The organism is Thiopseudomonas alkaliphila, assembly GCF_001267175.1.
In the GTDB taxonomy this organism is placed as follows: Bacteria; Pseudomonadota; Gammaproteobacteria; order Pseudomonadales; family Pseudomonadaceae; genus Oblitimonas; species Oblitimonas alkaliphila.
Window position 1 is genome coordinate 583,675 of record NZ_CP012358.1, and the last position, 230,686, is coordinate 814,360.

Annotated in this window: 200 protein-coding genes, 8 tRNA genes, 6 pseudogenes and 1 riboswitch (2 of these 215 running past the window's edge); of the genes and pseudogenes, 82 read left to right on the top strand and 132 right to left on the bottom strand. The window is 47.7% G+C overall.

Features of this window, described 5'->3' with window-relative positions; translation table 11 throughout:
* The 5 genes in view from AKN87_RS02850 to AKN87_RS02870 are tightly spaced (at most 47 nt apart) and all read right to left on the bottom strand, a layout consistent with a single transcriptional unit that may run on beyond the window.
* Positions 1 to 554: the 5' portion of a glutathione S-transferase family protein gene (locus AKN87_RS02850; RefSeq protein ID WP_053102393.1), read on the bottom strand. Its footprint begins 106 nt before the window's first position; only the first 554 of its 660 coding nucleotides appear in the window; it begins with the start codon at positions 552 to 554; the stop codon falls past the left edge of the window.
* A 26-nt stretch (positions 555 to 580) separates the two neighbouring features.
* Positions 581 to 1,456, bottom strand: a complete 876-nt coding sequence (locus AKN87_RS02855; RefSeq protein WP_053102394.1) for an alpha/beta fold hydrolase — start codon at positions 1,454 to 1,456, stop codon at positions 581 to 583.
* A gap of 47 nt (positions 1,457 to 1,503) precedes the next feature.
* The gene (gene sixA / locus AKN87_RS02860) at positions 1,504 to 1,989 is read right to left on the bottom strand and encodes a phosphohistidine phosphatase SixA (RefSeq protein WP_053102395.1); all 486 of its coding nucleotides are present in this window, start codon (positions 1,987 to 1,989) and stop codon (positions 1,504 to 1,506) included.
* Between the two features lie 2 nt (positions 1,990 to 1,991).
* Entirely contained in the window at positions 1,992 to 2,321 is a 330-nt protein-coding gene (locus AKN87_RS02865) for a DUF4389 domain-containing protein (RefSeq protein WP_053099574.1), read from the bottom strand.
* A 12-nt stretch (positions 2,322 to 2,333) separates the two neighbouring features.
* On the bottom strand, positions 2,334 to 3,350 hold the full coding sequence (locus AKN87_RS02870; RefSeq protein WP_053102396.1) for an NAD(P)H-dependent glycerol-3-phosphate dehydrogenase: 1,017 nt from the start codon (positions 3,348 to 3,350) through the stop codon (positions 2,334 to 2,336).
* A gap of 291 nt (positions 3,351 to 3,641) precedes the next feature.
* Between AKN87_RS02870 and AKN87_RS02875 the strand changes: the two genes are divergently transcribed.
* The 3 genes from AKN87_RS02875 to AKN87_RS02885 all read left to right on the top strand — a co-directional run bounded on the left by AKN87_RS02875 (position 3,642) and on the right by AKN87_RS02885 (position 6,329).
* Entirely contained in the window at positions 3,642 to 5,135 is a 1,494-nt protein-coding gene (locus AKN87_RS02875; RefSeq protein ID WP_053102397.1) for a HAMP domain-containing histidine kinase, read from the top strand.
* Between the two features lie 63 nt (positions 5,136 to 5,198).
* Positions 5,199 to 5,828: a transcriptional repressor LexA gene (lexA, locus tag AKN87_RS02880; RefSeq protein WP_053102398.1), complete on the top strand. Its 630-nt coding sequence runs from the start codon at positions 5,199 to 5,201 to the stop codon at positions 5,826 to 5,828.
* 15 nt (positions 5,829 to 5,843) lie between these two features.
* Complete coding sequence (locus AKN87_RS02885; protein ID WP_053099578.1) at positions 5,844 to 6,329, top strand: cell division inhibitor SulA; 486 nt, start codon at positions 5,844 to 5,846, stop codon at positions 6,327 to 6,329.
* A gap of 116 nt (positions 6,330 to 6,445) precedes the next feature.
* On the opposite strand, the gene gltX is transcribed toward AKN87_RS02885, so the two are convergent.
* The 11 genes from gltX to AKN87_RS02940 form a co-directional block, all read right to left on the bottom strand.
* On the bottom strand, positions 6,446 to 7,930 hold the full coding sequence (gene gltX, locus AKN87_RS02890; RefSeq protein ID WP_053102399.1) for a glutamate--tRNA ligase: 1,485 nt from the start codon (positions 7,928 to 7,930) through the stop codon (positions 6,446 to 6,448).
* 120 nt (positions 7,931 to 8,050) lie between these two features.
* Positions 8,051 to 9,244: an MFS transporter gene (locus AKN87_RS02895; RefSeq protein WP_053099580.1), complete on the bottom strand. Its 1,194-nt coding sequence runs from the start codon at positions 9,242 to 9,244 to the stop codon at positions 8,051 to 8,053.
* A gap of 92 nt (positions 9,245 to 9,336) precedes the next feature.
* Entirely contained in the window at positions 9,337 to 10,218 is an 882-nt protein-coding gene (locus AKN87_RS02900) for a peptidoglycan DD-metalloendopeptidase family protein (RefSeq protein WP_231692555.1), read from the bottom strand.
* A gap of 25 nt (positions 10,219 to 10,243) precedes the next feature.
* Positions 10,244 to 11,188 (bottom strand): DUF368 domain-containing protein, encoded by a 945-nt coding sequence (locus AKN87_RS02905; protein ID WP_053099582.1) that lies wholly within the window; start codon positions 11,186 to 11,188, stop codon positions 10,244 to 10,246.
* Positions 11,189 to 11,190: 2 nt separating this feature from the next.
* Positions 11,191 to 11,838, bottom strand: a complete 648-nt coding sequence (locus tag AKN87_RS02910; RefSeq protein ID WP_231692554.1) for a protein-L-isoaspartate(D-aspartate) O-methyltransferase — start codon at positions 11,836 to 11,838, stop codon at positions 11,191 to 11,193.
* Entirely contained in the window at positions 11,835 to 12,584 is a 750-nt protein-coding gene (surE, locus tag AKN87_RS02915; RefSeq protein ID WP_053099583.1) for a 5'/3'-nucleotidase SurE, read from the bottom strand. Before surE ends, AKN87_RS02910 begins: the two co-directional genes overlap by 4 nt.
* 22 nt (positions 12,585 to 12,606) lie before the next feature.
* Positions 12,607 to 13,653, bottom strand: a complete 1,047-nt coding sequence (gene truD, locus AKN87_RS02920; protein ID WP_053102401.1) for a tRNA pseudouridine(13) synthase TruD — start codon at positions 13,651 to 13,653, stop codon at positions 12,607 to 12,609.
* Positions 13,650 to 14,123: a 2-C-methyl-D-erythritol 2,4-cyclodiphosphate synthase gene (gene ispF / locus AKN87_RS02925; RefSeq protein WP_053099585.1), complete on the bottom strand. Its 474-nt coding sequence runs from the start codon at positions 14,121 to 14,123 to the stop codon at positions 13,650 to 13,652. The genes truD and ispF overlap by 4 nt, the downstream gene beginning before the upstream one ends.
* Positions 14,124 to 14,316: 193 nt before the next feature.
* The gene (sstT, locus tag AKN87_RS02930) at positions 14,317 to 15,540 is read right to left on the bottom strand and encodes a serine/threonine transporter SstT (protein ID WP_053102402.1); all 1,224 of its coding nucleotides are present in this window, start codon (positions 15,538 to 15,540) and stop codon (positions 14,317 to 14,319) included.
* 177 nt (positions 15,541 to 15,717) lie between these two features.
* Positions 15,718 to 19,398 (bottom strand): translocation/assembly module TamB domain-containing protein, encoded by a 3,681-nt coding sequence (locus tag AKN87_RS02935; protein WP_053102403.1) that lies wholly within the window; start codon positions 19,396 to 19,398, stop codon positions 15,718 to 15,720.
* A complete protein-coding gene (locus tag AKN87_RS02940; RefSeq protein WP_080995486.1) occupies positions 19,395 to 21,071 on the bottom strand; it encodes an autotransporter assembly complex protein TamA in 1,677 nt (558 codons plus the stop codon). Before AKN87_RS02940 ends, AKN87_RS02935 begins: the two co-directional genes overlap by 4 nt.
* A 226-nt stretch (positions 21,072 to 21,297) precedes the next feature.
* Between AKN87_RS02940 and xthA the strand changes: the two genes are divergently transcribed.
* Complete coding sequence (xthA, locus tag AKN87_RS02945) at positions 21,298 to 22,113, top strand: exodeoxyribonuclease III (RefSeq protein ID WP_053102404.1); 816 nt, start codon at positions 21,298 to 21,300, stop codon at positions 22,111 to 22,113.
* 25 nt (positions 22,114 to 22,138) lie between these two features.
* Here the strand turns inward: xthA and AKN87_RS02950 are convergent, their stop codons facing one another.
* A complete protein-coding gene (locus AKN87_RS02950) occupies positions 22,139 to 23,056 on the bottom strand; it encodes a bestrophin family protein (RefSeq protein ID WP_053102405.1) in 918 nt (305 codons plus the stop codon).
* A gap of 201 nt (positions 23,057 to 23,257) precedes the next feature.
* Here AKN87_RS02950 and mutS point away from each other — a divergent pair, with 201 nt between their 5' ends.
* From mutS to AKN87_RS12190, 3 genes and pseudogenes are all read left to right on the top strand, one after another.
* Entirely contained in the window at positions 23,258 to 25,858 is a 2,601-nt protein-coding gene (gene mutS, locus AKN87_RS02955; protein WP_053102406.1) for a DNA mismatch repair protein MutS, read from the top strand.
* Between the two features lie 116 nt (positions 25,859 to 25,974).
* Positions 25,975 to 26,298, top strand: coding sequence for a ferredoxin FdxA (gene fdxA / locus AKN87_RS02960; protein WP_053099591.1), 324 nt, complete (start codon positions 25,975 to 25,977; stop codon positions 26,296 to 26,298).
* A 356-nt stretch (positions 26,299 to 26,654) separates the two neighbouring features.
* Positions 26,655 to 26,813 (top strand): annotated as a pseudogene (locus tag AKN87_RS12190) (ISL3 family transposase); the annotation flags it as partial.
* Between the two features lie 8 nt (positions 26,814 to 26,821).
* Here the strand turns inward: AKN87_RS12190 and AKN87_RS12070 are convergent.
* From AKN87_RS12070 to AKN87_RS02995, 7 genes and pseudogenes are all read right to left on the bottom strand, one after another.
* Positions 26,822 to 27,013, bottom strand: a pseudogene (locus tag AKN87_RS12070) (IS3 family transposase); the annotation flags it as partial.
* A 123-nt stretch (positions 27,014 to 27,136) separates the two neighbouring features.
* Complete coding sequence (locus tag AKN87_RS02970; protein WP_053102408.1) at positions 27,137 to 27,394, bottom strand: hypothetical protein; 258 nt, start codon at positions 27,392 to 27,394, stop codon at positions 27,137 to 27,139.
* 19 nt (positions 27,395 to 27,413) lie between these two features.
* Entirely contained in the window at positions 27,414 to 29,045 is a 1,632-nt protein-coding gene (locus AKN87_RS02975; protein ID WP_053102409.1) for a T6SS phospholipase effector Tle1-like catalytic domain-containing protein, read from the bottom strand.
* A 39-nt stretch (positions 29,046 to 29,084) separates the two neighbouring features.
* Positions 29,085 to 29,552, bottom strand: a complete 468-nt coding sequence (locus AKN87_RS02980; RefSeq protein WP_053102410.1) for a DUF3304 domain-containing protein — start codon at positions 29,550 to 29,552, stop codon at positions 29,085 to 29,087.
* Between the two features lie 140 nt (positions 29,553 to 29,692).
* Positions 29,693 to 30,163 (bottom strand): DUF3304 domain-containing protein, encoded by a 471-nt coding sequence (locus tag AKN87_RS02985; protein ID WP_053102411.1) that lies wholly within the window; start codon positions 30,161 to 30,163, stop codon positions 29,693 to 29,695.
* Positions 30,164 to 30,219: 56 nt separating this feature from the next.
* Positions 30,220 to 31,164 (bottom strand): DUF4123 domain-containing protein, encoded by a 945-nt coding sequence (locus tag AKN87_RS02990; RefSeq protein WP_053102412.1) that lies wholly within the window; start codon positions 31,162 to 31,164, stop codon positions 30,220 to 30,222.
* Positions 31,165 to 31,173: 9 nt separating this feature from the next.
* Positions 31,174 to 33,921, bottom strand: a complete 2,748-nt coding sequence (locus tag AKN87_RS02995) for a type VI secretion system Vgr family protein (RefSeq protein WP_053102413.1) — start codon at positions 33,919 to 33,921, stop codon at positions 31,174 to 31,176.
* Between the two features lie 280 nt (positions 33,922 to 34,201).
* On the opposite strand from AKN87_RS02995, the gene tssA reads away from it, so the two are divergent.
* From tssA to AKN87_RS03060, 14 genes are all read left to right on the top strand, one after another.
* Complete coding sequence (gene tssA, locus AKN87_RS03000) at positions 34,202 to 35,248, top strand: type VI secretion system protein TssA (protein ID WP_053102414.1); 1,047 nt, start codon at positions 34,202 to 34,204, stop codon at positions 35,246 to 35,248.
* Between the two features lie 41 nt (positions 35,249 to 35,289).
* The gene (locus tag AKN87_RS12075) at positions 35,290 to 35,553 is read left to right on the top strand and encodes a PAAR domain-containing protein (protein ID WP_080995489.1); all 264 of its coding nucleotides are present in this window, start codon (positions 35,290 to 35,292) and stop codon (positions 35,551 to 35,553) included.
* A gap of 138 nt (positions 35,554 to 35,691) precedes the next feature.
* Positions 35,692 to 37,092 carry a hypothetical protein gene (locus AKN87_RS03005; RefSeq protein WP_148561487.1) on the top strand — a complete coding sequence of 467 codons (1,401 nt, stop codon included), beginning with the start codon at positions 35,692 to 35,694 and terminating at the stop codon, positions 37,090 to 37,092.
* Positions 37,093 to 37,106: 14 nt separating this feature from the next.
* Entirely contained in the window at positions 37,107 to 40,790 is a 3,684-nt protein-coding gene (gene tssM, locus AKN87_RS03010; RefSeq protein ID WP_053102416.1) for a type VI secretion system membrane subunit TssM, read from the top strand.
* Positions 40,790 to 41,770, top strand: a complete 981-nt coding sequence (gene tagF / locus AKN87_RS03015) for a type VI secretion system-associated protein TagF (protein ID WP_053102417.1) — start codon at positions 40,790 to 40,792, stop codon at positions 41,768 to 41,770. The genes tssM and tagF overlap by 1 nt, the downstream gene beginning before the upstream one ends.
* A 2-nt stretch (positions 41,771 to 41,772) precedes the next feature.
* On the top strand, positions 41,773 to 42,549 hold the full coding sequence (locus AKN87_RS03020; protein WP_053102418.1) for an OmpA family protein: 777 nt from the start codon (positions 41,773 to 41,775) through the stop codon (positions 42,547 to 42,549).
* A gap of 59 nt (positions 42,550 to 42,608) precedes the next feature.
* Positions 42,609 to 45,407 carry a type VI secretion system Vgr family protein gene (locus tag AKN87_RS03025; RefSeq protein ID WP_053102419.1) on the top strand — a complete coding sequence of 933 codons (2,799 nt, stop codon included), beginning with the start codon at positions 42,609 to 42,611 and terminating at the stop codon, positions 45,405 to 45,407.
* A 355-nt stretch (positions 45,408 to 45,762) separates the two neighbouring features.
* Positions 45,763 to 46,329 (top strand): hypothetical protein, encoded by a 567-nt coding sequence (locus AKN87_RS03030; protein WP_148561488.1) that lies wholly within the window; start codon positions 45,763 to 45,765, stop codon positions 46,327 to 46,329.
* A 13-nt stretch (positions 46,330 to 46,342) separates the two neighbouring features.
* A complete protein-coding gene (locus AKN87_RS03035; protein ID WP_148561489.1) occupies positions 46,343 to 47,554 on the top strand; it encodes a WD40/YVTN/BNR-like repeat-containing protein in 1,212 nt (403 codons plus the stop codon).
* Between the two features lie 220 nt (positions 47,555 to 47,774).
* Positions 47,775 to 48,098: a DUF7079 family protein gene (locus AKN87_RS12600; protein WP_456243163.1), complete on the top strand. Its 324-nt coding sequence runs from the start codon at positions 47,775 to 47,777 to the stop codon at positions 48,096 to 48,098.
* Entirely contained in the window at positions 48,065 to 49,522 is a 1,458-nt protein-coding gene (locus tag AKN87_RS03045; RefSeq protein ID WP_080995490.1) for a DUF2345 domain-containing protein, read from the top strand. Before AKN87_RS12600 ends, AKN87_RS03045 begins: the two co-directional genes overlap by 34 nt.
* Before the next feature lie 2 nt (positions 49,523 to 49,524).
* A complete protein-coding gene (locus tag AKN87_RS03050) occupies positions 49,525 to 51,180 on the top strand; it encodes a hypothetical protein (protein WP_053102424.1) in 1,656 nt (551 codons plus the stop codon).
* On the top strand, positions 51,177 to 51,884 hold the full coding sequence (locus AKN87_RS03055; RefSeq protein ID WP_053102425.1) for a hypothetical protein: 708 nt from the start codon (positions 51,177 to 51,179) through the stop codon (positions 51,882 to 51,884). The genes AKN87_RS03050 and AKN87_RS03055 overlap by 4 nt, the downstream gene beginning before the upstream one ends.
* Positions 51,885 to 51,911: 27 nt before the next feature.
* On the top strand, positions 51,912 to 52,619 hold the full coding sequence (locus tag AKN87_RS03060) for a hypothetical protein (protein ID WP_053102426.1): 708 nt from the start codon (positions 51,912 to 51,914) through the stop codon (positions 52,617 to 52,619).
* Between the two features lie 200 nt (positions 52,620 to 52,819).
* On the opposite strand, the gene AKN87_RS03065 is transcribed toward AKN87_RS03060, so the two are convergent.
* From AKN87_RS03065 to AKN87_RS03145, 17 genes are all read right to left on the bottom strand, one after another.
* Positions 52,820 to 53,404 (bottom strand): type VI secretion system Vgr family protein, encoded by a 585-nt coding sequence (locus AKN87_RS03065; RefSeq protein ID WP_199533072.1) that lies wholly within the window; start codon positions 53,402 to 53,404, stop codon positions 52,820 to 52,822.
* A gap of 66 nt (positions 53,405 to 53,470) precedes the next feature.
* Complete coding sequence (locus AKN87_RS03070) at positions 53,471 to 54,112, bottom strand: restriction endonuclease (protein WP_199533073.1); 642 nt, start codon at positions 54,110 to 54,112, stop codon at positions 53,471 to 53,473.
* Between the two features lie 189 nt (positions 54,113 to 54,301).
* Positions 54,302 to 54,976, bottom strand: coding sequence for a toxin VasX (locus AKN87_RS03075; protein WP_053102428.1), 675 nt, complete (start codon positions 54,974 to 54,976; stop codon positions 54,302 to 54,304).
* On the bottom strand, positions 54,948 to 55,928 hold the full coding sequence (locus AKN87_RS03080) for a DUF6708 domain-containing protein (protein WP_053102429.1): 981 nt from the start codon (positions 55,926 to 55,928) through the stop codon (positions 54,948 to 54,950). Before AKN87_RS03080 ends, AKN87_RS03075 begins: the two co-directional genes overlap by 29 nt.
* Positions 55,929 to 55,932: 4 nt before the next feature.
* The gene (locus tag AKN87_RS03085; protein ID WP_053102430.1) at positions 55,933 to 58,449 is read right to left on the bottom strand and encodes a T6SS effector BTH_I2691 family protein; all 2,517 of its coding nucleotides are present in this window, start codon (positions 58,447 to 58,449) and stop codon (positions 55,933 to 55,935) included.
* Entirely contained in the window at positions 58,421 to 59,401 is a 981-nt protein-coding gene (locus AKN87_RS03090) for a DUF6708 domain-containing protein (RefSeq protein ID WP_053102429.1), read from the bottom strand. Before AKN87_RS03090 ends, AKN87_RS03085 begins: the two co-directional genes overlap by 29 nt.
* Positions 59,402 to 59,405: 4 nt before the next feature.
* Positions 59,406 to 62,228 (bottom strand): T6SS effector BTH_I2691 family protein, encoded by a 2,823-nt coding sequence (locus AKN87_RS03095; protein ID WP_053102431.1) that lies wholly within the window; start codon positions 62,226 to 62,228, stop codon positions 59,406 to 59,408.
* Positions 62,225 to 63,070, bottom strand: coding sequence for a DUF4123 domain-containing protein (locus AKN87_RS03100; RefSeq protein WP_053102432.1), 846 nt, complete (start codon positions 63,068 to 63,070; stop codon positions 62,225 to 62,227). The genes AKN87_RS03095 and AKN87_RS03100 overlap by 4 nt, the downstream gene beginning before the upstream one ends.
* Before the next feature lie 11 nt (positions 63,071 to 63,081).
* Entirely contained in the window at positions 63,082 to 65,790 is a 2,709-nt protein-coding gene (locus AKN87_RS03105) for a type VI secretion system Vgr family protein (RefSeq protein WP_053102433.1), read from the bottom strand.
* A gap of 23 nt (positions 65,791 to 65,813) precedes the next feature.
* Positions 65,814 to 68,465, bottom strand: a complete 2,652-nt coding sequence (gene tssH, locus AKN87_RS03110) for a type VI secretion system ATPase TssH (RefSeq protein ID WP_199533078.1) — start codon at positions 68,463 to 68,465, stop codon at positions 65,814 to 65,816.
* Between the two features lie 26 nt (positions 68,466 to 68,491).
* A complete protein-coding gene (gene tssG / locus AKN87_RS03115; protein ID WP_053102435.1) occupies positions 68,492 to 69,553 on the bottom strand; it encodes a type VI secretion system baseplate subunit TssG in 1,062 nt (353 codons plus the stop codon).
* On the bottom strand, positions 69,517 to 71,355 hold the full coding sequence (tssF, locus tag AKN87_RS03120; RefSeq protein ID WP_053102436.1) for a type VI secretion system baseplate subunit TssF: 1,839 nt from the start codon (positions 71,353 to 71,355) through the stop codon (positions 69,517 to 69,519). The genes tssG and tssF overlap by 37 nt, the downstream gene beginning before the upstream one ends.
* Before the next feature lie 66 nt (positions 71,356 to 71,421).
* Complete coding sequence (gene tssE, locus AKN87_RS03125; RefSeq protein WP_199533074.1) at positions 71,422 to 71,889, bottom strand: type VI secretion system baseplate subunit TssE; 468 nt, start codon at positions 71,887 to 71,889, stop codon at positions 71,422 to 71,424.
* A gap of 98 nt (positions 71,890 to 71,987) precedes the next feature.
* Entirely contained in the window at positions 71,988 to 72,491 is a 504-nt protein-coding gene (locus AKN87_RS03130) for an Hcp family type VI secretion system effector (RefSeq protein ID WP_053102438.1), read from the bottom strand.
* A gap of 102 nt (positions 72,492 to 72,593) precedes the next feature.
* Entirely contained in the window at positions 72,594 to 74,081 is a 1,488-nt protein-coding gene (gene tssC / locus AKN87_RS03135) for a type VI secretion system contractile sheath large subunit (protein ID WP_053102439.1), read from the bottom strand.
* Positions 74,078 to 74,593, bottom strand: a complete 516-nt coding sequence (tssB, locus tag AKN87_RS03140; protein WP_053102440.1) for a type VI secretion system contractile sheath small subunit — start codon at positions 74,591 to 74,593, stop codon at positions 74,078 to 74,080. The genes tssC and tssB overlap by 4 nt, the downstream gene beginning before the upstream one ends.
* Before the next feature lie 37 nt (positions 74,594 to 74,630).
* Positions 74,631 to 75,263 (bottom strand): tetratricopeptide repeat protein, encoded by a 633-nt coding sequence (locus AKN87_RS03145; protein ID WP_053102441.1) that lies wholly within the window; start codon positions 75,261 to 75,263, stop codon positions 74,631 to 74,633.
* 324 nt (positions 75,264 to 75,587) lie between these two features.
* Between AKN87_RS03145 and tssJ the strand changes: the two genes are divergently transcribed.
* From tssJ to icmH, 3 genes are read left to right on the top strand one after another with little or no spacing between them, the layout of a single operon-like run.
* Positions 75,588 to 76,268, top strand: a complete 681-nt coding sequence (gene tssJ / locus AKN87_RS03150) for a type VI secretion system lipoprotein TssJ (protein WP_053102442.1) — start codon at positions 75,588 to 75,590, stop codon at positions 76,266 to 76,268.
* A 28-nt stretch (positions 76,269 to 76,296) separates the two neighbouring features.
* Positions 76,297 to 77,640 (top strand): type VI secretion system baseplate subunit TssK, encoded by a 1,344-nt coding sequence (gene tssK / locus AKN87_RS03155; RefSeq protein WP_080995492.1) that lies wholly within the window; start codon positions 76,297 to 76,299, stop codon positions 77,638 to 77,640.
* The gene (gene icmH, locus AKN87_RS03160; RefSeq protein WP_053102443.1) at positions 77,637 to 78,383 is read left to right on the top strand and encodes a type IVB secretion system protein IcmH/DotU; all 747 of its coding nucleotides are present in this window, start codon (positions 77,637 to 77,639) and stop codon (positions 78,381 to 78,383) included. Before tssK ends, icmH begins: the two co-directional genes overlap by 4 nt.
* 40 nt (positions 78,384 to 78,423) lie before the next feature.
* Here icmH and AKN87_RS03165 read toward each other — a convergent pair whose 3' ends face one another.
* On the bottom strand, positions 78,424 to 79,101 hold the full coding sequence (locus AKN87_RS03165) for a hypothetical protein (RefSeq protein ID WP_053102444.1): 678 nt from the start codon (positions 79,099 to 79,101) through the stop codon (positions 78,424 to 78,426).
* 100 nt (positions 79,102 to 79,201) lie between these two features.
* Here AKN87_RS03165 and AKN87_RS03170 point away from each other — a divergent pair, with 100 nt between their 5' ends.
* Complete coding sequence (locus tag AKN87_RS03170) at positions 79,202 to 80,038, top strand: M15 family metallopeptidase (RefSeq protein ID WP_053102445.1); 837 nt, start codon at positions 79,202 to 79,204, stop codon at positions 80,036 to 80,038.
* Between the two features lie 265 nt (positions 80,039 to 80,303).
* Here AKN87_RS03170 and AKN87_RS03175 read toward each other — a convergent pair.
* From AKN87_RS03175 to AKN87_RS03225, 9 genes and pseudogenes are all read right to left on the bottom strand, one after another.
* A protein-coding gene (locus tag AKN87_RS03175; RefSeq protein WP_096335113.1) for an IS3 family transposase occupies positions 80,304 to 81,388 on the bottom strand; the annotation gives its coding sequence in 2 pieces (ribosomal slippage) (positions 80,304 to 81,127 and positions 81,127 to 81,388; 1,086 coding nt in all).
* Between the two features lie 72 nt (positions 81,389 to 81,460).
* Positions 81,461 to 82,628, bottom strand: a pseudogene (locus tag AKN87_RS12415) (IS1182 family transposase); the annotation flags it as partial.
* A 101-nt stretch (positions 82,629 to 82,729) separates the two neighbouring features.
* Positions 82,730 to 83,095, bottom strand: a complete 366-nt coding sequence (locus AKN87_RS03195) for a hypothetical protein (protein WP_053101864.1) — start codon at positions 83,093 to 83,095, stop codon at positions 82,730 to 82,732.
* A gap of 253 nt (positions 83,096 to 83,348) precedes the next feature.
* Positions 83,349 to 83,909: a peptidylprolyl isomerase gene (locus tag AKN87_RS03200; protein ID WP_053099593.1), complete on the bottom strand. Its 561-nt coding sequence runs from the start codon at positions 83,907 to 83,909 to the stop codon at positions 83,349 to 83,351.
* Positions 83,910 to 83,924: 15 nt separating this feature from the next.
* The gene (locus AKN87_RS03205) at positions 83,925 to 84,374 is read right to left on the bottom strand and encodes a YcgN family cysteine cluster protein (RefSeq protein ID WP_053099594.1); all 450 of its coding nucleotides are present in this window, start codon (positions 84,372 to 84,374) and stop codon (positions 83,925 to 83,927) included.
* Positions 84,375 to 84,387: 13 nt separating this feature from the next.
* A complete protein-coding gene (tilS, locus tag AKN87_RS03210; protein WP_053102449.1) occupies positions 84,388 to 85,695 on the bottom strand; it encodes a tRNA lysidine(34) synthetase TilS in 1,308 nt (435 codons plus the stop codon).
* 11 nt (positions 85,696 to 85,706) lie between these two features.
* Positions 85,707 to 86,657: an acetyl-CoA carboxylase carboxyl transferase subunit alpha gene (accA, locus tag AKN87_RS03215; protein ID WP_053099596.1), complete on the bottom strand. Its 951-nt coding sequence runs from the start codon at positions 86,655 to 86,657 to the stop codon at positions 85,707 to 85,709.
* 85 nt (positions 86,658 to 86,742) lie between these two features.
* The gene (gene dnaE / locus AKN87_RS03220) at positions 86,743 to 90,258 is read right to left on the bottom strand and encodes a DNA polymerase III subunit alpha (RefSeq protein WP_053102450.1); all 3,516 of its coding nucleotides are present in this window, start codon (positions 90,256 to 90,258) and stop codon (positions 86,743 to 86,745) included.
* Positions 90,259 to 90,300: 42 nt separating this feature from the next.
* Positions 90,301 to 90,978, bottom strand: coding sequence for a tRNA-uridine aminocarboxypropyltransferase (locus tag AKN87_RS03225; protein WP_053102451.1), 678 nt, complete (start codon positions 90,976 to 90,978; stop codon positions 90,301 to 90,303).
* A 232-nt stretch (positions 90,979 to 91,210) separates the two neighbouring features.
* On the opposite strand from AKN87_RS03225, the gene fabA reads away from it, so the two are divergent.
* Positions 91,211 to 91,726: a 3-hydroxyacyl-[acyl-carrier-protein] dehydratase FabA gene (gene fabA / locus AKN87_RS03230; protein ID WP_053099598.1), complete on the top strand. Its 516-nt coding sequence runs from the start codon at positions 91,211 to 91,213 to the stop codon at positions 91,724 to 91,726.
* Between the two features lie 11 nt (positions 91,727 to 91,737).
* Complete coding sequence (gene fabB, locus AKN87_RS03235; protein WP_053102452.1) at positions 91,738 to 92,955, top strand: beta-ketoacyl-ACP synthase I; 1,218 nt, start codon at positions 91,738 to 91,740, stop codon at positions 92,953 to 92,955.
* Positions 92,956 to 93,037: 82 nt separating this feature from the next.
* Here the strand turns inward: fabB and thrH are convergent, their stop codons facing one another.
* Complete coding sequence (gene thrH, locus AKN87_RS03240; protein WP_053103617.1) at positions 93,038 to 93,655, bottom strand: bifunctional phosphoserine phosphatase/homoserine phosphotransferase ThrH; 618 nt, start codon at positions 93,653 to 93,655, stop codon at positions 93,038 to 93,040.
* 215 nt (positions 93,656 to 93,870) lie between these two features.
* On the opposite strand from thrH, the gene AKN87_RS03245 reads away from it, so the two are divergent.
* From AKN87_RS03245 to phrB, 3 genes are all read left to right on the top strand, one after another.
* Positions 93,871 to 94,272, top strand: a complete 402-nt coding sequence (locus tag AKN87_RS03245) for an acyl-CoA thioesterase (RefSeq protein ID WP_053099600.1) — start codon at positions 93,871 to 93,873, stop codon at positions 94,270 to 94,272.
* Positions 94,273 to 94,294: 22 nt separating this feature from the next.
* Positions 94,295 to 94,987, top strand: coding sequence for an energy-coupling factor ABC transporter permease (locus AKN87_RS03250; protein WP_053102453.1), 693 nt, complete (start codon positions 94,295 to 94,297; stop codon positions 94,985 to 94,987).
* A 75-nt stretch (positions 94,988 to 95,062) separates the two neighbouring features.
* Entirely contained in the window at positions 95,063 to 96,508 is a 1,446-nt protein-coding gene (gene phrB, locus AKN87_RS03255; protein WP_053102454.1) for a deoxyribodipyrimidine photo-lyase, read from the top strand.
* Between the two features lie 22 nt (positions 96,509 to 96,530).
* On the opposite strand, the gene AKN87_RS03260 is transcribed toward phrB, so the two are convergent.
* Positions 96,531 to 97,694 carry a S1C family serine protease gene (locus AKN87_RS03260; RefSeq protein ID WP_053102455.1) on the bottom strand — a complete coding sequence of 388 codons (1,164 nt, stop codon included), beginning with the start codon at positions 97,692 to 97,694 and terminating at the stop codon, positions 96,531 to 96,533.
* Positions 97,695 to 97,808: 114 nt separating this feature from the next.
* Between AKN87_RS03260 and AKN87_RS03265 the strand changes: the two genes are divergently transcribed.
* On the top strand, positions 97,809 to 98,567 hold the full coding sequence (locus tag AKN87_RS03265; protein WP_053099604.1) for a Nif3-like dinuclear metal center hexameric protein: 759 nt from the start codon (positions 97,809 to 97,811) through the stop codon (positions 98,565 to 98,567).
* Positions 98,568 to 98,574: 7 nt separating this feature from the next.
* Here the strand turns inward: AKN87_RS03265 and AKN87_RS12570 are convergent, their stop codons facing one another.
* Together AKN87_RS12570 and pbpC are read right to left on the bottom strand one after the other, a co-directional pair.
* Positions 98,575 to 99,087, bottom strand: a complete 513-nt coding sequence (locus AKN87_RS12570; RefSeq protein WP_053099605.1) for a methylated-DNA--[protein]-cysteine S-methyltransferase — start codon at positions 99,085 to 99,087, stop codon at positions 98,575 to 98,577.
* The gene (gene pbpC, locus AKN87_RS03275; RefSeq protein WP_096335114.1) at positions 99,077 to 101,416 is read right to left on the bottom strand and encodes a penicillin-binding protein 1C; all 2,340 of its coding nucleotides are present in this window, start codon (positions 101,414 to 101,416) and stop codon (positions 99,077 to 99,079) included. The genes AKN87_RS12570 and pbpC overlap by 11 nt, the downstream gene beginning before the upstream one ends.
* A gap of 97 nt (positions 101,417 to 101,513) precedes the next feature.
* On the opposite strand from pbpC, the gene yaaA reads away from it, so the two are divergent.
* Complete coding sequence (gene yaaA, locus AKN87_RS03280; protein ID WP_053102456.1) at positions 101,514 to 102,293, top strand: peroxide stress protein YaaA; 780 nt, start codon at positions 101,514 to 101,516, stop codon at positions 102,291 to 102,293.
* 77 nt (positions 102,294 to 102,370) lie between these two features.
* On the opposite strand, the gene hisC (AKN87_RS03285) is transcribed toward yaaA, so the two are convergent.
* The 10 genes from hisC (AKN87_RS03285) to AKN87_RS03330 form a co-directional block, all read right to left on the bottom strand.
* On the bottom strand, positions 102,371 to 103,429 hold the full coding sequence (gene hisC / locus AKN87_RS03285) for a histidinol-phosphate transaminase (protein WP_053102457.1): 1,059 nt from the start codon (positions 103,427 to 103,429) through the stop codon (positions 102,371 to 102,373).
* 1 nt (position 103,430) lies between these two features.
* Complete coding sequence (hisD, locus tag AKN87_RS03290; protein WP_053102458.1) at positions 103,431 to 104,753, bottom strand: histidinol dehydrogenase; 1,323 nt, start codon at positions 104,751 to 104,753, stop codon at positions 103,431 to 103,433.
* Between the two features lie 129 nt (positions 104,754 to 104,882).
* On the bottom strand, positions 104,883 to 105,518 hold the full coding sequence (gene hisG, locus AKN87_RS03295) for an ATP phosphoribosyltransferase (protein ID WP_053099609.1): 636 nt from the start codon (positions 105,516 to 105,518) through the stop codon (positions 104,883 to 104,885).
* Positions 105,519 to 105,524: 6 nt separating this feature from the next.
* The gene (murA, locus tag AKN87_RS03300; protein WP_053102459.1) at positions 105,525 to 106,790 is read right to left on the bottom strand and encodes a UDP-N-acetylglucosamine 1-carboxyvinyltransferase; all 1,266 of its coding nucleotides are present in this window, start codon (positions 106,788 to 106,790) and stop codon (positions 105,525 to 105,527) included.
* An 18-nt stretch (positions 106,791 to 106,808) separates the two neighbouring features.
* Positions 106,809 to 107,048 (bottom strand): BolA family protein, encoded by a 240-nt coding sequence (locus AKN87_RS03305; protein ID WP_053099611.1) that lies wholly within the window; start codon positions 107,046 to 107,048, stop codon positions 106,809 to 106,811.
* A 15-nt stretch (positions 107,049 to 107,063) separates the two neighbouring features.
* Positions 107,064 to 107,372 (bottom strand): STAS domain-containing protein, encoded by a 309-nt coding sequence (locus tag AKN87_RS03310; RefSeq protein WP_053102460.1) that lies wholly within the window; start codon positions 107,370 to 107,372, stop codon positions 107,064 to 107,066.
* Positions 107,373 to 107,374: 2 nt separating this feature from the next.
* Positions 107,375 to 108,007: an MlaC/ttg2D family ABC transporter substrate-binding protein gene (locus AKN87_RS03315; RefSeq protein ID WP_053102461.1), complete on the bottom strand. Its 633-nt coding sequence runs from the start codon at positions 108,005 to 108,007 to the stop codon at positions 107,375 to 107,377.
* Positions 108,008 to 108,015: 8 nt separating this feature from the next.
* Positions 108,016 to 108,486, bottom strand: coding sequence for an outer membrane lipid asymmetry maintenance protein MlaD (gene mlaD / locus AKN87_RS03320; protein ID WP_053099614.1), 471 nt, complete (start codon positions 108,484 to 108,486; stop codon positions 108,016 to 108,018).
* Positions 108,486 to 109,283, bottom strand: a complete 798-nt coding sequence (mlaE, locus tag AKN87_RS03325; RefSeq protein ID WP_053102462.1) for a lipid asymmetry maintenance ABC transporter permease subunit MlaE — start codon at positions 109,281 to 109,283, stop codon at positions 108,486 to 108,488. The genes mlaD and mlaE overlap by 1 nt, the downstream gene beginning before the upstream one ends.
* 3 nt (positions 109,284 to 109,286) lie before the next feature.
* Positions 109,287 to 110,096, bottom strand: coding sequence for an ATP-binding cassette domain-containing protein (locus tag AKN87_RS03330; protein WP_053102463.1), 810 nt, complete (start codon positions 110,094 to 110,096; stop codon positions 109,287 to 109,289).
* 186 nt (positions 110,097 to 110,282) lie between these two features.
* Here AKN87_RS03330 and AKN87_RS03335 point away from each other — a divergent pair, with 186 nt between their 5' ends.
* The 13 genes from AKN87_RS03335 to AKN87_RS03395 all read left to right on the top strand — a co-directional run bounded on the left by AKN87_RS03335 (position 110,283) and on the right by AKN87_RS03395 (position 117,853).
* Complete coding sequence (locus AKN87_RS03335; protein ID WP_053102464.1) at positions 110,283 to 111,257, top strand: KpsF/GutQ family sugar-phosphate isomerase; 975 nt, start codon at positions 110,283 to 110,285, stop codon at positions 111,255 to 111,257.
* Entirely contained in the window at positions 111,257 to 111,793 is a 537-nt protein-coding gene (locus AKN87_RS03340; protein WP_053102465.1) for a KdsC family phosphatase, read from the top strand. Before AKN87_RS03335 ends, AKN87_RS03340 begins: the two co-directional genes overlap by 1 nt.
* A gap of 34 nt (positions 111,794 to 111,827) precedes the next feature.
* On the top strand, positions 111,828 to 112,421 hold the full coding sequence (gene lptC, locus AKN87_RS03345; protein WP_408033276.1) for an LPS export ABC transporter periplasmic protein LptC: 594 nt from the start codon (positions 111,828 to 111,830) through the stop codon (positions 112,419 to 112,421).
* Positions 112,408 to 112,929, top strand: a complete 522-nt coding sequence (lptA, locus tag AKN87_RS03350; RefSeq protein ID WP_053102466.1) for a lipopolysaccharide transport periplasmic protein LptA — start codon at positions 112,408 to 112,410, stop codon at positions 112,927 to 112,929. Before lptC ends, lptA begins: the two co-directional genes overlap by 14 nt.
* 5 nt (positions 112,930 to 112,934) lie before the next feature.
* Complete coding sequence (lptB, locus tag AKN87_RS03355) at positions 112,935 to 113,660, top strand: LPS export ABC transporter ATP-binding protein (protein WP_053099620.1); 726 nt, start codon at positions 112,935 to 112,937, stop codon at positions 113,658 to 113,660.
* A 9-nt stretch (positions 113,661 to 113,669) separates the two neighbouring features.
* Positions 113,670 to 114,014 carry a YajD family HNH nuclease gene (locus tag AKN87_RS03360; protein ID WP_053099621.1) on the top strand — a complete coding sequence of 115 codons (345 nt, stop codon included), beginning with the start codon at positions 113,670 to 113,672 and terminating at the stop codon, positions 114,012 to 114,014.
* 28 nt (positions 114,015 to 114,042) lie between these two features.
* Entirely contained in the window at positions 114,043 to 114,696 is a 654-nt protein-coding gene (locus tag AKN87_RS03365) for a DsbA family protein (protein WP_231692614.1), read from the top strand.
* The gene (locus AKN87_RS03370; protein WP_053102467.1) at positions 114,689 to 116,479 is read left to right on the top strand and encodes an ABC transporter ATP-binding protein; all 1,791 of its coding nucleotides are present in this window, start codon (positions 114,689 to 114,691) and stop codon (positions 116,477 to 116,479) included. The genes AKN87_RS03365 and AKN87_RS03370 overlap by 8 nt, the downstream gene beginning before the upstream one ends.
* Positions 116,480 to 116,559: 80 nt before the next feature.
* Positions 116,560 to 116,635, top strand: a tRNA-Ala gene (locus AKN87_RS03375).
* A 55-nt stretch (positions 116,636 to 116,690) separates the two neighbouring features.
* A tRNA-Glu gene (locus tag AKN87_RS03380) sits at positions 116,691 to 116,766 on the top strand.
* 42 nt (positions 116,767 to 116,808) lie between these two features.
* Positions 116,809 to 116,884: transfer RNA gene (locus AKN87_RS03385), tRNA-Ala, on the top strand.
* Between the two features lie 36 nt (positions 116,885 to 116,920).
* Positions 116,921 to 116,996 (top strand) — tRNA-Glu (locus AKN87_RS03390).
* 80 nt (positions 116,997 to 117,076) lie between these two features.
* Positions 117,077 to 117,853 (top strand): TSUP family transporter, encoded by a 777-nt coding sequence (locus tag AKN87_RS03395; RefSeq protein ID WP_053099623.1) that lies wholly within the window; start codon positions 117,077 to 117,079, stop codon positions 117,851 to 117,853.
* On the opposite strand, the gene nudC is transcribed toward AKN87_RS03395, so the two are convergent.
* Together nudC and AKN87_RS03410 are read right to left on the bottom strand one after the other, a co-directional pair.
* Positions 117,827 to 118,687 (bottom strand): NAD(+) diphosphatase, encoded by an 861-nt coding sequence (gene nudC / locus AKN87_RS03400; protein WP_080995495.1) that lies wholly within the window; start codon positions 118,685 to 118,687, stop codon positions 117,827 to 117,829. The two genes, AKN87_RS03395 and nudC, sit on opposite strands and share 27 nt — an antisense overlap.
* A 422-nt stretch (positions 118,688 to 119,109) precedes the next feature.
* Positions 119,110 to 119,922, bottom strand: coding sequence for a crotonase/enoyl-CoA hydratase family protein (locus AKN87_RS03410; RefSeq protein ID WP_053102470.1), 813 nt, complete (start codon positions 119,920 to 119,922; stop codon positions 119,110 to 119,112).
* A 213-nt stretch (positions 119,923 to 120,135) separates the two neighbouring features.
* On the opposite strand from AKN87_RS03410, the gene nhaB reads away from it, so the two are divergent.
* Positions 120,136 to 121,638 carry a sodium/proton antiporter NhaB gene (nhaB, locus tag AKN87_RS03415; protein ID WP_053102471.1) on the top strand — a complete coding sequence of 501 codons (1,503 nt, stop codon included), beginning with the start codon at positions 120,136 to 120,138 and terminating at the stop codon, positions 121,636 to 121,638.
* 115 nt (positions 121,639 to 121,753) lie between these two features.
* Here nhaB and AKN87_RS03420 read toward each other — a convergent pair whose 3' ends face one another.
* The 3 genes from AKN87_RS03420 to AKN87_RS03430 are packed head-to-tail and all read right to left on the bottom strand — an operon-like array spanning position 121,754 to position 124,304.
* Positions 121,754 to 122,245 carry a RidA family protein gene (locus AKN87_RS03420; protein ID WP_053102472.1) on the bottom strand — a complete coding sequence of 164 codons (492 nt, stop codon included), beginning with the start codon at positions 122,243 to 122,245 and terminating at the stop codon, positions 121,754 to 121,756.
* A gap of 34 nt (positions 122,246 to 122,279) precedes the next feature.
* Positions 122,280 to 122,684 carry a c-type cytochrome gene (locus tag AKN87_RS03425; RefSeq protein WP_053099629.1) on the bottom strand — a complete coding sequence of 135 codons (405 nt, stop codon included), beginning with the start codon at positions 122,682 to 122,684 and terminating at the stop codon, positions 122,280 to 122,282.
* Positions 122,685 to 122,699: 15 nt separating this feature from the next.
* Positions 122,700 to 124,304, bottom strand: a complete 1,605-nt coding sequence (locus AKN87_RS03430) for a flavin monoamine oxidase family protein (protein WP_231692552.1) — start codon at positions 124,302 to 124,304, stop codon at positions 122,700 to 122,702.
* 333 nt (positions 124,305 to 124,637) lie between these two features.
* Here AKN87_RS03430 and AKN87_RS03435 point away from each other — a divergent pair, with 333 nt between their 5' ends.
* A complete protein-coding gene (locus AKN87_RS03435) occupies positions 124,638 to 124,997 on the top strand; it encodes a translation initiation factor Sui1 (protein ID WP_053102473.1) in 360 nt (119 codons plus the stop codon).
* A 44-nt stretch (positions 124,998 to 125,041) separates the two neighbouring features.
* Here AKN87_RS03435 and putP read toward each other — a convergent pair whose 3' ends face one another.
* A complete protein-coding gene (putP, locus tag AKN87_RS03440; RefSeq protein ID WP_053102474.1) occupies positions 125,042 to 126,526 on the bottom strand; it encodes a sodium/proline symporter PutP in 1,485 nt (494 codons plus the stop codon).
* 233 nt (positions 126,527 to 126,759) lie between these two features.
* On the opposite strand from putP, the gene AKN87_RS03445 reads away from it, so the two are divergent.
* From AKN87_RS03445 to phaR, 3 genes are all read left to right on the top strand, one after another.
* Positions 126,760 to 128,379: an FMN-binding glutamate synthase family protein gene (locus AKN87_RS03445; protein ID WP_053102475.1), complete on the top strand. Its 1,620-nt coding sequence runs from the start codon at positions 126,760 to 126,762 to the stop codon at positions 128,377 to 128,379.
* 49 nt (positions 128,380 to 128,428) lie between these two features.
* Positions 128,429 to 128,591: riboswitch (yybP-ykoY riboswitch) on the top strand.
* Between the two features lie 30 nt (positions 128,592 to 128,621).
* Positions 128,622 to 129,200, top strand: coding sequence for a TMEM165/GDT1 family protein (locus AKN87_RS03450; RefSeq protein ID WP_053102476.1), 579 nt, complete (start codon positions 128,622 to 128,624; stop codon positions 129,198 to 129,200).
* Positions 129,201 to 129,312: 112 nt separating this feature from the next.
* The gene (gene phaR / locus AKN87_RS03455; RefSeq protein WP_053099634.1) at positions 129,313 to 129,813 is read left to right on the top strand and encodes a polyhydroxyalkanoate synthesis repressor PhaR; all 501 of its coding nucleotides are present in this window, start codon (positions 129,313 to 129,315) and stop codon (positions 129,811 to 129,813) included.
* Positions 129,814 to 129,867: 54 nt separating this feature from the next.
* Here the strand turns inward: phaR and AKN87_RS03460 are convergent, their stop codons facing one another.
* Positions 129,868 to 131,088, bottom strand: coding sequence for an RNA-guided endonuclease InsQ/TnpB family protein (locus tag AKN87_RS03460; protein ID WP_053102477.1), 1,221 nt, complete (start codon positions 131,086 to 131,088; stop codon positions 129,868 to 129,870).
* 69 nt (positions 131,089 to 131,157) lie between these two features.
* Here AKN87_RS03460 and tnpA point away from each other — a divergent pair.
* Positions 131,158 to 131,462, top strand: a pseudogene (gene tnpA / locus AKN87_RS12080) (IS200/IS605 family transposase).
* Positions 131,463 to 131,611: 149 nt separating this feature from the next.
* Here the strand turns inward: tnpA and ybaK are convergent.
* A pseudogene (ybaK, locus tag AKN87_RS03470) lies at positions 131,612 to 132,061 on the bottom strand (Cys-tRNA(Pro) deacylase); the annotation flags it as partial.
* A 126-nt stretch (positions 132,062 to 132,187) separates the two neighbouring features.
* Between ybaK and AKN87_RS03475 the strand changes: the two are divergent.
* Complete coding sequence (locus AKN87_RS03475; protein WP_231692615.1) at positions 132,188 to 132,961, top strand: hypothetical protein; 774 nt, start codon at positions 132,188 to 132,190, stop codon at positions 132,959 to 132,961.
* Positions 132,962 to 133,023: 62 nt separating this feature from the next.
* Positions 133,024 to 134,058 carry a linear amide C-N hydrolase gene (locus AKN87_RS03480; RefSeq protein ID WP_053103623.1) on the top strand — a complete coding sequence of 345 codons (1,035 nt, stop codon included), beginning with the start codon at positions 133,024 to 133,026 and terminating at the stop codon, positions 134,056 to 134,058.
* Positions 134,059 to 134,113: 55 nt separating this feature from the next.
* On the opposite strand, the gene AKN87_RS03485 is transcribed toward AKN87_RS03480, so the two are convergent.
* Positions 134,114 to 134,794 carry a hydrolase gene (locus AKN87_RS03485; RefSeq protein ID WP_053099638.1) on the bottom strand — a complete coding sequence of 227 codons (681 nt, stop codon included), beginning with the start codon at positions 134,792 to 134,794 and terminating at the stop codon, positions 134,114 to 134,116.
* A gap of 39 nt (positions 134,795 to 134,833) precedes the next feature.
* Positions 134,834 to 135,688 (bottom strand): pirin family protein, encoded by an 855-nt coding sequence (locus AKN87_RS03490; protein WP_053102479.1) that lies wholly within the window; start codon positions 135,686 to 135,688, stop codon positions 134,834 to 134,836.
* A 181-nt stretch (positions 135,689 to 135,869) separates the two neighbouring features.
* On the opposite strand from AKN87_RS03490, the gene AKN87_RS03495 reads away from it, so the two are divergent.
* The 5 genes from AKN87_RS03495 to AKN87_RS03520 all read left to right on the top strand — a co-directional run bounded on the left by AKN87_RS03495 (position 135,870) and on the right by AKN87_RS03520 (position 139,356).
* Positions 135,870 to 136,580 carry an AzlC family ABC transporter permease gene (locus AKN87_RS03495; protein ID WP_053102480.1) on the top strand — a complete coding sequence of 237 codons (711 nt, stop codon included), beginning with the start codon at positions 135,870 to 135,872 and terminating at the stop codon, positions 136,578 to 136,580.
* Positions 136,577 to 136,894 carry an AzlD family protein gene (locus AKN87_RS03500; protein ID WP_053099641.1) on the top strand — a complete coding sequence of 106 codons (318 nt, stop codon included), beginning with the start codon at positions 136,577 to 136,579 and terminating at the stop codon, positions 136,892 to 136,894. Before AKN87_RS03495 ends, AKN87_RS03500 begins: the two co-directional genes overlap by 4 nt.
* Before the next feature lie 680 nt (positions 136,895 to 137,574).
* Positions 137,575 to 137,829, top strand: a complete 255-nt coding sequence (locus tag AKN87_RS03510) for a hypothetical protein (protein ID WP_053102481.1) — start codon at positions 137,575 to 137,577, stop codon at positions 137,827 to 137,829.
* Between the two features lie 164 nt (positions 137,830 to 137,993).
* Entirely contained in the window at positions 137,994 to 138,305 is a 312-nt protein-coding gene (locus AKN87_RS03515; RefSeq protein WP_053102482.1) for a DMT family transporter, read from the top strand.
* An 85-nt stretch (positions 138,306 to 138,390) separates the two neighbouring features.
* The gene (locus tag AKN87_RS03520; RefSeq protein ID WP_053102483.1) at positions 138,391 to 139,356 is read left to right on the top strand and encodes a LysR substrate-binding domain-containing protein; all 966 of its coding nucleotides are present in this window, start codon (positions 138,391 to 138,393) and stop codon (positions 139,354 to 139,356) included.
* Positions 139,357 to 139,624: 268 nt separating this feature from the next.
* On the opposite strand, the gene AKN87_RS03525 is transcribed toward AKN87_RS03520, so the two are convergent.
* From AKN87_RS03525 to AKN87_RS03535, 3 genes are all read right to left on the bottom strand, one after another.
* Positions 139,625 to 139,709, bottom strand: a tRNA-Leu gene (locus tag AKN87_RS03525).
* A 41-nt stretch (positions 139,710 to 139,750) separates the two neighbouring features.
* Positions 139,751 to 139,826: transfer RNA gene (locus tag AKN87_RS03530), tRNA-His, on the bottom strand.
* Positions 139,827 to 139,868: 42 nt separating this feature from the next.
* Positions 139,869 to 139,945, bottom strand: a tRNA-Arg gene (locus AKN87_RS03535).
* 277 nt (positions 139,946 to 140,222) lie between these two features.
* On the opposite strand from AKN87_RS03535, the gene folD reads away from it, so the two are divergent.
* Positions 140,223 to 141,080, top strand: a complete 858-nt coding sequence (folD, locus tag AKN87_RS03540) for a bifunctional methylenetetrahydrofolate dehydrogenase/methenyltetrahydrofolate cyclohydrolase FolD (RefSeq protein ID WP_053099647.1) — start codon at positions 140,223 to 140,225, stop codon at positions 141,078 to 141,080.
* Positions 141,081 to 141,159: 79 nt separating this feature from the next.
* On the top strand, positions 141,160 to 141,813 hold the full coding sequence (locus AKN87_RS03545) for an MBL fold metallo-hydrolase (protein WP_053102484.1): 654 nt from the start codon (positions 141,160 to 141,162) through the stop codon (positions 141,811 to 141,813).
* A 71-nt stretch (positions 141,814 to 141,884) separates the two neighbouring features.
* Here the strand turns inward: AKN87_RS03545 and AKN87_RS03550 are convergent, their stop codons facing one another.
* Positions 141,885 to 146,792: an alpha-2-macroglobulin family protein gene (locus AKN87_RS03550; protein ID WP_053102485.1), complete on the bottom strand. Its 4,908-nt coding sequence runs from the start codon at positions 146,790 to 146,792 to the stop codon at positions 141,885 to 141,887.
* 273 nt (positions 146,793 to 147,065) lie between these two features.
* Here AKN87_RS03550 and AKN87_RS03555 point away from each other — a divergent pair, with 273 nt between their 5' ends.
* On the top strand, positions 147,066 to 148,724 hold the full coding sequence (locus tag AKN87_RS03555; RefSeq protein WP_053102486.1) for a nitrite/sulfite reductase: 1,659 nt from the start codon (positions 147,066 to 147,068) through the stop codon (positions 148,722 to 148,724).
* Positions 148,708 to 149,232 carry a DUF934 domain-containing protein gene (locus tag AKN87_RS03560; RefSeq protein WP_053102487.1) on the top strand — a complete coding sequence of 175 codons (525 nt, stop codon included), beginning with the start codon at positions 148,708 to 148,710 and terminating at the stop codon, positions 149,230 to 149,232. Before AKN87_RS03555 ends, AKN87_RS03560 begins: the two co-directional genes overlap by 17 nt.
* Positions 149,233 to 149,299: 67 nt before the next feature.
* Here AKN87_RS03560 and AKN87_RS03565 read toward each other — a convergent pair whose 3' ends face one another.
* The 5 genes from AKN87_RS03565 to AKN87_RS03585 form a co-directional block, all read right to left on the bottom strand.
* A complete protein-coding gene (locus AKN87_RS03565) occupies positions 149,300 to 150,796 on the bottom strand; it encodes a helicase HerA-like domain-containing protein (RefSeq protein ID WP_053102488.1) in 1,497 nt (498 codons plus the stop codon).
* 60 nt (positions 150,797 to 150,856) lie between these two features.
* Entirely contained in the window at positions 150,857 to 151,708 is an 852-nt protein-coding gene (gene purU / locus AKN87_RS03570; RefSeq protein ID WP_053102489.1) for a formyltetrahydrofolate deformylase, read from the bottom strand.
* A gap of 83 nt (positions 151,709 to 151,791) precedes the next feature.
* Positions 151,792 to 152,526 carry an MlaA family lipoprotein gene (locus AKN87_RS03575; protein WP_053102490.1) on the bottom strand — a complete coding sequence of 245 codons (735 nt, stop codon included), beginning with the start codon at positions 152,524 to 152,526 and terminating at the stop codon, positions 151,792 to 151,794.
* Between the two features lie 62 nt (positions 152,527 to 152,588).
* Entirely contained in the window at positions 152,589 to 153,974 is a 1,386-nt protein-coding gene (gene cysS, locus AKN87_RS03580; protein ID WP_053102491.1) for a cysteine--tRNA ligase, read from the bottom strand.
* Positions 153,974 to 155,656, bottom strand: a complete 1,683-nt coding sequence (locus AKN87_RS03585; protein ID WP_053099656.1) for a glutamine--tRNA ligase/YqeY domain fusion protein — start codon at positions 155,654 to 155,656, stop codon at positions 153,974 to 153,976. Before AKN87_RS03585 ends, cysS begins: the two co-directional genes overlap by 1 nt.
* A 126-nt stretch (positions 155,657 to 155,782) precedes the next feature.
* Here AKN87_RS03585 and AKN87_RS03590 point away from each other — a divergent pair, with 126 nt between their 5' ends.
* From AKN87_RS03590 to AKN87_RS03600, 3 genes are all read left to right on the top strand, one after another.
* The gene (locus tag AKN87_RS03590; RefSeq protein WP_053099657.1) at positions 155,783 to 156,277 is read left to right on the top strand and encodes a peptidylprolyl isomerase; all 495 of its coding nucleotides are present in this window, start codon (positions 155,783 to 155,785) and stop codon (positions 156,275 to 156,277) included.
* Positions 156,274 to 157,020: a UDP-2,3-diacylglucosamine diphosphatase gene (locus tag AKN87_RS03595; protein ID WP_053102492.1), complete on the top strand. Its 747-nt coding sequence runs from the start codon at positions 156,274 to 156,276 to the stop codon at positions 157,018 to 157,020. The genes AKN87_RS03590 and AKN87_RS03595 overlap by 4 nt, the downstream gene beginning before the upstream one ends.
* 134 nt (positions 157,021 to 157,154) lie before the next feature.
* Entirely contained in the window at positions 157,155 to 158,468 is a 1,314-nt protein-coding gene (locus AKN87_RS03600; protein ID WP_053102493.1) for a short-chain fatty acid transporter, read from the top strand.
* A gap of 69 nt (positions 158,469 to 158,537) precedes the next feature.
* Here AKN87_RS03600 and ligA read toward each other — a convergent pair whose 3' ends face one another.
* The 18 genes from ligA to AKN87_RS03690 form a co-directional block, all read right to left on the bottom strand.
* A complete protein-coding gene (gene ligA / locus AKN87_RS03605) occupies positions 158,538 to 160,880 on the bottom strand; it encodes an NAD-dependent DNA ligase LigA (RefSeq protein WP_053102494.1) in 2,343 nt (780 codons plus the stop codon).
* A 109-nt stretch (positions 160,881 to 160,989) separates the two neighbouring features.
* Positions 160,990 to 161,847 (bottom strand): cell division protein ZipA, encoded by an 858-nt coding sequence (gene zipA, locus AKN87_RS03610; protein ID WP_053102495.1) that lies wholly within the window; start codon positions 161,845 to 161,847, stop codon positions 160,990 to 160,992.
* 129 nt (positions 161,848 to 161,976) lie between these two features.
* Positions 161,977 to 163,869, bottom strand: a complete 1,893-nt coding sequence (dxs, locus tag AKN87_RS03615) for a 1-deoxy-D-xylulose-5-phosphate synthase (protein ID WP_053102496.1) — start codon at positions 163,867 to 163,869, stop codon at positions 161,977 to 161,979.
* A 180-nt stretch (positions 163,870 to 164,049) separates the two neighbouring features.
* Positions 164,050 to 164,394 (bottom strand): zinc ribbon domain-containing protein YjdM, encoded by a 345-nt coding sequence (locus tag AKN87_RS03620; RefSeq protein ID WP_053099663.1) that lies wholly within the window; start codon positions 164,392 to 164,394, stop codon positions 164,050 to 164,052.
* A 132-nt stretch (positions 164,395 to 164,526) separates the two neighbouring features.
* Entirely contained in the window at positions 164,527 to 166,215 is a 1,689-nt protein-coding gene (gene rpsA / locus AKN87_RS03625) for a 30S ribosomal protein S1 (RefSeq protein WP_053099664.1), read from the bottom strand.
* A gap of 149 nt (positions 166,216 to 166,364) precedes the next feature.
* Complete coding sequence (cmk, locus tag AKN87_RS03630; protein WP_053102497.1) at positions 166,365 to 167,042, bottom strand: (d)CMP kinase; 678 nt, start codon at positions 167,040 to 167,042, stop codon at positions 166,365 to 166,367.
* Positions 167,039 to 169,282, bottom strand: coding sequence for a bifunctional prephenate dehydrogenase/3-phosphoshikimate 1-carboxyvinyltransferase (locus tag AKN87_RS03635; protein ID WP_053102498.1), 2,244 nt, complete (start codon positions 169,280 to 169,282; stop codon positions 167,039 to 167,041). The genes cmk and AKN87_RS03635 overlap by 4 nt, the downstream gene beginning before the upstream one ends.
* On the bottom strand, positions 169,272 to 170,387 hold the full coding sequence (gene hisC, locus AKN87_RS03640) for a histidinol-phosphate transaminase (protein ID WP_053102499.1): 1,116 nt from the start codon (positions 170,385 to 170,387) through the stop codon (positions 169,272 to 169,274). The genes AKN87_RS03635 and hisC (AKN87_RS03640) overlap by 11 nt, the downstream gene beginning before the upstream one ends.
* 67 nt (positions 170,388 to 170,454) lie before the next feature.
* Entirely contained in the window at positions 170,455 to 171,549 is a 1,095-nt protein-coding gene (pheA, locus tag AKN87_RS03645) for a prephenate dehydratase (RefSeq protein WP_053099668.1), read from the bottom strand.
* Complete coding sequence (gene serC / locus AKN87_RS03650; RefSeq protein ID WP_053102500.1) at positions 171,550 to 172,632, bottom strand: 3-phosphoserine/phosphohydroxythreonine transaminase; 1,083 nt, start codon at positions 172,630 to 172,632, stop codon at positions 171,550 to 171,552.
* Between the two features lie 8 nt (positions 172,633 to 172,640).
* On the bottom strand, positions 172,641 to 175,406 hold the full coding sequence (gyrA, locus tag AKN87_RS03655; protein WP_053102501.1) for a DNA gyrase subunit A: 2,766 nt from the start codon (positions 175,404 to 175,406) through the stop codon (positions 172,641 to 172,643).
* Between the two features lie 95 nt (positions 175,407 to 175,501).
* A complete protein-coding gene (mtnA, locus tag AKN87_RS03660; protein ID WP_053102502.1) occupies positions 175,502 to 176,575 on the bottom strand; it encodes an S-methyl-5-thioribose-1-phosphate isomerase in 1,074 nt (357 codons plus the stop codon).
* 46 nt (positions 176,576 to 176,621) lie between these two features.
* Positions 176,622 to 178,448 (bottom strand): lipid A export permease/ATP-binding protein MsbA, encoded by a 1,827-nt coding sequence (gene msbA, locus AKN87_RS03665; RefSeq protein WP_053099672.1) that lies wholly within the window; start codon positions 178,446 to 178,448, stop codon positions 176,622 to 176,624.
* Between the two features lie 47 nt (positions 178,449 to 178,495).
* On the bottom strand, positions 178,496 to 179,200 hold the full coding sequence (hda, locus tag AKN87_RS03670; RefSeq protein WP_053102503.1) for a DnaA regulatory inactivator Hda: 705 nt from the start codon (positions 179,198 to 179,200) through the stop codon (positions 178,496 to 178,498).
* 42 nt (positions 179,201 to 179,242) lie between these two features.
* Positions 179,243 to 180,418 (bottom strand): AI-2E family transporter, encoded by a 1,176-nt coding sequence (locus tag AKN87_RS03675; RefSeq protein ID WP_080995499.1) that lies wholly within the window; start codon positions 180,416 to 180,418, stop codon positions 179,243 to 179,245.
* Positions 180,419 to 180,450: 32 nt separating this feature from the next.
* A complete protein-coding gene (locus tag AKN87_RS03680) occupies positions 180,451 to 181,005 on the bottom strand; it encodes a CDP-alcohol phosphatidyltransferase family protein (RefSeq protein ID WP_053102504.1) in 555 nt (184 codons plus the stop codon).
* Between the two features lie 79 nt (positions 181,006 to 181,084).
* The gene (locus tag AKN87_RS03685) at positions 181,085 to 181,384 is read right to left on the bottom strand and encodes a BolA family protein (protein WP_053099675.1); all 300 of its coding nucleotides are present in this window, start codon (positions 181,382 to 181,384) and stop codon (positions 181,085 to 181,087) included.
* Positions 181,385 to 181,477: 93 nt separating this feature from the next.
* Complete coding sequence (locus AKN87_RS03690) at positions 181,478 to 182,824, bottom strand: OprD family porin (protein WP_408033277.1); 1,347 nt, start codon at positions 182,822 to 182,824, stop codon at positions 181,478 to 181,480.
* 315 nt (positions 182,825 to 183,139) lie between these two features.
* Here AKN87_RS03690 and AKN87_RS03695 point away from each other — a divergent pair, with 315 nt between their 5' ends.
* Both AKN87_RS03695 and AKN87_RS03700 read left to right on the top strand, forming a co-directional pair.
* On the top strand, positions 183,140 to 183,778 hold the full coding sequence (locus AKN87_RS03695; protein WP_053102506.1) for a BUD32 family EKC/KEOPS complex subunit: 639 nt from the start codon (positions 183,140 to 183,142) through the stop codon (positions 183,776 to 183,778).
* A gap of 65 nt (positions 183,779 to 183,843) precedes the next feature.
* Complete coding sequence (locus AKN87_RS03700) at positions 183,844 to 184,899, top strand: DUF2333 family protein (RefSeq protein WP_053099678.1); 1,056 nt, start codon at positions 183,844 to 183,846, stop codon at positions 184,897 to 184,899.
* Positions 184,900 to 184,980: 81 nt separating this feature from the next.
* On the opposite strand, the gene AKN87_RS03705 is transcribed toward AKN87_RS03700, so the two are convergent.
* The 9 genes from AKN87_RS03705 to dinB all read right to left on the bottom strand — a co-directional run bounded on the left by AKN87_RS03705 (position 184,981) and on the right by dinB (position 192,554).
* Positions 184,981 to 186,042, bottom strand: coding sequence for a tetratricopeptide repeat protein (locus AKN87_RS03705; RefSeq protein ID WP_053102507.1), 1,062 nt, complete (start codon positions 186,040 to 186,042; stop codon positions 184,981 to 184,983).
* On the bottom strand, positions 186,043 to 186,843 hold the full coding sequence (locus tag AKN87_RS03710) for an energy transducer TonB (protein WP_053102508.1): 801 nt from the start codon (positions 186,841 to 186,843) through the stop codon (positions 186,043 to 186,045). It lies immediately after the preceding gene.
* 2 nt (positions 186,844 to 186,845) lie between these two features.
* Complete coding sequence (locus tag AKN87_RS03715; protein ID WP_053099681.1) at positions 186,846 to 187,259, bottom strand: ExbD/TolR family protein; 414 nt, start codon at positions 187,257 to 187,259, stop codon at positions 186,846 to 186,848.
* A gap of 12 nt (positions 187,260 to 187,271) precedes the next feature.
* Entirely contained in the window at positions 187,272 to 187,760 is a 489-nt protein-coding gene (locus tag AKN87_RS03720) for a MotA/TolQ/ExbB proton channel family protein (protein WP_373332739.1), read from the bottom strand.
* Positions 187,761 to 187,815: 55 nt separating this feature from the next.
* Positions 187,816 to 189,159 carry a MotA/TolQ/ExbB proton channel family protein gene (locus AKN87_RS03725; protein ID WP_053102509.1) on the bottom strand — a complete coding sequence of 448 codons (1,344 nt, stop codon included), beginning with the start codon at positions 189,157 to 189,159 and terminating at the stop codon, positions 187,816 to 187,818.
* Positions 189,156 to 189,929 (bottom strand): DUF3450 domain-containing protein, encoded by a 774-nt coding sequence (locus tag AKN87_RS03730; RefSeq protein ID WP_053102510.1) that lies wholly within the window; start codon positions 189,927 to 189,929, stop codon positions 189,156 to 189,158. The genes AKN87_RS03725 and AKN87_RS03730 overlap by 4 nt, the downstream gene beginning before the upstream one ends.
* A 111-nt stretch (positions 189,930 to 190,040) precedes the next feature.
* A complete protein-coding gene (locus AKN87_RS03735) occupies positions 190,041 to 190,823 on the bottom strand; it encodes a class II glutamine amidotransferase (RefSeq protein ID WP_053102511.1) in 783 nt (260 codons plus the stop codon).
* A complete protein-coding gene (locus AKN87_RS03740; protein WP_053102512.1) occupies positions 190,816 to 191,367 on the bottom strand; it encodes a hypothetical protein in 552 nt (183 codons plus the stop codon). Before AKN87_RS03740 ends, AKN87_RS03735 begins: the two co-directional genes overlap by 8 nt.
* An 89-nt stretch (positions 191,368 to 191,456) precedes the next feature.
* Positions 191,457 to 192,554, bottom strand: a complete 1,098-nt coding sequence (dinB, locus tag AKN87_RS03745; RefSeq protein WP_053102513.1) for a DNA polymerase IV — start codon at positions 192,552 to 192,554, stop codon at positions 191,457 to 191,459.
* 228 nt (positions 192,555 to 192,782) lie between these two features.
* Here dinB and AKN87_RS03750 point away from each other — a divergent pair.
* Positions 192,783 to 192,859 (top strand) — tRNA-Met (locus AKN87_RS03750).
* 39 nt (positions 192,860 to 192,898) lie between these two features.
* Here the strand turns inward: AKN87_RS03750 and AKN87_RS12575 are convergent.
* The 3 genes from AKN87_RS12575 to ltrA (AKN87_RS03765) all read right to left on the bottom strand — a co-directional run bounded on the left by AKN87_RS12575 (position 192,899) and on the right by ltrA (AKN87_RS03765) (position 196,196).
* Positions 192,899 to 193,267: a winged helix-turn-helix domain-containing protein gene (locus AKN87_RS12575; RefSeq protein WP_408033273.1), complete on the bottom strand. Its 369-nt coding sequence runs from the start codon at positions 193,265 to 193,267 to the stop codon at positions 192,899 to 192,901.
* A 121-nt stretch (positions 193,268 to 193,388) separates the two neighbouring features.
* Positions 193,389 to 194,756, bottom strand: coding sequence for a hypothetical protein (locus AKN87_RS03760; RefSeq protein ID WP_053102515.1), 1,368 nt, complete (start codon positions 194,754 to 194,756; stop codon positions 193,389 to 193,391).
* Positions 194,757 to 194,870: 114 nt separating this feature from the next.
* Positions 194,871 to 196,196, bottom strand: a complete 1,326-nt coding sequence (ltrA, locus tag AKN87_RS03765; RefSeq protein WP_053102516.1) for a group II intron reverse transcriptase/maturase — start codon at positions 196,194 to 196,196, stop codon at positions 194,871 to 194,873.
* Positions 196,197 to 197,190: 994 nt separating this feature from the next.
* Between ltrA (AKN87_RS03765) and ltrA (AKN87_RS03770) the strand changes: the two genes are divergently transcribed.
* Positions 197,191 to 198,522 (top strand): group II intron reverse transcriptase/maturase, encoded by a 1,332-nt coding sequence (ltrA, locus tag AKN87_RS03770; RefSeq protein ID WP_053102517.1) that lies wholly within the window; start codon positions 197,191 to 197,193, stop codon positions 198,520 to 198,522.
* 49 nt (positions 198,523 to 198,571) lie between these two features.
* Here ltrA (AKN87_RS03770) and AKN87_RS03775 read toward each other — a convergent pair whose 3' ends face one another.
* The 3 genes from AKN87_RS03775 to AKN87_RS03785 form a co-directional block, all read right to left on the bottom strand.
* Complete coding sequence (locus AKN87_RS03775) at positions 198,572 to 199,264, bottom strand: hypothetical protein (RefSeq protein WP_053102518.1); 693 nt, start codon at positions 199,262 to 199,264, stop codon at positions 198,572 to 198,574.
* Positions 199,265 to 199,352: 88 nt separating this feature from the next.
* Positions 199,353 to 200,348, bottom strand: a complete 996-nt coding sequence (locus tag AKN87_RS03780; protein ID WP_053102519.1) for a DUF5677 domain-containing protein — start codon at positions 200,346 to 200,348, stop codon at positions 199,353 to 199,355.
* Positions 200,349 to 200,381: 33 nt separating this feature from the next.
* Positions 200,382 to 201,326, bottom strand: a complete 945-nt coding sequence (locus tag AKN87_RS03785) for a hypothetical protein (RefSeq protein ID WP_053102520.1) — start codon at positions 201,324 to 201,326, stop codon at positions 200,382 to 200,384.
* Positions 201,327 to 201,657: 331 nt separating this feature from the next.
* Between AKN87_RS03785 and AKN87_RS03790 the strand changes: the two are divergent.
* A pseudogene (locus tag AKN87_RS03790) lies at positions 201,658 to 201,792 on the top strand (phage integrase N-terminal SAM-like domain-containing protein); the annotation flags it as partial.
* Between the two features lie 56 nt (positions 201,793 to 201,848).
* Here AKN87_RS03790 and AKN87_RS03795 read toward each other — a convergent pair.
* The 4 genes from AKN87_RS03795 to AKN87_RS03810 all read right to left on the bottom strand — a co-directional run bounded on the left by AKN87_RS03795 (position 201,849) and on the right by AKN87_RS03810 (position 205,340).
* Complete coding sequence (locus AKN87_RS03795) at positions 201,849 to 202,655, bottom strand: sulfite exporter TauE/SafE family protein (RefSeq protein WP_053102522.1); 807 nt, start codon at positions 202,653 to 202,655, stop codon at positions 201,849 to 201,851.
* A 39-nt stretch (positions 202,656 to 202,694) separates the two neighbouring features.
* Positions 202,695 to 203,189, bottom strand: coding sequence for a flavin reductase (locus AKN87_RS03800; RefSeq protein WP_053102523.1), 495 nt, complete (start codon positions 203,187 to 203,189; stop codon positions 202,695 to 202,697).
* A 93-nt stretch (positions 203,190 to 203,282) separates the two neighbouring features.
* Positions 203,283 to 204,311 carry a methionine synthase gene (locus tag AKN87_RS03805; RefSeq protein ID WP_053102524.1) on the bottom strand — a complete coding sequence of 343 codons (1,029 nt, stop codon included), beginning with the start codon at positions 204,309 to 204,311 and terminating at the stop codon, positions 203,283 to 203,285.
* A 30-nt stretch (positions 204,312 to 204,341) separates the two neighbouring features.
* Positions 204,342 to 205,340, bottom strand: coding sequence for a putative oxygenase MesX (locus tag AKN87_RS03810; protein WP_053102525.1), 999 nt, complete (start codon positions 205,338 to 205,340; stop codon positions 204,342 to 204,344).
* Positions 205,341 to 205,759: 419 nt separating this feature from the next.
* Between AKN87_RS03810 and cysT the strand changes: the two genes are divergently transcribed.
* The 4 genes from cysT to pyk all read left to right on the top strand — a co-directional run bounded on the left by cysT (position 205,760) and on the right by pyk (position 210,041).
* Positions 205,760 to 206,587 carry a sulfate ABC transporter permease subunit CysT gene (cysT, locus tag AKN87_RS03815; protein WP_053099721.1) on the top strand — a complete coding sequence of 276 codons (828 nt, stop codon included), beginning with the start codon at positions 205,760 to 205,762 and terminating at the stop codon, positions 206,585 to 206,587.
* 2 nt (positions 206,588 to 206,589) lie between these two features.
* The gene (cysW, locus tag AKN87_RS03820) at positions 206,590 to 207,423 is read left to right on the top strand and encodes a sulfate ABC transporter permease subunit CysW (RefSeq protein WP_053102526.1); all 834 of its coding nucleotides are present in this window, start codon (positions 206,590 to 206,592) and stop codon (positions 207,421 to 207,423) included.
* 3 nt (positions 207,424 to 207,426) lie between these two features.
* On the top strand, positions 207,427 to 208,401 hold the full coding sequence (locus AKN87_RS03825) for a sulfate/molybdate ABC transporter ATP-binding protein (RefSeq protein ID WP_053102527.1): 975 nt from the start codon (positions 207,427 to 207,429) through the stop codon (positions 208,399 to 208,401).
* Between the two features lie 188 nt (positions 208,402 to 208,589).
* Positions 208,590 to 210,041 carry a pyruvate kinase gene (gene pyk, locus AKN87_RS03830; protein ID WP_053099724.1) on the top strand — a complete coding sequence of 484 codons (1,452 nt, stop codon included), beginning with the start codon at positions 208,590 to 208,592 and terminating at the stop codon, positions 210,039 to 210,041.
* Positions 210,042 to 210,120: 79 nt separating this feature from the next.
* Here pyk and grxD read toward each other — a convergent pair whose 3' ends face one another.
* A complete protein-coding gene (gene grxD, locus AKN87_RS03835; RefSeq protein WP_053102528.1) occupies positions 210,121 to 210,444 on the bottom strand; it encodes a Grx4 family monothiol glutaredoxin in 324 nt (107 codons plus the stop codon).
* Between the two features lie 230 nt (positions 210,445 to 210,674).
* On the opposite strand from grxD, the gene argF reads away from it, so the two are divergent.
* The 5 genes from argF to AKN87_RS03860 all read left to right on the top strand — a co-directional run bounded on the left by argF (position 210,675) and on the right by AKN87_RS03860 (position 218,751).
* Positions 210,675 to 211,598, top strand: a complete 924-nt coding sequence (gene argF, locus AKN87_RS03840; RefSeq protein WP_053102529.1) for an ornithine carbamoyltransferase — start codon at positions 210,675 to 210,677, stop codon at positions 211,596 to 211,598.
* Entirely contained in the window at positions 211,591 to 212,673 is a 1,083-nt protein-coding gene (locus tag AKN87_RS03845) for an ABC transporter ATP-binding protein (protein WP_053102530.1), read from the top strand. The genes argF and AKN87_RS03845 overlap by 8 nt, the downstream gene beginning before the upstream one ends.
* Before the next feature lie 368 nt (positions 212,674 to 213,041).
* Complete coding sequence (locus AKN87_RS03850) at positions 213,042 to 214,190, top strand: efflux RND transporter periplasmic adaptor subunit (protein ID WP_053102531.1); 1,149 nt, start codon at positions 213,042 to 213,044, stop codon at positions 214,188 to 214,190.
* A gap of 14 nt (positions 214,191 to 214,204) precedes the next feature.
* A complete protein-coding gene (locus tag AKN87_RS03855) occupies positions 214,205 to 217,336 on the top strand; it encodes an efflux RND transporter permease subunit (RefSeq protein ID WP_053102532.1) in 3,132 nt (1,043 codons plus the stop codon).
* Positions 217,333 to 218,751, top strand: coding sequence for an efflux transporter outer membrane subunit (locus AKN87_RS03860; protein ID WP_053102533.1), 1,419 nt, complete (start codon positions 217,333 to 217,335; stop codon positions 218,749 to 218,751). The genes AKN87_RS03855 and AKN87_RS03860 overlap by 4 nt, the downstream gene beginning before the upstream one ends.
* 136 nt (positions 218,752 to 218,887) lie before the next feature.
* Here the strand turns inward: AKN87_RS03860 and AKN87_RS03865 are convergent, their stop codons facing one another.
* Both AKN87_RS03865 and AKN87_RS03870 read right to left on the bottom strand, forming a co-directional pair.
* Entirely contained in the window at positions 218,888 to 219,670 is a 783-nt protein-coding gene (locus tag AKN87_RS03865) for an OmpA family protein (RefSeq protein WP_053102534.1), read from the bottom strand.
* A gap of 54 nt (positions 219,671 to 219,724) precedes the next feature.
* Positions 219,725 to 220,108 (bottom strand): DUF4398 domain-containing protein, encoded by a 384-nt coding sequence (locus AKN87_RS03870; RefSeq protein WP_053102535.1) that lies wholly within the window; start codon positions 220,106 to 220,108, stop codon positions 219,725 to 219,727.
* Positions 220,109 to 220,676: 568 nt separating this feature from the next.
* On the opposite strand from AKN87_RS03870, the gene AKN87_RS03875 reads away from it, so the two are divergent.
* On the top strand, positions 220,677 to 221,975 hold the full coding sequence (locus AKN87_RS03875) for an acetyl-CoA hydrolase/transferase family protein (RefSeq protein WP_053102536.1): 1,299 nt from the start codon (positions 220,677 to 220,679) through the stop codon (positions 221,973 to 221,975).
* A 144-nt stretch (positions 221,976 to 222,119) separates the two neighbouring features.
* Here AKN87_RS03875 and ccoM read toward each other — a convergent pair whose 3' ends face one another.
* A complete protein-coding gene (gene ccoM, locus AKN87_RS12540) occupies positions 222,120 to 222,230 on the bottom strand; it encodes a cytochrome c oxidase subunit CcoM (RefSeq protein WP_053099734.1) in 111 nt (36 codons plus the stop codon).
* 244 nt (positions 222,231 to 222,474) lie between these two features.
* On the opposite strand from ccoM, the gene rapA reads away from it, so the two are divergent.
* Together rapA and tsaA are read left to right on the top strand one after the other, a co-directional pair.
* Positions 222,475 to 225,315 carry an RNA polymerase-associated protein RapA gene (rapA, locus tag AKN87_RS03885; RefSeq protein WP_053102537.1) on the top strand — a complete coding sequence of 947 codons (2,841 nt, stop codon included), beginning with the start codon at positions 222,475 to 222,477 and terminating at the stop codon, positions 225,313 to 225,315.
* Positions 225,315 to 226,016 carry a tRNA (N6-threonylcarbamoyladenosine(37)-N6)-methyltransferase TrmO gene (gene tsaA, locus AKN87_RS03890; protein ID WP_053102538.1) on the top strand — a complete coding sequence of 234 codons (702 nt, stop codon included), beginning with the start codon at positions 225,315 to 225,317 and terminating at the stop codon, positions 226,014 to 226,016. The genes rapA and tsaA overlap by 1 nt, the downstream gene beginning before the upstream one ends.
* A gap of 14 nt (positions 226,017 to 226,030) precedes the next feature.
* On the opposite strand, the gene galU is transcribed toward tsaA, so the two are convergent.
* From galU to AKN87_RS03925, 7 genes are all read right to left on the bottom strand, one after another.
* Complete coding sequence (gene galU / locus AKN87_RS03895; RefSeq protein ID WP_053099737.1) at positions 226,031 to 226,870, bottom strand: UTP--glucose-1-phosphate uridylyltransferase GalU; 840 nt, start codon at positions 226,868 to 226,870, stop codon at positions 226,031 to 226,033.
* 106 nt (positions 226,871 to 226,976) lie between these two features.
* The gene (locus tag AKN87_RS03900; protein ID WP_053102539.1) at positions 226,977 to 228,290 is read right to left on the bottom strand and encodes a DEAD/DEAH box helicase; all 1,314 of its coding nucleotides are present in this window, start codon (positions 228,288 to 228,290) and stop codon (positions 226,977 to 226,979) included.
* Positions 228,291 to 228,311: 21 nt separating this feature from the next.
* A complete protein-coding gene (rarD, locus tag AKN87_RS03905) occupies positions 228,312 to 229,211 on the bottom strand; it encodes an EamA family transporter RarD (RefSeq protein WP_053102540.1) in 900 nt (299 codons plus the stop codon).
* A 179-nt stretch (positions 229,212 to 229,390) separates the two neighbouring features.
* Positions 229,391 to 229,714 (bottom strand): Na+/H+ antiporter subunit G, encoded by a 324-nt coding sequence (locus AKN87_RS03910; protein WP_053101878.1) that lies wholly within the window; start codon positions 229,712 to 229,714, stop codon positions 229,391 to 229,393.
* 21 nt (positions 229,715 to 229,735) lie between these two features.
* A complete protein-coding gene (locus AKN87_RS03915) occupies positions 229,736 to 230,005 on the bottom strand; it encodes a K+/H+ antiporter subunit F (RefSeq protein ID WP_053099740.1) in 270 nt (89 codons plus the stop codon).
* The gene (locus tag AKN87_RS03920; RefSeq protein ID WP_053102541.1) at positions 229,990 to 230,499 is read right to left on the bottom strand and encodes a Na+/H+ antiporter subunit E; all 510 of its coding nucleotides are present in this window, start codon (positions 230,497 to 230,499) and stop codon (positions 229,990 to 229,992) included. The genes AKN87_RS03915 and AKN87_RS03920 overlap by 16 nt, the downstream gene beginning before the upstream one ends.
* Positions 230,496 to 230,686 carry the final stretch of a monovalent cation/H+ antiporter subunit D gene (locus AKN87_RS03925; protein ID WP_053102542.1) on the bottom strand. It continues 1,306 nt past the right edge of the window, so the window shows 191 of its 1,497 coding nt (coding positions 1,307–1,497); the start codon falls outside the window, past its right edge; the stop codon is at positions 230,496 to 230,498. Before AKN87_RS03925 ends, AKN87_RS03920 begins: the two co-directional genes overlap by 4 nt.

The window sequence follows — 230,686 nt, forward strand, 5'->3', positions numbered from 1 at the left end:
AACCAGCGAGCTAAATGAGGTAATCCCTCAATGCTAACCCCGGCCCAGTCGTACAGGGCCACCCACGGGTAAGTGGCGATATCGGCAATACTGTAGGTGCCCGCCAGATACTCCACTTCGGCTAAACGTGTATTGAGCACTTCGTACAAGCGGCGAGTTTCTTTTTGGTAACGATCAATAGCTGCTGGAATTTTCTCGGGAAAATAGCGATAAAACACATTGGCTTGTCCCTGCATTGGCCCTACACCACTCATTTGGAACATTAACCACTGCATAACTTGCGAGCGCTGTTTAGGCTCTTGTGGTAATAGCTGCCCGGTTTTCTCAGCTAGGTACCAAAGAATAGCGCCCGACTCAAATACTGCGAAGTTATCATTATCTCGGTCAATAATCGCGGGAATACGGCCATTGGGGTTAATAGCTAAGAATTCAGGCGCTTTTTGCTCTTTTTTATCAAAAGATAAAACATGCAACTCATAAGGCAGCTGCATTTCTTCTAAGGCAATTGACACCTTATGCCCATTGGGGGTGGCTGCGGTATACAAATCAATCATCAGAAGGACTCCACTAACAAAGCCACTCAGCCTGCAACAGGGTGAGCAGCAAAAAATTGATTCAGGCACTCAGCAACGGCTGTGGCTCCTTTAGCATCATCTAAATGCAAATGGTGCCCGCCTGATAATCGATGTTGCTGGTAAGGCAGCATCGCCAAGAAAGGCTCAAGTCCACGCTCTTGGAGCAAAATACCTTCAGTGGCTAAGATTAAGCACACCGGACATTTGACGGCTAAAGCAAAAGAAAGTGCATGGGCTTTAGTTAAGCGCAGCGGTGACGGTAAAGTTAAGCGGGCATCAGTATTCCAGGTAAAGCCACCGCGTACGGGGCTTAAACCGCGCTGCACCAATAACTCTGCTGCTTCCCGACTAACCGCAATTAATCCCTGCATCCGTGCTTTAATTGCACTTTCCACCGTAGGATGCACAGGCTTGCCCTTATCTTTTAAGGCAATTTGCGCCAGTAGCGCCTCACGCAATTTCTCTGGTGCTTCATCCGCTTCGCCAGTGTAAGGTGCTAAACCATCAATCAGTGCCACGCGCTCAATTCGCTCTGGCATCGCACCAGCTAATAACACCGAGACAATTCCCCCTAACGAGTGCCCAAGCAAGCTAAACTTATCCCACCCCAGATGCTCAGCCGCAAGAAAAGCATCCATTACATAATCCCATAACTGGTAGCTAGCATCTAAACTTCGGTGCTGCGAGTAACCGTGCCCTGCCATATCCAAGGCAACAATGCGTAAGCCTTTTAGTTGCGGAGCGAGGCGCTCAAAGCTCATGGCATTATCTAACCAGCCATGCAAAGCCAATACCGGCTCACCATCCGCTGGACCATAAACTTTGGCAGCTAATTCAATATGGGGAAGTTGGATGCGTATATCTTCTACCTGTTGCAACATAACCAAGGTTCACTCCTCAAGGCAGGCAGATCAGTTAATTCGTGCAATTAACGGGGAATATCTGCATGGAATATTTGTTTTAATTGTAAGCTTCCGGCACCTAACCAACTGCCTTCAAATTGTGCAAGACTAGCGGTACCAAAGGGAATCTGTTGCTTATGGCCATACTCCAGCCAGCCAGCCAAATAACCCAACAAGGGTTGATGACTGACAATAAGCAGATGTTTGTACTGCGGGTAATAATTTTCCAGCCCATTCAGTACATCATGTACGCGATCATCTGGAGTAATCCACGGCACAGTGGTCACAGGCACAGCTGCACGCTGGCGATTTTCATAGAAACGATGTTGCACCACCTGGGTGGTTTCTTTCGCCCGCACATAAGGACTGGTCAGAATCATATCTAACGGCTGATCCACTAGCTGCTCTGCGATAAAACGCACTTGCTCAATCCCATAAGGCGTTAGTTTACGCGCTTCATCACTTTCGGCTTCAGGATGGGCTTCGCCATGTCGCAATAACCACAGTGTCATCTTTACTCCTTAGGGGCTGTCACCTCGGCTGCTGGACTAACTTTAATTGCCTTTGGGGTCTCTGGCGCTGGCCAATCGGCGACCGGCCAAGGCTTTTCTTCTGTTTGAAAGGCGCCAAAGCGACCAATCTGCATTAAATACTGACTTAAGCTATCACCCCATTGCATCAACCCCAAATGCGGCTGACCTTGAACCAAGCGATACACTAACTGTAATAACACCATCACCGCTAATAAAGGGGCTGCTATTTGCCAAGCCAGCAAGAATAGCAGCATCCACAGTATCCGAATGACCAATGACTCACGTCCTAAGCGCTTCGCTGAAGCTTGCATATTGTTCTCCTCTTAACTAAAACCGGCAACGGTAATAAAGTCCACATCGGTTTTAGGTTCACCACTCATTAAACTACCAATCACCTTAGTTAAGGTTTGGCCTTCAAATAAAATCGCATGTAAAGCCGACACTAGCGGCATATACACCTCCAGCTCATCAGCCTTAGCTTTAAGCACTTTTAAGGTGTTAACTCCTTCTGCCACTTCGCCTAAGCGCTGCACTGCCTCTTCTAAACTACGCCCTTCACCTAAGGCATAACCTACTTGGTAATTACGGCTTTTCGGCGAAGTACAGGTCACAATCAAGTCACCAACCCCAGCCAAACCTAAAAAAGTCATTGGGCTGGCGCCTAAACGTACAGCAAAGCGCGTCATTTCTGCCAAAGCTCGGGTGATCAGCATGCTGCGGGTATTCTCCCCCATCCCTAAGGCGGCGGCCATCCCTGCAATAATCGCATACACATTTTTTAACGCACCGCCCAACTCGACCCCGTAACGATCACTGCTGGCGTACACGCGAAAAGTCGAACCATGTAGCACCTCCTGCACTTGCTGGCACAGCGCCTGATCTTCACTGGCAATCACAGTCGCAGTTAACGCACCGGCTGCCACCTCTTTAGCTAAGTTAGGACCGGATAAAACCCCTACCCGTGCTTTAGGCACAATTTGTTCGAGAATTTGGCTCATTAATAAAAAGCTATCCGCCTCAATCCCTTTAGTGGTACTAATCAAGCCCTTACCTGCTAATTGCTCGGCATAAGGTGTGAGTACCTGGCGTAAGGCCGTAGATGGCAAGGCAACAAAAATCAGCTCACAAGCTAATGCCTCGGCAATTTCACTGGTTGGCTGTACGCCATCCTGCAGCGGCACTCCCTGTAAATACTTAGGGTTTTTCCGCTCAACTTGCATGGTTTGCGCTTGCTGTTCATCGCGCATCCATTGAATAACGGGGTGGTTATTGCTCGCTAATAAGTTGGCAACAGCAGTTCCAAAACTACCACCACCAAGAACTGCAATTGGTTTGCTCATGGGTATCCACTACTCGTTTAGCCAAAATGGCGATGGCGGCATTATACGTTGCAATCCAGCCATTATCAGTAGCTTTTGCAAGATAATCATTTAGAATTAAATCCATGAACGAGCAAAGAGGCCCTCTTTACGAAGTCATTCAGAGTGATAAATTTTACTTGCTAGCACTGGGTCCCTTAGACATGAACCAACACTTTAAGCTCGCTATCATTATTTTGTAGCAATGATCGCCATTTCTATAATTTATCTTTTTCGCTCTCATATTTTTAAGTACTGATAGCTAGGTGTTCAATGACTCTTTTACAGCGCTGGCATACCGGAACTATTCACCGCCATACCTTAATTGTCAGCTTAGTCCCTGCATTATTAATTGCTACTTTACTAACGACTTACTTTACTTACTCACGCTTCCAAGACTTACAGCAAGGCCTACTCACTACTGGTCAGTTATTAGCTAACCAGATTGCTCCAGCTGCTGCGTATGGCGTGGAATCTGGTAATTTTGCTTATTTACAAACTTTAGTTAGTGCCGCCTCCAGTACCCAGTATGTGCGTTGTATTAATGTCTATAATCAAGACAATCAAAAAATTGCATCCATCACAAAAAGCTGCCCTGATTACAAACAATCTTTTAAGTTTGACGCTCCTATTTACCAGCACTCCACTGAGCCGGATACCCATGAGGCAGCTACGCCCCCCATTCCTAAACAAAAAAAACTGCTAGGAAGAGTCGTTGTAGTGATGACTGACGTTCAGTTACGCAAGGAACAGCAACAAAGCTTATTGCAAGCCAGCTTATTAAATGGCTTTGCTTTTATGCTAACTTTATTATTAGCTCATGCACTATCACGTAGCCTATCTTTGCCCTTAAAACGCATGAGTTACTCTCTAAAAGCCATGCAGCAAGGGAATTACAGCCCAGTTAAAGTTACACGCTATACCGGTGAAATTGGCGAACTAGCTAACAATATTAATCGACTGGCTGCAGACCTAAGCCAAGCCAAAAAAGATCAGCAGATTCAGTTACTGCAAGCCACTAAAGCCTTGGAAGAAGCTGAACATGCGAACCGCAGTAAATCAGACTTTTTAGCTATGATGAGCCATGAATTGCGTACGCCAATGAACGGCATTTTAGGCATGCTACAGCTACTTGAAACCACTGAGCAAAGCAGTGAGCAAAAAGAATACACCCAGTTTGCCACCACTTCAGGCCAACAGTTGCTACAAGTCATTAATAATATTCTTGATTTTTCCCGTCTCGAGCATCATGCCATCGGCTTAGAGTATTTATCCTTTAACTTGAAAGAGTTATTTGATCAAGCCTTTAAGCCATTTGAGTTAGAAGCTAAGCGGCGTAAGCTCGATTTCAGCGTAACTTATAGCCCCCTAGCCCGCGATAGCTTCTTACTGGGCGACCCGACACGTATTAAGCAGGTGTTAGTCAACCTAGTCAGTAATGCCTTTAAATTTACCGAACACGGCTTTATTAAAGTCAGCTGCCAAGCCTTTATGAAAAATAAGCACAGCTTGGATTTAGCCATTAAGGTGACCGATAGCGGCATTGGTATTGCTAAAAGCCGTATTAAGTATATGTTTGATGCCTTTAGCCAAGCCGACAGCTCTATTTCTAGGCGTTATGGTGGCACCGGATTGGGTCTATCTATCTCCCATAGTTTGGCCGTACAAATGGGCGGCACCCTGACCTGCTCTAGCCAAGAGCAAGTAGGCACACTGTTTATGCTGAAAATTCCGCTACAAATTGATCAGGCCAAAACACAGGAATAACTTGCCCTCAGCAAAACACTGTATATAATACCAGTCATACAGTACTTAATGAGGGCGAACACCATGAAGCTAACTAAGCGCCAAGCAGAAATATTGGCATTTCTCAAAGAGTGGATTGAGCAAAACGGCTACCCACCGACTCGCGCTGAAATCTCCCAAGCTCTTGGTTTTCGCTCGCCCAATGCAGCTGAAGATCATTTACGCGCACTGGCCCGAAAGCAAGCAATTGAAATGATTCCTGGTGCCTCGCGTGGCATTCGCATCATTGAAGATGAACTAACAGCAGCGCCTGATCTTAGCTTGGCCCTTAACGATCATGAGCTGCCAATTATTGGTCAAGTAGCTGCCGGACAACCCATTTTAGCCCAAGAACATATTGAAACTACCTGTGCAATTAGCCCTGACTTTTTTAAACCCAAAGCTGATTATTTGCTGCGCGTTAAAGGCAGCAGTATGCAAGACATTGGCATCTTAGACGGTGATTTGCTGGCAGTGCATAAAACCCAACAAGCAAAAAATGGCGACATTGTTGTAGCCCGCATCGATAACGAAGTCACCGTTAAGCGCTTTAAGCGCGAAGGCAATACCGTTTGGTTAATTGCTGAAAACCAAGATTTCGCCCCGATTGAAATTGATCTAAGCCATGAAGAGTTAGTGATAGAAGGCTTAAGTGTCGGTGTGATCAGGCACTAACTGGAGAAACCTAACATGCAAAACTTAAACAGCAATCGTGTGGTGCAGAGCCTGCCCCTGTCAATTTTGCGCAAACCAGCACTCAATCAAAGCCTGCCGCTTGGTGAACCCAAATTAGGCCTAGCTCAAGAGGCCTTTAGCGAGCTGATTATCAGTGGTGGCAAGCAGCAGTTTTTAGCGCTGTTAGCACCCGTATTACAGTCCTTAAGCCATGAACAAGCCGACCGCTGGTTAACCTTGGTCGCACCACCTGAAACCATCAGTAATCAGTGGCTCCGCTCGATTGGAGTCAATCCACAGAAAACCATGGTGATCAGCGATCGCTCACCAGCAAAAGTGATGAAAATTTTACGCCAAACCCTGAGCTTAGGGTTAAGCCATACCGTGGTTAGCTGGATTGATGTGATGCCTGAAGGTCTAAAACAACAGCTCAGTCGTCAGGCGGCTTACACCCAAAGCAAGTGGCTTAATATTAAGCATCCCTTCACTCTCGCCTGCTAGGCTCACCTAGCTCAGCTCATCCGCTAAAGCTATATAGACCCTAATATGCGGCGATAAAAATGCCCGTCACCAGGACGGGCATTGCAGCAGGCACAGTAACTCGCGCAACAATGGCCTTACGCCAAGGCAAGCTTGTACTGTTTTTCCCACTCTTTGGTTTCTTTTTTCGATGCGCCGCCTAAAAACTCTAAGGCTTGGCGTAAACGAAAGCGTGTTAAGTCGGGGCCTAAAATCGCCATGGCATCTAACACCGAAACCGAGCTGCTTGAACCGGTAATCGCCGGGAACATTAACGGCATAATATCCCGTAATTTTAGCTCAAGCGCCGCACCAACCTCATGAATACAGGCCATAATCGCGTCTTTGTCCCACTGACGCTGCGCCTCTAAACGCCACAACACAAACTGCAACACTTGACGCACTTGCTTCTCATCGAGCTTTTTATGGGCAAATAACTCAGCATTTAATGGCACGCCAGCGGTAAAGAAAAAGTTTGCTAGGGGCGCAATTTCACTGAAAGTTTCTACCCGTCCTTGCACATGGGGGGCAATTTGCATGAGGTATTCAGGATTAAATGCCCACTGCTGCACTTGCTGAGCAAAGTCTTCAACGCTTAACTCACGCAACCACTGACCGTTTAACCAAGACAGTTTCTCAATATCAAACACCGGGCCACCTAAGGAAACACGGCTTAAGTCGAAGTTTTCAATCATTTCTTCAAGGCTAAATTTTTCACGCTCATCGGGCATCGACCAGCCCATACGCCCCAAGTAGTTCAGCATGGCTTCTGGCATAAAACCCATACGCTCATAAAACGTAATTGAGGTTGGGTTTTTACGCTTAGAGAGCTTACTTTTATCAGGGTTACGCAGCAGCGGCATATAGCACAATACAGGCTGTTCCCAGCCAAAATACTCATACAGCTTAATTAACTTCGGCGCCGAAGGCAGCCACTCTTCGCCACGTAGCACGTGAGTGATCCCCATCAGATGATCATCCACTACGTTGGCTAAAAAGTAAGTAGGCAGCCCATCGGCTTTCATGAGCACCTGCATATCCATGCGGTCCCAGCCAATTTCGACTTCGCCACGCAGCATATCCTTAACCACGCAGACCCCTTCGGTCGGTACCCGCATCCGAATCACGTGGGATTCACCTGCCGCTACTCGTGCTTGCGCTTCACTCGGGTCAAGATGTGAGCAATGCCCATCATAGGCCGGTGTTTGCTTATTGGCCATTTGCTCGGCACGTACCGCATCTAAGCGTTCAGCAGAACAGAAGCACGGAAAGGCATGGCCCTTAGCGACTAATTCATCTGAATATTTTTTATAGATTTCACCGCGCTCACTTTGACGATAAGGGCCATGGGGACCACCGACATCGGGGCCTTCATCCCATTCAATCCCTAACCAACGTAAGGCATCGTAAATCTGTTGTTCAGACTCTTTGCTCGAGCGAAGTTGGTCGGTGTCTTCAATTCGCAAAATGAATTGGCCGCCGTGCTGGCGCGCAAAACACATATTAAACAAAGCAATATAAGCCGTTCCTACGTGGGGATCACCGGTAGGAGAAGGAGCGACACGGGTTCTAACAATAGTCATGAAGGCTCTCAAGTAAGCGAGTTAAAAATAAACAGCGCGTGAAAATAAAGGCCTAGCATAGCAAAAATAGTGTTTTGGCTCTAGACGCATGCACCAGAGCCAATCAAGAATGTACGGCTACTAGGCCTGGGGATTTTGCCAAGCCGACTGCGCTTTTGCCGTCATTTTCACTTCATCTAAGCGCCAAATTAACCAAGCAATGGCCACAACGACTGGGATCGAGAGCCAATTTAACCAAGCCCAGCCCAGCAGGACGACACCCTGTCCGGCCAGTAAGCTGCCAATCGCTGAAGCACTAAAGACTAAAAACTCGTTAATGCCTTGCACCTTACCTTGCTCTGCCGGGCTATAAGTGAAGCTGAGTAAGTGCGTAGCGCCAATAAAAGTAAAGTTCCAGCCTACGCCCAATAACAATAGCCCGCTAAAATAGTGCCAATAACTAACGCCTGAAATATTAATCAACGCGCAGATCACTAAAATAATGCAGCCCCACAAAATCACTGTACGCGATGAGAACTTGCGAATCAGCCAGCCAGTAAAAAAGGACGGCACAAACATCCCCAGAACATGCCACTGAATCACAATCGCCACATCCTCAAAAGGAAATTCATGGTGATCCATAGCTAAAGGGGTTGCTGTCATCAGCAGCACCATAATCGCATAACCCACTACCCCAGAAGCGACCGCAGCAATAAGTAAAGGTTGCTGAAACAGCTCAGCATAGCTGCGCACCCGATCAGTTGGCTTCACCGTCACCGCTTTAGCCAAAGGCAACACACTGATTAGCAGCAACGCCACCACATAGATCGCAAACAAGCCATAAAATGCACCTACAAACGGCTTATCTGCCCAGTTTTGCGACCAAATGGCCAAGTTCGCTCCCAGCACTGCGGCAATTACGCCGCCGCCCATCACGATTCCAATCGCACGTGAACGCTGCTCCACACTGCATAAATCTAGCGCAGCAAAACGATACTGCTGACCGACGCCAATAGCCATGCCGATCAATAAAGTACCGCAAGCAAAGCCGTATAAGCTCGAAGCTTCTAATCCCTGTAATGCCACCCAAGTACCAACTAAGCCAATCAGATTACCTAACACAAACCCGACCTTGCGCCCGAGTTTTTGCATCAGTAGCGCCGCTGGAATGGTGGCTGCAATGAGCCCCAAAAACTGCGCGGCCACAGGCAAAGTAATTAATAGCGGATGCGCTGCGAGCTGTTTACCAATCAAGGCAGATACTGCAACTAATAAGATATTTCCTGAGGTTAATAAAGCTTGGGCAATCGCAAGGCCCCATACAGTTATAGGCAAAAGGGTTTTCCTTTCAAATGGTTATAAGTATAGCCACAGCACTACCACACAACCTTCTACGTGTTGTGCGCTAGGCTGCTACAGAGGCTAAATTAACGAGTAGGCAAATAGGGCATTGGATCTACGGACTTGCCCTGACGACGAATTTCAAAGTGCAATTTAGTGGTATCGGTGCCGGTAGAACCCATCTCGGCAATTTTTTGTCCCGATTTTACCTTTTGCCCTTCATTGACCAAAATGCGCCGGTTATGCCCATAGGCACTCAAGTACACATCGCTGTGCTTAATGATAATTAACTCACCGTAGCCCACCAATCCGCTACCGGCGTACACCACGGTTCCATCAGAGGCTGAGACAATCGGATCGCCAGCATTGCCAGCAATATCAATGCCTTTATTGGCGCCCGAAAAACGGCCAACGACTTGACCACTGGCCGGCCAACGCCAACCTTTGCTAGAAACCGCAGCAGTACTGACCGATGCCGAGCTACTAGGGGCTGGCGTCGGCTTAGTAGTCGTGGTCGGCTGACTCACCACAGGACGGCTAACCGTGGTTTGTGGTGCTGTTTTTGCAGGGGTGGTTTTAGCTGGAGTAGTTACTACCGTAGCTGGCCGTCTAACGGGTGTTACCGGTTGCGCTTGGCCACTAAAGCGAATCACCTGCCCTGGGTTAATGTTGTAAGGGGCAGCAATGCCATTGAGCGAGGCCAAGGCTTTCCAGTTCCAACCATGGCGCGTAGCAATTGAGTATAGGGTGTCACCACGCTGTACACGGTACTGGCCACTGGTTACAGCCGGCACTGCATGCTGGCGATCGACCACCTGTACCCTTGCATTATTGCTACAAGCCGTCACCCCTAGTAACGAGACTAGGGCGCTAATCAGCAACGGACGCGATATACCTGCGGTTTTAGCTCGACTCACAGCACCACCTTGATGATTAATTAAATCCATACTGAACCACTTGTTCTTCATTACTTCACCGCTTCCAAGCTCGAGGCTAGCGAACTGTCGGGGCTGTTGCCGCCCCCGCTAAACGACTCGACCAATACTCTAAACCTAAAACCAATAGCACGCTGAGCACGGCTAATAGTAGTGCGCCGGCTAACTGTGCATCTAACTGGGTGAGCACTTCATACTGCCACGGACTCACGGGTACCTGTTGCAGCGGCACCTGCTCTCCATGCCGATTAAGCTGCCACTCTAAGGTTTCTTTCCAAGGCCACACCTTCAGTAAAGAACCCAACATAATACCCAGTAAAAAGCTCAATGTTACCTCACGGTAGTGCTGCATAGTAAATTTAAGCACATGAGCAAATAGCAAAATACCGGTTAAGCAACCCAGGGCAAACACCCCTAAGGTGACGACATCTAAGCTTTTAACTGCACTGATAATGCTGTCGTACATGCCCATTAAGACCAGTAAAAAACTGCCGGAGATGCCAGGTAAAATCATTGCACAGATGGCAATGGCGCCGGCAAAAAAAACGGCCAGCAAGCCACTACCCCAACTAATGTGCGCAGCTAAGCTGATATACGCGGCCAATCCTATTCCCAGTAATAAAAACAAAAACTGCGGCCAGTGCCAGCGCTGAACTTGCTTAGCCACCAGCCAACATGAAGCGACTATCAAGCCAAAAAAGAATGCCCATAATAATAAGCCATGCTGCTGCAGTAACCAATGGATCAGCCCAGCTAAACTAAAAACGCTGGTGACAATACCGGCAAACAGCACCAATAAAAAATTAGCGTCGAGGGTGTGCCAAGCCTTTGCAAACTGCCCCTGCACTAGCCACCAACCAGCTTTAGGTGCCTGACTGATAGCCCCCAATAAACGCTCATAAATGCCGGTAATAAAAGCAATGGTACCGCCGGACACACCAGGCACGATGTCGGCAGCGCCCATCGCGAGGCCTTTGAGAAATAATAAAATGGCTGCTTTCATATTTAATGCTCAATCCCACTCAACATAGGCACAAAATAAACCGGAGTTATGGCTTGTTGAGTATAACCATGACTTTGGCGACGAATCAGATAAAGCTTTTGCGCTTGCCCGCTCCCGATTGGAATTACTAGCCGTCCACCCACAGCCAACTGCTCAATTAGTTTGAGCGGCAACTGATCGGCAGCAGCGGTCACTAAAATTCCATTAAAGGGTGCAAACGCTGGCCACCCTTGCCAACCATCTCCCCAACGAAACACCACATTGGTTTGCTGCAATTGCGCCAGCCGTTGCTTAGCCTGCTCTTGCAACGGCTGAATCCGCTCCACAGTAAACACCCGTTCAACTAACTGGGTTAATACTGCCGTTTGGTACCCTGAGCCAGTGCCAATTTCTAGCACTTTATCCAAAGGGCCTTCCGCAAGCAGTAATTCCGTCATGAGGGCAACCGTATAGGGCTGCGAAATAGTTTGGCTATGACCAATCGGTAAAGCGGTATTGTCGTAAGCTCGATAGTTAAACGCACTGTCCACAAAACGCTCGCGTGGCACCTGATAAATTGCCTGCAGCACGTCAGGATGGGTAATTCCCTGTTGCTCAAGCTGCTCAATTAAGGCAAGGCGTGAGCGATCAGCAATTTGACTCACACTCAAAGTAAGGCCTCTAGCCACTCACTAAGGCTATCTAGCTGCTCAAAGTGAGTTCGGTCAACTAAGATCGGAGTGACTGAAACATACCCCTGCTGCACTGCTGCAAAGTCGGTGCCCTCACCGCCATCCTCAATGCCTCCGGCCACCGACAACCAATACCCTTCTTTGCCACGTGGATTGACAAATTTCACCGGCGGCTTTGCATGCAATCGATGACCTAAACGAGTCAGTTTTATGCCTTTAATTTCAGTCAGCGGCAGATTTGGAATATTGACATTTAAAATGCTGTGCGCTGGTAAATTAAACGCTTGCTGCTGTTGAATCAGTTGACGGGCAATATGGGCAGCGGTTGGTAAATGTTCTGGGCTGCGTGAAGTTAAGGAAAAAGCAAAGGCTGGACGCTTTAAAAAACGCCCTTCTAAAGCCGCGGCTACGGTACCGGAATACAGCACGTCATCGCCTAAATTAGCGCCTAAATTGATACCTGAGATCACCAAGTCGAATGATTGCGCAAAATAGCCATTAATCCCCAAGTGGACACAATCGGTGGGGGTGCCATTCACGCCAACAAAACCATTAGCTAAAGACTTAGGATACAGCGGCTGATCTAAAGTCAAGGAGCTACTGGCACCGCTGCGATCACGGTCCGGCGCTATCACTTGACAGTCTGCTAAATCCTTTACTGCCTCATGCAAGGCCATCAGCCCAGGAGCAAACACCCCATCATCATTTGAAATTAAAATGTGCATGTACCAACCCTTCTTAACCTCACTACTCGCTCACTGCAGTAGTTAGCTCAAATAATTCACGTAATACCACGGTAGCGTAACAGCCAACCGGTAATTGAAAAGCCAATTGTAAAGCATCAGTATCAAGCCATTTGACTGTTAGCTGCTTAACCGGCAAGCGCAAATTGCGTCGTTCTTGTTTTAACCCGGCAGCGGCTAACCAGCTGGCTAAGTCTGCTTCTTGTTCAGCGACACTGTGCTCGTAGGCTGCGGCTTGCGCACTGCTTACTAACTCGCCCTTACCCCATAAAGCGCCTGTTGGATGAGTATCAAGTTGGGCAAAACGTAGATCATCCGCCTGCATTTCGGCTGCAGGAAAAAAGCTAGCACTATCGGTAAAACTTAAAATATCGCCACTAATTAACTGATTCCACTCACCGCTAGTCACTCGCTGGGCGAGTATTTGATTAAATAAAAAGCTGCGCGCAGTAGACAATAAGCGAGAACGTACATTACGTTTGTCTGGCAGGCTGTGGCTGGCGGCAAATTGGCGGGCAAAAGCTAAATTAAACCCTTCGCGGCCAAAGCGTTGCGGGCCAAAATAATTTGGCACACCCTGTTGACTGATCTGCGCTAAACGCTGCTCCAATTCTTCAGGGGCTACGTCAAGGGCCAGCTGCCTTAAAGTAATCACAAACTGATTCGCTTTATGACTCCCCCGCTGCAGTTTGCGCTGATGCCGGGCTTGCTGCAGCACCTTTAGCTGCTCACTATTAAGCTGAGTAAAGTCAGGCGACTGCTTACCAGGTAGTTGTAGGCTAAACCATTGCCGCGTAATTGCCTGCTTATCTTTTAGCCCAGCATAGCTCACCTGACGCACCGGTACCTGAGCAAACTCAGCTAAGCGCTTAGCTACCTGCTCGGTATTAAGCTGCTGCTTTTCAATATACAGCCAACTGTGCTCGCCCTCACCGGTGAAGGGTATATCAAGCACTTCATTTACCTGAAAATCAAGGGGCGCACTTTTTAGCCATGCACGACCTAATGCGGCGCCGTAAGCGCGAGGCCCTAACAATTCGGCTTCAGTCATACACTGGCCAACAGCACAATGGCCTGGGCTGCAATGCCTTCTTTACGCCCAACAAAACCTAACGATTCGGTAGTGGTGGCCTTGACGTTAACCTGGGTAACGTCAAGCGCCAAGTCGCTGGCAATCACTTGGCACATACGCTCAATATAAGGCGCCATTTTCGGTGCCTGAGCTAAAATTGTTAGATCTAAATTCACCACCTGATAGCCTTTAGCCCGCACTTTACTCATCACATCTTTCAGTAACTGGCGGCTATCGGCACCTTTAAATTGCGGATCAGTATCAGGATAATGACGGCCTATATCACCTAGTGCACAAGCGCCTAACAGCGCATCACACAACGCATGCAACAGCACATCGCCATCTGAGTGGGCAACAAAGCCATGACTAAAAGGGATTTTTACCCCACCAATTGTTAAATGATCACCGGCACCAAAGCGGTGCACATCATAACCCTGTCCAATACGCATGAATCTACCTTCTCAGCAGCTAACTGACAGCTATCGGCGTGAATAGCACAAAGCGCGCATTCTACCTGTTTTCTACACAGCTCGCAGGGATGTTACGCCCGATCTTTAAGGAATTATTTTTTCTAGCACAAAAAAAGGCCTAAGCTGGATTTAGCTTAAGCCCTTAATCGTTAGCTAGCTGGTAGCGTATAACTTAGCCAGCCTGCGGATTGCGATAACCTGCGGCAGCGGCGGTAAATAGCACGTCTGTTGAAGAGTTCAGCGCCGTTTCAGCACTGTCTTGGAGCACGCTAATCACAAAACCAACACCAATTACTTGCACTGCCAGTTCGTTAGGAATACCAAATAAACTACAGGCTAGCGGGATCAACAATAACGAGCCGCCAGCTACTCCAGAGGCACCACAGGCGCAAATTGCTGCCACCACGCTCAATAGCAACGCGGTCAGAAGATCCACTTCAATACCTAAGGTGTTAACCGCAGCCAGAGTAAGTACCGTAATAGTAATCGCCGCTCCACCCATATTAATGGTGGCGCCTAAAGGAATTGAGACGGCATAGGTGTCTTCATTCAGTCCCAGTTTTTTACACAGTGCCATATTCACGGGAATATTAGCCGCTGAACTACGGGTAAAAAACGCGGTAAGGCCGCTTTCGCGTAGACAGGTAAACACCAAGGGGTAAGGATTTTGTCGAATTTGGCTATACACAATCAGTGGGTTAATCAGCAATGCTACAACCAACATGCAACCTAGCAGCAGGCTTAATAGCTTAGCGTAATCGTAAAGCACACTAAAGCCCGTAGTAGCAATAGTGCCAGCGACCAAACCAAAGATCCCTAGCGGGGCAAAACGAATCACCACCCGCACAATTTGAGTCACTGCCTGGCTAATATCGAGCGCTAACTGTTTACTGGTACCCGATCCGCTGCGCAGCGCAACGCCCAAACCAATCGCCCAAGCCAAAATACCTACGTAATTGGCATTTAATAAGGCATTAACTGGGTTATCGACGATATTCATTAACACACTGAGCAGTACTTCGGTGATATTGCCTGGTGGTGTTAGCGCCTCAGCTACCGGTTTTAGTTGCACCGTTAGTGGAATCCAGTAACTAGCTAAAACTGCCACCAAAGCAGCTAAAAAGGTTCCTAACACATACAGCTTAATCACTTGTCCGATGTTACTGCGGGCACCCGTGCGGTGATTAGCAATCGAAGCGAGCACCAAAATAAACACCAGTACCGGTGCCACTGACTTCAGCGCAGTGACAAATAAATCGCCTAATAAAGCGAGTGAGCGAGCAGTTTCTGGCAAAAAATAAGCCAGCGCAATACCGGCGATTAAGCCGATGACAATTTGCACCACTAAACTGCCTTGCAGGATAAAGCGCATGAACGGGTTTTCGGCATTCGCCATGATCGGTTCCTAACAAATAAAGAGGGACGCTATGCTGGCTGGCTTCAGTAGCTAAAGTCAGTCGGCACAGCACCTAAGTGCGGCGCATCTTAACATTTTTTAATCAGCAGACCAGCACCGGGCCACAGAGCGGCCCTTAGATTGAGTTGATTTAATCCAAGCAGAACACTGCCTTGACTAGAAACTGCGCTTATAAAATAAATCAATCGAGTTAGCTACACCGCTGGCGGCCTCAATGTATAAGCGTTTGGTCAACTCATAGCGCAAGGATAAAATAGTCGATGGCTCAAAGACTCCTACGCCATAGCGCATACTTAATTTGTCATTGATTTTACCAGTAGCCGCAACACTGGTGGCATCACCGCTGCCTTCAGAATCTAAAGAGAACTCTTTTAGCCCAACTGTTTCAGCTAGCTTATTGACTACCGGGCTACTGCCCATTAAACCAAGGGCTAGCGCCGCTTGCGCCATGGCGTTACCATCACCTCCACCGTCTAGCGGCCGCCCTAACAGTAACCAAGATAAGGCTTGCTCCTGACTCATGGAAGGATCAGAGAAGATTTCACTGGCCGGCTGACTGGCAGGACCCGACAAACGTAAACCGGCAGTGACATCACTGGTTACCCGCACCGCTTCAATATCTAAAAATGGCTCACTAATGGGCCCTTCAAATAATAGTTGTGCTTTACGAATCTCTAGGCGCTGACCATAAGCATTATAGCGGCCATTGGCTAAGGCTAACTGGCCATAGCTGGCCATATTGTCGCCCATCTTCAAGTGCCCTTTAATATCCGCGGTTAAGCCAAATCCATTAAATTTAAGTCGCTCTTCCCCTACTTCAATGGTGACATCCATCGCCATTTGCATACCCGGTTCTGGCTCTTGTTCACCCACAATGCGCGCATCAGGCGAGACTCGAGTGGCCGAGGCGGGTAGTTGTGGTACCTCAATTTGTCCTTTAGGAACCCGCACCACTCCATTAATTTGCAGTCGATTGTCCGCTAGCTCAATCACTAAGTCTGGCTCAACAATCACATCGGCATAGGGCTCAACCACTACCGGTAGCTGCGTGCCTTTCACCAAGACATTTACGTCTAAGCTTGGCTCCCACTGCACATAACCGCCCACCTCACCCTGGCCTTTAGCTCCGCTATTCCAGCCACCGGTTAAATCGACTCGGCTACCGGCAATCTTGGCCTCTAGCGCTAGGTTTTTCATTTCCATTGGCAAATCGCCACCGGCTAACAGCCCTTGCTTCAGCGCAATTACCCCAGTGACTTGTGGCGCCATTAAACTGCCGCTAATCACCCCTTGCCCAACCACTTTGCCCTCAAGCTGTTCCACCTGAGTAACAAACGGTTTTAATACTGACAGGTCCACCTCTGACAAGGTAAAACGGCCACTGATAGGCTTATCAGCTGGTTGCGGATTAAGACTGATCTCAGCAGTTAAAGCACCGGTGGTCGCTCCTTTAAACTGCACCCGCGACAGCACTTTTTGTGGCGTTAGATCACTATCAAGCGTTAACGTCTTCCACGCCAATTGTTGCCACTGCCCTTGATCTTTTACCTCTGCCAGTCCATTACTGGCATCTAGATAGATTTTGCCTTTAGGGCCTGCAGCCGGTAATGCCAACTGCAGCTGACCATTCACCTTACCGCTAAGCTTGATATCCTCGGGCAAAAACTCTTGTAGAGAGGCTAAGGAAAAGTTGCGTAGACGATAATCAATATTAGGCTCAGGTAATAATTGCTGCTGACGCTCGGCACAGAGACTGGCCTCTTGATTATTCCAGCAGTGTGCTGAGACAGTTAATTTGCCGCTATGTAAGTAATTAATCTGCGTGGCTTGATCTAAAGTAAAACGCTGACCTTCAGCGGCAATAAACATCCGTTGCAACTGTCCTCGCCAATCCCCCTGCTGATTAACCCCTCCGGCTACAGCTAACGCGGTATTTAGGGTTGGTCCCGTTAGGTCCAATTGCAGTTGATGCTGCGCCAGTTTGCCCGAAGCCTTAAGCGCGAGCTTACCTAGATCTGTCTCACCACTCTCAATTCCAGTTAGCTCACTGGCCAAATTAAGTTGTTGTTGGTTAGACAGCTTAGCGTCCAGCATCAACTGCTGAATTCTAAAGGTGTCATAGGCCACTTTTTGCCCATTTAACTTGGCGTTTAGTATTGGCTGATCAAGACTACCGGAAACTTCAGCTTGACCTTTAAGCACCCCAGATAAGTCTGGCCATAACTGGGACAGTTGAGCTAAATCTAAGTTAAGGTCGGCTTTGACTTGCTGTTTAACTAAGCTGCCTTTGGCGTTAATCCGGTTACTGCCCATCAACAACTGCAGCTGTTGTAAACGATACTGATCGGGTTTGGCATCTGCACTCAACAGCAGCTCTGTTTGCTGGTTGCGCAACTTTCCTTTTAGCGCCAGCTCTGCATCGGCTGTCAGCGCCTCACCTTGCAGCTGACCTTTAGAGGTCAAGGTTCCAGCTAACGTACCTGGTAGTTCTTGCACCCAATAGGCCGGGTTTAGTTCGTGTAGGTTAATCTCGGCCAACCAATCAATTTGCTCGGCAAACCCTACCTGCACATCACCGGCTAATTGCCCCTGTCCGGCCACTAACTGTAGATTTTTAATCAGTAACTGCTGAAAATTCCCAGTCACTGGTGCGGATAAAGTAAACACGCCCTCAGGCCCAGTCAGACTGGCATCCAGCTGTCCTTGGTAAGTTTCATCCTTGAGCTCAAGCTCAGCCGTTAGTTGATCTAAGGTTACAGGTAGCGGCTCACCTGGCAGTAATTGCTGCCAAGGAAACGCTTGCCAATCCAGCCTAAGCTGCGCCTGTAGCTGATCCTGCCAGCTCAGGTTGCCTGTCGCTTTAATGTATTGCTGCGGATCGGCACCTTGCAGGGTTAACTGCTCAATCCGAGCCTGATCCAGTTGAGCAAAGGCCTTTAAGTCTAGCAACACAGGCTCAGTATCACCCTTTAGCCGCCCTTCAGACTGAATACTAAAACCCTGTTTCAAGTTCCCTTGCGCGCTTAATCCTAACCGCTCGACCGTTAAACTGGGCTGCTCAGGCGTGGCATTAAAGTCAGTTATTTCAAGCGTGGCAGTTAATGGTAAATCAACCGCTAGCGCATCAACCTCACCCGATAATGTGCCTTGCAGATAACCTGAAGTTAGGCCAGTTAACTGCAGCTGATTAAGTGGGCCTGAGGCCTGCAGCTTAGCTGTCAGTGGCTCGGCCTCAGGTTCAAGTGGAATCACTGCCTGCAGTTCAAGCTCCGTTGCCCACACCTCCGTTGCTGGATCAAGCGTGCCTTGCGCTTGAAGCGCAATGTCAGTGTAATGCAGGACTAAGTGATCAATGCTGACACCGCTGTTTAACCACGCCAATTGCGCTTCTAGCCCCGTCACTAATGGCTGTTGATTAAGTAGTAAACGATTAACCGCTAAGCGTTTAATTTCAATTTCAATCGGTAACTTAAGTGCAGGCAAGTCTAGATCGGCATCCCTAGGTGGAGTTGGCTCAGTCTCTTCGGGTAACTCTAGCTGAATTTCGGCCACTTCTAGATGATTAATACAGATCCGTTTTTGCATTAAGCAACGACCGCTTAAATGCATTTTAGGCTGCAGCAAGAGAGCCTTTGTATCATCTTGTTGCCAACTGATTTGCTCTGCTGACCAATCACCTAATAACTTGCCCTGAAAGCCTTGCACCTCTAAGCCCGGCACTTTACTTAAGGCCCAACGATTGCCCGCTTCGCTATATAAGATGGCAGCCACACTGAGCAAAATAAGGCCAATTAGCCCAAAGAAAATACCTAACCCAATAATTAACTTACGCTTCATAACTCTGGCCCCATTGAGAAATGGATGCGCCATCCTTTGTCTTTATCATTAATTGGCTGCGCATAATCTAAGCGCAACGGCCCAATCGGTGACACCCAACGCACCCCGATCCCGGCACTGGTTTTCATCGAGTCGCTCCAACTATCCACTGAATTACCATGATCGACAAAGGTTGCCACCCGCCATTTATCGGTAATGCCGTACTGATACTCAGCACTGGTAGCTAATAGGTAACGACCACCAATGCGGTTGCCTTCAGCATCACGAGGCGACAAGGTTTCAAAGGCGTAGCCGCGAATACTTTGATCGCCGCCGGCAAAAAAGCGCATCGAAGGCGGTACTTTGTCGTAGTTATTACTATCAATTGCACCAATTTCAAAACGGCCTAAGAAACGATGGCGATCTGCCACCGTAGTTAATCCCTTAACTAAGGCATTGACATACACCAAATCCGCATCGGCTAAGAAACCCTCACGGGCCATACGTACATCCAGTTGCGCACGATAACCATGGCTGGGATCAAGCGGTGAGTCACTTTTAAGTTTGGAAAACACCACACTGGGCATTAAAAATTCCGTGGTGCGTTTTTTAGTATTGCCGCCAAAATCAAACTTTTCTTGTTCATAGCGCAGGCCTACAATCCGTTGCCAATCCCATTTCACTTGTTTTTGCCACTGCAAGCCCAAGGTAGCGCGCTCGGTATCGGCATCAATTAGCTCTCGTCTCTCATAACCGCCAAAAAAACGCAAATGATCACTTAAAGGACTGGCCAGAGGAATTTGATACCAAGTGGTGACATTTTGCCGTGGTGCAGATAACTCGGCATCAAAGCCATACTTATGGCCGGCGCGATTGACTCGGTGCCGCTCCCAACTAAAACGCCCACGCACCCCCACATCCGTTGAATAGCCAAATCCAACGCCCATAGTGCGCGGTTTGGCAGGCAAAGCTGTGACCTGCACCGGAATAATATGCGTGGAACTGGCGTTTTTATCTGATGCATCTACCCGCACATCCGCAAAGTAGCCGGTTTCTTGCAAATTTTGCGTCAACTTGGCAACCCGCGCAGAGTTGTAAGGCTCGCCGGCCTTAAAGGGCACTAAACGCTGTAATAGGTCTTGGTTAATTTTGCTGTCGTCATTAAAAGACACTTCGCCCAATAAATAACGCGGGCCACTATCAAACACCAAATGAATATCCGCAAGATTAGCCGCCGGATCAATCACAAGGGCATGCTCGATAAATTTGCCCTGAAAAAAACCTAAACGTAACGCGGCATTTTGAATATCGCTTTTACGTCCTTCATACAGGCTATGATCTAAACGCGCGCCAGGCTCTAGCTTAGGCTCTGGCTCAAACTGAAAAGCCTTTAACTCAGCGGCCGGCCCGCGCACTTCAATATTAACCACGCCTAAACGTACCGGTTGGCCCCGCTGCACCTTAACTTTAAGTGTTGGCTTGTCGCCTTCAAGCACTTCGGTGCTGATCTCGGCGTGATAATAACCTAAGGCTTGGCTGGCTTGCTCAACCTGGGCTTTTACTGCGCGCTCATAACGGCGCAACGCCTCGGCATCACGGTCCTCTAAATCCCCAATATAGGCTTCGATATTCTCTTTTAAGGCTTTACTGGCGGGCTCCACGCTCACCTCAAGTTTTGCCTCAGCAAATGCCATGCTGGTCGAAGCCAGCAGTAGCCATCCTGATAGTTTTTTTAGCACGCTAGCTCTCTCTGTTTAGGATGCGTCTAGTATAGCAACTCAGTTTTATCCCCATCTGTACTATGGGCCTAATTAACGCTAGCCCGCTTGTTTACCTACAGACGCAGCATTTGAATTTTACAAAAGGCTATACTTTAACAGGACTCACTTTAAATTCATTAACAGAGCTAGACCTATTTCTATGAAACTTGTTTCATTTAACATCAATGGCCTACGCGCCCGCCCCCATCAACTCAGCGCTTTAGTGGAAAAACATCAACCCGATGTGATTGGTTTTCAAGAAACCAAAGTCGCTGACGAGCAATTTCCCAGTCACTTATTTGACGAGCTTGGTTACCACGTACATTTCCACGGCCAAAAGGGCCATTACGGCGTCGCCCTAGCCTCTAAAAAAGCACCGCTAGTGATTCATAAAGGTTTTCCAGATGATGCCGAAGATGCCCAACGGCGCTTTATCTGGGGTGTTTATGAAGATGCTCAAGGCACTCCGATTACCGTGATGAACGGCTACTTCCCCCAAGGAGAAAACCGCGCCCACGAAACAAAATTTCCCGCCAAACGTAAATATTATGAAGACTTACAGCAGCTGCTAGAAAGCCAATTCACCCCGCAGGATCCTGTGATTGTCATGGGCGACTTTAATATTTCGCCGGCCAGTGAAGACATTGGGATTGGCGAGCAAAATGCTAAGCGTTGGTTGCGCACGGGGAAAACCAGTTTCTTACCTGAAGAGCGTGAGTGGCTGGAGCGGTTAAAAAACTGGGGCTTAGGCGATAGCTTTCGCCAGCTGCATCCACAAGTAAATGATCAGTTCAGCTGGTTTGATTACCGTAGTCGCGGCTTTGAGGACACCCCGAAACGCGGGTTACGCATTGACTTAATTATGCACTCGCCGGCGTTAGCTGATCGCTTACAAGACGCCGGTATCGACTATGAACTGCGCGCCATGGAAAAGCCCTCGGACCACGCGCCTATCTGGCTGAGCCTAAGCAACTAAGCGCTCCTCAACAAAATATCAGCCCTTAATTGAGCCAATACTTCACCGCTGTTAACGGCGGTGGAGCTGGCAGCTCCTGAGCTTCCAGCAAGTTAATGTCTAAGGTGCGCTCAATGGCAAATAGCGGCAACTGATTGGGCTGCTCGCCAAAGGGCTCTTCTAACTCAGCACTGAGTGCATCTAAGCCAAAAAACGCATAAGCCACCACACAGCTAATAATCGGTGTGGTTAGACCGGTGGTGGCGATCAGCGCAAAGGGCAATAAAAAACAGAACAAATAGGCTGTGCGATGTGCCAGTAACATATAAGCAAAGGGTATGGGGGTGGTTTTTAAGCGCTCGCAAGCGGCTTGCACATTGGCCAGTTCAGAAATTAACGCCTCAAACTCTGCGGCCATAATTTCACTTAACCAAGCCTTGCGCCGTGCATAGGCCACCTGCTGACTGAGCAGCAACAATAAATAGTCGGCGGGATTCGATTTTTTCGCCACGCGCTGCGCCTGCTCGGTGCCTAAAATGGCAGCTAATTCAACGGCTATGGGCTTATCGCGCAACCCATAAATCAAACACCGATTAAACGCCCGCAGCAATAAAAAAATCTGCTGCTGCGTGGCCTGGCTTTCCGCTTGAGTAAGATGACTGGCTGCCAGTCGCCCCAATGAGCGAGCATGCATAATTAATGCACCTAACTGCTGACGCCCTTCCCACCAACGGGCGTAACTGGCGTTGTTACGAAATCCAAGCAGTAACGACAGCAATAATCCCAGCAAACCAAAGGCCGAGGCACTGTAACTGGTAAAGTAATTGGGCAAGTAGTCATACATCAGCCAAGCAACACCACTGAGCAGTGCCACTAACAAGATTTGCGGCAGCACCCTTGGTAATACCGAGCCTTGCAAGGTTAAGAGTAATTGCCAAAACCCACGTTTTGCTGGAACGATCATTGACGCCTCATCATCTGCTCACCCACAACCGACCTAGCAGCTACTGGCTGATTAGTGCGGGCAGTTTTCTAAAATGATTTAAATTGCTGCTAGAATATCGTCCCCGCAATTTTAAAGCTCGGCTTTTCTTAGCTAGCGCATCTAGCGCGAGAAATTGACGAGCTTAGACGTCGCTAACCGACGCCAAGCGTTAAGAGACTTATGACCCAACTTGCTAACCATACCCCGATGATGCAGCAGTACTTGCGCTTAAAAAGCCAGCACCCAGAGCAAATTATGTTCTATCGCATGGGGGATTTTTACGAGTTATTTTATGATGACGCCAAAAAAGCCGCGCATCTGCTAGATATCACCCTCACTTCACGTGGCCAGTCAGCCGGCAAAAGTGTACCCATGGCCGGAATTCCCTTCCATGCGGCGGAAGGTTATTTAGCACGCTTGGTCAAACTTGGCGAATCGGTGGTTATTTGCGAGCAAGTGGGTGATCCTGCCACCAGCAAAGGGCCTGTAGAGCGCCAAGTGGTGCGCATTTTAACGCCGGGCACCGTCACCGATGAAGCCCTGCTCGATGAGCACAAAGATAACTATCTGGCCGCCGTTCAAGGCGATGAAAAAGGCTTTGGCTTAGCCGTGCTGGATATCACCAGTGGCCGTTTTAGTGTGCAGCAGCTACAGGGCTGGGAAAGCCTGCTGGCTGAGCTTGAACGGCTTAAACCGGCGGAGTTATTAATCCCAGATCAGTGGCCAAGCGACTCGCCCCTTGAACGCCGCCGTAACTGCCAGCGCTACCCCAGCTGGGAATTTGATTTTGATAGCGCCCATAAAGCGCTGTGTCAGCAATTTTCTACCCAAGACTTAAAAGGCTTTGGCTGCGATCAATTACCGCTAGCGATTGGCGCGGCCGGGTGTTTATTAGCCTACGCCAAAGAAACCCAGCGCACCGCGCTGCCGCATATTCGTCGTCTGATTCACGAGCGCTTAACTGATACGGTGATTATGGATGCAGCAACTCGGCGTAACCTTGAGCTAGACCTTAACTTAGCTGGCGGACGCGATAATACTCTGCAATCGGTCATGGATCGCTGCCAAACCAGTATGGGCAGTCGTTTATTGACCCGATGGCTGCATCGCCCGTTACGCATTGAGCAGACCTTATTAGCCCGTCAAGCAGCCATCCAAAGTTGTTTGGATCACTACCATTACGAGCAATTACAGCCTTTACTCAAAGAAATTGGTGATATTGAACGCATTTTAGCCCGAATTGGCTTACGTAGCGCCAGACCCCGTGATTTAGCCCGTTTACGCGATGCCCTAGCTGCCTTGCCTAAATTACAGCAGCAACTCAGTGCCCAGCTCGCCCAAAGTCCTGCGCCTCATCTGCAACAACTAGCCACTGAAGTCAGCCTCTACCCTGAGCTGGCAGATACTTTGCAACGGGCGATTATTGATAATCCTCCGGCCGTCATTCGTGAAGGGGGCGTGCTAAAAACTGGCTACGACAGCGAACTGGATGAGCTGTTGTCACTAAGTGAAAACGCGGGCCAGTTTTTAATGGATCTTGAAGCGCGGGAAAAAGCCCGTACCGGGCTAGCTAATTTAAAAGTTGGTTATAACCGGGTGCATGGCTACTTTATTGAAATTCCAAGTAAGCAAGCAGAAAGCGCCCCAGCTGAGTATATTCGTCGGCAAACCCTAAAAAATGCCGAGCGCTTTATTACTCCAGAACTTAAAACCTTTGAAGATAAAGCGCTGTCCGCCAAAAGCCGCGCACTAGCTCGGGAAAAGCAACTTTATGATGAGCTAATTGAGCACCTGATTGAGTTTTTAGCCGACCTACAAACCACTGCTAGCGCCCTCGCCGAGCTGGATGTACTGACTAACTTTGCCGAGCGCGCCATGACCCTTGATTTAAGTCGTCCGCGCTTTAGCCAGACCCCTTGCTTAAAAATTGAACAAGGTCGTCATCCGGTGGTGGAGCAAGTATTAACTACACCCTTTGTTGCCAATGATCTGGACTTAACCGAACAACGTCGCATGCTGATTATCACCGGGCCGAATATGGGGGGTAAATCGACCTATATGCGGCAAACCGCGTTAATTGCTCTGCTGGCGCATATTGGTAGTTTTGTTCCTGCTGCAGCGTGCGAGCTGTCATTATTGGACCGTATTTTTACCCGCATTGGCTCCAGTGATGACTTAGCCGGTGGGCGCTCAACCTTTATGGTGGAAATGAGTGAAACAGCCAATATTTTGCATAACGCCACCGCCAATAGCTTAGTGCTGATGGATGAAGTGGGCCGTGGCACCAGTACTTTTGATGGTTTATCACTGGCTTGGTCGGCAGCAGAAGAGCTGGCTGATTTAAATGCCTGGACACTGTTTGCCACCCACTACTTTGAACTGACTGCACTGCCCGAAAGCTTTAGCCAAGTCAGTAACGTGCATTTAACCGCTACCGAGCATCAAGACAAAATCGTCTTTTTACACCACGTTAAACCTGGCCCTGCCAGCCAAAGCTATGGCTTATCAGTCGCCCAGTTAGCCGGGGTTCCAGAGCATGTGATTCAACGGGCTAAGCAGCATTTATCACGCCTAGAAACTGCCGAGCAGCAATCAACTGCAGCTAAAACTGCACCGCCTCCAAGCACCGCTCAAGCAGTGCCTGAAACACCTCTGCAGGCTGATTTATTTGCCGCCAAGCAACCCCATCCTTTGGTTAAGGACTTATCAAAAGCTAACTTAGATCAATTAACCCCTATTGAGGCTTTGAATTTGTTATATGAATGGAAGCGGCAAATCTAACTTTTACCTCGGTAAACTGCTAGAATCGCCCTCGTTTTTACTTTTAGAATGTAACGCCATAAAGAGCGCTTATTTGCTGTCATTACCCAAGCAGCACCCTTGAGGAGAGAATTAACATGACATTCGTGGTAACCGATAACTGTGTTAAATGTAAATACACTGATTGCGTTGAAGTTTGCCCAGTTGACTGCTTCTACGAAGGCCCTAACTTTTTAGTGATTCACCCCGACGAGTGCATCGACTGCGCCCTGTGTGAACCAGAGTGCCCTGCCGAAGCGATTTTTGCCGAAGATGAGCTGCCAGAAGATCAGCAAGAATACTTAGAGCTAAACGCTGACCTTGCCGAAATCTGGCCCAACATCACCGAAAAGAAAGACCCACTGCCAGATGCTGAAGAGTGGGATGGGGTGAAAGACAAGCTGCAATATTTAGAGCGCTAATTGCTTAGTAATAGCTGCAATCAGGCTAGCGCGGTATTTCACCGCCAGCCTGATTAATTAGCCTAAGTTGTTAATCAATCGCTGTTTTCTGAATTAGCAAATTCAACCATTTACCCTGCCTATCTACGCGGTTATCCGCTGTCACCCAGAGTTTCAAGTCAAACCGCTTAAGAGTGAATTAAGCTAAATATCTAATTTTGGCTCTTGCATTGAAACTCTTGCGTAGTCTATATGAACAACAACACCTTTAGTGGCTCTTCGCATTTGAGGGTGTAGAAAAAATCTGACCGACTGGAAAAGGTGTCGGGGAACTTGGAAAATGTAAGCTCCTACACCAACAAAAACCAAGCCCCGACGTGAATGATCTTACCTTTTCCAGCCCTGATCTTTCCAGCTTTTGCCAACTGAATAACCTCGGCCTCGTTGCCACTGGGCAGCACCTTTGCACAGAGTACGCAGTCATCGAGTGTCGTTTCACCAAAGCACCCGAACCATGCCCCAAGTGCGCGGCTGCTTGTAGTGGTCAAATAATTCCAGACACTTTGTTAAGAATTTCTTCCGCTGCTAGCGGAGTCAAGCCACGATTAAATATATGTGGTCGTTGCTGATTATAATATTTCATCAGGTAACCACTGATATCTTTTTGAGCAGCCATAAAACTGTTATACCCAAACATTGGTACCCACTCTGTTTTTAAGCTACGAAATAATCGCTCTGTAATCCCCCCTCAACCCCGCCGCCGGCCCCAATTGGTTTGATGCTATCAGCCGTATTCTACTAGTACCCAACACATGAACACTGAGGACTTGGCCGCCGTATTCATTGGCAGCCCAAACCCCTAATAAAAACCTTTACCATACGCGCGCAGCACGAGAAAAAGGGCAATAACTAGCTCAACGCCTGCGCCTGCTGTGAACCATAGGCTTGGTCTAGGCTCCATTGACAGTAGCTTTGCAAATACTGGCCCAAAGATACCAACCAGTAAGCACCCAAGCCATATCGTCGCTAGCGTATAAAACAGGCCTTTAGATAAATCAAAACCCATCATGATAAGAAGGAAAAATAAAGAGAGATAAAACCCTAATTGACTTATCACCGATTTTGTCTCCTTTTCATTAGCGTTCTGATTCCCACAGGCCACGACGACGAAAATATGCATACGGCTCTTTACCGCCCAAAAAGCCTGCTTTGGAATCATGCACTAAGGTATCCAAAAAACGAGCAACATCTGGCTCGACACTGCCCTGTAAATAAGCATTTAACATCCAAGGTTCTGCGGTAGAACGGAAGAAATAGCGCCCTGCAACAAAACCTAGCGTTAGCGGTTTATTGGCATCTTGTTTTCTTTTTAGGCGGCGTGCTTCTTTGCTGATGGTACTTCGCCCTTTATCGATTTGTTTTCTGCTAGCACGTAAGGCGCGTAAGTCTTCACGAGCTTGGGTACGCTGTTCAGTAAGCTCATTAATTTCGTCTTTATAAGGATTTTGGCGTTTTCTTTTTCTCTTAAGATCGGTTATAGCATTATTTAATTGCTCTATTCTTGTCTCGTGTGCTTGTTCTTGGCGATCGAGTTCTAATTCAGCCTCGCCACTTTCAAGCGCTCCCATATAGGCATACCAATGCTCCATATGCGCTTTTATTTGCTCTTCAATGGTGCCTGTTTTGGCCTGTTGTCCCACTGCTTCCATATAGGCTTTATAGGTAGACTGTACTCCTCTTGAAAGTCCAAATTTATCACGAAGTGGTTTATCTTCTGAAATCTCACTCCAATCACGAAACCTTGCTCCACTAGCTAATGATTTCACATACATATTCAGCAAAGGAATACGTGCTAGCTCATCACTTTTACCTTGCGCACCAGGCCTATAACCACCGCCCACATCAGAGTGCACACCAGGAAACACCGTTTCTATCCAATCTTCACGTGGATAAGCACCCTCTTGGCGAATCAAATCGACCGGGAAGGAATAACGCAGTTCATGGGCGGCCACATAATGCACGCATTTTTCTAACTCTTGCGGCAACAGCATTTCTATTTTTTTAAAGTCATTTTTAGCCGGCCTTCCAAACGAAGCTACTGTGTCAAAAATCCCTAAAAACCGAAAACGAATAGGGTAACCTTCGTACGTAAGTTCACCACCCTCTTTTTCGCAAGCTTTGAGTAAACGATTAACAAAAGCTCTTGCTAACGCCGCACCACGAGAAAATCCAAACACAGAAATATCAATAGAGCGTATTAAGCGGTGTTTGCTTAGTGCCTCATTCAGCTTAGCAAAACCTTCTTTTTCATTAGCTTCCAAAATAGCTTGCACTTCATCGCTCGCTAATTCAGCAGAAACTTTAAGCGCCCTTGTCAGAGCGTCGTTTGTATCTATATCGCCGCTCTTCAAACGTGAGTCTGCGCCCCACCCCGTACCCCCTCCTAATGCAGCAGAATCACGCGGGTGCTTATTAAGGTGCCACCAAGGCTCTTCTCGATTGAGCTTGGTACCTACACCTGAAATATAATAACGGTATAACCCTTTTTCAGGCTCATCTCGTGCTGCCTCATATAAACGAGCCACATTACTCCACGACTCTGTGGGCGCATCAGCGTCACGGTTGTTTCCCGTTCCATCGAAAAAAAGAGCTATTTTGACTCGCTCGTGGCAATCTTGCTCAAAACTAAGCTCTTCATTAGGAATATCATCAAACGCTGCTAGCATGCCATCCAGAGCATCTTTGTGGGTTTGAAATAAATTATCCATAGCAAATATCCATGCCGTTATTACTTTAATTTAAGGACATTAATCCCAACTACGATAAAAAGGATCATTCCTTTTGTACCAAAGATCATCATAAGGCTCCCCCGGCTTTTTCTTACCAGGAATGCCATTACTCAAAGAAAACTCCACGATATCGCCTGGATAAATATGAACACCTAAAAATCGATCGCCTTTGGAGGGTTTAGGAACCACTACTTCTACTTCGCGCATAAAATAAGATTCCGGCCGCGTATCGTCAGGATGTGTGCTATATGTCCAATGAAATATTGTTTTACCAATAGGAACTCGAACACCGCCCACAACACTTCCACCACCCGACTTTTTCCAGTAATGTCCTTGAACATAACTATCTCCAATAGCAATATCATAAACATTAATATCCGTATAATTAAGCACCGTCACATTCAGTGTTGCAGAGCGCGAGGCACAACCGCCTAAAAAGCCTGATAAGAAAAACATAAGTAACACCCCTAGTGTTTTTTTACGCATACCATTCTGTTCCTACATTAAATATATTGACGTTACACTTCATCAAACGCTGCTAGCATGCCATCCAGAGCATCTTTGTGGGTTTGAAATAAATTATCCATAGCAAATATCCATGCCGTTATTACTTTAATTTAAAAACATTAATCCCAACTACGATAAAAAGGATCATTTCTTTTGTACCAAAGATCATCATAAGGCTCCCCCGGCTTCTTCTTACCAGGAATGCCATTACTCAAAGAAAATTCCACGATATCGCCTGGATAAATATGAACACCTAAAAATCGATCGCCTTTTGAGGGTTTAGGAACCACTACTTCTACGTCGCGTTTAAAATATTCTGTACGAGCTCTTGGATCGCCTCGGAAAGTATCATAAAACCAGCTAACTGTTGTTTTTCCTACAGGCACCTTAACCCCACCAACAACGCTACCGCCCCCCGATTTTTTTCTATAGTGTCCTTGTACAAAGCTTTTTCCTATTTGTAGGTCAAACACAGAAAAATCCGTATAATTAATTACCGTCACATTCAGCGTTGCAGAGCGCGAGGCGCAACCGCCTAAAAAGCCTGATAAGAAAAACATAAGTAACACTCCCAGTGTTTTTTTACGCATACCATTCTGTTCCTACATTAAATATAAATACATTGGATTATTTTTATTTCTTAAATTCATTTATCAGCATCTATGATAATTTTTATATCCTCTGAATTTAAGCTTCTCAGGACATTACCGAAAGATTCACCATTTTTTTTGGCCTGTACCAGCCGCTCGTGTACAAAAGGCACATCGTAAAATCTTTCACCTAACATAAAGCCTGCGCCAACAAAGCTTACCTGCTCCTGTTTTGCTTTAACTCCATATCCTTCTGCTGCATCCAATAATTCACAAGCCAAGCGGTAGCTCTTATATGTATCACGCCCTCGTAACAAATTAGGCTGGTTTAAGCCTATCTCATATAGCACTTGATCAGGCAAAGTGGCTTTCACCATCATACGCACCTGCCAGGGCTCAAACTGCAAAGGCAAAAGAGGAAGGGCTTTTTTGTGCTCATCGGCTGGAGCACTTTCTTCTAAGTGGCTTAGGTTGCTTTGTTGCAACTCACCCGCGCGGTTCCACCAAGCAATGTTTTCTATCGGGGCTAAAAAGGAATGGCGCTGTTGGTCAGTAAAAATGGGGCCTCCAACATAATTACTCCTATCTGCTGGCTCGCCAAGCAGCGGCGCTAATATTGCAGGATCCCACCAAGCCAGCAGCATGGTGGTACTCTTATTAGCCTTTACTTCCACATGGTCTATTAAATATTGCAACAAGGCATCAAAATCGAGTTGGCTTCGCAGTAAGATCACGCAAGACGAGCCCGCCCACTGTTGCGCTAAACGGCGCAACGTTCCTGTATTCAACTGGGATTGTTCACCCAACGCCACCAAATGCGGCGATGCTTGTTGAATGGTGACATCCGTGCCCAACAGGCAGGCACTGTGTTGGGCCGATAACGCTTGAGGTAAGCGTTGATCTTGGGCCGCATCAACGATGGCATAGCAATAAAACGTTGCTTCGGTGGGTGCTTGTTCTGGTTCGTCTTGCAACCAGTTTGGTAACACAGCAAGCGACATAGCTCATCCTTAAGGGTTTTTACTCACAAGGCCGCCACGGTTAGCGGCACGCTTCATCAAGCATTCCACGCAAATAGAGTCAGGGAAAATGGGGAGCTTGGTGCTCAACCCCGCCGCCGGCCCCAACTGGTGAGCACTCGCCTCTACGGTGAGTTGGCCTGGGCAACCGAAGGTGATGTTGCCGTCTTTGATTTCGATATAGGCACCGCCCGCGGTAGCGAGTTTGATGCTATCGGCCGCGGCGAGGTTCAATTGGGTGTTGCTGATAACTTGAAGGTCATCATCGCTGGCAAAGGTTAAAGCGCCGTGCTGAGCTTCAATTTGTACAGGACCTTTCGCTGCTCCCACGTGAATACCCACACCTGTTGCGCCTTGAGTGCCGGCGGTAATGCCCAAGGCTTGGCCGCTGTGCAGGCGCAGATGCTCGCCTGCTGCGAGGCTAGTGTGCTCACCACTGCCCAAGTTTAAGGTTTCACCAACGGCGAAGGCCATGGGCCCACCGGCAGTGGCCACGAGGGAGCCGCGAGCGCTTAAGGTGACTAAGGGTGCGGTGCTGTGGGGCACGCTCTCGCGTTCGGTGGTGCTTGCTTGTTGGGTGTAATCGGAGCCAGTCACGCGGCCCGCTTGATGCTGTGCCAAGGCAGATAAAGGGGCCGCCTGGTTATCTAAGCGGCTTTGTACCTTGGCTTGGCTGCCTTCTGCCCCCGCTAGCCCAACCCCTTGGTGCTGCTGGCTGGCTTGGCTCAGGCTGTTAGCCAGTTGCTCATGGTGTTTGAGTAAAGCGCTCGCCCCTGTGGCATCGCCCACAGGCTCATCACTGGGCTGCGCATAAGTGCTTAACAATACGCCCGCTTCACCACGCACGGCGCCATACGCATCGGTGCGTAGCTCAAAGCCAGTGCCACGAAAGCTACCGCGGTAGTTATCTGCTTGGTGGATTAGGTGGCCCATGTTTAACTGGCTGCTGGCGTGGCTGCTGGCTAGCTGCACACGCCCTTGGCTATCGGTATCATCAAACACCAGCTGGTTGTGGCCTTGGCCATCTAGCCCTTCGGTTTTAATGCCCGATAAGGCGGCAGCATTATGATGCCCCTCCGCCTCGGGGCTTTGCCCGTGCCAAGCGGGGCTGTTGCCGCCCACCAAGTTACCCTGGGCGCTGGGCTGAAAATCCGCCGCTTGGGAAAACAGCTCGCCTACACTGGCTGCTTCCACCGCGCCTGGTGTGGGCGCAATACCACCTTCGCCTTGGCCGTTATATAAGGCGCCCATCACAATGGGGCGATCTATATCGTTATCTAAAAAGTTAACCAATACCTCTTGACCAATGCGCGGCAAAAACTGAGCACCAAACCCGGCACCCGCATAGCGCTGCACCACGCGCAGCCAGCAAGACGCCCCCGCCTCCATCCAATGAAAGCGCACTTTAATGCGCCCTAGCTTATCCGTGTGCACCGCACCTGCTTCACTTGGCTCGGTTTCACCATGGGGGCCCACCACGAGGGCCGTTTGCGCCCCAGAAACGGTAGCTTTAGGGTGCAACCAATTGCCGTGTTGATCTTGCCGTGCTGGGCGAAACGGGATGGCCGCATCCAGGGCGCTAAATTGTTGGGCATAGCCTGTGCGCTTGGCTTGCTGCCATAAGGCATCATCGGCTAGGGGTAAAGCGGGTACAGAAGTAGCTAAGCTCTCTGGCAGGTTATTAACCCCTGCCTCGTGCAAGGTCGTCCACAAAAAGGCATTGGGTAGAGCTTGTTTAGCGTTGCGCCATGACGTGTTCGCCACCCGAAAGCGCTGCCCTTCACGGGCACCGCGCCAAGTGCTAAGGCCTTGCCATGTGGCTTGTTGCGCCTCTAAGGTTTGTGCTGCCACCGTGGCATAATGCGCCCCTTCGCGGCTATCACTAAACGCATAAGCCCCGGCTAGCACATAATGCTCACCAGTGGTGTGGGGGCTGTTCACCGGCAAGGAGGCACCTGTGGCGGCGTTGGCTTTGTAATCTTGGGTTAATAACGTAACGTGAGAAGCCGTTAACACCGCGTGGGGTGCCAGCTGTTGAATGCCATCACTCTCTTCCACCGCAGCGGCACGCTGGTAACGGATCCCCTGCCCCGTGGCAGCCGAGCCTGCCTCTTCGGGCAATTGTGCGCTATCGGCAAAAATACGCAGCTTATGGCCAGCGGGGGCATCAGTATCTTCAATAAAACAGTACCCTAATCCTTCTTCGGCCAGCAACCGCTCAATAAACTGCAAATCACTTTCACGGTATTGCACGGCATAGCTGCGAGGGCGTACGCCTTCTAGCCATGTGGCAACCTCAGGCGTGGCTTCCCAGGCAGCATAATCGCTATAGTCAGCCAGCACGTCTTCCACAATATCGAGCACCGTTTTTTCTTGAAAAACGCGACTACGGCGTCCTTCACCTAACACCCACAACCATGGCACCAACGTCAAACGGTAGCGGGTCATACTGCCATCGCTGCCCAAACACGCCGCTTCGCGCACTAATCCAGAGCGCGAACACGTAGCACCATCAGCCAATGTTGTGAGTAGCGAAACGGGTTTCCCAAGAAAGGCATCTAAAGGCAAGGCGGCATCGGCCGCAAGGGTATCAATATGGTATTCGTAACAAGATGAGAGAGCGGCGCTGCCACACCAGCGCTCCACATGCAGGTGTTCAAAAGATGCCGCGCCTTGCAAACGGTACAACCGTCGGCGATCCGATAGGGCTACGCCCGAGAAAAACGACCTTAGATCCATCTCAATCATCTCCTTGATAAGTATTAAATTAACTCCTGGAGGCTATAACGCAACGCTCTCCAAACGGGAATTTTAACTACCATAATCAATTTTCAAGATAAAAACATTAGCAAAAATATCAAACCACCTACCCCACTCAATATCTATATTTGCCCAATTTCACACTTTTAAGGTCATGAAGCAATTTCAAGGCCACAAAGCTAAATTAATATGTTAATGTCTTTACCCGCTAAATTAGCTCAATTTTTTGCTTAGCCTATATTTAACAACGGATTGTAATATGATTGATGTCAATGCATTACTGCAACCAATTTCGGATACCTCGCCAGCAGGTGAAGATATCTCCTTCTCACTTGAGTTTGATCAAATTCAGGAGGCTCGGCGCAGTGATGATGCCTCTTTAGATCAAGGCGAGTGGGTTACAGAAATTAAACAAGCCGACTGGCCACTCGTCCTAAAGCAATGTACCGCTCTATTAACAGAAAAAAGTAAAGATTTACGACTTGCGGCTTGGCTTGCTGAAGCTGCCACGCATCTCTATGGCTTTCAGGGGTTAGCCACTGGATACCAGCTCATAGCAGGTCTTTGCGAACACTTCTGGGATAGTTTGCACCCTGAAATTGAAGATGGAGACACAGAGCTTCGTGTTGGCAACCTTAGCTGGATGTTGTCACAATCTAAAGAGTGGATGTATACCATACCACTGACCCAAATTCCTGAGAGGAATTTCACCGCGCTTGATATTGATGCCGCCATTCGCTCTAACGACAATAGCACTGGTCCGACCATGGCAGATATTGAGCGCGCCAGAACCGCTACGCCTATTGTGTTTTACCAAAAAATAGCTGAAAGCTTACCTATAGCAAAAAACGCTCTAAGCCAATTAGAAAGCATTATTGACGAAAAGCTGGGAGATGACGGCCCTAGCTTTAGCACAGCAAGAGAAACCTTCGAAAAGGTCGCCGCTAATGCCAATAGGCTTATCAATGCAGCGGGTGCTCAAATAGCCCCCCAAGAAACAACACACGAAACATCAGAACAAACCGAGGTCCCCTCTGAAGATCTCGAGCCAAATACACCACAAATAATAATCAATAGCGGCGCCATTAACTCACGTAACGAAGCTCTACTACAACTACAACGTGTTGCAGATTACTTCAAACAAACAGAACCTCATAGCCCTGTAATATATCTGGCTGAACGTGCAGTAGAATGGGGAAATATGCCTCTGCATTCTTGGCTCCAAGCCGTACTAAAAGAAGAAAGCGGCGCATTAAATCGCCTCGAGGAGCTGCTCGGATTCTCCAGAGATGAAGAAACATATTAGGCAAACGCTTCTCATGAAATAACACCTCAGAGGGTACGTATATGAGCCAACCTATAATTGTTCTTGGTGATAAAACTAGTCATGGCGGTGCAGTCATCAGTGCATCGTCTACAGTAACTGTGAATGGCAAGCCTGCGGCCTGTGTGGGCGACAATGTTTCTTGCCCCCGCTGTAAAGGTGTTTACCCAATAATATCTGGAGATCCGACCACTTTATCGCAAGGAAAACCAATAGCTAGGGCAAATGACAAAACAGCTTGCGGAGCTACTCTCATAGCCAGACAAGCCACAAGCACTGCTGGATAACTGTAAAACTCAACTCTCTGGTTAATAAACAATGTACAAATTACAGCTTACAATCATAATCAGTTTATAAAATATAACCTAAAACCATAAGACTATGGCATATAATAATCGTTATGTTTTAATCAAGTAATATTTTGGATGAAAATGGAGCTACGAAAAATATTAAAAGAGATAGGTCTCATTATTTTAATGGTAATTCTCGTTTGGCTAGCAGTAATTTCTCGCTGGCTAATTATCAACCGAGTGCCTACTACATTAGACATTTTACTTTATCTCATTGGCTTACCCTTACTCTTATTATTCACTTATATTGCGGTGAACAAAACTGCTAGGTTTGTCAAAGAGCGCCTAATTTCTAAAAGTGAGCCCCCTCTCACTTCCTCTCCCAGTGAGCCCGAAGAAGATCCAGCTCTCTCTTGGACGCTTCCCTTTGTTGCTCTGGACTTTATATTACCGCAGGGTGAAAGTGCAGATGAGCTAATAGCCGCTTGCAAGGAAAATAAGCGACCCACCCCTCATGAGTCTTTACAAGATAATCAGCACAGCCCTGCTTTTATTGCAGACATTAAAAATATCGATATTCAGAACATTGAAGAAAGTTTACCCTCGGAAGCCAAATCTTGGCCCGATTCTTATAAACGCAATTTACTTATTACTGAAAAACTCGTTATACGTTTACTTGACAAGCATCTGGACAAGCTTCGTTTACAGCCAGTTACTGACGCCACTGCAATACAAACACCTCTGCTGCAAATTGATTGGTTGTTACCCCATCACTGGGATACCTCGCATTGTGCTGCTGCTGAACTTTGGCTCGCACAGCAACTCTCCTCCCATAGCTGGGGCTTTCCTGAAATACAACTACGATCACGCGCGATTTCTGTCAAAAGTAATACTTTGCTGGAAGTAGATGAGCTTAATCTTGCCTATCACAAAGAAACATTACTGCTTCCTCGCTTGCTATTAGTGAGCGACTCATCCGTTGATGAGGAAACTATAAGTGCGTGGGATAGCAAGCACATGCTTTATCGTCCAAACACTCCAGAAGGCCTTGTACCAGGAGAAGGCGCAGCAGGATTGCTAGTCGTCCCTAAATTTTATAAGGTTCCCACACAATCCACTGTATTGGGTGGGTTATTTTCCGGTAAGCGCAGCAAAGACGTAAGCCTGCCTCAACGACTTCAAGCAGACATACTAGTTAATCTTGCTAATAAAGCTATCGCTTCTACTGAAGAGCAAGACTGGAAGCTAATTTCAGATACTGATCTCCGACCTAGCCGCACTGGGGAAGCATTAAATTTTGCCTCTACTTTTCTGCCTGAGCAAGACCCTTTAGACAGCTTATATAGCTTAGGTACTGCTAACGGAGCAGCCAACACTGTTTTGCCACTAGCTGCTTTAGCTGTTGCCCAACACGAATGTGAAAATGAGGGCTTGGCTGCATTAGTATTTTGTCACCATGATGCTTTGCTGCGCCATGTTATGAAAGTAACGCCTTTACCGCCCATACAAAAAAACACACCTGCACTCACTGCATAAAGGAATCTGCTCTAATGAAACAACGCCTGCGTCAACTGCTTACTGATCCCAAGATGCTAGCCATTATCGCTATCCTGATTGTAGCTGCCTTATTTTTACTTAGCAGCAACACGTTAAAGTTACTTAGTTTTTGGATCGGTGCTTTTCTGTTTGCGGCTCTCTTAGCTATGTTTACTCAAAAACTTACTCGCAAGCGACATGCGCAAAAAATGTCTGATGACTTTGACGATGCTCTTAATGCGACAAAAGCTGATACCGCAGATATCAGCGCAATCCGTGACCGTATGCGCGATGCTATTAAGTCAATTAAAAGCTCCCGCTTAGGTAAAACCAAAGGAAGAGAGGCTCTCTACGAATTACCCTGGTACATGATTATAGGAAATCCAGCTGCTGGTAAAAGTACAGCAATTGCCAACTCTGGTCTTACTTTTCCCTTTGCAGATGAGCATGGCACTATTATCCAAGGGATCGGCGGTACTCGTAATTGTGATTGGTATTTCACTTCTGAAGGTATCCTTCTCGACACTGCAGGTAGGTATTCTGTACAAAGTGAAAACAGGGGCGAATGGCTAGGCTTTCTAGATTTACTTCGTAAACACCGCCCGCGTGCACCTATCAATGGCATTATCGTTGCCGCAAGCATTGCTGACCTAACAGAAAACCGCCCTGAATTCATCATTGATTTAGCAAAAAAACTACGCAATCGAGTCCAAGATCTTACAGAATACTTAGAAGTCATTCCCCCCATTTATGTAATTTTTACTAAAATGGATTTAATTGCGGGGTTTAATGATTTTTTCAACAGTTTAGATGAAAACGAATGCAGCCAAGTATGGGGAGCTACTTTACCTTTCCACCCTGATGGCAATGAGAATATTATTGCTGAATTCGATCGCTACTTTGATGAGCTAGCAAATGGCTTAAAAGAGATGAGTTTATCGCAAATTGCTTTACAGCGTGAAAAGCAAGTCTCTCCAGCTGCGCTAACCCTGCCCTTAGAATTTCAAGAAGTACGTGGTGCTCTACGCACTTTTATTTCTACATTATTTGAAGACAATCCTTTTCAGTTCAAACCTGTATTTAGAGGCTTTTATTTTACCAGCGCACTACAAGAACCTGCCATGGTACAAAAAGCCTCAGCACAAATCAGCGAAAACTTTCATCTTACAACCGACAACCAAACAATAACCACAGAAATCGAACCAAACAGTCGAAGCTACTTTTTGCTTGATTTATTCCGCAAAGTTATTTTTGCCGACAAACAATTAGTGAGGCAATATTCTAGCAAACAACGCCGACAAACTCGCTTTATTGCACTCGTAGGCACGGCCTTAGCTCTCAGCTTAATTATGGCTGGCTGGACTTGGTCGTATACTAATAATCGCCAACTTGTTGCAAATGTAGAGGCTGATCTAAAAAGTGCTATTGCAATCCAGCACGAGCAAGTAGATCTAGCCTCTCGGTTACAAGCCTTGCTTATTTTGCAAGACCGCCTGCAGCAACTAAAAAAATACCGTAATGACCATCCCATGATGCTGGGTCTTGGCTTATATCAAGGTAAAAATATTGAAAAGAAACTACGCCATGAATACTTTAACGGTATGCAGCAAATTATGTTGTCCCCCGTTACTCAAAATCTTGAAGCGTACTTAGAGAAAGTTGTAGAACACCATGACGAGTTAACTGCCGTTGAGCCAAATAAAAATAACATCAACCGTAGTAGTAATAGTGAATATGTGGAGCCTTCGCCTACTGATACAGAGCAAGCTTATAATGCCTTGAAAGCCTATCTGATGCTAAAAAACCCCCAACATGTTGAGCCCGTACTCTTAGCTGCTCAGTTAACACGTTTTTGGCGCAGTTGGCTCGTGGCAAATCGTGGCTTAATGAGCCGTGAAGAACTGATTACCACTACACAAAAACTGATTACTTTCTATACCAGTGAATATAATGAGCCTACATGGCCAACCATTCGTACTCAAAATGCTTTAGTGGCAGATGCACGGACTTCATTACAGCAAGTCATCAGCGGTATATCTGCTATACGTAAAGTGTACGCTCAAATCACTGCCAGAGCAGCAAACCGTTACGCTCCAATGACCGTTGTTTCAATACTAAATACAGAAGACAACCAATCACTACTCACAGGAAGCTACGCCATCCCTGCTGCTTATACTTACGAAGCTTGGAACGGTTATATTAAAAACGCTATTCGTAGTGCCTCTAACAACGAGTTAAGTATCACTGACTGGGTACTAGAAACCGAGCAGGATACAGATCTCACACTTATGGGGAGTCCTGAACAAATCCAGAAACAACTTGTTGAGCTGTACAAAGCAGATTACGTAACACACTGGCAAAATTTTATTCGAGGTATTGACGTTAAACAATTCGAAAACTTCAAAGCGGCAGTTGCAGGCATTGACGAACTAAGCGACTCAAAAAACTCTCCCATTAAACAGCTTTTTAATGTCGTATATGCCCAAGTTTCTTGGGATAACCCTTCCCCTTTAACGCAAGGTATCAGCGATTCAGGCAATGGTATTGTTGCTTGGTTCAAAGGCTTATTTTCTCAACGTGCACCTCAAACCCTTAATGACTCGGTAGCAGACTTTGAACTATCCAATTCCACTGTAGGTGCAATAGGGAAGCATTTCACTGGCCTTACACATTTAATGTTAGCAAAAGATAGTAACCCAGCTTTATTTGATAGCTATATGGTAATGCTAGCCGAACTACGCAATATACTTAACCAAATTCATAGTCAGGATACACCGGGCCCAGGTGCAAAAGAACTCATGGGGCAAACATTAAACAGTGAAAGCTCGGTTTTATCTCAAGGACTGCAACTTGTAGATAGAGAACTGATTAATCGCCTTGACTCAGCGCAGCGCAATATGCTGAGACCCATACTACTTAGGCCTCTCACACAAACATTCGCCGCATTAGTTCCGGTCGCAGAGCAAGATATAAATACCTCTTGGAAAGTTAAAGTATATGATCCTTTTAACCGTTTACTAGCAGGTAAGTTTCCTTTTGATAGTAATGCTAATATGCAAGCAACTCCACAGGAAATCTCTCGTTTCTTTGGTCCTACAGGAGCGATTGCAGAGTTTATAAAAGAAGACCTAGGTGAACTGATTAATCAACGTGGCGATATCATTACCCCCAAACAGTGGGCTGATATAGGCATTACCTTAACACCAAGTATTTTATCTGATTTCGGACGTTGGATTGAACCGATAGATGAAGTTACCAATGGCTCAAATAAAACTATTTTTCAAATCCGTCCAAGCCCTGCAACTGACCATATAAATAGTTACACCATAGAAATTAATGGCCAGAAACTTCACTATCGTAATACACCTGCGCAATGGTACTCCTTTACTTGGAGCAATACAGAACCTAATCAGACAGCAAAAGTGAGTGCGACAACCAACAGTGGAACCGATATAGTTTTGGAAGAGTTTACTGGCGCAGGAGCACTTGCTAAGCTCTTTCAATCCGCAGAAGGCAATATTAATAAGCACGGAATATACAACTTGGCTTGGAAGCATAATAATACTTCCGTCAATGTTCAACTACGCATTATAAGTAGTCCCCAAATGAATGGGGACGGTTCAGCTCGCAGAGGACTTAGTGGCCAACTACCACAACAAGTTGTTAAGACTGCGCCAAACCAGCAGGAAACCAATTAATGCAAATCACTTCACTAAACATTAGTTACTTTGGTAAACTCCGGAGTCAAGCAGATTTTATTAAATCATCCTCTAACAATCATCAACTTATTGCTAGACTTGATCAATGGGTTGGAGAAACATCAGAAGCGCTAGCTCATAATATTGCTTGGAAGCAGCTGTATGACTTAAGTCACTCTATTAACTTCGCCCTTATGGGGTCGCGTAACAAAGTTGTTATCAGTGGGCATTTACTGCCAAGCCAAGACGCCTCAGGACGGCGCTTTCCATTTATTACAGCCACTGCGCTACAAGTATCAGAGCCTTTAGCATTTATAGCACGCTCACCGTTTGTGCTGTCCCCTTTATGGAACAAGTTAAATGCTGCTAGCCAAGCCCTTCTTGCGGCAAAAAATGTAGACTCTCTACTTCAACAACTCCTTACGGATCGACCAAAAATCAACCTTAACCTGAAAGTCCAAGATGCTGAGCTGCAACGGTTTCTGGAAGGGCACACCTTAGGCTCGCTCCAAGCACTGCTAGAAACTCCACAGCGCACTACGAATGTCAGGCGCATCTTTTTAGCACTTGGTATTTTATTGCAGCCCATTATGAATGCTGGGTCTACAGGCGTGGGAAAAGGTATTCTTCTACCTCTACCCGACACCATCAATGCACAATACCAAGTTGCTGGGCTATGGATGGATCTGATAGCTGGCTTTCTTAAGCGCGCAGATTTTCGCGTTCTACTTCTTCAACGCCAAACAGGACCAGCTATGCTTGCCATTGGATTTAGCGGTCTAGAAAGCAATCACCTTCAAGCTATGTTTAATCCACAGCACCTCGAAAGTAATTTTGTACCGCTCTACAATCCTGAGTGGGTAGATGATCATATCGACTCTAACCCTAGCCTAACGAAACTAGCAACCTACACAGAACATCGGGAGTTATCCCTAAGTACTGCTAGAGATACCTTTCATACAACCTTTCTTGGAGCTTAGCCATGCGTTTGCTATGGAATGCTTTATTGTTATCACTTACTATTTTTCCCTATAACGCTGTTAAAGCTGCCAATAGCAATGACAAAGTAGTTGTCTCTGGTACTGTAGCAGATAACGCCACTAAAACAGAAATTTTAAGTAGATTACGTGAGCTATATGGTGCTGATCTTGTAGTGGATAGCCTAGAAGTAAGCAGCGTGACCACACCAGCCAACTGGGATAAGTTTATTACTAATATGATCCAACCCGATATTAAAAAGATTAGTAAAGGTGAAATTAGCGTAACAGGCAATACAGTAGAACTAAAAGGCCTAGTCAATAGTGAATTAGCCCGACAACAAATTCTTAACCGTCTCGCAAATACATTTAATAAAAACTATAATATTACAGGCTCCCTTGAAGTAGTTAACTCAAAACAAGAGCAGCTTAATGCAATTTTAGAGAATCAGACTATTGAGTTTGAAAGCGGTAAAGATGTGCTAACCGCCAGCAGTGAAAAACTACTCGATGAAATTTCAAGCACTATTAAGAAAATCAACACACCGCTTATCCAAATTGTAGGTAATACTGATAATATCGGAAATCGTAACAATAATATTTTATTGAGCTTGAATCGAGCCATAGCGGCAAAAGCATATCTGGTTAAACGCGGTGTACCAGCTGAAACTTTATCCGTTAGTGGTATGGGGCCAGACAACCCTATTGCAAGTAACGCCACTAAAGAGGGGCAAGCGCGCAACCGCCGTATTGACTTTATTATTTTAGATCCTGAGAAATAAAAACAACCCCCTTATCAGCGCAATATAAATTAACGAACTGCAAGAAAAGGATTCTTATTATGACGACGCCAATGGATCAGCTAAAGCATCTCTCATCATCTTCCCTCCCCTCACTCAACGAGTTAGCTGAAGCTTTTGGCACACCATCACAAAAATCTCGCTTTTTAACGCTCGATATCGAAGCAAGCAGCCCGTTATTATTGGCAAGCTTCGAGGGCAGCGAAGGTATCAACCAAGATTACCATTTTATCCTTGAGTGTCTTAGCACTTCAGCCAACATAGACTTATCTCGTCTACCGGGGCAACCTGCGCGGGTGGGTATTGCCACGGCCACCGGTCAGAGGCGCTACTGGCATGGTGTTATTACCACAGCTAACCTAGCAGACAGTGATGGCAGCTTAACGCGCTATCAATTAACACTTCAATCAGCATTAGGCTTAATGCATCTGCGCCAAAACACGCTTATCTTTCAAGAGCAATCTGCCTTAGATATTGCGGGTCAATTGTTTGCTAACTACCCAAACCTGCACTGGCGTGCCGATGTGCGCAGCCCCCTGCTGACCAAAGCCATTTATACGCAGTATCAAGAAACTGATTTTGAGTTCTTACGCCGTCTACTCAGCGAAAATGGCCTATCTTGGTACATTGAGCACCAACAAACGCAACAACTTGACGACGCCACCGCTGGCCACACTGTGGTTATCATTGATGCTGAAGCTAGCCTAGAGTTACCCTTAGGCACTCCTTTTGCCCTACGCTACCACCGCATAGATGCCACTGAAAAAACGGATAGCCTTACCACCTTTAATGAATGTTTGGCGTTAGCAAACCAACAAACCACCATACAACATTGGGATGCCGAGCAAGTGCAAGCCATCACGGGCGAAGCCAGCACAACTTGGCCTACGGGCATGCCTAGCCTCCCGCCTTTAGATAGTTTGCTTCATGCTAGTTTACCCACCACGCTACAAGCACAAGCCGAGTATCAGGCTACCGCACACTTACAGGCTACACGCTTACTTACCCACCATTACAAAGGGCAAGGAGCTGTGCGCACCCTGCAGGTGGCACAAAGGTATGAAATCACTCAACACCCAAGTTTAAATGGGCATACCTTTATTCCTCTTAGTATTCAACATGTAGCCACGAACAACCTCACCAGCGGCAGCGCTCATTCAACTAAGGCCTCGCTCTTGGAACAAGGCAATTATCGCCAACGCTTTATTGCGGTACCCACGGGCACACCTATCGCCCCCACAGTATTACCCAAGCCGCAAGCGCCCATCTGCTGCACTGCCCAAGTGGTAGGTGTACCCGATGAGCCTTTAACCAGTACACGCGATCATCAGGTTCGCATTCAGTTTTACTGGCAACGCGGTGCGGCACCCCTTGCCGGCGGCTACACCGATACCGGCGATGAAGGCCAAGGCCACGCCCCGCAAGATCACACCAGTGGCACTTGGGTGCGGGTGGCAGAAACAGCAGCCGGCGCCCACAGTGGCAGCAGCTTTGTGCCCCGCATAGGCAGCGAGGTGTTAGTGGAGTTCGCCCAAGGCGATATTGACCAGCCTGTGATTATTGGCCAGCTTTACCATGGCAATGCCCTACCGCCTTTTAATGCGGGCGAAGACAGCAGCGCTAACCACCCAGGTGCCCTTTCGGGCATTCACACTCAAACCCTCGATGGCCAACCCGCCGGCACCTGGGTGTTTGACGATGCCCCCCAACAATTGCGCCACAGCTTGCAGCACACACAGGCCAACAGCCAACTGAACTTAGGCTATGTGATTGAGCAGCCAAACAATTACCGTGGCCGCTTTCTGGGCGAAGGTGCCACCTTCACCAGCAGGGGCTGGGCTACCTTACGTGCCAGTGAAGGTTTGTTGCTCTCCACCACGCCGCGTCCTCACGGGCAAATCACTCAAATGGACAATCAAGATGCCGTGGCACAATTGCGCGCCACTCAAGAGCAAGTGGATAATTTTGGCACCGCCGCTGGTGATGGCGGCGGCCTAAACCTCGCCGCCCTTGAAGGCCTGAGCAAGGCCCTACCCAACCTCGATGCTGAAGAGCAAGGGCGCTATGAAGAAGACGTGAACGGCCAAGCCGCCGAACAGCCCGATGGCCAGCCTGTGGCGCGTTTTAGCGAGCCCCACCTTGTACTTGATAGCCCCGCCGCCATTAGCCTTAGCACCCCCAACAGCAGCGCCCACTATGCGGGCGAACATCAATTGTTTGCCAGCCAAGGCGATGCTCACCTAGCCGCCCAAGGCAGCTTGGCTCTGGCCACAGGCGACGGTGCTAGCCTATATGCCACCGACGGTGGCGCAAAAATAATAGCCAACCACGGTAGTGTTAGCCTACAAGCCAACGACAATGCCCTAGCCATCCTGGCCGATAAAGACGCCACCATCACTTCGTCTGGCAGTAGCATCGAAGTAAATGCACAACAAAAAATTGTGCTCAGCGCTGGCGGCGCTACCATCACTCTGGATGGCGCCAACCTCACCCTCTCTGCCAAGGGCACTTTTACCGTCAACACCGCTACCCATAACTGGACGGCTGGTGATAGCCAGACTGCTAAGGCAAAGGCGTTACCGAAGGGGCTGGCGACACTCACTCCAATAGCTCTTTCAGGCCCAAGCCTACTAAGCCCAACTTATAATCAACAGTTTGTAGCCACTTGGGGCGATACTGGCATTCCTGTGTCAGGTGTAAATTATGTGCTTAAAAACAATACCAACAACACAGAGGAATCAGGAATAACCTCTCAGTCCGGCCTTATTATTCAGCCATTAGGAAGCATTAAACCTGAAGAGCTAAGTGTCATAATGTTAGGAGAAGAAAAGAATGACTAATATAGGTCATCCATTATAAGGCAGTGCAACAGCTACACTAGCCCCTCTAACAGAAAACAAAACCACTCAAGTTAAAGTTACTGTATGCGACCCCAAAGTACCGACTGCAAGCAAAAGCATTATTGGTCGTTGCCAATACTACTACAAACCACTCCATGAGGAATTTGTTGAAAAAACTGGAGTAGCTACCCGTAGCTTCCCTAGCGCACTATGGAGCGACATAAAACAATGGGCTTTACAGTGGAACCCTTGGAGTGGAACGGAAAAAGAAACGAACACGGCATTATTAAGTAAGCGTGATGAATTGCTATTAGCTGAAGCCTCAGACTCTGATTGGTCTCGCCATGCTAATTTCATGATGCGCCATATTGGTTGCGGCCACACCCCACCCCCATACTACGTAAGCTATGGCTATTATTATTGCTCACGCTATGGAAAATATCTGGAACCTAAATTATCTACAAAAGGGATTAATTGGCTAAAAGCAGGACGGGAGTTGCTCCAAATAAATATGGAGTTAGGCCTTGATCAAAATATGCAAGGAAATGATATTCACATCCCTTGCAGGCGCTACCCAAACCAAGACGTCGATATCAGTGTTCCCAAACACACCCTTGAGCTTTCTCATGACATGTTCAAGAAATTTGCCTTTGATACCCACGTGCCCGCTTACCTTGATGCTGGCCTCGCCGATTTATCCTTAAAAGACCTTTGGTGGATAGGTACCCAACCCAACATTGAAGAGTGGGCAGACGGTGATACGTGGTCGCAAGCTGGCAGTAGTGCGCTAGAGGTTAGTAAAGACTGGGCTCAACAAGGTTATGAACAAAGCAAACAAGCCGCTTCTGATGCTGTGGAAGCTATAACAGATGCTTTAGAAAGAGCGCTCAAACAGCTTGAGGCACTAAAGTTTGGCCAATAAAAGAGGCATTATTGTGAGTGGCAAGCGATTTTTTTTGCTCGTTTTACTTATTTTCAGTAGCTATTTTTTATTTAACAAAATAACAGGTATAGACATGCGTTGGACCCAAGTATCTTCAGAGTTCATGAAAGGTAACGATACCCAGAGCTATGGCCCCGGAGATTTTCGCATCCGTGGCGAAAAAATGGTGTCGATGAGGTTAGCTAAGCCTAAGATAACCTTTAAAAAACAAACTGCTGAAGAGCTTGCTAATTGGGATCAGCCTTTAGAAACTACAGAACCTTGGATGAAGAGTTCCAGTGAAATATTAAACCGCATGAACGTTACTTTTCATGCCGGCAGTATAAGCAATAGCACACAAACATTTCATGAGTATGCTCAAAGCAGAGCTTGGTGGCTTTCACCTGATTGGAAAACCATCTACTTAAGCACGGGTTGGCTTGATTATCACCTAGAACCTGAAGATTTTCCAGATAACCAAGTTCCACAAATAACCAAACTCTGGCGCTCCACTGACTATGGCCATAGTTGGGAGCAACTAACGTGGCCTGAGCAGCAAAATATTAGTTCGATGCGTTTTATTAACGAGCAAGAAGGCTACCTGATCGGTTGGGGGCCTCGCATTTGGCGTACAAAAAACGGCGGCAAATATTGGCATGAGATCCAAGTGCCTGTACAAGTAAAAGACTTACAACAACCAAGAAAGCGTTTCGACTTAGTTGCTTTAGGTAAAGATAATGCGCTTTATCTAGCTTTTGTTCCCATCATTGGCACAGGGTTAAGCAGTGAAATATGGCGCTTAAAATGGGGTGAGGAGACCTCTGAACTTATTTTCAGCGTACCTGGTAATAAAGTGGATGACATATTTGCCGATGCAAATGGAAAAGTTTATGTATTTACCCACGCTGGCCCAAAATATGAAGAAAGAAACCAAATCAGTACACTTTATCAGTGGGATGGCGAAGAACTTAATGCAATACATTCTTTCCCTAAGGGCATGCTCGGCTACGCTATTTACCAAACTCCAGTAAATAAACATCTGCTAGTACAAGGACCTGATTACGCAAGCATTTTACCGAAAGACTGGACGGCCCTGAGTAAAGATGGCGGTAAAACATGGCGCACTGATAAAAACTCATCGGCCCAAGGCGGCTATTATGACGATGTAACAGGTACAGACTGGAAGGTATCTGGTTATTCTTTATATAAGCGCGAAATTCCTTAAAGCGACAACCCTAATCCCTTTATCACAATGTCCTAGGTAGAGAGCTAAATGAGCCTTTATACCCAACTGAAAATGTAACGTTGCACCACTTCCCTTGTGATCAACCAAATTAATGTTGGGAGAGTTGGTGGCTTGCTAACCATGCATTAACAGACACTCTTGATGAAGAGCTAGAGGAATTTACCAAATGGGAAATATTCTAATAGACGAAGACCTTTGCATGGAACTATCCGGTCTATTTTTAGGAACAGGCGCGGACTTTGTAAAAATAGCCTCCATTGCTAAAAATTACTCAATAGATTTTGTAGAAGAAACCTTCTTTAAATATGTAGCACCCGCCTGCAACTATAATACAATATGTGCGGAGCCAATAATCATATATATATATATATATGATCGAAAAGAGCTATTAAAAAGAATATATAAAATACAAGAAAAAAGAAAAACTAAGTGGGGAAAAATATATTATGATCTATTCTCGTTTTATCTTAAATTTAAATTTAATACGTCGTGGAGCATATTGAAAAACCACTACTACGCTTAATTGATATCTTTATATCCCGCATAGGCAGCGAAGTATTAGTGGAGTTCGCCCAGGGCGATATTGACCAGCCTGTGATTATCGGCCAGCTGTACCATGGCAATGCCCTGCCGCCTTTTAATGCGGGCGAAGACAGTAATGCCAACCACCCTGGTGCCCTTTCGGGCATTCACACTCACACCCTCGATGGCCAACCCGCCGGCACCTGGGTGCTTGACGATGCCCCCCAACAATTACGCCACAGCTTGCAGCACACACAAGCCAACAGCCAACTGAACTTAGGCTATGTGATTGAGCAGGCAAACAATTACCGTGGCCGCTTTCTGGGCGAAGGTGCCACCTTCACCAGCAGTGGCTGGGCTACCTTACGTGCCAGTGAAGGTTTGTTACTCTCCACCACGCCGCGCCCTCACGGGCAAATCACTCAAATGGACAATCAAGATGCCGTGGCACAATTGCGCGCCACTCAAGAGCAAGTGGATAATTTTGGCACCGCCGCTGGTGATGGCGGTGGCCTAAACTTAAAAGCCCTTGAAGGCCTGAGCAACGCCCTACCCAGCCTTGATGCTGAAGAACAAGGGCGCTATGAAGAAGACGTGAACGGCCAAGCCGCCGAACAGCCCGATGGCCAGCCTGTGGCGCGTTTTAGTGAACCCCACCTTGTACTTGATAGCCCCGCCGCCATTAGCCTTAGCACCCCCAACAGCAGCGCCCACTATGCGGGCGAACATCAATTGTTTGCCAGCCAAGGCGATGTTCACTTAGCCGCCCAAGGCAGCATGGCTGTGGCCACGGGCGATGGTGCTAGCCTGTATGCCACCGACGGCGGCGCCAAAATAATGGCCAACCACGGCAGTGTTAGCCTACAAGCCCACGAAGGTGCATTAGCGCTACAAGCAGATAAAGACGCCACCATCACTTCGTCTGGCAGCCGTATTGAAGTAAACGCACAACAAAAAATTGTGCTCAGCGCTGGCGGCGCTACCATCACACTGGATGGCGCCAACCTCATCCTCTCTGCCAAGGGCACTTTTACCGTCAACACCGCTACCCATAACTGGACGGCTGGTGATAGCCAGACTGCTAAGGCAAAGGCGTTACCGAAGGGGCTGGCTACCGCCGTTAGTGCTTCTTCGTTACTGCCAACATCTACAACTACGCCAACACTGAGTGAACCTACTCATGGCGAGTTTCACTTTAGGTACCTTTATCATGATGGTGAGCCTGTTAAAAACGCCGCATTCACAGCAAGACTCCCAGATGGAAGCGTCCATGAGGGCCAATTAGACGAGCAAGGATACGTCTTCCTTTCAGGCATCCCTAACGGGACAATAGAACTTACCATTGATGAAGATGAGCGCCCTTACACAGCGTTTAAAATGCCCATTAAAACGGATGACGACTTAACAGAATGGATGCAGGCATAACCATGTCAATACTCGATAAAGTATGGGAAGGCACCACCGATGGCTTTGGCTGGTTGCGCAATGTCATTATTGGCGAATGGGCAGATAATCGCTCATTAAGCGAGATCACCACAGATGCCATAATAGGGTTTGTGCCGGGTGTGGGCTCTATTGTTACCCTCCGCGATCTCATCGCTATTATCTATCGGCTTTCCAGCTCGCCAGAACGGCGAGAAGATGTTGAAGAGTGGATTTTATTAATCGCCATGTTGCTACCACTGATTATTACGGTCGCTGGAGCAGCTGTGGCGGGTGTGGGTGCACTAGTCGGTGCTGAGTTAGGCGGCTTTTTACGTGCACTAGCCCTCTTACTCGTTAAAAAAGGAGGCGCTGGGCTCAAAAACATCACCGATTTCTTGCGTGCCCATGGCTATGGCTCAACCGTAAAAGCACTCAGTGAAGTAAAGTTTGCTCAGTACGAACAAGCGTTAATGCGAGGGCTCAATGAACAGTTCAACAAACTCACGCAACTGATTAATGATTTTATTGCTCGCATCAACAGTTTACAGCTGGACAAACTCCCACCATGGCTGGGCGGAGATAAAATCAATAAAGCGCTTGCCCATGCAAAAACTTGGCTACATCATTTAGAAGAATTACGACAAAGCGCAGGCACTATGGTGCCTAGTGCACTAAAAGAGTTAGACCAACGTTTGGGGGCCTTGCTAAGCGGCAATGTCAAAGCCGCCACACAAAGCACCCACTCCCTTAATACAGGAGTAGAAGCGCCCTCCTTATCTGCTTCTCAAACCCAAAGCGAAAAAGGTGTATTAACCTCACAGGGAAACCCTGAGCCAGGCAACACTCGGCGCACCCAAGAACGCCATACTGTTCGCCATGCCCTTCCTCTAAAAGGCGGCAAACGAGAATATGGCATTACCGATGCTTCCGCCCGACCGGTAGGTGCGAAACCTTATAAAGATGGCGATGTGTTGGATAATCCGCCTGTTCGAATCGATGACTGGGAAGAGCTCTACGCTGGCAGAGTTCACCAAGGCTGGCCGGATTTAACCTTTGGTAGTAATTACGCTACGTTTTCTCGCTTAGAGGCCAATACGATACAATCGGGCAGTGATACAAAGTTTGTTCGTGTGGTGCAAAAAGGTAACTCAAAGCAAGATAACGGCACCTTTTTTAACCGCGAACTGCCTGTGGATGGACAAGATTTACGCACCAACTCCGCCGTAAAAGATGCTTGGAACCAAAACGGCGAATATTACGAAATGCTGATTCCAGCGAAAGGCCATGTGGTATGGAAAGAACTGCTAGAACTCCGCCAACAACGAGCCCCCAAAGGCGTGGTGCTCAACCCTCAACAAGAAGAAGTATTACGCTTTTGGGAAGGACCAGCAGCGTCACAGCCATATGAAATAACACTTTCTGATGGAACAAAAAAATTAGACTCTTGGGTATTACCTGGCGGAAAACCACAACAGCTCTTCGATTATGAAGAGCTACAAATACTCCGTAAACACGGTTTTATGACCGAAAGAAAACCTACCAACTTCACAGATTACAACGAAGAGCTCAATAATATCGTGCCGCAATCAGGCCCCGCTTTTGAGGTATTGCCTGCGGATAAAGCTATTCCACCAGCACAAGGAGCACAAAGCCTATGAAGGATTACGCCAACGCCCCCGACAAAAAACTTCGCAAAGCCTGGCTGAAGCGTAAGTTTTTATCTTTTGAATATCATGAAGAATTGGTAACACTTCATTCACAGTGGCTTAAACGGCTGTACGAACTCTTGAAAGCCTCCAATGCTAAAGAAGAATTTCCAGAAGATTATGATTACTTATGGACTATAGCTATCCCTAATTTTGAAAAAATTAGCAAGCCAGGCCAGCTTGATCCCAACAAATGGGAGCCAGGACGTAGCGCTGGGGTCGCACGTTCCATCCCAGATTATCGTGAGCTTATGTACCATAATTATTGTTGGAACTGGTTAGATAAACATGAGTGGGAGCAGGAAATTTTACAACCTTGGAATGAAATGCTCCGCATGTGCACCAACATTCGCCAAACAGTGGATAATTTGTGGTTTAACCCAAGAAAAGGCAATGACGACGCTATATTAAATGAACGCTATACAGGCCCCATCGATTGGCCTGCACACTGGGAAGACGCCCCAAGAGAGGTACCTAAAAGTGTCGCAGGCGGCCAATCCTGCCCTCGATCAGGCTGGTGGTTCTCCCTTGCCGAACCTCAAACCATACAGCGCTATTATTTTAAAGAAGGCGAAACATTCCCTGTTTTTGAAGGCAGCCGTTACGGCGATACATTTTGGCAATGGGCGCATAATCAATCGGATACACAAGAATAGTTGGGCATAGCTCCCTGAAATATAGCAATGAGAGATTACGCCAACGCCCCCGACAAAGAACTTCGCAAAGCCTGGCTGAAGCGTAAGTTTTTATCTTTTGAATATCATGAAGAATTGGTAACACTTCATTCACAGTGGCTTAAACGGCTGTACGAACTCTTGAAAGCCTCCAATGCTAAAGAAGAATTTCCAGAAGATTATGATTACTTATGGACTATAGCTATTCCTAATTTTGAAAAAATTAGCAAGCCAGGCCAGCTTGATCCCAACAAATGGGAGCCAGGACGTAGCGCTGGGGTCGCACGTTCCATCCCAGATTATCGTGAACTTATGTACCATAATTATTGTTGGAACTGGTTAAATAAAGATGAGTGGGAGCAGGAAATTTTACAACCTTGGAATGAAATGCTCCGCATGTGCACCAACATTCGCCAAACAGTGGATAATTTATGGGTAAGTCGCTTTACAGGTGATGACGATAGTATATTAGATGAAGAAATTACAGGCCCCATCGATTGGCCTGCACATTGGGAAGACGTGCCAAAAGAGGTGCCTAAAAGTGTCGCAGGCGGCCAATCCTGCCCTCGATCAGGCTGGTGGTACTCCCTTGCCGAACCTCAAACCATACAACGTTATTATTTTAAAGAAGGCGAAACATTCCCTGTTTTTGAAGGCAGCCGTTACGGCGATACGTTCTGGCAATGGGCGCATAATCAATCGGATACACAGGAATAGTTGGGCATAGCTCCCTGAAATATAGCAATGAGAGATTACGCCAACCAACGCCCCCCGACAAAGAACTTCGCAAAGCGTGGCTGAAGCGTAAGTTTTTGTCCTATGAATACCATGAAGAACTCGTAGTACTTCATGCACAGTGGTATGAGATTGTGCGCAAAGCGCTAGAAAGGCCTGAAGTAAAAAAAGAATACCCAAGCTTATATCAAGAATTTAAAGAGTGTAATCCCCCCTTGGCCAAGGTCGGTGCCTTCTTCGGTGGCGCTTAAGGCTTCCATCAATGGGGTGTGGGCTTCAACGGCGGGCAGCTCTTCAGCTGCGGGCTCGCCTTCAAGGTTAGCGCCTTGCTTAGTGGCCACATCAGCCAGTTGGGTAGCGAGCGCTTGAGCGTGTTCGTGCAGGGCGACGGCGTTTTGGGCATCCATGGCATCTTGGCCGGCAGCACTGCTCAGCAGTAAGCCTTTGCCGGCGCGTACCGCGCCTTGGGCAGCAGTGGTTAAGGCCACGCCATAGCCTTTATCCGCTTCGCGGGCGTTATCGGGCGCATGCTTTATATGGCCTAAGTACAGGGCGGTGTCGTAATCGGTGGTAGAAAGTGTAATACCACTTTGCTGGGGGCTATCATCAAAGCGCAATTGGCGATAACCGCCCGTGCCCTCGGCACTGGTGCTAAGATCTTGAGTTTTAAGGCCACTGAACACGCCGCTATGCTCGTTACCACTAAACCACATAGGCGCATTGCCCGTGGCACCACTGCCGCCTTGGGTCACTTGGTTGTGGGGCACATCCTCTTGGCCCACCCGTGGGGTAAATACGCTGCCCCAGTTGCGCCCGCCATGGTAACGAACCAGCTAAACCATTTCGATTTCAGAGCAAGATTCACACCAATAATAATATCGTTTGTTCTTTGAATAGAGTTTTATTGTTTTTCCTATTTGGCAATGGCTGCATGCAGGCAGACTGCTTAATGTTTCAAAATAAAGCGATTCAGCAAGCAGTTGCGGATAATAACGTGCCACAAGATGAAAAAGCTTTCTGCGGTCAATCAATATCAATGATTCGTCTTCCAGCTCTAATGCCGGCTCGCTAAAATAATGTGTCGTCACAAAGAAACCTTTTTGATACCCGTCCGCCACCACTCCTTTAAAGGCTCTAACTTCACGCACATCTACTCTTTCCGTGTTTCTTTTAGGATTCCAAGCCTTGCATTGCACAGCAAGACTTTTAACTTTTCCCACATGGCCAATGAGATCTACACCGTTATCATTTTTGCCGTCGATGTCTGTTATGTCATAACTCATTTTTTCTAAAAGAGCTTTAATAAACAGGTTGAAATCACTCGATGAGCATTCATCAATATTGTTCAGTATTGATTGAAGCTTTTTATCTTGCCTTGTATTTACATCTGAAGAGAGCAGATCTGAAATATCTACTGGCATTTGAATTGATTGTTTATCTGTCAAGAAGGCAAAGAGTTTTTTTAAAAAAAGCATTTTTATTTAATACCTGTCCTTTGATGCTGCATGCATTATAAACATAAAAAATAAGAAAAATTTATTTTTCGGTGGAAACCAAAAATTAAAAGTTATCTCATTCACCACAATTCCTGCAACAGCCAAGCAACAAAAGCAATCATTGCCGCACTGCTTATTAGGTTAGGAACAATGTATAAAATCCATTCTTTAAGTGTGGGCTGTAAAGCATTGTGCCAATCTTTTACCAAAGGGTCTTCGGGCGCAATGCGGCATTTCGCTTCGATATCTTCTGACCACACTGGTAGCTTGCATCGGTGGCACACCTTTTTCTGTTTCTTGCTCGCCCCAGGCTGCAAAACGCTCTGTCATGCCGCTTGTACCAAAGTACTCATGAGGAGAGTAACTGAACGAAGGATGCTCCGCATAAGCCGTAACGGTAATCGTGGGGAGTACAATGACATTTTCCCCTGTAGGCCCAGGTTCCTCGCTAGGCGATTGTAGGACCGACACCGACTCGGTAACAGTTTGCACTAGCTTTGGCCTAGGTGCCGATGGTATTTCAACAAACTCATTAATGGCCTGTGTTAATTGGTTAAACGGCAAGGTATCCGCCTGTTGCGTGTTGCCAGCAACCCACGCTTGTACATCCACCATTTGCATGTGTTGATCACGCACCGTTTGCTTACGATGCGCTTGCAGCACATCCCACGTCCATGCGGTATCTGAAAACCCAAGCCACACCTTGCCAGCATCTTTAGCGTAAGGAATAGTCACACACCGCGCCTTAAACTCATCGTCTGTTAAATCGCAGCTAAACTCGGGCACTTGAAAGGGTAATAAACCGCTAAAGTCGTCAACGACCTCGCTTGTTAGCGCGTTCACGCCGATCCTTTTCCACTACCTTCTGTAAAAACTCGGGATGTTCTTCAAAACCATCACCAATGTACTTTGGCTCAGGCAAATGATGAGGATCGTTTGCTGCAACAACACATTCAACCTCTACCCATTCAGGCCATACAGGGGACTTACAAGTTTTAAAGATGATCCAACGAAGTGCAATTAAAGGCCCAATGATTGGGAAAAATAATACAACAAAGAAATAATTAGTAATCGCAGCTCGCGTATAACTCATACGGTAGTGGTTAACTATTGAGGGAGTTATCGTCATAGCTATAAAGGGCGGCTTAACGCTTTTAGGCCCTTCTTCCATATAGCGATAAACAAACTCCCAAAGTTCTTTAATAACTTCATCTTCAACATGGGCCATACCCACCACAAAACTAAACTTAATGAAATCACCATCCATTACATGGCCAATTAAATGACGATGAGGGTGATTTTTTACTCTATTAATATAAAAGTTCACTTCGTCCCAACAAAAAACCTGCACCCCGCCTTCTTTAGGTGGACGAAATACATAAATCTTACGGTTTTTGCGGTTGAAGCGGACGGGATAAGCGGTGTAGCTAAAAAGATCGTGCCTAACCCCCATTCCGCCAAATATCAAAAACATGCCCAACCCCAAAATCACTCCAACTATATTCGCAGATTGAACAGCCCAATCTGTGCCATTAATAGCGAGCCAATAACTAAATGTGATAAGTGTCCCTAACCCAGCTAGCGCACCCAGTATGCCGGCCAATGAACTAATCGATCCTCTAGCAAAAAAAACGGGATCGACATACTCGGTGTAGGTGGAATTAAACTGCAATAATGAACCTCTATCCGTGGCTTCAACATAATCGTTGCGCTGCTTTGGCAACAAGTCGAGCTTTTCATCATCGGTTATGGTGCGATCTGCCTTAACGCGAGCATTCCAACTGATTCCTGCCATGATATTACGCCTCCATCAGTGCTGTTAGTGCCTCGGTTTGCTCTGTAAAGTCACTAAACGACTCCACTCCCTCTTGACCAAAATAAAGAGCTCGCTTAAGCCACTTCTCGATGTCGTCGTCTTTAAACAACTGTATGGCGATAACCGCTAATGCTGCTAAAATTCCTACGATAATTCCTGCTGGTCCAAGCCAAGCGGCTCCTCCCAGCAGCACAGACCACACTAAGGCAGCACCACCTGCAAAAATTCCAATACCACCAATAGTTAGCCATGTTCCTACAGCTTTATTCGTCTGCATTTCCTCTTGCCCTTCAATAACGGTCAACACCCCTGCGATAATGCCGCCAACACCACCTAAGAGGCGCCCAACCGTAGAAAGCGCTTGGCTATAGCTTTTAAAAAAAGTTACGTTACCTAACAGTGGGATCGGCTTAATGCCCCACGAAAAATGCCGTGCCATCGCCGCTGCCGTTTCTGCTAGTCCACCCACTAACGCAGCCATGCCACTGCGCACCTGCCAATAGGCTATTTTTACTTTCTTAGCAGCACTGGCTGAACCTACTTTCTTATTGGCTTCTGCCTCAGCTTTGGCGAGTTCCCCATAAGCCGTACTCACAGAAGCCGCAGCAAACAAAGCACCAATCACTCCGCCTTTCACTTCAAGCGAGCTAAAACGTCGTACTGAAGCCGCATACAACCGCTCAAAATCATGCACTTGCACATGCGTTGCAATCGTGGCTGCTCGCTGAGCACTGGGCGTTCGTCCGCTCATCATTTGTAAACGCTTGAACTCTGCCTCATCTACCACGATAAGGGCTTTACCGCTCACCACTTTCTCAGCCTGTTGATCATAAACTTGGCGTCCACCTGAGCGATATAAACTGCCACGCCCACCCGACATATCGGCTATCGCCGTTGCCAACGTACGGGCCACGGCTTGCCTTGAACCTGTAAACTCCACTGCTGCTAATTGCTGGCCTGGCAACGTGGCAGCTAAGTTAGCGCGCATAAAACTAATCGCGAACCTATCGGGTAACGCTGCCGCACCCCACACCAACCCTCTATCAATAAAAGCGGTGGCGCGTTCAGCAAGCGGGCCGCCCAATGCAAAAAACAAACTTGAAAGCTGTCCACTCAATTCTAACCATTTCGACATACCAAACGCTGCAAAGTGATCTTCTACTTTTTTATAAACAGCCAACCCAAGAGGATTAATCGGATCTCGTGGGTTACTAGAAGATTGTTCGCATAAGGTTTTTACATCATTAATCAACTGTTCTTGATTAAACGCCATAGCGCGTAAAAAGATATTGGTTGGATCACTGGGATCCTCTCCTAACTTTTGTTTAAGGTATTTTCGTACGCTACTGCGTCCAGTACTATCGCTAATAATAGCGTTAATCGTTAACAAGTAATCACGCCCATTATCCGGCATTTTAGTGTCGTAATTATGCATAAAAGCTGCTAATAACTGTGGCGATTGTAGCCATAACAAATACGCCGAATCCAATGGCTGCAGCACACGGCTTTCGTGGGCCGCCAACTGTTCTTGATAGTTTTCTAAAAAGCGCGTCATGCCGTCTGCATCATACGCCTTGCTGTATTTGCTCCAGCGTTCGCTAGCGATTTTAATCTGCTCTTCCATGGGCACCTCTTTTAGCGCTTCCACCTGCTGCTCACTCCACGTAGTGGGGTGAATTCCTAGATGCCGTGTCGCCGTGGGCGAAATTATGGACAACATGGTCGCTTTTCGCAGCTCGGCGCCATACCGCTTTTCGCCTTCTTCTTTAACTGCGCCATTCATGATCGCCATGCGAACAGATTCCAGTTGTGAGGCGGACTCTAACTTATGTTGACGTGAAGAATGATCTGTCCACTCCGCGCCGCGTCTTAATACCAAGTGATTCACTTCCATGGTGATGCCCACCGGATCTGCCACCATCGCAATCATCGGTGGCACACCCTTTTCTGTTTCTTGCTCGCCCCATGCTGCAAAACGCTCTGTCATGCCGCTTGTACCAAAGTACTCATGAGGAGAGTAACTGAACGAAGGATGCTCCGCATAAGCCGTAACGGTAATCGTGGGGAGTACAATGACATTTTCCCCTGTAGGCCCAGGTTCCTCGCTAGGCGATTGTAGGACCGACACCGACTCGGTAACAGTTTGCACTAGCTTTGGCCTAGGTGCCGATGGTATTTCAACAAACTCATTAATGGCCTGTGTTAATTGGTTAAACGGCAAGGTATCCGCCTGTTGCGTGTTGCCAGCAACCCACGCTTGTACATCCACCATTTGCATGTGTTGATCACGCACCGTTTGCTTACGATGCGCTTGCAGCACATCCCACGTCCATGCGGTATCTGAAAACCCAAGCCACACCTTGCCAGCATCTTTAGCGTAAGGAATAGTCACACACCGCGCCTTAAACTCATCGTCTGTTAAATCGCAGCTAAACTCGGGCACTTGAAAGGGTAATAAACCGCTAAAGTCGTCAACGACCTCGCTTGTTAGCGCGTTCACGCCGATCCTTTTCCACTACCTTCTGTAAAAACTCGGGATGTTCTTCAAAACCATCACCAATGTACTTTGGCTCAGGCAAATGATGAGGATCGTTTGCTGCAACAACACATTCAACCTCTACCCATTCAGGCCATACAGGGGACTTACAAGTTTTAAAGATGATCCAACGAAGTGCAATTAAAGGCCCAATGATTGGGAAAAATAATACAACAAAGAAATAATTAGTAATCGCAGCTCGCGTATAACTCATACGGTAGTGGTTAACTATTGAGGGAGTTATCGTCATAGCTATAAAGGGCGGCTTAACGCTTTTAGGCCCTTCTTCCATATAGCGATAAACAAACTCCCAAAGTTCTTTAATAACTTCATCTTCAACATGGGCCATACCCACCACAAAACTAAACTTAATGAAATCACCATCCATTACATGGCCAATTAAATGACGATGAGGGTGATTTTTTACTCTATTAATATAAAAGTTCACTTCGTCCCAACAAAAAACCTGCACCCCGCCTTCTTTAGGTGGACGAAATACATAAATCTTACGGTTTTTGCGGTTGAAGCGGACGGGATAAGCGGTGTAGCTAAAAAGATCGTGCCTAACCCCCATTCCGCCAAATATCAAAAACATGCCCAACCCCAAAATCACTCCAACTATATTCGCAGATTGAACAGCCCAATCTGTGCCATTAATAGCGAGCCAATAACTAAATGTGATAAGTGTCCCTAACCCAGCTAGCGCACCCAGTATGCCGGCCAATGAACTAATCGATCCTCTAGCAAAAAAAACGGGATCGACATACTCGGTGTAGGTGGAATTAAACTGCAATAATGAACCTCTATCCGTGGCTTCAACATAATCGTTGCGCTGCTTTGGCAACAAGTCGAGCTTTTCATCATCGGTTATGGTGCGATCTGCCTTAACGCGAGCATTCCAACTGATTCCTGCCATGATATTACGCCTCCATCAGTGCTGTTAGTGCCTCGGTTTGCTCTGTAAAGTCACTAAACGACTCCACTCCCTCTTGACCAAAATAAAGAGCTCGCTTAAGCCACTTCTCGATGTCGTCGTCTTTAAACAACTGTATGGCGATAACCGCTAATGCTGCTAAAATTCCTACGATAATTCCTGCTGGTCCAAGCCAAGCGGCTCCTCCCAGCAGCACAGACCACACTAAGGCAGCACCACCTGCAAAAATTCCAATACCACCAATAGTTAGCCATGTTCCTACAGCTTTATTCGTCTGCATTTCCTCTTGCCCTTCAATAACGGTCAACACCCCTGCGATAATGCCGCCAACACCACCTAAGAGGCGCCCAACCGTAGAAAGCGCTTGGCTATAGCTTTTAAAAAAAGTTACGTTACCTAACAGTGGGATCGGCTTAATGCCCCACGAAAAATGCCGTGCCATCGCCGCTGCCGTTTCTGCTAGTCCACCCACTAACGCAGCCATGCCACTGCGCACCTGCCAATAGGCTATTTTTACTTTCTTAGCAGCACTGGCTGAACCTACTTTCTTATTGGCTTCTGCCTCAGCTTTGGCGAGTTCCCCATAAGCCGTACTCACAGAAGCCGCAGCAAACAAAGCACCAATCACTCCGCCTTTCACTTCAAGCGAGCTAAAACGTCGTACTGAAGCCGCATACAACCGCTCAAAATCATGCACTTGCACATGCGTTGCAATCGTGGCTGCTCGCTGAGCACTGGGCGTTCGTCCGCTCATCATTTGTAAACGCTTGAACTCTGCCTCATCTACCACGATAAGGGCTTTACCGCTCACCACTTTCTCAGCCTGTTGATCATAAACTTGGCGTCCACCTGAGCGATATAAACTGCCACGCCCACCCGACATATCGGCTATCGCCGTTGCCAACGTACGGGCCACGGCTTGCCTTGAACCTGTAAACTCCACTGCTGCTAATTGCTGGCCTGGCAACGTGGCAGCTAAGTTAGCGCGCATAAAACTAATCGCGAACCTATCGGGTAACGCTGCCGCACCCCACACCAACCCTCTATCAATAAAAGCGGTGGCGCGTTCAGCAAGCGGGCCGCCCAATGCAAAAAACAAACTTGAAAGCTGTCCACTCAATTCTAACCATTTCGACATACCAAACGCTGCAAAGTGATCTTCTACTTTTTTATAAACAGCCAACCCAAGAGGATTAATCGGATCTCGTGGGTTACTAGAAGATTGTTCGCATAAGGTTTTTACATCATTAATCAACTGTTCTTGATTAAACGCCATAGCGCGTAAAAAGATATTGGTTGGATCACTGGGATCCTCTCCTAACTTTTGTTTAAGGTATTTTCGTACGCTACTGCGTCCAGTACTATCGCTAATAATAGCGTTAATCGTTAACAAGTAATCACGCCCATTATCCGGCATTTTAGTGTCGTAATTATGCATAAAAGCTGCTAATAACTGTGGCGATTGTAGCCATAACAAATACGCCGAATCCAATGGCTGCAGCACACGGCTTTCGTGGGCCGCCAACTGTTCTTGATAGTTTTCTAAAAAGCGCGTCATGCCGTCTGCATCATACGCCTTGCTGTATTTGCTCCAGCGTTCGCTAGCGATTTTAATCTGCTCTTCCATGGGCACCTCTTTTAGCGCTTCCACCTGCTGCTCACTCCACGTAGTGGGGTGAATTCCTAGATGCCGTGTCGCCGTGGGCGAAATTATGGACAACATGGTCGCTTTTCGCAGCTCGGCGCCATACCGCTTTTCGCCTTCTTCTTTAACTGCGCCATTCATGATCGCCATGCGAACAGATTCCAGTTGTGAGGCGGACTCTAACTTATGTTGACGTGAAGAATGATCTGTCCACTCCGCGCCGCGTCTTAATACCAAGTGATTCACTTCCATGGTGATGCCCACCGGATCTGCCACCATCGCAATCATCGGTGGCACACCCTTTTCTGTTTCTTGCTCGCCCCATGCTGCAAAACGCTCTGTCATGCCGCTTGTACCAAAGTACTCATGAGGAGAGTAACTGAACGAAGGATGCTCCGCATAAGCCGTAACGGTAATCGTGGGGAGTACAATGACATTTTCCCCTGTAGGCCCAGGTTCCTCGCTAGGCGATTGTAGGACCGACACCGACTCGGTAACAGTTTGCACTAGCTTTGGCCTAGGTGCCGATGGTATTTCAACAAACTCATTAATGGCCTGTGTTAATTGGTTAAACGGCAAGGTATCCGCCTGTTGCGTGTTGCCAGCAACCCACGCTTGTACATCCACCATTTGCATGTGTTGATCACGCACCGTTTGCTTACGATGCGCTTGCAGCACATCCCACGTCCATGCGGTATCTGAAAACCCAAGCCACACCTTGCCAGCATCTTTAGCGTAAGGAATAGTCACACACCGCGCCTTAAACTCATCGTCTGTTAAATCGCAGCTAAACTCGGGCACTTCAGGAGGCGGGACGATGTCGCGCGAATCTTTGGCAGGATCATTTAAATCACGTCCTGACACCTTCATAAACTCATACAAGTAGCCCATCTCTGATACCGCGTAGCCTTTCCATTCACCGCGCACTTCATTAAATACATACAAAAAACCCGCCCGCAATAAGCGGCCTGAGTATTTAGCTGAGTTCGCTGGCAAAGTAATAGCGTTGCCTTTGTCATCTTTTAACAATTCGCTTTGTTGTAAGGCAGCTGGCAAGTCTAAAGCACTGCCTTTATCAGTACGAGCCACTGCCGCACGCATGGGCAAAATAGATAAACCTTCTTTCGTGCAATAAGGGCACGTGGCTTGGCTGGATTCCATCATGACATCATCCTCTGTCGTTGTTGGTGCATGTCCGTCACGTATTGTTGGAGTGTGCTTTCGTCTAAGGGCTGGCAAAGCTGTATGTAGCTTTGCCCCGCCTGTGCTTGTTGTAAACGCTCTTGCATGGCGGGGTGTTGATGCAACAATTCGCCGTAACGAAAACGTTGCTCCACGTACAAGCAACTATCTTCTGGATCGCTCAATTGGGCTTTTGCGGCGTGTAGCCATTCATTAGCTTGTATCACCTGTTGTGTATTATTTTCATCAAAAGTAGGCATCATGTTTAGCCCTGCTAAACACTGATTCAGTAAGCCTAAGCCTCCTAGATGCAGCCATTGCTCAGGGGTAAGGCGCAATATATTCATTGGGCATTTTTCAGGGCCTGCTAAACTCTGCCATTGTCCTTTCGCATCACACCAACTCCACTGCGTGATACCTTTCAACAGATAGTCCAACTGAATAGGGCGCAATACCCAATGCAAATGACGAAAAACACGCGGGTCGTAATAGCGAAAAAACGCTTTACCTTGTGGCCCGAACAGAATTAAACGTTCAGTGAGCCGATGCTGCAAGGTAGCAAGCGGCAAAATACTATCAATCAAGGCTGAAAAATAAGGGCGTTTGCTAGAACGTTGCTGAGCAATTATATAATCTAGCAAGCTGATGCGAGCCTCTGCTTCCATAGCATCGAAGGCTACTAGCAAAGGCATTTGGTCGGCCTGTTCGGCCAATTCTCTTGGCACCAACGGCATGTGAGGCACGTCTTGCCACAGCGATGCTTCTACCTGTAAGGGATTAATCAGGCCGTAGTTATGCTGCTGCAAAAGATGATGATCAAACATGAGCATCCTATTTACCCTAGCGGCACAATGCCGTCTCCTGCGCTATCAGCACTATTCAAGGCATATTGACAAGCTCGTTCTATCCCCCCTGTCGCCTGCCCTGTTGCCATGGCTGCTGTGGGCACACTGCCCCCACCCGGCCCTTCCAACTGCTTTATCGCCGCTTTAAACTCTGCCGCCCCAGGGCCACCAATTTCGATATTGCCGCCGCTGAGTTTAATGTAGGCATTGCCCGCATTAAGCAGCAGCTCATCGCTGCCGCCTAAGTTGACGCTGGCTTGGCTGCTTAAGGTGACGTGTTCTTGAGCGGCCAAGGTGGCGCTATCGCTTTGGGCTTCTATGCTTACACGGCCAGTGGCGGCATGAAGCTTGATGCCCGTGGCATCAATGCTGCTTTTGCCTTGCTTTTCGCCCTGGGTGTAAAGGGCAATGCCTTGGGTGGCCACAGCGCTAAACTGCCCTTGCACGGCAACGTTAAGGTGCTCACCCGCGGTAAGGCTCAGGGTATCGGCGGTACTGTAAATAGCGCTTTGGGGGGTCGTGGCCACAAGGCCTGCTTGCCCGTGAACAACAAGGTGCGGATCGCTCCAAGCGGTGGCGGTGCCTGTGCCCCCTTGGCCAAGGTCGGTGCCTTCTTCGGTGGCGCTTAAGGCTTCCATCAATGGGGTGTGGGCGTGAATGGCGGGAAGGTCTTCGGCAGCGGGCTCGCCTTTAAGGTTGGCGCCTTGCTTGGCGGCCACATCAGCGAGTTGGGTAGCGAGCGCTTGAGCGTGTTCGTGCATGGCGACGGCGTTTTGGGCATCCATGGCATCTTGGCCGGCGGCACTGCTCAGCAGTAAGCCTTTGCCAGCGCGTACCGCGCCTTGGGCAGCGGTGGTTAGGGCTGCACCATAGCCTTTATCCGCTTCGCGGGCGTTATCGGGCGCATGCTTTATATGGCCTAAGTACAGGGCGGTGTCGTAATCGGTGGTAGAAAGTGTAATACCACTTTGTTGAGGGCTATCATCAAAGCGTAATTGGCGATAGCCGCCCGTGCCCTCGGCACTGGTGCTAAGATCTTGAGTTTTAAGGCCACTGAACACGCCGCTATGCTCGTTACCACTAAACCACATGGGCGCATTGCCTGTGGCACCACTGCCGCCTTGGGTTACTTGGTTGTGGGGCGCATCCTCTTGGCCTTGGCCGTTATATAAGCTCGCCACCACCACGGGGCGGTCAATATCCCCTTCTAAATAGGCTAACCACACCTCTTGCCCCACCCGTGGGGTAAATACGCTGCCCCAGTTGCTGCCCGCCACCGGCGTGGCAACCCGCGCCCAGGTGCCGGGCACAGCTTCGGCCGTGGCGTTATCGCGCCGGTGCGGATGCGCTAAGCGGCTGGCACTGAGGCTGCCGCGCTGCCAATGTTGCTGCACCATCACGCGGTGGTCGCGGTCGGTGTACACAGGGCCTTCGGCCCCCACCACAATAGCGCTTTGCCCGCCCATTACAGTGGGCGTTGGCTGGTGGCGTAAGCCATAACCTTCAGGCGTGCGCGGGCGATAGCTGTGCTTGGCATCTAACACAGTAAAATGGTTTTGATAAAACGGTGGGGGGTCTTCTGTTGTGGGGTGGCTTTCCCACAATCGGCCAAGCAAGGTATCGAGCTGTTGGCGCATGGTGGCATCAAAATTGTTGCGCGCCTCGTGCCGCACCGACAAACACACCTGTGCCGTGGCGGCTTGGGTGGCATGGCCACTGAGGCTAAAGCTCATACCCGGCGCTAAACGGCGCACCGTGCCTATACCTGTCACAGTAAATGCTGGCACCTCTTTGGCATCTAAGTGCTGCTGAATACGTTGCTCACCTTGGGCGTGCGTAGCATAGGCATAAGGGCCTGATATATCATCATCCACCGCCGGAGCAGATTGGCCAGTTGCTTGCGCCACAACTTGGCGGTTCGATAAGGTGCGGTAATCCCAACTCGCGCGCTTCAGCTCTCCTCCTTGCCAGCGGCGTTGGGGCTGCCACTGCTGGATAGTGTCTTCTGCCTCGGTGGCATCGGCGCGGTGGAAGCGCAAGGTTTTGGCTTTACCCACCTCAAAATTGGCATTGCTATCACTCAATACCAGCGTGTGCTTGCCCAAGGTGGGCGATTGCTTATCGCCTTCGTGTTCAAACCAATAAAAAATACCTTCTTCTGCCAACAGGCGGGTTATAAAGGCGAAATCTGTTTCTTGGTATTGGCTAGTGACACTACGGTTAAGGTAAGTGCCGCTGAGCGCCCAGCGCCGAGCTGGTACCACCACACCCTGGGCATAGTGTTCAAAAACACGTTCCACAATCTCTTCCACGGTGAGGTTGTGAAACACATAGCTATCGGTGCGGTGGTGCAGCAAGGCTAGCCACGGCTCCACTTGCAGCCGATAGCGCGCCACGCCGCCATTGCTGCCCGCTTGTTCACACGCGGTAATATGCCCGTGAAAGGGCCGCAAGTTGCGGCGAGAATCATCACACTGTAGTTCAATCAACACAGGACTGCCAAGCAAGGGCGCCAAGGGCAATTGGGCATCAGGGGAAAGGCAATCCACTTGAAAACGAAAGCCGCCTGCATCCACCGATTCCACACCGCTAAAGCGTTCTACCACTAGGGGCGCACCGTTGGGGACACTGACCGTTAGCAATCGGTTTTGCTGCTGGCCAGTACTGAGTAAAGCCCGTAGTTGCTGTAACAGTTCCATGTGTTGTCCTCTGTTCCGTATTGCTACTTAATGTTGTAAGTAAATGCGCCTTTTTTGGTGGCTCCCACTTTAATCTGTGCGATGGGCTCGCCCTCTGCCATGCGCGCCAATACCGTGTCGGCCACTTCAGGTAACAAGGTACCGTTTAAGATGTTGTCTACGTTGCGCGCGCCCGAATCCACCTCAATACAACGGGCTAGCACTGCCTCTACCAACGCATTTGAATAGCTAAAACTGGCTTGGTGGTTAGCAGCAATACGTTGCCCAATACGATCCAATTTCAATCGTATGATTTGCTCAAGCACGTCATCGCTAATAGGGTAAAAAGGCACAGGTGCTAAACGCCCTAAAAACGCCGCTTTAAAGGTTTGATGCAAAGCAGGCATTAACAGTTGGTGCAGTTCATCCGGGGTGGGTAACTCTTCTGGTGCTTTGTTTAAGCACGCTTGCATCACCTGTGAGGAGCCCACGTTACTGGTAAGAATAATCAAGGTGTTGCGGAAATCGATCTCACGGCCTTCGCCGTCTTCCATTACGCCTTTATCAAACACTTGGAAAAATACTTCGAGCACATCGGGGTGAGCTTTTTCCACTTCATCCAACAACACCACGGAATACGGGCTGCGACGCACGGCCTCGGTCAGTACGCCGCCCTCGCCGTATCCCACATAACCAGGAGGTGCCCCTTTAAGGCTAGATACCGTATGAGCTTCTTGGTATTCACTCATGTTGATGGTAATCAGTTTACGCTCACCGCCGTATAAGGCATCCGCTAGGGCTAAAGCGGTTTCTGTTTTACCCACGCCAGAAGGGCCTACAAACAAAAACACCCCTTTGGGCTTGTTCGGATCTTCAAGGTTGGCTCTGGCTGTACGCACGCGTTGTGCCACGGCTTCAAGCGCATGATCTTGGCCGATCACCCGCTCTGCCAAGGTGGGTTTTAATTGGCGCACGGTGTTAATTTCATCTTTCACCATCTTGCCTAAAGGGATACCCGTCCACGAAGCGATAATCTCGGCAATCACATTGGCATCCACTTGAATAGGGATCAGGGCTGTTTCCCCCTGCAGCACGCTTAGCTCTTCAAGCGCGGCTTGCAATGCTTTGCGTGGATCATCCCCTCCCTTTTCTTCATCTGTTTTATCATCATTATCAATAGCTTGTCGCAATGACTTAATGCGATTCACAAGCTCTTGTTCTTGCTCCCACTGCGCTTGATAAGCGCTAAGCTGGACGCTAATCTCTTGCTGTTCTGCCTCAAGCGCTTGCAAACGCGCTTGGTGGTTACTGCCGGCTTTTTCTTCACGCTTGAGTGCACCTATTTCAGCAGCTAAGCGCTCAAGCTGTTTGTTGGCATCATCTATCACAGCGGGGGTTGAGGTTTGTGCCAAGGCAACGCGTGCGCAAGCAGTATCAAGCACGCTCACCCCTTTATCAGGCAATTGGCGGCCCGCTACATAACGGTGCGACAAGCGACAAGCGGCGGTAATGGCTTCATCTAAAATGCGCACATTAAAGTGGGCTTCCATTAACGGCACCATGCCACGCAACATGGCAGCTGCCAGCTCTTCGCTAGGTTCTTCTACTTTAATAACCTGAAAGCGGCGGGCTAAAGCGGCATCTTTTTCAAAGTATTTTTTATACTCGCCCCAGGTGGTGGCAGCAATAGTGCGCAATTCACCGCGTGCCAACGCAGGTTTGAGCAGGTTTGCCGCATCCCCTTGCCCCGCTTGGCCACCGGCACCAATGATGGTGTGGGCTTCATCAATAAATAAAATGATAGGCACCGAGGATTTTTTTACTTCTTCAATCACGTTTTTTAAGCGGTTTTCAAACTCCCCCTTAACGCTAGCACCAGCCTGCAATAACCCCATATCTAGCGTATGCAGCGCTACGCCTAACAGCGGAGGCGGCACATCATCAGCCACAATTTTGCGTGCCAGCCCTTCTACCACTGCGGTTTTACCTACACCCGCCTCCCCTGTAAGGATGGGGTTGTTTTGGCGGCGGCGCATTAAAATATCAATCAACTGGCGTATTTCTTGGTCGCGGCCAATCACAGGATCAATCTTACCTTCGCGAGCACGCTCCGTTAGGTTGGTGGTGAACTGATCCAGTGCCGGAGTTTTGCTTAAGCCCTTGGCTGGTGCATCGGCCTCGCTAGAAGCGGCCTCTTGGTCATCAACCAAAGCTACGCCCTCGCTCGCTTCCGCTGAGCCCTCCGTGGCTTTGGCGAAGTTATGCTTGAGCTCTGGCAAATTAAAGTTATCAAACACGGGAGAAACACGACGCGCGATTTGCGCGAGATCATTCAAGGTTAATAACGCTAATAATAAGTGGCCAGAACGAATGCGTGTGGTTTGCCTATCCAAAGAAGCAATCAACCACGCTTGCTTAAATAGCACCGGTAAACGAGAAGAAAACACAGGGGTGCGGCTATTGCCCGTACGAAAACTTTTCAGCTCACGGTTCAGGTCTTGCTCCAAGGGCTCTAGGCTCACACGGCTATAGCGCGCTATCACAGCAATATCGTTTTGTGGCTCTTCTAACAGCGCTAAAAATAAGTGCTCTAAATCCACCTCATAATGCCCCTGCGCCATACACAAGTTAGCGGCACGCTCGGTGGCACGGCGGCAAGTATCGTTGAGCTTACTGATTAAGGTTTTCAAATTGATACTCATCCAGTGAGTCCTTCTCGTTATTAAGTAATCGTATTAATGAAATAGTTAGCGCCCTTGCGATCTTTTTTGCTTGGCTCTGAGCATAAGTAGCTATCGTATCCCAAGCGAGTACCAAGCTCGCCTGACAAGCTAATCTGTCGTATGCTTTCTTTTTTCAAAACTAATTGAATGTGGTACTCAAGAGTAAGCCCGGTTAGTAATGTAACCCACTTTTTTAGGGCTTCTGCTGCCTCAGCACCTGGTAAAAATTGGTTGAACTGTGAAGAGGCTATAGGGCCAATCCATAAACGCAATCGCAAGTCACGTTGCCACACTTGCGCCCCCAGCAATGCACTCTTACCCAACTGCACATTAGCAGCACCCAATTTAGATCGCTGCGCTTCCGGAATGTCATACCAAGCCCCTACAAACTGCTCTACTCTGACAGGCACAGCAAAATGCTCCTGCAAAACTCGCTCAATAGTACTGGCTGCTACCGGTTTTTCTGTGAAAACTCCCGCATAATATGCAAGTGATTGCTCAAATACGTTGCCTTTAGTTGTACTTAACCCTTGTAATGAGTTTTTTGATGCTAACCCAACCAGTGCCAGCAGTAACTGCAAGCTAGGTTTTTCATCATTCATCTCATATTGGATGTCTAATCGATATTTTTTCCAAGCCTCATAAAATAAAGCCACTGCGCGATTCGTAAAAATATCTAGAAAAGCCCTAGCGGTAGGATCTCTTTGGTATAGCTCTCTGCTACTCAGCTTTTCCGTATAGCCAGCTGGCAAAACCCCTTGCACCCCGAGCATGCCCATAAAAGCTGGCGTTATTTCTACCGTACTCACCTCACTCGGATCGTTGGCAACAGCTTCTGTGCTACTAAAAGCTGCGAGCTTCTCTATTTCACTAGCGGGAAAGCTCATGCTTAGCGTGTTATTAAAACGCAATCGCTTTGAAAGTATGTCTTGCTTTCTCACGCCGTTATGTGCAAGCAAATGCTCTAGCACGCGCACCGCTTGAAAAAAATGAAAACGGTATGGCTCCTTCAGCAAGCGGCTTGCTACACTAGGATCGATTCGCCGCTGCGCACTGGACATCGCACAAGCTCCTCTTCAGTATTGCTTGAAATTAATACTAGCTGTGTGAAGCTATTAGCTTGGCCATATAAAGCAAAAAACTGCTCTAACACCTTAGTAAACACATAGATTCCACTACCGATAAAGTGGCTTTCATCAATAGTTAGACGAATCTCAACACCACGAACGATGCTGCCAAATGGTTTTCCTGAGAGCCAAGTTGTAGCTGGACTATGTTCTAATCCTACTATGCCATCAATTTGACTTGCTGAAGTAGTGGAACGGGGTAAATCATAAAGACGTAACATTTCACGCAAAGCGCTAACGCCACCTTTTAATAAAGATATTTGGTTAAGAGAGATATGTGAAATTAAACGCCATTGATTCCCTCCCTCACTATCAAAGCGCCATGAGCGAGTTGGCTTGCGTAATAAACTAATAGAGCGAGCCAATGAGCCACCTTCCATAACTAAGTCACCTCCCTGTATTCCATAAGCTAGCTGAGAAGGCAAGTCACGGTTTGTACAAGTTACATCGCAACTGAGTATTTCTATAGAGGGGGTGGTAGGGTCAAACGCAATATCCACCATGGATAACTCCATTTCATATCCAGGATTCTTGTGTGCGACTTCATGGTTGCGCCTTGCTACCCAATAGCTTTCATTAGCATCTGGAGCTTCACCATGCTGCAATGAATAGAACGGTGGGTACTCAATTACTTCATCACCTTTTTGGGTTTTACGAATACAAGATACATGATCAATAGAGTGAATCTCGTAAGCCCAAGCTCTACGAGAGTCTGCCACAATCGGATAACTGCTTTTCGTTTGACTTACATGGATAGGATCTGAAGCCTGAGAAAAAAGGTTTACCACTGGGCTACAAGATTGTTTAAAATTATCTTTGGTAAGCACATCCATCAACCGTGCTTCAACAGAATCTGGCGCTATATCTTTTAGTATAAAATGAAGGCTAAACTCCCGCCCCACTCGGTCTTTAAAGCTACTGAGATCCAGATCAAAAAAACCAAACTTTTCTGGGAATGCAAAGTATTCAGTTAACAATCTAAAAGCTGGCTGTGAACGTGCCGGAAAATCTATTAATGATTCATTTTCAGACATTCCAACAAGAGTTAATGGGTTATCAGATAAGGCTAACCACGAGTCTTTACCTATCTCAGGCTCTACGAATACTTGTTGAACATTAAGCATTAAGGCATCACGGAGAACAGCGCACAGCGAAGGCTCCCCATCTATAAATAAGCGTATGGTCTCTTGCCCCAACGCAGTCAGAGAAGCAGTTTGTCCTTGGAGAGAAAAACGTACACTTATTTGCGCCCCAGCTTGAGCAGACAAAGAAATAGCTGTTGGTACTTTAGCAATCGGTAAAAACTTCACAGCCGAGATCAATAATGGCGAGAGTTGTACATCGTAAGCGGTACGAAAGCGGCACTGAACACCATTGACTGGACGACTCAGTACTTCAGTACCTCTAGGCACTTGCACTATAGAAGTTAGCTTAGCTGCTGTGTTACCCAAATCAAAATGGGCTATCGAACAAGCAGGAAAAGGGCGTAGATAATGCGGGTATAAAACATCTAACAAAGATTCTGTTAGCTCAGGATAACTGTCTTCGATTTTCTTGGAAATACGAGCCCCCATTAATGCAAATGCTTCTATTAGATGCTCTACATGCGGGTCTTCACTAGTACCTGGTGCCATTAAAAGGCGCCCTGCTATTTTAGGATAGCGCTTAGCAAAATCGCGCGAATAATGACGCAAAAAAGCTAACTCGCGTTCATAATAAGGGAGTAAATCTTCCATGAGGCACACTCAATCAATAAAATCAAAAAAACGGCAGTAACAATTTAACTTAGGCGCAACCCAGTCTCAGTTGCTAGCCGTGGCCCGACGTCCTCTACTGATGGAATATTGCAGCGTCGTTGGCTGAAGCACTGCGTCAAAACTGATTGGCTCGTGCGACGGATGCATGAGTAATAGTGCGTTGATGGAGAAACGTAATGCACCGGCAGACTGCAAATCTTGTTGTAAATCAACGCGCACCTCTTTCAATCTTCTCTCATGACGTGCAAGCGCCTGCTCTAAAGAGCGGCACATATAATCTCGATCGAAAGAACTCGCAAGACTTAAATTAGAAAAATCGTGTATACCATAAGTTATTAAAGACCTCTGACACTCAGGATAGTTTTCGAGTATTCTTTCATCGTGCACACAGCGATTATTCAATAAGCTTTCAATATCCCTAGCAACAGACTCTTTGAATTCTTCTATAGATAAACGCTTAAAAATATCTTTTTTAACATGTTTGATATCATCATCAAACAATTTATCTAACAAACTCGGCTCTACACCTCGCATACTGTCCTGTCCGTTTTAGATTGCTTTTTTGAATACTAAAATAAGGCGCTGACAGCGTCAGCACCTTATAATAGAACTTAGGCTGTGAACGTTTTGTCGTTCTTGGTCAAGCTCCAAGCACCTTGTGCTGTACCACCAGAACCACCCTCGCTCTTCTGCTGCGTGTATTTCCATTGAATAGCAGCATACTTTAAGCCGAATTTTTCAACGGGAAGCCCTTCACCCTCAACTGCAGGCGCAACACTAGAGATAATAGCGTTTTTTAGCTTCACTTCGAGATACTTCACACGTGCACCGTCACCGTCTGCACGCATAAAATCGATAGTGATCTCTTTAAAGGTTTGACCACTTGAGCATGCTTGATATAGCTGTGGGCTAACTAAATCTAACTCCTTCTCAAATACCATATCCTCATGCTCACAACGTTCTGCAGTATGACCACCAGCAGAGCTTGATGTAGCAGATTTAGGTTGAGAAATAGCATGCGACCAAGAGTTTACCTCTATCCAGCCAGCATGATCTTTATCATTAGACTCACCTTTAATGTTTGGGCCATCAAATTTTACATATATGTCTTTCATTATCATTCCTTATAAAGAAAGATATTTTAGTCAGTGGTAACCTACGTCACCCCCATAAGTGCTAGTCATAATTGACAGCACATTTGCCAATGCTTTCGGATATTATCCTTTAGCAGACGCTGGCAAATCCGCAACCAAGCGCAGTGAGACAGAAAGCTCATTGAGCTGGTAATGTGGCTGCAGGAACGCAACTGCACGATAAACCCCAGGGCGTCCTGGCACTTCTGTTACTTGAATTTCAGCTTCACGCAATGGGAATTGTGCTTTAGCTTCTTGTGTCGCGTTATCGTCAAGCAAAACATATTGAGCAATCCAGTTATTTAAGAAAGCCTCAACATTAGATGCAGAAGCAAAACTGCCTATCTTATCTCGCATCATTGCCTTTAAATAATGAGCCACACGCGATACAGCGAAAATATACTGTAACTGTGCTGATAGTTCAGCGTTCGCATTAGCAGAGTCTGTATTATATTGGCGGGGCTTTTGTACTGACTGGGCACCAAAAAAAGCAGCATAATCCGTATCTTTACAGTGCACCAAAGGAATAAAACCTAAGTCGCTTAATTCCTTTTCTCGGCGATCCGTAATAGCAACTTCGGTTGGGCATTTAAGAGCAACCTCGCCATCATCAGTACGGAAAGTGTGCGCTGGTAGCCCCTCAACCAAACCACCACCCTCCACACCACGTATAGCTGCGCACCATCCAAAATCAGCAAAAGCGTTGGTTAAACGAGCCCCAAAAGCATATGCGGTGTTACACCAAAGATATTTAGAGTGATCAGTACCATCCACATCCTCAACGAAATTAAAGCCTTCTGTAGCCAAGCCATCCACTGGATCGTAAGGTAAACGCCCCAAAAAACGGGGTAATGTTAAGGCTACGTAGCGACTATCTTCAGTGTCACGAAACGACTTCCACTTAGCATACTCAACAGTATCGAACACTTTAGCTAAATCACGTGGCTTACCCAGATCTGTAAAAGTCTCTAGACCTAAAAAGCTTGGATCTGCAGCACTAATAAAGGGAGCATGAGCCGCAGCAGCAACATGAGACATTTGTTCAATAAAGTACATGTCTTCTGGCTGGCGACCAATATCATAATCACCTAATAGAGCACCAAATGGTGCCCCACCAAAGGTGCCGAATTCTTCTTCATAGATTTTTTTAAATACAGAGCTTTGATCAAATTCAAGTGCTGAACGAAAATCTTTATTTAACTCTTGTTTTGTTGCATTCAGCACTTTGATTTTAAGCATAGTTCCTGTTGAGGTTTGATCAACAAGATATTTCAAACCTCTCCAGCTTGACTCTAACTTTTGGAATTCAGGTGCGTGCATCACTTCATTAAGTTGGCTAGAAATCAGTCGATCTAACTCTGCAATCCTTGCGTCAAGTGTGCGGCTTAAATTGTCGGATACTGCCACCGAACCTTCTAGCACCTCACGTGCAAGAACAGAAATGATATCTTTTGCACGCTCACGCTCCGCATCACTTTTAGCTACACGACTATTTTCAACAATTTCATCAAGCAGACCACTTTCTTGAGCGGGTTCTAAGACAGCATTCGTTTCAGTCGTTTGCGTGCTCATTCCTCTTCTCCATTTTGCTGCTCAACCTCTGCAGTCAACTGCTGAAGCTTCTCGGTATTAACCAACACTTCATTTAAGATATCTTCTAGCTTTTCACTACCTGCCATTTTATTACGTAAATCTGCCAATTTACTTCTTGCTTCTTGTAATTTACGCAACGGCTCAACTTGTTGCACAACAGCTTCAGGGGAAAAGTCTTCGATTGACTCAAAGCTTAGCTCTACCTTTATCTCTCCCTCGCCTGTTAAGGTGTTTTTAACCTTGTACGCAGCACGCGGGGTCATGCCCTTCATTACTTCATTGAAGTCATCAGGATCAATATTGACAAACTTTCTATCTCGCAATCGCGGCAATGGTTGCTCGGGATTGCCACTAAAATCTCCCAGCACCCCTACAACAAAAGGGAGTTCTTTTTGCTCTATTGCATCACCCACTTCAACATCGTAAGTGATTTGCACCCTAGGCGGCCGTACCTTTTGCAAGCGCTTCTGAGTGCTTTCCTTTTTCGCCATTTTAAATCTCCTATGTATTTCTTCCTTGTTATGTAAGTTAGTTTTGAGGCAAGAACTCAAATGGATTCGAATAGTTGGCTGCACCTTCAGCCTGTTTTTGTGATGGCTCAATTTTACGCTGTACGGCCGCTTTTTTAGAGCTGACTGCAGATCGTCTAGGAATGCGGCTCTTTTTAGTTGGCAAAGCTTTCACTTCAAGAGTAACAACATCTTCACCTAAGATCGCTCGAATTTTTTCAGCCAACACTTTTGCATCATCCTTAGTGGTTCCTTGCAAACCACTACCATCATGCAAACGCTCAAGCCCGCTTATAGTGACACGCAAACCAGACGCAACAAGAATTGCTTCTACTTCCTGTTTACTGTCAGTATCACTAGGTTCTCTTTCTAACGCCTCACTAGCCATCACGATAGCTTGCCCATAATTCCCGCGGGAAAACTCTATACCCGCCAGACGCACCCAAGGCTCAGCCCTAATAGGATTGACTTCTGTAGCTTTAAGATAGCTTTCTTTAGCTTCTTGGAAGTCTTTAATGTCCTCTTTAGCTTGAGCATTGCTCATTGCACTTTCATAGCTTTCCTTCCAGCCTGATTTACTAGCGCAGCCAGAGATCCCTAATAGGGTACACACAAACAAAGCGCATAACCGCCCTACGTTTTTTTGAACCATAACAATACTCATCCCTCATTAAATAGCCAGTCGATGATACTGAAAGTCTCAATAATGATAAAGCAAAGCAATGTCATCCAGCATAATGCATAGACTTAACAACATCTACTAAATATAAAAACTTTACAAGGTATAAGAAAGATATAAATGCTTCATTGCTTGCGAACCTCAGCCGCTTACCTAGCCACTGCCTTGATTTAGATCGCTAACTCATCCAAACTACCGATGAATTATGCTGCAACAAATATAAAGTGAGCTAGTATAATCACGTGAAACACCGACATATAACACAACCTCTCCCAGAACAACAAGGACGTTTATATTATGAGAACCCTATCACTAATACTAAAACTAGCAACTTTGACACTCCTCTCAACCGCATGCTCCATCAAACCAGCACCAAACTCAGCAGTAACTCTCTCTACAACTGAACTCCCCACCACCGAAAACGAGGCTAAGCTCTTCTCGCGAGCCCTAGAAAAAATCGGAATTGGAAAGTCACCTCTAAAAAAATCTAATAGGTTTAATTTACAAATTTTCACCGCTAAGAACTTAAATGCCGGCAAGGAAAAAGAATCTTTACCACTGGTGCTCAAAACATATTTGCTGACTTCTCCCGAAGCGTTTGAATCACTTCCTTTCGAAGCATTTCTAAATAATGAAACTATAGAGCATGCGCTAGAAGACACCCTCATAATGCAACGAGAAGCCATCCTAATGCCAGGACAGTTCTACGAGGCAACAGTACTATTACCTACTGAGGCACACTACATAAGTTTCGTAGCTCTTTTCAGGCACCCCTCTCCTCAACGCTGGCGCTTTACTTACAATATTCGCTCTTCAATCAAGTCGGGCATCCAACTGGGAGTGCATGCTTGCTCACTTAGCTCAAACTCTGGCCTACTTATTAATACTCTTTCTGCGCCTGCACACCTAATTTCTATGGACAAATGCGCAGATAACGGCCTGCCGTCTTTACAACAGCAATTAGATCAATCACGATAAACTTTATTTATTACGAGGCAACACTTAAGTGAATCAGCATTCAAAACCATTTTGGGGAGAAGGACTTTTTCTGTGCCCACAACATTTCCAACAACAAGACGCCTATCACGAAACGAGGCTGCATGAGGTTAGTCGCATTATACAGCCCTTCCTATGGGGATTACGCTCTGCTCGCTTTGATTTAAACAGTTTAAACTCTGGAAGCTTAAGAGCCGTTGAGCTTTCTGTTGTATTCCCTGATGGCGAACTCTACAGCGCACCATATAAAGACGAATTACCAAGTCCCTTATCTTTAGACAAACTACCTAGCGGCACCCAAAAAACAACAATCTATCTTGCGCTACCATTACTTAAAGATCACGGTCGAAACTGTACTAATGATCCAGCTGACCTATCTTCTCGTTATGTCGTAAATAACTTATCAATTAGCGACACCTTTTCAGAGGCAGCCAATGCAGATGTTGCATTTCTTTATAAGGCGGTACGCCTAGTCACTAGCGAACAACCTCTGGATGCTTACGTAACGGTACCATTAGCACGCTTAAAGCGAACAAGCACCGGAAATTTCGAATTTGAAAACACTTTTATCCCCCCCCTTATAAACTTGAGCGCTTCTGAGCATCTACTTTCACAGTTAAGAGCTTTATTAGACGCTCTTCAAGCTCGAGCAGATATACTGTATGCTTTGTTCAGCAGGCCCAATGAAAGTATCGTTGAATTTCGTTCAGGAGATATGGCTTCTTTTTGGTTGTTACACTCTATTAATGCTGCCTTTGCAACTCTCAACCACTTTTACCGCCATCCTAGCGCTACGCCAGAGCAACTACATATTGAATTATCACGCATCGCGGGAGCGCTACTGTCTTTCAGCACCACTTACACACTACAAGACTTGCCTACTTATCAACACGAACAGCCAAACATAAGCTTTGATAAACTCTTTAAGATTATTAACTCTCAAATTAATACAGTTTTTTCTGAGAATTATATGGTCATTAGTTTAAAAGAAAATAAGCCTTCTTATTATACTGGAAACCTCGAAGCACAATTATTAAGTAAAGGCATCGCTGTATACCTAGCGATTCAAGCAGACCTTTCTGCAACCGAACTCATAGAAAAAATTCCGCAACTCCTTAAAATTGGCTCACCTGAGGATGTTGAAAACATTGTGCTCTCTGCCTTGCCTGGCATTCGTTTAACACACGCCACACAAATTCCAGCTGCAATTCCTGTTAAACCCAAAAGCACTTATTTTTTACTTGAAACCTCCGGCACACTATATGAGCGCCTGCTTCAGGCGAATGCTATTACTATTTATGCGCCGAAAGGCATCCCTAATCTAGAAATTGAACTAATGGCGATCACCCCATGAATATGCTCTATGCCACCACCCAGAACGCTACTGAAACTATCAAGCATAACTTAACTGACTTAATGTTCGATGGGTTTTACATGCTGCTTTTAATCAAGCAAGGCCAAACGCCGAAAACAATGCAGCCTTTCTTAGAGGCTGTACAGAGTTTTCTTCAGGAGTTTGAAAAAAAGGCCCTTAAGCAAGGCTTTGAATATCAAGATATACATGCAACAAAATATGCTTTCTGCGCCACTGTAGATGAAACCATTCTTCATTCCGATTGCAGTTTTAAAGAGGAATGGGGCTGCAATCCATTACAACTTATATCATTTGGCGACCACCTAGCTGGGGAGAATTTCTTTACTCATTTAGAAGAGTTGCGCGCACAAGGCGCTTCGCGATTACCCGCACTGGAAGTCTACCATTTTTGTTTACTACTAGGCTTTAAAGGTAAATATTTTATTGAAGGAACAGAAAAACTACATTATCTAAAAGCTCGCCTAGGTGACGAACTTATCTATTTAAAGGGCAATCGCTCAGCTTTTGCCCCTCACTGGCAAAGACCCGATACAGTTAGCCACAAATTAAGACGAAATTTACCGATCTGGGCAGCCACCATCTTACTAGGAGTCATTTGCTTTATAAGCTATTTTTTTCTAAGTTTAACCATGCGAAACATCACCGAGCAACAATTAGCCGCTTATGAAAATATAATACAAACGCCCAGCAAAATTGCTAGAGTTCATATAACACTCCCGTAAAGATGTTGCACCTCATTTAAAATATTGAAGTTAAAGCAACTTAGCTACCCTCAGATGCTTTCGCACATTCAGCTATCTCATCGGCCATAACTAAGCATAGTTGCCGCCTACACAACATGCCCGCTTTAGTATTTGCAGCTGGGCATTCAGCCAAATCCCTGATATGCTCATATTTTTTTGCTTTAAGTACATTTTCACTAGGCCTGATCTCAGGTTCCTTCTGCCTAACAAACTCTAAAAGCTCCGCTAACAAGCTTTCTTCTGTAAGCAATTCTTGCGTAGTTTCTACCTGCTCAACCTGAGAATAAGAATCTCTCTTAACTGGCTTCTGAAACAACTCCGTCTCTCTTTTAGGTATCAACTCGACTAACACAAGCTCCGTATTCATGCTCTTAGTAATCTTTCTTTCCGGCCCCTGCAAAAGAGTAGAGGCTATACTTGCAGTGCTCCGCTCAGATTCAGGTAAATGAGAGCTCGAAAATAAAGCAATCTCCTCTGCTCCGCCAGAAACTTCCCCCTTATTCCAGACAAGTAATTTACTCAATAAAAAGAAAAGAATAAGAAAAAACGCCCCAAAAAAAATCAGCCGAATAGGGCGATGACGCTCAACAGCCACATCGTCGAAGCTATCTTTTACTGCAACCTCATCGATAAGACTTTGCTTATTTTTTTCAGAGTCTATCAATAAACTAGGGGTTTTTGACAAGTCTTTATTCACACCCTAATACTCCACACGCCAAAGTACTATTAAAAAAATAAAGTTCATAAAAGTATTGTACTATATTCCAGCCCCACAAGATTGAGGAACACCTCTAGCAATGGCTTTACTCCTGATTTGGATTATCCAAATATGCTTTACATTAGCTCTATTATGGTATCTCTTTTTTCCTGAAAAAAGGGATACCATATTTTTCAAAGTATATTCAGTGTGGATACGTATTAAAAACAAGATTTTCTTTCCAGCTGTTCAGTCAAATAAAAAAAAACTGCTTCAACCTAATGGGTTGTCAAACAGTAAAAGTAACTATATCAAAGCAAACCTAAGCACTATAGCTGTTCTTAGTATAATTTTAGCTTCACCTTCTATCCTTATTCTATTTACTAGAAACAACATTACTCTTGAGGAGTATAGAGCCACTATTAACTTAGATACCGATACAGCTAATTTAATTGCCTCACTTATAAAAGGTGAACAACTAGCCCCCCCACCACCATTACCACCTGATGTGTTCATTACCGCAGAAGTGGAACTTGTGAAACCAAACCTAGCACTAAATTTGGCTAACCGTAATTGGGATGATCTTAATCCTGAATTTCGCCAAAGATTACTTACTGTGTTTAAAATTATGCAAGAAAAATATGGCTACCACATGGTTATGATTGAAGGTTATCGTAGTCCAGAACGACAAAATTACTTAGCTAACCAAGGTGGGCATATAACGAATGCTCGGGCAGGTCAGAGCTATCACCAGTACGGCCTAGCTGCTGACAGTGCCTTTTATCGTAATGGTAAATTAGTTATCTCAGAAAAAGATCCATGGGCTATGCGCGGCTACCAGCTTTATGGAAAAACAGCACAAGAAGTAGGTCTTGTCTGGGGAGGTAGCTGGAAAACTATTAAGGACCTTGGGCATGTGGAGCTACGTAAGCGCTAACTTTGCCTATATGGCTCTACGGTATAAACAATAAGACCTGACTTTATCAGACTGTCGCCTTACGCATTAGTGAGGGTTGGTACACACTATGCACTTAATGATCAGCTGCCCTTCACTGCTGGTATCGATAACCTGTTAAATAGGCATCTGTATCGTTGATGCAATGCGGTGGGCGTGGGTGATCCTCGTACCATTTATGGAGCTGGGACAGCTACCTACAACGAACTGTAATCCCCCCATTTTCCACAGTGCTCATTTTTAGAATTTAAGCTGCCTGTAATAATTGCCGTGGCGGTACTCCTCCGATAGCAGTGTGAGGGCGTTCGTTGTTATAAGTCCAAAGCCATTGTGTAGCAAGTTCTTGAGCCTGTTCAATGCTGTCAAAGATGTTTAAATCTAACCATTCATGACGCACTGTTCGGTTAAAACGCTCAACATAAGCATTCTGTGTCGGTTTGCCTGGTTGAATATACTGCATGGTAATTTGCTGCTCTTTAGCCCAGTCCTTTATTGTTTCAGAGATGTACTCAGGGCCATTGTCACAACGTATTGCGTTTGGCTTACCGCGCCACTCAATGACTTGCTCTAACGATCGAATAACTCGTGCGCTAGGCAAAGATAAATCAACATCTATAGCCAAGCATTCGCGATTAAAATCATCGATGACATTAAAGGTTCTGATGCTGCGGCCACTGGCTAAACTGTCTGACATAAAATCCATTGACCAGACATCGTTAATAGTCGTTGGAACGCACAGCGCGTCAGGCTTATTTCGCTTGATGCGTTTTCTGGGTTTGATACGCAAGTTCAGCTCCAGCTCACAGTAAATGCGGTAAACGCGCTTATGGTTCCATTTAAAACCTTTGACATTACGCAGGTACAAGAAGCATAGGCCAAATCCCCAGCGCTTTTTATTGTCGGTTAATCGAAGCAGCCAATCAGCAATCTGCTCGTTCTCAGCATTAAGCTTGCTTTGATAGTAAAAACAGCTCTCGCTAATACCTAGACAGCTGCAAGCAAGGCGAATGCTGATGGCATGTTTGATTATCGCCTCTCTCGCCATCTCCTTGCGCAGGGATGGCTTTAGAGCTTCCCCTCAAGAGCTTCCAATCGAATCTCAGCTTTAAGGCGCTCTTCCGCATACATTTTTTTGAGCCGACGGTTCTCTTCTTCAAGCTCTTTCATGCGCTTCATGAGCGAAGTGTCCATGCCACCATATTTTGAGCGCCACTTGTAGAACGAAGCTGAGCTAATACCATGCTCACGGCATAGCTCAGGGACTGGAACTCCAGCCTCATTTTGTTTGAGAATTGCCATAATCTGGCTCTCAGTGAATTTTGATTTACGCATAGAAAACTCCTTGAGTTCATATTAATGGAATTTTCTACAAATAGCCTCCGTGGTTTTGAGGGGGGATTACAACCGCGCATAGCGGTATTGATGCAGTTCTTTGGCATCGCTCTACTGTTTCTTTGCGCCTCTGATAGATGGCCTTACCCCAAGGCGTCAGCCGATTGGCATCCTGCCGTTCTCTAAAGCAGCGGGCATTGTCGGCACACAGCCGGATCAGATACATAGTGGCGATACCCTTCCCAGTTGGTTGTACTGTAAATCAAAGCCTGTCCTTGTGGGCACACATACTGGTCTGTTTCGGCGATATAGATGAACTTACGTTTACGCAAGTACCCTTGGCGATGGATTGGTCGCCGATAGCCAAACACAGCTTTTACCCCCTTATCTTCCAGCCCCTTGCTGATGGCTGTGGTGTGATAGCCTGCATCCAGACCAACATACTGGACGTTAAAGCCAAAACGCTGTGTCTGCCGCTCCAATCTAGCCAAATAGGGTACTGCGTCGTGGACGTTACCCGCCGTGACATGCACATCGGTAATGGTATTGGCTTTGGTATCCACCGTACGATGGTCAAGATAGAAGAAGCCTTTGGGTTTGTTATCCCGAGTCATAAAGCCGCTTTCAGGATCGGTCTTACTTTGTTTGATTGTCCGCACCTGAGGTTCGCTCGATGGCGGCGGCAAGGGCTTTTTCCGTGGGCTAGGCGATCCTCATCGATCGTCTGATCCAACTTATCCATATAGGCTTGCCGCTCTGAAACGGCGTGTGCTTTGACCCATTTCCCCTTATTAGCATTGGCTTTCAGGTGGGTTGAATCGGTATACAGTACCGTGCCGGATACCAACTTACGCTGCATCGCCTGCAAGACGATTTCATCAAAAAATTGCTGGTAGATATCCGAGTCATTAAAGCGGCGACGGTTCTGACTAAGGGTGCTGGTATCAGGGACTTTGTCGGTCAGGTTTAAACCGAGAAACCAGCGGTAGGCTACATTGACATGAACCTCACGGATCAACTGACGTTCACTACGAATACCGAATAAATAGCCTATAAGCAGCAGTTTAAACAGTAGGGTTGGATCCAGCGCTGGGCGACCGTTGTTCGCGCAGTACAAGTCTTTGACCAGATCATGAATAAACGAGAAATCGATATGACGATCTACTTTGCGTAGTAAATGGTCTGAAGGAACCAGCTCGTCAATACAGACAAATTCGAGTTCGGACTGGGGGGCGATCACGTAACACTGTACAACTCCTGCAGCAGATGTGTGCCCAGTATAAAAAACAAACCCCTCGATGGGAACGAGGGGTTTGTCAGCAGTCTGAGAGTAAGCACTTATTATTGTGAGCCCGCTTTAGAGTGATGGTAATAAAGATACGCAAGGCCAAGCGGGGCAATGAAGATCGCTAATGACCAGCAGAGCAGCATTGTCATCAACTTGATGAATAATAAGATAACAGCAGGCATCACAAACACATTGTTTCCAAAAATAAAACTCACAACGCTCTCATAGACGAATCGAGCATAGGGGTATAGAAACGTATTTACAATTGATATCAGCGCTAAGGGTAATAAAGCCAGAGACCAGTTTTCTACTCCACGAGGAAGAAAAATAATAACTGGAAAGATAAGACCAAACAGAAACTGCCGTACATAGTATTCACGAGACAACCCGCCCAGAGTTTTTTGAAGCACCGGATGCATACCCCTCTCCCCCTTGTTTAACAGTGTATAACCAGCCTGAGCTAGGTGAGCCTTAAACCCAGCTAACAGCGTAGTGTATTGAAAATAATTGTTCCGACGAGCAATTTTTGAATGATTACTCTTCTGATGCAGCTTATCAAGTCCTTTACAGTTTTCTATAGCGCATTCGCAACCATCACTTAGCTTGAATCTTATCGGAGTTAGTTGGGCTGTTGTGATCAATCAAACCAACAAACAGCCCCAAGCCTAGGGTTTACTTAGCTACCCGCTCGGCTTTTAAAATGATCACCGGCTCAACTGGCACATCGCGGTTCATACCAAAGCTACGGGTCGGAACCTGGGCGATTTTATCTACCACATCCATTCCCTTGGTCACTTTACCAAACACCGCATAACCAAAATCACGGGCACCGTTATTTAAAAAATCATTATTGGCGTGGTTAATAAAAAACTGCGAAGTAGCTGAGTCCACTACCTGAGTGCGAGCCATGGCAATGCTGCCGCGCTCATTTTTTAAACCATTATCCGCTTCATTTTTAATCGGCGCATGGGTCGCTTGTTGCTGCATATTGGCGTCAAAACCACCGCCTTGAATCATAAAATTAGGAATCACGCGATGAAAAATCGTCTCGTTGTATTTGCCTTCATCCACATAGGTTAAAAAGTTCGCCACACTGATCGGTGCTTTTTCATCATTTAACTCAAGCTCAATCTCACCGGCACTGGTGGTTAGCATCACCTTAGGAAAATCAGCCGCCAATAACTGGGCTGAAAATAAAGCAGCGGACGCTAAAACGGTTATTTTTTTTAACATGGTAAGTATCCTAAATTAACTACTTTTAAAAATTAAATGCTGTTCCCAATCATCTTCGGCCACGCTTAACTCACTGACCATGCGACCACTGTAAGAAATGCGCTCAACATGCACCGCATCAGTGTTTTCACACACCAGATGATGCCAGACTGGCAAATCTTTGCCCTCAGCCACTAGTCGATAGGCACAGGTTTTTGGCAACCATTTAAAGTCATCCACCTGGGCCGGTGTCAGTTGAATACAGTCGGGAACAAAGGTTTTACGCTCGGCGTAATTGGTACACTGACAGCTGTCTAGATCTAATAATTTACAGGCAATATTGGTGTAATAAATATCGCCATCTTCTTCATCTTCAAGCTTTTGCAAGCAACAAAGCCCACACCCATCACACAAAGACTCCCACTCTTCTGTGGTCATCTCTTGCATGGTTTTACGCTGCCAAAATGGCGTGACAATTGCTGCCATGGTTACTCTCTAACTAAAACACTGGCCAAGGTTGCCAGCAAAACTCAAGGGGTTCAAAACCGACAGCGGTTAACTGCGGAAAATTGGCCACCGCCACTAACTGCTGCTGATGCCAAAGCAGTGGAATCCTATCACGTAAAAAACTAGGTAACTGCACTTCTTGCAACAAGCGCTTTAAATCACGCTGACCACGCCCTGCTAACTGCAAACGCTCCCCGCCTTGACGCGTGCTAATCCTGAACTGCGGCCGCGCTAACGGGGTAACTCCTGTCAGCTGTACTAATCCTTGAGAGGTCGTCCATTCAGTCTGCTGACCTAGATCAAAAGATCGAAACGGCGCTGCCTGCAACCACGCATTGGACAACCAATACAAGCGTTGCTGATAACGCTGCACTTGCCCACCGGCTAAACGCCACAACGGATTTTTATCTGGCTGCGCATCACGTAAGTCAAACCAACCTTGCCAGTGCGCGGCATCAGGCATCAAACTGAAATCACGCAACCAATAGCGCAGCAGATTTTTTTGCCGCGCCGTGGATAATTGCTGAATAATGGTTAAGTCTAAACTTGGAAGGGATAACCAGCTAAATACTGGCGCTAACTGCGCTTGCTGCAGATCTTGTGCTGCCAGCTCATCTAATAACTGCTGGGCTTCAGCACTGTGTTGCGCCACCCGTGCCAAACTCTGGGTAGCCTGAGGCCAGCGCTGAGTTAACAGCGGCACAACCTGATTGCGAATAAAGTTTCGATCATAGCTATCACTTAGATTGCTAGGATCTTCCACCCAAGACAAGCCTTTAGCACGTACATAATGCTCCAGCTGCTGTTTGCTCACTTGCAATAACGGCCGCACTAACTGGCCCGCTGCTAAGGGCCGCTGCACTGGCATGGCCGCTAGCCCTAGAACTCCTGATCCGCGTAAGGCGCGAAATAAAACCGTTTCCGCTTGATCATCGAGATGATGCCCGGTTAGTAATAACTCACCTGGCTGAATAAACTCACTAAAGCCACGGTAGCGTGCGTCACGGGCCGCTTGCTCAATACTCGCTAGACGCTGATCAACTTGCACTTGGCGCCAGCTAAACTCAACGCCTAACGCTGTGGCCAGCTGCTGGCAAAACACCGGCCAAGCCTCCGCTGTTGCCTGCAACCCATGATGAATATGCAGCGCCACCAGCGGTGGCGTAGGCTGTTGCTGGCGTATCGCCGCCACCGCACTCAGTAAGGCCACTGAGTCGACCCCGCCAGAAAAAGCGATGACCCAGCGCTTAGCCGTTAGCCAAGGCTCAAGCTGCTGGCGCACCAAGCTGACTAACGACATACAAGCAGCAACTAGGCGATGCCGTAGCTCATTAAGCGCTCGTAGCGTTGGGCTAACAAAGCCTCTGTTTCGAGACCTTGTAGCTCACGTAACTGCGCTAATAACTGCTGTTTAACATCACTCGCCATTTGCTGGTAATCACGGTGCGCACCACCCAGTGGTTCATCAATCACCTTATCGACAATCCCTAAGCCTTTTAAACGCTCGGCAGTGACGCCCATCGCTTCAGCCGCATCAGCTGCTTTATCAGCCGTTTTCCATAAGATCGATGCGCAACCTTCGGGTGAAATCACCGAGTAGGTTGAATACTCCAGCATATTCAAACGATCACACACCCCAATCGCCAACGCACCACCTGATCCACCCTCACCGATTACGGTAGAGATAATCGGCGTTTTTAGGCGCGACATCACCCGCAGGTTCCAAGCAATGGCTTCACTTTGGCCACGCTCTTCAGCATCAATTCCTGGGTAAGCGCCTGGCGTATCAATAAAGGTAATGATCGGTAACTTAAAGCGCTCAGCCATTTCCATTAAACGGCAAGCCTTACGGTAGCCTTCAGGACGCGGCATACCAAAGTTGCGGCGCACTTTCTCGCGAACTTCACGGCCTTTTTGATGGCCAATGACCATCACCGGAATGCCCTCTAACCGTGCTAAGCCACCGACAATGGCCGCGTCATCAGCAAAGTGACGATCGCCATGCAGCTCTTCAAACTCGGTAAAAATATGCTCAATATAATCCAAGGTATAAGGACGCTGCGGATGACGCGCTAAACGCGCAATCTGCCAGCTGCTTAGATCGGAGAAAATATTTTTGGTCAGTGATTTACTTTTCTCTTCTAGGCGAGAGATCTCCTCACCAATATTTAGCTCATTGTCATTGCCCACGAGGCGAAGCTCTTCGATCTTAGCCTGTAGATCGGCAATCGGCTGTTCAAAATCTAGAAAATTTGGGTTCATCTAGTTATCCATCTTGCTGCTACGACCCATGGGTCGGAAGCTGACTAATTAAAAGGTTTTACTGTAAAAGATTGCGCAACGAATGTCAGCGATAATCTAAAAAGACGTTATCCTCACCAAGTAAGTCACGTAGCGACTGAATCAGCGTATCGTTCGGCGCAACTTGCCACGCGTCTGCTAACGACAGTAACGCCTTTGCCCCCGGCGTACTATAGTCAATTGTGACTAAGCAAGCGCCTCTGTGCTGTTGTAAGTGCTGCTGAATTTGCTGTAACTGCTTGGGTGGCAGCCGATAATCTAAGCGCAACTGTAAACTGCTGGCTAAATTAGTTCGGGCTTGCTCTAAGCTATACACTTCATTAACCCGAAAGCGTAATCCACCAGAAAAATCATCGTGACTAACCACCCCCTTAACCACCACTAACGCATCGGTTTGCAATAAGGTTTCTGCCTGACTAAAGGCATCGGCAAATAAGGAAGCCTCGATTCGCCCGGAGCGATCATCAAGGGTGATAAAGCCCATTTTATCGCCCCGCTTATTGCGCATCACCCGTAAATTCACAATCAATCCAGCAATGGTTTGCGGCTCGCGCGAAGGATTCAAATCACTGATTTTTTGCTTGGCAAAACGCCGCACCTCAACTTCGTACTCATCAATTGGATGGCCGGTGAGATAAACCCCTAAAGTGTCTTTTTCACCTTTGAGGCGCTCTTTCATGCTTAGGGGGCGTGCCTGTAAGTATTTTTGATAAGGATTCACCTCAGGCTCGGCAAACACACCGCCAAATAAATCCATATGACCACTGTCTCGATCGCGTACGGTTTGCTCAGCGGCCTGAATCGCCTCGTCCATGGACTGCAATAAAATCGCCCGATTAGCATCAATTTGCGGTTTATAGCGCTCAAAGTTCTCATCAAATAACGGCCCTAATCGATCAAAGGCGCCAGAACGAACCAAGGCATCGAGGGTGCGTTTATTAACCCGCTTTAAATCAATCCGCGCACAAAAATCAAACAGGTCTTTAAAGTCTGTCGCTCCACGCCCTTCAATAATTGCCTCAACCGGACCTTCACCCACCCCCTTAATCGCCCCTAAGCCATAGACCACTTGCTGTTGCTCATCGACGGTAAACTTATAATCTGAGCTATTGACATCAGGGGGCAACAGATTCAGCTGCATACTGCGACACTCTTCAATCAGCGTCACCACCTTATCGGTGTTATGCATATCGGCCGACAAGACTGCTGCCATAAACTGCGGTGGGTAATGGGTTTTCAGCCACGCTGTTTGATAAGACACCAGCCCATAAGCCGCCGAGTGCGACTTGTTAAAACCATAACCGGCAAACTTTTCCACCAGATCAAAGATATTACCGGCCAAATCAGCATCAATATTGTTACGTGCACACCCTTCAATAAAACCGCCGCGCTGCTTGGCCATTTCTTCGGGCTTTTTCTTACCCATCGCCCGCCGCAACATGTCCGCCTCACCGAGGCTATAACCAGCCATCACCTGGGCAATTTGCATCACTTGCTCTTGATACAAAATAATCCCGTAGGTCGGCTCCAGCACCGGCTCAAGCCCGGCATACTGATAATCAGGGTGCGGATAGGCTAATTCGGCGCGGCCGTGCTTACGGTTAATAAAGTCATCGACCATGCCCGACTGCAAAGGACCAGGACGGAACAACGCCACCAACGCAATTAAGTCTTCTAAACAGTCGGGCTTGAGCTTTTTAATCAGCTCTTTCATCCCCCGTGATTCCAACTGGAACACCGCGGTGGTTTCAGCTCGCTGCAATAACTGATAGGTGGGTTTATCGTCTAGAGGAATAAAATCAATCACCAAGGGTTCTTCACCCAAGGCGGCACGGTCACGGTTAATGGTTTCTAGCGCCCACTTGATAATGGTGAGGGTTCGCAGTCCCAAGAAGTCAAACTTCACTAGCCCTGCAGCTTCTACGTCATCTTTATCAAACTGAGTAACTAGGCCGCTGCCATCTTCATCACAGGCTACCGGAGAAAAGTCGGTTAACACCGTAGGCGCAATCACCACCCCACCGGCGTGTTTACCGGTGCCTCGGGTTACCCCTTCAAGCTTGAGCGCCATTTCCCAGATTTCTTTAGCCTCTTCATCATGGGTCACAAAATCACGCAGCGACTCTTCCATCTCAAAGGCTTTATTTAAAGTCATCCCCACTTCAAAGGGGATCATTTTGGATAACCGATCGCCCAGTGAATACGGCTTACCTTGCACGCGCGCCACATCGCGCACCACCGCTTTGGCGGCCATGGTGCCAAAGGTAATAATCTGGCTAACAGCATCACGGCCGTAAGCATTGGCCACGTACTCAATCACCCGGTCACGACCATCCATGCAGAAGTCGACGTCAAAGTCGGGCATCGACACCCGCTCGGGGTTTAAGAAACGCTCAAACAGCAGGTCATACTGCAATGGATCAAGGTCAGTAATATGCAGCACGTAAGCCACTAAGCTTCCCGCCCCCGAACCCCGGCCAGGGCCTACCGGCACGCCGTTATTTTTCGCCCACTTAATAAAGTCCATGACGATTAAAAAATAACCGGGAAAGCCCATCTGAATAATAATATCCAGCTCGAAGGTTAGCCGATCAACATAAACTTGCCGTTTCGCTGCATAATCCTCAGTGTCTGTTGGCAAGCTCACAGAGAGCCGCTCTTCTAATCCCTCAAAGGACACATGGCGTAAGTAATCATCAATGGTCATGCCTTCTGGCACCGGAAAGTCGGGCAAAAAGTGCTGACCTAAGCGCACTTCAACGTTACAGCGCTTAGCAATTTCTACGGTATTGGCCAGCGCTTCAGGGATATCCTGAAATAGCTGAGCCATTTGCTCAGGTGTTTTTAAATATTGCTGATCAGAGTAGTTACGTGGCCGTCTAGGGTCATCTAAAATCCGCCCTTCTCCGATACATACCCGTGTTTCATGGGCCTCGTAGTCTTCTTGGACTAAAAAACGAACATCATTAGTTGCCACCACCGGCAGCTCAAGCGCCGCTGCTAACTGAATTGCCTGTTGCACATGTTCTTCATCACCAGGGCGTTGGGTGCGTTGTAACTCAAGATAAAAACGCTCAGGAAAAGTGCTCTGCCAAAAACTCGCCAACTGTTTAGCTTTATCACTGTTGCGCTGCAATAGGGCGCGCCCAATTTCACCTTCTTTAGCTCCGCATAACGCAATTAATCCTTCACTATTAGCCACTACCCACTCTTTTTGCACCAGCATCTGGCCTAGATGCTGGCCTTGGGTATAGCCTAAAGAAACAATTTCGGTCAGGTTACGATAGCCCTGATTATTCATGGCCAGCAGCGTTAACCGCGTTGCAGATTGATCACGCTCCTCAGCCGCCAACCAAATATCGGCACCAATAATGGGCTTAATCCCCTTACCCATTGCACTACGATAAAACTTCACCAGCGAGCACATGTTGCTCTGATCGGTGATCGCCACCGCTGGCATATTCATCTGCGTCAGGGCGTCCATCAAGGGTTTAATCCGCACTAAACCATCGACTAAAGAAAATTCACTGTGCAAACGAAGATGAATAAATGAAGGGTTCATAGCTAGCCTAGATAAGATAAATCGCTGGTTAGTTTAACTGATTTAGCGCGAGCTGTTCTTAGCTTGCAGATAGTTTTGCTGATAACGTTGCTCACCCATAGCGCTAATTTGCTGCTCAATTAAGCAGTTAAAGGGTCGCAACAAGGCATCAAACCGCTGCGGTTGCTCCAGTGTATTTAACGCAACAGTAATGGCTTCAATGGTTGATAAAGCATTGGCTTCTTTGGCTGCCCGCAAGCGATACTCAGAAGCCGGTGGTGAGGCTAAGGTAACGGTTGGCAACTGCGCTAAGCTAGAATTGAGATAGATCAATTTACGGGCTTTTTTCCAGGTGCCATCGGGCACCACCAACAAATAAGGTTTTTCAGCGGCTGCTCCAGGCACTTCATTACTAATTGTTTCAGCCTGTTGCTGGAGCGGGTGCTCGACAACATAAGGCAGCAGCACCTGGGCTGAATCATTGGGATAGAGCAGTACGGGACGATAATGCAGCGCCTGTTGCGCTAAGTAAGTAGCCAGCGTTTCAAAGTGCTCACCGACCCACAACTCTGCATTACATAGCCCTAAATACGCTAGGCGCGCGGTATTTAAAGCATGGGACTGCTCGCTGTGATGCTGCAAAATTAACACCTTGGTTTGGCTAGCGAGTTGCGGGATCTGTGCGCACAAGCAATAGGCAACAGGACGGGCACAGCGCTCACACCTAGGTCTTTTTCTCATATAACACACTGCATATTATTTTAGATTGTCTTACAATCAGCTGTGACTTTTGAGTCGCTGCTTAGGTCTCACCCTTTATCTAATTGAGTATTTTGCATCGGGCATGAACAATAGCCGCTGCTAAAGGGCGAGTCACTCAGCGACTAGCTGAAAAACTTTTGCCGCAGAAGCATTATACTCTACCGCTAAACATTTGATTTGCCATACAGCCATAGGCACTTGAGGAACCCGCATGACAAAACAAAACGCCTTTACCTACGAAGAATTGCTGCAGTGCAGCCGTGGAGAGCTCTTCGGAGCAGGTAATGCGCAATTGCCCGCACCCAACATGCTGATGATGGATCGTATCGTGCATATCAGTGAAACTGGCGGTAAATACGGTAAAGGAGAAATCATTGCCGAACTGGATATTACCCCTGACCTGTGGTTTTTTGATTGCCACTTTAAAGGTGATCCAGTCATGCCAGGTTGCCTTGGACTCGATGCCATGTGGCAATTAGTTGGCTTCTTTTTAGGCTGGTTAGGTAATCCTGGCCGTGGCCGAGCGTTAGGCTCGAAAGAGGTCAAGTTTTTCGGCCAAGTACTGCCAACGGCAAAAAAGCTTACCTATAAAATCGATATCAAACGCACCATTAATAGCTCACTTATTCTAGCCATTGCTGATGGCTCAGTGAGCGTTGATGGCCGTGAAATTTACAGTGCCGACGGTTTACGCGTTGGTTTATTTACCTCTACCGATAACTTCTAAGGATGCCATTTATGCGTCGTGCCGTTATTACTGGGATCGGAATCGTTTCTTGCTTAGGTAATGATAAGCAAACAGTCTCTACTCACTTACGTGAAGGCCAATCAGGTATTCGTTTTAATCCTGATTATGCTGAAAAAGGCTTACGTAGCCAGGTATCTGGCTCGATTGACCTGGATCTTGAAGCGTTAATTGATCGCAAAGTCTTCCGTTTTATGGGTAACGCTGCAGCCTATGCTTACCTAGCTATGCAGCAAGCGGTAGCAGACAGTGGCTTATCGGAAGAACAAATTTCTAATCCGCGGGTGGGCCTAGTAGCCGGTTCCGGTGGTGCCTCCACTCTTAACCAGATGGAAGCCATTGATATTCTGCGCGAGCGTGGAGTTAAACGAATTGGCCCATACCGGGTGCCACGCACCATGAGCAGCACCGTCTCTGCCTGTTTAGCCACGCCCTTTAAAATTAAAGGGGTAAACTACTCAATTGCTTCGGCCTGTGCCACCAGTGCCCACTGTATTGGTCACGCGTGGGAGCAAATCCAGCTAGGCAAGCAAGACATCGTCTTTGCAGGCGGCGGTGAAGAAGAACACTGGTCACAAAGCTGCTTGTTTGACGCCATGGGCGCTTTATCTACCCAGTATAACGACACCCCAGAAAAAGCGTCCCGCGCTTATGATGCTAACCGTGATGGTTTTGTTATTGCGGGCGGTGGCGGCATGGTGGTAGTGGAAGAGCTAGAACACGCCCTGGCCCGCGGCGCGAAAATTTACGCCGAAATTATTGGCTATGGCGCTTCTTCCGATGGTTATGACATGGTCGCCCCCAACGGCGTAGGCGCCATGCAGTGTATGCGCCAAGCGCTGGCGACGGTTGATGGACCGATTGATTACCTAAACACCCACGGCACCTCTACCCCAGTAGGTGATGTGGCTGAAATCAATGCCATTAAAGAAGTATTTGGCGAGCAAATTCCTGCTATCAGCTCCACTAAGAGCTTATCTGGCCACTCCTTAGGCGCCGCTGGAGTGCATGAAGCGATCTACAGCATGCTAATGATGGAAGGCAATTTCTTAGCTGGCTCGGCCAATATTGAGCAGCTAGATCCTGCTGTTGAAGGCCTGCCTATTTTGCTGGAAACCAAAGAAAACACCACTGTGAATACCGTGATGAGCAACAGCTTTGGTTTTGGTGGCACCAACGCCTCATTGGTTCTGCGCCGCTGGCAAGACTAAGCCCGCTTCACGCTGTAAACCAAAAAGCGCCTAAGGTTATTAGCCTTAGGCGCTTTTTTATTCACTCAGTAACAGCAAACGATTACAGCGTTAGCTCACGAGCTGAAACCTTGATAAAGGCTTGCTTCAGATCATCAAAGGTATGTACCGCGGGGAACTGCGGAAACTCAGCAATCACATTCTCAGGGGCATGGAATAAAATACCTGCATGCGCTTCGGACAGCATGGTGGTGTCATTGTATGAGTCACCCGCAGCGATCACGCGATAATAGAGGCTTTTTAAGGCCACCACCGACTGACGTTTCGGGTCTTTTTGGCGTAACTGGTAATCCACTACGCGCCCTGTTTCATCGGTAATCAGCTTATGGCAAAGCAAGGTGGGAAAGCCTAGCTGGCGCATTAATGGCTGAGAAAACTCATAAAAGGTGTCGGATAAAATAATTACCTGGAAGCGCTCACGCAGCCAGTTCACAAACTCTACCGCTCCTTCGAGTGGCTTTAAAGTGGCAATCACTTGCTGGATATCATCCAACTTCAGACCATGCTCATCTAAAATGCGTAAACGCTGTTTCATCAAAACATCATAGTCAGGAATATCGCGGGTCGTTGCGCGTAATTCTTCAATTCCTGTTTTTTCCGCAAACGCAATCCAGATTTCTGGAACCAAAACCCCTTCAAGGTCTAAGCAAGCAATTTCCACAAATAATTCCTCATTAATGGTTTGAGTAAAATAGCGCGTCAAGCAAACAGCCAGCGGCGTGCTGCCAAGGATTATACAGAATCTGCCATGGACCACCATAAGGCCAACCGCTTTAAGCACTAAGCCAACCAATAATTAACAGCAGACGGCCCCTAGCAGTGCTAAACTAATGACCTGTTTCAACCCTGTTATGCTGGATTTTGCTAGGAATGGTTATGAATTTTTATACTCGCAAATGGGTCAAGCCAGAAGATTTAAACCCTAACGGCACCTTATTTGGTGGCAGCTTATTACGCTGGATTGACGAAGAAGCCGCAATCTATGCGATTGTGCAGCTGGATAACTCCCATGTTGTGACCAAACTCATTTCTGAGATCAACTTTGTCAGCTCGGCTAAACAAAGCGATATTATCGAGCTGGGCATTCAAGCCACCGCCTTTGGCCGCACCTCAATCACCTTAAGCTGCATTGTGCGCAATAAGATTACTCAAAAAGAGATTTTAACCATTGACCGCATGGTGTTCGTTAATATGGGCCCGGATGGTAAGCCTGCACCGCATGGCAAAACTGAGATTACCTACACCGATCCACGTCTGGCACTGCCTAAGCAGCAATAAGCCAAACTTTCGAGAACCTGTTGTGATTTCTGAGCTGCTACTGAGCCACTCAACCTTAATTGCCTGCTGGTTACTCTATGCAGTGCTGTTAGGCAGCGCCGCGTGGCGCACCTTATGGGTTGAGCTAATCAGTGACTCGCGCAAACAACACCTGCTATTTGGCACGGTATTTACCCTGTGTTTATTGTGGTTGGTGCGGCGCGATTTTCCATCAGGGGTTTCTTTTCACTTTATCGGCATGACCGCAGTGACCTTGCTGCTCGGCTGGCCGTTGGCGGTGCTAGCGGGCTTAGCCGCGCAGCTCACCTTAGTCATCTTAGGCAAGCAAGCCTTACTGGCCGTAGGTGCCAATGGTTTATTGCTGGTGGCGTTACCGATCCTCATCGCTGAGCTTTGCGCCCGCGCCATTGAGCGGCGGCAACCCGATAATCTATTTGTCTATATTTTTGGCAGCGGCTTTTTCCCCGCCGCCCTCACCGCTATCTGCTGCACTTTAGCCGGCAGCTTGCTGCTGTGGTTTGAGGGCATTTACCAGTTTCCCCCGTGGCTAAGTGAGTACTTTGGCATGGTATTTTTAGTTGCCTTTCCTGAGGCCTTTATCAATGGCATGGTGATCAGTGCCTTTGTGGTGTTTAAGCCAGAATGGTTAGAAACCTTTAATCGCTCGCGCTACTTACAAGCGCCATGGAATCATCCCGATGACCCCAGTGATTAAGCGCTGGGGCTTAGCCTACTGACTCCATTACTCACCACGCCTACTCACAACTCATCCCAAGCAAGGTTTTCTGCGATGCAGCAACTGATGTGGTTTCGCCAAGATTTACGTACCGAAGATAATCATGCCTTAGCTAAAGCCACTGCCCAAGGCCCGGTGGTGGGTGTCTTTATCATCTCACCCAAGCAATGGCGCACCCATCACGAAGCGCCCTGCAAACTGGACTTCTGGCTACGTAATCTGCTGGCGCTCCAGCAGCAGCTGGCACTACGCAATATTCCCTTGGTGACCCTTACCTGCGATGACTGGCAGACTGTCCCCCAAGCCCTATTGCAGCTAGCCAAACAGTGCAAAGTCAGCCAACTGCACTTTAATCAGCAGTTTGGAGTTAACGAAAATCAGCGCGATGCTCAAGTCCACAGCACTTTCCAGCAGGCTGGCATTGCCTGTCATAGTTATCAAGATTTTACTCTGCTGGCGCCTGGCAGCATTCATAACCAGTCGCAGCAACCCTATAAAGTGTTTACCGCATTTAAAAAGGCCTGTGCCAAGCGCTTGGAGTATCAAGCCCAGCCGTATTATTCATTAGCGCCAATTCAACCAAAACTGGCCATTGCCTCGAGCAATATTGCACAAGCCTTTCAACATGCAGGAATCCCCGTTGCCGCAGCACACTTTAGTCAACTCTGGCCAGCCGGTGAAGCTGAAGCAACCCAGCGGCTGGAGGATTTTTTGGCCAGTGCAGTGTTAGCTTACCAACAACAGCGAGACTTCCCTGCTCTCAGCGGTACTAGTAGCCTCTCGCCCTACCTCGCGGCTGGAGTTATCTCGATTCGCCGCTGCTTTAATGCAGCCCTGCAACTCAATCAAGGTGAACTGCTAAGCGGTCAGCCGGGCCTTAGTACTTGGCTCAATGAACTGCTCTGGCGGGAGTTTTATTTACACCTAATGGCGGCTTACCCCAAGCTTTCCAAACAGCAACCCTTTCAAGCCCAAACTCAACAGGTACAATGGCGGCATGCGCCTGCAGACTTTGCCGCCTGGTGCCAAGGCCAAACGGGAATGCCAATCGTCGATGCAGCGATGCGCCAATTACTGGCTACTGGCTGGATGCATAATCGCCTGCGAATGATTAGCGCCTCTTTTTTAAGCAAAAACCTACTCATTGATTGGCGTTTAGGTGAAGCATGGTTTATGCAGCACTTAATCGATGGTGAGTTAGCAGCCAATAATGGGGGGTGGCAGTGGTGCGCTTCAACTGGTACCGATGCAGCGCCTTATTTTCGTGTATTTAATCCCGTGACCCAAGCCGAGCGCTTTGATCCTGAGGCGCGTTTTATCCAACACTGGTTGCCTGAATTAACAGGATTAAGCAGCAAAGCCTGTTATCTACCAAAGCAAGAGCCGCAGCAGTTAGCGGCTCTGAACTACCCGAAACTCATTGTCGACTTAAGCCACAGCCGAGTCCGCGCAATTGATGCCTTTAAGCAGCTCACCACGCCGCCCACTCCAAGCACTTAGCTCCACGCTTAGCTTCAAGCACTTAGTCTTGCACTAAGCGTGGCTTAACGGGAGGGCGCACCCCAATCTCAATCTGTAGCTGCTGGATCGTGCCCTGCTTTAACACCTCCATCGCCACGTGCTGCCCAGGACGCATTCGCGCCACCTGATTCATAGCAGTGCGGCCATCATTGGCGGCCACCCCTTCAATATTTAAAATGATATCGCCTTGCTCTAAACCGCCTTTAGCTGCAGGGCTGTTGTCATAGACTCGACTCACAATCACCCCTTCGCCTTGTTTTAACTGGCGCTCATGCTGAGTTTCTAGCGGAATATTTTTCACCTCTAAGCCCATCCAGCCACGCACCATACGTCCATGCTGAATAATCGACTCCATCACCTCTAAAGCCAGTTTGGCTGGAATCGCAAAGCCGATCCCCTGTGAACCACTGCCCCGAGAGAAAATAGCGGTATTAATCCCCACTAAGTGCCCTTGCATATCCACTAAAGCACCACCCGAGTTACCCGGGTTAATCGCGGCATCGGTTTGAATAAAGTCTTCATAGGTGTTCAGCCCTAAATGATGACGCCCCGTACCACTGACAATCCCATAGGTGACGGTTTGTCCCACACCATAAGGGTTACCAATGGCCAATACCCCATCGCCGGTACGCAGCTTTTCTGAGTCTCCAAAAACAATAGCTGGCAGCCCTGTGGCCTCTACTTTGATCACCGCCAAATCAGTTTCCGGATCACTGCCAATAATCTTGGCCTGCAAGGTTCGGCCATCTTTTAACGCCACAATAATACCTTGCTTGTTTGCCACCACATGGTTATTAGTCAGCATAATGCCATTTTCGCTAATCAATACCGCAGAACCTAAACTGGATTTTGGTTGCTTAGTAGGAGGCATAGGCACTTCTTGGCCATGCAAGTGCTTGAGCTCTTCATCTGGCACTTGCAGCTCTATCGCCTGCGCCTCACTGTTATGATCGCTACTAAATAAATTCACCACCGCAGGTGAGGCAATTTCCACCGCATCGGCAAATGAAAAGGCATTACTCTGCACTGACTGTGCGGCCACCTGCTTAACAGTCACCCGCGAGGTCGGTAAGCCAACCCACTCGGGAAAGAGTTCGATTAGTAACAGCGCGCCCAACAACCCCACCGCCACTGGCCAACCATAGGGACTGATTGCCTTATGCATTGCAAATACCTGCTAAGATTCTGCTAATAGAGAAAACCCACGCATTATAGAGTCAATCACAAAAGTTCCTAGTGTTAAAACTTCTTGTTACTTATGTCTATTTATGGAGAGCCTATGGCTATTTCACGCGATTCTTTACTTAAACGCACCGACGAGTTTCTCAACAGCGCCCGCATTTCCGACTACTGCCCTAATGGCTTACAAGTCGAAGGCCGCGCACAGATTAAAAAAGTCGTCTCAGGAGTAACGGCCTCGCAGGAATTAATTGAGCGCGCCATCGCCGAGCACGCTGATTTACTCTTAGTGCACCACGGCTATTTCTGGAAAGGCGAAGATCCGCGGGTACTAGGTATGAAGCAACGCCGGCTTAAAGCCTTACTCATCCACGACATTAACTTAGTCGGCTATCACCTGCCCTTAGATATTCACCCGGAAGTAGGCAATAACGTGCAACTGGCTCAACGCCTAGGGATAACAATTGACGCCGGATTAGAGCCAGACAACCCCAACAGTGTTGGCTTAGTTGGTCATTTTCCCCAGGCGCTGAGCACTGCAGAACTTAGCGCCCGCATCTCAGAGCAATTACAGCGTGAGCCACTGGTGATTGATACCCAACGCCCAATCCAGCGAATTGGCTGGTGTACCGGCTCGGCGCAAAGTTATATTGAAAAAGCTTTAGCCCAGGGCTGCGACGCCTACATCACAGGCGAAGTCTCTGAGCCCACCGTGCACTTTGCCCGGGAGAATAACATCACCTTCTTCGCCGCCGGCCACCACGCCACCGAGCGTTATGGCGTACAGGCGCTTGGGCAGTGGATGAGTCAAGAATTTGATCTCGAGCATGTGTTTATTGATTGCGACAATCCAGTTTAAGGCCTGCTTACTTGGCTCGCGCAGCTGCTTCTTTAGCCAGTAGCTGCTGCTTGAGTGCTATGCCCCAGCGATATCCCGATAGACTGCCATCACTGCGCACCACCCGATGACAAGGTACTAACCAAGCGATCGAATTAGCGCCGCAGGCATTGGCTACCGCACGGTAAGCCCGTGGCCGTTGCAACTGCACAGCCAGCTGCTGATAACTACGGGTTTCACCAGGTGGGATGCTAAGTAGGGCTTGCCAGACCTGCTGCTGAAAAGCACTGCCCTGCCAAATAAAATCAGCCACCGTTAGTTGCTGTTGTTGCCAGCGTTTAATCAGTGCCTGCAAGTCAGCGTCTGGCTCAGTGATTAAGCGCTCAAGCACTGCAGTAGGAGAACAAGCTAAGTGCTCGGCTAATAATTGCTGCGCTGTCTCTGACGTTTGCGCCAGTGCCGCATAACTGACCTGTTGATCTTGTAACTCAAGGGCTAAGTACAATCCCTGAACTGAATAGATAAAGTATTTAGTTTTCATCTGCCTGCCTTAACACCCTAAACGCTAGCTGTACAGTTTTTCCCTGACTATCCATAACCCGTAACTGATGCCGTCCCGGCTGGGTAAAGTGTAACTCTTGCGGCGCATTGGCCAAGGTTTGCCCCAAATACTGGCCATCCAGGTACCAGTAGGCGCTATCGACTGCGCCTAGTAACTCTAGGCGTAAGGTTAACTGGGACTGCCCTGCCAATAAATAAACGCGCTCATGCTGCTCTAGCCCGTTAATCTGTAAATCTGCCGCTCCAGTTGCAACCGCACTGCTGTGCTGCTTAACACAACGAGGATCAAAGCTTGGCAGGCGTTGCTGGCGAGTTTCAGCCGGATCTAACCATGGCTCAAGCGCCGCAGGCCAGCCTATGTAATTAACTACCCGCACCGCTTGGCATTCTGCTATTGGCGCTGCAGCGAGTTTGTTAGCAGGCACCCGTAAACCTTGCTCATTGAGCCAGAGCATTTCTTGAGCCGGCAGATCAAGACTCGGTGGCGCGGTATTGTCTAATAGCCATGCCAAATGGCGCACCCGACACATTTCCGGCTGCTCATCTTGCTCGCGCAAACCACTGGGCCAACAAATTCGCTGCCGACTCACGCTTGCTGGCGGCACTGACGCCTTTGCCGCGCTGACCGTAACATGATGCTGCAGTAACTGGTCTACTTGGCGTAGCAGTGGCATAGCTGAAGACACACCTAGCTGATTTGGCACCGGCGTGCCATCGGGACGACCTAACCAAACGCCCACCACATATTGCTGATTAATCCCCAGCGACCACGCATCACGAAAACCATAACTAGTCCCGGTTTTCCACGCTAGCTTGCCTAAGCTCAACGGCTCATGTGCGGTATAGCGCTGTAACAACGTGCGGATAATCCAAGCCGCGCCCTCAGATAATAAGGGTCGCTCTTGCAATGGCTGCTCTGGCAAATAACGTAAACGCCCTAGTCGCCCCTTGCGCGCCAAGCTGGTATAAGCAGCCACCAGTGACTCTAAGTTAGTCCCAGTACCGCCTAAGATTAAACTGAGATTAGGTTCACTGCCACTAGGAAATAGCAGCTGCCAACCGGCTGAACGTAAACGACTGGTAAAATGTTTCGCCCCATAATGACTCAGCAATTGCACCACTGGAACATTTAGCGATGCTTGCAAGGCTTGCTCAGCGGTTACTGCCCCAGTAAACGCTTGGTTAAAGTTTTGTGGCTGATAGGCCATGCCGGTGCGCGGAATATCTTGCAATAAGGACGCAGAATGAATCAGCCCCTGATCCAACGCCAATCCATATAAAAAAGGTTTTACAGTAGAGCCTGGTGAACGTATGGCTTGCACCATATCAACATGGGCAAATCGCTCAGCATCATTAAAATCAAGCGAACCTAAGTAGGCCACTACTTCTAAAGTTTGATGGTCCACTACTAAGATTGCCGCTGAAGTCTTTTGCGGCAAACGGTGCTTCCAACCTGCTAATAAGGCTTCTAAACGTTGTTGCAACTCAATATTAATGGTGCTGCGAATAATCGGCTGCTTGTGGCGTTGGCTTAAACGCCGCGCCAATAACGGCGCCAACTGTGGCGATTCGCGCGGGGCGATATACAGGGGTTCTGCGGCGGCCTCCTGCACTACCCGCTCTGGCCAAATACGTTGCTGCTGTAAGCGCTGTAACAGCTTATTACGAGCCTGCTCTGCCCGCTGCGGATGTCGATCGGGGCGTAAACGACTAGGCGCCTGGGGTAAAACGGCCAGTAAAGCAGCCTCAGCATAGGTCAGCTGCTGCGGCCCTTTGCCTAAATACGCCCAACTGGCAGCAGCCACTCCTTCTAAAGTTCCGCCAAAAGGCGCTTGATTCAGGTACAGCGTCAAAATCTGCTCTTTTGAGTAATACCACTCCAGCTGTAAAGTACGCCCAATTTGCTTCAACTTGCCCGCCACTGTGCGTGAATGGGGATCAATTAACCGCGCCACCTGCATCGACAAGGTGCTGCCGCCTGAAACGACTCGCCCATACCGCAGATTCAGCCACGCCGCACGCAGCAAAGCCAAAGGGTTAATGCCTGGGTGCTGATAAAACCAGCGATCCTCATAATTCAACAGCGCCTCTAGGTAACGCGGTGAAATCTCGGTCAGCTGCACAGGATAGCGCCATACTCCCTCGGCATCGGCAAAGCGCCAAAGTGGTACTCCCTCTTTGGAAACCACTACCTGCGCCTGCTGTTTATCCAGCATCGGCAGTGGAAAAGCAGCATTTAAAGCTATTAGACCCAACAGCCCACTCAGCACCAGGCTGCCCATTAGCTTTAGCCACGTTTTAGGCTGCATGCCTGTTACCTTGGATAGAAAATTGCATCGACACTCTTTAGCCGCCAGCCTTTTGATTAGGTACACTAAGTGCAAATTGATTTTGGAGTTTAGCGCAATGTTAATGGTGATTTCGCCGGCAAAAACCTTAGACTACAGCACCGCCCCGAGCACTCAGAGCTATACCTTACCTGAGCATTTAGAGCATGCCGAGCTATTGATTAAGCAATTAAAGCAGCTGTCGCCGCAAGCTATTGCCCAGCTTATGAAAATTTCTGACAAGTTAGCTGGCTTAAATGCCGCACGCTTCAGTGACTGGCAGCCAAAGTTTACTCCGGAAAATGCCAAACAAGCTATTTTGGCCTTTAAAGGGGATGTTTATAGTGGATTAGATGCTGATTCCTTTAGCCAAACAGATTTTAACTTTGCCCAGCAACATTTGCGGATTCTGTCTGGCTTGTATGGCCTACTCAAGCCATTAGATTTAATGCAGCCGTATCGCCTCGAAATGGGGACTCGACTCGAAAATGCTCGCGGTAAAAACCTCTATGAGTTTTGGGGCGAGCGTATTACCCAATGGCTTAATCAAGCCATGGCTGAACAGTCCAGCGATATCTTGCTCAATCTTGCCTCGAACGAATACTTTAGTGCGATTAAGCCTAAGCAATTACAAGGACGTGTAATTGACGTAGAGTTTCGTGATCAAAAAAATGGCGAGTATAAAATTATTAGTTTTTACGCCAAAAAAGCCCGCGGCTTGATGGCTCGTTACGTGATTCAACAACAGCTCACCGAGGTCGAGCAACTTAAGCAGTTTGATAGCGAAGGCTATTACTTTGTCGCTGAGCGCTCCACTGTCAGCAAGCTGGTCTTTTTACGCGATCACCCAGAGTCCTAAGCGCTAGCTTGAAACAGTATCCGCCCGCCACTTAAAAGCAGCGGGCGAGATTCAACTAGTTTAAGCCAGCATCTGACTTAGCTTAACAGCTGCTGCAAACCTTTAATCAAGGCCGCATTTTCAGTATCCGTGCCAATACTGATGCGTAAGAACTGATCAATCCGTGGCTGATTAAAGTAGCGCACAATGATATTTTGCTCACGCAAGCCTTGGGCCAAGGCTGCAGCATCTTGGCTGCTATGGCGGGCAAATACAAAGTTAGCCGCCGAGGGTAAAACTTCAAAGCCAAGCCCTAACAAGGCCTCAGTCACTTGCTCGCGGCTCTCGATTACTTTGTTACAGGTTTGCTGAAAGTACTCAACATCTGCAAACGCCGCTGCCGCTCCAGCAATCGCAGCACGATCCAATGGATAGGAGTTAAAGCTATTTTTAATGCGCTCTAAGCCCTCAATTAGCTCAGGCTGACCAATGGCTAAACCGACCCGTAATCCGGCCAAAGAGCGCGATTTAGACAAGGTTTGGCAGACCAGCAAGTTGGGGTACTGCGCCACCAAGCTCACCGCACTTTCACCGCCAAAGTCAATATAAGCTTCATCGACTAACACCACTGATTGCGGGTTGGCCTGCAAAATTTGCTCCACTGCCGTCAAAGGCAATAAGCAACCGGTTGGCGCATTGGGGTTGGGGAAAATAATGCCGCCATTGTCCTGGCGATAATCTTCAGGATTAATCTGAAACTCTTCGTCCAGTGCCACAGGCTTTGGCTCAATGCCATACAGCCCACAATACACAGGATAAAAACTATAACTAATATCGGGAAACAGCAGCGGCTTACCCTGCCGAAAAAAAGCATTAAAGGCATGGGCCAGCACTTCATCTGAGCCATTACCCACAAACACCTGACTCACTGGCACTTGGTAATACTCAGCAATCGCCTGCTTTAACTGATCACAATTAGGATCAGGGTATAAACGCAGATTATCACCGATTTCTGCCTGCATCGCTGCCAGCGCTTTAGGTGAGGGCCCATAAGGGTTTTCATTAGTATTTAGCTTAACTAACTGAGTAACCTTGGGTTGTTCACCTGGCACATAAGGCACCAGATTGTTAACAAAAGGACTCCAAAACTGGCTCATGTTATTGCTCCTGATCTGGTTGAATGCGGTACTCGGCAGACCGTGCGTGGGCGGTAAGGGATTCGCCACGGGCCAAAACCGAGGCAATTTTGCCTAATTCCGACGCCCCTTGTGGCGAGCAATTAATAATTGATGAGCGTTTCTGGAAATCATAAACCCCTAAAGGCGAAGAGAAACGCGCAGTGCCTGAGGTGGGTAATACGTGGTTAGGGCCAGCACAATAATCCCCTAGCGCTTCAGCAGTGTAACGCCCCATAAAGATCGCGCCAGCGTGGCGAATCTGTGGCAATAAGCTTTCGGGGTCAGCAACCGATAACTCAAGGTGCTCTGGGGCAATTTGGTTAGCCACCTCGATCGCTTGTTGCATATCTTCAACCACAATCAAGGCGCCACGCTCACGCACTGAAGTCCGTGCAATTTCTTCACGCTCTAGTGTTGGCAGCAAACGCGCCATGCTTTGGGCTACTTGTTCGATAAAGTCAGCATCCGGCGAAACTAAAATAGCCTGAGCATCCTCATCGTGTTCAGCTTGGGAAAATAAGTCCATCGCAATCCAATCAGGATCGGTTTGGCCATCACATATCACTAAAATCTCTGAAGGCCCGGCAATCATATCAATGCCCACCTTGCCAAATACGTGGCGTTTGGCGGTGGCAACATAAATATTTCCTGGCCCAACAATTTTATCAACCGCAGGCACGCTCTCAGTACCGTAAGCCAGTGCAGCTACCGCTTGGGCGCCGCCAATGGTAAATACTCGATCCACGCCTGCCACGGCAGCAGCCGCAAGGACTAACTCGTTAATCTCACCACGGGGTGTGGGTACCACCATAACCACTTCAGGCACTCCAGCAACTTTCGCCGGAATCGCATTCATTAATACCGAGGACGGATAAGAGGCTTTACCACCAGGCACATAGAGACCCGCACGATCTAATGGAGTAACCTTTTGCCCCAGCACCGTGCCATTGGCTTCAGTGTATTGCCATGAGTCTTGCTGCTGATGCTCATGGTAACTGCGTACACGTTCCGCCGCAGCCTCTAACGCTTGACGTTGCTCTGGAGTGATTTTATCGAGGGCTGCCTCTAGACGCTCGCGGGGCAGAATCAAATCGCTCATCTCGGCCACCTCTAAGCCATCAAACTGGCGAGTAAACTCTACCAGTGCGGCATCGCCCTGTTGGCGTACGGCAGCAATAATATCCAGCACGCGCTGGTTAACAGAATCATCAGAAACACTTTCCCAGCTCAAAAGCTGCTCAAGCTGCTGAGAAAAGTCGGTGTCGCTGGCATTCAAGCGACGAATAAATGCGGTATCGGTCATAGCTGGCCTCAGGTTATGGACTAACACTCAGGCGCCACACAAGCACTAACCTTCTGCGCGGGCACCCGAGTGATTTCGGCTATGACGCAGTAAGGCAGTGCGTACACAACGAGGTACGCACTGGATCAGTTAGTTGCAGTGTCGCTGATTAACCGCTTGTTCAAGCACCTTAAGCAGAGCCTGAATTTCAGCGTGTTTGATCTTCATTGAGGCGCGGTTGACAATCAAGCGTGAGCTAATATGAGCAATCAGCTCTTGCGGCTCTAAACCGTTGGCACGCAGCGTGTTACCGGTATCCACAACGTCAATGATTTTATCGGCTAGCCCCACTAACGGCGCTAACTCCATAGAGCCATACAGCTTAATGACTTCAACTTGACGCCCTTGTTCGGCGTAATAGCGCTTTGCTACATTGACGAACTTAGTCGCCACTCGCAGTCTACCACGTGGCTCAGGTGCCCCCGTGACGCCAGCTGTCATCAACTTACACTTCGCAATTTGTAAGTCCAACGGCTCGTATAGGCCTTGGCCACCATACTCCAGCAATACGTCTTTACCGGCTACGCCTAAGTCTGCTGCACCCTGCTCAACATAGGTCGGCACATCAGTGGCGCGTACGATTAGTAAACGCACATCATCACGGGTGGTAGGAATGATTAATTTACGACTTTTTTCAGGGTTTTCAGTGGGCACGATGCCGGCTTGTTCAAGCAATGGCAAGGTGTCATCTAAGATACGCCCTTTGGATAATGCAATAGTTAACATGTTCTACTAGCCCGGTACTCGACGGATTTTTGCACCTAACAACTGCATTTTTTCTTCAATGCACTCATAACCACGGTCAATGTGGTAAATACGATCAATTAAAGTTTCACCATCTGCCATTAATGCGGCAATCACTAAACTGGCCGAGGCGCGTAAGTCAGTGGCCATTACTGGCGCTGCTTTTAAACGCTCAACACCTTGTGAGATGGCAGTATTGCCTTCAATTTGAATTTTAGCGCCCATGCGTTGCATTTCTAATACATGCATAAAGCGGTTTTCAAAGATGGTTTCAATCACCGTGCCGGTGCCTTCAGCAACCGCATTCATCGCAATAAACTGCGCCTGCATATCGGTTGGAAATGCAGGATAAGGTGCGGTACGTAGGTTCACAGCCTTTGGCCGCTTACCTTCCATATCCAGCTCAATCCAGTCATCACCAGTGGTAATTTTTGCGCCAGCTTCTTGTAGCTTGACCAAGACGGCCTCTAGGATCGTCGGATCAGTATCTTTTAACTTAACCCGGCCACCGGTTGCAGCTGCTGCCACTAGAAAGGTTCCGGTCTCGATACGGTCTGGCATGACCTGATAGGTAGCACTATGTAAACGCTCTACCCCTTCAATCACAATGGTATCGGTACCTGCGCCACTTACTTTAGCACCCATGGCGTTTAAGCAGTTGGCTAGATCGACAATTTCTGGTTCACGGGCAGCATTTTCCAGCACCGTGCGCCCTTTAGCCAAGGTGGCTGCCATCATGATATTTTCGGTTCCGGTCACGCTGACAATATCAAAGAAGAAGTTACCACCACGCAAGCCCTCTTTGGGCGCCTTAGCTTTGATATAGCCGTCCTCTACAACAATCTCAGCACCTAACGCCTCCAGCCCCCGGATGTGCAAATCTACTGGGCGCGAACCAATCGCGCAACCACCAGGTAGTGCCACTTCAGCCTGACCGAAATGAGCCACCATCGGACCTAACACCAAAATCGAAGCACGCATGGTTTTAACCAGCTCGTAAGGCGCCACCAACGTAGTGATGCTGCGCGGATCAATTTCCACACTGAGCTTTTCATCAATCACAGGCTCAATACCCATGCGACCAAACAGCTCGATCATGGTGGTGATGTCATGTAGATGCGGCAGATTGCCAATGGTGACTGGCTCATCAGCCAACAGCGTTGCCGCTAGAATCGGTAAGGCCGCATTTTTTGCGCCAGAAATACGAATTTCACCATCAAGGCGACCACCGCCTGTAATCAGTAATTTGTCCATCAGGGTCTCATCTATGCCTTAGGCTCGGGATGCCCAAGCGTCTTTACTAAAAAATTTCATGCTGACCGCGTGAACTCGGCCATCCGCAATCCATGGATTAATTACCGCATATACCGCTTGCTGACGTTTAACCGGACTTAATGCCGCCAATTCATCACTAATAATATTTAAGCAAAAATCACAGCCTGAACCATCTAGCACAACCTCTACGTTGTCGAGCTGCTGTTCAATGGCTTGTTTAACTTCTTGTGAGTACATGCGTTCCTCTACAGATCACTTAGTTGTTGCAGCCAATAATGGCGATAACTGACACACTTCGGCAATTTGTTGCATGTCTTTGGGTAAGCCGACAATCGACAACTGTTTATTGCCGCGTAGCCCTTCACGCATAAATGCCAACACCAAGGCCAATCCCACACTACTGGACTTACTAACCTCGGTGCAGTTGATTTCAAGGGTAGCACCTTCTGCCGAGGCAATCAGTGCTTTACCTTGGCGCAGCAGCGCTGGCGCCGTGCGATAATCTAGCACACCTCGCAAGCTAAGCTGCTGATTTTGCAAATTAATTTCTGCCGCTGCCATAGTTATTTGTGCTCTTCACGGGTTTTACCAATGATTTCAACCCAATCATCAATCACCTTATCAAGGTTGCCACCGTTTTTTTGCATCGCTTCAGCAAATTGATCACGGAACAACTTACCCACGTTAATTCCATTAATAATTACGTTGCGCATCATCCACTGATTATTTTTAATTACCATGGTGTAAGACAGCGGATAAACCACGCCTTTATTATCGGTTACTTCCATTTTTACTTCAGCACGCTTAGGGTCACGCTGCACTCCCATTGGCAATACTTTGATGTCTTGGTTGTCGTATTCAAGCAAGGCATTGCCATAGAACTGCATTAAACCCTGCTTAAAGTTTTCCTGAAATTTAGCCATCTGTGCAGGACTGGCCTGACGTGAATAGCGCACCGTCATTACACTGCGTGAAATCCCATCAGCATCCACTACTGGTCCTAAAATATTATCCATTGCCTGATAAAAAGCTTGCGGACTATTTCTGTAGTGCTCTTTATTCGCTTTCAAATCCTGTAGCAATTTAGAGGTAGTTTCTTGTACTACTTGCTGCGGGCTTAATGGGGCGGCAGCAATGGCCAACAACGGCAAGCTAAGTAGCAAGGCTAAAAAGCCACGACGCATCATCGTTATCATTGTCTTACTCACTCTTTATCCGATGAATTAACTGAGTTTAATAAAAATTTACCGATTAGTTCTTCTAGCACCAATGAAGACTGGGTATCAGTGATCACTGACTGATCTTCTAAGACCTCATCTTCACCACCGACACTGAGGCTAATGTACTTTTCACCGAGCAATCCTGCGGTCAAAATCGAGGCGGTTGTATCTAGCGGCAAGTTGTTGACCTTGCTATCAAGATCCAAGCTGACTTTACTACTAAAGCCCTCATGATCTAGCTCAATCGCAGCTACTTTTCCCACTGTGACTCCAGCCATAGTGACCTTAGCTCGAGTAGTTAACCCCGAGGTGTTATCAAAATAAGCATACACTCGGTAAGTGTCGGTATGACCATGAAAGGATAAACCACTGACCCGCAACGCCAACAACACCAGCGCCAGCACACCAGCCAATAAAAATAAACCTACTGTAATTTCAAGCGTACGGCTGCGCATTAGAAATCTCCAAACATTAATGCAGTCAAAATAAAATCAAAACCCAGTACCGCCAGCGAGGCGTACACCACGGTTCGTGTGGTTGCACGGCTAATCCCCTCCGAGGTGGGCTCGCAGTCATAGCCTTGGAATACCGCAATCCAGGTGACTAAAAAAGCAAAAACCACACTTTTAATCACCCCATTTAATACATCTTTTTGAAACTCAACGCTGTTTTGCATATTGCCCCAATAGGAGCCGTCATAAACCCCCAGCCAATCCACTGCCACCATGGCACCACCCCAGATACCAACCACGGTAAAAATCGCAGACAGCAAAGGCATGGAAATAAACCCAGCCCATAGACGTGGCGCAATGATGTACTTTAGCGGATCGACCCCGATCATTTCTAAACTAGATAACTGCTCGGTGGATTTCATATTGCCAATTTCTGCGGTTAACGCCGAACCTGCACGCCCTGCAAACAGTAAAGCCGTGACAACCGGGCCTAATTCGCGCAGCAAGGTGAGCGACACCATTTGCCCGACCGCCTGCTCTGAACCGAAATCGACCAAGATGCTATAGCCTTGTAACGCTAACACCATGCCAATAAATAAGCCCGAAACCACGATAATGGCTAAGGATAAAACCCCTACCGAATACAGTTGTTTCACTAGCAAGCGCCAACTGCTGCCAGCGCCCTTACGCCCTAGTAAGGCGCGCATTAAAAATACCGTAGAACGCCCTAACGCTTGAACCACATCGAGTCCAGAGCGCCCAAATAACGCAATACGATCAAGCCAAGATTTTGCCGCCATGGATTATTTGCTCCCTAAGAATGCACTACGCAAGTCAGGCGCATTAAAGTGAAATGGCACTGGCCCATCCGGTATTCCCTGCATAAATTGTTTAACCTTAGGGTCCTCTGATTGCATTAGCTCTGCTGGGGTTCCCTGAGCCAACACTTGGGTATCTCCTACTAAATAGAGATAATCCGAAATACTGGCAGTTTCAGCTAGGTCATGGGAGACTAAAATACTGGTAATGCCTAAGGCATCATTCAGTAAGCGAATTAATCGCACCAACACCCCTTTAGCAATTGGATCCTGACCAACAAAGGGTTCATCATAAATTAAAATATCTGGATCCAGTGCAATCGCTCGAGCTAATGCTACTCGCCGCTTCATTCCACCTGATAGCTCATCAGGCATTAAGTCCACCGCACCTCGTAAACCAACCGCTTGCAACTTCATTAGTACCACATCATGAATCAACTCTTCAGACAGTGTGGTGTGCACGCGTAACGGAAAGGCCACGTTTTCAAAGACGTTCAGATCAGTAAACAGCGCCCCACTTTGAAACAGCACCCCAAACTCTTTACGCATATCAAATAAATCTGCACGCGATAAGGTTGGCAGGTTTTTACCATTAACCCACACCTCACCCGCGGCAGGCTTTAATTGTGCAGCGATTAAGCGCATCAGCGTAGTTTTACCACAGCCTGACGGTCCCATGATGCCGGTAACCTTACCGCGCGGAATACTCAAATCGATACCTTTGAAGATATAGCGATCGCCGCGTTTAAAGCTGAGATTTTTTAGCTCTACGGCATATTCAGTCGATAACGACATCCAATCTCCTACTGCTTAAACAGTGTTTGAGGCAACCCAAATTAACGAATCACCCATAAATAAAAACGGCTCAATATACCATTGCCCAGCCTAACTTCCCAAGACAGTAGCTGAACAGTTATGAGTTCAGTGACAATTTTGCGTATAATCGGTTTTATTTTCTTCATTAAAAATAGAGAGCCAGTAATGTCGACCGCCTCTTCTTTGATTCAATCCGCCACCCAAGCCATCGCCTTAGAAGTGGAGGCTATTAATCACCTTAAACAACGGATTGATCAGCGCTTCGCCGAAGCCTGCCAGCTTATTCTTAATTGCAGTGGGCGTGTAGTTGTGGTGGGGATGGGCAAGTCTGGACATATCGGGCGCAAAATTGCTGCCACCTTAGCCAGCACCGGTACGCCTGCATTTTTTGTCCACCCAGCAGAGGCCAGTCACGGCGATATGGGCATGATTACTGCTAATGACGTGGTGTTAGCCCTATCTAACTCAGGCTCGACCCATGAAATTGTCACCTTACTGCCACTGATTAAGCGCCTCGGGATTACCTTAATCAGCATGACCGGCAATAGCGAATCCCCTCTCGCTCAAGCCGCTGCGGTAAATTTAGATGCCAGCGTAGAACAAGAAGCTTGCCCCCTGAATCTTGCCCCTACCTCTTCCACCACTGTGGCTTTGGTATTAGGCGATGCCTTGGCGATTGCCCTACTAGAAGCCAAAGGCTTTACCCCTGAGCAGTTTGCTTTTTCACATCCAGGCGGCGCTTTAGGGCGCCGTTTATTGCTTAAAGTCGAGCATGTGATGCACAGCGGTGAAGAGCTGCCTTGCGTGGCCAAAGGCGTTGAACTGCGTCATGCGCTGTTAGAAATGACCCAAAAAGGCTTAGGTATGACCCTGATTCTTGATAACCAAGGCCATTTAGCTGGCGTGTTTACCGATGGCGACTTGCGCCGCGCCCTAGACAAAGGCATTGATGTGCGCACTGCCACCATTGATCAGCTCATGACTACCCACCCTAAATCAGCACATCCTGAGATGTTGGCGGCCGAAGCCTTAAAAATTATGGAAGACCATAAAATCAGCTCACTGCCAGTGATTGATCAACAGGGATTAGCCATTGGCGCACTAAATATGCATGATCTATTACGCGCGGGAGTTATTTAATGTTTAGTCACCTACCACAAGATTTTGCCGAACGTGCACAACAAATTAAACTAGCCGTGTTTGACGTAGATGGCGTGCTCAGTGATGGCCAGCTTTATTTTATGGCCGATGGCAGTGAAGCCAAAGCCTTCAGCACGCTCGATGGCCAAGGAATGAAACTGTTACAGCAGTCAGGAGTCGAATTGGCGATTATTACAGGCCGCGCCTCGAAAGCAGTGGAGCATCGGGTAAAAAACCTAGGGATTAACTACCTTTATCAAGCCCGTGAAGATAAAATAACCGCCCTTAACGAACTGCTGGCTGATCTTGATTTAAGTTACGCTCAGGTAGCTTATCTAGGAGATGATCTGCCAGACTTAGCAGTTATTCGCCGAGTAGGCATTGGCGCTGCGGTAAATAACGCGCACTTTTTCGTTAAACAGCATGCTTATTTCACCACCCATACTAACGGCGGTTTTGGTGCTGCCCGTGAGTTTTGTGATGCACTGATGCATGGCCAAGGCACCTTAGATGCTGTACTGCAGCGCTATTTATAAACTCGCCAGCCTAACTCGACAGCTTAAAAGGTAACTGTTTGTGAAACTAACTCTGCCCAATTACTTACGGACTTTCTTGCTCGCAGTACTTATAATTGCTGTCTTTCTGGCTGTGGGTTACTGGAACTTTGAACGCCGCCCTGAAGCAACGGTAGATCGTCCTATCGCAGTAGCAGCTATACAGACTATCGATTTTTTTGTAACAAACTCACACACCTTACAGTTTCAAGAAGATGGATCGGTTCGCTATGAACTGCGCTCAGAGCAACTTGATCACATTCAACACAATGATCAAACCTTACTGACTCAGCCTGATTTATTGTTAGTGCGCGGCACTGAGTATCCTTGGCATATCACTGGCGACAAAGGTGAAGTGGCTGCCGAAGGCAAGGAAATTGAGCTTATTGATAATGTGCGGGTTGCCCGCACGGATGCTAAACAGCGTCCTACTATATTACAAACCACGCGTCTGACTTATTTTCCAGACGATGAAATTGCACAAACTCAACAACCAGTAGAAATTGAAGCAGCTAACGGCATCACTCACGCTACCGGTATGAAAATTTATTTTAAAGACAGTGTGATGCACTTACACTCAAACGTACGAGGCCAACATGAAGTTCGCTAGCCCTTCATCCATTTTTCTCGCTCTATCCCTTGCCTGCGCCAGTAGTGCTGCTGTGGCTTTACCTTCAGATCGTGAGCAACCAATCCGTATCCAAGCCGACAGCGCAGAGCTCGATGATAAACAAGGAGTTGCTGTGTATCGCGGCAATGTCATCATCACCCAAGGCAGCATGGTGGTTAAAGGCAATACCGTTACCATTACCCAAACGCCAGATGGCGAGATTGAAACCTTTACCTCAGTTGGCCGCCCAGCGTACTACGAGCAAAAACCAGAGCAAAACAAAGGTCTCGTTAAGGCCTATGGCTTAACTATTCAATACTTTGTAGCAAAAGACCGTATCGTTCTTACCGATCAGGCTAAAGTAACCCAAGACGGCAACACCTTTGAGGGTGAGAAAATTGTCTACGACACTCAACGCCAAATCGTAAATGCTGGCCGCGCTACCGACTCTAAGATCACCACACCACGTCCGCGGATTGATATGGTGATTCAACCGAAGAAGAAATAACGCCCATGAGCATACTTAAAGCCCAGCACTTGGCTAAAAGTTACAAAGGCCGCCAAGTGGTTAAAGACGTTAGCCTCAGCATTGAAAGCGGACAAATTGTTGGCTTACTTGGCCCCAATGGCGCAGGAAAAACCACCTGCTTCTATATGATTGTCGGCTTAGTTAAAGCCGATAAGGGCCAAGTCATGATTGACGATCAAGACCTTAGCTTTGCACCCATGCACGGCCGAGCTAAAGCGGGCCTTGGCTACCTGCCTCAAGAGGCTTCAATTTTTCGCAAGCTAACCGTAACCGACAATATTCTGGCCATTCTAGAAACCCGTAAAGAGCTTAATCAACAACAGCGCTTAGCGGCCCTAGAAGAACTATTGCAAGAGTTTAATATCACCCATATCCGTGACAGTCTCGGCATGAGTTTATCTGGCGGCGAGCGTCGCCGGGTTGAAATTGCCCGCGCCCTAGCCACCAATCCTAAGTTTATTTTATTGGATGAACCCTTTGCTGGGGTTGACCCAATTTCGGTGGGTGATATCAAACAAATTATTAAGCACCTCAAAAGCAAAGGCATTGGCGTACTGATCACCGATCACAACGTACGTGAAACCTTGGATATTTGTGAGCTGGCGTATATCGTCAGTGAAGGCACCATTATTGAAGCCGGAGATGCGGAGAAAGTGCTGTCGAATCAGCGCGTTAAAGAAGTTTACCTCGGCCATGAGTTTAGGCTGTAAGGAAGCGCCATGAGTAAAGTAGAGCAAATTGTCCGCCAAACCCGCGCCGAGCGTGAACGAGGCTACCGAGAAAAAGCCCTGCGCATGTACCCGCATTTTTGCGGACGCTGTGGCCGTGAGTTTAGTGGCAAGCGCTTAAGCGAACTCACCGTCCATCATCGTGACCATAATCATGACAACAACCCTGAGGACGGCTCAAACTGGGAGCTACTTTGCCTGTACTGCCACGACAATGAGCATCAGCGTCAAGTTGATTTGCATTACCAACGTGAAGAAGCGGCCGGACAAAAAGCTCCACAACAAACCTTTAAAGCCTTTGCCGGACTGGCTGACCTGCTCAATAAAGAGCATTAATCCCCCAAAAGAGATATAAGCCCGACTAATGATGCCAACTGCCAACGCAACCACCCGCCTCCTCTATGTGATGGACCCTATGTGTTCTTGGTGCTGGGGGTTTGCCCCGGTGATCGCACAGTTGGTTGAGTTAGCCGCTGACTACGGCGTTGACACTGAGATTCGAGTTGGCGGCCTGCGCCAAGAGCATCAACCTTTAAGCCCAGACAAACGGCGTTATATTCTGCAACACTGGCAAACAGTCGCTGCTACCACCAAGCAACCATTTAACTTTGCCCAAGGATTGGGGCCGGACTTTATCTACGATACCGAACCGGCTTGCCGTGCTCTACTTGCTGCGCAACAGCTAGATCAAGCCAACAACACAGCTCAACGCTGGTCGTACCTTAAGACCTTACAAACTGCCTTTTACTGCCAAGCTCAAACACTAACTGAGCCAGTACTCATTCAGCTAGCACAGCGCTGCGACTACCCAAGCGCTGAGTTTACTGAATTATTGAGCAGCGATTGCCTAAAGCAGCAAACCGAACAACAATTTGCTTGGGTCAGACAGCTGCCTTCTAGCGGCTTTCCTAGTGTGTTTATTAGCCATCAACAGCAATTATTGCTATTGACCAATGGCTACCAACCTGCAGAGCAGCTCGCTCCTCAATTACGCGCTTGGTTAATGGCCCATGCCTAATTTCGCACAAGATAAACTGCAGTGGCGTTATATTAAAGACTTAGCCTGGAAACAAAAAAAGTTTCTTGTGTTAGCGAACCTACTAGCGATTTTTTCCGCACTCTGCGCGGTGCCTATTCCGTTACTCTTACCACTTCTGGTCGACGAGGTATTGCTCGATCAACCAGCACAGGCCGTCAATCTGATGCAAAGCGTACTACCCAGCGCTTGGCAGCAGCCCATCGGCTATATTGCTTGCATCCTGCTGACTACCTTACTACTGCGCTTAGCTGCCTTACTGTTTAACGCGGGACAAGCTAGGCTGTTTGCTCAACTGGCACAAAATATTATTTTTGCGATTCGTCAGCGCTTACTGCAACGCCTGCAGCGAATTTCGATGGCCGAATATGAAACCCTAGGCTCAGGTACAGTCACTACCCACCTAGTGACTGATATGAACACCTTGGATCAGTTTATTGGGGAAACCCTGAGTCGCCTGCTAGTTTCAGTACTGACCTTGGCCGGCACTGCCTCAATCTTATTTTGGATGCACTGGCAGCTAGCATTACTGATTTTAGTGTTTAACCCATTCGTGGTGTTTCTCACCATTAAATTGGGGAAAAAAGTCCGCCACCTAAAACGCTTAGAAAATGACAGCACCGCTATCTTTACCCAGGCTTTAAGCGAGTCACTAGACGCCATTCATGAACTACGGGCGAGCAATCGCCAAGCTTACTTTTTTCAAGGACTGACCGACAAAGCTCGCACTATTCGTGACCGCACCACCGCCTCGCAATGGCGTACCAATCTTGCCTCACGCCTGAGCGGCTTATTATTTCAGTTCGGCATCGACATTTTTCGCGCTGCAGCCATGCTGACGGTGCTATTCTCTGACCTATCAATCGGCCAAATGCTCGCCGTTTTTAGCTATCTGTGGTTCATTATTGGCCCCGTTGAACAGCTACTTAACTTGCAATATGCCTACTACGCTGCCGATGGCGCGCTTGCACGGGTTAACCAGTTATTAGCTAAAACCGACGAGCCACAAACACCAACTCTGCCGCTATCAATAATCAATTGGCAGCAGCCACTTATTCGCTTTGAGCAAGTCAGTTTCCAATACGCCAATCAACCACTTCTCAATAACCTTAGCTTTAGCATTAATCCTGGTGAAACCGTGGCCTTAGTCGGAGCCAGTGGCGGTGGTAAAAGCACTATTGCCCAATTACTGTTAGGCCTTTATCAACCAGACAGTGGACGCATTACACTCAACCAGCAACCCATTGCCGCCCTTGGTTATTCGGCCATTCGCCAACACATTGCAATGGTAATGCAGCAACCAGCCCTGTTTAATAGTAGCGTGCGCGATAACTTGCTACTGGGTCGTCAAGCCACTGACAGCGACTGCTGGCAAGCACTTCGCATTGCACAATTGGCCGACACCGTAGAGCAGATGCCCGAACAACTGGATACGTTAATTGGCCGCTCTGGAATTAAGTTATCTGGCGGCCAAAAACAGCGTCTTGCCATCGCCCGAATGATTATGAGCAATCCGCAAATGATCATTTTAGATGAGGCTACCTCTGCGGTAGATACACTTACTGAACAGGCACTGCACCAACAACTAAGTCAGTTTTTACAAGGCAAAACCACGTTAATTATTGCCCACCGTTTAAGCGCCGTACTGCAAGCCGATCGGGTATTGGTGTTAGCTGACGGGCAAATTGTGCAGCAAGGAACCCATCAGCAATTACTCCAACAACCAGGGCTGTATCAGCAGCTGTATGGCAGTTTGCAGCTCTAAAGCCGGCAACCTATAAAATAAATCAGCTAAAGGCTTGACAGCTAAGCGGCAAATCTCTATTATTCGCTCCGTCCTTAAATGGGGCTATAGCTCAGCTGGGAGAGCGCTTGCATGGCATGCAAGAGGTCAACGGTTCGATCCCGTTTAGCTCCACCAAATTCTTAGCGTTTAGTTAAGAATTTTATAATCGAAAGATTAAGAAGGGTTTTGCGTCCCCTTCGTCTAGAGGCCTAGGACACCGCCCTTTCACGGCGGTAACAGGGGTTCGAACCCCCTAGGGGACGCCACATTTTTCTAGCTTTTTTATTAAAAAGTTAGTACCAGCTGTTGGGGCTATAGCTCAGCTGGGAGAGCGCTTGCATGGCATGCAAGAGGTCAACGGTTCGATCCCGTTTAGCTCCACCAATTCTCTGATAAGCACTGCTTATCAACGAAGGTTATGTCCCCTTCGTCTAGAGGCCTAGGACACCGCCCTTTCACGGCGGTAACAGGGGTTCGAACCCCCTAGGGGACGCCAATAAAAAAGCCAGCTTACCAAGCTGGCTTTTTTTTTAACTCGACACTGTGCTTATCACGCTCACGTACGCAGGCCTTTTGATGTTTCCACTTGAACTCGCCATTGATCCTAGCATTATCCTCGCTTTAGCTGCGGTCGCTTTTATTGCCGGCTTTATTGATGCCATTGCTGGCGGCGGCGGACTCCTCACCATTCCAGCCTTACTAATGGCAGGCCTACCCCCACACTTGGTATTAGGTACCAATAAGCTCAGTGCCACCTTTGGCTCTGCTACGGCAGCCCTGACCTTTTACCGTCGCAAACTCTTTAAGCCGGCCAAATGGCGCACCGGCCTACTCTTTACCTTTATTGGTGCAATTACTGGCGCAGTCATCGCTCAATACATGCCTGCCAGCTGGCTCAATCAAATGCTGCCGATCATTGTCTTTAGCTGTGGTTTGTATTTATTGTTTAATCCCACTCCGCCCATTATGGATAATGATGAGATTGAAATTAAAAAAGGCCGCCAAGCTCCGCAAGGCTTTACTCTAGGCTTTTATGATGGCGTAGCAGGACCTGGCACCGGCGCATTCTGGACCGTGAGCACCTTAATGCTCTATCCGATTGATTTATTACGTGCCAGCGGCGTTGCGCGCAGCATGAACTTTATTAGTAACATTACCGCGCTGACGATTTTTATTTTAGCCGGTCAGGTAGCCTGGGTATTAGGCATTAGCATGGGATTAGCGATGATGGGGGGCGCGATTTTAGGCGCCAAAGCGGCGATTCGCGGCGGCAACAAATTAATCCGCCCAGTGTTTATTTTAGTCGTATTAGCCCTTACTGCGCGCTTAGCGTGGCAACACTGGGTTAGCTGAGCCCTGACCTTGGCGCTCCTCAAGGTAACTATCAATCAGATAACGACTGATAGTACCTTTATCGGGGAGTATTGGCAGCTGATCTAAGCTAAACCACTCGGCGCTGCGCAACTCATCTTGCTGAATGACAATGTCGCCAGCAACATAATCGGCAATAAATCCAAGCATCAGCGAATGCGGAAATGGCCAGTTCTGACTCGTTACATAACGTATATTAGCAATCTCTAATTGCACTTCTTCATACACTTCACGCGCCACGCAGTGCTCGATTGTTTCCGCCGGTTCAGCAAAGCCTGCCAGCACACTGTACATGGCACTTTTAAAACGTTGCCCCTGAGCCAACAGCAGTTGATCACCCTTAGTCACCAACACAATCATGCTGGGAGAAATCCGCGGATATTGCTGCAACTGACAGACAGGACACTGCATCAAGCGTTGCTCTGGCATCTGCCGCATAGGCTCTGCACAGCGTCCACAATACTGATGATCATTCAGCCAAGTACCAATCTGGCTTGCATAAGATAGCATCTGATAAAAATCAGGCGGATACAGATCAATATAATCTCGCACACTGACCCAGTCCGCCTGCCGCTTTTCTAACTCACCAGAGATCGGCCACTGCTTAAGTTGCAGCAAGTAGATCGCCTCACCCTTCAACCAACCTAGAGGCTGAAAAGGCAACGCCAATGCTTGCAGCCATTGAGTCTCAGCATACGAATGCAAAAGACCTTCCCCAAAAGATAAAAATCGCATCCTAAAGTGAATTAGGACACGCTTATCTAACTGCTCTATTGAGGGGAACCCATTCACCCAAGGTAAATTAATTATACTCATATAGTTGACATCCTATCCCCCCTAAAGGGTTTGGACTTCTAGATAGCCATGCCTGACCGCGAGAGTGTTTCGCCCCGCATTAACATCGCAGTCGTGAGCGGCACCACCCTCACTGCACATCCATTCTCTTATTCGCAAACCTGCGATACCTTTTGGCCTCGATTCGTGCAAGCTACCGCCACTCGAAAAGGCTTGAGTGGTCTTAAAATAGGTGGACACTGTGTTTTTGAACCCCATCCTTACCTGGCTTTTGCTTACAGTGCTCAGACAATACATTAAGAGCAGTAGACAAAATTCCACCAAGGTTGCAAAAGCCATCCTCCCACTAAAAGCACGAGGTCTTACGTGATTTTGATAATATGAGCTGCAACCTACATCTGGAACAAATATTTTCGAAACTCATGCGTTATTCAAGCACGTAATCAGTCTTTAAACTCAGGCTGTTGTTTCATCATTTGCGCTGCCATTGCTTGCTTTAAATCATCGGCTTGCAACATGGCTGCATTCCAGGTCGCAATATAATTTAAACCATCGGCTACCGAGTGATCACGGGCATAGCGAATCATTTCTTTGGTGCCTTCAATGGCAATCGGCGACTTGCTAGCAATGGTCGCTGCCAGCGCCAGCACTTGTTCAAGCAGTGTGGCGTGATCTGGGTACACCTGATTCACTAAGCCAATTTGCTTGGCTTCCGTGGCATCAAAATCACGGGCAGTATAGGCCAGTTCACGCATGACACCATCACCAATAATATGCGGTAGACGCTGCAAGGTTCCCACATCTGCCGCCATTCCGATGTCGACTTCTTTAATTGAAAATACTGCATCCGCTGCGCAATAACGCATATCACAAGCGGCAATTAAATCCACCGCACCACCAATGCAATAACCGTGGATTGCAGCTAGCACCGGTTTACTGCAATTTTCAACTGCACTTAACGAGCTTTGCAAGTCTTGAATGGTGGCACGCAATAAGCGCGCATTGCGCCCCGCATCTTTTGCAAATTTAGCAGCAAAGCCTGCAAACATTTGCAAATCAATACCGGCGGAAAAATGCTTACCCTCTCCAGATATCACCACAGCACGCACTTCTGGAGTTTCAGCTATCCAGGCAAAAATTTGCTTAATTTCCGTCCAAAATGCCTGATTCATCGCATTCAGTTTTTCTGGGCGATTTAATTGAACATGTGCCACTTTATGCGCGAGCGAAAGTTTAAAAAACTGATAACTGTCCATTTTTAACCTATTGTTTTTTCTAATTTTATGAGTGCGTGCAACCATTAATACAAGTGTGTAACTATAACAACCCCAAGTAAAAAGTCGATGCATAGTTTAAAGGCGACCTACTCTAGACAGTAAACCTTGGCTCCGCTCAATAAAACTCGCTATAGCACTTGATATTTTCTGTTACAAAAGAGAAAGTGCGTTAACTTTTTGGGAGGTCCACACATGTCTGCGTCATTTGCTGCCGCTTTTGGGCGTAATTTCTTAGGCCAGTCACCAAACTGGTATAAACAAACCATCCTGTTTTTCATTATTATCAACCCGATTGTACTGGTCAGCTTTGGCCCAGTAGCCGCTGGTTGGTTATTAGTGGCAGAGTTTATCTTCACCTTAGCCATGGCGCTCAAGTGTTACCCCTTGCAGCCCGGAGGCTTATTGGTAGTAGAAGCAGTTATTTTACAGCTGGCCTCACCCGACGCCCTGTATGAAGAGCTGGTACATAACTTTCCTGTCTTATTGTTATTGATGTTCATGGTGGCAGGCATTTACTTTCTGCAAGATTTACTCTTGGTGGCCTTCTCTAAGCTACTTTTAGGAGTTAAGTCTAAAACCACTTTAAGTGTTTTATTCTGTGCCTTATCGGCCGTACTGTCGGCCTTTCTTGATGCCTTGACTGTCACCGCGGTCATTATCAGCGTCGCCGTAGGTTTCTATGCGGTGTATCACAAGGTGGCCTCAGGAAAGAACCCACAAGATGACAGCAACTACGGCTCAGACACTGAAGTAATTGAACTACACCGCGAGCATCTTGAAGAGTTTCGCGCATTTTTACGCAGTTTACTGATGCACGGTGCTGTTGGTACCGCGCTAGGTGGGGTATCAACTATTGTTGGTGAGCCGCAAAACCTACTCATCGGTAAAGAGATGGGCTGGAACTTCGCCGAGTTCTTTCAGCATATGATGCCGGTATCGATTCCTGTATTTTTTGCCGGTATTGCCACCTGCGTTCTACTCGAAAAAACCCACTGGTTTGGCTATGGCGCGCAATTGCCTGCCCCAGTACGCAAGGTGCTAGCTGATTTTGAGCGCACCCAGGCCGAACGCCGTAGTGCCAGTCAAATTGCAGCGCTTTGGGTGCAAGGTATTGCCGCAGTTATTTTAATGCTAGGCTTAGCCTTTCACGTTGCTGAAGTCGGTTTAATTGGTCTGCTGGTCATCGTGTTAGTCACTTCTCTTACTGGGGTGACTGATGAGCATCAAATTGGCCGTGCATTCCAAGATGCCATGCCCTTTACTGCTTTATTAGTAGTTTTTTTTGCAGTAGTGGCTGTTATTCAAGAACAAGCCTTGTTCGCTCCGTTAATTGACTGGGTACTCACTATGCCAACCGAACAGCAACCCAGCATGCTGTATATTGCCAACGGTTTACTGTCAGCAATCAGTGATAACGTATTCGTTGCCACCATTTATATTGGTGAGGTTAAAAAGGCCTTCGATGCGGGAAGCATGACTCGCGAGCACTTTGACCTACTGGCGATTGCGATTAATACCGGAACCAACTTGCCCAGCGTAGCTACACCGAATGGGCAAGCGGCGTTTTTATTCTTACTTACCAGTGCCATCTCACCGCTGATTCGCCTCTCTTATGGGCGCATGGTGTGGATGGCATTACCCTACACCATTGTCATGGGTACCTTAGGTTGGTGGGCAGTTAGCCATTGGGCCTAGCAGCTTAAGCCATCTAAAACCCGGCCTAGCGCCGGGTTTTTATTTGACCGAAAAAAACTGGAGCCAACAACAGATGCTGACTCCAGTTTTTAATGGCAAGTTAGTAACCGTTAAGTTACGGACGCACCGCCGAGACCTCAATCTCAATCAGCCAACCTGGATTGGCTAAAGCTGCCACTTCTACTGCTGAACGCACCGGTAACTTAGGCTGAGCTTCAGTGCCAAAGAACTGAGTGTAACCTTTCATAAAGCCAGAAAAATCCACCTTGCCTTCCTCAGCGACTAAAAACACCTGCATCCGGTACACATCACTCATACTCAAGTTTAAGCTTTTGAGGTTGTTCTCAATCGCCTTAAGCACCGAGACTGTTTGTTCTTCCATCGAACCATAGGCTGCTAAAGAGGCTGCATCGGCTTTCGCATTAATCAACGTAGGCACTTGCCCACTTAAATGGACTAAGGTTTTATTAGCTGGTACTTCTACCGCTAACGAAATTGGAAAATCTGAGTCAGGCAACTTGTGACGAATCACCTCACCTTCAGCGGCATGCACCATGGAAGCTCCCATAATTGTTGCCAAGGCAACGCTAGCTATCTGTTTTTTCATTATCGTTTCCTTTAATTAATCACGTAGTATGGACCTAGCGGCCACTTAAGGCTTTTACATCATCCATTGTGGCTTGGGTTGGAAAACTATTACCTAGCTTATCACTACGAATATAGTTCACTACTTCTAGGATCTGCTCATCGCTTAAGTATTCCTTAAAGCTTGGCATGCCACCTAAACCGTTTAATAAGACAAAAATTGGGTAGGCCGGTGCCGTTAATGAAGGGTTACCCGCTAGTGCCGGATAAAAACCAGCCCCAGTGTTAGCTCCCTTACCTTGCTCCATGTGACAACCCTGACAGATACTATTAAAAATATCCTCACCACTTCTTTGCTCAAAGTTTCCACTTTCTGAAACTGTTGGGGTACCTGCCATTGCAGCCATCGAAAAAACTGAACTCAAGCTAAAGGTGAGCGCTAAACTAACAAACTTTTTCATTCTGAAGGCTCCCAATTAAGCTGATTTATTTTGCGTGGAAACGGCATGGGTATGCAGACGTTTGATCGCATCGAGTGATGATAAAATCGCCCCTTCTAACCAAGCAGGAATATGCGACGCATGCTCACCTGCAAGAACAATTCGGCCATCAATTTCACAGAGATTTTGATAATGCTCTTTACGCGACTCAGGCGTCCATAGACCATAGCAACCGTTAGTCCAAGGCACTCGGTGCCAACCAACAGCAATTCCGTTTTCAAACTCATCTTTATACTGTGGGTGAATTTTAGAGCCGTACTCTAAGACTTTCTGAATCCGCATTTCAGGCTGCATTGCGGTAAATTCATAGGCATTGGCACCCCACATGTAGGCACCTAGCAACACACCTTTTTTCGCAAAATAGTCAGTGCTCGGGTAGCTAATCAGCTCAATTGGCATATTGGTGTAACTTACGCCACCATAAATCTGGTCATCTTCTTCCCAGAAACGGCGCTTAAATTGTAGTCCCACTTTTAGTGACGCATCATAGGGTACCGCGCGAATCGCATTCTTCATCTTGTTGCTGAAGTTGGCTGGAATTTGCCCAAGAATCGATAGCGGAATGGTACAGACACACCAGTCAGCAGTTTCAGTTAAGGTATCGCCTGGGTTTTGGCTATCGACATAACTAACCGTCACGCCTTTATCATCCTGTTGGATTTTAGTGACCTTACTGCTGTAACGAATTAAGCTGCCGACTTCTTTTTCAAAGGCCTTAGCAATCATATCCATGCCGCCAACAGGCTGGAAAATCGTGCTTTGGTATTCAAAGGCATGGCCGGTATTAAGGTGCTGCCAAAGACTAGAGTTCAGCAACTCAACACCCGCCATAGGTTCTGAGTACTGCTCTTCTGGCATCAGGCCGCCTCCTGGCATAACCTCATAACCGCGCATTAGACTGGCTTCTAATGACTTCACATATTTGTCTTGGCCATTGAGCGAACCCCATTGGCGCATTGCGGTGAGCAAACGCTCAGAGTCTTCTTTGGTTAACGCATCATCTAAGGCTTTTTGGTTAACACACTTAGCTAGCAACTCGGCAATGTGCCCTTGGAAGTCACCCTGCACTTCACGGTAACGCTTAGGTTTGCCGCCAAAGGCTTTGGTGTCATGGAAGTAAGCATTGTGGTTAATCTGGTTAAACACTTCTAACTTCACATCGAACTTTTTGCAGTAATGCAGTACCGCGTAGTGGTGATACGGGATACGCCACGGACCGGGGTTTAGATACAGACCTTTATCAAACTTACACTCTTGGGTTGCGCCACCTAGCTCGGTGAATTTATCACCCCCACGCAGGGTCCAGCAGCGACCACCAGCTTTAGCGTTGTATTCTAAAATTTTAACTTTATAACCTGCTTTACGTAGCTCGTAAGCAGCAGTCATTCCTGCCACTCCAGCACCTAAAACTAGGACCGATGCCCCTTTAGGCGCACCGCTGATTTCATAATTTTCACCATCAAAGCTTGATTCGCTGGCAAAACCGAGCGTTGTCATTGCTTGATACATAGCTGCCGCGCCGGCGGTTTTACCAATCCACGACAGTAACGCACGTCGACTTAAACCTGGAGTAAAATCCATTCTTTCTTACCTCATGTGCAAGGCGTTGGCTGATGACTGCATGGATAAGCGGGTAAGCCTAACCACTGGTTCATCAGCACCTCATTATAATTGGCTGTCAAAAGACTTTTCTTAAGGGCAATTTTTTGCACTTAGAAAAAACCTTGTCACTATGACAGCTATCTGAGGCAAAATGTCGCAGCCTTGATACCCCCACCCGCATTATTTTCTCAGTTAGAGATGAGAATTATTCTAATTATGCGACACTCGGATAATTGTAGGACAATTTGCAGTCACTTTTTTAAAGCTTTTTATATTAGACTTAACGCCATATTTAACCGATTTGAGGATGCTATGAAATCATCAGCCAGTAGCCGTTTAGTTTTCTCCACCGACCCCCAAGCACTGTGCCCAACCTGTCAGCAAGCGCCAGCGGCTTGCCGCTGCAAAAGCGCCCCCACTTTTAGTGGCGATGGAACGGCACAGGTTCGCCGCGAAACCAAAGGCCGAGGCGGCAAAACAGTGACCACCATTAGCGGATTGCATTTAGATAAAGTTGCGCTGAAGAAACTTTGTGCCGAGCTAAAGAAGCGCTGTGGCGTGGGGGGTGCGGTAAAAGATGAGCAGGTGATTGAAATGCAAGGCGATCAAGTCGAGCTATTACTCAACGAGCTGAATAAGCGCGGGTTTACTGCGAAAAAAACCGGTGGTTAACGACATTGCCCCAGTCAGTGCTGGGGCAATTTAACCTCACTCAGTTAAACCTGCTTAAACTCTTGCTCGGCTTGCTCAAAGCGCTGCTGAATCGTTTGGCTAGGAGCCTTATCACGCAAGCTCACTAACAAAATGGCAATAATTGCTAAGGCAAAGCCTGGAATAATTTCATACAGGTTAGAGTCGATTAACTCCTTCCACACCACCACTGTAATTGCTCCAACTAGCATGCCAGCGAGTGCGCCATTACGGGTCATGCGCTTCCAGGTTACCGACAACAGCACCACTGGACCAAAGGCAGCACCAAAGCCAGCCCAAGCATAGGACACCAAACCTAACACCTTACTCTGCGGGTTAGCAGCAATAGCTACCGCAATCAGGGCAATGGCTAACACCATTAAACGCCCCACCCAAACCAGCTCAGCTTGTGAAGCATTCTTACGTAAAAATGCTTTATAGAAGTCTTCGGTTAAAGCACTGGAACACACCAAAAGCTGGCAACTAAGGGTACTCATTACTGCCGCTAACACACCAGCTAAAATGACACCTGCAACCCAAGGGTTAAACAAGATTTTGGCTAACTCCATAAATACCCGCTCACTATTACCGGTAACGGCACCGGCTTGCTCTGGGTGATTTTCAAAGTAAGCGATACCAAAGAAGCCCACTGCAACTGCACCGCCTAAGGTTAAAATCATCCAGGTAATACTGATGCGACGGGCTGCAGGGATACTCTTAACTGATTCAGCCGCCATAAATCGCACTAAAATATGCGGCTGGCCAAAGTAACCTAACCCCCAGCCAAACAGCGAAATCAGCGCAATAAAGGACACGCCATCAAACATATCAAAGCTTTTTGGATTAACCGCTTCAATAGTGGCAAAGGCAGTATCCAAATCACCCAAGGCTAAAATGACAAAAATCGGGGTAATTAAGAGCGCAAAAATCATTAACGTCGCCTGCACGGTATCCGTCCAGCTCACCGCTAAAAAACCACCAATAAACACATAAAGTACAGTCGCCGCTGCCCCTACCCATAACGCTGTGCTGTAATCCAGACCAAAGGTGCTTTCAAATAATCGCGCACCCGCCACTACCCCTGAGGCGCAATAAATAGTAAAAAACAGCAAAATAACTAAGGCGGAAATAATCCGTAGTAAACGGCTGTGATCTTCAAAGCGGTGGGTAAAGTAATCCGGCAGGGTTAAGGCGTTATTACTGTGTTCGGTGTGTACCCGTAATCGTCCCGCAACAAATAACCAGTTTAAATAAGCGCCCGTGACTAGACCAATAGCAATCCAGCTCTCGGATAAGCCCGACAAATAAACCGCTCCGGGTAAGCCCATTAATAACCAGCCACTCATATCTGAAGCACCTGCCGACAAGGCGGTAACTACACTGCCTAGGCTGCGGCCGCCTAAAATGTAGTCTGAAAAGTTTTTCGTTGCGCGCCAGGCAATAAAACCAATTAAAATCATCGCACTGATATAGATGGTGAAGGTCACCAATGTCGGCGTTGAAATGCTCATACTCATCCCCTAATGATTAACTTTATAACGCTCAGCTCTCCACACCGAACCCTATAAACAAACGCGCAAGATTACCTGTTTAAGCAACTTTTTTGTAGCAATAGCCTGATTTAGCTTAAATTAAGCCCATTTTTTCTAAGGGATTTGCCCCTAGCTTAGGAACTAAGGCTAGGCTTAGGCATCTGGTACAGGCACTCTACTGCATTTGATCAGGCAAACCATGGAGGTTACCCATGCCTTATCTTCGTTATGCTCCTTTCGTTATTACCCTACTCTTGCTATTCGCCAGTATCAGTTTATGGCCCTACAGTCTCTGGTGGCTGCTGGCTAGTCTTAGCTTAGCTGCACTGAGCATATTGGGCATTAGCGATCTGACCCAAACTCGCTCTGCCTTGCGTCGTAACTACCCTATCACTGCCCATATTCGTTATTTATTTGAATATTTACGCCCTATGTTGCGGCAATACATTGTGGAGGACGATGATGAGGAGGTGCCCTTTTCCTTTGAGCAACGCTCACTGGTCTATCAGCGCGCCAAACAAGCCTTAGAAACTCGCGCCTTTGGCACAGAGAAAAATGTTTATGCCGAGCAATACGAATGGATTAATCACTCGTTACAACCCAGTCTGATCGATAGTGCCGATTTTCGCGTCAGCATTGGTGGCCCTCATTGCAAGTTTCCCTACTCGGCCAGTGTCTTTAATATTTCAGCCATGAGTTTTGGTTCGCTCTCACCCAATGCCATTCGCGCACTAAACCAAGGCGCGAAACTGGGCAATTTTTATCATGATACCGGTGAGGGTTCGCTTTCACGCTATCACCAAGAACATGCCGGCGATGTGGTCTGGGAACTAGGGTCTGGCTATTTTGGTGCACGCGATGCCCAAGGCAATTTTAATCCTGAAGCCTTTGTTGAAAAGGCCACCTTGGCCCAAGTCAAAATGATTGAGCTCAAACTCTCCCAAGGCGCTAAGCCAGGCCATGGTGGCGTTTTACCTGGTTCGAAAGTGAATAGCGAAATTGCCCTTACTCGAGGTGTGCCAGAGGGCATTGATTGTATTTCTCCTGCACGCCACTCGGCTTTCTCTACCCCAGAGCAACTGCTTGAGTTTATTGCCGAACTGCGTGAACTGTCAGGTGGTAAACCGACTGGTTTTAAGCTAGTCATTGGCCATCCCTGGGAATGGTTTGCCATTGCCAAAGCTATGCTCAGCACGGGCATTACTCCAGACTTTATTGTAGTTGATGGTGCAGAAGGCGGTACTGGTGCAGCGCCTTTAGAGTTTGCTGATCACTTAGGCACCCCAATGCGCGAAGGCTTGATGTTGGTGCACAACACCTTAGTGGGTCTAAATTTACGCGATAAAGTCAAAATCGGTGCAGCAGGTAAAATCATCACCGCCTTTGATATAGCCAAAGCTATCGCCCTAGGTGCCGACTGGTGTAACTCCGCCCGTGGTTTTATGTTTGCGCTAGGCTGTATTCAGTCGCAGTCTTGCCATACCGACCGCTGCCCCACAGGTATTGCCACCCAAGACCCTAAGCGCTGGCGCGCACTGGCTGTCACCGACAAAGCCCAGCGCGTAGCAAACTTTCAGCGCAACACACTACGCGCGTTACAAGAAGTCATCGCTGCTGCTGGTTTACAACATCCCAATCAGCTCACTCCTGAGCATATTATTCAGCGAGTGGATCCGGTGACTGTACGCTCACTTGGGGCGCAATATCCGTACCTCAATCCCGGCGATCTGTTACGTCCTAACTACCTGCCTGAACATGCCGTATTTCAGCGCTTTTGGCGCGATTCTAGGGCGGATAGCTTTAGTTTTACTCCCAAACCACAAGGCAAATAAACGACTTAAGCTGGATAGATTTGCTTTTACTAAACAAAGCGGCTAAAGTCCGCAGCGTCTTGGGGGAGTAGTCTGCTAGTTGCTATAGGTAGCTAGTGCTTAGCGTCAACATACTTGGTCAACAGACCATGGCCTAAGCGACCATCATAATGGTTTGACAAGACCCATGACATATACCCTACCCGGGGCGGGAAGGTGTGTATGTCATGGTTCGCAAATTCCCGCCCCTGAGGTATTTAATTATGTGGGAATCTCTCCTTGTTCCAACCGGAATTGTCACCCTCGCTGAAATTGGCGATAAAACACAACTCTTAGCCTTGATCTTAGCTGCACGCTATCGCAAGCCTATTCCTATTATTTTAGGAATCTTGGTGGCCACCGTGGCTAATCACTTCTTAGCTGCGGCCGTTGGTAATCAAGTCGCAAGTCTATTTAGCCCAACCACCTTAGCTTGGATTTTAGCGGCTAGCTTTGCGGCGGTTGCACTCTGGACTTTAATTCCAGACAAAATGGATGATGAAGACTCAACTAGCAAAAAGTACGGTCCCTTTGTTGCCACTCTGATCGCCTTTTTTATTGCTGAAATGGGCGATAAAACCCAAGTGGCTACGGTGATGCTGGCAGCGCAATACTCACACTTTACAATGGTGGTGATTGGTACCACCTTAGGGATGATGATTGCTAACGTACCGGTCGTATTAGCCGGTAACTTTGCCGCCGATAAACTACCGCTTGACTGGATCCGACGCATTGCGGCCTTGTGCTTTGCCTTACTGGCGGTTTACGCTGCCTACCAAGCATACAGCGGCAGTCTTGCCTAAATCTGTTCTGCGGCGCAATGTTCAGCGCCGCTTCCCCCTGTTTCTTCTGAAAGCTAGGCAGTAATCTGCTAGACTACTGCCCCTGCTTAAACCCTGTTGAGACTGTTTGACTATGTCATCTGATACCCCAGAAACACCCCGTCTTATTAAGAAGTACAGTAATCGCCGGCTCTATGACACCCATACCAGCAGCCATATTACGCTGGCCGATATTCGTGAGCTGGTGCTTAGTCAGGTGCCTTTTCAAGTGGTTGAAGTGCCCTCGGGCGATGACATTACTCGCACCATTTTACTGCAAATTATTCAAGAGGCAGAAAATGCCGGCGAGCCGATTTTATCTAGCGATATGCTTAAAAGTATTATTTGCGCCTACGGCCCTATGCAAACAATGTTTGCCGGTTTTCTTGAATCGAATATGGCCACCTTGCTCGAAATTCAACAAAAGGCTGGCAATCAGTCAGGCGAAGCGTGGATGCAGTTTATGCAAGGGCAAATGCCTGCGATGCAACAACTGATGTCGCAGTACTTAGAACAGTCCAAAAGCCTCTATTTGAATACACAAAACATGTTTGGCTTATTTAATCCCTTTAACAACAAACCCAAACAAGACTAGTCGGGCATTTATTGACATCCTCCCCGGCCTGAAGGCCGGAGATTCCTACGGCGCTCAGGTGCGGCATTGAGCCGCCTCTGAGTCGCTTCGGTGGGTTCCTGCTGCTGGCGACCTTACCGCATCGCTCACTTCACAGGCGAACCGGGCGTGTCCCGCCCTTAAGATATTGATCGCGCCGACCAGATCGGCGTTTTCCTCGAAGCCGCATTCCACGCAGGCGAACTTTGCCTGACTGGTGCGGTTCTCCGCCGACACATACCCGCAAGCCGGACAGGTGCGGCTGGTGTTCTGTGGCGGCACGACAATCAGATAGCCGCCACTCCAGGCCAGCTTGTAATCCAGTTGGCGGCGGAACTCGAACCAGCCTTGATCGAGGATGGACTTATTTAAGCCGGACTTGGCCCGAACCTTCTTACCCGGCTTTTCGGTGGTACCCGCCGCCGACTTGGACATGTTCCGTACCTGCAAATCCTCGATACACACCATCGCGTGGTTTTGGCTGATCGTGGTCGTGGCGTTGTGCAAGTAGTCGCGGCGGGCGTTGCCGATGCGGGAATGGATACGCTGGACGCGGGCCTTCGCCTTCTTCCAGTTGTTACTGAATTTGGTCTTGCGGCTCATCGACTGCTGCGCACGGCGCAAAGCAGTTTCATGCCGTTTGAAGCTGTTGAGCGGCGCATAGCACGTGCCGTCCGAGAGCGTGGCGAAGCGGGTGATACCCATGTCGATGCCGACCGCGCCGCCTTGCGGTAGCGGTTGCTCAACCTCTCTCTCGGTCTGAATCGACACGAACCACTTGCCGCAAGACTGGCTGACGGTGATGTTCTTCACCGCGCCCAGCACCTCGCGGCTGTTGCGGTAGCGTAGCCAGCCCAGTTTGGGCAGGAATACGCGGCTGTTCGCCTGATCAAGCTTGACTTGCTTCGGGTCGGGATAACGGAAACTATCCGACTGGCCTTTCTTCTTGAAGCGCGGGAAGTCGGCCCGCTTGGCGAAGAAGTTGCTATAGGCCCGCTCCAAGTCCTTGAGCGTCTGCTGTAACGGGTGAACGGGCGCATCGGCCAGCCAAGCCGTCTCTGAGCTGTTGCGCCACTCGGTAAGCAACTTGCACAAGCCCGCATAGCCGAGCTTCTTCTCGCCCTGCTCGTAGCGTTCCTTCTGCAACGCCAGCGCCTGGTTGAACACGAACCGACAAGAGCCAGCGAAGCGGCGCATTTGTCGCTCTTGCTGGCCGTCTGGCCGCAATTCGTATTTGTAGGCTTGAAGTCGTCGCATACTCAATTATACTCTTGGTCCATAAGCAATGACAACGACACTCGATAATGACGGCACTGTGCTTTTAAGATACACGTCCATTTGGTCTTTGTGGTGAAATACCGCCGCGGAGTGTTCGATGGCGACGCCCTCTGTCGGCTGCGCACCATCTTTGCCAAGACCTGCGCCGACTTCGAGGCGCAACTGATCGAAATGGACGGCGAGGACGATCACGTCCACTGCTGGTGGAGTATCCGCCCAAGGTGGCTGTTTCCAACCTCGTGAACAGCCTCAAAGGCGTTCTTTGGTCGCCGCCCTACTTCGCATCATCCTGTGGTGGCGCGCCGATTTCCATCGTGCGCCAGTACATTGAACAGCAGCAGACTCCACACTAAGAACTAAGAACTAAGAACTAAGAACTAAGAACTAAGAACTAAGAACTAAGAACTAAGAACTAAGAACTAAGGACGGCTACGCCGTCCGCGCTATCCTTCCCCGCCCTGAACGACGGGGCTTGTCGCGCTCCGGGGTCAATCAATGGAAAAAACTGAGCTCGAGTTATCTGCTGCAAATCTGCTGCGGCTAACTCGAGATCTAACCCACGTCTGCCGCCACTAATAAATAGGCTAGACAATGTGGTAGCAGACTGATCAATAAAAGTGCGCAACGCCTTTTTTTGCCCAATCGGGCTAATTCCGCCGACTAAATAGCCCGTCACTCGCTCAGCTTCTTTGGGATCCGCCAATTGCGCCTTTTTTACCCCCGCCACCTGAGCAATGGCTTTTAAACTCAGTTGATGCGCAACTGGTAGCACTGCCACCAATAACTCCTCTTTATCGACTTTAACTAGCAGCGTTTTAAATACCCTAGCAACTTCCACTTGGAGCTTTTCAGCAGCCTCTAAACCGTAAGAGTTCACTGTGGGATCATGCTGATAACTATGTAAATTAAAGGCAATCCGATTTTTTTTCAGCAGCGTGACAGCAGGCGTCATAATTAAAGTCTAACCTAATCAAATTTAATCCTAGTAATTTACTCCCAGTTGGTTAGCCTTCCAAGTGATTAGGTTATGTTAACTGCCAGCCACTGATCATTTCTCTCCTTGCTTCTAGGATAATCTATGCTGAAAAAACTCATACTCAGTAGCTGTTTACTCACCAGCTCAGTTACTAGCTACGCAGCTGAACACTGGAAAGTGTTGGTCAGTCCTTTTATTTGGGGAGCTTCATTAAAAGGCGATCTCGCCTTAGCAGGCAAAAAGCCTGCTGTTGATATTCCTTTCTCAGAGCTGGTCAATGATGTCGACTCTATTTTCATGGGCAACCTTGAACTCACTAACTCTCATTATGGCTTTTATATAGACGCCATTAACGTTGACACCGATAGCAATGACCGTGTCATGGGACAAAAAATCAGCTATAAAATTGATCAAACCACAGTGGCATTGGGTGCTTTTTATCGCGCATTTAACTACGAATTGGGCGGAAACCATTTATTTGATGAGCCAAGACGTATTTCTATCGATCCAACAATTGGTGCTCGCTGGACAAAGTTAACAGCTGAAGTCCAATCCAAACCCTTTGGCCTAAAACTATCAAAAAAAGCAGAATGGACTGATCCATTTGTCGGTCTGCGACTCACTGCTGACCTTACTAATAAATGGAATCTTTCGTTACTTAGCCAAGTCGGCGGCCTAGATACTGACAACAAAAAGACGCATAACCATGAAGCCTATTTGGGTTATCGGGTCTATCTGCTCGATCATCCAACCATTATTCGAGTGGGCTATCGTTCATTAAGCCAACGCTATACCTCCACCGACTTTACAGGACATCGTTTCAAGTACGACATACGCCAATCTGGCCCAGTAGTTGGAATGACAATGCGTTTCTAATCTATAGATAAGGAAAATTAACTATGCGTAGTTTGCTTAATAGAAAACTCAAAAAAGCGGTTATGGTGCCGACATTAATAGGCACTTTAGCTTTTTCAGCTATTGCCGATGCCTGTACGCGTGTGGTTTACCTAGGTGAAGGTAATCGCATTATTACAGCACGCTCAATGGACTGGAAAAAAGATATAGAAACTAATTTATGGATATTTCCACGTGGTATAGAGCGTACAGGAGAGGTCGGCCCAAACTCCATCAAATGGATCTCTAAATATGGTAGCGTCATTTCTTCAGGCTATGATATTGCGACCACCGATGGCTTGAATGAAAAAGGCTTAATGGCCAATGTGCTATGGCTGGTTGAGTCAACATACCCAGCTTTTACTGAAAAAAGTAAGCCAGGGCTCACGTTAGCTGCCTGGGCGCAATATGTACTCGATAACTTTGCCACTGTAGAGGAGGCGGTGACTGCATTAAAGCAAGAACCCTACACTATCGTCACTGCCGAGGTGCCAGGAGAACAGCGTTTAGCTACTTTACACCTATCACTCTCTGATGCTTCGGGCGATAGCGCGATTATTGAATACATTGATGGTAAACAAGTCATTCACCATAACCGCACCTACCAAGTAATGACTAATTCGCCAACATTCGAGCATCAACTTGCACTCAACGAATACTGGCAACAAATAGGTGGGGAAACCATGCTACCTGGCACCAACCGTGCTGCTGATCGTTTCGTACGTGCTTCTTATTATGTGAATCGTATCCCCCAAGCGGCATCCCCTGAAGAGTCCATAGCCAGTATGTTCGGGGTGATCAGAAACGCGTCTGTACCCTACGGCATAAGCACCCCAGATCAACCCAACATTTCTTCTACGCGCTGGAGAACGCTTGCTGATCATAAAAACCAGCTGTATTTCTTTGAGTCAGCACTGAGTCCGAGCATTTTTTGGGTGGACTTAAAAAAGGTTGATTTTTCATCAGTAACTGGCCAAACCAAGCAACTGAAGTTAGAGGCTAATCAAGCGCGAGTGCTCAGTGGCGAGGTTTCTCAACAGTTTAAACCTCACGCCCCTTTTAAATTCTTAGGGTTATAACGAATTCCACAGCCGTGCTGTCCAGCAAAGCTAGGCAGCACGGCTGTGGCTGCTATTAACTTAAACTTGAATCCAGCACCTCGTGCTCAGTGACGACCTGCTGCGCTTTAGCATAGCTTTCCATCAACAACTGATAGGCTGGAAAAATATGGGTGTAAGTTTCCGCCCAAGCCAGTGCATCAGCTCTATTCCATGTTTTCTGTAGCTCAGAAGCTACCGCCGCCGTGTCAATCGGCACAACACCTGCTTGTAACATGCGGGCCAAGGTGATTTCTTGCGCCATCTTGCTATAGGTACCTGAAGCATCAATCACCACAAATACTTTATAACCTTCGGCCACCGCGCTAATCGCTGGAAACGCCATACACACACTGGTAATGGTGCCGGCAATAATCAAGGTTTTACGGCCGGTAGCCTTTACCGCTTGAACAAACTCGGCATTATCCCAAGCATTAATTTCACCTTTGCGGCCAATATATTGAGCGTGGGGAGCATTTTGATGGATTTCTGGAATCAAAGGTCCATTCGGGCCTTGAGGCACAGAGGCGGTAGTGATCAGCGGAATTTTCGCCAAGCTAGCAATGCTCGCTAACGCACTGGCTCTTGCCCGTAATTCAGGCACCGACATATCACCTACAGTTTGAAATAAGCCACTTTGATGATCAATCAATAACATCAACGCATCATCGGCCTGGATCACTGGCGCTTGGCCGTTAAAGTTTGCAGGAGTACTCATGTTATTTACCTCTTGGAATGATTAAATTAAACCTACGCTTTACATCAATCGATGATGCTGCAGGTCGGTTAAGGCTTGCTCTATTTGCTGCTCGGTATTCATCACAAAGGGGCCGTAGCCCACAATAGGCTCCTGTAAAGGTTCGCCACTGAGCACTAGCAAATGGGTGTGGTTATTCGTCTCTAGTTGAACACTGTCACCTTGTGCACTGAGCAGTACGGTTTGCCCTTCGCGCACCACACTTTGCTGATTAACCAGTAGCGTGCCCTGTAGCACGACCAACATTGCCGGCCAGTTAACGACTAGCCCTAACTCAAACTCGGCCTGAGGCTCTAGTGACATATCCAATAGCTGTAATGGACTATGGGTTTTGGCAGGTCCTTGCTGGCCTGCATACTCACCTGCAATAACCCGTAAGCGACCTACTTGATCGGGTAATTCGAGCTGCGGTATTTGTTTGGCGGTAATCGCTTGATAACGTGCGGTAGTAAATTTGGCACGGGCGGGTAAATTCACCCACAACTGGACCATGTGTAATTTACCACCGGCTTTAGCAAACTGCTCGGAGTGATACTCTTCATGCAAAATTCCAGCGCCTGCGGTCATCCACTGCACATCACCCGGCCCAATAGTGCCGCCTTGTCCCAAGGAGTCGTGATGAGCTACTTCCCCCTGATAAACCAAAGTCACCGTCTCAAATCCTCGGTGTGGGTGCAGGCCTACACCTCGACGTGCTGTGGTGGGCTTAAAAATGGTCGGTGCAGCATGATCCAGTAATAAAAAAGGACTAATACGCTGTTCTTGCAGCTGATAAGAAAACAACGTTCGTACAGGAAAACCATTGCCCACCCAATGCTTTGGGTGGGCATTTAACAGCTCAAGAATTGTTTTCATTACGTAGTTCTCCTTTATTACTCTGACTCATCCTAAAGTTAGCCTGTGCCCTGCAATAGCCCCTCAGAGCAATACGCTGTGTTCTACGCTTAGAACGAACTTATTAGCCTAGTGCTCTAGTAGGGTTTTGCTGCATAATCCGCTCCTACCCTTAATTACAATAAAAAAAGCTAGGTTTACCATGTTGTCACCTGAGTCACCCCAACACACGCTAACTGCCCGCTCAACCTGGTTAGGCTTTCAGCAATTACTGCCTATTTCGCTATTTGTCGCTGCATTTGGCACAGCCTTTGGTTTAGCTGCTACTCAAATGGGGCTAAGTAATAACAATATTTTGCTGATGAGTGCTTTCGTCTTTGCGGGCGCTTCGCAATTTGCCGCACTTGAACTATGGGGCGCACAGGTCTCGATAATCCCTGTGCTTGTCACTGTCTTTGCCATTAATGCACGGCACTTGTTGATGGGCGCCACCCTATACCCTTGGCTTAAAAACCTGCCCCCGCGCCAACGTTACGGCTCTATGCTGCTGGTTTCAGATGCTAACTGGGCCTTTGCCTTACAAGCCTTTAATCAGGGACGAACAGGTTTTGGCCTATTACTAGGCGGTGGTATCGCGCTCTGGCTCTTTTGGAGCCTAGGCACTTGGCTGGGAATTTATTTTGGCAACGTCATCACCGACCCCAAGGTATTAGGCTTGGATATGGTGATGGGCTGTTTTTTACTAAGCATGGTCATTGGCGGTGAAAAGAACCTACGTATGCTAATTATTTGGCTAGTGGCAGGCTGCACCTCATTGGGTGCCTATTATTTTCTGCCAGAAAACACCCATGTCGTAGTCGGCGCTCTCGCTGGCGGTGCAGCTGGGGTGTTACTTGCAGAGGCTCGCCCATGAGTATTGCGACCACTGAGTGGGGAACCTTTTATCTTATTGTCCTGATGGCCATCGTGACCTTAATCACTCGCTGGGGTGGGGTTTATGTGATGGCCTTTATTCCTATTCGTTTAGGTGTGCGTCGGTTTATTGAAGCGATGTCCGGCTCGGTACTGATTGCACTGCTTGCCCCCATGGCCATTACTGGTGATCTTGCCAGTCAAGCGGCTTTAGCGATCACTGCCGTCAGTATGCTGTTAATTAAAAAGCCCTTAGTCGCGATTAGTCTAGGCGTTCTCACCACCGCACTGATTAGACAGCTGTATCTTATTTAGCTAACGCCATAACCTACACTGTCATCAGTTTGTCATCTGAATTAAGGAAACTAATAGTTGCTCACATCCACCTCAGCATAAGCTGCTGAGCTAGTTTGCATAAAAAACGCTTAATAAGAGAACATTTTCCCAGAAAAGCCTCTAATAAGCGTCTATTTCAAACTATTTGGAGCAGGCTTTACCCCCTTGGTTGTATCTGGCACTGCCTTAACTACCTCGGTAAGACGGCAGTAACCCCTAGACCTTCTTGTATGGTACACGCCGATGACACTACTGAAGACAGCTATCGCTAACAACGAATCTAACCGTCAACTTCTAGCCCAACTTCAAGCCGAGTTTGAACAAAAGCATGGTGCTATTCAGACTCAACCATTAATTCAGCGCTGTATAAATGCCAGCTTTTATAATGGTAATCCCGTCGCATCCAAGCAAAAATCCAGTCAAGTGTAAGCGGTACAGCAGCACTAGGTAAGACCATTCAGTACTTACCTAGTGCCTCTTTATAACTAAATAAGCGCAACATAAGAACAATTTACGCTATGGATAAAAACATTTGTTTTATTTTTCTGCCAGAGTCGATACAGTGCAAAAAGTTTACTCTTTTACCCAAAAGTAAACCTCTTAGCGCCTAGCCATCAAACCCGATGCTAAATAGCTCTGCCTCATGGAGGAACCACATAATGATAAATAAAATTGTACTCGTCCTACCGCTGATAGTACTTGCCGCCTGCGCAGGAGAAAGCTGGCTCAATGCCCGCCATCGCCCTCAATCAAATACTGCCACCCCAACAGAGCCGATCCACTTTACAAATACAGTTAAAGCGCCTCAGGCACAAACCTTAGGCGATAGTGGCGCACTACCACATACGGCCAAACCTGCTGATTTTCCGGAAGCCCCCTACGACCCAAACGCCGAGTACACCTATACCTTTTAAAGGCAAGATGGCTTTGCACTCGCTTACGGCTGAAATGCCGTATTAGGCTTAAAGATGCACTTAATTAAAAACTGTGCTTTACTAGCACCCTCTTCTAGAAGTGAGGACGACCTCACCGCTCTTTCTCAGTTAGGGACGGCCCTAATTCGTCTGGAGCGTATCCTATGGCATGGGTTCTCTTAACTTTTGCTGGTCTTTTTGAAATTATTTGGGTATTTGGCTTAAAGCACACCCAAGGTTTCACCCTACTTTGGCCCTCCATCTTCACCTTAGTAACTATGGGTATTAGTTTCTGGCTACTTAGCTTAGCCATGAAAACACTCCCCATGGGTACTGCTTATGGCGTCTGGGTGGGTATTGGCGCTGTCGGCACTGTCATCGTAGGCATTCTGTTTCTTAATGAAAGCAGCACTATTTGGCGCTTACTGAGTATTGCGCTAATTATTTCTGGCGTGGTGGGCTTAAAGCTCTCTTAGCCTGATGACTGATCACCTTTACTTCTATCCTTCATTGTCCATGCTAGCCACTCTATTGATTGGCTAGCATGTTATAGGAAGCAAAATGCACGATCTAAATGACCTGTATTACTTTGCAAAAGTCATTGAGCATAATGGATTCTCTGCTGCAAGCCGCGCCATTGGTATCCCCAAGTCGCGTTTGAGTCGCCGCCTTACCGCTCTAGAAGAGCAACTAGGCGCACGCCTAATTCAGCGTAACACCCGTAGCATTAAAGCCACTCAGCTTGGTGAAGCCTATTACCTGCACTGCAAAGCCATTCTTGAGCATGCCGAAGCTGCTCAATCGTTAGTCGAACGCTCCCTTGCTCGCCCCAAAGGCAGCATTCGCTTATCTTGCCCGCAGCCATTAATTGATTTCCTAATCGCCAGCAAAGTTACTGAGTTTATGACGCTCTATCCCGACGTCAATATTGAGCTTACTCCTAGTGGCCGCCGCACTGACCTAATTAAAGAGGGCTATGACCTAGCGATTCGGGTACGCTTTCCGCCCTTTGCCGATAGCGATTTGGTCATTCGCCATTTATCACGCAGCCCACAACGCCTACTCGCATCGCCTGAATTCATTAAGCAACATGGCCGCCCAAATACCCCTCAAGCGCTTGTGAATCTGCCTTCACTGGACTGGGAAAGACCAGGCAAGCAACATTGCTGGGATCTACAGCAAGCCAACACAGAAAAATATGTAATCAACCACACACCACGCTTCGTTACTGATGATTTAGTTGCCTTACGCAACGCGGCTATTTCTGGGGTTGGCCTAGTACAACTCCCTATGCTGATTGCCCATGAGGCAATCGCAGCTGGGCAACTAATCGAAATTTTGCCTCAATGGCAATTAACTGATGGAGTTATTCAAGCTGCTTTCACCTCGCGTCGCGGCATGCTACCTGCAGTTCGGGCTTTTATTGATTTTTTAGCCGATGCCTTCGCCGAAGAAGACTGGTTAACCACACCCTCTCACGCCAGCACCCAACAAACAGCCCAACGCTTACGTTTGGTGCAAGGGTAATTGCACTGGCTAGGTAAATCAGCTAACTATTTAAGGCAGTTTGGTCAGCTAAAAAGTAAGATTTTTGTTTAGGCTTAGCCTGCCTAACTGCGGTATCGGTAAGCGCCATGTACACAATCCTAAAGCATGCGTTCATGTATACACTTTTATGTACATATAAAACGTGGCTGGGTAAGGACTGAATGATACTACTAGATACCTGAAAGCCAATAAAAAAGCCCCTTTGCAGGGGCTTTAATACTTGCTAGGTCTGCTATAGACCTTTAAATGGTGCGGACGGAGAGACTCGAACTCTCACACCTCGCGGCGCCAGAACCTAAATCTGGTGTGTCTACCAATTTCACCACGTCCGCAAAACTTGCAGGTTACCCGCTTGGCGCAGATAACAAAAATATGGGGTGGACGATGGGAATCGAACCCACGACAGCAGGAATCACAATCCTGAGCTCTACCAACTGAGCTACGCCCACCATATTACTTTACCGCTACTTACCTAGATGCCTAACTTAAGTTGGCACGCCCGGCAGGGCTCGAACCTGCGACCACCCGCTTAGAAGGCGGGTGCTCTATCCAGCTGAGCTACGGGCGCCTTACTTAATCGTATGGCTTTCAGTACAGAATGCTTAGCATCTTTACTGTACCGCGCTGTTTCCAGCTCCAGGCTGTCTGGGTAAGCGGGGCGTATATTAGCACGCTTTTAATATCCGTCAACTGTTTTTTTAAAATTATTTTAAAAATAATCTGTTAGCGGGCTTTTTTGCTTATTTAATGCACAAGGGATAAATGTTTAGCCCCATGACTTTGCTATCAGTAGCGTCCATGCGAGAATAGCCTCATTTTTCACTGTAATGGCTATTACTTCCCCTATGACTGCACACATTTTAGACGGCAAACAGATTGCCGCAAGCATTCGTCAAACCATCTCTGAACAAGTGGCTCAACGCCTAGAACAAGGCCTCCGTGCGCCAGGCTTAGCTGTTATCTTAGTCGGTAGCGATCCGGCCTCTGAAGTTTATGTTGCCCATAAGCGTAAAGACTGCGAGCAAGTCGGCTTTGTTTCTAAGGCCTATGACTTACCAGAAAGCACCAGCCAAGAAGAATTACTCAATCTGATTGAACAGCTCAATAATGATTCTGAGGTCGATGGTATTTTGGTGCAACTGCCATTACCGGCCCACCTAGACTCTTCAGTGCTACTAGAGCGCATTCGTCCTGAAAAAGACGTGGATGGCTTTCACCCGTTTAATATTGGCCGCCTAGCCCAGCGCATGCCATTACTACGCCCGTGCACCCCTAAAGGTATTATTACCTTACTGGAGCACACTCAAATTGATTTGCATGGACTTAACGCAGTCATCGTTGGCGCCTCCAATATTGTCGGTCGTCCGATGGCCCTAGAACTGTTACTTGCGGGCTGTACTACCACTATCACTCACCGTTTCACCAATAACTTAGAAGAGCATGTACGCCGTGCAGATTTAGTGGTGGTGGCCGTGGGTAAGCCTGGCCTAGTTAAAGGCGAGTGGATTAAAGACGGCGCCATCGTGATTGATGTGGGCATTAACCGCACTGCAGATGGCCGCTTGATCGGTGATGTCGAGTTTGAGGTGGCCGCCCAAAAAGCCAGCTGGATTACTCCTGTACCCGGCGGCGTTGGCCCCATGACTCGCGCCTGTCTCTTAGAAAACACGCTCGAAGCCTGTGAGCACTTAGAGCAACGCTAAGCAGCTATATGGCTGATACCAAGCTGAGTGACGGCAATGTTATTGAAAGTCACTCAGCGCTATCGACCAAGGAGCTTTTATGCCTACCCCTACGGTAACACCTTCCCCACCCCTGATTCGTGAAACTTTTCCCGTTGGGCCTTTACAGTGTAACTGCACGATTATTGGTGATCCCATCAGTAAAAAAGCCTTGGTGGTTGATCCAGGCGGTGATCACGAATTTATTTTACAGCGCCTTCAAGCGCTTAACTTAACCCTAGTCAGCATTATTCACACCCACGCTCACCTAGACCATTTTCTAGCTTCTGGCTTACTCAAAGAAAAAACCGGCGCCACTTTACACCTGCATAAAGACGATAAGTTTTTATGGGATAACCTAGAGATGCAGTGCAATCTATTTGGGGTTCCCTACCAGCCCGTGCCCGCACCGGATTTATGGATCAGTGACGATGAAGAGCTCAGCTGCGGTTGTGTTGCGTTACACACCCCTGGTCATACGCCAGGCTCTATGAGCTTTTGGTTTGCGCAAGACAAGCTCTTGATTGCCGGTGACACTTTATTTAAAGGCGGGATTGGCCGTACCGATTTATGGGGTGGTGATGCTAAGGCTATTCAGCGTTCCATTCGCCAGCGCTTATACACCCTAGACGAAGAAGCCGTAGTGGTTGCTGGTCATGGACCTGACACCACCATTGGCTATGAAATGCGGCAAAATCCTTGGGTAAAAGCCTAGCTTAGTACCCCTGACGGCCTATTGCGCCGTAAGGGGTCACTGTTTTTTCCTACGGACTTTTACCTAAGGACTTAAGGACGCCGTGGCACGATTGTTAGCCACTTTGGCGTAGCTCCTTGTGCTTGTAGTTCTGGCCGATACATAGACTCCGCCCGCGGCGCCGCCAAGCGATAAGCCCCGGGGGAGACAGCTCGAGCTAAATACAGTAGATGCTGAGTGCTATCCGCCGACAAATTAAAAGATGCCACATAGCGATCATCTAAAGCGGCTTGATACTCAAGATAACTAGACTCCATGGCATTTAGCCACGTTTTTAACTCGCCTGTTACCGAATCAAGCGACGCACTTACTCGATCAAGGTTTTGGTTTTCAATCTCCAGCCCAGCGGGCAGCAAGTCTTCCACCAACAGATCAGGAATCGACTGGCTACTGCGCACCGCTAAGTGCACTACCAGCAACTGCCCACTTTCCACCTGAGTTAAATCCAAAGGCTGGCCCGCCTGATCAAAATATTGGCGCTCAATGCTCAAGCTTTGACTCTGAATGGCTTGCTCAACACTTTTTGGGTAACCAGACAGCGCTAGCTGTAAATAAACTGCTTGCTCACTCCTATTGGTGACACTAAAGCCCTCCGTATAGGCAAAAACCTGTTCCAGACTACGCTGGGCAGGCAAGCTGTGGCTCTGCCCCGCTTGGGTAACGCTTAACTCAAAACCTGCGGCCTGATCCCGAGCGGATGGCAATAGGTTTAAACTGGCCGCTGCTTTAATAATGGCAGCGCGCTCTTGGGTTGAGAGCCATGACTGACGCATGAGCTGCGCTGAAAGCTGTTGCAGGCGCTGCCCAATCGCTGCAGAAGAAGCCTTGGCCTCCACCAATAATGGCAGCATAGTGGCTAAATCACTTAGCTCAGTACCGTAATCACCAAGCCATTGCCGCGCCGGACGCTGCAACTGCAGACCCAACGATAATGCTTCAAGCGCTCGATCCTGATCACCCATCAAGCTAAGCGCCCGCGACAACTGCAGCAAAGGTACTGGCGCAACCGCCTCAGTTCGACGCTCAAATAACTCTCGTAGCTGACCTAAATTAACCTTGCCCTGTTGCGCTAACACATAACCGGCATAGGCCTGCACCGCAAAGCGATAGTGACTTAAGTTTTCGGTCGCCTCACTATCGATTAAATAACTTTCTTGAATATACCTAGCTAAACGCTGCTCAGCTTTAGTTAAGGCAGCGCTAGGCACTAAAGCCCCTTTGTTTTTCGCCAACTGCAAAAACTCGGTGGCGTAGACAGTTAACCACGGCTGTTCAGCGCCACTGCGGCTCCACATCGAAAAGCCGCCATTATAGTCTTGTAACGACAATAAACGCTCAACCCCATACTGCAACTGGGCTTGATAAGCATCCGCTTGAGTCACAGTTAATGCTTGCTCAAGATCAGCCCGCGATAGATACAATAAGGGCAATGCCCGGCTCACGGTTTGCTCAGCGCAATCATAGGGATACTCAGCCAGTTGCTTAATCTGCTGATTAATTTGTAGCGGCGGCTCTAATGCAGCGCTTAAGCCTAGCGTTGCACCCTGTAGCAATAACCCTTGATGAGCATTTTCTGCCAGGGTCCAGGTTTCATCTGGCTGTAACAGCTGCCCATAGATTCGTTTTTGTTCCTTACTATTCGGGCGCACAGTTATCGGCCAGTGTTTAGTTAACTGCGAGTAATCTTCATCGGCCAACTCAATACCAGACAGGGTTAAGTTTACTGCCCCCTCGCCAAAGCCATAATGCCCTGTTAGCGCAACAGGTATTACCTGCCGTTGCTGAGGCTTTAAGGTCAGTTGCTGAACCTCTACAGCCGTTAGTTGCAGCAGCCCAGTAGCGCTTAACTGCAGCTGCACTTGCTGTGTCTCAGCACTTAAGTTAGTTAGCTCCAACATCGCTTGCACCTGATCACCACTGCCGATAAAACGCGGCATCGCTAACTCTGCTACTACGGGAGCGACCACTTTAGTTAAGCTGTCAGTTGCACCAAACTGATCTTCTTGCCAAGCTTGCGCCATTAAACGCAGCTCACCATTAAAGTCTGGCATGGCTAAGGTAATAGTCGCTTGCCCTTGCTCATCTAATTGCACCACCTCACTTTGTAGCGAGACAATCACCGGTTTGGCTAAGGCCCGCATTGCACCTGCCTGATCCTCTGCCGCATCACCGCCAAACTTTAATTTAGCTAACTTACCTTGGCTGGCATCAATCAACTGATGGTATACATCGTACTGGTCAATGGCGTATTTTTTCCGCCCATAAAATCCAGCAAATGGATCCGGAGTATTAAAGTCAGTAATAGATAACACGCCACTATCTACCGCGCTTAACAATACCTTGGCCTGCCGTGCTGGCTGACCATCAGCCTGTAGCACCTGCACCTTAGTGGTCAGGTTTTGTAATGGACGCACCTGTTCTGCATGAGCGAGCTGCACCTGTAGCTGCCGATCAGCACGGGCTAAAGGTAAATGCATTAAGCCGATCGCTCGTTTTGGCGTTGCATCAGCTTTTTTTGCGCCTGGTCGCACCACTAAGGCGCTGATATATAAATCATGCTGCTTCCACTGCTCTGCAATCGGTAACTCAATTACCCGAGTCTCAGTGGTTAAGCTAATCGGTTGTTGCCAGAGCACACCTTGCTGCGATTCCAACAATAAATAGCCTTGGCCTGCATGGGGCGACTGTACGCTAATCTTAGCCACATCGCCTACTTGATAGGCTGGTTGATCTAAGCTGAGCGCCACCTGATCGGGCTTTAAGCCCTGACTGTCTCCCTGCCAACGATAGCCGGCCCAAAACCGCTGACTGCTGCTCACTGAGCTGCCCTCAAGGGCCACCTCTAAACGATAACTGCCCCACTTGACCGGCAGCTTAATCGCCACTGGCTGAGCATCAGTTAGCTTGATTTGCTGGCGCTCCTGCAAAATATCTTGGGCGTGATATTTACTACTCCAGCCCTGGCTTTCTGAGTAACTCCAATAATAATCGCGGCGCTCCTGATATAGCTTTACAGTTAACTCGCCGCTATTGAGCGCCTGTCCTTCACGATCAGTGAGCAGCAGTTCAAACTCGGCTTCAGCGTTTTCTTCTAACTCGTTGCCTTGCAAGCTATGAATACCAATCAACTGCTCGGTTGGAAAAATGGGCTGCTGTAAAGTCCGCGTAAGAGCACGCCCCGAGCTTTCTAAAAGACTGACTTGCGTTTGTAATTGTGCTGGAGAGTCTAAGTTTTGCCACTGGGCATTTAGGCTCAACCGGCCTTGGCCTTGTGCATCTAAGCGCACACTATTTAGGGTAAAATTATCACTGGGCTTAGCATCAACTAGGCCAAACTCAAAGCCTTTAAGCTCGGCAAATGGCTGTCTTAATGGCACCACGCGAGCCTGCGCCTCGACACTATTACCATCCGCAGGAGCACCATATAAATAGCGCCCTTTAACTGTGATCACTAAGTCCGTCTCCCCAGTCAGTACTGGTCGATCAGGCGTTAAATCCAAAGCCATCCGCTCGGGTAAAAAATCCTCTACACTAAACTCATAGTGGCTTACTTGGCCATTACCTAATTCGGCCTCTAAAGCCCAGCGGCCGACAGGTGTCCCCTGACTTAAGGCAATAGTTTCCTGTAAAAAACCCTTGCTAACGATGTAAGTTTTATCGGCGGTGACTAAGCCATCGGGGCGCTTAACCCGTAGCTTAATTGGCTGTTCACCGAGCAATTGACCATCACTATCACGCAATAATAAATTCACCGTGACCTGCTCACCAGGGCGATATAGATCGCGTGCAGCAAATAAATACAGCTGCATAGCGCCCGCTTCAGCCCCACTAAGATCAAAGGCTGATAAATCTAAAGCAGCACGATCTAAACGCACGATACTGGTTTGTTGTTGATAGGTAGCGATGACCGCCGCTGCTTTGGGCGCAGCATTTAATCGTAAAATACCTTGGCTATCGGTCAGTCCTTGCTCAAGGGTTTTACCGGCCTGATCCAGTACCCGCACCTCAACTTTAGACATCCCAGCACCTTGGGTTAGGTTTTGACTAAAGATATCTAAATACTGCGCCGACTGATGCACCGATAAGCCTATGTTGCTTATCGAGAACACTGTGGCTGGCAGACTGTAGCTGTAATCACCGGCTGGGCGCAGCACTGCAAAATACAAGCCAGCTTCAGACAACGGTTTGATGCCCGCTAACGGCAGTAAGCTTTGCTCACGTGTATTGGTCGTTGTTTCTAAGGCAAAACGGCCGCTATACACTAACTCGGCCATTTTTAATAAGGATTCTGCTTGCCATAGCTCAAGGCGATTATTGTCCGACCACTGACTAATAAACGGCAATAACTTATCGGCTTTGACCCGAAAAAAATCCACTTCAACCTGATCCACATTCAGACTGATAATGGGTAAACCTTCTGCCATAGCTTCCGGCAGTAAACTGCCTTTACTGGCAAACCCAACGACCGCCTGTAAATCATTACTGGTTAATTGCTGTTGATACTCTTTATTTAAAATTTGCCCTCCTAAACCGGGTAACCCTGCTTTGATTTGTAGCTGTAATTTAGTCGCTGGTGGCAAATCAAGAAAGTAAGCTTCGGTAAGCGACTCGGCTAATACCCAGCTACTTTCTAAACGCCCTTGTTCACTGTCGGCTAACACTAAGTACTGAGCCAGATCCACAGTGTCTGCCAAGGGCGCGCTAAAACTTACTTGCAGCGCATTACTCCCCTGAAACTGGGTTTCTTCTACATTTTGTACGGTCAATGGCTGCTGTTGGTACTCCGCTATTAAATGGGCACGGGCTTCAGCGGTCAGCGGCTGCCGTGGTTCCAGTAAGTCGTTAGATTTAGTTGTAGCGGGAGGCGTTGCCTGCTCAGAATCGCAGCCTTGGAGCACTAATAATGAAGCAATAAAGGTGAGGATTGCTAAGTATTTCATAAACCGCCCGCCAAAAAGAGTAGCCCCAAAACTGGGGTAGAAGGCATTCATCATAGCGGAATATCAGCCAGATCGCGCCCTCGTTTTCTCAACTGTGCGCTCCTGCCACTTACCCTCCTGTATAACCAAAGCATCTAGTTATAGCTTAATTTATTACTTCAGACTCTTAACAGCCACTGCTAGCCTGCTGTACCTAATTAGTCAAAGCACCATGATTCGCTTCAATGGATATGCTAAGCAACACACTCTTTAGCCTGTGAGAATACAAGCACTATGTATAAATATGATCAGTATGATCAACAACTGGTTGAGCAACGGGTGGCGCAATTTCGTGAGCAAACCGAGCGTTATCTTGCCGGTACCTTAAGCGAGGAAGAATACCTGCCGCTACGCTTACAAAATGGGCTGTATGTGCAGCGTTACGCCCCGATGCTACGAATTGCTGTGCCCTACGGCTTAATGTCTAGCGCTCAGCTACGCATGTTGGCCACAATTAGTCGCCGTTACGATAAAGGCTATGCCCATATCACTACCCGCACCAACGTGCAGCTCAACTGGCCAGAAATTAAAGATGTGCCCGATATTTTAGCGCAACTGGCCAGTGTGCAAATGCACGCTATTCAGACCAGTGGCAACTGTATTCGCAACACCACTACCGATCAGTTTGCAGGAGTAGCCCGCGATGAAGTGGTGGATCCACGGCCGTGGTGCGAGATTATTCGTCAATGGTCCACCTTCCATCCTGAGTTTTTACGCTTACCACGTAAATTCAAAATTGCCGTTAATGGCTGCGCCCAAGACCGGGCTGCCATTGAAGTACATGATATTGGCATTGAAGCCCTTAAAAATGCCCAAGGTGAACTCGGCTTTAAAATTTTAGTAGGGGGTGGACTTGGTCGAACGCCAATTATTGGTAGTGTAATTAATGAGTTTTTACCCTGGCCGCATCTCTTAAGCTACTTAGAAGCAGTATTGCGGGTCTATAACCGCTTTGGTCGCCGTGATAATAAATATAAAGCACGTATCAAAATTTTAGTTAAAGCCTTAACCCCTGAAGGATTTGCCGAAAAAGTGGCCGCAGAATGGCAGCACTTAAAAGATGGGCCCATTACCCTCAATGAACAAGAAGTAGCGCGGGTTTCGGCACATTTTGTTGATCCGGCCTATCTGCCCCTTAATGACGAAGCTGAGCTACTGGCGCAGCAATTTACTGAGCACCCAGGTTTTCAGCGGTGGTACTCACGTAATGTGACTGCACACAAAAAGCCAGGTTACGTGGCTGTAACCTTATCGCTGAAAAAAACCGGTATTGCACCTGGCGATATTACTGCTGATCAGCTGGATGCGGTTGCTGAGTTAGCTGATCGCTATAGTTTTTCTGAGGTACGCAATACCCATGAACAAAATATGGTGCTGGCTGACGTCGAGCAGCGCCAGCTGTTTGCATTGTGGCAAGCATTAAAAAGTCTAGGTTTTGCTACGCCTAATATTGGTTTGTTGACCGATATTATTTGCTGCCCAGGTGGTGACTTCTGCGCCCTAGCCAATGCCAAATCAATTCCAATTGCCGAGGCAATTCAACAGCGTTTTGCTGATCTTGATTATCTATTTGATATTGGTGATCTTGATCTCAATATTTCTGGCTGCATGAATGCCTGTGGCCACCACCACGTAGGCAATATTGGTATTTTAGGCGTAGATAAAAAAGGCGCTGAGTTTTATCAAGTCTCTATTGGTGGCGAAAGTGGACGACATGCCAAACTAGGCAAAATCCTCGGCCCTTCCTTTGCCCAAGAAGATATGCCCGACGTAATTAACAAACTGATTGACGTCTACCTTGAGCAGCGCACCGAAGAAGAGCTGTTTATTGATACCTACCAACGGATTGGCCTTAGCCCATTTAAGGAGCGTGTCTATGCAAGTGCTGATTAACCCGCAGCATCAGGTAATAGCGAACGACTGGTTACTACTCAGCGCTGAAACTGAACTGACTGCCGAATACCTCGCTCAGTTGGCAGGGAAAAACCTACTGGTGCCCAGTGCGCTGTGGTCTGTCGTTCACCAAGCCCTTGCAGGTAATGCTAACCTTGGATTGTACCTAGAAAGTCATGAGCTCATTGAACAGCTAATTGAAGAGTTAAAGCCTGCACTGCTGCGACAGCCACTAATTGCTTTGAACTTTGCCAGCTTTACCGATGGTCGGCACTTTACCAATGCGCGCTTGCTCCGTGAGCGTTATCAGTTTAATGGTGAAATTCGCGCCATTGGCGATGTCGCTGTCGATCAGCTGTTTTATTTACAGCGCTGCGGCTTTAATAGCTTTACGGTTCAAGCCGCGGATCAAACGCTTGCTTTAACCCAGCTAAACGCTCATCAGCCCAGCTATCAAGCGGCTTGTGATGAGCACTTGCCGCTGTATCGGCGACGTCTAGCGCTCTAAAATAAAGGCCCCATTTGCTCGGCTTATGGGGCCTTTTGCTGCGCTTAAGTTATCTGCTCTTTACGTGTTAACGACGTTTCTTGCCGCCGGTTAAAGAACCTAAAATACCTCGCACAATTTGATTACTGATGCGGTTAACCGCTTGACGAATAGTGGTTTGCATCACCTTACCGGCAAAGTCAGTCACCGCACCGCCCGCCACTTCAGCCAGGCTGCCAGACTTCGTTGCCTTGGAATTAACCGGTGGTTGCGCGGCTTGATCAGCAGCGGCTTGTTCAGCTCGGGCACTTAAAATCTCGTAGGCCGACTCACGATCAAAAGGCTTATCATAGCGTCCAGATAAAGGCGAACGGCGCATCACCTCACTGCGCTCCTGCTCGGTTAGCGGTCCAACCCGTGATTGCGGCGGTGCCACGGCTAACGACTGCACCCTAGTTGGCATCCCTTTCGGCTCTAAACTACCAAACAAGGCCTCACCAATCCCCAGCTCAGTTAGCATCGTTAAGCTATCAATTTCAGGGTTGGGGCGAAAACCATCGGCCACTGCCCGCAATGCCTTTTGCTCCTTAGCGGTAAAAGCCCGTAATCCATGCTGCACACGCATACCCAGCTGAGCTAAAATTTCATCAGGCAAATCTGCTGGCGACTGAGTAACAAAATACACGCCTACGCCCTTCGAGCGAATTAAGCGCACCACTTGCTCTAACCGATCACGCAAGGCTTTTGGGGTGCCCTTAAACAGCAAATGCGCCTCATCAAAAAATAGCGCTAATAGCGGTTTGTCTGCATCACCTCGCTCAGGTAGCTGCTCAAACAATTCAGCCAGTAACCAAAGTAAAAAAGTGGCGTACACCTTAGGCGCGTCATGAATTAAGCGTGCGGCATCTAATAAATGGATACGTCCTCGCCCATCTGGATCGGGCCGTAGTAAGTCTTCTAACTCAAGGCCTGGCTCACCAAAAAAGTGTTCGATCCCCTGTTGCTCTAAAATCGCTACCTTACGCAGTAACGCATTGGCAGACTGACGCGTAAATAGCGCTTTATCTTCACCTAACGCTTCTGGCGTATCGAGCAAATAGTTCATTAGCGCTTTAAGGTCTTTCACATCCAGCAGCAATAAACCATCACGATCAGCAATCTTAAACACGGTGTATAGCACGGCTTGCTGGCTATCGGTTAACTCTAATAAGTTACCCAATAATAACGGCCCCATATCACTGAGCGTAGTGCGCATTGGGTGACCGCTTTCACCGTAGATATCCCACAGACTCACAGGATAGGCTTTAGGCGTGTGCTCTAGCCAAGGCATAGAAGCAATGCGCTCGGCAATTTTACCTTTAGGCTCACCTTGCGCCGCAATACCGCAGAGGTCACCTTTTACATCAGCCGCAAATACAGCCACCCCTGCCTCACTAAAAGCCTCGGCTAAGCGTTGCAAAGTAACGGTTTTACCGGTTCCAGTCGCCCCAGCAATAATGCCATGCCGATTAGCTAAACGTAATAAATGACCCAGCGGCTGATTGTGCTGATCTGCGCCTAATAATAGGATGTCTTCAGTCGGCATAAATAGGTGCTCCTGCTTGCAGTAAAAAGCCGCGATCAACGCGGCTTCTAAGGTACTGTATTAATCAAATACCACTGTTTTATTATCGTGAATAATAACTCGATCTTCCAAGTGATAGCGTAAACCACGCGCCAGCACCATTTTTTCTACATCTTTACCTTGGCGTACCATATCAACAATGGTATCGCGGTGACTGACTCGCGCCACATCTTGCTCAATAATTGGGCCCGCGTCTAAATCTTGGGTGACATAGTGACAGGTTGCACCAATTAACTTCACTCCGCGCACTGCAGCCTGATGATAGGGTTTAGCGCCAATAAAGGAGGGCAAGAAACTATGGTGAATATTAATCACTTGGCCAGCATATTTTTCACATAAGTCTGGCGGGAGAATTTGCATATAGCGCGCCAGCACCACGCAATCTGCCTGATGCTCATCAATTAACCGACTCACTTCATCAAATGCTGGCTGCTTATCTTTAGGATTCACCGGAACATGGAAAAACGGGATACCATGCCATTCCACCATGCTACGTAAGTCATCATGGTTGGCAATCACGCAAGGAATATCGCAGTCCAGCTCATTACGCGCCCAGCGGTGTAACAGATCAGCTAAGCAATGGGAGTCACGGCTTGCCATCAATACCACACGCTTTTTCACTGCCGAATCAGTCACATTCCACTGCATAGAAAATTCATTGGCAATCGGTGCAAAGGCTTGTTTAAAGCCATCTAAATCAAATGGCAAAGACTCTGCGCGAATTTCATGGCGCATAAAAAACCAGCCGCTTTGCTCATCTGAGTGGTGACTGGCTTGATGAATCCAACCATTATAGGTGGCTAAAAAATTACTCACCTTGGCCACAATACCTACACGGTCAGGACAGGCAATCGTCAAGCGAAACGTTCGCATGCACTATTACTCCAAAAACTATAATTAACTCAAATAAATCTTGATGACTGCAAAACGCTTAGCAGCAACAGCGCCAATGATTACTAAAAATCATCCACTACATCGCCGTCATTCACTCGATATTCGCGGTTTTGCAAATAAGCGTTACGAATAAAGCGATAACGATCGCCAGTCATATAGCGCTCTAATGGAATCAACTTGGCACGGGTATCTACCACATCTAATGCAAAGCTGCTATTGCGTACCGGAACATCATTAATGTAGCGATAAGGGCTGTTATAACTATCTGGCAATTTACCAAGCGCATCGCGCACTGTGCTGGGGCCAAAAAATGGCAACACCAGATAAGGACCACTGCTGACCCCCCACTTACCTAAGGTTTGCCCGAAGTCTTCTTGGTTACGCTGCAACCCCATTTTGGTTGCCACATCAAAAAAACCCAGTAAGCCAAAGGTGGTGTTAAACAGAAAACGCGCCGTATCGACACCGGCCTCGTGCATTTTACCCTGCACCAGGTTGTTAGCTAGATTACGAAATTCACCCACATTCTGAAACATATTGTGGATACCGTCCTCTACGGGATCCGGCGTAATTTTACGATACCCAGCAGCCAAAGGTCGTAGCGCCCAACGGTCTAAGGTGTCATTAAAGACAAATACCTTGCGGTTGAAGCTTTCCCAAGGATCAGCTGCTTTTTCTGCGGCCTCCCAAGGTAGATCTTGGTCCTCATCCCACTCTTCTTCTGCTAAGACTTGCGTACTGCTGAGTAAAGCAGCAGCGGCCAAGCTCAAACTTACACGGCCGAATCTATTACGCATGGTGCGTCTCCATTAATAATTAAATCGGTCTGCAGCCTAACGCTGACTGCAGACCCTCTGAGTTACTCAGCTAAGCGCCAACCAGTACCGCCCTTTCCATCTTCCAGCACAACGCCCATGGCGGTCAGCTGGTCACGAATCCGGTCAGACTCAGCCCAGTCCTTAGCTTCACGTGCGGCAATTCTCTGCTCAATCAGCGCTTCTACGGCAGCAGCATCCACCTTATTAGCAGCGCCAGCTTTCAAATAGGCTTCAGGCTCCATTTGCAAGACACCCAAAACGCCTGCTAATTCACGCATACATGCAGCTAATGCTGCCGCTGCTGATAGATCAGTGCTACGCAAACGATTGACTTCCCGAGCCATATCAAACAGAACCGCACAGGCTTCAGGCGAATTAAAGTCATCATCCATTGCCTGATTAAAGCGCTCAACAAAACTTTCACCACCGCTCGCTGGCACTTCAGGCAAGCCTTTTAGGGCATTATAAAAGCGTTCTAACGCTGAGCGCGCCTCACGCAGGCTATCTTCTGAATAGTTGATTGGACTGCGATAGTGGCTGGCCACCAATAAATAGCGAACTACTTCAGGGTGATACTTAGCCAGTACTTCACGGATAGTGAAAAAGTTGCCTAAAGACTTTGACATTTTCTCACCATCCACCCGTACCGCGCCGGCATGCATCCACGTTGCGGCATATTGTTTGCCGGTTGCTGCTTCACTTTGGGCAATTTCATTTTCATGGTGAGGGAAAACTAAATCTGGCCCACCGCCATGAATATCAAAGCTATCGCCAAGGCAGCAAGTAGACATCACCGAGCACTCAATATGCCAGCCTGGGCGTCCCTCTCCCCAAGGCGAAGTCCAACTAGGTTCACCGGGCTTAGCGGCCTTCCAGAGCACAAAGTCCAGTGGACTTTCTTTGGCTTCATCCACTTCAACCCGCGCACCACTTTGTAAGTCATCCAGTTTACGGCGCGACAGCTTGCCATACTCGGTGAACTTATGAACCCGATAATACACATCACCGTTGCCAGGCGCGTAGGCATAACCTTTATCAATTAGGGTTTGAATCATTTGAAACATGCCATCGATATGCCCTGTTGCTCGCGGCTCCTGATCAGGACGCAGGACATTTAAGCGTGCTTCGTCTTCATGCATCGCGGCAATCATACGCTCGGTTAAGGCGGTAAAAGGCTCACCATTTTCTACCGCACGCTGAATAATTTTGTCGTCAATATCAGTGATATTACGCACATAATTAACTTCATAGCCGCGGTGACGTAACCAACGGGTGACCACATCGAAAGCCACCATGACTCTCGCATGCCCAATATGACAGTAGTCATATACGGTCATACCGCACACATACATGCGCACTTGATTACCCACTAAGGGTTTAAATAACTCTTTTTGTTTTGTCAGCGTATTGTAAATCGCTAAACCCATTACTGCCCCCATGAATCACGCAAAGTTACGGTCCGGTTAAATACCAAGTGATCAGCACTGCTGTCTTCGCTATCTAAACAAAAGTAACCTTCACGCTCAAACTGAAAGCCTTGCCCTACTTCTGCGCTCGCCAATGAAGGCTCGGCGCGGCAACCGGTTAATACCGTTAACGAGTTAGGATTGATATTGTCTAAGAACGACTCGGCATCGCTACCATCTTCGTTTTTATCAGGGTTAGCTGTTTTAAATAAGCGATCATATAAGCGCACTTCACACTCAACACTTTCTGCCGCCGGCACCCAGTGAATGACTCCCTTTACCTTACGGCCTTCAGGGTTTTTGCCTAGGGTGTTTTCATCATAGCTGCAGCGCAGTTCAATAATGTTGCCATCCGCATCGCGGATCGCTTCATCTGCGCGAATCACGTAACTGCCACGCAAGCGCACTTCACCGCCTGGGACTAAACGCTTAAAGCCTTTTGGTGGCTCTTCTTCGTAATCACTGGCGTCAATATACAGCTCGCGAGAGAACGGCAAGGTACGGGTTCCCATATCTTGCTTCGGGTGGCGCGGTAATTCTAGCTGCTCAACCTGACCTTCTGGGTAGTTAGTAATGACCACCTTAATTGGATTCAGCACACACATTGCACGACTGGCATTGGCATCAAGGTCCTCACGAATACAGAACTCCAGCATCCCCATATCGACAATACCACCAGCACGGTTAACCCCGATCATATCGCAGAAATTGCGAATCGACGCTGGGGTATAGCCACGACGACGGAAGCCGCTAATGGTGGACATCCGTGGATCATTCCAACCATTCACATGACCTTCATCCACTAACAGTTTTAACTTACGCTTACTGGTAATGGTGTAGTTCAGGTTTAAACGGGCAAACTCATACTGACGCGGATGCGCCGGAACCGGTAACTGCTCTAAGAACCACTCATACAATGGACGGTGATCTTCAAACTCTAAAGTACACATTGAGTGGGTGATCAACTCAATGGCATCAGATTGGCCATGGGTAAAGTCATAACTTGGATAAATGCACCACTTATCACCGGTTTGATGGTGATGGGCATGACGAATCCGGTAAAGGATTGGATCGCGCAGGTTCATGTTAGGCGATGCCATATCAATTTTAGCGCGCAATGCGCGCGCACCGTCTGCAAACTCACCGGCTTTCATCCGGGCAAATAAATCTAAGTTTTCTGCTACTGAACGCTCACGAAATGGGCTGTTTTTACCCGGCTCAGTTAGGCTGCCACGGTATTCACGTGCCTGCTCAGGTGAGAGATCGCAAACGTACGCTTTACCTTGTTCAATTAAATATACGGCCCACTCGTGCAACTGATCAAAGTAATCAGAGGCATAACGCACCTCGCCATCCCACTGAAAACCTAACCAACGAACATCGTCTTTAATTGACTCGACGTATTCAAGATCTTCTTTAGCTGGGTTAGTATCGTCAAAACGTAAGTGACACACGCCGCCAAACTCTTCTGCCATGCCAAAGTTTAAACAGATAGACTTAGCATGACCGATATGCAAATAACCATTAGGTTCGGGTGGAAAACGCGTCACAATGCTTTGATGCTTTCCTGACTCAAGATCATCACGAATAATGGTACGAAGAAAGTTAGCGGCAACCGTTACAGTAGAATCTGGCTTACTCATGGGATTCCTAGCAATATCGAATTTGGCAGCCAAGGTAGGCTGAACGAAATAAAGGGCTTATCATACCTGAACAGGTCAGCTTGCTGACAGTTCTATGTATCTTTTGACATTTTGGATTTTATTTACATGATTAAATTACACACCAATCACGGCGTTATCACGATTAAACTCTTTGCTGACCAAGCGCCTGAAACCTGCGCCAACTTTAGCCAATACGTCAAAGAAGGTCATTACGACAATACAATTTTTCACCGTGTTATCAATAACTTTATGATTCAAGGCGGTGGCTTTGAAGCTGGGATGGTGCAAAAAAACACCCGTGCCCCCATTAAAAACGAAGCCAATAACGGCCTCTCCAACAAAACTGGGACGCTTGCCATGGCACGCACCATGGACCCTCACTCAGCTTCAGCGCAGTTTTTTATTAACGTCAGCGACAACACCTTCCTTGACCACACCGCACCAACCACCCAAGGCTGGGGGTATGCTGTTTTTGGTGAGGTGGTTGAGGGCATGGACGTGGTCAATCAAATTAAAGCGGTTGAGACCACCACCCGTGCTGGCCACCAAGATGTGCCACGCGATGATGTAATCATTGAAAAAGCTGAGATTGTTGAGTGATTTTATTCATCTCTGATCTGCATCTGCAAGAACAACGCCCGGATATTAGCCGGGCGTTTTTCAACTTTCTCCAGCAACACGCCCGCCACGCTCAGCAGCTGTATATTTTAGGCGACTTTTTTGAGGTTTGGATTGGCGATGATGCCATGAGCGAATTTCAGCAACAGGTTGCCCACGCCCTGAAGCAACTGAGCCAACATGGCTGCCAAGTTTTTTTAATGCATGGCAACCGCGACTTTTTAATCGGCCAGCAATTTTGCCAGCTCGCAGGCTGTACTTTACTGCCTGATCCTAGCGTTATTCAGATTCAACAAACGCCTATTTTACTCAGCCATGGCGATCTTTTGTGCACCGAAGATGTGGAATATTTAAAGATGCGCCGTATCCTGCGCAACCCCCTAGCACTTTTTATTCTACGTCATTTGCCGCTAACCCTTCGCCATAAGCTCGCTCGCGGACTACGTAATCAAAGTCAGTCACGCACTTCAATGAAAGCGGCCAGCATCACCGATGTCACCCCCGAAGCGGTGGCACCTTTTATGCAAAAATATGGTGTTCACACATTAATTCATGGGCATACCCATCGCCCAGCCAAGCACGCAGTCATCCTAAACAATCAACAACCGGCCACCCGAATTGTGCTGGGCGATTGGGATAAAGCCCTGTGGTATCTGCGCTGCGATCCGCAACAAAGTCCTTTAACCTTTAGCTTGCAACAAGCGCCAATCACTGCTTTACCTTAAGGTAAAGATACTCCCTAACGTATTGATTTATAGCGAGTAAAGTCATTAGTCGAATTGCCAGTTTTTTCCTAACTAGCGTATAACGTGGCCAACGCCATAGCAGTTTATGGCGACCTATAATAAGGCTAAAAACCATGTTACGACTCTTATCTAAACCTGCGGTCAAGCTGGTAGAACGCTACCTGCCTGATCCTTATATCTTTGTGCTACTACTCACTATTGTGGCTGCCGTTTGTGCGCTATTTATTGAGCAAAGTTCACCCATCCAGATTGTCCGTTATTGGGGTAACGGTTTTTGGAACCTGCTGTCTTTCTCCATGCAAATGCTTTTGGTACTGGTTACCGGGTTTATGCTGGCTAACTCACCACCGGTCAAAAAGCTATTAGTGGCAATCGCTAAAACAGCTAAAACCGCTGGTGGAGCTATTTTATTGGTGACCTTTATTTCCTTGGCTGCCAGCTGGATTAACTGGGGCTTTGGTTTAGTGGTTGGCGCTATTTTTGCTAAAGAATTAGCTCGCCAAGTTAAAGTGGATTACCGCCTACTGGTTGCCAGTGCTTATTCGGGATTCTTGGTCTGGCACGCGGGATTAGCCGGCTCGATTCCACTCACTATTGCCACCGAAAATCACTTCAGTGCTGCACAAATTGGGGTGATTGGCACGGATCAAACCATTTTCTCCAGCTTTAACTTACTGATCGTGCTGTGTATTTTCATTGCAGTACCATTGGCCAACCGTTTAATGATGCCTAAAGCTGAAGACAGTATTTATATTGACCCTAAGCTACTAGAAGAGCCTGAAGAAGTTATCAGCAATGATCCTAACCGCCCTGCTGAGCGCTTAGAAAATAGCCGCACGTTAGCCTTACTCGTAGGCTTTCCTGGATTAATCTACTTAGTTGATTATTTCTTTAACAGTAGCGGCAGCCTGAACCTGAACATTGTTAACTTTATGTTCTTGTTTTTGGCCATTATTCTGCACGGTACCCCACAGCGCTTACTCAATAGCCTGCAAGAAGCAGTGAAAGGCGGTGCTGGAATTGTGATTCAGTTTCCTTTCTATGCCGGCATCATGGGCATTATGATTGATTCTGGCTTAGCTAAAACACTCTCGGAGTGGTTTGTCTCCTTCTCTAGCGCCGCGTCTTTGCCATTCTGGTCCTTTATCAGTGCCGGTATCGTCAATATTTTTGTTCCCTCTGGAGGTGGCCAGTGGGCGGTACAAGCGCCGGTGATGCTGCCCGCAGCAATTGAATTAGGCGCAGATATTCCACGGGTTGCTATGGCGGTTGCTTGGGGCGATGCCTGGACTAACTTACTGCAGCCATTCTGGGCTCTGCCAGTACTGGGTATTGCTGGATTAAAAGCCAAAGACATTATGGGCTTTTGTTTAATCTTACTGATTATTACTGGCGCGATTATTTCGCTGGGGCTTACCTTCTTTTAACCCCAATCCCTGATGATAAAAAATCCCACTGTAGTTAAAGCCACAGTGGGATTTTTCACATAACGATAGTTAGCCCTGCAAGCGCTGCAGCAACTCGATAAAAGCAGCCTCATCCAGCACCTTAATCCCTAACTCTTGAGCTTTAGTTAGCTTAGATCCCGCACTTTCACCCGCCACCACAGCACTGGTTTTACTCGATACTGATCCCGCCACCTTAGCCCCTAAAGCCTCCAAAGCCTGTTTACCTTGGGCTCGAGACAAACTACTTAAGGTACCGGTTAATACCCAGGTTTCACCCTGCAAAGGTAAACTGGGTGCCTCTACAGACGGCTGTACGCTCCAGTGCATACCAAAGGCTAGTAACTGCTGCTCGAGCTGATCAGCCTGCTTGAGTTGCTCGCTATCGGCCAAAAACTCACGCAAGACCTGGGCAGAGCGTTCGGGAAAGCGCTCAATACTACGTAAATCCAGCCAATCAGCAGCTTTTAACGCAGCAAAACTAGTAAACGCCTTAGCCAAACGCTGAGCATTAGTTTTAGCAATACCTGGTAAGTTAAAACGCTCAATAAATTCAGCAAAACTCACCGCTCCGACTAACTCTGGCGCAATAGCCTCTGCCTTAGGTAACTTCACACCATTTGTTTGCAGCTGAGAAACAACAGCCAGATTATGCGCGTCTTGAAAAAAGTTATAAATTTCATGGGCTACTTCATTGCCCACTTCCGGCAACCAGCTAAGCAAACTAGGCAGCGCTTGACTAATACGAGTCAAACCTCCCAAGGAACGAGCCAGTAACTTAGCCGTTTCTTCACCCACATTCGGAATACCTAACGCATAAATAAAACGCGCCAGACTCGGCTGGGTACTGGCCTCAATCGCATTGAGTAGATTCTGCGTCGATAGTTCCGCAAAACCTTCAAGCGTCAAGAGCTGCTCGGCAGTCAGTAGATATAAATCCGCAGGCGATTTCACTAAACCACGATCGACCAGCTGATCAATAATCTTTTCTCCCAGCCCATCAATTTCCATGGCTTTGCGTGAGACAAAGTGCAACAAGGCCTGCTTGAGTTGAGCTGGACAAGTTAAACGCCCGACACAGCGCCAGGTCGCCCCTTCACTACGAATGGTTTTTCCTTTGCTATGCCGCGCTAACTGGCTACGCTCTACTTCCGCACCACAAGCTGGGCACTCGCTTGGCATGCTGATCTCACGCGCGGCTGCAGGCCTGCGCTCTAGCACTACCTGGGTTACCTGTGGAATAACATCACCGGCCCGACGAATAATCACTGTATCACCAATTTTAAGGCCTAAGCGCTGCACCTCATCCATATTATGCAAGGTTGCATTGGACACGGTTACGCCCCCCACATGCACTGGTTTTAGACGTGCCACCGGGGTAATCGCACCGGTGCGTCCGACCTGAAACTCTACATCTAACAGCTCTGTCAGCTCTTCTTGAGCAGGAAACTTATGGGCGATCGCCCAGCGTGGCTCTCGCGCCCTGAAACCCAATTGCTGTTGCAGGGCTAAGCGATCGACCTTAAATACCACCCCATCAATTTCATAGCCTAGCTCAGCGCGCTTAGCGCCGAGCTGGGCAAAATACTGATTACAGCCTGCAATACCTTGTACCACCTGCATTTCAGGACTGATTGGTAAACCTAACTGTTTTAATACCTGAAGTGTTTGACTATGGCTATCGGCTAAAGGTTGGCTGACTAAGCCAACGCCATAGGCACAAAAAGTTAGCGGCCTCTGGGCAGTGATGCGCGGATCTAACTGGCGCAAGCTGCCAGCTGCCGCATTACGTGGATTGGCAAAGGGTTTAGTATTGGTTTCCAACATGCGCTGATTCAACTCAGCAAAAGCAGCTAGCGAAATATAAACTTCGCCACGCACCTCTAAGCGCTCGGGCACTGATTCACCCTGTAAGCGTAAAGGAATATTCCGAATCGTTCGTACATTACTGGTAATATCTTCACCTGTCGCGCCATCACCTCGGGTTGCGCCACGCACTAACTCACCCTGCTCATACAACAGACTCACCGCCAACCCATCGAACTTTGGCTCACAACAAAAACTTAACGGCTCATTGCTCGCCAATGCCTGTTCAATTCTGCGACCAAAGTCTTGCATTTCCTGCTCAGAAAATGCATTGCCTAGGCTTAACATCGGCAGCGCATGCTGCACTGTAGTAAAAGCTGCCAATGGCTGACCACCCACACGCTGGGTCGGTGAATCACGGCTGATTAACTCGGGATGTGCTTGCTCTAGCTGCTTTAATTGATTAAATAATCGATCGTATTCACTATCAGGAACACTGGGCTGATCCAATACATAATATTGATAGTTATAGTCATTTAATTGCTGACGCAATTGCTCAACTTGATCCTGTAATGGATGTGTCGTCATGAATCAGTACTCACTCAGGTGATACAGCTACCACTAGCTGTCTTCTGTTGCTTTGAAACAAAAAGAGCAGCCAAAGCTGCTCTTATTAATACACAATACCCTTAAAGCTTTAATCAGCGCTGTGCTGCAGTTTATTACGCAATTGACGCTGCTTAAACTCAAAGTTGGCAATCCGCTGACGATAATGTTCAACGGTTTGAGTGGTTAATACACTGGCTTGATCATCTTTTAAATCACCGCCTAAGCTGGTAGCTAAATGGGTAGCTGCTTCTAGCATCAACTCAAACGCTTCAGCTGGCGCACTTGGGCCTGGCAACTGCATAAAGAAAGAAACGGCCGGTGTTTTAAAGTCGTTAATGGTTTCCAGATCAAAAGTACCAGGAGCAACAGCGTTAGCCATCGAGAATAAAGTGTCGCCATGACCTGTCATATTGGTGTAACGATGGAAAATATCCATATCACCGTAACGCAGCCCATTAGATAAAATACTCTGTAATAAATCAGGGCCTTTAAAGCCTAGCGGCGAGCGCGCTAAAACAATAATCACTAACACTTCAGAGGGCTCTAAGGCTTTTTTGCTGGCGGCAGCTTCCGCCTCAGTCGCCGAAAAACTGGGCTCATCCTCTTTATCGGCAGTTAATCCTGAATCATCGGCATTGGTTTCAGTTGGTGTTATACGCTCAGACTGAGTGGCAGACAGCCTTGAGAAATCTTCGTTTGCATTGAGTGTGGGCTCATCCATAGCCAGATCATCTAGCGCTGAAAGTTTCGGCTCTGTTTTGGGCTTAACTACCCGAGGAGCGCTTAATATTTCAGACGAGGTACTATCACCCTCATCATCTTCAGGTGGTTTAGTCAGGTCAAACTTAAGCTTATTGCCGCTAATACGTCTCCAGCCATCAAATAGGATAGCGGCCATAGCGATCACGCCAATAATGATTAACCATGTATGTAGCCCTAACCCCATTACCTGAAACTCCAAAAATTAACCAATCAATAACAAAACACACCTTAAAGGCGGAACACCTAGTATAACTGAGATACAGATTAAGAAAATACTCGGTTGTTCCGTCTATTTACAATAAAAACTGCTTATTTAAACTTTTTCCGCTAATAGCTGCTGATAAGCCTCAATTTGCCGTGCAATTCCCGGCGCATCGAGTCCACACTCAGCCAACATTTGTTGTGGTGAGGCATGCTCTACGTAATAATCCGGTAAACCTAGCTGCAATACCGCAACATTCTGACCTTGGCTATGCAGATACTCGGTAACCGCACTGCCCGCTCCTCCCATAATCGCATTCTCTTCAATGGTTACCAGCAAACTATGCTGGCGTGCTAACTCTAGGGTCAAGGCGGTATCAAGTGGTTTAACAAAACGCATATCCACCACAGTGGCATCTAAATTTTCTGCTACCTCTAGCGCTGCGGCCAGCTGTACACCAAAGACTAAAATCGCCACTCCTGAGCCTTGGCGCCGCACCACACCTTTACCAATGGCTACGCTGTCTAAGCCTTCTTCAATCTTAGCTCCAGGTCCTGTGCCCCTTGGGTAACGCACAGCGGCTGGCCCGGCATATTGATAACCCGTGGTTAGTAATAAACGCAGCTCATTTTCATCACTGGGCGTCATAACCAACATATTAGGAATACAGCGTAAATAGGATAAATCAAAACTTCCGGCATGGGTCGGACCGTCTTCGCCGACTAAACCCGCACGATCAATGGCAAACAACACATCTAAATTTTGCAGCGCTACATCATGAATTAATTGATCATAAGCGCGTTGTAAGAACGTTGAATAAATCGCCACCACTGGCTTAGCCCCTTCACAGGCCATACCCGCAGCAAAGGTAACAGCATGCTGCTCAGCAATCGCCACATCAAAATATCGCTCAGGATAACGCTGACTAAAGGCAATCAAGTCTGAGCCTTCTTTCATCGCCGGAGTAATCCCCATCAAACGTGAGTCTTCGGCGGCCATATCGCACAGCCACTGCCCAAACACGTTAGAGTAACGTGGCTTAGCTACAGTTTTAGGCGCTACTGCCGTCTGTGCTCCACTAATCGCATGATAGGTAATAGGGTCAGCCTCAGCAGGACTAAAGCCTTTGCCCTTTTTAGTTACCACATGTAGAAACTGTGGTCCCTTTAAATCTTTTACATACTTTAACGCAGCAACAAGTGCCGGAAGATCATGCCCGTCGATAGGGCCAATATAGTTCCAGCCAAGCTGCTCAAACATCACCGCCGGTGCTAACAACGATTTAGCTTTTTCTTCTGTTTTACGCGCAATCTCTAACGCGCCTGGTAGCATCGACAGCAGCTTTTTCCCTTCTTCACGCACCGTGGTAAAAGGTGGGCTGGTTAATAAACGGGTAAGATGTTGAGACAAGCCACCGACATTATTTGAGATGGACATATCATTGTCATTTAGCACCACTAGCATATCGGCTTTAACTTCCGGCGCATGATTAAGCGCCTCAAAAGCCATCCCCGCGGTCATTGCACCATCACCAATAATCGCCACGGTTTTACGCTGCTCACCCTTTAATTTTGCGGCCACCGCCATACCTAAGGCAGCACTGATTGAGGTACTGGAATGCCCCACACCAAAGGTGTCGTACTCGCTTTCTTCACGCCGTGGAAAGGCGGCAATTCCATCTTTTTGGCGCAAACTGCTCATTTGCTCTAAACGTCCGGTGAGCATTTTATGCGGGTAGCCTTGATGCCCTACATCCCACACTAAGCGATCTTCCGGGGTGTTATAGACATGATGCAAAGCAATGGTCAGCTCAATCACTCCTAAACCTGCCGCGAAGTGCCCACCGGTTTCGCCCACTCGCCACAATAAATGCAAGCGCAACTCATCCGCTAACTGAGCAAGTTGCGGCTCGGTAAATAGGCGCAAGGTTTCCGTTTGCTGAACTTGATCCAGCAAAGGTGTCACTGGACGCGTTGTAGGAATTTCATGAAAAATTTTAGGCATTGCAGCATTCATAAAAAGTAAAAAGATGGCACAGTTTAACGTAAAGCGCAGTTTTAGCCCAATAAACTAGTACCCGTTATTATTGAACCCTAAATACTGCAAACTAAAAGCTGAGTCACTCACCGTTAAACGCAGAAAAGCCAGCAGTATAGCTGGCTTCTAACAAGAACAGGCGAATCCTTAAGCTTTTTTCATAAAGCAAGATTTCAGCATAAACTTCTGCCCATTCACTCGGCAATCAACGTCATGATCGCCCTCTACTAACTTAATATTAGTGATGCGGGTACCGACTTTTAATACGGTAGAGGTGCCCTTCACTTTTAAATCTTTAGTGAGGGTGACGGTATCACCATCATACAAAGGGGTGCCGTGGGCATCACGAAACTTAGACTCTTCAACGCTGCTTGAATCGTCTTGACCCGCTTCCATCGGCCATTCGTGACCACAGGTAGCACACACATAGTGGTCACGATCGGGATAAGTAATTTCTTCTGCACATGCAGGGCATGCTGGAAAATCTGCCATATTAACCTCAACTCAGACTAATTATTATTAGAACTGCCAAAGCAAACTAGCATTTCTGATCAGGATGAAACCTTATAAAACAATAAACCTCCCGAAGGAGGTTTATTGCGTAGCAGCTGAATAACCTAAAACTTAGTTTTGGTTTTCCATTTGCTGACGGATCAGGTCACCAATAGTGGTAGGACCTGCCGCTTCAGCGGCTGCAGTGTCTTGCTTACGCAATTCTTTCATCGCATCTTTTTCGTCTTCAGCGTCTTTAGACTTGATAGACAAGTTAATTACGCGTGCTTTACGATCAATATTGATGATTTTTGCTTCAACTTCGTCGCCTTCTTTCAACACGTTACGTGCATCTTCTACACGGTCACGACTGATTTCAGAGGCTTTTAAAGTAGCTTCAACTTCGTCAGCTAAAGTAACGATGGCACCTTTAGCATCAACTTCTTTAACTACACCTTTAACGATGCTGCCTTTGTCGTTGATTGACGCGTAGTTAGAGAATGGATCATCTTCTAACTGCTTGATACCGAGAGAAATACGCTCACGCTCTGGATCTACCGAGAGGATTACGGTTTCTAGCTCGTCGCCTTTCTTGAAGTTGCGAACCGCTTCTTCGCCAGCTTCGTGCCAGCTGATGTCTGATAAGTGAACCAGACCATCGATGCCGCCTTCTAGGCCGATAAAGATACCGAAGTCAGTGATTGACTTGATGGTACCGGAGATTTTATCGCCTTTGTTGAACTGGCTTGAGAAGTCTTCCCATGGGTTAGTTTTGCACTGTTTGATACCCAGAGAAATACGACGACGATCTTCATCGATGTCCAGAACCTGAACTTCAACTTCGTCACCAACGTTAACTACTTTAGATGGATGGATGTTTTTGTTGGTCCAGTCCATTTCAGACACGTGTACTAAACCTTCAACGCCTTCTTCTAATTCAGCGAAGCAACCGTAGTCAGTCAGGTTAGTTACACGGGCCATTACGCGAGTACCTTCTGGGTAACGCGCAGTGATTGCTACCCATGGATCTTCACCTAATTGCTTCAGGCCTAAAGATACACGGTTACGCTCGCGGTCGAATTTCAGTACACGTACTTCTACTTCGTCGCCAACGTTAACGATTTCTGATGGATGCTTGATGCGCTTCCACGCCATATCGGTGATGTGCAGTAAGCCGTCAACACCGCCAAGATCCACGAACGCACCGTAGTCGGTGAGGTTCTTAACGATACCTTTAACTTTCTGACCTTCTTGTAGGTTTTCAAGCAGTGCTTCGCGCTCAGCGCTGTTCTCTGCTTCAAGAACGCTACGACGAGAAACTACAACGTTGTTGCGCTTCTGGTCTAATTTGATCACCTTAAATTCTAGCTCTTTACCTTCGAGGTGAGTGGTGTCGCGTACTGGACGCACATCCACTAAAGAACCAGGTAGGAAGGCACGGATGCTGTTAACGTCAACAGTGAAACCACCTTTGACCTTACCATTAATAACACCAGTAACCACTTCCTCAGCGTTAAACGCAGCTTCCAGAACCAGCCATGCCTCAGCACGCTTCGCTTTCTCGCGGGATAGTTTGGTTTCACCAAAGCCATCTTCAACCGCGTCCAGCGCAACGGGAACTTCGTCACCCACTTTAATGGTCAGTTCGCCTTGTTCGTTTAAGAACTGCTCTACTGGGATTACACCTTCAGATTTCAGACCAGCGTGAACGGTTACCCAATCACCGTCGATATCAACAACTAAACCGTTGATGATCGAACCTGGTTGCATATCTAGGTCTTTTAGGCTTTCTTCAAAGAGTTCTGCAAAGCTTTCGCTCATGTTTATTCCTGCATGGATAGTGGGCTTAATTGCCCTAGCCACATTCCAGATCAATGTGGGTTCGTTAATTATAAAGTCAGCTAAAGTGCAGTGTCTGGGCTACTTGAGCTGCCTTGGCGAGCCTTATCTTAAAGCAAATAAGGACTCTACTAAACCAAGTGGCGCTCGGCCACCTGATCAAGAATTCGTTGCACCACCTGCTCAATACTCAGCTGCGTGGAATCTAGGATTAACGCATCTGGCGCGGGCTTAAGTGGCGCTGTTGCACGACCCATGTCGCGCTCATCGCGCTCACGAATCTCTTGCAAAAGACTCGCAAGTTTAACCTCTTCGCCCTTGGCTTTCAACTGCAAGTAACGTCTTTGTGCTCGCTCTTCAACGCTTGCCGTTAAAAACACCTTGAGTTCAGCATTAGGAAACACCACGGTGCCCATATCGCGGCCATCACACACCAAGCCTGGCGATTGGCGAAAATCATACTGGCGCTGCAGTAAGGCGGTGCGCACTTCGGGAATCGCTGCCACCTGAGAAGCCCAACCACCGACCTGCTCGGTACGAATGGTTAAGCTGACATCTTCACCAGCTAATAGCACCTGATCCTGCAAAAACTGTACCGGTAGATTTTTCGCCAAGGAAAGCAACTGCTCATTAGCACTAAAAGCCAACTGCTGTTGGCTAGCTGCCAGCGCCAGTAGTCGATACAACGCGCCTGAGTCCAACAAGTGCCAGCCTAGTTTTTTGGCTAAAATCCCAGCCACAGTCCCCTTGCCCGAGCCGCCTGGACCATCAATGGTAATCACCGGTGCCGCGCTGACTGCTGAGTTCATAGGCTGTGCTCTTCGCTGACATGCATACCGACTTTTTCACATAACTGTAAAAAATCAGGAAACGAGGTCGCCACATGAATCGCATCATGAATAATAATTGGCTGACTCGCACGTAATGCGGCAACACTAAAAGACATGGCAATTCGGTGATCGCCATGGGCCCAGACTTCGCCACCACCCATAGGCTGACCACCTTCAATCACGATACCATCCGGCAGAACTTCGGTTTTTACCCCTAGGGTAGCTAAACCATCGGCCATTACTTGAATTCGATCCGACTCTTTGACCCGTAATTCTTCGGCATCACGTAATACTGTTTTGCCTTCGGCGCAGGCAGCAGCGATAAATAAAACAGGAAACTCATCAATCGCCAGGGGAACTAGATCGCTAGGAATTTCAATTCCTTTTAGCTGACTGGAGCGCACTCGAATGTCAGCGACTAGCTCACCACCCACCTCATGCACTCGCTCAAGGCTCAGATCAGCGCCCATTAAGCGCAAAATATCAATGACTCCAGTACGGGTTGGGTTGATGCCCACGTGCTCTAGCACCACTTCTGAATTCGGCGCAATACAAGCAGCCACCATAAAGAATGCCGCCGAAGAAATATCCGACGGTACTTCAATCTTGGTTCCGGTTAATTTGTGGCCACTTTCAACCTTAGAAATAGCGCCATGCACTTCAACTGGGTAACCAAAACCGCTCAGCATCCGCTCGGTATGGTCACGGGTCGGCGCTGGCTCTTCGACCGAGGTTTCACCCCCAGCATATAAGCCCGCCAGCAAAATACAAGATTTTACCTGAGCGCTGGCCATTGGCATCTGATAATGCATACCCGTGAGTTTTTGTCCGCCACGAATGGTCAAGGGGGGTCGCCCCTCTGCAGCGGTTTCAATTACCGCACCCATTTCCCGCAACGGTTTTGCAATCCGGTTCATCGGCCGCTTAGATAACGAGGCATCACCGGTCAAGGTGCTATCAAACGGCTGCGCCGCCAGCAACCCTGACAGCAAGCGCATGGTAGTGCCTGAGTTGCCCACGTAAATAGGGCCTGGCGCCGGCTTCAAACCATGTAAGCCGACCCCATGCACCACTACTCGTCCCTCTTGGGGGCCTTCAATCACCACCCCCATATCACGAAAGGCCTGGATAGTGGCTAAGGCATCTTCACCCTCTAAAAAGCCTTCAATTTCGGTTTTGCCTTCGGCCAAGGAGCCGAGCATGATTGAGCGGTGCGAAATAGACTTATCGCCTGGCACGCGAATCGTGCCCTGTACGTGTCCGCCTGGATTGGCAATAAATTTCAAATCATGATTCTGCATGGTGTCTACATAGGCCCTGCGAGCTAAAATTTTACTGAAATGTTCTCTGGCCATTTTGGCACGAGTGAAAACACCTAATAGATAATGTCCATCATGTTCTGCAACTGCCGTACGCAGTTGCTGCAAGTCATGGGTAAACGCATCTAACTGGGCTAATACAGCCTCTGAATTAGCTAAAAAAATATCATGCCACATCACCGGATCACTGGCTGCAATCCGGGTAAAGTCTCTAAAACCGCCAGCAGCATAGCGAAATATTTCTAAATTTTCATTACGCTTAGCCAAGGAGTCCACTAAGCCAAAGGCTAGTAGATGCGGCAGATGACTGGTGGCGGCGAGTACCTGATCGTGATATTCCACGTCCATAAACTCAACCTCAGCACCCAACAGCTCCCACAGCTGTTTAACGCAGGCTAAGGCCTGCGCTTGAGTATTCGGTTCAGGGCTTAAAATCACTTTATGCTGGGCAAAAAGCTCGGCATTGGCTGCGGTTACCCCGCTTTTTTCTGAGCCAGCAATCGGATGACCAAACACAAACTCAGGCGGCACCTCACCAAAAATCTCAAGTACTGCTTGGCGTAACTGTGTTTTACTGCTCCCAACATCAGTCACTATTACCTGCTGTAACTCCAGCTGATGTAACTGCTGCAGGGTTTTCTCCATTGCCAAAATCGGCACTGCCAACACGATCACATCCGCCGTGCGGCACACTTCAAGACTATCGCCCGCTTGATCGACAATCGCCAACTGTTCAGCCAAGCGGCAGGAGTTCTGATTAAGATCAACCCCTAGCACCTCGGAGAAATACCCCGTTTGCTTAATTCCCTTAGCAAAGGACGCGCCAATTAGTCCCAGGCCAACTACCACTAAACGCTGCATTGGCGCTGGATCGAATAGCCGCTTGCCCTTACTTGGCATCCGCAAGCACCTGCTCTAAGACCTCAATAAAGCGTGCGTTTTCTTGCTCAGTACCCACAGATACACGCAAGAATGTCGGCATCGCGTATCCGGCCACCGGGCGCACAATCACACCTTGCTCCAGTAACGCCTGATTGATCGGCGCCGCATCACGGGCAAAATCCACCGCAATAAAGTTACCACGCGATTCAATATAACTTAATCCAAGCTCATCAAAGGCCGTACTGAGCTGCTGCAAGCCATGCTTATTACTGGCTCGACTTTCTTGCAAATACTCATCATCTTCCAGTGCCGCCACTGCCGCCACCAAGCCTAAGCTGTTGACGTTAAAAGGCTGGCGAATACGATTCAGCACATCCGCAATCATCGGCGAAGAAATCGCATAACCAATACGGAGCGCTGCTAAACCATAGGCTTTGGAGAAGGTTCGAGATACGATCAAGTTGGCATGATTGGCCAAAAAACCCATGCCATCGGGCAACTCACCAGGCTCGGCATACTCAATATAGGCCTCATCTAGCACGACAATCACATGCTCAGGCACCTGGGCTAAAAAATCAGCCAATGCCTGTTGATCAAACCACGTACCCGTTGGATTGTTCGGGTTCGCAATAAATACCACCCGAGTATTGGCATCGATCGCAGCCAAAATAGCCGGTAAGTCATGCCCATAGTTATTTGCTGGAATTTCACGACACTCAGCCCCCACTGCCATCGTCGCAATCGGGTAGACAGCAAATGCATGCTGACTAAACACCGCATTTAAACCAGGAGCCAACCAGGCTTTAGCCACCAACTCCAAAATATCATTGGAGCCATTGCCTAAGGTGACTTGCGCCGGCTCAACGGCGAACTTTTGTGCCAGCGCTTGCTTTAAAACAAACCCATTACCATCGGGATAACGCGTTAACTCAGGCACCGCCTGACTAATCGCCGCAATCACTTTTGGACTCGGGCCTAATGGGTTTTCATTACTGGCTAACTTAACAATTGAATCGAGCGGCAAGCCTAGCTCACGGGCTAGCTCATCAGCGGGTTTACCCGGCACATAAGGCGCTAACTGTTGCACACCAGGTAACGCTTGGGCTAAAAAATCAAAACTCATGACTGTCCCCTTAAGCAAAACGACCTCATTACTGAGGCCGTTAAACTGTATCTAACTCATCAAAGGATTAAAGTACCGCTTTTGGGTAGGAACCCAAGACTTTGACCCCAGCACTGCCTTGGGCAATTTTTTCCAGCGCTGATTTCACCAGCGGGTCGGACTGATGCCCAAGCAGATCAATAAAGAACACATAGGTCCATTTACCACTGCGCGACGGACGCGTTTCAATTCGCGTTAAGTCAATCCCATGCACATGAAATGGGATCAACAGCTCATGCAACGCGCCAGGTTTGTTGTTCACAGAGACAATAACTGAGGTTTTATCGTCACCCGTAGCCGGTACATGCTGATTACCAATGATTAAAAAGCGCGTGGAGTTATCAGGACGGTCTTCAATTTTCTCATCGAGAATTTTCAACCCATACAGCTGCGCTGCCATATCACCTGCAATTGCGGCACTGTTCCACTCACTTTTCACCCGTTTCGCTGCTTCAGCGTTACTGGCTACAGCGACACGCTCTACATTTGGATAATGAGCATCAAGCCACTTACGGCACTGCGCTAGCGACTGGGCATGGGAATAAATACGTGTAATATGATCAGTTTTAGTGTTTTCACCCACCAATAAATGATGGTGAATGCGCAGCTCAACTTCACCACAAATAACCAGATCGTGCTCTAAAAAGCTGTCGAGGGTATGGTTAATTGCCCCTTCAGTGGAGTTTTCTACCGGAACCACACCAAACTGCATTGCCCCAGCAGCTACTTCACGGAAAATCTCATCAATCGCCGCCATCGGCTTGCTGGTTACCGCTTGGCCAAAGTGCTTTAAAGCAGCGGCTTGGGAGAAGGTTCCTTCAGGTCCCAAATAAGCCACCTTGACTGGCTGCTCTAATGCAAGACAGGTTGACATGATCTCGCGAAACAAGCGCGCCATTTCTTCATTATCAATCGGCCCTTGGTTCAACTGCATGATACGCTTGAGCACTTGTGCTTCGCGCTCAGGACGATAGAAAATAACTTCTTCGCCTTCTTGCTGCTCACGGGTTTTAATATGACCCACTTCTTGGGCACAACGCGCACGCTCACTGATCAGCTCGAGAATTTTCTCATCCAGCTGATCAATCCGAATGCGTAACGCGTGTAACTCTTGCTCACTCATTTACGCTTGTTCCTTTTCAAATTCACGCATGTAATCCACTAAGGCTTGCACCGAGTGAATATCCACTGCGTTATAAATCGAGGCACGCATGCCACCGACCGAGCGGTGGCCTTTTAGGTTTAGTAAGCCACGGGCTTCAGCACCGACTAAAAACGCTTTATCTAAGCGCTCATCGGCTAAACGAAACGGAATATTCATCCACGAGCGCGCATTCAGAGCCACTGGGTTGTTATACAACTCACTTTGATCAATAGCACTGTAAAGCAGGGCTTGCTTTTCGCGATTTCGCGCTTCCATTGCCGCCACACCGCCTTGCTCTTTGAGCCACTGAAAAACCAAGCCTGCTAAGTACCAAGCGTAGGTTGGTGGTGTGTTATACATTGAACCGTTATCGGCCGCGGTTTGGTAATTAAGCATGGTTGGACAAATTGCCCGCGCCTGCCCCAGCAGGTCTTCGCGGATAATCGCGACCACTAAGCCACTAGGACCAATATTTTTCTGCGCGCCCGCATAAATCATGCCAAAGTCGGCCACATTGATTTGGCGTGACAGAATATCCGAAGACATGTCCACCACTAACGGCACTTCACCGGTTTGTGGTACCCAATTAAACTGTACGCCACCAATGGTTTCGTTCGAAGCATAGTGCACATAGGCCGCATCTGGCGTTAACTGCCATTGGCTCTGTTCTGGAATTCCAAAGTAATCCAACTCTTTACCGCTGGCAGCGATATTGATTTGCCCAAAACGAGCCGCTTCTTGGCTACTTTTGCGTGACCAAATTCCGGTATCAATGTAATCCGCCACCTTGCCTTCAGGCAGTAAGTTCAGAGGAATCTGAGCAAACTGCTGGCTGGCACCGCCTTGCATAAACAACACTTTATAGTTGTCTGGAATCTGCATTAAATCACGCAGATCTTGCTCCGCCTGCTCAGCAATGGCTACATAGTCGGCACTGCGGTGACTCATTTCCATCACCGATAAACCTTTGCCTTGCCAATCGAGCATTTCCGCTTGGGCGCGCTGCAATACTGCTTCGGGGAGCGCAGCAGGTCCTGCGCAAAAGTTATGGGCTCTACTCACTTAGCTTCTCACTCTTCACTGTCTGCGTCGTCGGCTGTAGGCTCAACACCCGCAACATCGGCGATCTCTGGGTTATCTATTAACTCCGCTGACTCAGCGGCACTGTCTAGCTCATCCTCAACGTCATCCGGCTCTTGCACACGCTCAAGACCTACCAGCTTCTCTTCATTGCCAAGCTTAATTAAGGTGACGCCTTGGGTGTTACGCGACTGCGAAGAAATCTCATCAACACGGGTACGCACCAAGGTCCCCTGATCAGAAATCAGCATAATTTCTTCGCCATCCAGCACCTGAATGGCGCCAACCAGCTTACCATTACGCTCGTTAGTCACCATGGCAATCACGCCCTGACCACCACGCCCACGTACTGGGAACTCTTCAATCACGGTTCGTTTACCGTAGCCATGTTCAGAAGCCGTCAGAATTTGCGTCTCTGGCTCAGGGATTAACATTGAGATTAACTGTTGCTCATCTAGTAAGCGCATCCCACGCACTCCGCGAGCGGTACGCCCCATAGAGCGTACTTTGCGCTCATTAAAGCGAATCACTTTGCCCCCATCAGAAAACAGCATGACATCTTGCGCGCCATCGGTAATGGCTGCAGCAATTAAGGTGTCGCCCTCTTCTAAACGTAACGCAATCAGACCGGAATTACGTGGACGACTGAACTGGCTCAACGGGGTTTTTTTCACAGTTCCTTTAGCTGTAGCCATAAAGACGTAAGCACCCGTTGGCTCTTCCGCCTCTTCTTGCTCAGTCTCAGACTCTTCAGTCTCATCTAAGGCAACTAACTCGCCCTCTAAAATACTGTCGTCCTGCTCATCGAGCAGCTCTTCATCTTGCCCCAGCGACTCTAAATCAACCTGCAGCATGGCGGTGATACGTTCACCCTCTTCTAGCGGCAGTAAGTTAACTAAGGGACGGCCACGGGCAGTACGTGACGCTTCTGGAATTTCAAAGGTACGCTTCCAATACACTTTCCCTTTGCTAGAGAACAACAATAAGGTGGCATGACTGTTAGCCACCAATAGGTGCTCAACAAAATCTTCGTCTTTAACCCCTGTAGCCGCCTTACCGCGTCCACCACGGCGCTGTGCATTATAGGCCGATAATGGTTGACTCTTAGCGTAGCCACCATGGGAAATCGTTACCACGCGCTCTTCTTCAGTGATCAGATCAGCAATGGTTAAATCAACTTGTGAGGCAACAATTTCTGTGCGTCGCTCATCGCCAAAATCTGCCTTAACTTTTTCTAGTTCTTCGCGGATCACTTCCAGCAGACGCTCAGGACTGGTAAGAATATGAATCAGCTCACCAATTTGCTCAAGAATTTCTTGATACTCAGTTAACAGTTTTTCATGCTCAAGGCCTGTTAAGCGGTGTAAACGCAACTCGAGAATGGCTTGCGCCTGCTCTGGCGATAAATAGTAGCGCCCATCACGCATCCCATATTGCTCATCCAAACCTTCAGGACGGCAGGACTCTGCCCCTGCGCGCTCAACCATCGCCGCAACCGCGCTAGACTCCCAAGCTGTAGCCAGTAATCGCTCACGGGCTTCGGCTGGGGTTGGTGATGCTTTAATTAACTCAATAACTGGATCAATGTTAGATAACGCAACCGCTTGACCTTCTAAGATATGTCCTCGCTCGCGTGCTTTACGCAGCTCATACACCGTACGTCGAGTGACCACCTCACGGCGGTGACGCACAAACACCTCAAGCATATCTTTCAGGTTTAATAAACGCGGACGGCCATCAACTAGAGCCACGTTGTTAATCCCGAACACGCTTTGCATCTGGGTTTGCGCATACAGGTTATTAAGAATCACCTCAGGCACTTCGCCACGACGCAATTCAATCACCACCCGCATACCGTCTTTATCCGACTCATCGCGCAGCTCAGTGATGCCTTCAAGCTTCTTCTCTTTTACCAGCTCGGCGATTTTTTCAATTAAACGCGCTTTATTGAGCTGATACGGTAACTCAGTAATAACAATCTGCTGGCGAGTTCCAGCTTTATCAATATCTTCAAACTCCGCCCGGGCGCGCATATAAATCCGCCCACGACCGGTGCGGTAAGCTTCAATAATACCCGCACGGCCATTAATAATTCCCGCAGTTGGGAAATCAGGGCCTGGAATAAACTGCATCAGCTCATCAACGCTGAGCTCTGGGTTATCAATTAAAGCCAAGCAACCATTGATTACTTCGGTAAGGTTATGGGGCGGAATATTGGTTGCCATTCCCACTGCAATCCCTGACGAACCGTTGACTAACAGACTAGGGATTTTGGTTGGCAAAACAGCTGGGATTTGCTCAGTGCCATCATAGTTAGGCACCCAGTCAACGGTTTCCTTTTCTAGGTCAGCCAGCATTTCATGGGCAATTTTATCCATGCGTACTTCGGTATAACGCATCGCAGCGGCATTATCACCATCTACAGAACCGAAGTTACCCTGTCCATCAACCAGCATATAACGCATAGAGAATGGCTGCGCCATACGCACAATGGTGTCATACACCGCAGTGTCGCCATGGGGGTGATATTTACCGATTACATCACCGACCACCCGGGCAGACTTCTTATAGGGCTTATTCCAATCGTTACCCAGCTCACGCATGGCGAAGAGAACCCGGCGATGCACCGGTTTTAAACCATCTCGTGCGTCAGGTAAGGCGCGCCCTACAATCACACTCATTGCATAGTCAAGGTATGACTGACGCATTTCATCTTCGATACTAATCGGAAGGATTTCTCTAGCCAATTCACCCATGGAAGCTTGGTTCCTTTATAATTTCGTTGCTTTAATCAAGCTGTAAATACTACCACAAGGCGCTGCAAGGCGCTCTAACGCTTTTTTGCGCTTTATTAATGGAGTGCTGTTCTACCCATTAACGCCTGCATTTTCGCCAAGTTTGGCCGCTCTACTACGCCAAGTTCAGTCACAATCGCATCGATTAGCTTCGCCGGTGTCACATCAAACACCGGGTTAAACGCTGGCACTGCTGCTGCCACAGGCTGCCCAGCAACCTGCAATAGTTCAGCGGCAGCGCGTTGCTCAATGGGAATATCGGCTCCGCTTTCAATACTCATATCAATGGTTGAGCTCGGTGCTACCACCATAAACTTAACGTCATGATAACGTGCCAATACTGCCAAGGCGTAAGTGCCAATCTTATTGGCTACATCGCCAGCGGCCGTGATTCGATCAGCCCCGACAATAACCCAAGTAATATCACCTTCACGCAGTAAGTGCGCGGCAGCGCCATCAATATTGAGACTAACCGGAAGTTGCTCCTGCGCCAGCTCCCAAGCAGTTAAGCGCGAGCCCTGCAACCAAGGCCGAGTTTCATCCACATGCACCAAACTAACTAAACCGGCATGATAAGCCGCGCGAATCACCCCCAACGCCGTACCAAAACCACCGGTTGCCAGCGCTCCGGTATTACAGTGGGTCAGTAATTGCTGCGGTGCATCACACCCCTGTTGGATTAATTGAAAGCCCAGCTCGGCCATACGCAAATTAGCTTCGCGGTCCGCCTGATGAATGCCCAGCGCCGCCGTTAAACACAACGACTCTGCCTCAGCTGCAGTAGCTGCTGGCAACAGAGCGGCTTGCATTTTCTCTAGCGCCCAAAACAAGTTAACTGCGGTAGGCCGTGATGCAGCAAGCTGCTGAATATCAGCCGCTACGGCGAGCTTCCAGTCTGGGTTAGTGCGCTGTTGCTGCACCGATAACAGCACACCATAGGCCGCTGCAATACCAATCGCTGGTGCACCGCGTACCACCATATCACTGATGGCTTGCGCCACCTCAGTTGCCGACTGATAAGATAACCAGGACTGACTCAGAGGTAAGACTCGCTGATCCAATAACCACAACTGCTTATCTTGCCATTTCAGAGCGGTAATTTGCTCGGCTGCCAACATTTTTTCACGCACGCTTAGTTCTCACTTCAACATTGAGCCAATCTGACTTAAGTCCAACTTAAGCATCCTGCACCGCTTGCTGCTCAGACTCTAACTGGGTGCTGTGCAACTTGGTGTAATAGCCATTCATCGCCAACAACTCTTGATGGGTTCCGCGCTCAACAATCTCGCCTTTATCCATCACTAAAATCAAATCAGCTTTTTCAATGGTAGATAACCGGTGAGCAATCACCAGCGTCGTACGCCCTTGCACGGCATGATCTAATGCCGCCTGAATATGCCGCTCTGACTCAGTATCTAAAGCCGACGTCGCCTCATCCAAAATCAGTACTGGGGCATTTTTAAGCAATGCCCTGGCAATGGCTAAGCGTTGCCGCTGACCACCAGAAAGCAAGACGCCATTTTCCCCTACCAGCGTTTGATACTGCTCGGGCATGCGTTCAATAAACTCTGCCGCATAGGCAGCCTCGGCCGCAGCTTTCACTTGCTCAAGGCTAGCACCCGCCAATTCACCGTAGGCGATATTATTTGCCACCGTATCGTTAAATAGGGAGACCTGCTGACTCACTAACGCTAAATGATGACGCAAATTTAGCAAATCAAATGCCTCAATCGGTGTGCCATCAAGCGTGATGCGTCCTTGCGTATGGCTATAAAAGCGCGGCAATAAATTAGCCAAGGTTGACTTACCACTACCTGACCGCCCAACTAAAGCCACCATCTTGCCGGCGGGCGCAACAAAACTGATATTTTTTAATACCGGCTCTTGGGTACCTGGATAGGTAAAACTCAGGTTTTCAACCACCAAGTCGCCCTGCACCTGGGTTTTAACTACCTGGCCTTGGTCTTGCTCTGCTGGCTCATCAAGCTGCTCAAAGATACTCTCAGCACCTGCCACACCTTTTTGTACGGTTGAACTCACCTCAGACAACTGGCGAATCGGCTTAGGCAACAACCCCGCTAAGGTGATATAGGCCACCAAGTCACCGGCGGAAGAGTCGCCACGCAAAAACAATACTAAAAACAACAGCACTGCCATTGCGCTATAAATCACTAATTGTAGCGACGGCGTATAAATCGCATTGGTTTTAACCATCTTTAACTGGCGCTCGGTGTTTTTTTCGCTGGCCTCTAAAAACCGTTGTTTTTCATACTGCTCACCCCCAAAACTGCGCACCACCCGATAGTTTTGAATGGTTTCAGAGGTCACATGGGTCACATCACCCATAGCAGACTGAATTTTCTTACTTTGTTTACGAAACTTCTTACTGGTAAAGGTCACCATGGTGGCAATTAATGGCAAAACCGCCACCATAACGAGGGTGAGTTTCCAGTTCATCCATAACAAAGTGGCAAATAAGAAAATCACCGTCATCCCTTCGCGCACTATGACTTTGACCGCATCGGTCGCGGCGCCAGTCACCATGGTCACGTTATAGGTAATCCGTGAAATCAAATGCCCAGAGTTATGGTTATCAAAATAGCGGTTAGGCAAGGTCAGCAAGTTATTAAATAGCTGTACCCTAAGGTCATGCACCAACCCTAAAGAAACCTTAGCTAAAAAATAGTTACCAAGAAACGAGCCGATGCCCTGCCATACTGCAATCAACACCACTAATGCTGGCACTGCTTGCAGTAAACGAATATCTGCCAGAAACGGCACCTGCGGAAACAACACCGCGCTAGGATCGGTGAGTCCATCAACAAAGAATTTCAACATATAACCCAGCATCGGCTGAGCTAAGGCGAATAATAGAAACCCCAATAGGCTCAGAGCAAACCAGCCAATATAGGGCACCACGTACTTTAATAAGCGAAAGTAAATTTTTAAGCTAGAGTCCTCAGCGGTAGCCGCCGACTCAGGAAGAGGTTTCGGGTTAGTCATAACAACTCAGTCACTGATAAATACTGCCGAAGTGTAGCAGACAACCGCTACCAGTTGAGCGTTGCTTTAATGAAAGGAATCGTTAATTTACGCTGCGCCTGCAAAGAGGCCTGATCCAAGCATTCAAGATAGGCAAATAACTGACTCATGCTACGTTCACCACGGGTAAGTAGGTAGCGCCCAGCCTCTTCTGAGAGCTGTAAACCACGCCGTGACGCCCTCAGTTGCAGTGCCCTTAATTTATCCTCATCACTTAGATCATGTAATTGAAAGACTAACGCTAACGATAAACGAGACTTTAAGTCCGCTAACTTAACCGGCAACTCTCGAGGCGCGGCATTCGCTCCAAGCAGTAAATTTTTGCCCGAGTCGCGAATTCGGTTAAACAAGTGAAATAAGCCTTCTTCCCAGGCAGGATGCCCAGCAATCACTTGAATATCATCAATACATACCAGGTCACAATACTCTAAGTTATCCAATAACTGAGGGCCATACTTAGCCACTTCTGCCAGCGGTAAGAAGATAGCCCGAGCGCCACGCTCTTGTACCCTAATGCAAGCCGCCTGCAATAAATGACTGCGCCCTACACCGGGTGCCCCCCATAGATACACCAAACTTTCAACCCAGTTGGCATCGGCCTCAGAGATACGCTCTACATAACCCAACGCCACTGCATTGGCCCCAGGGTAGTAGTTGGCAAAGGTTGCGTCATCGCGCAACCGAATACCCAAAGAAAGCTGTGATGGATTCATGCCGTTACTAATCGCTTATCATTATGTGCATTGTCATCAGGATCACTCGGCAGTTTTAACTACCTGGGTACTATCCTGCGTTTCTTGCTTAATCAAGCAATACTCACCTTCAGCGGTTACTGACAACCCCTGAGCGGGCTCATCATACTCGTCCACAGCCGATTGTTCAGTATAAAGATCAGAATCCTTATACATTTCATGCACATGGCGCAACAACACCATAATCACCGCAGCAGCCGGCAAGGCTAATAGCACACCAGTAAAGCCAAATAACTGCCCGCCCGCCATGATCGCAAAAATTACAGCCACTGGATGCAAACCAATGCGATCCCCAACCAATAAAGGTGTCAGCACCATTCCCTCAAGCGCCTGCCCTAGGGCAAATACTCCAACAATGCCCAATAAGGGATACAACTCAAAACCAAACTGAAACACTCCGGCTAACAGCGCCGCCGTAATCCCCACGGCAAACCCCATGTAGGGCACAATACTGGCCAAGCCAGCCAATAGCCCCACTAACAAGCCTAAATCTAAACCTAAAAGCATCAGACCGGTGGCATAGATCCCACCTAACGCCAACATGACCAATAACTGACCACGAATAAAAGCCCCCAGCACTTCATGGCACTCTTTAGCCATTTTCACTACCGCACCCTCACCGCGTCGTGGTAACAGTCCACGCACTTTGTCGACCAAAATATCCCAGTCTCGTAGTAAGTAAAAACTCACCACAGGAATCAGCACAAAGTTCGCCACAAAGCCAAACAACGCCATGCCCGAAGCCGTCACTTTAGCCAGTAAAAAGCCAGCAGCACCTGAAGTTTTATCCAGATGCTCACTAAAGGCTTGCTTTAACTTATCACCATCTAAAATATCACTGGGCACCCCTAACTTGGTGTGCAACCAAGGCACTGCTGTGTGCTGCACCCAGTCCACCATTTGCGGCAACATGCCATATAACTTCACCAACTGCTTAGAGATGAGTGGCACTAAAAACGCCAGCACACCGGCTAATATCAAGACAATGACCGCAAATACCACTATCACGCCCAAGGTACGCGACAGGCCTCTTTCCTCTAACTTATCAACGAGGGGATCGCCCATATAAGCAATCAACAGACTGACTAAAAAAGGCGTTAAAATTGGCATTACCGCATATAAAAAAGCCAATAGCAGGGCAAGCGCTGCAAACCACGGCCAGTTTTTAATTACACTCATCGTCTTCCCCTCTGTTCCAGGCGTAGTTGCGACTAACCCGCTCGGTCCGCCCTCGTTGCAATAAATTTTTGACTCCAGAGCACCACATAGGCCACCCCACTAAACAGCGTGACAGCCCCAGTGAGATAAACCAAAGCGCTTAGCCATTGCGTTAACTGCAGCAACTGTGCAGCCTGCAGGATGCTAAAAAAACCACACAGCACTTGCAGCAGGGTCGACAGCTTACCTAAGACTAATGGCTGCATCCTTAACTGTTGTCGCCACCAATAATACAGCGCAGCGCCTAAGGTAATCACTAGATCACGAATCACCACCAGCAGCACCAACCACCACGGCAAGGCCTCAATTACCGCTAACACGATAAAGCTACTGACCAACAATAACTTATCAGCTAACGGATCTAACCAAGCGCCTAAACGACTTTGCCAGTTAAAGCGCCTAGCTAAAAAGCCATCCAGTGCATCCGTTACCCCAGCCACAGCAAATAAGACTAAGGCCGAAGAAAATTGTCGTTCTAGCAACGCCCAAACTATCGGCAATACCAACACTATGCGCAAACAGGTCAATAAATTTGGAAGATGATGCATAGTGTTTGACTCAATCTCATATTCAATAAACTACAGATTAGTAAGAAAACCAGTGATTTAAGTTCAGCCAAGTCTTAGGTTATTTTAAATCATGCAAACTGCCGCCCTTACACGTCGGCGAGGCTGGCGCTTGGCCTTGCCACTCTTGCTCGGTATACAGATGTAAAGCCAGCGCATGAAATTGCGTCATTAATTCGCCGAGCGCCGCATAGACAGCCTGATGGCGGCGTACCCGCGATAAACCGGCAAAAGCCTCACTGACCACAATGGCTTTAAAGTGCGACTCAGCTCCTCGGCTGTGCATATGGCTTTCATCCAGCACTTCTAACTGAGTCGGCTGAAACTGCTGCTGTAAGACCTGATAAATTTTCTGCTGCATACCACTACTCCCAGTAAATTTTTCCCGTATCTTAAACGAAAAAAGCCCACCATGCAGGTGGGCTTTTAGTGCGAGTGTTAACGCTGCTACAACTTACATTAACGGTAAGGTGTAGTTAACAATCACGCGGTTTTGGTCAACGTTTTTGTCGGCGCCGCTGCGGAAAGTTGCGTTACGGTAAGACAGGGTCACGTTCTTAAAGGTGCCTTCTTGAACGGTGTAATCTAAGCGTAAGTCACGCTCCCATTCTTTGGCACTCGACTTGTCTTTAACCTGAATATTATTACCACGCAGGTAAGCCGCACCAGCTTTCAGTCCTGGCATGCCTAAGTCAGCAAAGTCATAGGTGTAATCAACAAAGGTAGTACGCTCACCAGCTTTAGTAAAGCTGTTGGCTAAGCGGTCAGTATGCAGATAAAGTGATGCACCAGCAGCCCCTTCACCTGTACCGCCTTGGTTTAGCTGTACAAAGTTACTGCCGGTAGATACCCGCTGATGACCTAACATTAACGCATGGGCATCCATCTTATAGGTGAAGGCTAAGCTCCAAGTATTGTTGTCGATTTTACCATTACCATTTTTGGTATAACCGCCAACGCTATAACCCTCAGCACGACCTGCAGCGTTTTTATTATTACCATCTGCGGTGGTGCGGAAGTAACGTAAGTCAGTGTTTAAGCTGCGCTTCTCGCCCAGTTCCCAGTTATGGTTTAAGCCGAGGAAGTTTTGCTTGTAGTAATCTTCTAATTTAGCAAAGTAGTACTGCGCTTTTAGGTCAGGCATTGCTTGCCAATCACCACCAGCGAACCAGAACTTATTGCTCTCAGCGCTACCGCCAGCTACGGCCAAGCCGCTGCGGTTAGTGGATGAACGACCCACTGCGTGGTTAATTAAACCACCGGTTAAGGTCAGGTTGTCGATCTCTTTAGAAGTGATCTGACCACCTTCAAACATTTGCGGCAGTAAACGACCATCGTTATTAATCAAGATCGGCAGTTTTGGCTGTAAAGTACCGATACGCGCCTCGGTTTCAGAGACACGCATTTTTGCAGTTAAACCTAACTTGCTGTATTCGCTGCGGGCTTTACCATTGCTCTTGGTTGGGAAGAGTTGGCCAGGTACGCGGGTTTGATCAACTTTTCCTGCTTTACGATTAGTTTCTTTACCACCGCCATCTAAACGCAGGCCCAACATAGCTACTGCATCTAAACCAAAACCTACAGTACCTTCAGTAAAACCAGACTGTACGTTTAATACAAAGCCTTGGCCCCACTCTTCGCTTTGACCGTTATTAGCTTCACGAATATCGTTATTGAAGTACAGATTGCGCATCTGTAGATTAGCTTTAGTATCGTTTACAAAGTCGGCTTGCGCCACGCTTGGGGCAACAAGTGCTACGCCAGCTGCTGATAAAGCAATCATGCGAGCAAGAGGTTTAATATCCATCAGTTTCTCCCTGGGTTTAACACGGGCTTATTAAGCTTGAGTCAGCTTTATAAGCTGCTTGCTTTTCTATCGTTATGTCATTTAAAACGCGCACACTGTACTTTTTTTTCAGTAATTTCGCCAGCATTAAGTCAGGCGCATGACCATAGGATGACATTTATGTGATTTCATCTAAAAACATTATTAGCGAGCCAAGCTCTTAAGCCATTGAGCTAAATCAACGGAGCTAAGTTTTCTCAAGCGCTGTCCAAGACTACGTTTTACCTAGGCAGTTTGCTACTATACCAAGCCTTAGATTAGGGGCTTTACATGCAGATTCTTTCAGCAGCTGACTACTTACAATTAACACAAGATGCACGGATTCTTGAGCAAGATGGATTTGGGGTAAAGGTACTGGCCTTAACCGATGGCAATATCCTTAAGTTGTTTCGGCGCAAACGCTTGATTACTTCAGCCGCGCTTTGGCCCTATGCCAAGCGTTTTGCCACTAATGCCACAAAACTTAAGCAGCTGGGCGTACCCAGCCCTGATATTTTGCAGCTCTATAAGGTGCCCCATATAGAGCGCGATGCGGTGTATTATCGACCACTCCCCGGGCTGACTCTGCGCCAATTACAGTCGAGCGAGCACACAGCACAGGTGCCTGATAATCTATTTGTATTACTGGCTGAGTTTGTCGCCAAACTGCATCATAGCGGGGTGTATTTTCGTTCAATCCACTTCGGTAATATTGTACTGACCCCCGAGCAGCACTTAGGCTTAATTGATATTGCCGATCTAAAAACCCAAAGACGCGCACTGTCAGGCCATCAACGGCAGCGTAACTTTAAACATATGCTGCGTGATACTGAGGATCGTGCTTGGTTAGCTAGCGCCAAGTATGGTGATTTCGCCCAGCATTATCAGGACTTAACCGGCTACCCTGTGCCTACACTAGGCCTGAACTAACCCTAAAAGCGCTACTCTACTTAATCTTCATTTTCCAACTTTGCGTTAACTTAAGGAGCTGACCAATGCTCAACTGGAAACATCGCACCAAAGATCAGATTAATAACTCCGCCGAGGGCGTGAGAAGTTATCTCAAAGGCATTTGGTTTAGTCGTGCCGTCACTGGCACCTTGGTCTTACTGTTAATCGTTAATATTGCTGTTGGCTGGTACTGGAGCCAAGAACCCGATAACTTTCCAGTTAAGCAAACCACTCAAGCCGCTGCCGAAGCCGCTCAGCGAGAAGTCGTGGTTGGCTACACCACCGTCGAAACCGTCAAGCAAATTACCCAAGTGTTGCTTAATAAACCCGGTGGTTATCTAAGTAATGACGTCACGCCACCGTCAATTTTTTTAGATAATATTCCTTCTTGGGAATATGGCGTGATTGTACAAGTACGGGATATTTCCCGCGCCTTGCGCAAAGATTTTGCTCGTTCGCAGTCACAATCCACGGAAGACCCAGATCTTGCTAAAGCCGAACCAAAATTTAACTTTGATCATAAAAGCTGGGCCTTTCCAGCCACCGAAGATGAGTATCGGATGGGGATTAAATACCTTGATCGTTACTTGAAAAATTTGGCTGACCCCAGCAAAGATAAAGTACAGTTTTATGCCCGCGCCGATAACCTCAATAACTGGCTAGGTGATGTAGCTACCCGTCTTGGTTCTTTATCCCAACGTTTATCTTCAAGTATTGGTAAGGCGCACCTGCAAACCTTGCAAAGTCAGCCTTCTTCAATAGAAACCGCCAACCTTGGTAGCGAGGCCTTAACCAAAACCCCGTGGATGCAAATTGATAACGTGTTCTACGAAGCCCGTGGCCAAGCCTGGGCACTGGCACATTTATTGCGAGCGATTGAAGTGGACTTTGGCGATGTACTGGAAAAGAAAAGCGCCCTCACCAGCTTGCGGCAAATTATTCGTGAGTTAGAAGATGCCCAAGAGCCACTGTGGAGCCCAATGGTCTTAAACGGTGATGGCTACGGTATTTTAGCCAACCACTCACTGGTGATGGCCAACTATATTTCACGGGCGAACGCCGCCATTATCGAGCTGCGCCAGCTACTCTCTCAAGGCTAAGCGCTAAATCAAGTAACCACAAAAAACGCCCGATTCTTAACGAGAATTGGGCGTTTTTTTATTACCGTGGGTTTAATCCAACTAAGGAGTCACCTGCGGCTTTAACCAGCGCTCTAACTGCGCGATAGCTGCTGCCTCTGCTCCCTGCTGCTTGGCCTTAACTAGCGCTTGCTGCCCCAACTCCAGCTGATCAACTTGTAAGGCTAACTGCGCTACCGCCAACCAGTCCTCAGCCTGCTGATAAGTATCGGCCAGTTCACGAAATAAGCGCAACGCTAATTCTCGCTCTTTAGCCTGCCAATACAAGTGGGCTAATTGGGTTTGACTGGCTTGGGTTGAAGGAACCTGCTGTCGCTCTAACAGCCCTTGCAATAAGTGCGCTGCCTGCCATGGCTGACCACTCACCTGAGCAAGCTCCACCATGCGCTGCCAATCTTCTGCAGTCAGTGGCAACTGTTTGACATAAGCGGCATGCAAGGTACTAAACGCCCCCAGCCAATCTTCGGCACGCTGCTGGATCGCTGCTAATTGCCGCCAGTGGGCGGTATTCTCTGGCGCTTGTAGCAACAATTGCCGCTGCCAAATAGCAGCCACCGTGTAATCTTCTTGTTTAAGCGCTGCAGCCAATAGGGACTGAAACGAATCCAATGCTAGGTTTTCTGCACTTAACTGCTGCGCTAACTGCCTAACCGCCTGGGTTTTACCTAACGCTTGCAGCGCTTGAATCTCTAGCAATTGGCGCTGAGGAGTTACTGGCAACAGAGCCAATTGCGCTAAAGCGGCTTGATAACGGCCTTGGGCCAGCGCTAACTCGACAAAATTTTGCCGATCTTCACTGGCTTGAGCGGCGGTTAGCTGACCGCTTTGCAGGGCTTTTTGCAAGTAATCCAAGGTGGCGGCATAGTCTTGCTCGCTCCAACTTAGATAGGCCAAGCTACGCCAAACCAGCGCTTGCTCGGCGCTCTTAGCTTTTAACTGCAGACGCCCAAGCAACTGCTTAGCCGCTGCGGTTTGCCCTTGTTGCTGCTGAGCTTGGGCCTGCTGCAAAGCGTTCAGCACCTCTGGCTGAATGACTTGAGCCGACCAGGCACTAGCGCTAATCACTGTTAAACAAGTAGCCGCTAGCCAAGCTTTGATTGCCATTTATCGCCCTCTGCCTTGAATTTTAAACTCAATGACTTTTTCTCCCCGCTGCTCGACCGGCTGCCCTTGCTGGCGACCTGGGGTAAACTTCCATAAAGCGGCTACTCGCTTAGCCTCGTTATCAAAGATGTTCTTAGGTGACGCTTCTAAAATCCTAATATCGCGAGTAGCTCCGGTTTTAGTGATCACAAAGCCCACTTTTACATAGCCTTGGATTCCACGACGTTGCGCCATCTTCGGATAATTAATTTTTACCGCATTAGTCGGCTGGGCATTCTTACTAACACCTAACGGTTGCTCTGCAGCAGGAGCGCTAGGCGCCTGAGCTTTACTGTCAACCGTCGCCTGACTACTTGAACTAGTCGTGCTACTGGAGGATGGCGTAGCAGCGGCTTTCGGTGCCTCAGTTGCTGGTTTAGGCTTTACTTGAGGCTTGGGTTTAGGTTTGGGCTGTTTCTTTGGCTCCGCTTTCACCCCTTCTAAGCTGGGAGTGGGTGCGGTTTTAATCTGTACCTTGCTGGCCACAGGTACTGGCTCCACATCCACCACTGCTTTTAACGCTGTAGGCGGCTCAGGCTGTAGCACCTCAGGCACCTCCGTCGGCGGGGGCGGTGGCTCAGGCAAATTGGGACGCACTTTAGCAGGAGGCTCAGGACTACTGCTGGGCATCGCTATAAACTGTGCCATTTGCACCGGCGGCTGACTTTGCTCACGGGTGGCCGGAGTAATCATAATTAGCATCAGCACAAAGCTGGCTAAGACAATAGCCACTGCCACCAACAGCGATACAGTCCAACGCATAATTACCGAGACTCCGTTGAGGCAGCTAAAGCAACATCGGTTACTCCAGCTAAACGCGCCTGATCCATCACCTGCACCACCAAACCTGTTCGCGCCTCTTGATCGGCTTGCACTACCACTAAGCCTTCTGGGTGTTCTTGGCGTAAGCGTTCAACATGACTGCGCACACTGCGTACATCCACCGCTTGCTTATCTAACCAAACCTGGCCATCTGCAGTCACTGCAATCAAAATATTGGCATTATCTTGGGCACTTGCTGAGTTGGCCTGTGGACGATTGACCTCAACTCCAGACTCTTTAATAAAGGTGCTAGTCACGATAAAGAAAATCAGCATGATAAACACCACATCCAGCATCGGGGTTAAATCGATGCCGGTGTCCTCTACCGCCTGATCACTGTAACGACGTCTTCTCATATTCTGTTCCTACTACTCCGCCCGCAACTGATCGGCTAATTGCGCCAAGGCACGACGCGCATTGCGCTCTAAGCGCGCCAAACTAAATAACCCACCAATGGCTAATACCATGCCAGCTAAGGTAGGCAGGGTTGCCTGCCACACGCCGGCTGCCATTGCTCGCGGATTACCAGCTCCATTAATTGCCAGCACATCAAATACCGCAACCATGCCCGTGACCGTACCCAGCAGCCCCAGCAAAGGAAACATCGCTACCAAGGTTTTAGTCACTGTTAAGGGGGTCAGCAGCTGCAAGTGCGCCTGCGCCAACCAGGCACTACGCACCGAGCGCGGCCAGTATTGATGCTCGGCGTCTAAACATAGTTGCTGCCAAGCCTGTTTGCGCTCTTTAGCCCAGGTTGGAAAAATGCGTTGGGTATACCACAAGCGCTCCAGCACTAGTGTCCAAAACAATACACACAACGCAGCCAGCACCCACATTACAAAGCCGCCCGCCGCCATCAGATCTAATAGCTCATGGCTACTATCAATTAACCAAAACCAAAGGCTTTGCCAATTACTCACGGGATTTTTTTCCTGATAAATGCAGCGCTAACAAGCCAACCGACTGCTGCTCTAGTAATTGCACTAAGCCTTTGCTGCGTGCAGCCAAAATGCTATGCAAGAACAACAGCGGAATCGCTACTACTAAGCCCTCTACAGTCGTTACCAGCGCTTGGGAAATACCGTCAGCCATTAAACGCGAATCACCGCCACCACTTTGGGTAATGGCTTGGAAGGTAATAATCATCCCGGTTACCGTACCCAACAGCCCCAGCAAGGGTGCAACGGCTGCAAGTAGCTTTAATAAACCCTGACCACGCTCTAAACGTGGCGTCTCACGCATTACTGCTTCATCAAGCTTTAATTCTAAGGTTTCTAAGTCTTGTTCTGCAGGCTGCTCACCCAATGCCCCCAGTACTCGGCCTAAAGGGTTATTCGCTTGCGGCTGAGTCAGTTGCTGCATTTGCTTTTGCACGCTACGGGTCACTGCTTGTAACTGCAATAAACGCACTATCGCCAACAACAGGCCAAAGGCGCCCAGAGTTAGAATCACCCAGCCAACTAAGCCGCCATGTTGCAATCTATTCCACAAGGTCGGCTGCTGCTGCAACTGCTCAACCAAGGAACCGCGGGTCGGATCTAAAGGAAATACCGCCAGCGCCTCTTGGCTATTTTTCCAAGCCTGTGCCGTTTTAACCACCTGCGGCTGACGGGGTAACAACTCAAAGGCCTGCTCACCGGCTTTATAGCTGAGATACCCCTGCTCGCTATAGGCTGAAAATGGCCCCACGCGAACAGCCGATTGCTGATGCTTATTGCCTTGGCCATCAATCACCGGTGCCATAAACTGGGCTACCTGTCCACTGGCGGTTAGGTCTTGCACTAAAAGCATCCAGTACTGCTCGATTTGCTCTGGGCTCAGCACCTTCTGGGTTTTATTTAACTGCTCTAGCTGCGCAATGCGCTCGGGGTACTCAATATTTAATAAGCTATCTTGCCACTGCGCAGACATATCCCCAGCACTTTGTTTGATTGCTGCAAAGACTTCACCTAGCTCACCCACTTGCTGCTTTAGCTGCTGTGCTTGCTCGGCCAATTGCTGCTCATTGCGCTCAAAGGTTGTTTTTAACTTATCAGAGCTCGCTTGTAACTTTGCTAGCTGCTGTTTAGCTTCAGCGAGGATGCTGGCCTGCTGCTCTTTAGCAGCAATAAATTGCTGCTCACGGGCCTGCATTTGCTGCTGCTCGTGCTGTTTAGTTTGCTGAATTTGCTCAAGCAACTGCTCGGGGCTAAGCGGTGCAGCTACTACCAAGCTACTAGCCAACAGGGCACTTATTGCCAAGACTAAGCGCTTCATTGCTGATCTCCTTGGGTGGCTAAGGTAGTCACTGGCAACATCAGCCAGTCCGGTGATTTTTGTTGACGGGCCATGCCTAAAGCCGCGGTCAATGGACGACGAGCGCTACTGGGCAACTCTTCCCAGCTTTGCTTCTGGCGGTTCCACCAGCCACTGGTATGGCCATCGGCGGTTTGGTAATACAGCATGCTGCGCCCCACCCGCAAAAACTCAACGGTTTTCTCTTCGCTGCCTTGTTGTAACTCACCACGCCAGGCCTCTAAGGTACGGCCGTAATCGCTTTCAATTTGATAGGCTTCCAGTACCCGGCGATATTTCTCTGCTAGCGAAACATCGGCCCGCGCCACCAGCTGCTGCAAATGCGTGATTCGTTCTTGACGTTCTTGGGGTAAAAAGGGCAAATCTGCCGCTACAAACTGTTCAAGTACCTGCAGCATTTGCTGTAAGTGCGGCGTCACAAACTCTTCAGCCGCGGCTAAATCAGCTAACTGCTGTGCATGGGTACTTTGCTCTTGTTGCTGCGCTTTAAGCAGATCTTCAAGCTGCTGATTGTAAGCCGTTAACGATTGAATTTGCTTCAGCGTTTTACGGTAATCATTCAGCGCTGACTGAGTTGCACTGTCTAGCTGATCAATCTGCTGTTGGGATTGCTGCGCTGCTTGCGACAGCGTTTGAGTATCGGTTAACGCCTTATCCAGTGGATTGGCCAGCGCTAGCGGAGAACAGAGCGCTAAGCCCGCCAGCCAAGCACGAACACGTTTTTGCTGCATTAGAGAGTATTCCTTGATCGACAGTCGCCTTAAAGAGAATGATTATCATCTTCTAGTGAGATTTAATCAAGCCTCAATCGCACTCTGCCGAGCAAGTAGGCCCTCAAATGCCTAAGCGTTGCTTAACTGCCCCTCAGCCACACACTCACCGGCTTGCCACAATCGCCACTCTAAAGGGGCGTACGTATGCCACTGCTCGTTATGAGTCAGAGGATCAGTGGCAAACACACTGACCACATCATTGGCGGTGGTTTGCGAGGCAAAATCAACGCTCACATCGGCGTCTTTCAAGGTCGCCGGACCAAAGGGCGCGCGCCGTGTAATGTAAGCCAGTTTGGTGCTACAAAAACTAAACAACCACTCACCATTACTCAGCAAGCAGTTAAATACCCCTAAGGCCACATAATCTGCACAGGCGGCCAATAACACCTCAAGCATTTGCGGCACACTGGGCTCTTGGGTAAATTGCTGACGCAGGCGATTTAACATATCGCAAAAGGCGCGCTCGCTATCGGTATCTCCTACTGCCTGATAAAATCCTGGCTCTGGGGAAAAATCCTTTAATTGCCCGTTATGGGCAAAACACCAGCGCTTACCCCACAATTCACGAGTAAAGGGATGGGTATTAGCTAAATTGACCTCACCTACGTTGGCTTGGCGGATATGGGCAATCACGTTAGTACTTTTAATCGGATAGCCCTGTATCAGACGGGCAACTTCTGAGTCAGAGGATGGCGCTGAATCCTGAAAAATCTGCAAGCCCTTGCCCACATAAAACCCCACGCCCCAACCATCACGATGCGGCCCGGTCTTACCGCCACGCTGCATTAAGCCGGTGAAGCTAAACACAATATCCGTTGGCACATTGGCGCTCATGCCTAATAACTCACACATCTTTACTGCTTCCTGCTCCCATGCTGTCACCTAATACCGGCTCAATTCGTTGTTTTTGCTCAGCGGCTAGCCGCTCACCCAAGGTCAGATCAGCTGGCTTAGCTTGACTGGTACGGCCAATACCTTCATCGGCCGTCACCGAAAACGACTCCACTGGCTCTACCTCTGCCGCCTCGATTGCCTCATTTTTCGCCGCTGGCGTTACCTGTTTAGCGCGGTATTTATGCCAGCCCCAACGCAGCAAGGCAAATAGCACATAAGCCCCCAAACCAAGGATCAAATAAGTGAGTAAGCTAGTGACTGATATTAGCTCAATGCTTTTATTTAAAAAGTACTCAATCGAGGCAATAACAAAGGCTGGCGCATATAAGGCTTTTTCTGCCATAACCGCTGAAGGTGTTAACAGTAGCACCGCAACCACCACGCGAATCGGTTCACGCAAGTAGCGCCACATCCAGCGAGTAAAGTAAAAACTAGCGCCAATACACAACAGCGCAGCGGCCAAATAAATCATCCAGGCCAGTTGATAGTCAGATTCGCTCATTTACCTACCCAAAAATAAATTACCCGCCCATAGCGGGAGCTGATGGTTGATGCAAAGGGCGAAGAATATCGCTTTCTGCGCTGCCTTCGCTAGTGCTTCAAGTTTAACTGCTGATAGCAGGCCCTATTTTGCTCAAATAGTTCGAGTTGCGACATGCGATTTAGATCCACCAAGCGCACCCCCACTCCCAATAAGCGCACCGCTTTATTGCCCCGCTCATACGCTTTTTCTAGTAAGTTTTGGTAGCTGCTTAAGCTCAAAGGCAACCCTACTTGCTCTAAGGTGGTTTGGCTAAAGTCATTAAACTTAATTTTTACAAAGGGTTTATCCGGACGATAATTATGCGGCGCTAGCCGCTGCAAGCGCCGCTGTAATTGCTCCAGTAAATTTGGCAGCTCAGCCAAACAAGCCGCAAAGTCAGGTAGATCATAGGTAAAGGTTTCTTCCACGCTAACGGTTTGCCTACGCACATCAGCCTGTACTGGCCGCTGATCAATGCCGTGGGCGAGCTGCCACAAACGCTCGCCAAAGCGGCCAAAGTGTTTATGCAGCAGCAGTCGATCGGTTTCACGCAAGATGGCGCAGGTAGTAATGCCTAAAGCACTTAGTTTATCGGCAGTCACCTTACCTACACCATGCAGTTTATTGACTGGCAAGCTTAGAACAAACTGATCCACCTCATCGGGCGTGATCACATATAAGCCATTGGGCTTGCGCCAATCTGAGGCGATTTTTGCTAAGAATTTATTCGGGGCGATACCGGCCGATACGGTAATGTTTAGCTCTGTCCAGATTTGCTGGCGAATGGCTTCTGCAATCCAGGTCGCGCTGCCTTGGCAGTGCTCCGCCTCGGAGACATCTAAAAAGGCCTCATCCAGCGATAAGGGTTCAATTAAGTCAGTGTACTGGGCATAAATTTGCTGCATCTGCTGCGAGGCTTCACGGTACACTTCCATCCGTGTTGGCAGTACGATCAGCTCAGGACACAAGCTTAAAGCGCGACTGGTCGACATCGCTGAATGCACTCCCCAGCTACGCGCCTCGTAATTACAGGTAGAAATCACCCCACGCCGCGCTGCCGCACCGCCAACCGCTACTGGCTTGCCAATTAAGCGAGGATTATCCCTCAGCTCAATCGATGCATAGAAGCAATCCGCATCAATATGGATGATTTTCCGCGGTTTCATCGACTCACCGACCCTTTTTCCTTTTCAAATAAGTTACCTTACGCCACCTTTAACCTATGCTTCACTGCTTAAAGCATTATTTTTAAAAATATTTTTATATTATTTAATTTTAGCCAAAGCATCTAACCACAAGGGCTGCAGCCAACCCCAGCTCGGCCACAGCTGCTCTATTTTAACTTATTTAGATAATTTCTTTGACAACTTTGTTTTAGCCCCTATAATGGTCGGCGCGGGATGGAGCAGCTTGGTAGCTCGTCGGGCTCATAACCCGAAGGTCGTCAGTTCAAATCTGGCTCCCGCAACCAGATACTAAAGCCCTAACTTTCAATAAGTTAGGGCTTTTTTTATGCCTGAGATTCCTGGCTTAAAAACTGCCTAAAAAGCTTCTGTGCCCAAACCGTGCCCTGCGCGTGCCCATTTTGACATTCCAATTTTTTAGATCTGATGGACTTTGACCGTAAGTCTTTTTGGGGTATGGCTGTTTTTTGGAGGATTACCCAAAAGCTCCCTCGCTTTGGTGACTCCAAAACTCCAGTCTGTGTGAGATGGACCTTTGTCCATGCCACACGATTTGCAAATGTCGTTTGCCGACCACTTGGCAGCCTTTCCCGTAGATCCTCTTTGGAAAGTCCCATTAATTTGGCGAGCCAGTCACGAGCTTCTTGCATCGTATGCTCTTCACCATCAGCGGAAAACTTGAGCAATGGCAACATCAATGATTAAAAGTCAGGTACAGCAAAGGGGTACTCCCATTTTTACCTATAACGCCCGCATTTGCGGCTGGTTTGGAGCTCAGCGGAAAATCAGTCCGACAACATGTGCTTGTTAGGCTTATCACGGCACGATCTTCATGTTTATTGTCATCGACGAATACGGGTGAAATTCCGGTAGATGACTGATTATTTGGCCGTTATCAAAATAGTGGTGTCCAATTGATGGAAACAACTCTTCTGGCACTGGATACTTAGCATTTGGATTATGGAACATGGATAAACCTTCGCCCCAAGTTTCATTTGATTCTGTAGTTACTTGATATACAAATTGCTTAGGCAAAGATGCATTCGGATCATGATCATGATGGGTACCAAATCGATGCATTATGATGTTATCAGGCCCGAAGCCTGCCTGACGGCCTATACGATTAAATTTAGATATAGTCCCACTTGCGGAGAACAACACAGCACTAATATTCTCGGCATCAGGCTGAAAGAAGTAGCCTGATGGAATCACCTTATCACCCACTTGATGTTTTTCGATTTTTAGGGCGGAAATGATAAGTTTTCCATCTTTGTCTCTAGTAAATTCGTGCTTTACTCCATAGAGGTAGTTTATTAGCGCATTGGAACTCCATTGCATAGACTGATCATCATGGAAATCCGCTATTGCGAAGACGAGTGGATTGTCTCTCACATGATCAAGCTTCCAATATTCTTTTTTTAACTTGCTATAAAGGGGGCTTCCAAATTTTATTGGCATTTCATTTTTGTGTTTTTCTGCTATCTCAGACGGGTGTAAAAATTTTGGCTCTTTCTGGAGAAGTGAGGCCGGATTGTCATTTTTTCTGCCCACTATCACTGCTTCAATTGCAACCTTATGCCCATATTTTTGAACCAAAAAGTCTGGGGCATGATGTTCCCGCTCAAAAAACAGCTGCTCTTCATTGAGATACGTATTCAAATAGAGCTCCCATAGTCTGGCGTCAAACCCAGAACTTTGAAACTGCTCAATAAAATTCCCGTCAATATCAACAAAATGAGGCATAAGCTCATTGATAATTGTTTTGGCAGGAATAAATGAATCTTCTTGAGATAACTTTGTAAAGAATGGGTGTTGCTTTGCAATTGGTACTACTGGTGTAAATAAGTCCAATCCCTTCGTTTCATCACCTTGAGGAAATACAGTATTGCCTGTGCCAGCGTGCCACTTGATACCGCCTTGCACCCACGCCCTGGCTTCCTCAAGCGTTTCAATTGAGGCTTGTACATCAAATGCTCTGAATCGGTCGCCTTCATCTCTACCCAAGATAATTCCAACAAAGTCATCATCAATTGTATCTCGAAGAACAATCCCCAAGACAACTTCGGAATCATCAGCATACCATTCGAGCTCTTCACTCATATATGCTGCTGCAGGGCTTCTAGACTGAGCGGCCAAGGCATTGAATCTTTTTAGATCTAAACTTTTTACGATTATCTCGTCCATGACGATTCCTGATTGATAGCCTAATCGGGATAGGGAGACACCTCACGGGGTCTCTCCTCCCACACCACCGGGCATACGGGTCACGTACCACGGCGGTTCAAATCTCTTTAAATTTCATCTTGCCGCCAGTTCTGGCAGCCCCAAGTTCTTAAAGTATCTGTTTGGTAGCGCTCGGTAAAGGGCAGGACTTGCGCTTAATCGCCACGGGCCATGAGCCGACTTAGCAGTATTCCATGCCAGCCATCGATCAACACCCAAGCGCCTAAGCATCCGATAGCCTTTGCGCCCCCATTGCTTCCAAATATAACTACGCAATCGTCGTCGAATCCATTTATCCACATCACGCAGAGGGCTCAGCACTTCAGCTATGTCGAAGTACGCTTTCCAACCAAGCAGGGACTTTCTTAGCTCTGCGATAATGTGTTTGAGTGAATGGCCTCTTGTTCGACGGCTCAGCAATTTAACCGTAGCTTTGAGCTTCAGTAGCGATTTATCTGCCACCTTGATTCTCTGGTCTCGTTGACTGAACGTAAAGCCAAGAAAGGTTCGTTTCCATGGCCGATCTACTGCACTCTTTTGGGTATTCACTTTGAGCCGTAGCGAGTCGCCAATATAGCGCTGCAGACTTTTCATCACGCGCTCACCCGCTTCTCGACTTTTAACAAACACAACAAAGTCATCAGCATAGCGAACGAAACGGTGCTTCCGACGTTCTAGCTCCCAGTCCAACTGGTTCAACACAATATTCGAGAGTACCGGTGACAACGGCCCACCCTGTGGCACGCCTTCGGTACTGGTTTGTGTTACGCCATTTATCTGGATTCCCGCTTTTAGATAGCGGTTGATCAGCCTAAGCAATTGTCGGTCTTGGTGTTTTGCTTTGAGCTGTTCCATAAGCAAGTCATGGTTTACACCATCAAAGAAAGCTTCCAAGTCACAATCAACAGTCCAGCTATAGCCCTGCCGTACTGTGTTTTGTGCGCAGCGCATGGCTTGGTGTGCATTTCTATTGGGTCGAAAACCATAACTCTGATCATGGAAATCAGCATCCCACTCTTCTTGCAACACCTGAGCAATGGCCTGCTGTATAAATCGATCCAATACAGTCGGGATGCCCAGCTTGCGCTTGCGACCATCTGGCTTTGGAATTTCAACACGTCTAACCGGCTTGGGCTTGTAGTGCCCGTCGATGAGTTGTTGCCGAATCTGCGGCCAGTGTTGCTTAAGATGATCAAGGAGGTCATCAACATTCATGCCGTCGATGCCCGGAGCACCTTTATTGCGGCGAACTTGTTTCAACGCGCGCAGTAGATTATTCCTATCTACTACACGGCCAATCAATGATGAACAAAAGGTGGATTTTGGTTCAACTGGGTTTCCCATTTCTGATTCACCCTCTGCACTTTCCAGAGGCAGTGATAACTGCTTAACAGGTGCCATTCAGAAACACTTCCCCAGCGAGTACTTTCCGTGATTTGTTCAGGCCTTCAGCTGCAAGAGTGCAGCCTACTATGCCTTCTGCTGATTTCTGCAATGCGGTCACAATCGATTGCTCCATTGTCAGTTGCTCCTTCAACACACTGCAGACCTCCCGGGGTAAGACACTTAACTTTCCTCGCGTAGACGCTCAATTTATAAAACATATTCCAGATGCAGATGGAGGGCTTAGCAGTCACGTGCCCGCTGGCCCCGAATATGTCACACCTCATATTGAGTTCTTGTTCATCGCCCCGCGATTTCGCGTTGGACTTCCTTCAGACCCTGCCTCGCGACAACGCCCTTGTCCTTTCGCTAACCTTCGGCTCTGCGAATACCTGGTACGAGGACTTGCACCTCGCTAGTTAAGTGCCATGCCCGGCACACACGCCTCAAGCAGGGGCGCAGCTTTGCTGCGTCCCTTGGCTTGATTTGTGTACGCCCAGCATGGGCATGAACTAATGAGGTGAAAGTCCTCTGTAGGAAGGTCACCATCCTTAGCGATTTATGATCGTTATTAGATGTTAACTACTAGCGAATGGCAAGGGCGGCTCCGCGAGGAGTTGTCTGGAGGAAGCCGGACGCAAAGCTGCGAGCTGATGAACAAAAACATCATATGAGGCGTAGGCTGAAGGCGAGTTGGCACAAGACAACGAAGCCATGTGATCTAACGGCCACCGTAAATGATGCAGCAGTGCAGTGACAGTACATGCTCTTATCTGGGGAGATCTGCTTAACAAGCGATCGGTAATCCACCAGTGAGGCTCTGGTTAATAAGTGCCTTGGCTCTAAAGAATGTATCGACCTTGGAGAGCGAATTAGATGCAAACCGATAGCGCGAACAGAGGCAACTCTGTGAGTGATTAAGCAGAAGTCAGCAGACGGCATAGTAGCCAAACGCCCATCGTAATGGTTGGGACACGGTGAAGGCCTGAACATTAAGAACAAAGGAGGAGCCTTGTCACACTTGAACACACGAACGCCGTCCGGCGATGACGTGACTCAGCGTAGCGATATGAAGCCAGCCTTTAGCAACGATCTATTCGAGCACGTGCTGCAGGAAGATAACCTCTCTACGGCATGGAAACGCGTTCGAGCCAATAAAGGGGCCGCTGGCATCGATGGCATGACCATCGATGAATTCCCCGCTTGGGTAAGATCCGGCAACTGGAAAGCATTGAAACAACAACTGGTAACAGGCTGTTATCAACCCTCACCGGTAAGGCGTGTTGAAATAGCTAAACCAGATGGCGGCACTCGTCAGCTGGGTATTCCAACCGTTACTGATCGTGTAATCCAACAAGCCATTACCCAAGTATTAACACCTATTTTCGACCCTGAGTTTTCTGAACACAGTTTTGGATTCCGTCCAGGTCGTAATGGGCAGCAAGCGGTTAAGCAGGTACAGAGCATCATCAAGGAAGGACGCCGCTTCGCGGTGGATGTTGATCTGTCGAAGTTCTTTGACCGAGTTAATCACGATCTACTGATGACGCGCCTTGGCGACAAGGTGAAAGACAAACGTCTGCTTAGACTGATTAAACGTTACCTGAGAGCTGGGTTTATCGATAATCAGTTCAAAGGTGAGAGTCGAGTGGGTGTACCGCAAGGTGGGCCATTGTCGCCGTTACTGGCGAATATCATGCTCGACTCTTTGGATAAAGAACTTGAAAAACGCGGTCATAAGTTTGCCCGCTACGCGGATGATTTCACGATTCTAGTGAAGAGCCAGCGAGCTGGAGAACGCGTGGTGCGCAGTATCAGTCAGTACTTGCAAAACCGTTTGAAGTTAGTGGTCAACACTAACAAAAGTCGTGTGGTTAAAACCAATGAAAGCCAGTTCTTGGGCTTTACGTTCAAGGCGAATCGCATTCATTGGCATCCGAAAACGCTGCTGAAATTTAAGCAGAATGTTCGCAAACTCACGAATCGCAACTGGGGCGTGTCAATGAAATACCAGCTATTTAAGATCAGCCAATATTTACGCGGCTGGATAAACTACTTTGGTATTGCCAGTGGCTATCAGCACTGCGTTGAGCTGGATCATTGGATCCGGCGCAGGGTGCGAATGGCCTATTGGCGACAGTGGCGCAAGCCACGCACTAAAGTAAGAAACTTAATGCGGCTGGGTGTTCATGTACAGGCTGCAGTTGCATGCGGTATTACCAGCAAAGGCCCATGGCGCAGCTCTAAAACTCCGGGAATTAATCAGGCATTATCAAATGCTTACTTAAAATCTCAGGGTCTGTACGCATTGCGCGATGGTTGGATTAAGCTTCACCACTCTTAGTGAAACGCCCTGTGCGGAGCCGCATGCAGGGTGTTGTGGGGGCTGAGGGCTAGAAACCCTCGGCTACCCGATTATGTTTTAGTTTCTCATTCATAGCCTTTAACCAATCTAGTTTTTGGTCTTTTTTGTAAGGGCTAGGATATCTATACCAAGGTTTTTCTAGAGGAAGCCCCTCTACATTTGGAACTATCCTCAAAAACTCTTCCGCAGCCTCTCTAAGAACTTCAGTTGATCCCCAAGCTGCGATCACAGCTCGTGATTTAGAACAATAATCTAGCAATTCCGCGTGTCGTTTTTTGCTAAGGAGGCTATGGGGTGCTGCTGGATCTAGTTCTAAAGATTTTTGAAACTCTATAGAGAAATTCCCACTATTCCCATTTCTTAGATCAGACAGACTTAGTATGCGTACATGCTTCCAGCCTTTAAGTAACATTAAGCGCATTATTTGGTATTGCGCATTATCAGGCTTTGTCGGGATGACATCTTTCACCCAAGACTCAGAAGTAATTTGAGAGACAGAATACTTTTTAGGAATGTATGAGTTACTGGCGGGTTTAGATGAGCCAGGATTCATCATCACCACTACTGCACACGGATTGGAATCAGTAATACTGTCTATGGATTTAGGTACGATCTCTAGGACACTGCGACAGTTGAACGTCCGGCCATCTATATCAAGATCGTAAAAATGCCCAAACACAGAAAATTGGCTTTTAAGTTCATCGGCATAGATAAATTGCATTCAGGCTCCTGCACTGACTGAGGAAACATAACGCCCAACTCAGCGGACAATTGAAGCGCAGCGAAAATTGATCCGCTGCAGTTGTTTGCTATATTGCTTTCTCAACATTGATGAACGCCTCTCCAACTTCTTTAACGTAATTATCAATTACCTTCATAAAAAGGAGCGAATCTCGGTAATCCAATTCTTTGGATTCGTCTTCTATATATGCAGTGAGAAATATTGAAGTTATTTGAGCTAAGCTAATTGCTGTAAAATGTGCTGGTTCGGTTAGGCCTGAATTCGACTGCCCAACAAGTAGCATGTCACTTTTAGCTTCCGACATCGCATACAAACAACGCATTTCAAAATAATCAGAATGAACATTTCGACTAGCCAGCTTGTAGTTATGCGACCATTTATCAAGGCCCACATGCTCTCTAAGCTTTTCCAGTTTAGACACGCCAGCATATTTTCTAGCCCAATGCCAGCTAGGATTTCCTTCTGTGATCTCTTGCTTTTGGGCATTTGCAAAATCAATTTCTTCGTGAGAAAAAGTTTCTATACCCATTTCATTTGCTGTTCTGTGATGTTCATTTATGCCTTCGGCGTTCTTCACAATCCCATACTTAATAAAATCAATGGCAGCGTCTCGACCATACATTTTTATTAATAAACAGGTGATAACCATCTCATACAGGGTGCGCCAACGCGCGACCGCTGCATCAGGATAGCCACTTTCTAAAAGGTGGATTATTTCGCCACTTATACGACATGCATGTGCATGCTGACGCATTAGAACACCAAGCAACTCATCAGTTTGATACTGATCATATTCTAAAAATTGCTTCTGGAAATTCATCCCAGCTTGAAGTGACGTTTCCCTCAGAGCATGCAATTTTTGAAAGCCAAGAGACCACCTCTCTCGATTTCTTTTTGTGAAGGCATCATTCTCTGAGATAACTTTACTAACTGTCTCTTTTTCATGTGAGAGCGTATCTTCAATAAGCACTTTCGAGGCAAGATCAATAATGGCTTCATAATCAGTGTTGCTACCGCTCTCCTTGAGTTTGTTCTCCACCATTTCTAATAGTTCTTCAAACACAGTACACTCCGGTGCTCACTGCAATATAACGCTTCAATCAGCTGCCGCGTTAGCGGTCGGCCGCATTGATTTGTTATATTTTTTTATGTCAATCTCTTGTACCGAGCCGGGTATAAATTCATCTCCAAACCTAAACATAGCAGTTAGTTTTATATACTCTTGATTTTGATTAGGATACTCAATGGACAAACTACCTTTTTCTAAAGGCTCAACATCTATGGAAGAAAATGGAATTCCATCTTTCTCTTCAGCTTGAAAGAATAATGAATCTGTAATACTTGCACTAATTGGTAGAGAGCTTTTGTTTATGACTTCGTAATTGATTTTTATTTTGTCGGCGCTTACTGAAACACCTAAAAGTCTTAACGGAAACTCCTGATTTGAATAGCTTTCTGATAAATCCGAAGCCAGATAACTACTCAGCCCTTGCCATCCTGACTTGTAAATACTTGCGTACTTATACTCTATGTACTTTGACTCAAGATAAGAATAAGCATCACTTCCCCAGTAGAGAAGGCTACCCGCCAAAAGAATAATGGACATTACGACCGTAGATTTAGATGCAGAAGGGGGGACTTCATCAGTCTTTTTATAGAAGACCCCTTTAATCTCTTTAGAAGTAATCAAGACTAGGTCGTCATATGAAAGTGCTTCACCTTCCACTAATAAAATAACGGAAACTTCCGAATGGGAGTGAATTCTATCGATCTTTAAGACATTGTCGATTATCGACGCTCCTGATTTGTTTGACGCAAGAAGCTCACATTTTATCTCCTGTCTTATTTCTACAGAAATATCCTCTTCTACTTTCGTGCCCTTGTTATAGACTACTAGCTCTGCAACCGAGCCACCATCTGACAGAAATGATTTCCGATGTAATTTGGGTACAACTGCATAAAGTTGCCGGACTTTAAATGCATACGCAACCAGAGAAGTGAAGACGAAAAGCACTGCCCCTGCTATTACTTTTTCAATCACAATAATTCCCTAAAAACATAACAGCTTATTAGTATGCATGCTCGTTTCGTCACCCGCTGCTGCTTACCGTTAATTAATATAATTACTTGTATTAAATAGACTTTCTTTAAAAATACAAGACACTTTGTTATTACAAATCGTGCATACCGTCTATCCTGCTTGCACGATGCACATTATCTCACCCAAAGAACTCATAACACTTTGATTTATATAGTATTAAATTAAAAATCCACCGATAAACAAGCATCTCTAGGAGTAAAAACAAGCACATTTACAAATCCGAGCTGGAATAGGCTGTATAGGCAGACAGTTGCAAGACAAGGAGCGTTTTATGTCTAACAGTCCATTTTTAAATTCTATACGCACGGATATGCGGCAAAAAGGTTATGCGCTGAAAACTGAAAAAACTTACCTGCACTGGATTAAGCGTTTTATTCTGTTTCACAAAAAACGTCATCCTCAAACACCTTTCTTATCATTCAATAACTTATACAATCAAAAAAGTAGCCTTCTCCAAGCTCCTTAAACCCAGCCCATTCCTTTCAGGACAAAAAATACGCCCACCAACACCAATAACACCGCAAAACACTTTTTCAGCACACTCGGTGATAGCGCGTGAGCTACTTTGGCGCCGAGTTTGGCGGTGAAAAAGCTCATAATACTGATACCTAAAAACGCATAAATATGCACATAACCCAAGGTGTTGGGCACTGTGATCTGCTCTTGCATGCCAAAGTAAACAAAGCCTAAAGCCCCCGCGATAGCAATCGGCAAACCACAAGCCGCTGAAGTACCCACCGCTTTTTGCATCACTACCCCATAGCGAGTCAAATACGGCACAGTTAAACTGCCCCCGCCAATGCCAAAAATTGCCGAGGCAATCCCAATACCAGCCCCTGCGCCCACTTGCGCAGCCGTGCTCGGCAAGGATCGGCTGGTATCCACAACTTTATTGGCGCCGCTAAACATGGTGTAAGCCACCCACAGCAAAAACACGCCCACAATTAACTGCAAATACACCGCTGATAACCAGCCGGCAATACCGGCACCAAAAAAACAACCTAACGCCATGCCCGGAGCTAAGTTTTTAAACACAGGCCAAATAACGCCACCTTTCTTGTTATGGGCCATAAACGAACTAATTGAAGTCACAATAATGGTCGCCAGCGACGTGCCTAATGCCAGATGCATAATCACCGCAGGGTCATAGCCCATCTGGGTAAACACAATAAACAGTAAAGGCACAATAATGGTGCCGCCCCCCACACCAAACAGTCCTGCAGCAAATCCGGCTAACGCCCCAATCACTAAAAAAACAACAAGTTCCATACCATCCCCATGTGCTTATGCAAAAGAAGTAACAATAAACTAAATCGAGACCAACTCACCAACTGGATGATAAGCACGATTAAAGTAAACCAAGGCTTGCTCTGGCTGATTATGCTGAATACGCACAATCGGACAAATAAAAATGGTATGGGTACCCACTGCTTGAATTTGCTCAATTGTGCAGTCAAAACTCACTAAAGCATCGGTTAAGGCAGGCGCGCCTGTCTGTAAGCGCTGCCACTCACCCAGCTCAAAACGCTGCTCAGAACTCAGCTTTGAGGAAGCAAAGGCATTGGAAAGTGAAGCATGGGCGGCATTTAACACATTGACGCAAAGCACTTTATTATTAACAAAATGCGCGTGCGAGCGAGACGACTGCTTCATACACACCAACAGAGTCGGTGGAGTATCCGTCACACTGCATACTGCCGAGGCGGTAAAACCATGGGCCCCCGACTCACCATAGGTAGTCACCACATTGACTGCACTGGTTAATAAAGACATTGCGTTTTTAAACTCTGTTGCGTTAACCATCACCCTACCCAACATCAATCGATTTAAACCTATTCATTCAAACCACAAAGGGTGCTTCCTCTCAGCAGAAAGCACCCTTTGCTCTCACTCCAACTAGCGTGCTAATTCTTGTCGAATAATCTCCGCGCCCGCACTTAACGCCTGCAACTTGCCCCGCGCCACAGTCCGTGCTAACGGCGCCATACCGCAGTTAGTCGATGGATACAGCTTATCGTCATCCACAAACTGCAAGGCTTTGCGTAAAGTATCGGCTACTTGTTCTGGCGTTTCGATTTGGTTAGTCGCTACATCGATCGCCCCCACCATGACCTTTTTCCCGCGGATTAACTCAATCAAATCCATCGGCACCCGTGAGTTTTGACACTCTAACGAGATAATATCGATCTTAGACTGCTGCAGTTTAGGAAAGGCTTCTTCGTATTGGCGCCACTCGGAACCCAGGGTTTTCTTCCAATCGGTGTTGGCTTTAATGCCATAGCCGTAGCAAATATGCACCGCAGTTTCACACTGTAAGCCTTCTAGGGCGCGCTCCAGAGTTGCCACGCCCCAGTCATTGACCTCATCAAAAAACACGTTAAATGCGGGCTCATCAAACTGAATGATATCGACTCCAGCCGCTTCAAGCTCTAACGCTTCCTGATTAAGAATTTTGGCAAATTCCCAAGCTAGCTTTTCACGACTTTTGTAATGCCCGTCATACAGGGTATCAATCATCGTCATCGGCCCAGGCAAAGCCCATTTAATCGGCTGCGTGGTTTGGCTGCGTAAAAACTTAGCGTCTTCCACAAACACCGGTTTTTGCCGTGATACTTCACCCACCACCGACGGTACGCTGGCATCGTAACGGTTACGAATACGCACCGTTTCACGCTGCTCAAAGTCTACCCCTTCCAAATGCTCAATGAAGGTGGTGACAAAGTGCTGACGGGTTTGCTCGCCATCACTGACGATATCAATTCCCGCATGCAGCTGCTCTTGCAAAGATAAGCGCAGTGCATCTTGCTTAGCCTCAGCCAAGGCTTCGCCTTCTAGTTTCCAAGGTGACCAGAGTTTTTCTGGCTCAGCGAGCCATGAGGGCTTGGGTAAGCTGCCAGCGGTTGAGGTGGGTAATAAAATTGCCATATTAAATTCTTCTGCCTTAGTTTTATTTGATTAAGCGACTTTGCGTTGTTTAGCGGTTTCGATGCAAAAGTTAGCAGCCCACTCATTTAAAATAGCTTGGTAAGGCTTAATAAAGTGCTCTTCTGTCCACTTACCTTGTTTAACTGCCAGTTCGCCACGCTCGACGCGGTCATAAACAATCTGTGTCAACGAAAAATCTTGGTAGCTCAGACTAGGCTTATACACCACACCGGCCGGCGAGTTGGTGTTATAGATCTCTGGGCGATAGATTTTCTGAAAGCTTTCCATGGTGCTGATGGCGCTGATTAATTCAAAATCGGTGTAATCGGCTAATAAGTCACCAGCAAAATAAAAAGCTAGCGGTGCACTGCCATTCTCTGGTTTAAAGTAGCGCACGGTTAAGCCCATTTTGGCAAAGTAGTCATCGGTGCGTGAATATTCATCATTTTTATACTCCACCCCTAACACAGGGTGGGTATTGGTAGTGCGGTAATAGGTTTTTGAGGTTGAAACACTCAAGCAAATCACCGGCTGCTTGCTAAATTCGGCTTGAAAAGCTTCAGAATTAATTAAGTGCTGATACAACTTACCATGCAAGTCACCAAAGCCTTCTGGCTGCTCATTGACTTTAAAGCCTTGCTCTAATAACACGACGCTAAAATCATAGTCACGCACATATGATGAAAAGCTATTACCAATCATGCCTTCAAAGCGCTGATTAGTGTGATGATCAATCACGGTGCTTTTGAGCATTTCAATGAATGGGAAAGTTTGACCATTACCTTCAATATCTAACTCAGCAGAAATAATATCCAACTCTAAAGAGTAACGATCGCCTTTAGGGTTGTCGCAGGTCGCCAGTGAGTTAAAGCGATTATTAATCATGGCCAAGGTTTTACGTAGGTTTTCTTGACGACTGTCACCACGGGCTAAGTTGGCAAAGTTAGTGGTCTGCCGGGTGTTATCCGCTGGCTGATAGTTTTCATCGAAGCGAATGCGCTTAATTGAACAAGCAAAAGGGTTACTCATAATACTGTGCCACCTAAAAGCTAATGGGTTAAACGTTTGGAATGGCGTCATTTAAGCGGGAAGCTGAACCTGAGTAAAACGAGTTAAATTCACCTCAAATTGAATTTTATTCATCTTGCCCTTGAAGCAGTTAATAGTTCCTCCCTCTCAGCTCTATTAATGGCTTGCTTAAAAACCTGAGTTAGCCCAGCAATAACAAGGCTTAGCGACAAACTACTCATGACTTTGGTGAGCAAGTCTCAATCAATACCTAGCCACTACCCCAATCAATTGCCAGACGCAACGTGAATGGTCTTTATCTCTACCCTCTCCACATAGAGCAAAAAAGAATAACTGAATCGCCCACAGTTATTTTCAGATATATACTTTATCCCCTAGGATGCTAGCTCTATTTGTTATGGATACATGTGAAGAGCAGCATGAGCCGTCGAACCTCCCCCGTTATTCCAGGATTTAATCTAACCCTTGGGTACACCTTGGTTTACCTGAGCCTTTTGGTACTTATTCCGTTAGGTGCGATGTTTTTACATGCCTCGCAAATGACCTGGGAGCAATTTCTTGGCGTAATTAGCGAACCGCGCGTATTGGCAGCGCTTAAGCTCAGTTTTGGCACGGCATTTTTAGCTGCGCTAGCCAATGGCCTGATCGGCACCTTGCTGGCTTGGGTATTGGTGCGCTATCAATTCCCCGGACGCAAAATCATTGATGCGATGGTTGATTTACCCTTCGCTTTGCCGACGGCCGTGGCGGGTATTGCGTTAACTCGGTTATATGCACCTAATGGTTTACTCGGTGAGCTAGCGGGTAAGTTCGATCTAAAAATTGCCTTTACCCCGATCGGAATCACCATCGCCTTAGTCTTTGTCACCCTACCTTTTGTGGTGCGTACTATTCAGCCGGTACTGGAAGATATTCCCAAGGAAATTGAAGAAGCGGCCACCTGCTTAGGTGCTAAACCTTGGCAAGTGTTTCGTCATATTTTATTACCGACCCTGCTACCCGCTTGGCTCACCGGCTTTGCCCTAGCCTTTGCCCGTGGCGTCGGTGAATACGGCTCGGTCATTTTTATTTCAGGCAATATTCAAAACAAAACTGAGATTTTACCGTTTTTAATCATGGTTAAGCTGGATCAGTACGACTACGCCGCTGCCACGGCAATTGGCGTATTAATGCTGGTGGTGTCTTTTGTCTTGCTGCTACTGATTAACTTGTTACAACGTAAAATCGCTAAGAATCAAGGAGCCTAACCATGCATGCTTTGCAGCGTTTTATCTCTGGACGCAACCTGCTCATTACGCTGGCATGGTTAGTGTTCGCCCTTTTTTTAGTCTTTCCACTCTATGTGGTGATCAGCGAAGCCTTAGCCATGGGGGTTAACACCTTCTGGCAAGCGATTATTGAGCCAGATACAATTTCAGCCCTTAAACTGACCTTGTGGGCGGTGGGCATTTCGGTACCGCTTAACCTCAGTTTTGGCGTGGCAGCAGCGTGGTGCGTGAGTAAGTATGAGTTTCGCGGCAAAAGCTTTTTAATCACCTTAATTGATCTGCCTTTTTCGGTATCGCCGATTATTGCCGGTTTAGTCTTTGTTTTACTGTTCGGCGCCCAAGGCTTTTTTGGGCAGTGGCTGATTGAGCATGATATTCAAATCATCTTCGCTTTCCCTGGGATTATTCTCGCCACCTTATTTGTCACAGTACCCTTTGTCGCTCGGGAGTTAATTCCCCTTATGCAACAACAAGGAACCCAAGAAGAAGAAGCTGCTCGTTTACTCGGCGCCAGCGGTTGGCAAATGTTTTGGCACGTCACCTTACCTAATATTAAGTGGGGACTGATGTATGGCGTGGTGCTTTGTACCGCACGCGCCCTCGGTGAGTTTGGCGCGGTATCCGTGGTGTCAGGCCATATCCGCGGCTTTACCAACACCTTGCCGCTGCATGTAGAAATTTTATACAACGAATATAACCAAGTCGCTGCCTTTAGCGTGGCTAGCCTGCTGTTAGCCTTAGCGCTGGTCATTTTATTACTAAAACAGTGGAGCGAAGCGCGTATTGAGCGCCAATTTAAGCGTGGAGAAGCCTAAGCCATGAGTATTTCAGTCAATCACGTGAATAAGCAATTTGGCAACTTCACGGCCTTAAACGATATTAACTTAGCTATTCAAGCCGGTGAGCTGGTGGCCTTACTTGGCCCATCAGGCTGCGGTAAAACCACTTTACTGCGCATTATTGCGGGTTTAGAGACACCTGATAGCGGCAGCATTTTATTTAATGGCGATGATGTTTCGCGCCGGGATGTACGCAACCGTAATGTCGGCTTTGTCTTCCAACACTACGCGCTGTTTCGTCATATGAGCGTCTTTGATAACGTGGCCTTTGGTCTGCGGATGAAACCGCGACGCGAGCGCCCCAGCGAAGCGGTGATTGAGCAAAAAGTTTTGCAACTGCTAAAGATGGTGCAACTGGACTGGCTGGCAGATCGCTTTCCAGAGCAGTTATCTGGCGGTCAGCGCCAGCGCATTGCTTTAGCCCGTGCGCTAGCTGTTGAGCCACAAATTTTACTGCTGGACGAACCCTTTGGCGCCCTTGATGCTAAAGTGCGTAAAGAGTTACGTCGCTGGTTAGCGCAGCTACACGAAGACATCAACTTAACTTCTGTGTTTGTAACCCACGACCAAGAAGAAGCGATGGAAGTTGCCGATCGCATTGTGGTGATGAACAAAGGTGTCATCGAGCAAATTGGCACCCCCGCTGAAGTGTATGAAAACCCGGCCAGCGAGTTCGTCTACCACTTTTTAGGCGACTCCAACCACCTGACAATAGATAACGGTGAAGAAATCCAATTTCGTCCTCACGAAGTTTGGTTATCACAATCGGCCAAGTCCGACTTTAAACAAGGCATTGTCCGCGATATTCGCCCACTCGGTGCCATTACCCGGGTTACCTTAAAAGTAGGCGGTGAAAATCAGTTAGTAGAAGCAGAAGTTGCCCGTGACGATGCCAGTTTAGTTGGGCTCAAGCGCGGTGATCAATTATTTTTTCAACCCAAGTCTGGCTTTTAATTAACCGCTTAACTTCTGTATTAGTCATTTGCTTAGGCCAACCCATCAACGCGATCGGTTGGCCTTTTTGCTAAATGACTTTTCATCACCTAAAACACTGTGATTTATTTAAGCTGTAGCCCCCATTTGAAGTGACTACGTAACATTCCCGTAGTAGGCTTAAAGCAGTTTTCATAAGGAGCAAAACAATGTCATTGCGACGCACTAAAATTGTTGCCACCATCGGCCCTGCCTCAAGCTCGCCAGAAGTTATTGAACAACTGATTCTTGCTGGGCTAGATGTAGCCCGCCTTAATTTTTCCCACGGTACCGCCGCCGAACACAAAGCCCGCGCCGAACTAATCCGTGAAATCGCGGCAAAACATCAACGCTTTGTCGCATTACTAGGTGACCTACAAGGCCCAAAAATTCGGATTGCCAAATTTGCTGAGAAAAAAATCGAATTAGCCGAAGGCGATAGCTTTACATTTTCCACCACACATCCACGCGATGCTGGCACCCAAGAAGTAGTTTGTATTGACTACCCTAATTTGGTTACCGATTGCAAAGTAGGTGATGAACTGTTACTTGATGACGGTCGCATTGAAATGGTAGTTGAGTCAGTAACCGCTGATGCGCTGCATTGCCGTGTATTGATCGGCGGCCCGCTGTCTGATCACAAAGGTATTAACCGCCGCGGTGGCGGCTTAACCGCCCCAGCCCTAACCGATAAAGACAAACAAGACATTCGCTTAGCCGCTGAGCTGGAACTCGACTATTTAGCCGTCTCTTTCCCACGGGATGCCGCCGATATGCAATTGGCGCGGCGTTTACGTGACGAAGCGGGCTCCAATGCTTGGTTAGTGGCCAAAATCGAGCGCGCTGAAGCAGTGACCAATGATGAAGCGCTCAATGGCTTAATCGCCGCCAGTGATGCGGTGATGGTCGCCCGAGGTGATCTAGGGGTAGAAATTGGCGATGCGGAACTGGTTGGTATTCAAAAGAAAATCATTGCCGCTGCACGCCATCAAAATAAAGCGGTCATCACTGCCACGCAAATGATGGAGTCGATGATTACTAGCCCCATGCCTACCCGCGCTGAAGTCTCGGATGTGGCTAATGCCGCCCTCGACTACACCGATGCGGTGATGCTCTCAGCAGAAACTGCCGCTGGTGACTATCCAGTTGAAGCAGTCAAAGCCATGGATCGTGTCTGCCGCGGTGCGGAAAAGAACCCAATTATGCGTCAATCCATGCACCGTATTGGTCAACAGTTTGAGCGCTGGGATGAAAGTATTGCTTTGGCAGCAATGTACACTGCCAATCACTTTCCGGGAGTCAAAGCGATTATCGCCCTCACTGAAAGTGGCTATACCCCGTTAGTGATGTCGCGCATTCGCTCTTCAATGCCAATTTATGCCTTTGCCCCTACCCGTGAAACCCAAGCTCGAGTAGCGCTGTTTCGCGGTGTTTACACCGTGCCCTTTGATCCTAGCTCAATGCCTAACGAGAAAGTCAGTCAAGCTGCAGTGGATGAGTTAATTAAACGCGGTGCAGTGGAAAAAGGTGACTGGGTTATCCTTACCAAAGGTGATAGCTATCATACGGTGGGCGGTACCAACACCATGAAACTGTTGCGGGTAGGCGATCACTTAGCCTAATAGGCTTAACTGCTGCACATAAAAAATGCCCAATAACACAAGTGTTTATTGGGCATTTTTGTTGCTCGAGGATTAGCGCTTAGGCTTCTGCTGGCGCTGCGCCCTTAACTAAAGTCTGCAGCTCACCGCTTTCATACATTTCCATAATGATGTCACAACCGCCCACTAACTCGCCTTGCACCCATAACTGTGGGAAAGTCGGCCAATTCGCGTAGCTTGGCAAATTAGCGCGAATCTCTGGATTTTGTAAAATATCAACGAACGCAAAACGCTCACCGCAAGACATTAAGGCTTGAGATGCACGCTGAGAAAAACCGCACTGCGGCGCATTCGGTGAGCCTTTCATGTAGAGCAAAATAGGGTTACTCGCGATTTGATCTTTAATAGTCTCGATAATATCCACAATACACCTCATCTGATCTGGATGGTTAAACCATCCTACTTAGCGTTAGTTAAACTACTGATGGTTTAGTTCTGGCGCTAGTCTAGCCTAAAACCAACTAATTCGCTCGGCTTTATCACTAGCAAAAAGTCGCTGCCAGCCAAAACAAATTTGCGCCAGACGGTGGTTTGTCGCTACTATCTTAGGCTTATTTTTCTTCTCTCACTGACTTTACTGTTCAAAGGCTTGATATGTCGCCTCGTCACTTTTTAACCTTGCAAGACTGTACCCCAGCAGAACTGGAACACCTTATTCAACGTGGCATTCAGCTCAAGCAGCTGCGCCAACAAGGTATTGCTTGTGAACCACTAAAAGGCCGAGTGCTCGGCATGATCTTTGAAAAGTCCTCAACCCGTACCCGTGTCTCCTTTGAGGCCGGCATGTTTCAACTGGGCGGTTCAGCGCTATTTTTATCGCCACGTGATACCCAGCTAGGTCGTGGCGAACCATTAGCCGACTCCGCAATTGTGATGTCAAGCATGCTTGATGCCATCATGATTCGCACCTTTGCCCATAGCACCCTAACCGAGTTTGCAGCCCACTCTAGCGCGCCAATTATTAACGGCCTATCCGATGACCATCACCCCTGTCAGCTCCTTGCTGATATGCAAACCTATCGTGAATTGCGCGGCTGCATTAAAGACAAAACCGTCGTCTGGATTGGTGATGGTAATAATATGTGCAGCTCTTATATTGAAGCTGCGGTGCAGTATGGCTTTAACTTAGTGGTTAGCTGCCCTGAGGGCTTTGAACCGGATGCAGAACTGATGCGCTGGGCTGGCAGTCGGGCGCAAATTATTCGTGATCCCAAGCAAGCAGTGCAAGGTGCTCACGTTATTAGTACCGATGTTTGGGCCTCTATGGGCCAAGAGGCCGAAGCCCAAGCCCGAATTAAGCAGTTTGCTGGCTATCAAGTCACTCGCGAGCTCCTAGACTTAGCCGATCCACAGGTTTTATTTCTCCACTGCTTGCCAGCACACCGTGGCGAGGAAATTAGTCACGATCTATTAGAAGATCCACGCAGCGGCGTCTGGACTCAAGCGGAAAACCGCCTACATGCACAAAAAGCCCTGTTAGAGTTTTTAATTAAGCCAAGCTTAGTAAGCAATGACTGATCAATATAACGGCCCGCTGCTGTCGCTCACCAATCTAGCCTGTGGTTATGATGAGCAAATCATCGTCAATGACCTGACCCTGCACTTAAATGCGGGGGATATTGGCTGTTTATTGGGTCCTTCGGGTTGTGGCAAGACCACCACACTACGAGCAATTGCTGGTTTTGAGCCGATTAGTGCAGGAAAAATCAGTCTGGCTGGACGCACCTTATCCAAAGCGGGATTTTCCTTAGCGCCAGAGAAACGACGCATTGGCATGGTGTTTCAAGACTATGCCTTGTTTCCACATCTGACCGTTGAGCAAAATGTACTGTTTGGGATTCGTCAGCAAGCCAATGCCAAGCAGCAAGCCCAAGAGTTACTGGCATTGGTGAAACTCGAGCAGCTGAGCAAGCGTTACCCCAATGAGCTATCTGGAGGGCAACAACAACGGGTCTCTTTAGCCCGCGCCCTAGCGCCTGACCCACAACTGTTACTGCTCGATGAACCCTTCTCTAACCTGGATACGGAGCTACGGCGCCAGCTCAGCCAAGAAGTACGAGAAATTCTTAAGGCCCGTGGCACCAGTGCTATTTTAGTCACCCATGATCAAGAAGAAGCCTTTGCCGTCAGCGATCAAATTGGCGTGTTCAATAAAGGCAACTTGGAGCAATGGGATACACCCTATAACCTCTATCACGAACCACGCACGCCCTTTGTCGCCAGCTTTATTGGTCAAGGCTATTTTATTCGCGGACAATTGCTTACCCCAGAAAGCGTACAAACTGAACTGGGAATTATCCGCGGCAATCGAGCCTATGGCTGGCCAGCAGGTAGCGCCGTAGATGTGTTATTACGCCCCGATGACATTATTGACGCGCCTAATAGCAAACTAAAAGCCACGATTGTCGGCAAAACTTTTTTGGGGGCCTACACCCTGTATCGGCTAAAACTGCCAACGGGTAATTATCTTGAGGCCGTCTTTACTAGCCATACCGATCATTTCTTAGGGGAAGTGGTGGGTATTGACGTGGCTGCTGATCATTTGGTGGCCTTTCCTGCTGCTGGCACTGTAGCTGCCCACCAACAGCGATAACAACCTTTTCTTAACCCACACTTGCCCGATAATCCTGCCAGCGCATTTTGTCGGGCAATTGCTTTAGCACTTAGCATCCCCTACTAATGACTGTCATCATAAACAGCTTATTAGCCAATTAAATATAACGTCAACTTGACTCTTTATTCAGACTAGTTACAAGAAAGTAACTAACATAATTTGTAATAACTGTTTGAAAGTAAAAAACTTACTAAGACTTTTAAATCTAGGTATATTAAGTCGATTAAGAAATTCATAAGATTTGCCGTCCCGCGCAGTCTAGAGCCGTAATGGCCTAAATTGCGTACTGCTCGACGGCTTTTTGCTTTGTATCTGCCACCTGGGGTGGCTATAGGAAACCTTAAGCTATGAAATGCACCTTTTTACGCCCCGCTTTAAAGCTGTCTAGCTTAGCCTGCGCTGTTGTTCTGCTCACAGCCTGTAATGAACAAGAAGCAAACACCACCAGTCAGCAACAGCCTCCACCTAAAGTCGGTTTCGTTACCCTTGAGGCTCAACCCTATACCCTTACCACCGAACTGCCAGGTCGCACTGCGGCTTACCGCATCGCTGAAGTGCGCCCACAGGTCACTGGAATTATTCAAAAGCGCCTGTTTACTGAAGGCACAGACATTAAAGCTGGCGATCAGCTGTATCAAATTGATCCTGCGATCTATCAAGCCAACTTAAAAAGTGCTGAAGCCAATCAAATTGCCACGCGCTCACTGGCCACCCGCTACAAACGCTTAGTTGATGAACGTGCAGTTAGCCGTCAACAATACGACGACGCCCACTCAGCGCACCTGCAAGCACAAGCGGCCTTAGAAAAAGCCAAAATTGATCTGCAGTACACCCAAGTCAAAGCCCCTATTTCTGGGCGCATTGGTCGCTCAAGCGTGACTGAAGGCGCCTTAGTCAATAATGGCCAGGCTCAAGAATTAGCGATTATCCAACAACTGGATCCGATCTATGTTGACGTTACTCAATCTTCCGTAGAGTTACTGCGTCTTCGCGAAGAATTACGTCAAGGCACCTTAGAAAAAGCCTCAGACAATGCTGCCAAAGTGACGTTACAGCTGGAAAATGGCGCCATCTATGAGCACGAGGGCAAGTTAGAGTTCTCTGAAGTGTCGGTTGAACCAAGCACCGGTGCCGTCACTTTGCGTGCAGTTTTCCCTAACCCAGAGCAAATTTTACTGCCAGGTATGTATGTGCGGGCACAGTTGGTAACTGGCGAGCAAAAGCACGCTATTTTAGCCCCACAACAAGGCATTACCCGCAACCCTCGGGGTGAGCCAATTGCCATGGTGCTCAATGCTGACAATGAAGTGGAAGTTCGTACTTTAAAAACCGAGCGCACCGCAGGTAACAAGTGGCTGGTCAATGAAGGCTTACAAGCCGGGGATCGTTTGATTACAGAAGGTCTGCAGTTTATTCAGCCTGGTGTTAAAACCGATCCGCACCCCGCCACCAACGTCCAAAGCAGTGAGCCGGCCTCAGCTGCCACGGCTAATTAGGAGCTTGGTTTATAATGTCTAACTTTTTTATTGATCGTCCGATTTTTGCCTGGGTTTTGGCATTAGTCACGATGCTGGTGGGTGGTCTTGCCATCTTAAAACTGCCCGTTAACCAATACCCTGATATCGCGCCGCCTGCGGTGGGAATTTCGGTCACTTACCGTGGTGCCTCAGCACAAACCGTGCAGGACACTGTGGTGCAGGTCATTGAGCAACAGCTCAACGGTATTGACGGATTACGCTACATCTCCGCCGACAGTAACTCCGATGGCAGCATGACCATTGACGTTACCTTTGAGCAAGGCGTTGATCCAGATATTGCCCAAGTTCAGGTACAAAACAAACTGCAACTAGCTACCCCACTGCTTCCTCAAGAGGTGCAGCAGCAAGGGATTCGCGTGACTAAGTCAGTTTCCAACTTCTTAATGGTGGTGGGTTTTATCTCTGAAGATGGCAGTCTAGATAAAAACGATATTGCGGACTACATCGTATCTAACGTGCAAGACCCTGTCTCACGTACCAAAGGCGTGGGTGACTTCCAGGTGTTTGGTGCCCAGTACGCCATGCGTATCTGGCTCGATCCGGCCAAATTAACCAACTTTGCCCTGACCCCAATGGATGTTACTGCAGCCATTCGTGCGCAAAACGTACAGGTTTCATCCGGTCAGTTTGGTGGCTTGCCTGCAGTACCAGGCCAGCAATTAAACGCCACCATCATTGGCAAAACCCGCCTAGAAACCCCAGAGCAATTTCGGAATATTTTACTCAAAACCAATGCTGACGGCTCGCAGGTACGTTTAAAAGACGTCGCTAAGGTTGAGCTCGGCGGTGAAAACTACAGCATCAGTGCTGAATACAACGGTATGCCAGCAACCGGTATCGGGATTAAGCTAGCAACGGGCGCTAACGCTCTAGAAACCGCTAAGGCTGTCCGTGAAACACTCACTAGCCTTGAGCCTTTCTTTCCACCGAGCATGAAAATCGTTTACCCCTACGATACCACTCCGGTTATTTCAGCTTCGATTAACGGCGTACTTAAAACCTTAGGTGAAGCCAGTATTCTGGTGTTCTTGGTCATGTTCTTGTTCTTACAGAATATTCGCGTGACCCTAATTCCAGCGCTGGCTGTACCGGTAGTTATTCTAGGTACCTTCGGTGTACTGGCAGCCTTTGGTTACAGTATCAACACCTTAACCATGTTTGCTATGGTACTGGCCATTGGTTTGTTGGTGGACGATGCGATTGTAGTCGTGGAAAACGTAGAACGGGTGATGTCTGAAGAAGGCTTATCCCCGGTTGAAGCCACGCGCAAATCCATGGGGCAGATTCAAAGTGCCCTAGTAGGGATCGGTTTAGTCCTCTCGGCGGTATTTTTCCCGATGGCCTTCTTTGAAGGCTCAACCGGTGCGATCTATCAGCAGTTCTCGGTCACTATTATTGCTGCCATGGTACTGTCGGTACTGGTCGCACTGATCTTCACCCCGGCGTTATGTGCCACCATGCTTAAGCCTATTACTAAAGGCCAACATGAAAAACGTGGCTTCTTTGGCTGGTTTAACCGCACCTTTGATAAGGGTGTGCGTGGCTATGAGCGCAGCGTTTCTACCGCTTTACGCGTTAAGCTCCCCTACTTAATTTTCTACGCGGCAGTGGTTGGCGCCATGATCTGGATGTTTAAAATCATCCCAACCGCGTTCTTACCTGATGAAGACCAAGGGGTGCTGTTTGCTCAAGTGCAAACTCCAGCGGGTTCAAGTAACGAGCGCACCTATGAAGTAGTTAAGCAAATGCGTGAGTACTTACTGGACGAAGAAAAAGACATCGTCAACTCAGTGTTCACCATTACTGGCTTTAACTTTGCAGGTCGTGGTCAAAACTCGGGGATGGCTTTTATCGGCCTAAAAGACTGGAGCGAGCGCACCGGTGCGGCAGATAACGTATTTGCCTTAGCTGATCGCGCGCAACAGCATTTCTTTAGCTTCCGTGATGCCATGGTGTTTGCGTTTGCGCCACCGGCCATTATGGCCCTAGGTAATGCCACTGGTTTTGAGCTGTATTTACAAGACCAATCAGGTATCGGCCATGAGGCGCTCAGTGAAGCACGGGATCTATTTATCCAAAAAGCTAACGCCCATGAAAAACTAGTGGGAGTACGGGTCAATGGTCTACGTGATGAGCCGCAATTCCAGCTAGAAATCGATGATGAAAAAGCCCGTACTCTAGGTATTAGTCTGAGTGACATCGACGAAACATTATCGATCGCTTGGGGTAGTAGCTACGTTAACGACTTTATTGATCGTGGACGGGTGAAAAAAGTCTACCTGCAAGGTCAGGCAGAGTCTCGCATGAACCCGGAAGACTTAGGTAAGTGGTATGTACGCAACAATCAAGGTGAGATGATTGCCTTTGATACCTTTGCCAGCGGTAAATGGATCTATGGTCCGCCTAAGCTATCGCGCTATAACGGAGTACCTGCGGTCAATATCGCCGGCGCCCCTAAGCCGGGCTACAGTTCCGGTGAAGCGATGCTTGCGGTGGAAGAGATTGCCAAAGAGCTGCCACCTGGAGTGGGCATATCCTGGACTGGGTTATCCTATGAGGAACGTCTCTCCGGTGACCAAGCCCCTGCTCTGTATGCGCTTTCATTGCTGGTAGTATTCCTATGTCTAGCAGCACTCTATGAAAGCTGGTCGATTCCATTTGCGGTCATCTTGGTGGTGCCGCTGGGCATTATTGGCGCCCTGTTAGCCACGTATTTCCGCGGCTTATCAAATGACGTGTTCTTCCAAGTTGGTTTACTCACCACCATTGGTCTGTCCGCACGTAACGCGATTTTGATTGTGGAATTTGCTAAATCTCTGCATGAGCAAGGCATGAGTCTTGTGGATGCAGCAGTGGAAGCCAGCCGCATTCGTCTGCGCCCAATCATTATGACGTCATTAGCGTTCGTCTTTGGGGTGATTCCATTAGCCATTGCCACTGGCGCCGGCTCAGGCAGTAAGCACGCGATTGGTACCGGAGTTATTGGCGGTATGGTAACAGCCATGTTGCTGGCTATCTTCTTCGTACCGTTATTTTATGTACTGGTGAGCTCACTGTTTAAATCCAAAGCTGACAAGGCCGCTAGCCATAAGGAGCAACCATGAAATATTCAGTTTTAGCACTGAGTGTGGCTACACTGATTAGTGGGTGTTCATTGGCACCCTCATACCAGCGCCCTGCCACGCCAGTGGCTGAGCACTGGGAAACCCAACGCAGTGAGCGCCAACTGGCGCTACCTGCTTGGCAAGACTACTTTAACGATGCAGAACTGAAGCAGCTGATCCACACGGCTTTAGAAAATAATCGTGACCTACGGGTAGCTGCGTTAAATGTTGAAGCTTTCCAAGCGCTGTATCGTATTCAGCGCAGCGAACTCTTCCCCAACTTAGGCGTTGACGCCTCAGGCAGTCGCCAGCGTTTGCCTGGCTCCTTAAGTCCTACTGGGCAAAGCACGATTAATAGTCAGTACGGAGTTACGGTTGGACTTAGCACTTGGGAGTTGGACTTTTTTGGCCGCATCCGGAGCTTACAAGACCAAGCGCTACAGCAATACTTTGCCACCGAGCAAGCGAAACGCAGCGCAGAGCTAAGCTTAATCGCCGGTGTGGCTAATGCTTGGTTCAATTTACTGGCCAATCAGCAACTGACTGAATTAGCGCAACATACCTTAGATACCTATCAGGACAGCTTGCGGATTACCGAGCGCAGCTATGAAGCAGGCATTGCCACTGCACTTGAGCTCAATCAGTCAAAGTCAGCAGTCAACACAGCCAAGGTAGCAATTGCTCAAGCGCAACTGCAACTTAAGAAAAGCCAACATGCGCTGCAACAACTGGTCGGCGTACAAGCACCGCTCAACCTACAAACCAAACGCACGTTAGCGCAAATTCAACTGCCTGAAGTAGAAGCAGGCTTACCTGCAGAGTTACTGCGTAATCGCCCAGATATTTTACAAGCCGAACATGCACTGCAAGCAGCCAACGCCAACATTGGTGCAGCCCGTGCAGCGTTCTTTCCAAGCATTAGCTTAACTGCCAATGCCGGTACGCTCAGCCCTGATTTATCTGGTTTATTTGATGGCGGCAGTGGTAGCTGGTTATTTCAGCCGCGCATTAACTTGCCAATCTTTACTGCCGGTCGCTTAAAAGCTAATTTGAATTACAGCGAAATTCAAAAAGACATTAACGTTGCCCAGTATGAGCAAGCGATTCAAGCGGCTTTTCGTGAAGTAGCGGATGGTTTGACCTCGCGCACAAGCCTCAAACAGCAGCTGACAGCCCAGCAGCAGTTAGTCAGTGCCAACCAAGAGTATTTCCGCTTAGCTGATTTACGTTACCGCGAAGGCATTGATAACCAACTCACACTATTAGATGCACAGCGCCAGCTATTTAGCAGTCAACAACAACATATTCTGACTCAGCTACAGCAGCTAACCAGTGAAGTCGAACTCTACAAAGCCTTGGGTGGCGACATGCAAGCCAAGCCTGCAACCGTCACTACTAGTCAGACTCCCCCTTAGTCTGTCCAGTCCAAACGAAAAGGCCAGTCAGCTACTGCTCGACTGGCCTTTTTTTAGCATAAAAAAACGCTGGATCAGATTGCTGATCCAGCGTTTGTGTTACTGCTTTACTAAAAACTTAGTAAAGTCACCCACCTTAGCGGCGTGGTGCTACCTCTTTACTATCGTTAGAGATAGTTACTTCAACACGGCGGTTCATTGAACGTGAAGCTGGGGTCGCATTGTCAGCAACTGGGTATTCTTTACCGAACCCTACAGTGCTAATACGGCTAAAATCTACGCCCTCTTTAACTAAAGCACGCTTAACTGATTCAGCACGGCGCTCAGATAACTGCACGTTATAGGCCGCAGCACCGGTACTATCAGTGAAACCTTCGATGAGCACTTTGCGCTCTGGGTTTTCGCGTAAGAACTCAGCTAACTGACGTACATTGCGGTAAGCGGCTGGCTTTAGTTCTGCTTTGTTTAGGTCAAACAATACATCACCAAAGGTAACCAATGAACCACGCTCGGTAGGCTTAGCATCTAGGTTGCTGAGCTTATCTTGCAGCTTGCGAATTTCAGCCTCACGAGCATCTAAACGCGCTTGAGCACGCTCATTTGAAGAGTTTTTCAGCGCTGCTTCGCCGCTTTTTAGCACAACAGTTTGCTTAGCTAGCTCTGCACGCTGAGAAGTTAAGTATGCTAACTGGCTAACTTCTTGCTCTTTTTTACCTGCACGGTAAGCAGCATCTGCTTTATCGAGCATTTTGACTGCATCTTTAGTTTCTAAAGGCGCCATTTTTAACGCTTCTGGACTATTTTGCAGCTGAGTCACATTTTCACGAGCTTGCTCAAGTGCTACGTTAGGCTTGTTCGCACAAGCTGCTAAACCAACGCTTAATGCAATCAGACTAGGTACAAGAATTAGTTTACGCATAGGAGATATCCTTAAATATTTTCTGAGTTATTCGATCGATTAGCCAAGTGACAATTACTTGCTGCCACGCATACCTTCGTTACGTAACTCCTGAACTGCACGCTCTGCATCTTTAACTGCTCGCTGTACTTTTTCAGCCTGAGCTTTGCGCTCTGCTACACGCGCATCCCACTCTGCTTGCTCTGCTAAGTCTTTAGCTTTTTTATAATCTTTTTCAAAATCAGCTTTTTCTGCATCGTTCATTTTTTGACGCGCAGCTTGCATCTCAACTGGAGCATATTCAGTTGCACCTGCAGTTTCGGCCGCATTAAGCGCTTGGGTAGCTACTGCTAACTGAGCAGTTGGTGGGTTACCAGCACAACCTGCTAGGGTTAAAACACTGCCTGCAACTAAAGCTGCTAATAAAGTTTTAGGTTTTTTTAGTAAATTTTTTTTCATGTGTCTAGCTCCATTGGTCTTTTATGCATTGATTACGCTTAATAAAAGTACCTGTTTAACCGGATATTATGACCAAAACATTTCAGTCATAGCTTTATTTGCACTTATTACTTAACAAATCACCTGATAAAAATAATTTGTAAGAAATTATAGCCAATCAAAGCTTCCTTCATATTTTAGACGATTCTATTAGAAACCCCTACCCGAAAAAAGACCCGGTGGCTCCTAACAAGTTCAGCACTATATAGACTTTTTAACCTTTTAACAGCCATCTATTATCCAGTTTGCCTTTAAAAGCTTGCGCTATTTTACAACAGCTTAAGCTTGATTAACCGCTTCCAGCCCTTACAAATATAGTAAAATCACCATAAGAATATAAAACTAACCTATACTTTGGTTAGGATTACTAAGAAATTTAAAATAAACTACACTGCAAAGACACGCAAAATTAGGGTATTGGATGCTTATCACCCTAGTTTGTCTTACAATTTTAAAAAAGGTGCTAGCCTCTCATTTTGTCGTTCAGCTAGAACCTTAACTAGAACAATCGTTACCTTAGGGGAATCTCATGTCATCACTTGAAGCACAGTACCTTGAAAAGAAAATGAGCGCAGATCAGGCCCTAGATCTGTTACAAAATGGCGATAGTATTATTGTTCCTACAGGCGTAGGTGAACCCCCTCACCTGTTACGTGCCCTATCCCGTGAAAGAACGCGCTTTCAAGATATTAAAGTCTGCCAGTTATTGGCCATCGAAAAATACGATTACCTTGACCCTGAAACCGTTGATCACGTACGTCATGTCTCTTACTTTTTAAGCGGCACGGTACGTAAAGGCTGTAACGAAGGTTGGATCGATCTGATACCTAACCACTTCTCTGAAATTCCACGTATGATCAAACGCGGTGAAATGCCAGCTGACGTAGTATTTTCATTGGCCTCACCGATGGATAAAAATGGTTATTTCTCTTTGAGTCTTGGTGCTGACTACACTATGGCTGCGGTTAGTAAAGCCCGCGCTGTCATTTTAGAAGTTAACCCGAACGTGCCCTATGCCTATGGCGACTGCCATGTGCATATTTCCCAAGTAGCTGGCTTAGTCGAAAGTACTGATCAAGTATGTAACGTCCCCACTGGCGCCATTGGTGATATTGAAAAAGCCATTGCGGGTTATGTCGCTGAACTCGTCAATGATGGCGACACCTTACAAATTGGTTTTGGTAGCATCCCCGATGCGGTGGTCACCCTGCTCACCAGCAAAAAAGACTTAGGCATCCACTCTGAAGTTCTAGGTGATGGCATTATTAGCCTACTTAAAAGTGGTGCTATTACTGGCCGCCGCAAAAACTTTAAGCCAGGCAAGATCATTGCAACCTTTGCCGTGGGTACCGATGTGCTCTATGAAGCCATGAACCACAACATCATGATTGAAATGCATCCTTCAGACTTTGTGAATGATCCGTTTATTGCTGGCCAAAACGATAACTTGGTGGCCATTAACGGTACCATGCAAGTGGATTTAGCTGGTCAGTGCGCCTCAGAAAGTATTGGCCGTATGCTGTACTCCAGCACTGGTGGTCAAAGTGACTTTATGCGCGCGGCCAACCTCTCTAAAGGTGGCCGCGCCATGATCGTGACTCCTTCAACCGCTAAAGGCGGCACCGTGTCACGGATTGTGCCAATGCTGACCGAAGGCTCAATGATCAGTACCGGTAAAAATGATGTCAATTACGTCATCACTGAGTACGGCGTTGCTCAGCTACGCGGCAAGACCTTACGTGAGCGCGCACTGGCTTTAATTGCTATTGCTCACCCAGATTTCCGTGATGAGCTAACCGAGCAAGCGAAAGCACTGAAGATTATTTAATCGCTCGCACGCTTGATGTGTTAAACGCAAAAGCCAACCTTGAAGGTTGGCTTTTTTTATCGCCTAGATAAACCTTTGGCATAAAAAAAGGCAGCTAAAGTTAGCTGCCAAATTGCCTTGCGTGCCTAGTATGCGAAGCGTTGCTTACTCTTTACCAGTTTCATTCTTCCAGAGAAAGTAAGCAAGGCCAGCAAAAAATGAAATCATCAGTAGGACAGTGCCGATACCTGCGAAAACCACTATATCCATGAACATTTGGCTACTCCGTAGTCAATGAGTCGTTGATTGCTATGAGTAGATACTAAACCTTACTCTTTTTAGGTGTATTGACACGCGTCAACTGCTAGCAATACTTTGGTCTAATTTCGATTTTTCTAAGCCACTTATTAATTTTTATTTTTTTAGCTGCTAAATAATACGTACACGGTATCTGTTAATGAAATTAAGCCACTAATTCGTTACTATACAGCGCCTTTTTTTAGAACAAGCGGAGACAAGCATGACGCAGCAGTACCAACCTGGCCAACGCTGGATTAGCGATAGTGAAGCAGAGTTAGGACTAGGGACGGTTCTCACCGCAGATGGACGACTGGTTACGGTGCTTTACCCTGCCAGTGGTGAAACCCGTCAGTACTCACAGCGTAATGCCCCGTTAACCCGCGTGCGTTTTGCCCCAGGTGAGGTGATTACCCACTTTGAAGGCTGGAAGCTCACCATTGAGCAAACCCACGAAGAAGAAGGCCTATTATTTTACTGCGGCCACAACGAGGCCGGTGAAGATAGTATCGTGCCGGAAACCCAGCTTTCCAACTTTATTCAGTTTCGCTTAGCTGCTGACCGCTTGTTTGCCGGACAAGTGGACCGCCACTCTTGGTTCACTCTGCGCTATCAGAGCTTACAACACCGCAGTCAATTGCAACAATCTGAGTTAACCGGCTTAGTCGGAGCCCGCGCACAAACCATTGCGCATCAACTCCATATTGCTAAAGAAGTCACCGACCGAGCGGCACCCCGTGTACTCTTAGCCGATGAAGTAGGACTGGGCAAAACCATTGAAGCTGGCTTAATTATTCACCGCCAAGTATTTAATGGTCATGCTGCACGGGTGCTAATTTTACTGCCGGAGTCCTTGCAATATCAGTGGCTGGTGGAAATGCGCCGACGCTTTAACTTAGAGGCCAGCTTATTTGATCAAGAACGCTTTGACCAAAGCGATGCGGCCAACCCCTTCGAAGACTGTCAAATTGCCATCGTTTCCCTGCAATGGATTACCCATAGCGAAGTGGCTCAGCAAGCCATGCTAGAGGCTGGCTGGGATTTATTGGTAGTTGATGAGGCTCACCACCTCACTTGGTCAGCAGAAACGGTAAGCCCACAGTATCAACTGGTTGAGCAATTAACCGAACAAACACCCAGTGTTTTACTGTTAACCGCGACTCCAGAGCAGCTCGGTCAGGCCAGTCACTTTGCACGCTTGCGTTTACTTGATCCTAACCGTTTTCATGACCTTGACGCCTTTATTCAAGAGTCAGAGCAGTACCAACCGGTAGCTGAAGCTGTGCGGGATCTGCTGGAGCAAAGCGAATTAACCCAAACAGCACAGGCTAATATTCTGTCGCTACTTGGCACGACAGCTCAACCGTTAGTAACGCAAGCCAGTCAAGGCGAGCAGCAGGCTATTGATCAGTTAATCAGCCAGCTCATTGACCGCCATGGAACCGGACGTCTGTTATTTCGTAATACCCGCGCCTCAATTAGCGGCTTTCCTAGCCGTCAGTTACAAGGCGTCGAGTTAACATTGCCCGAGGCTTATCAAGATCCCAGCTTAGCCACTGACTTACAAGATGCGCTATACCCTGATCAGTGGTATCGCGCCCAGGGCTTAGATAATCCATGGTGGATGCAAGATACACGCATAGACTGGCTAATTGAGTTTTTAAAAGCCCATAAAGAGTACAAAGTATTAGTGATTTGCGCCCATGCCAGCACCGCGCAAGATACCGAAGAAGCGTTACGGGTGCGCGAAGGAATTGCCGCCACGGTGTTCCATGAAGGCATGAGTATTATTGAACGTGACCGGGCAGCGGCTTGGTTTGCCGATGCCGAAGATGGCGCACAGGTGCTGATTTGCTCTGAAATTGGCAGTGAGGGCCGTAACTTTCAGTTCAGCCACCACCTCGTACTCTTTGACTTACCACAAAACCCAGATTTATTAGAGCAACGTATTGGTCGTTTAGACCGTATTGGCCAACGTTTTGACATTCAGCTGTATGTGCCTTATTACCAGGAGACTGCCCAAGCCCGATTGTTTGACTGGTACCACCAAGCACTAAATGCCTTTGAAAGTATTAGTCCAGCTGCAGGTCAAGTGCAAACCCACTTTCAGCAAGCCCTACTGACTGAACTGACTCAACCAACGGCTAAGTGGCCAGCACTACTAACTGAAGCGCAGACTTTGCGTCAAACCCTTGAACAACAACTCCAGTCAGGGCGTGACCGTTTACTTGAGATTAACTCCAGTGGTCAAGCTAAAGGCCAAGCCTTGGCTGAAGCAGTAGCCGCAGCTGAAGATGATATTGCCTTGCCACTGTACATGGAGCAGCTGTTCAATGCCTTTGGCGTGGAAAGTGAAGACCACTCTGATAATGCGCTGATCTTACGTCCGAGCGAGAAAATGCTCGATGCTGATTTTCCGTTAGGCACCGACGAAGCGGTTACCGTGACCTTTAATCGGGAACTGGCTTTAGCCCGTGAAGACATGCAGTTTTTAACCTGGGAGCACCCCATGGTGCAAGGCGGCATGGACTTAGTACTGACCAGCTCGATGGGAAATACCGCGTTAGTGCTGCTAAAAAACAAAGCGATTAAGCCCGGTACCCTATTGCTTGAGTTAATTTTTGTGAGCGAAGCCTTAGCGCCCAAAGCCTTGCAATTAGGACGATTTTTACCCAGCTCGGCGATTCGTTGCTTACTTGATAGTAAAGGTAATGACCTGGCGGCTAATGTCAGCTATGAAGTGCTCAGTAAGCAAGTAGAAAATGTCGGCCGAGTGACTGCAGGCAAATTTGTTCGCGCCCAACGTGAGCAGTTACAAAAGATGCTTGAGCACGGACAACAACTGATGGAGCCGCAACATCAAACGCGGATCGAGCAAGCCAAGCGCTTATTTAGCCAAAACATGCAGGCTGAAATTAGTCGCTTAAGCGCTCTGCAGCAGGTTAATAAAAATATTCGTGCCGATGAAATTGAGTTGCTCGAGCAGCAATTAGCCCAAGGTTTAGACTACCTCACTCAAGCGACGCTGCGTTTAGAAGCAATTCGGGTGATCGTCAGTAACTAATGGACAGTTATCAACTTAACCCAGTAGGAATTATCCACTCCTGCTTTAAAGAGAAGTTTGCCATTCCTCGGCAAGCTTCTCTGGCTCCTGCTGCCCAAGGTTATATTGAGCTATTACCGCCCTACAATCATCCTGACGCCGTCAAAGGGCTCGAATTGACCAGTCATCTCTGGCTAACCTTTATTTTTCATCAGGCTGGCCCGAAAAAAGATGCGCGTTTAGTTAAAGCGCCCCGTTTAGGCGGTAATCAAAAATTAGGGGTGTTTGCTACTCGCTCAACCCATCGCCCCAACCATCTTGGCTTATCGCTGGTTAAACTGGAACGGGTTACACCGCAGCGCCTGTACCTATCTAGCTTAGACTTGCTTGATGGCACGCCAATCCTGGATATCAAGCCCTACTTGCCTTACGCAGATATTGCCGCGGATGCCTATAACCAGTTTGCCCCAGAGGCTCCTGCCACTGTGACGGTAGAGTGGTCGGCCAGCGCTTACCAGCAGGCCCAACAACACGCCAAGCGCTTACAGCAGCCGCTGATTGCCTTGATTGAGCAGTGTTTAGCGCAAGATCCGAAACCAGCCTATCAACAACCCACGCCTGAACGGCGCTATGGGGTGCAGCTATATGATCTCAACGTTACTTGGCACTACCCCCAACCCACACAAATTTGTGTGCTGGAAGTCGTGCCATTGACCGAATAGCGACGCTACCTTAGTTAGAACGATTTATCTTTTAGATACAGATTTTCATAGCAGTAATTAGTGGCATCCATATACCCTTCTGCACTACCGCAGTCAAAACGCTGGCCCTTAAATTTATACGCCAATACACAACCACGCTGAGCTTGCTTCATCAGCGCATCGGTAATTTGAATCTCACCGCCTTTACCTGGCTCTGTTTCTTCAATCAAGTCAAAGATATCAGGGGTTAAAATATAGCGACCAATAATCGCTAAATTAGAAGGTGCATCTTCTGGCTGAGGTTTTTCCACCATAGAGTTGACCCGAAAAATATCATCGCGAATCATATCGCCATCAATCACCCCATACTTAGCGGTATCTTCTTTGGGCACTTCTTGAATCGCCACAATCGAGCAACGGAACTGTTTGTACAGCTGAATCATCTGCTGCAGCACGCCATCGCCTTCAAGGTTTAAACACAGGTCATCGGCCAGTACTACGGCAAAAGGCTCATCACCAATTAACTGCTTACCGGTTAAAATGGCATGCCCCAGCCCTTTCATCGCCACTTGGCGCGTGTAAGAAAAGGTACAGTTATCCATCACGCGGCGGATGCCCGATAAATACTGCTCTTTCTCAGTGCCTTGAATTTGCTGTTCTAACTCAAAACTAATATCAAAATGATCTTCAATCGCGCGCTTGTTACGCCCTGTGACGATCGCTATCTCAGTTAAACCCGCATCCAATGCTTCCTCAACTCCGTATTGAATCAACGGTTTGTTAACAATAGGCAGCATCTCTTTAGGCATTGCTTTAGTGGCTGGCAAAAAACGTGTTCCATAGCCTGCAGCTGGAAACAAACACTTCTTGATCATTTTAATTCCTAGTCATCCGCATGATTAAACCGCGCAGTGTACAAGGGTTTGATCCCTAAAAACACCCAATCCACAGCGCAATATGATTAATTGTTCATCACTGCTACTACAGCTTTTTTCGCAATGGCGCAAAGCCATCATCACTCACCACTGTTTTAGGTCCCGAAGTATTAGGTGCTTTACGCTTTTTGGCTACACTGTTCTTCGTTTTGCTGCTAGCGGTAGTTTTTTTCTTTTTCACTCCCGCCGCTTTACCTGATGCCTTAACTTTTTTCGGCCCCTGATAGCTTGCCTTTAGCCCCTTGATGACTCGCTGTTGAAAGTCTTGCTTAAGATAACGCTGAATGCTGGACATTAAATTCCAGTCAAAATGGGTAATTAAGGAAATAGCTAAACCTGCTTCACCGGCTCTGCCGGTACGGCCAATGCGGTGCACATACTCATCGCCAGAACGCGGCATATCAAAGTTAATCACCAGATCCACACCTTCAATATCTAGCCCGCGAGCAGCGACATCAGTAGCGACCAGCACCCGTGAAGTACCCTGACTAAAACGCTCAATGGCCGCTTTTCGTTCTTCTTGGGTTTTTTCGCCGTGTAAAATATAGGTTTTAAATTCTTGCGCAACTAAACGCCCATAGAGACGATCGGCTTGGGCTCTGGTATTGGTAAACACCATTGCTTTACGGTATGGCTCATTGACCAATAACCACTGCACCAATTGCTCTTTATGCCCTTCACTATCAGCCGTAATAATCTGCTGTACTGTCGTTTCATTTAACTCTGCCACCTGATTAATCATCAGATGCTGCGGCTGATTGAGTACTAGCTGAATCATCTCACGCAGAGCATTACCGCCGGTGGTCGCTGAGAATAATAAGGTTTGCCGAGTAGCAGGCGCCTCTGCTACTACGCGCTGAATATCTTCTGCAAAGCCCATATCTAGCATGCGATCGGCTTCGTCTAAAATTAAGGTTTGAATATCAGCTAACTGTAAACTGCCGGCGTTTAGATGCTCAAGCAAACGTCCCGGCGTGGCAATTAAAATATCCGGATCTTTACGCAGCATGGCGGCTTGCTCTTTAAAGTTTTCACCGCCGGTTAAAATCCCCGCCTGTAAAAAAGTGTAACGGGCAAAACGCTGCACCTCTTCTAAAATCTGCCGCGCTAATTCACGGGTAGGCAATAAAATTAGCACCCTAATAGCTGGCTCACGCTGAGTATCAATCGCCAACAGTTGATGCAAGGTGGGCAATAAAAAGGCTGCCGTTTTACCACTACCGGTTTGGGCAATTACCCGTAAGTCTTTACCTTGCAAAGCCAACGGCAGTGCTTGTTGCTGCACTGGAGTTGGCTCAACAAAATTTAGCTCAGCCAGCACTTTGAGCAAACGCTCGTGTAACTCAAACTGTTCGAACATTAACCACTTCCTCAAAGATAATTAGGTGTACACACGCTTGGCTTGCTTGCGTAAGACATGGGCACTATCGAGCATCACTAACACTACCGCTACCCAGATCGGGATGTAGGTCCACCATTGATTAGCGGCAATGGTTTCTCCCACCAGCCAAAGGCTCGATAAAAATAATAAAACAGGTTCGATGTAGCTTAAAATCCCCAGCAACCCCAAAGGCAGCAAACGGCTAGCGCCCATCATCGCGGCAAAAGCCAAGGTGCTGAGCAAGCCCAATATCGGCAACAGTAACCACAACTTAGGGGTTCCGGTAAAACTGCCTGGCTCACCAAACTGCATAATCAGCCAAATCGCCATTGGCGTCAGAATAATAATTTCAATTAAAAAGCCACTAAAGGCATCAAACTTCATCCAACGGCGCAACATAAAGTATGGCGGATAACCAAATGCAGTCACCAAGGTCACCCAAGACATTGAGCCTACCACGAGTACCTCATGCACCACGCCTGCACAGGCAAAGACTACCGCAGCTTGTTGCAGTGGTCGCAGCCGTTCATTGTAAAATACCCGCCCAGTGAGCACCAAAACCAATGGCATCAAAAAATAGCCCAAGGTTAAATCTAACATGTGCCCAGACAGCGGTGCCCATACAAATAGCATCCACTGCGAACCCATAATGAATGCAGTGGCTAGCACCGCTAATAACAGTAGTGGGCGGCGCTTAATTTTTCTTAAACAAATTCTAAAGTGCACCCAATGCCCAGTAATAATGACCAAGACCAGTAAAACCGGTAATGACCAAAGCAATCGCTGGGCAAAGACTTGAATCCCATTTAATGGCGATAAAAACTGAACATAGCCTGGAATAATGGCAAATAACAGTGAGGCAAATAAAGACATTGCGACACCACGTCCTGAGAGCTGCATGACTTCCTCCTCGCTATCAGTCTCTAACGGATACCCATGCACTTAACCCAAACGTTAAGCGCACACTTCAATTAGCTACAAAAGAACATGCCTTATAACCGAAGCTATAAGGCATGTAGATGAATACTAAACCACGGAGTAATCGGGCGTAACCCGCCCTACTTAACGAGTATTTGAGTTTATTGGGAATCTTTCTTAAAGGTTTTGACGCGCTGCTGCACAGCAGCTTTCGCCAACATATAGGCGGATACTGGGGCACTGATCATAAGAAATAAGGTAATGAGTAACTCATGAATCTGTAATCCAACGCTATCTTCTTGAGCATTAAAGTACAGCATTGAGGCCAGCAGTACGCAACCGACGCCTAGTGTAGTAGCTTTGGCAGGTCCGTGTAAACGCATATGAAAATCTGGCAGACGAAAAAGGCCCAAAGAACCGATTAATGCAATCAAGCTCCCGCTTAGTAGTAAGGCTGCGACCAGCAGCTCTAAATAAAAATCAATCATTGCTCTACACCTTTTAGCCTAATCAATAATATCGCCGCGCAGTAAGTATTTACACAACGCCACAGTGCTCACAAAGCCAAACAAAGCAATTAAGAGTGCGGCCTCAAAAAATAATCGGCTGCTAAGCCAGACCCCAAAAATAATTAACAGCGCCAAGGCATTAATATACAAAGTATCCAGCGCCAAAATACGATCCACCGTATCAGGGCCTTTCAACAAGCGCACCATATTAAGCAACAAGCTGATGCCAAACAGCACCATACAAATAAAAATCACTTTACTGAGCATGGAAATACCTGCATAAGTGGGGCTTCATAGCGCTGCTTAATTTCCTCAATTAAGGCTTGATCATCGGTGCAGTGCAGCGCATGCACCAACATAATTTTGCGCCGCCGATCAACACTCGCGGCCACTGTGCCTGGAGCTAAAGAAATGGCACTGGCCAACATAAAGATCGCCAGCTCATTTTCAACGTCATAGGGTAACTCAACAAAACTGGGGTCCAATTCTTTCATTGAACCTAAAATCAGCTTAGCTACATCAAAGTTAGCTTTGATGATATCGACCAACATATGCATAGCAAACACACACAGTTGTGACCAACTATGAATCCGCACTAGGTTAGGCCACCAACCATCGGTTAACCACGGAATCAAGAGCCCCAGAAAAGCTCCAAACAACCAGTGTCCAACCGAAGTAAAATCATTAACTAACAATAACCAAACTAGGGTTAAACCGAGCGTTGCTAAAGGATGAGCAAACCAACGACGCTTATGACTCATGGCGTTACTCCTTCTAGAACCACGCGGTAATTACCCTCGACTAGCTGCTGGGCAGTCAATGTAAAATACTCAGTCATTGGATCAGCACAAACCACCAGTACAAGGCTGGCTGACAAGGCCAATAACGCCACCAGCTGAGCGACACGATCGACTTGCTGCACCTTAACTGCTGCTACGTTACTACGCC

Excerpts from the sequence above, each read along its gene's own strand:
- AKN87_RS02855 (WP_053102394.1), bottom strand. The coding sequence starts at position 1,456 with ATGTTGCAACAGGTAGAAGATATACGCATCCAACTTCCCCATATTGAA.
- sixA (WP_053102395.1), bottom strand. The coding sequence starts at position 1,989 with ATGACACTGTGGTTATTGCGACATGGCGAAGCCCATCCTGAAGCCGAA.
- AKN87_RS02865 (WP_053099574.1), bottom strand. The coding sequence starts at position 2,321 with ATGCAAGCTTCAGCGAAGCGCTTAGGACGTGAGTCATTGGTCATTCGG.
- AKN87_RS02870 (WP_053102396.1), bottom strand. The coding sequence starts at position 3,350 with ATGAGCAAACCAATTGCAGTTCTTGGTGGTGGTAGTTTTGGAACTGCT.
- AKN87_RS02875 (WP_053102397.1), top strand. The coding sequence starts at position 3,642 with ATGACTCTTTTACAGCGCTGGCATACCGGAACTATTCACCGCCATACC.
- lexA (WP_053102398.1), top strand. The coding sequence starts at position 5,199 with ATGAAGCTAACTAAGCGCCAAGCAGAAATATTGGCATTTCTCAAAGAG.
- AKN87_RS02885 (WP_053099578.1), top strand. The coding sequence starts at position 5,844 with ATGCAAAACTTAAACAGCAATCGTGTGGTGCAGAGCCTGCCCCTGTCA.
- gltX (WP_053102399.1), bottom strand. The coding sequence starts at position 7,930 with ATGACTATTGTTAGAACCCGTGTCGCTCCTTCTCCTACCGGTGATCCC.
- AKN87_RS02900 (WP_231692555.1), bottom strand. The coding sequence starts at position 10,218 with ATGAAGAACAAGTGGTTCAGTATGGATTTAATTAATCATCAAGGTGGT.
- AKN87_RS02905 (WP_053099582.1), bottom strand. The coding sequence starts at position 11,188 with ATGAAAGCAGCCATTTTATTATTTCTCAAAGGCCTCGCGATGGGCGCT.
- surE (WP_053099583.1), bottom strand. The coding sequence starts at position 12,584 with ATGCACATTTTAATTTCAAATGATGATGGGGTGTTTGCTCCTGGGCTG.
- truD (WP_053102401.1), bottom strand. The coding sequence starts at position 13,653 with ATGACTGAAGCCGAATTGTTAGGGCCTCGCGCTTACGGCGCCGCATTA.
- ispF (WP_053099585.1), bottom strand. The coding sequence starts at position 14,123 with ATGCGTATTGGACAGGGTTATGATGTGCACCGCTTTGGTGCCGGTGAT.
- sstT (WP_053102402.1), bottom strand. The coding sequence starts at position 15,540 with ATGGCGAATGCCGAAAACCCGTTCATGCGCTTTATCCTGCAAGGCAGT.
- AKN87_RS02935 (WP_053102403.1), bottom strand. The coding sequence starts at position 19,398 with ATGAAGCGTAAGTTAATTATTGGGTTAGGTATTTTCTTTGGGCTAATT.
- AKN87_RS02940 (WP_080995486.1), bottom strand. The coding sequence starts at position 21,071 with ATGGCATTTGCTGAGGCAAAACTTGAGGTGAGCGTGGAGCCCGCCAGT.
- xthA (WP_053102404.1), top strand. The coding sequence starts at position 21,298 with ATGAAACTTGTTTCATTTAACATCAATGGCCTACGCGCCCGCCCCCAT.
- AKN87_RS02950 (WP_053102405.1), bottom strand. The coding sequence starts at position 23,056 with ATGATCGTTCCAGCAAAACGTGGGTTTTGGCAATTACTCTTAACCTTG.
- mutS (WP_053102406.1), top strand. The coding sequence starts at position 23,258 with ATGACCCAACTTGCTAACCATACCCCGATGATGCAGCAGTACTTGCGC.
- fdxA (WP_053099591.1), top strand. The coding sequence starts at position 25,975 with ATGACATTCGTGGTAACCGATAACTGTGTTAAATGTAAATACACTGAT.
- AKN87_RS02975 (WP_053102409.1), bottom strand. The coding sequence starts at position 29,045 with ATGGATAATTTATTTCAAACCCACAAAGATGCTCTGGATGGCATGCTA.
- AKN87_RS02980 (WP_053102410.1), bottom strand. The coding sequence starts at position 29,552 with ATGCGTAAAAAAACACTAGGGGTGTTACTTATGTTTTTCTTATCAGGC.
- AKN87_RS02985 (WP_053102411.1), bottom strand. The coding sequence starts at position 30,163 with ATGCGTAAAAAAACACTGGGAGTGTTACTTATGTTTTTCTTATCAGGC.
- AKN87_RS02990 (WP_053102412.1), bottom strand. The coding sequence starts at position 31,164 with ATGTCGCTTGCTGTGTTACCAAACTGGTTGCAAGACGAACCAGAACAA.
- AKN87_RS02995 (WP_053102413.1), bottom strand. The coding sequence starts at position 33,921 with ATGGATCTAAGGTCGTTTTTCTCGGGCGTAGCCCTATCGGATCGCCGA.
- tssA (WP_053102414.1), top strand. The coding sequence starts at position 34,202 with ATGATTGATGTCAATGCATTACTGCAACCAATTTCGGATACCTCGCCA.
- AKN87_RS12075 (WP_080995489.1), top strand. The coding sequence starts at position 35,290 with ATGAGCCAACCTATAATTGTTCTTGGTGATAAAACTAGTCATGGCGGT.
- AKN87_RS03005 (WP_148561487.1), top strand. The coding sequence starts at position 35,692 with ATGAAAATGGAGCTACGAAAAATATTAAAAGAGATAGGTCTCATTATT.
- tssM (WP_053102416.1), top strand. The coding sequence starts at position 37,107 with ATGAAACAACGCCTGCGTCAACTGCTTACTGATCCCAAGATGCTAGCC.
- tagF (WP_053102417.1), top strand. The coding sequence starts at position 40,790 with ATGCAAATCACTTCACTAAACATTAGTTACTTTGGTAAACTCCGGAGT.
- AKN87_RS03020 (WP_053102418.1), top strand. The coding sequence starts at position 41,773 with ATGCGTTTGCTATGGAATGCTTTATTGTTATCACTTACTATTTTTCCC.
- AKN87_RS03025 (WP_053102419.1), top strand. The coding sequence starts at position 42,609 with ATGACGACGCCAATGGATCAGCTAAAGCATCTCTCATCATCTTCCCTC.
- AKN87_RS03030 (WP_148561488.1), top strand. The coding sequence starts at position 45,763 with ATGATGCGCCATATTGGTTGCGGCCACACCCCACCCCCATACTACGTA.
- AKN87_RS12600 (WP_456243163.1), top strand. The coding sequence starts at position 47,775 with ATGGAACTATCCGGTCTATTTTTAGGAACAGGCGCGGACTTTGTAAAA.
- AKN87_RS03050 (WP_053102424.1), top strand. The coding sequence starts at position 49,525 with ATGTCAATACTCGATAAAGTATGGGAAGGCACCACCGATGGCTTTGGC.
- AKN87_RS03055 (WP_053102425.1), top strand. The coding sequence starts at position 51,177 with ATGAAGGATTACGCCAACGCCCCCGACAAAAAACTTCGCAAAGCCTGG.
- AKN87_RS03060 (WP_053102426.1), top strand. The coding sequence starts at position 51,912 with ATGAGAGATTACGCCAACGCCCCCGACAAAGAACTTCGCAAAGCCTGG.
- AKN87_RS03070 (WP_199533073.1), bottom strand. The coding sequence starts at position 54,112 with ATGCTTTTTTTAAAAAAACTCTTTGCCTTCTTGACAGATAAACAATCA.
- AKN87_RS03080 (WP_053102429.1), bottom strand. The coding sequence starts at position 55,928 with ATGGCAGGAATCAGTTGGAATGCTCGCGTTAAGGCAGATCGCACCATA.
- AKN87_RS03090 (WP_053102429.1), bottom strand. The coding sequence starts at position 59,401 with ATGGCAGGAATCAGTTGGAATGCTCGCGTTAAGGCAGATCGCACCATA.
- AKN87_RS03095 (WP_053102431.1), bottom strand. The coding sequence starts at position 62,228 with ATGATGGAATCCAGCCAAGCCACGTGCCCTTATTGCACGAAAGAAGGT.
- AKN87_RS03100 (WP_053102432.1), bottom strand. The coding sequence starts at position 63,070 with ATGTTTGATCATCATCTTTTGCAGCAGCATAACTACGGCCTGATTAAT.
- AKN87_RS03105 (WP_053102433.1), bottom strand. The coding sequence starts at position 65,790 with ATGGAACTGTTACAGCAACTACGGGCTTTACTCAGTACTGGCCAGCAG.
- tssG (WP_053102435.1), bottom strand. The coding sequence starts at position 69,553 with ATGTCCAGTGCGCAGCGGCGAATCGATCCTAGTGTAGCAAGCCGCTTG.
- tssF (WP_053102436.1), bottom strand. The coding sequence starts at position 71,355 with ATGGAAGATTTACTCCCTTATTATGAACGCGAGTTAGCTTTTTTGCGT.
- AKN87_RS03130 (WP_053102438.1), bottom strand. The coding sequence starts at position 72,491 with ATGAAAGACATATATGTAAAATTTGATGGCCCAAACATTAAAGGTGAG.
- tssC (WP_053102439.1), bottom strand. The coding sequence starts at position 74,081 with ATGAGCACGCAAACGACTGAAACGAATGCTGTCTTAGAACCCGCTCAA.
- tssB (WP_053102440.1), bottom strand. The coding sequence starts at position 74,593 with ATGGCGAAAAAGGAAAGCACTCAGAAGCGCTTGCAAAAGGTACGGCCG.
- AKN87_RS03145 (WP_053102441.1), bottom strand. The coding sequence starts at position 75,263 with ATGGTTCAAAAAAACGTAGGGCGGTTATGCGCTTTGTTTGTGTGTACC.
- tssJ (WP_053102442.1), top strand. The coding sequence starts at position 75,588 with ATGAGAACCCTATCACTAATACTAAAACTAGCAACTTTGACACTCCTC.
- icmH (WP_053102443.1), top strand. The coding sequence starts at position 77,637 with ATGAATATGCTCTATGCCACCACCCAGAACGCTACTGAAACTATCAAG.
- AKN87_RS03170 (WP_053102445.1), top strand. The coding sequence starts at position 79,202 with ATGGCTTTACTCCTGATTTGGATTATCCAAATATGCTTTACATTAGCT.
- AKN87_RS03195 (WP_053101864.1), bottom strand. The coding sequence starts at position 83,095 with ATGCATCCGGTGCTTCAAAAAACTCTGGGCGGGTTGTCTCGTGAATAC.
- AKN87_RS03200 (WP_053099593.1), bottom strand. The coding sequence starts at position 83,909 with ATGTTAAAAAAAATAACCGTTTTAGCGTCCGCTGCTTTATTTTCAGCC.
- AKN87_RS03205 (WP_053099594.1), bottom strand. The coding sequence starts at position 84,374 with ATGGCAGCAATTGTCACGCCATTTTGGCAGCGTAAAACCATGCAAGAG.
- tilS (WP_053102449.1), bottom strand. The coding sequence starts at position 85,695 with ATGTCGTTAGTCAGCTTGGTGCGCCAGCAGCTTGAGCCTTGGCTAACG.
- accA (WP_053099596.1), bottom strand. The coding sequence starts at position 86,657 with ATGAACCCAAATTTTCTAGATTTTGAACAGCCGATTGCCGATCTACAG.
- dnaE (WP_053102450.1), bottom strand. The coding sequence starts at position 90,258 with ATGAACCCTTCATTTATTCATCTTCGTTTGCACAGTGAATTTTCTTTA.
- AKN87_RS03225 (WP_053102451.1), bottom strand. The coding sequence starts at position 90,978 with ATGAGAAAAAGACCTAGGTGTGAGCGCTGTGCCCGTCCTGTTGCCTAT.
- fabA (WP_053099598.1), top strand. The coding sequence starts at position 91,211 with ATGACAAAACAAAACGCCTTTACCTACGAAGAATTGCTGCAGTGCAGC.
- fabB (WP_053102452.1), top strand. The coding sequence starts at position 91,738 with ATGCGTCGTGCCGTTATTACTGGGATCGGAATCGTTTCTTGCTTAGGT.
- AKN87_RS03245 (WP_053099600.1), top strand. The coding sequence starts at position 93,871 with ATGAATTTTTATACTCGCAAATGGGTCAAGCCAGAAGATTTAAACCCT.
- phrB (WP_053102454.1), top strand. The coding sequence starts at position 95,063 with ATGCAGCAACTGATGTGGTTTCGCCAAGATTTACGTACCGAAGATAAT.
- AKN87_RS03260 (WP_053102455.1), bottom strand. The coding sequence starts at position 97,694 with ATGCATAAGGCAATCAGTCCCTATGGTTGGCCAGTGGCGGTGGGGTTG.
- AKN87_RS03265 (WP_053099604.1), top strand. The coding sequence starts at position 97,809 with ATGGCTATTTCACGCGATTCTTTACTTAAACGCACCGACGAGTTTCTC.
- AKN87_RS12570 (WP_053099605.1), bottom strand. The coding sequence starts at position 99,087 with ATGAAAACTAAATACTTTATCTATTCAGTTCAGGGATTGTACTTAGCC.
- pbpC (WP_096335114.1), bottom strand. The coding sequence starts at position 101,416 with ATGCAGCCTAAAACGTGGCTAAAGCTAATGGGCAGCCTGGTGCTGAGT.
- yaaA (WP_053102456.1), top strand. The coding sequence starts at position 101,514 with ATGTTAATGGTGATTTCGCCGGCAAAAACCTTAGACTACAGCACCGCC.
- hisC (WP_053102457.1), bottom strand. The coding sequence starts at position 103,429 with ATGAGCCAGTTTTGGAGTCCTTTTGTTAACAATCTGGTGCCTTATGTG.
- hisD (WP_053102458.1), bottom strand. The coding sequence starts at position 104,753 with ATGACCGATACCGCATTTATTCGTCGCTTGAATGCCAGCGACACCGAC.
- hisG (WP_053099609.1), bottom strand. The coding sequence starts at position 105,518 with ATGTTAACTATTGCATTATCCAAAGGGCGTATCTTAGATGACACCTTG.
- murA (WP_053102459.1), bottom strand. The coding sequence starts at position 106,790 with ATGGACAAATTACTGATTACAGGCGGTGGTCGCCTTGATGGTGAAATT.
- AKN87_RS03305 (WP_053099611.1), bottom strand. The coding sequence starts at position 107,048 with ATGTACTCACAAGAAGTTAAACAAGCCATTGAACAGCAGCTCGACAAC.
- AKN87_RS03310 (WP_053102460.1), bottom strand. The coding sequence starts at position 107,372 with ATGGCAGCGGCAGAAATTAATTTGCAAAATCAGCAGCTTAGCTTGCGA.
- AKN87_RS03315 (WP_053102461.1), bottom strand. The coding sequence starts at position 108,007 with ATGATAACGATGATGCGTCGTGGCTTTTTAGCCTTGCTACTTAGCTTG.
- mlaD (WP_053099614.1), bottom strand. The coding sequence starts at position 108,486 with ATGCGCAGCCGTACGCTTGAAATTACAGTAGGTTTATTTTTATTGGCT.
- mlaE (WP_053102462.1), bottom strand. The coding sequence starts at position 109,283 with ATGGCGGCAAAATCTTGGCTTGATCGTATTGCGTTATTTGGGCGCTCT.
- AKN87_RS03330 (WP_053102463.1), bottom strand. The coding sequence starts at position 110,096 with ATGTCGTTATCGACTGAATATGCCGTAGAGCTAAAAAATCTCAGCTTT.
- AKN87_RS03335 (WP_053102464.1), top strand. The coding sequence starts at position 110,283 with ATGTCGACCGCCTCTTCTTTGATTCAATCCGCCACCCAAGCCATCGCC.
- AKN87_RS03340 (WP_053102465.1), top strand. The coding sequence starts at position 111,257 with ATGTTTAGTCACCTACCACAAGATTTTGCCGAACGTGCACAACAAATT.
- lptA (WP_053102466.1), top strand. The coding sequence starts at position 112,408 with ATGAAGTTCGCTAGCCCTTCATCCATTTTTCTCGCTCTATCCCTTGCC.
- lptB (WP_053099620.1), top strand. The coding sequence starts at position 112,935 with ATGAGCATACTTAAAGCCCAGCACTTGGCTAAAAGTTACAAAGGCCGC.
- AKN87_RS03360 (WP_053099621.1), top strand. The coding sequence starts at position 113,670 with ATGAGTAAAGTAGAGCAAATTGTCCGCCAAACCCGCGCCGAGCGTGAA.
- AKN87_RS03365 (WP_231692614.1), top strand. The coding sequence starts at position 114,043 with ATGATGCCAACTGCCAACGCAACCACCCGCCTCCTCTATGTGATGGAC.
- AKN87_RS03370 (WP_053102467.1), top strand. The coding sequence starts at position 114,689 with ATGCCTAATTTCGCACAAGATAAACTGCAGTGGCGTTATATTAAAGAC.
- AKN87_RS03395 (WP_053099623.1), top strand. The coding sequence starts at position 117,077 with ATGTTTCCACTTGAACTCGCCATTGATCCTAGCATTATCCTCGCTTTA.
- nudC (WP_080995495.1), bottom strand. The coding sequence starts at position 118,687 with ATGAGTATAATTAATTTACCTTGGGTGAATGGGTTCCCCTCAATAGAG.
- AKN87_RS03410 (WP_053102470.1), bottom strand. The coding sequence starts at position 119,922 with ATGGACAGTTATCAGTTTTTTAAACTTTCGCTCGCGCATAAAGTGGCA.
- nhaB (WP_053102471.1), top strand. The coding sequence starts at position 120,136 with ATGTCTGCGTCATTTGCTGCCGCTTTTGGGCGTAATTTCTTAGGCCAG.
- AKN87_RS03420 (WP_053102472.1), bottom strand. The coding sequence starts at position 122,245 with ATGAAAAAACAGATAGCTAGCGTTGCCTTGGCAACAATTATGGGAGCT.
- AKN87_RS03425 (WP_053099629.1), bottom strand. The coding sequence starts at position 122,684 with ATGAAAAAGTTTGTTAGTTTAGCGCTCACCTTTAGCTTGAGTTCAGTT.
- AKN87_RS03430 (WP_231692552.1), bottom strand. The coding sequence starts at position 124,304 with ATGGATTTTACTCCAGGTTTAAGTCGACGTGCGTTACTGTCGTGGATT.
- AKN87_RS03435 (WP_053102473.1), top strand. The coding sequence starts at position 124,638 with ATGAAATCATCAGCCAGTAGCCGTTTAGTTTTCTCCACCGACCCCCAA.
- putP (WP_053102474.1), bottom strand. The coding sequence starts at position 126,526 with ATGAGCATTTCAACGCCGACATTGGTGACCTTCACCATCTATATCAGT.
- AKN87_RS03445 (WP_053102475.1), top strand. The coding sequence starts at position 126,760 with ATGCCTTATCTTCGTTATGCTCCTTTCGTTATTACCCTACTCTTGCTA.
- AKN87_RS03450 (WP_053102476.1), top strand. The coding sequence starts at position 128,622 with ATGTGGGAATCTCTCCTTGTTCCAACCGGAATTGTCACCCTCGCTGAA.
- phaR (WP_053099634.1), top strand. The coding sequence starts at position 129,313 with ATGTCATCTGATACCCCAGAAACACCCCGTCTTATTAAGAAGTACAGT.
- AKN87_RS03460 (WP_053102477.1), bottom strand. The coding sequence starts at position 131,088 with ATGCGACGACTTCAAGCCTACAAATACGAATTGCGGCCAGACGGCCAG.
- AKN87_RS03475 (WP_231692615.1), top strand. The coding sequence starts at position 132,188 with ATGCTGAAAAAACTCATACTCAGTAGCTGTTTACTCACCAGCTCAGTT.
- AKN87_RS03480 (WP_053103623.1), top strand. The coding sequence starts at position 133,024 with ATGGTGCCGACATTAATAGGCACTTTAGCTTTTTCAGCTATTGCCGAT.
- AKN87_RS03485 (WP_053099638.1), bottom strand. The coding sequence starts at position 134,794 with ATGAGTACTCCTGCAAACTTTAACGGCCAAGCGCCAGTGATCCAGGCC.
- AKN87_RS03490 (WP_053102479.1), bottom strand. The coding sequence starts at position 135,688 with ATGAAAACAATTCTTGAGCTGTTAAATGCCCACCCAAAGCATTGGGTG.
- AKN87_RS03495 (WP_053102480.1), top strand. The coding sequence starts at position 135,870 with ATGTTGTCACCTGAGTCACCCCAACACACGCTAACTGCCCGCTCAACC.
- AKN87_RS03500 (WP_053099641.1), top strand. The coding sequence starts at position 136,577 with ATGAGTATTGCGACCACTGAGTGGGGAACCTTTTATCTTATTGTCCTG.
- AKN87_RS03510 (WP_053102481.1), top strand. The coding sequence starts at position 137,575 with ATGATAAATAAAATTGTACTCGTCCTACCGCTGATAGTACTTGCCGCC.
- AKN87_RS03515 (WP_053102482.1), top strand. The coding sequence starts at position 137,994 with ATGGCATGGGTTCTCTTAACTTTTGCTGGTCTTTTTGAAATTATTTGG.
- AKN87_RS03520 (WP_053102483.1), top strand. The coding sequence starts at position 138,391 with ATGCACGATCTAAATGACCTGTATTACTTTGCAAAAGTCATTGAGCAT.
- folD (WP_053099647.1), top strand. The coding sequence starts at position 140,223 with ATGACTGCACACATTTTAGACGGCAAACAGATTGCCGCAAGCATTCGT.
- AKN87_RS03545 (WP_053102484.1), top strand. The coding sequence starts at position 141,160 with ATGCCTACCCCTACGGTAACACCTTCCCCACCCCTGATTCGTGAAACT.
- AKN87_RS03550 (WP_053102485.1), bottom strand. The coding sequence starts at position 146,792 with ATGAAATACTTAGCAATCCTCACCTTTATTGCTTCATTATTAGTGCTC.
- AKN87_RS03555 (WP_053102486.1), top strand. The coding sequence starts at position 147,066 with ATGTATAAATATGATCAGTATGATCAACAACTGGTTGAGCAACGGGTG.
- AKN87_RS03560 (WP_053102487.1), top strand. The coding sequence starts at position 148,708 with ATGCAAGTGCTGATTAACCCGCAGCATCAGGTAATAGCGAACGACTGG.
- AKN87_RS03565 (WP_053102488.1), bottom strand. The coding sequence starts at position 150,796 with ATGCCGACTGAAGACATCCTATTATTAGGCGCAGATCAGCACAATCAG.
- purU (WP_053102489.1), bottom strand. The coding sequence starts at position 151,708 with ATGCGAACGTTTCGCTTGACGATTGCCTGTCCTGACCGTGTAGGTATT.
- AKN87_RS03575 (WP_053102490.1), bottom strand. The coding sequence starts at position 152,526 with ATGCGTAATAGATTCGGCCGTGTAAGTTTGAGCTTGGCCGCTGCTGCT.
- cysS (WP_053102491.1), bottom strand. The coding sequence starts at position 153,974 with ATGGGTTTAGCGATTTACAATACGCTGACAAAACAAAAAGAGTTATTT.
- AKN87_RS03585 (WP_053099656.1), bottom strand. The coding sequence starts at position 155,656 with ATGAGTAAGCCAGATTCTACTGTAACGGTTGCCGCTAACTTTCTTCGT.
- AKN87_RS03590 (WP_053099657.1), top strand. The coding sequence starts at position 155,783 with ATGATTAAATTACACACCAATCACGGCGTTATCACGATTAAACTCTTT.
- AKN87_RS03600 (WP_053102493.1), top strand. The coding sequence starts at position 157,155 with ATGTTACGACTCTTATCTAAACCTGCGGTCAAGCTGGTAGAACGCTAC.
- ligA (WP_053102494.1), bottom strand. The coding sequence starts at position 160,880 with ATGACGACACATCCATTACAGGATCAAGTTGAGCAATTGCGTCAGCAA.
- zipA (WP_053102495.1), bottom strand. The coding sequence starts at position 161,847 with ATGGGGTTAGGGCTACATACATGGTTAATCATTATTGGCGTGATCGCT.
- dxs (WP_053102496.1), bottom strand. The coding sequence starts at position 163,869 with ATGCCTAAAATTTTTCATGAAATTCCTACAACGCGTCCAGTGACACCT.
- AKN87_RS03620 (WP_053099663.1), bottom strand. The coding sequence starts at position 164,394 with ATGGCAGATTTTCCAGCATGCCCTGCATGTGCAGAAGAAATTACTTAT.
- rpsA (WP_053099664.1), bottom strand. The coding sequence starts at position 166,215 with ATGAGCGAAAGCTTTGCAGAACTCTTTGAAGAAAGCCTAAAAGACCTA.
- cmk (WP_053102497.1), bottom strand. The coding sequence starts at position 167,042 with ATGAACTCAGCAGTCAGCGCGGCACCGGTGATTACCATTGATGGTCCA.
- AKN87_RS03635 (WP_053102498.1), bottom strand. The coding sequence starts at position 169,282 with ATGCCAAGTAAGGGCAAGCGGCTATTCGATCCAGCGCCAATGCAGCGT.
- hisC (WP_053102499.1), bottom strand. The coding sequence starts at position 170,387 with ATGAGTTTTGATTTTTTAGCCCAAGCGTTACCTGGTGTGCAACAGTTA.
- pheA (WP_053099668.1), bottom strand. The coding sequence starts at position 171,549 with ATGAGTGAGCAAGAGTTACACGCGTTACGCATTCGGATTGATCAGCTG.
- gyrA (WP_053102501.1), bottom strand. The coding sequence starts at position 175,406 with ATGGGTGAATTGGCTAGAGAAATCCTTCCGATTAGTATCGAAGATGAA.
- msbA (WP_053099672.1), bottom strand. The coding sequence starts at position 178,448 with ATGACTAACCCGAAACCTCTTCCTGAGTCGGCGGCTACCGCTGAGGAC.
- hda (WP_053102503.1), bottom strand. The coding sequence starts at position 179,200 with ATGAATCCATCACAGCTTTCTTTGGGTATTCGGTTGCGCGATGACGCA.
- AKN87_RS03675 (WP_080995499.1), bottom strand. The coding sequence starts at position 180,418 with ATGAGTGTAATTAAAAACTGGCCGTGGTTTGCAGCGCTTGCCCTGCTA.
- AKN87_RS03680 (WP_053102504.1), bottom strand. The coding sequence starts at position 181,005 with ATGCATCATCTTCCAAATTTATTGACCTGTTTGCGCATAGTGTTGGTA.
- AKN87_RS03685 (WP_053099675.1), bottom strand. The coding sequence starts at position 181,384 with ATGCAGCAGAAAATTTATCAGGTCTTACAGCAGCAGTTTCAGCCGACT.
- AKN87_RS03695 (WP_053102506.1), top strand. The coding sequence starts at position 183,140 with ATGCAGATTCTTTCAGCAGCTGACTACTTACAATTAACACAAGATGCA.
- AKN87_RS03700 (WP_053099678.1), top strand. The coding sequence starts at position 183,844 with ATGCTCAACTGGAAACATCGCACCAAAGATCAGATTAATAACTCCGCC.
- AKN87_RS03705 (WP_053102507.1), bottom strand. The coding sequence starts at position 186,042 with ATGGCAATCAAAGCTTGGCTAGCGGCTACTTGTTTAACAGTGATTAGC.
- AKN87_RS03710 (WP_053102508.1), bottom strand. The coding sequence starts at position 186,843 with ATGCGTTGGACTGTATCGCTGTTGGTGGCAGTGGCTATTGTCTTAGCC.
- AKN87_RS03715 (WP_053099681.1), bottom strand. The coding sequence starts at position 187,259 with ATGAGAAGACGTCGTTACAGTGATCAGGCGGTAGAGGACACCGGCATC.
- AKN87_RS03720 (WP_373332739.1), bottom strand. The coding sequence starts at position 187,760 with ATGGCGGCGGGCGGCTTTGTAATGTGGGTGCTGGCTGCGTTGTGTGTA.
- AKN87_RS03725 (WP_053102509.1), bottom strand. The coding sequence starts at position 189,159 with ATGAAGCGCTTAGTCTTGGCAATAAGTGCCCTGTTGGCTAGTAGCTTG.
- AKN87_RS03730 (WP_053102510.1), bottom strand. The coding sequence starts at position 189,929 with ATGCAGCAAAAACGTGTTCGTGCTTGGCTGGCGGGCTTAGCGCTCTGT.
- AKN87_RS03735 (WP_053102511.1), bottom strand. The coding sequence starts at position 190,823 with ATGTGTGAGTTATTAGGCATGAGCGCCAATGTGCCAACGGATATTGTG.
- AKN87_RS03740 (WP_053102512.1), bottom strand. The coding sequence starts at position 191,367 with ATGAGCGAATCTGACTATCAACTGGCCTGGATGATTTATTTGGCCGCT.
- dinB (WP_053102513.1), bottom strand. The coding sequence starts at position 192,554 with ATGAAACCGCGGAAAATCATCCATATTGATGCGGATTGCTTCTATGCA.
- AKN87_RS12575 (WP_408033273.1), bottom strand. The coding sequence starts at position 193,267 with ATGTTGCCATTGCTCAAGTTTTCCGCTGATGGTGAAGAGCATACGATG.
- AKN87_RS03760 (WP_053102515.1), bottom strand. The coding sequence starts at position 194,756 with ATGGACGAGATAATCGTAAAAAGTTTAGATCTAAAAAGATTCAATGCC.
- ltrA (WP_053102516.1), bottom strand. The coding sequence starts at position 196,196 with ATGGCACCTGTTAAGCAGTTATCACTGCCTCTGGAAAGTGCAGAGGGT.
- AKN87_RS03775 (WP_053102518.1), bottom strand. The coding sequence starts at position 199,264 with ATGCAATTTATCTATGCCGATGAACTTAAAAGCCAATTTTCTGTGTTT.
- AKN87_RS03795 (WP_053102522.1), bottom strand. The coding sequence starts at position 202,655 with ATGGAACTTGTTGTTTTTTTAGTGATTGGGGCGTTAGCCGGATTTGCT.
- AKN87_RS03800 (WP_053102523.1), bottom strand. The coding sequence starts at position 203,189 with ATGGTTAACGCAACAGAGTTTAAAAACGCAATGTCTTTATTAACCAGT.
- AKN87_RS03805 (WP_053102524.1), bottom strand. The coding sequence starts at position 204,311 with ATGGCAATTTTATTACCCACCTCAACCGCTGGCAGCTTACCCAAGCCC.
- AKN87_RS03810 (WP_053102525.1), bottom strand. The coding sequence starts at position 205,340 with ATGAGTAACCCTTTTGCTTGTTCAATTAAGCGCATTCGCTTCGATGAA.
- cysT (WP_053099721.1), top strand. The coding sequence starts at position 205,760 with ATGAGCCGTCGAACCTCCCCCGTTATTCCAGGATTTAATCTAACCCTT.
- cysW (WP_053102526.1), top strand. The coding sequence starts at position 206,590 with ATGCATGCTTTGCAGCGTTTTATCTCTGGACGCAACCTGCTCATTACG.
- AKN87_RS03825 (WP_053102527.1), top strand. The coding sequence starts at position 207,427 with ATGAGTATTTCAGTCAATCACGTGAATAAGCAATTTGGCAACTTCACG.
- pyk (WP_053099724.1), top strand. The coding sequence starts at position 208,590 with ATGTCATTGCGACGCACTAAAATTGTTGCCACCATCGGCCCTGCCTCA.
- argF (WP_053102529.1), top strand. The coding sequence starts at position 210,675 with ATGTCGCCTCGTCACTTTTTAACCTTGCAAGACTGTACCCCAGCAGAA.
- AKN87_RS03845 (WP_053102530.1), top strand. The coding sequence starts at position 211,591 with ATGACTGATCAATATAACGGCCCGCTGCTGTCGCTCACCAATCTAGCC.
- AKN87_RS03850 (WP_053102531.1), top strand. The coding sequence starts at position 213,042 with ATGAAATGCACCTTTTTACGCCCCGCTTTAAAGCTGTCTAGCTTAGCC.
- AKN87_RS03855 (WP_053102532.1), top strand. The coding sequence starts at position 214,205 with ATGTCTAACTTTTTTATTGATCGTCCGATTTTTGCCTGGGTTTTGGCA.
- AKN87_RS03860 (WP_053102533.1), top strand. The coding sequence starts at position 217,333 with ATGAAATATTCAGTTTTAGCACTGAGTGTGGCTACACTGATTAGTGGG.
- AKN87_RS03865 (WP_053102534.1), bottom strand. The coding sequence starts at position 219,670 with ATGCGTAAACTAATTCTTGTACCTAGTCTGATTGCATTAAGCGTTGGT.
- AKN87_RS03870 (WP_053102535.1), bottom strand. The coding sequence starts at position 220,108 with ATGAAAAAAAATTTACTAAAAAAACCTAAAACTTTATTAGCAGCTTTA.
- AKN87_RS03875 (WP_053102536.1), top strand. The coding sequence starts at position 220,677 with ATGTCATCACTTGAAGCACAGTACCTTGAAAAGAAAATGAGCGCAGAT.
- ccoM (WP_053099734.1), bottom strand. The coding sequence starts at position 222,230 with ATGTTCATGGATATAGTGGTTTTCGCAGGTATCGGCACTGTCCTACTG.
- rapA (WP_053102537.1), top strand. The coding sequence starts at position 222,475 with ATGACGCAGCAGTACCAACCTGGCCAACGCTGGATTAGCGATAGTGAA.
- tsaA (WP_053102538.1), top strand. The coding sequence starts at position 225,315 with ATGGACAGTTATCAACTTAACCCAGTAGGAATTATCCACTCCTGCTTT.
- galU (WP_053099737.1), bottom strand. The coding sequence starts at position 226,870 with ATGATCAAGAAGTGTTTGTTTCCAGCTGCAGGCTATGGAACACGTTTT.
- AKN87_RS03900 (WP_053102539.1), bottom strand. The coding sequence starts at position 228,290 with ATGTTCGAACAGTTTGAGTTACACGAGCGTTTGCTCAAAGTGCTGGCT.
- rarD (WP_053102540.1), bottom strand. The coding sequence starts at position 229,211 with ATGCAGCTCTCAGGACGTGGTGTCGCAATGTCTTTATTTGCCTCACTG.
- AKN87_RS03915 (WP_053099740.1), bottom strand. The coding sequence starts at position 230,005 with ATGCTCAGTAAAGTGATTTTTATTTGTATGGTGCTGTTTGGCATCAGC.
- AKN87_RS03920 (WP_053102541.1), bottom strand. The coding sequence starts at position 230,499 with ATGAGTCATAAGCGTCGTTGGTTTGCTCATCCTTTAGCAACGCTCGGT.